This is a genomic window from Neorhizobium fuzhouense (genome assembly GCF_042611105.1).
Lineage (GTDB): Bacteria > Pseudomonadota > Alphaproteobacteria > Rhizobiales > Rhizobiaceae > Neorhizobium > Neorhizobium galegae_A.
In genome coordinates, this window is the sequence record NZ_JBHFFP010000012.1 from 1 (window position 1) to 210,647 (window position 210,647).

A 210,647-nucleotide genomic window follows, 5' to 3' on the forward strand; every position below is an offset into this window, starting at 1 on the left:
CATTGACACGCTGCACCCCAATACAACCGGCGCCGGCTACCTCGTGCAGCCGCCGATCGCCACCCTCACCGCCAACGGCTGGTAACCTCACGCCCCATCATCATGTGTACGTGCCGGCAGGCGGTTGATCCCGCCTGCCGGCATCGTTTTTAGATCTCGCAGAATGCGTCCAGCGCGAACCGATCAGCGACTATGCGACCGGCATTGGCGCGCGGATGGACATAGGTTTCCAGAAACACGGACGAGCTGCGCCAGTCTCCTGCCGCCATGGCAGTGCGGACATCCATGCCAAGCTCGATTGCTCGCGTAGCAAACGTGTGACGGCCGCAGGTGTGCGGTGGCTTGTGCGGGATGCCTGCCCGCTCGCAGACGGCCCTGATGCGTTCGTTGACGCTGTGGCGGCTGGTGTATCGAAAAACCCGTTCGTGCGCTCTGGCGGTGCCTCTGAGGTCGCGTAGCCGTCCGGCAAGTTCGTCGGTCAGATAGCGCATCGAGTTGGTTGATGTCTTGGTTTTGAGGAGGAGAGCGGTTCGCGCCGTCAGATCCACCTCTGACCAGCATAGTGCGACCGCCTCGCTGATGCGGGCGCCGGTCTGCGCCATGAATAGCACGATCGCAGACAGGTGCTGCAGCTCGTCCTTGTCGGCCTGGCGCGCGAATGTGTGCAGCCAGACGGGTGATGCAGGTTTGGGACGGTTTGGCCTGTCCTGGCGAAAGCGTTTGATGCGGATAAGGCCGCACCATCCGCGTTCATATGCATGCAGCAGAACCGCGCGCGCCGGCGTGATGGCCTGCCGGTTCTTGGTCGCATTGCCTTGGGTGGGGTAGATAGCGTCTGCCATGGCGCGAACATCAAAAGGGTAAATCGATGCGATCTCGCGCCCCTCAAAGTGCTCGATGATCGGGTTTAGATATCTGGCCTCTCCACCATGGGCGAGATAGCTTTCTGCCGCCTGACGGAATGTTTTCTTGCCGGGGATGGTTTGCGGCTCGTCGTCATTGTTGATGACAGTGAGAATGCTCTGTAATGTTCTGGCGGCCATGTGGCACCTCGTGTGTGTTGACTATGGTTAGAGCCTGCCGGCCGGTGGAACGACTGGCGGGCTCGCTTGTATTAACTGCCATTTTTGCATTTGACGGCAGTGATGACGTTGCACAATGGGCGCGCTCAACAGGAGGCCCGCCATTGTCTGAAAATAATGCAGCTATGCTGGATGCCATCCTGAAGCTCCTCGAGCGCGTGGAACGGCGGATCGACGAAAACGAACAGAACGCCAGCGTGAGCCGCGGACGCATTCATGAACGCATGGACGAGCAAGCCGCCGCGATAAGCGAGATCCGCAAGGATGTGGAGATATCCGCCATGGTGGTTGCGCAGCAGCGCGACGTGATTACCGAACTCGACGGCAAAATCACCAAGGTGCAGCCAGACATCGAGCAATGGCGGCAGGTGCGGCGGCTGGGCTACGGCTTTTCGGCCGTGCTGGTGGCTGTGGGAATGACGGGCGCCGGCTTCCTCATATATCTGGGCGAGACGGCGCGCCTTATTGTTAGAAAGTGGCTGGGCATCCTGTGACGATGATGCGCAGATGAGCGGCTGATTAGCGACATGAAATTTACGCAAGACATTGATTTCACTCGTTTCTCAAAGAACTTTTAATCAGTAGGTCAAGGGTTCGAACCCCTTCGCTCTCACCACTTTCCAGATTTTATGCAATCGCTTCAACCCCTGCCTTACTGATGCGGTGGGTGCAGCGAATTGGTTGCGTCATAATTTTGCCGCCGGGCGGGCCGAGCCCTTGCGTCATGCGTATACAATATTTTCTGATCGCGTTTCTTCTGGGCATGATCATGTGGGTGCTGCCCTTCGAAGCAGCCCGCGACGCCTATCACGTTGCCGAAGCGACGCATTTGATTCCGAACGAGCATATCCGGCACCGGTTGAGCCACATTCTCTAGTGTGGCCTGTGCGCTGGGAGCGTGCGCGCGGGCCATCAGCGATTCGGCAGATAACTGTCAGGTGATGCCGCCCCCGGAAACCCGCACTTGCCCGAACCCAAGCACACATTTGCCCGACACAGCCGAAAAGGCCATTGGCAGACGCAGCAGAGCCTGCTTTAGGAAGAGCTGGAGTGCGACGCGGAGGATGTCTTGTCGATTGCCGAAATATCGCTGTTCAGCGCCCTGATCGCCGGCGCCCTGTCGTTTCTGTCGCCGTGCGTGCTGCCTCTGGTGCCGCCCTATCTCTGTTACATGGCCGGTGTGTCGGTCGAGCAGTTTCGTGACGAAGCTACGGCCAGAAGCCCTTCGGTGAAACGGGCTGTGCTGCTGTCGTCGCTGTTCTTCACGCTTGGGTTTGCAACGGTGTTCATCGCCCTCGGTGCCGGCGCAACGACCATCGGCGTGATGCTGCGCCAGCATATCGATCTTCTCGCGAAAATCGGCGGCGTCATCATCATCATCATGGGGCTGAATTTTCTTGGCCTGTTTCGCATCGGGCTGTTGTCGCGTGAGGCGCGGTTCCAGTCGGGTGGTAAGCCGGCCACCGTCTCCGGCGCCTATGTGATGGGGCTCGCCTTTGCCTTCGGTTGGACGCCCTGTATCGGTCCGGTGCTGGGCGCGATCCTTGGCGTTGCGGCATCCCGCCAGACGGTCGGCGATGGCGCGCTGCTTCTGTCCATCTATTCGCTGGGTCTTGCCGTTCCGTTCTGGATCGCGGCCGGTTTTTCCGGCGCCTTCATGCGGTTTCTCACGCGCTTCCGCCGCCATCTGGGGCTGGTCGAAAAGCTGATGGGCGCCTTTCTGGTGCTGACCGGGCTTGCTTTCATCTTCGGCCTGGTGAGCGACATGGCGATCTGGTTTCAGCAGAGCTTTCCAATCCTCATGCAAATCGGCTAAGCGATTCCCTGCTCGCGGTGCTCTTGCCGCGGCGGAGGATTGAAATGGCTGCCATTCTTGCTTTGCTGCTTCCCTTTTTCGGGCTGATCCTCATCGGCTATGTGGCGGCAAAGGCAAGCGGGCAGGGTGCAGAAGCGCTCGGCTGGATGAACACGTTCATCGTCTACGCGGCCCTGCCGGCTTTGTTTTTCAAGCTTGTCTCGCGCACGCCGATCGAGGACCTGACGCGGATCGATTTCATCGTCACGCAGCTGGCTGCCGTTTACTGCGTCTTTGCGCTGGTTTTTGCCATCGCGTTCTTCGTCCGCAAGGCCGGGACCGCCGCCTCCACCATCCAGGCCTTTGGCGGCGCCTACGGCAATATCGGCTATATGGGGCCGGGGCTTGCGCTGCTGGTGCTCGGCGATACGGTCGCGGTGCCGGTGGCACTCATCGTCTGCTTTGAAAACGCCACGCATTTCGTCGTGGCGCCGACCATGATGGCGCTTGCCGGCGGAGACAGGCGCCCGCCGATCGCCCTCATCTCGGATGTCCTGCGCAAGGTGGCGCTGCATCCGTTCATCCTGTCGACGGCGGCCGGCTTTCTGGTGGCGGCACTTGGAATTCAGCCGCCGCTTGCCGCCATGCGGCTGGTGGATTACCTCGCGCAGGCGGCAGCGCCGTGCGCGCTCTTTGCCATGGGGGTGACGCTGGCCTTGCGCCCGCTGACGCGCATTCCGGCTGAAATCGGTGTGATTGCACTCGCAAAACTCGTCGTGCTGCCGACAGTCGTCTATCTGGCGCTGACTGCCGTCGGCGGCATTGAACCATCCTGGATCCAGGCGGCCGTGTTGCTCGCGGCCCTTCCGACCGCGACCAATGTCTTCGTCATCAGCCAGCACTACGGCGTCTGGCAGGAGAGGGCCTCGGCAACCGTGCTGATCACCACCGTCCTCTCCATCGCCACGCTGCCGGCGGTGCTTTACCTCATCTCATCCGGTTTTCTTGGCGGAGAAGGGATGCCGTAGCCCGCCTGCGAATTCGCGCAGGCTGCGACCCGGCTCGATACCTTCGCGCATCAGCACATTGCGCAGCGGCCCGATGGCCGTCAGCATGTGAAGACCGGCGGCACGCGCTACCTGCATCGGCAGGAAATCCGACAGCAGCGAGCGGTTGAGGAGATCGACCCCGAAGGTGCGCGTCATGATGTCCGGCCGGCGGTGACGGTTGAAACGGTCGCCCGTGTCGGCGGCAATGGCCGCAGTACCATCCGTCTTCAGGAGATTGGCGAGTTCCATGACGTCGCGCAGGGAGAGGTTCAGCCCTTGCGCACCGATGGGTGGAAAGGCATGCGCGGCCTCGCCGATCAGCGCAACGCGACCCTTTCCGAAACGGTCCGAGATGAGACTGGAGAGCGGCCAGGATTCGACCCCTTCCTCTACCGTCACCTTGCCGAGCATGGATTGCATGCGCTGCTCGACTTCGATCGAAAGTGTCTCGGGCGCTAGCGCCAGCAGGCGCTCGGCCTCTGCCGGCTTCACCACCCAGACCAGGCTGGAGCGGCTGCCGGGCAGCGGCACCTGCGTGAAGGGGCCGGTTTCGGTGTGAAATTCGGTCGAGACATTGCCATGCGGCTGCTCGTGGGAAAAATTGAGAACGACGGCTGTCTGCGGATAGGCCCAGCGGCGCGTGCCGATGCCGGCCTGTTGCCGCACCGTGGATCCGCGCCCGTCTGCGCCGACCACGAAACCGGCCTTCAGCGTATCTGCGCCTGCAAACGTCAGAACGGCGCCATCGCCCGCCAGATCCAGATGCTCAAGGCTTGCATCGATCCGCGTGATGTTCTTTTCGGCGGCAAGCGCTTCGCCAAGGACGGCCATCAGCGCCCGGTTCGGGATATTGTAGCCGAAAGCGGCCAGCCCGAGGTCGGCGGCGCGAAACTGCGCCGGCGGCGCCCGAAACAGCCGCTTGGTGCCATCGAGGATCTGCATGGTCGAAAGAGCGGATGCGTCCGGCGCAATGGCATCCCAAAGGCCGAGGCTGTCCATGAAGCGCACCGATTGATCCATCAGCGCAGTCGTGCGCCGGTCCTGCCGGTTGATCTGCGGCGCAACCAGCGCCACCTTGCGTCCGGCCCGGGCCAGCGCGAATGCTGCCACCGATCCCGCCAGACCCTCACCCACAACTGCAATGTCGAACTCGTTCATGACCTGATACTTCTTCATGTCCCGCGCCTGAGAGGGCGAACTGACCACGCGGTGTTTGGCCCGCTTGGCCGCCCCTTCGTCGCCCCGGGGCGGCCAAGGAGGCCTCTACCGCCCGTCTTCTATTTAGGCAAACTTGTGACACTTATCCATGGCCGTGTCCCCCGTTTGCGACGCAGATGTTGCAAAGCGCGCCGATTGGCCGCATATCAGCCGTTCGATTTTTAAGCTCCGGAGCAGGGCGTGATCAGGCGAATCTTCAATTACCGCAAAGTGCCCTATGCCGAAATCCGGGCATTTTCGGTCCATGTGCTGACCGCATCCGGATCGTTCCTCGCCTTTCTCGGCGTCGTCGCGGCGGCTGAACACCGCTTCGTCGATATGTTCTGGTGGCTGGGGCTGGCGCTTTTGATCGACGGCATCGACGGGCCGATCGCCCGCAAGGTGCGCGTCAAGGAAGTTTTGCCCAACTGGTCGGGCGATACGCTCGACAACATCATCGACTATGTGACCTACGTCCTGCTGCCGGCGTTTGCGCTCTACCAGAGTGGCATGATCGGCGAGACCTGGTCCTTTGTCGCGGCCGGCATGATCGTCGTCTCCAGTGCCATCTATTATGCCGATACGGGCATGAAGACGGAGGAGTATTTCTTCTCCGGCTTCCCGGTCGTCTGGAACATGGTGATTCTGACGCTCTTCGTCATCAAGGCCAGCGAAATTACGGCGCTGATCGTCGTCATGGTGTCTGTCTTCTTCACCTTCCTTCCCATCAATTTCCTTCATCCGGTGCGGGTGAAGCGGCTGCGCCGGCTCAATCTTAGCATCTTTCTCCTGTGGTGCGCGCTGTCGGCCTATTCGCTTCTGCTGCATTTCGAATCCCCCGCCTGGCTGGTCTGGGGCGTGGTGGTGACCGGCCTTTATCTCTACGCCATTGGCGGCGTGCTGCAGCTTTTCCCCAGTCTTGGAAAATCCAAGTAAAGCGCCGGGAAAGCTGGACTTTCCTGTTGTGCACAGCACCAAAACGAGTATCAATCGAGTTCTATGCCGCATGGAGACGGCAAACACAGGACACGCCTTGGCAGCCGTCAAAACCTCGCAGAAGGTTGGCCCAGGGTGGATGAGGGGATGTGAGTGAGCGAAGCGCAGGTTCCGGAAGCGGGTACGCTTCTGAAGGTCCGGGGACTGACCAAATATTTCGGAAGTTTTGCCGCCTGCAACGGTATCGATCTGTCGATCGCGCCGGGGGAAATCCACGCGCTGCTGGGTGAAAACGGCGCCGGCAAATCGACCCTTGTGAAGATGCTGTTTGGCGTTCTGCAGCCGAGCGAGGGGCAGATCGTCTGGCAAGGCAAGCCGGCCGTCATCGGCTCGCCCGGCGAGGCGCGCGCGCTCGGCGTCGGCATGGTCTTCCAGCATTTCTCGCTGTTCGAGGCGCTGACGGTTGCTGAAAATATCGCGCTCTCGCTCGATCCGAAAATCCCGCTGGCGAAGATTGCCGAGGAAGCGAAAAACCTTTCGCGCGCCTATGGCCTGCCGCTCGACCCGAACGCCCATGTGGCCGATCTTTCTGTCGGCGAGCGCCAGCGCATCGAGATCGTGCGGGCCCTCCTGCAGAACCCGAAGCTGATCATCCTCGACGAGCCGACCTCTGTGCTGACGCCGCAGGAGGCCGACCGGCTGTTCGAAACGCTGTTCAAGCTGAAGGCGGAGGGACGGTCGGTTCTTTACATCAGCCACCGACTGGAAGAGGTGCAGCGCATCTGCGACCGGGCAACTGTTCTGCGCCACGGCAAGGTGACCGGTGCCTGCGACCCGCGCCGCGAGACGCCGGCGTCGCTGGCGCGCATGATGGTCGGCTCTGACGTGGCCGGCGTCGAACGGGCGGCCGATACGCCGCTTGGCGAGGTGCTCGTTGCGGTGAAGAACCTCGCCGTTCCCGCCCGCACGCCGTTTGCCGTCACATTGTCCGGCATCTCGATGCAGGTGCGTGCCGGTGAGATCGTCGCCATTGCGGGCGTGGCCGGAAACGGGCAGGGGGAATTGTTCGACGCGCTGTCGGGCGAGGTGACGGTGCCGCAGGACGATGCGATCGAGATCTGTGGCCGCGCGGTCGGGCGCACCGGCATCAACGGGCGTCGGCTGCTGGGCGCCGGTTTCGTGCCGGAAGAGCGTCATGGCCATGCCGCCGTCTCCGACATGGCGCTGTCCGACAATCTTCTTCTGTCGCGCAGTACATCCGACCGCAAGGAGTTCTTGACGGGGGGCGTCTTCAACGTCATCCGCCATGATGTCATCCGCTCCATCGCAAAGCGGATCTGCGGCGAGATGGATGTGCGCAAGAGCGGCGACGACCCCGCCGCAGGGTCGCTCTCGGGCGGCAATCTGCAGAAATTCATCATCGGCCGCGAACTCGATCGCAAGCCGCAGGTCCTCATCGTCAACCAGCCGACCTGGGGGGTGGATGCCGGTGCCGCCAGTCGCATCCGCCAGGCGCTGATCGACCTTGCGCGCGCCGGCTCAGCCGTCGTGGTGATCAGCCAGGATCTCGACGAGATTTTCGAGGTGGCGACCAGTATTGCGGTGATTTCCGAGGGACGCATGTCGAGGCCCTATGCAGCGGGCGAACTGACGCTGGAGAAGATCGGCCTGTTGATGGGCGGCATTCATGATTCCACCAGCCCGCGGGAGGCCGTCCATGCGCATTGAACTGGAACGGCGCGCCAGCGCCTCCGGCCTGTTTTCCGTTGTCTCGCCGCTCTTGGCGCTGGTGCTGACGCTTCTGGCCGGTGCACTGATGTTCCTCATGCTCGGCAAGGATCCGCTCCACGCGCTCTACAGTTTCTTCATCGATCCGCTGCTTGAAGTGTGGTCGCTGCATGAACTGGCGATCAAGGCCGCGCCGCTGATCCTGATCGCGGTCGGCCTCTCCGTCTGCTATCGCTCCAACAACTGGAATATCGGCGCGGAGGGGCAGTTTACTATCGGCGCCATCTGCGGCTCGATCCTGCCGGTTCTGGTGCCGCAGTGGCATTCGGTTCTGGTGCTGCCGCTGATGCTTCTCATGGGCATGCTGGGCGGCGCGCTTTATGCCGGCATTCCGGCACTGTTGAAGACGCGCTTCAACACGAATGAGATCCTGACGAGCCTGATGCTCGTCTATATTGCCCAGCTGTTTCTCGACTGGCTGGTGCGCGGCATGTGGCGTGATCCGAAAGGCTTCAATTTCCCCCAGACGATAAGCTTTGCGCCGGAAGCGGTGCTGCCGGAGCTTCTGGCATCGGGGCGCGCCCATTGGGCGATCGTCTTTGCGCTTGTGGCAGCGCTTGCCCTCTGGTTCATGATGCGCTTCATGCTGAAGGGCTTCGAAGTCACGGTTCTCGGGCGCTCGGAGCGGGCAGGGCGTTTTGCCGGCTTTTCGGCCCGGCGCATGGTGTGGTTTTCGATGATGCTGTCGGGGGCGCTGGCCGGCCTTGCCGGGATCTCGGAAGTGTCCGGCTCCATCGGCCATCTGCAGCCGAGCATTTCGCCCGGCTACGGGTTTACCGCCATCATCGTTGCGTTTCTCGGGCGGCTCAATCCGCTCGGCATCATCGCCTCGGGCTTCGTGCTGGCGCTCACCTATCTCGGCGGCGAGGCGGCACAGCTGTCGATCGGTGTGTCAGACAAGGTGACGCGGGTGTTCCAGGGCCTGCTTCTGTTTTTCGTCCTCTCCTGCGATACGCTGATCCTCTACCGTGTTCGCCTGGTGTTGGGCACCGGCCGCAATGTTGACGTGAGGTCCTGACGATGTTTGAAGCCATTCTTCTGACGATCGTCACGGCCGCCACGCCGCTTGTCATTGCAGCCGTCGGCGAACTGGTGACGGAACGTGCCGGTGTCTTGAACCTCGGCGTCGAGGGCATGATGATCATGGGCGCAGTCTGCGCCTTTGCCGGCTCCTATCTCACCGGCGTGCCGGTTCTCGGCGTGCTGTGCGGCATTCTGGGAGGGGCAGCCTTTTCGCTGCTGTTCGGGTTCCTGACGCTGACGCTCGTGGCAAACCAGGTGGCGACGGGGCTTGCGCTGACACTGCTCGGTCTCGGCCTCTCCGGCCAGATCGGCGAAAGTTTCGTCGGCATTCCCGGCGTCAAGCTGCAGCCGATCGTGGTTCCGGTGCTGTCGGATATTCCCTTCATCGGTCGCCTGCTGTTTGCCCAGGATATCACCTTCTACCTGTCGATTGCGCTGGTGGTCGGGGTTCACTGGTTCCTGTTCAGGAGCCGTACGGGCCTTAAAATGCGCGCCATCGGCGACAATCACGGCTCGGCCCACGCGCTCGGCATCCATGTGGTGCGCACGCGCTATCTCGCCGTGATGTTCGGCGGTGCCTGTGCGGGGCTGGCCGGCGCGCAGCTGTCGCTCGTCTACACGCCGCAATGGGTGGAGAACATGGCGGCCGGCCGCGGCTGGATTGCGCTTGCCCTCGTCGTCTTTGCCTCCTGGCGTCCGTGGCGGGTTCTGGCCGGCGGCTACATTTTCGGCGCGGTCGGCATCCTGCAATTGCATGCCCAGGCCCTTGGCATTGGCATTCCCTCGCAGTTTCTCTCGATGCTGCCTTACGCCGTCACTATTGTCGTTCTCATCATCATCTCGCATAATCGCCGCACAACGCTCATCAATACGCCGGCTTGCCTGGGGAAACCCTTCGTTCCGGACCGCTGAGGCGGCACCATCCATACCGTAGCTTCGAGCCAAACAGGGGTTGAATATGAAGAAGCTGATTATCGCACTTGCCGCCACGGCTGCCACACTTGGGAGCTTCACCGTGGGCGCCGAGGCGCAGGAAAAGACCAAGGTGTGTTTCATCTATGTCGGCACCAAGACCGATGGCGGCTGGACGCAGGCGCATGATCTTGGCCGCCAGGAGCTGCAGAAGGCACTCGGCGACAAGATCGAGACGCCTTATCTGGAAAGCGTGCCGGAAGGCCCGGACGCCGAGCGCGCCATCGAGCGCATGGCCCGCTCCGGCTGCTCCCTGGTCTATGCCACGTCCTTCGGCTTCATGGATGCGACCGTGAAGGTTGCGGCAAAGTTCCCGAAGGTGAAGTTCGAGCACGCCACCGGCTTCAAGGCCGCGGAAAACCTCGCTACCTACAATTCGCGCTTCTATGAAGGCCGCTATATCCAGGGCCAGATTGCCGCCAAGATGTCGAAGAAGGGTGTAGCCGGCTACATCGCCTCCTTCCCGATCCCGGAAGTCGTCATGGGCATCAACGCCTTCGAACTGGGTGCGAAGTCGGTCAACCCGGACTTCAAGCTGAAGGTCGTCTGGGCCAACACCTGGTTCGACCCGGGCAAGGAAGCAGATGCCGCCAAGGCGCTGATCGACCAGGGCGTCGACGTGCTGACGCAGCATACCGATACGACGGCTCCGATGCAGGTTGCCGCCGAACGCGGCATCCTGGCCTTCGGTCAGGCGTCCGACATGATCGCCGCCGGCCCGAAGACGCAGCTGACCGCGATCGTCGACACCTGGGGCGCCTATTACATCAAGCGCACCAAGGCGTTGCTGGACGGCACCTGGAAGTCCGAGCAGATCTGGGACGGCCTGAAGGACGGCATCCTGACCATGGCGCCCTATACGAACATGCCTGACGACGTGAAGGCGATGGCCGAAGAAACCGAAGCCAAGATCAAGTCCGGTGAACTGCATCCCTTCACTGGCCCGATCAACAAGCAGGACGGTTCGGCCTGGCTGAAGGCCGGCGAGAAGGCCGAAGACGGCGTGCTGCTCGGCATGAATTTTTACGTGCAGGGCGTCGACGACAAGCTGCCGCAGTAAAATGCAGGCGGTTCGCCGGGCTTTGCCCGGTCGCTCCCGATGAACGACTATTGAAAAGGGCGCCCCCAGGACGCCCTTTTCGCATGCCGGGAACTGATGTGCACAAAACAGACAATGCACGCAGAAAGGTAACGAGTGGAAGGATCGCACTGCCTGTTGGCGCCTGCGCGAAACTGCTGATATGAAGCGCGCACAGACGTTCATGGAGACCGCAATGCCCCGCACCTGCCTCGCCGTAATCCTCGCCGCCGGTGACAGCACCCGGATGAAGTCCTCCATGTCGAAGGTTCTTCACCCGATTGCCGGGCTTTCGATGATCGGTCATGTCATGCGCGCCATCGGCGGTGCCGGCATGGAGAATGCCGCACTGGTGCTCGGGCGCGATGCGCAGGCGGTGGCAAAGGCTGCCGAAACCGACAGTGTGAAGATCGAAAGCTTCCTGCAGACGGAGCGCCGCGGCACCGGCCATGCGGTGCTGATGGCACGTGAGGCGATTGCGCAAGGCTTCGATGACGTTGTGGTGACCTATGGCGACGTGCCGCTGGTGCGCCCGCAAACCTTTCTGTCGGCCCGCGAGAAACTGGCCGAAGGCGCCGATGTCGTGGTCATCGGCTTTCATACGCAAAAGCCTTTCGGTTATGGCCGGCTTCTGGTCAAGGACGGCGAACTGGTGGCGATCCGCGAGGAAAAGGACGCAACCGACGAGGAGCGCCGCGTCACCTGGTGCAATAGCGGGCTGATGGCAATCAATGGTGCGCGTGCTCTGGAATGGCTGGAAAAGATCGGCAACAGCAATGCCAAGGGCGAATATTACCTGACGGATCTCGTGGAAATCGCGAGGGCTGATGGCGGCCGCGTCGTGGCCATCGATGCGCCGGAGGCCGAGCTTGCCGGTTGCAATACGCGCGCCGAGTTGGCGCTTCTGGAGGCAAGCTGGCAGCAGCGCCGCCGCCATGAGGTGATGCTGTCGGGCGTTTCGATGATTGCGCCGGAAACGGTGTTTCTCGCCCACGACACCGTGCTTCAGCAGGATGTGCTGATCGAGCCGAATGTCGTCTTCGGACCGGGCGTGACCGTCGAATCGGGGGCGGTCATCCATGCCTTTTCGCATCTGGAAGGGTCGCATGTGGCGTCCGGTGCAACGGTTGGCCCGTTCGCGCGCCTGCGCCCCGGCGCCCATCTCGGCGAGGGCGCCAAGGTCGGCAATTTCTGCGAGGTGAAGAAGGCCGAGATCGGCGCCGGCGCCAAAGTGAACCATCTCACCTATATCGGCGATGCCTTCATCGGCGCCGGCAGCAATATCGGCGCCGGCACCATCACCTGCAATTACGACGGCTTCAACAAGAGCGAGACGCGGATCGGCGAAAATGCCTTCATCGGCTCCAACTCCGCGCTGGTGGCGCCTGTCACCATCGGCAATGGCGCCTATGTCGCCTCCGGCAGCGTGATTACTGAGGACGTGCCGGACGACGCGCTGGCCTTCGGCCGCGCCCGCCAGGAGGTGAAGCCGGAGCGCGCGAAGGCCGTCCGCGAGCGGGCGCAGGCGTTGAAGGCAAGCCGCAAGGCCAGTGCCTGAACCCGGCCACATTACGGTTCGATACGGAAATTGACCGCCGCAGCAATTGCGTCTGCCACGCGCTCGGCTAGGAATTCGCGCCAGGCGCGACCAAGAAAATGAGGTTCATCTATGTGCGGTATCGTTGGCATCGTCGGCAAGGCGCCGGTGGCGGAGCGGCTGGTCGATGCGCTGCGGCGGCTCGAATATCGGGGGTATGATTCGGCCGGTGTCGCCACGATCCATGACGGCGTGATGGAGCGCCGCCGCGCCGAGGGAAAACTCTTCAACCTCGAAAAGAAGCTGTCCGTCGAACGCTTGCCCGGCGAGATCGGCATTGCCCATACGCGCTGGGCAACCCATGGCGTGCCGAACGAGACGAATGCGCATCCGCATTTCGTCGAGGGCGTGGCGGTCGTTCATAACGGCATCATCGAGAATTTTTCCGAGCTTCGCGACGAATTGTTGGCCGAAGGCGCTGTCTTCCAAAGCCAAACGGATACGGAAGTGGTGGCGCATCTGCTTGCGCGCTATACCCGCGAGGGCCTCGATCATCGGGCCGCCATGCTTGCCATGCTGAACCGCGTCAGCGGCGCCTATGCGCTGGTGGTGATGTTTGCCGATGACCCGCAAACGATCCTCTGTGCCCGCTTCGGGCCGCCCCTTGCCATCGGCCACGGCAAGGACGAGATGTTTCTGGGATCCGACGCCATTGCGCTTGCCCCCTTTACCAATCGTATCACCTATCTGGTCGATGGCGATTGCGCGGTGATGACGGCGCGCGGTGTCTCGATCACGGATTACGCCGGAAAGCCCGTCTCGCGTCCGATGCAGATCTCGCAATCGGCCGCGCTGATGGTCGACAAGGGCAATCACCGCCACTTCATGGAAAAGGAAATCTACGAGCAGCCGGAAATCATCTCGCATGCGCTGAGCCATTATGTGGATTTCGCAGGCGGCACGGTGAAGACGCAAGGCGCCGCCATCGATTTTGCCAAGGTGAGAAGCCTTGCCGTGTCCGCCTGTGGCACGGCCTATCTTGCCGGCCTCATCGGTAAATACTGGTTCGAGCGCTATGCGCGCCTGCCGGTGGAAATCGACGTGGCTTCCGAATTCCGCTACCGCGAAATGCCGCTGTCGTCCGACCAGGCGGCGCTGTTCATCTCGCAATCGGGCGAGACGGCCGATACGCTCGCCTCGCTGCGCTACTGCAAGGAGGCGGGGCTTGCGATCGGCGCCATCGTCAACGTGCGCGAATCGACCATTGCGCGGGAAGCCGATGCGGTGTTTCCGATTCTGGCCGGCCCCGAAATCGGGGTGGCCTCGACAAAAGCCTTCACCTGCCAGCTCGCGGTGCTGGCATCGCTCGCCATCCAGGCCGGCCGCGCCCGTGGCACGCTGTCGGAGGCGGACGAAAAGGCTCTGGTGCGCCACCTGATCGAGATGCCGCGCGTGATGAGCCGCGTGCTGAACCTTGTTCAGCCGCAGATGGAAAGCCTATCGCGCGACCTGTCGCGGTTCAAGGATGTGCTCTATCTCGGTCGTGGCACCAGCTACCCGCTGGCGCTCGAAGGGGCGCTAAAACTCAAGGAAATTTCCTATATCCACGCGGAAGGTTATGCGGCGGGCGAGCTGAAGCATGGTCCGATCGCACTGATCGACGAAAACATGCCGGTCATCGTCATTGCCCCGCATGACCGGTTCTTTGAAAAGACCGTTTCCAACATGCAGGAAGTGGCAGCCCGCGGCGGCAAGATCATCTTCATCACCGACGAGAAGGGGGCGGCTGCCTCGAAACTGCCGACCATGGCAACGATTGTGCTGCCCGTGGTGGACGAGGTGATTTCGCCGATGATCTTCGCCCTGCCGATCCAGCTCCTCGCCTATCATACGGCCGTCTTCATGGGCACCGATGTCGATCAGCCGCGCAATCTGGCGAAGTCCGTCACGGTGGAATAGCGCGCGGCGTCATCACGGCTGGTTGATCGTGCAGTGCGTCAGCGACAATTCGGCGGCTCTGCCCTTGCGGGGGGCGGAGCGCTCCTTCATTGTCCGGTCTCACCCGACTTTTACGGCGATGCAGCATGAATGACGGATCGAGATGACGGATAGCCCGGAACGCATAACGCTCGCCGGCCGGCTGCGGAACAATTTCCTGACCGGCCTCATCATCTGCGCCCCGCTTGCCATCACCATCTGGCTGACGTTCGCCTTCATCGACTGGGCCGACAGCTGGGTGACGCCCTATATCCCGGAGCGCTATAACCCGCAGTATTATTTCGATATCGCCATACCGGGCACCGGGCTTCTGATCGCCATGGTGTTCATCACGCTGATCGGTTTTCTCGGCAAGAACCTGATCGGCCGTTCGGTGGTCAAGTTCGGCGAATCCATCCTGCACCGCACGCCGCTGGTGCGCACGCTCTACAAAAGCCTGAAGCAGATTTTTGAAACCGTGCTGAAGGACCAGTCCACCTCGTTCAAGAAGGTCGGCCTGATCGAGTTTCCCGGCCCGGGCACCTGGGCGCTGGTGTTCATCTCGGCGCAGGCGCAAGGCGAGGTAGCCGCCCGCCTCAACGCGGACGGCGAGGAGATGATTGCCGTCTTCCTGCCGCCAACGCCGGTGCCGACGGCGGGGTTTCTGCTCTTCGTGCCGAAAAGCCGCATTATCATGCTCGACATGACGCCGGAGGATGCCGCCAAGCTTCTGATCTCGGGCGCGCTCATTACACCGCCCTGGACGCCGAAGACGCCCTTGCTGACCGAACGGCCGGGCGATGGGACACCCGAGCCCGCCTGAAGCGCTGGCGCGACAAACCTTCATCCCGTTGTCATATTGTCCCCCTAGAGACTGGATCAGGGGGCGTTCCAGGCGGATGGAGGAGGGGTGTATCTCTTTCGCCATTCAGTCCGTCATTCAAGCCGTCAGGCAGCGTGCCCCTCCCGAAATCTGTCCAAAGGGCTCGCATCATGCGCCATTCTCCCATTCGTGTTTCGCATTGCCTGAAGATGGCGCTTGCCGCCTCCATCTTCCTGTCGCCCGTTGCCGCCTTTGCCGAAGGCAGCGTCAGCGCGGCCGGCATCACCATTGCCAACAAGGGCCTTGTCGCCATCGGCCGCATGCCGGCAAACCTCAAGGACAAGTTCGGCGAGACCTTCGGTTCCGGCTCGGGCATGGCCTTCGACACTAAGAGCTGGAAGAAGGATGGCGATGCCTATACCGGCGCGCTCTGGCTGCTGCCTGACCGTGGCTATAACGTCGAAGGCACCACGGATTACAATACCCGCATCAACCGCATCGAACTGCGCCTGACGCCGGCCGCCGCCGGAACGACGCTTGCGGCCGACAAGCAGCAGACCGGCCTTCAGGCAAAGCTTGCCGATACCATTCTGCTTCTCGACAATCAGGGCAAGAACATGACCGGGCTTGATCCGGAATCGGGCGTGCGCGCCGCAGCCGGCGATCTTCCGGCGCTTCCGGAAGCCCGCACCGGCAAGGTTTCGCTCGATCCGGAAGCCGTTGTGCTGTTGAAGGATGGCTCGATGCTGATCAGCGACGAATACGGTCCCTACATCTATCGCTTCGGTGCCGACGGCAAGCTTCTTGCCGCCACGCAGCCGCCGAAGGCGCTGTTGCCGATGCGCAAGGATGCGCTGAACTTCTCCTCCAACAATGTCGATGCCGCCGGCAAGAAGCCCGACCCGAAGGATCCCGACACTGGTCGCCAGAACAACCAGGGGCTTGAAGGCCTTTCGATCACGCCGGACGGCAAGTTCGTGATTGCCCTCCTGCAATCGGCGACCCGCCAGGATGGCGGCGATTCGTCCTCGACCCGCATGAACACCCGCGCACTGGTCTACGATGCCAGCGATGTGTCGAAGCTGAAGCTGGTGCATGAATATGTCGTGCCGCTGCCGACCTTCGACAACAAGGGCAAGGTGGCCGTCGCTGCCCAGAGCGAAATTCTGGCCCTGTCCGACAAGGCTTTCCTGATGCTTGCCCGCGACAGCAACAATGGCCAGGGCCTGAAGGGCGACACCTCCGTCTATCGCAAGATCGATCTGGTTGATCTTTCGTCCGCCACCGACATCGCCAATAGCGATTTCGACGGCCTGAAGCCGGTTGCCCCCAAGGGCGTGGTGGATGCGTCGGTCAAGCCTGCGACGGTTACTCCTTTCATCGACCTCAACGATCAGGCTGATTTGGCCCGTTTCGGCCTGCACAATGGTGCACCGAACGACAAGAACAATCTGTCGGAAAAGTGGGAGGCCATGTCGATTGCAAGTGTTCTCGACCCGTCGGCTCCGGACGACTACTTCCTCTTTGTCGCCAATGACAACGACTTCCTGACGCAGGACGGCTTCCAGGTGGGCACCGCCTACAAGGCCGAAGGCGGTGCGGACGTCGACACCATGTTCCAGGTGTTCCGCGTCACGCTCCCGGGCATGGCGAAGTAAGCTGCCGATCCGCAGCGGCCCTTTCGCAAAGGCAAACACGCAATGGCCCCGGTGCGCTGCGCCGGGGCCCTTGTCGTTCAGGCGGGGTTGGACGCCGAGACCTTGACCGGCACGCCCTTATAGGCCGGCGTGCCCGAACGTTTGTCATGATCGGTCATGGCGATGACCGCGTTCATCTCCGGATAGTAGCCGGCAATCGTTCCGCGCGGCAGGTCATAGGCGACGGCGGTATAGCCTTCGACGCCGCGGGCGCGGCCATCGCCCGACACAAGAGAGCGCACATCGATCCGGTCACCCTCGGTAAGACCGCGCTCGGCAAGATCCTCGGCATTCATGAAGACGATGTCGCGGCGCCCGAAAACGCCGCGGTAACGGTCGTCCATGCCGTAGATCGTCGTGTTGTACTGGTCGTGGGCGCGCAGAGTCGTGAGCACCAGCGCGTCGTCGGCCAGGCGCTCGCCATCCTCCTGCAGGCCGCGGGCGACGAGAAACATCGCCTTGCCCGTCGATGTGTTCCACACCCGGTCCGAGGCCCCGACCGTCAGGCGAAAGCCACCCTTCACCCGCACACGGGCATTGTAGCCGGCAAAGTCGGGAAAGACGATTTCGATCTTGTCGCGGATGCGGTCGTAGTTTTCCAGCATGCCGTCCCAGTCTATGCCATAGCGGTCGCCAAGCGTAGCCTTGGCCATGCCGACGACGATGGCCGGTTCCGAGCGCAGCAGCGGGCCGGGCGGATTGAGGAAGCCGCGCGAGGCATGCACCATCGACATGGAATCCTCGACCGTCACCGATTGCGGACCGGAGGCCTGCACGTCGAGATCGGTGCGGCCGAAACAGGGAAGCAGGAGCGTCGTCTTGCCCGTCAGCAGATGCGACCGGTTGAGCTTGGTGGCGATATGGACGGAGAGATCAAGCTTGCGCATCGCCTCGAACGTGTAGTCCGTATCGGGCATGGCAACGGCAAGGTTGCCGCCAAGGCAGATCAGCGCCTTGGCGCTGCCCGCATGGATGGCATCGACCGCTTCCACCGCATTATGGCCCTTTTTCCCGGTCGGCCGAAAGCCGAAGGCCTTTTCCATACCGGCGAGAAGCGCCTCGGTCGGGATTTCAGTAATGCCGACGGTGCGATCGCCCTGGACGTTGGAATGGCCGCGCAAGGGGCAGATACCGGCCCCCTTGCGCCCGATATTGCCGCGCAGCAGCAGGAAATTGGCCAGTTGCTGGACGTTTTCCGTGCCGTGGGCGTGCTGGGTGATCCCCATGCCGTAGCAGGCAATGACGTTCTTTGCCTTGATGTAGATATCGGCGGCACTCGTCAGCGCTTCACGCGACAGACCGGATACGTCCTCGATCTCCGCCCAGGCGGTCGCATCGATATCCTGGCGCACCGTCTCGAGGCCCAGTGTGTGCTCGGCCAGGAAGGCGCGGTCGAGCACGCCATCTTCGCCTCTGGCAAGACTTTCGTCGTCGCGCTCGAACACGGCCTTCATCAGGCCCTTCAGCGCCGCCAGATCGCCGCCGGCCTTGACCTGATGATAGGCCGAGGCGATCGGCGTCGAGGAAAGCGTCGCCATCTCGACCGGGTTCTGCGGCGAGGCGAATTTTTCGAGCGCCCGTTCCTTCAGCGGGTTGAAGACGATGATCGGCACGCCGCGGCGCGCCTGGTCATGCAGCGTCGCCATCATGCGCGGATGGTTGGTGCCGGGATTATGGCCGAAGCTGAAAATGGCGTCGCAGGAATCGAAATCCTCGAGCAGCACGGTGCCCTTGCCGACGCCGATCGACTGCGGCAGGCCGACACTGGTCGCCTCGTGGCACATGTTCGAACAGTCGGGAAAATTGTTCGTGCCGTAGGCGCGCACAAAAAGCTGGAACAGGAAGGCTGCCTCGTTGGAGGCTCGACCAGATGTGTAGAACTCCGCCTGATGCGGGCTTTCCAGCGCGGTGAGGCCCTCACCGATCCGCGTAAAGGCCTCGTCCCAGCCGATCGGCTGGTAGCGATCGAGCGTCGCGTCGTAGATCATCGGCTGCGTCAGACGCCCCTGATCCTCAAGCTTATGGTCGCTCCAGGTCCATAATTCGCTCACCGAATGCTGGTGAAAGAATTCCGGGCCGACGCGCTTCGCCGTCGATTCCCAGGTGATGGCCTTGGCGCCGTTCTCGCAGAACTCGAAGGAGGAGGCGTGGCGGGGGTCCGGCCAGGCGCAGCCGGGGCAGTCGAAACCGTCCGGCTGGTTGGCCCTGCGCAGCGTGGCGCTGCCTTGGGCAACGATTTGCTGGCTGGCGAGTGTCTTGGCAACGGCGCGAAGCGCGCCCCAGCCGCCGGCAGGTGCGTCATAGGCTTTGATGCCTATGGGTCTTTTACTGGACATGGTGAACTCCGAATGTGTCAGGCGACAGCAGGCGTTGACAGCGTCGAAAACATGACGTTTATCAAGTCAGAGCGACAAACCGGTCAGCTGTCTTGGCAGTTCCTGCGGCAAATGAGCCGAGTGGTGAAAATTCGGTGAGAAACGCCCGCATCGGTGAGAAACGCCCGCAAATATCACGCGTTGCGGCTGGTGACGTCTGTGTCTGGTGCGCCTTACCCGGCACGCAGAAAACGGATCGCTTCATCGCGCCGGTGCAGATAAAGCAGAACCCGCAGCGCCTGGCCCCGCTCGCCGGTCAGGTCCGGATCTTTTTCCAGAAGATAGGCGGCATCCTTGCGGGCGATTTCCAGAAGATCCGCATGGGCTTCCAGGCTTGCGATGCGAAAGCCCGGCGTGCCGGACTGGCGGGTGCCGAGCAGTTCGCCTTCGCCGCGCAGCTTCAGGTCCTCCTCGGCAATCAGAAATCCGTCCTCGCTGTCGCGCAGGATGGAAAGGCGTGCCCGTCCTGTTTCGCTGAGCGGCCCCTTGTAGAGAAGAATGCAGGTGGAGGCGTCCGCGCCGCGCCCGACGCGGCCGCGCAGCTGATGCAGCTGGGCAAGCCCGAAGCGCTCGGCATGCTCGATCACCATGATCGTCGCATCGGGGACATCGACGCCCACTTCGACCACGGTGGTTGCGACCAGCAGGCGGACATCGCCCGCCTTGAAGGCTGCCATCACCGCATCCTTTTCCGCGCCCGTCATACGGCCGTGGACAAGACCGATCCGGGCGCCGAGCTGCGGCCCCAGTGCTTTGACCAGCGCTGCATGACGCTCTTCCGCCGACATCAGCTCCGATGCGTCGGATTCTTCGACCAGAGGGCAGATCCAGTAGGCCTTCTTGCCATCGGCCAAGGCCGACCGCAGCCGGCCGACAATCTCGTCGGTGCGTTCGGTCGGAACGGTCACCGTCTGGATCGGCTTGCGGCCGGCCGGCTTTTCGGTGAGTTTCGATACATCCATGTCGCCGAAGGCGGCCAGAACCAGCGTGCGCGGAATGGGCGTTGCCGTCATCACCAGCATGTGCGGGGAAATGCCCTTGGCGGTCAGGCGCAGGCGCTGGTGCACGCCAAACCGGTGCTGCTCGTCCACCACCGCCAGCATCAGGTCCTTGTAGACGATGGCATCCTGAAACAGCGCATGGGTGCCGACGATGATCTGCGCCTCACCGGAGGCAATGCGCTCCATCACCGCGTCGCGCTCGCGGCCCTTGACGCGGCCGGTCAGCACCTCGACCTTCAGGCCGACAGCCTGCCCGAACCGGCTGATGGTGGCAAAATGCTGGCGCGCCAGAATTTCCGTCGGTGCCATCAGCACCGCCTGGCCGCCGGCCTCCACCGCATCGGCCATGGCCATCAGCGCGACCAGCGTCTTGCCCGCGCCGACATCGCCCTGCAGCAGGCGCAGCATGCGCTCGTCCTTGGCAATATCGGCCCGGATATCGTTGATGGCTTTGCTCTGGCTGCCGGTCAGGGAAAAGGGCAGGGCGGAGCGGATGGCCGCGGCGATCGTGCCCTTCACCCGGATCGGCCGGCCGGCAACCTTGCGCAATTTCTGGCGCACCAGCGCCAGCGATACCTGACCCGCCAGCAACTCGTCATAGGCAAGCCTGCGGCGCGATGGCGTCTGCGGATCGAGATCGTGGGCGTCGCGCGGATCATGCAACTGGCGAAAGGCGTCCGAGACAGAGGGCAGGCCCTGTTTCTGCTGAAGCGCCAGATCCATCCATTCGGGAAATTCCGGCAGGCGGGCAAGCGACCCTTCCACCGCCCGGCGCAAGACCTTGGGCATCAGGCCGGCTGTCATCGGATAGACAGGCTCGACCAGCGGCATATCGCCAACATCCGACACCTTCATCATCAGGTCTGGGTGTACCATGGAGGGGCGACCGTTGAACCAGTCCACCTTGCCGCTCACCATCACCCGTTCATCGATCGGCAGCGCCTTTTCCAGCCAGTTGCCCTTGGCGCGAAAGAAGGTGAGCGCCAGTTCGCCCGTCTCGTCGTGGAGGAAGACGCGGTAGGGCATGTTGGAGCCGGATGGCGGCGGCTGATGACGGTCGACCCGGCCTTCGATGGTGACGATGGCGCCCTGCGGCGCAAGCGCAATTCCCGGCCGGTTGCGCCGGTCGATGATCGAGGACGGCGCATGGAAGAGCACGTCCACGACACGGCAGTCCTCGGCATCCTCCCGATTGGTGACGCGGGCAATCAGCTCGGCCAGTTTCGGGCCGATACCGGCAAGGCTTCCGACAGGGGCAAACAGGGGATCAAGCAGGGCAGGGCGCATGGCCGGCAAAATGCGCTGGAATTTGGCCGCTTGGCAAGGCTGACACGGAGAAGTTTTCATCCTATATCAGCGGCTCAACAAAGGTTTGAATTCCATGACTGGACTGACACGCACCAGCGCTGATCTCGATCCCCGCCGCCGCCGGATTCTCTACCGCTGCTGGCATCGTGGCATTCGCGAAATGGATCTCGTCTTCGGCGAATTTGCCGAGAACAATATTTCCCAGCTGTCGGACGCCGAACTCGATGAGTTCGAGGCGATCATGGCGGAAGAGGATCAGGACCTGAACCGCTGGATTACCGGCGCCGACCCGGTGCCTGCCCATCTTCAGACCCCGATGTTTACCCGCCTGATGGCCTATCGCCCGGATTTCGACATCGTCACCATCGAGGCGCTTGAAGAAAAGCACGGTCGCCCGGAATGATTTCAGGTTTCGACGCAAAGAAGATCGCTGCGTCTGCGGCGGGGCTCACCATTGCCAATGTGCAGGCGGGCATGGAGCCGCTCCTGCTGGCCGAGCTTGCGCGCACCGGCCAGCCGGTGGCCTATGTGATCTCCGACGGCCAGCGCATGGCCGATATCGAGCAGATGCTGTCCTTCCTGGCGCCCGATATTCCGGTGCTGACGCTGCCGGCCTGGGACTGCCTGCCCTATGACCGCGTTTCCCCGAGCGCCTATGTCTCGGCGCGACGGCTGACGGCACTGTCAGGCCTGATTGCCCATGCCAAGAAGCCACATCCGGCGATCGTGCTCGTCACCGTCAATGCGATGATGCAGAAGATCGCGCCGGCCGAGGTGATCGACAGCCTCGCCTTTTCCGCCCGTCCCGGCAATGTCGTTCGCATGGACGACATTGCCGCGCGGCTGGAGCGCAACGGTTTCGATCGCGTCTCGACGGTGCGCGAGGTCGGCGAATTTGCCGTGCGCGGCGGCATTCTCGATGTGTTCGTTCCCGGAACAGAGGAGCCGGTGCGGCTCGATTTCTTCGGCGATACGCTGGAGACGATCCGCACCTTCGATCCGGCAAGCCAGCGCACGACGGGCCAGGCCCGCTCGCTCGACCTCAACCCGATGAGCGAGGTGACGCTGACGCCCGATACGATCAGCCGTTTCCGCAAGGCATACCTGTCGACCTTCGGCGCGGCGACGCGCGACGATGCGCTCTATCAGGCGGTTTCCGAGGGCCGCCGCTATGCCGGCATGGAGCACTGGCTGCCGCTGTTCTACGAGACGCTGGAAACCGCCTTCGACTATCTGAAGGGTTTTCGCATCGTCACCGACCACACGGCACGCGAGGCGGCCCAGGAGCGCTCCAAGCTCATTCTCGACTATTTCGACGCCCGCCAGAACACCGGCGGCACCGGAAAGGGAACGACGGCGCAATCGGCCCCTTACAAGCCTGTTTCGCCCGGCCAGCTTTACCTGACGGGCAAGGACATTGCCGCGCAACTCGATGCTGCCGGCGCCCTTCGCCTGACGCCGTTCAACGAGCATGACGGTGAGGCGCGCCGCGTGGTGGCGCTTGACGCCCATGCCGGCCCGCGCTGGGCAAAGGCGCAAGCCGATGCGGAAGCCGAGCGCGTGCAGCGCGACGAGCGCGTCAACGTCTTTGATCTCGTCGTCAAGCATATCGCCGACAAGCGCGCCGAAGGCTCCAAGGTGCTGATCACCGGCTGGTCTGCCGGTTCGCTCGACCGTCTCCTGCAGGTGCTGGACGAGCGCGGCCTGAAGCGGGTGCGCCAGATCGAAAAATTTTCCGACCTGAAGACGCTGCAGAAGGGCGAGGCGGCCGCGGCCGTGCTGTCGCTCGAGGGCGGTTTCGAAACGGGCGATCTCGTCGTCATCGGCGAGCAGGATATTCTCGGCGACCGCATGGTACGCCGCTCCAAGCGTCGCAAGCGCGGCGCCGATTTCATCTCGGAAGTGGCGGGGCTCGACGAAGGCTCGCTGGTGGTCCATGCCGAACACGGCATCGGTCGCTTTGTCGGCCTCGTCACCATCGAAGCGGCGGGAGCGCCGCGGGCCTGTCTCGAACTGCATTATGCCGATCAGGCAAAGCTGTTCCTGCCGGTTGAAAACATCGACCTCCTGTCACGCTACGGCTCGGATGCCGCCGAAGCCCAGCTCGACAAGCTCGGCGGAGGCGCCTGGCAGGCCCGCAAGGCCAAGCTCAAGAAGCGCCTGCTCGATATGGCGGATGCCCTGATCAAGCTTGCCGCCACCCGCATCACCCGCCGCGCGCCGGTTCTCGCGACGCCCGAAGGGCTCTATGACGAGTTCGCCGCCCGCTTCCCCTATGACGAGACGGAAGATCAGGCGAATGCCATCGATTCGGTGCGGGAGGATCTGGCCGCCGGCCGGCCGATGGACCGCCTCGTCTGCGGCGATGTCGGTTTCGGCAAAACGGAAGTGGCGCTGCGCGCCGCCTTCTTCGCCGCCATGAACGGCGCGCAGGTGGCCGTCGTCGTGCCCACCACGCTTCTCGCCCGCCAGCATTTCAAGACCTTTCGCGAACGCTTCCGCGGCTTGCCGATCCGGGTGGAACAGGCCTCGCGGCTCGTGACCACCAAGGAGCTCAACCAGACCAAGAAGGACATTTCCGAAGGCAAGGTGGATATCGTCGTCGGCACCCATGCGCTTCTCGGCACCGGCATCAAATTTGCCAATCTCGGCCTTCTCATCATCGATGAGGAGCAGCATTTTGGCGTGAAGCACAAGGAAAAGCTGAAAGAGCTGAAGAGTGACGTGCATGTGCTGACGCTGTCGGCCACGCCGATCCCGCGAACGCTGCAGCTTGCCATGACCGGTGTTCGCGAACTGTCGCTGATCACCACGCCGCCGGTCGACCGCATGGCGGTTCGCACCTTCATTTCGCCCTTCGATCCGTTGGTCATCCGCGAGACGCTGATGCGCGAGCACTATCGCGGCGGCCAGAGTTTTTACGTCTGCCCGCGGCTTGCCGACCTTCCGGAAATCCAGGCCTTCCTGCAATCGGACGTGCCGGAGCTGAAGGTGGCGATCGCCCATGGCCAGATGGCGGCAGGTGAGCTCGAGGACATCATGAATGCCTTCTACGACGGCAAATATGATGTGCTTCTGTCGACGACCATAGTCGAATCGGGGCTCGATGTGCCGACGGCCAATACGCTGATCGTCCACCGCGCCGACATGTTCGGGCTTGCCCAGCTCTACCAGCTGCGCGGGCGCGTCGGCCGCTCCAAGGTGCGCGCCTTCGCGCTCTTCACGCTGCCCGTCAACAAGACGCTGACGACGACCGCCGAGCGGCGCCTGAAGGTGCTGCAATCGCTCGACACGCTGGGCGCCGGCTTCCAGCTCGCCAGCCACGATCTCGACATCCGCGGCGCCGGCAATCTTTTGGGCGAAGAGCAGTCCGGCCATATCAAGGAAGTCGGCTTCGAGCTTTACCAGCAGATGCTGGAGGAGGCAGTGGCCGAGGTGAAGGGCGACGACGAGGTGCACGACACCGGCTGGTCGCCGCAGATTTCCGTCGGCATCACGGTGATGATCCCGGACAACTATGTGCCGGACCTTCACCTGCGGATGGGCCTCTACCGCCGCCTTGGCGAGCTGACGGAACTGTCGGAGATCGACGGCTTCGGTGCTGAGATGATGGACCGCTTCGGCCCCATGCCGGTCGAGGTGCAGAACCTGTTGAAGGTCGTCTACATCAAGTCGCTCTGCCGCACCGCCAATGTGGAAAAGGTCGAGGCAGGCCCGAAGGGGATCGTGCTGCAACTGCGCGACAAGCAGTTCCCGAACCCGGCCGGCCTCGTCGGCTATATCGCCAAGCAAGGCTCGATGGCCAAGATCCGCCCCGACCACTCGATCATGCTCTCGCGCGATCTTCCGACGCCGGAAAAGCGGCTGGCCACGGCAGCTCAGATCATGGTGCAACTGGCGGAACTGGCGCGGAAAAGCTGAGGGCTAAGCCTCAGCCGCGCGTGTCGCCCGATTCCGGCTTAACCGCAAGCGTCGCTTCGCTCTGACCGGCAACGGGCGGGGGAAGGGCGACACCGCGGGTGCGTTCGCGCGACAGGGTGAGCAGGCCCGAGCCGACGATAAGGGCGATGCCGACGCCCATCCAGAGATCCACGCCATCGCCGAAGATGAGGTAGCCGAGCAGGATCGCCCAGAGCATCTGGCTGTACTGGATGGGGGTGACGACGGCCGCCGGCGCGTAGAAGGAGGCAACCATCAGAAGCACGGTGCCGACGGCGGCGAGAAGGCCGAAGATGACGATCAGCAGGATGTCGTAGGCGCCGGGCATCATGAGGTTCGGCAGCATGGCGACCGCGCAGACGCTGACACCGCCGAGAAGGCCCGCGCCATACATCGAGATGTTCTTTTCGCTCGGTCCCAGATAGCGATAGATGATGACGGATATGGCTGCGGTAAAGCCGGAGGCGAGCGCTGTCAGATGCGCAAACGACAGCTCGCGAAAGCCGGGGCGCAGCACCACCAGAACCCCCAGAAAGCCGAGCGCCACGGCCGCCCAGCGTTTGGCGCCGACCTTGTCCTTCAAGAATATCACCGACATGATCGTGGCAAAGGACGGCAGCAGGAAGATCAGGCAAAAGGCTTCCGCCATCGACAGATGCGTGAAGGCGACAATGCTGCCGACGGTGCCGATGGCCGAGCAGAAGAAGCGCAGCAGCCAGAGCGGGCGGTTGGTGGTGCGCACCATGTCCGTCCAGCGGTCGCCGGATTTGAGAAGGAAGGGCACGGCCAGGACGCCGACCAGGGTTCCGATGAAGCCCGCCTGGAAGGGCGGTACGCGCCCCTCCACCAGTTTGATAGAGGCATCGCTGAAGGAGTAGGCGGCAAAGCAGGCAAAGGCGATCAGGACGCCCTTCAGGGTCGAATCGGAGGCGCGCACACAAAAAATCCCGGCAAGGTTCTTATCCTGCCGGGATAGGCCCGATGGACGGGCCCGTCAATCGCGCCTGGCAAAAGACGAGACTGTTTCAGTTCATGCCGGCGCGGGCCTCGGCTTTGGCCTTGGCAATCTCGCGAAAGGCGTTGGCCAGCACATCCGGCGTCTGGGCGCCGCTCACGGCATATTGCTGGTCGATGATGAAGAAGGGCACGCCGTTGACGCCCATTTTCTGCGCCGCCTCGATTTCCGCAATCACCGTATCCTTGTCGGCGTCGGAGGCGAGAAGCGGTGCAATGACGCTGCGATCGAGGCCGGCCTCCTCGGCAATGGCCAGCAGCACCGCATGGTCGCCGACATTTTTGCCCTCTTCGAAGTTGGCCTTGAACAGACGGTCGACCACCTTGTCCTGGATCTCGCGTCCCTCGATCATCGCCCAATGGATCAGCCGATGGGCGTCCAGCGTATTGGGGCCGATGCGGATCGCATCGAAATCAAAGGCAATGCCCACTTCGTGGCCAAGCCCGGTCAGCATCTCGTGCCCGCGCTTCACGGCCTCTGCGCCGCCGAGCTTTGCCTCGAGTGCGGCCTTCTGGTCGACGCCTTCAGCCGGATAATCGGGGTTGAGGCGATACGGGCGCCAGTTGATGTCGATGCCGACCTCGTCCTGCACCTCGGCGATCGCCAGTTCCAGTCGCGCCTTGCCGAGATAGCACCAGGGGCAGACCACGTCCGAAACGAGATCGATTGTCAGTTTTTCCATTGCAAGGGTCCTTCAAGCGGGCGAGGCGAGACCGGCGCTATTGCGCACGGACATCCCACCAGGTGGGCAGCTGGTAGCCATAGAGCGGCACCATATCGGGATGGGCAATGGTGCGCCAGCGCGCCACCCACTGCTCGGGGATGTGGTAGAGCGGCACCATGTAGAAGCCGGCCAGCAGCAGCCGGTCATAGGCACGCACGGCCGTGGTGAAATCCTCTTTCGAGCGGGCGTTCAGCATGGCCTGGATGACGCGGTCGACATCCTGATCGGCAAGGCCTGCAAAATTGAAACTGCCCTGCCGGTCCTTCGAATCGGACGCCCAGCGCCCGACCTGCTCGATGCCGGGCGACAGCGACGAGGGGTAGGACTTCATGATCACGTCGTAGTCGAAACTGCCCGAGCGGGCCTGGTACTGCGAATCATCGACGGTGCGGATCGAGGCTTCGACGCCGATCATCTTCAGCGTGCGCTGGAAGGCGATGGCGACCTTTTCCTGGTCGGCACTTTGCGTCATGATTTCGAAGGCAAGCGGACGCCCGCTGCCATCGACCATGCGGCCCTTGTCGATGGCGTAGCCGGCCTTTTTCAGCCGTTCCACCACCTGGCGCAGCACCTTGCGGTCGCCGCCGGAGCCATCTGTCTGCGGCAGCATGGATGTGCCGGCGAGAATATCGGCGGGTATCCGGTCCTTCGCCTGTCCAAGCAGCGCCAGTTCCTTGTCGTCGGCGGCATGGCCAAGCGAGGAAAGCTCGGAATTCTGCCAGTAGCTTTGCGTGCGGGTATAGGCGCCATCGAAGAGGTTGCGGTTGGCCCATTCGAAATCAAACGCAAGCGTCAGGGCGGCGCGCACATCCGGATTGTCGAACATCGGGCGGCGCAGGTTGAAGACGAAGCCAAGCATGCCGGTCGGCAGTTTCGGCGAAAAGACGTCCTTCACCACATCGCCGCTGCTGACCGCCGGAAAATCATAGGCGCGCGCCCAGTGGGTGGGGTTGCCCTCCAGATAGACGTTGATCGCGCCCTTCTTGAAGGCCTCGAACAGGCTGTTTTCCTGCAGGAAATATTCGACGGAAATCTGGTCGTAATTGTCAAAGCCCACCTTGGAGGGAATGTCCTTCCCCCAGTAGTTGGGCCGTCGCTCGTAGACAATCTTCTGCCCCGGCTGCACCGAGGCGATGCGGTAGGGGCCGGACGCCACCGGTGTCTTCAGCGTCGACTGGTCGAAACTGGCTACATCCACCGCGTGTTTGGGCAGGATCGGCGTGCCGGTTGCCAGGATGAGCGGAAACTCGCGGTCGGCCTTGCCATTGAAGGTAAAGCGCACGCCATGCTCGCCGACCCTTTCCATCTTCTCGATCGGCACCATGCGGGCGCTGAACGGGGTGCGTCCCTTGTCGCGCAGCACTTCGAGCGAGAACATCACATCCTCGGGCGTCACCGGTTCTCCGTCGGACCATTTGGCTTTCGGGTTGAGGTTGAACTGGATGAAGCTGCGCGCCTCGTCCGTCTCGACGCTTTCGGCCAGGAGTCCGTAGAGCGTAAACGGCTCGTCGGAGGAGCGCACCATCAGCGTCTCGTAGATCAGATTGCCGAAGATATTGTCCCAGATGCCGCGGGCTGTGGTGCGGATGCTTTTCAGGTTGAAAGGGTTCAGGCTGTCGAAGGTGCCGACCACGCCGTAGGCGATGCTGCCGCCCTTCTTCACATCTGGATTGACGTAAGGAAAATGCTGGAAACCGGGTGGCAGCGCCGGCTCGCCATGCATGGCAAGCCCGTGCTGGGGTGCAGCGCCTGCGGCGCCCGTGGCAAACGGGCCGGCCAGCACAAGGGTTGCCAGCGACAGGGTGATCAGACGGCGCATCCTATACCTCTCGGTCTTCTCGACGATTCGGGCTCAAACTAACGCATAGGCCGGACAAAGACCAATATAGCGGCCGGAAAGTTGGAGGGGAGCCAGCGAATTTCAAAACTAGTGCTGGATATCGCAGGCGCTGCGATGTAACAGATTCGCCCGAACACGCGGGTCATTCAATTGCCTCATTTAAACGACAGGTGGTGGACCATGACCCCGGCGCGGAGCGATGACAACTGCTCCAAAAAACCGCTTTCAGGAGACGGATTCTGGTATGATGCTTAAGGCAAACAAGGTTCTGCGGACGGCGATGTCCGCTTTGGCACTTTCCATCGGCGCACTTCCGGTCGCCGCTTTCGCGCAGAATGCTGCAGCACCGGCAGGCGCTCCGCCGCTCGGCTGGTTCAAGACGTGCGAAAAGCAGGACGACAGCGATGTCTGCGCCGTGCAGAACGTGCTTCTGTCGCAGAACGGACAGCTGATCACCGCCGTTGGCCTGATCACGGTCGAAGGCAAGGTCAACCGCAAGATCCTGCAGGTCTCGGTTCCCTCCGCCCGCCTCATCCAGCCGGGCGTGATGATGCAGATCGATGGCGGCAAGGGCCAGAAGCTCGATTACGTTCTTTGCATCCCCGACCGTTGCACGGCTGAAATTCCGCTGACGGATCCGATGATCGCCAGCCTGAAGAAGGGCAATGAGGTGGTCTTCACCTCGATCAATTTCCGCCGTGCGCCGAACCCGATCAAGGTTGCGCTGAACGGCTTCACCGGCGTCTTCGATGGTCCGGCTATCTCGCAGTCGCAGCTCGCCGAAAGCCAGCGCAGCCTGCAGGAAGGCATGCAGAAGAAGGCGGAAGAAGCCCGCAAGAAGCTGGAAGACGCGCAGAACGCTGCCAAGGCCGGCAACTGATACGACGGACCTGACGGTCGTCGACTGAATTCCAAACGACGCTGCGGCCACCGCAGCGTCGTTTTTTAATGGCCCTATCGCGCGACAGGAACGTGTCGGTCAGTGGGCCAGGATGGCTTTAGGGCGCAACTGCCCGGACGGGGCGCGGTCGAAAATCTGCGACACATGCGGATTGCGCAGGGGCTCCCCGCTCTCATCGTGGATGAGGTTCTGTTCCGACACATAGGCGACATAGGCCGTTTCGTCGTTTTCCGCGAGCAGGTGGTAAAACGGCTGGTCCTTGTGGGGACGGATTTCGGCCGGGATCGAGTTCCACCATTCCTCGGTGTTGGCAAATTCGGGATCGACATCAAACACGATGCCGCGGAACGGAAACACCTTGTGGCGAACCACTTCACCAATCGTAAACTTTGCGCTTCTCTGTTTCATGATGCGAACGTCCTTTCGCATGACATGTGGTCATTCATCAAACTGACATCAAGAGGGCGCAGGCACCAGCACATTTGAGGTTTTGAGGCGGGAAATACCGTCTTTTTTGTGCGCCGCGGCAAAAAGCGCGTGTGGCATGTGCCCACGAAAAAACCGGCAGGCGATGCCTGCCGGTTCCAAGTCTTGGCGTCTGCCGCAAGCGGCGATCAGATCGAGTAATACATGTCGAATTCGACCGGATGCGGGGTCATTTCGAAACGCATGACTTCCTGCATCTTCAGTTCGATATAGGCATCGATCTGGTCGTCATCGAACACGCCGCCGGCGGTCAGGAATTTGCGATCCTTGTCGAGGCTGTCGAGCGCTTCGCGCAGGCTGGCGCACACGGTCGGGATCTTCTTCAACTCCTTCGGCGGCAGGTCGTAGAGATCCTTGTCCATGGCCTTGCCCGGATGGATCTTGTTCTTGATGCCGTCGAGGCCGGCCATCAGCATGGCAGCAAAGCCGAGATAGGGGTTCTGCGCGGGATCGGGGAAGCGCACTTCGACGCGCTTGGCCTTCGGGCCGGAGCCGAACGGAATGCGGCAGGAGGCCGAACGGTTGCGGGCCGAATAGGCGAGCAGAACCGGGGCTTCGTAGCCTGGAACCAGACGCTTGTAGGAGTTGGTCGTCGGGTTGGTGAAGGCGTTGATGGCCTTGGCATGCTTGATGATGCCGCCGATGTAGTAGAGGCAGGTTTCCGACAGGCCGGCATATTCGTCGCCGGCAAAGGTCGGCTTGCCGTCCTTCCAGATCGACTGGTGCACGTGCATGCCCGAGCCGTTGTCGCCATAGATCGGCTTCGGCATGAAGGTGGCCGTCTTGCCATAGGCGTTTGCGACCTGATGCACGACATATTTGTAGATCTGCATCTTGTCTGCATTGCGCACCAGCGTGTCGAACTTCACGCCGAGCTCGTGCTGGGCAGACGCCACTTCGTGGTGATGCTTTTCAACGACCACGCCCATTTCGGCGAGAACCGTCAGCATTTCCGAGCGCATGTCCTGCAGGCTGTCGACCGGCGGAACCGGGAAATAGCCGCCCTTGACGCGCGGCCGGTGGCCGAGGTTGCCGGTCTCGTAATCGGTGTCGTCGTTCGACGGCAGTTCCGACGAATCCAGCTTGAAGCCGGTGTTGTACGGGTCTGCCTTGTACTTGACGTCGTCGAAGACGAAGAATTCCGGCTCAGGACCGACGAAGACCGTGTCGCCGATACCGGATGCCTTGAGATAGGCTTCGGCCTTCTTGGCGGTGCCGCGCGGATCGCGGTTGTAGGCTTCGCCCGAGACCGGGTCGAGAATGTCGCACATGACGACCATGGTCGACTGGGCGAAGAACGGGTCCATGTGAACCGTTGCCGGATCCGGCATCAGCACCATGTCGGACTCGTTGATGGCCTTCCAGCCGCCGATGGACGAGCCGTCGAACATGACGCCATCGGCGAACATGTCTTCGTCAACCGCCGCAACATCCATCGTGACGTGCTGCAGCTTGCCCTTGGGGTCGGTGAAGCGCAGATCGACGAACTTGACGTCGTTCTCCTTGATCTGTTTCATGATGTCGCTTGCGGTCGTCATGGTCTCTCCCTTGGATTATGAAATAGTGGCTCTATCCGGTTCTTTGAAGCCGGATTTGTGGCGCAGGATCAGATGGCGTCCACCCCGGTTTCACCGGTCCGGATACGCACGACTTCTTCCACGTTGGATACGAATATCTTGCCGTCGCCGATGCGTCCAGTCTGGGCCGCATTGCGGATAGCGTCGATCACGGCATCGACGTTTTCGTCGGCCAGAACGACTTCGACCTTCACCTTCGGCAGGAAGTCCACGACGTATTCCGCGCCGCGGTAAAGCTCCGTATGTCCCTTCTGGCGTCCGAAGCCCTTGGCTTCCGTCACCGTGATACCCTGCAGTCCGACCTCCTGAAGCGCTTCCTTAACTTCGTCGAGTTTGAAAGGCTTGATGATCGCTTCGATCTTTTTCATGAGAAAATATCTCTCCGCTTCTCCCTTGGGAGCAGGCCATTGCCCGCTCGCCCTTGTTGATGCAGGTATCGTGCCAAACTAGGACGAGTTTGGCAGAAATCCTCTGCCGGCTGCCAAGCCATTGCAGCTTGGCTGGCATGCACATGGCAGGCTATGGTTTCGCGATGCCTGTGGCAAGACCTGTGTGGAAACTTCCCATGGCGCTTTTGACCCGTTGAGCAAACCGCGACATCGTGGTGGCGTATAAATGTTCAAATGCCTGAAAATAAGGCATTTATTGCCAGAAATTCGGGGTTGCGTTTTCGGCTGCCTGCGCTTGAATGGTGGCATGGTTCCATTTGCATCAATTCTGCTCACCCCGGACGAAATGGCACGAGCGGATGCGGCAGCCGCAGCGTCCGGCATCCCCTCCTTTGATCTGATGGAAAGGGCCGGGCAGGCGGTGGCGGCGAGCGCACTTCGCGCCTATCCGGGCGCGCGCCGCTTTGCGGTCCTCTGCGGTCCCGGCAACAATGGCGGCGATGGTTATGTCGCCGCGCGGGGCCTCAGCGAGGCTGGCGCCGAGGTCGTCGTCCACGCGCTTTCTGATCCGTCAGGGCTGAAGGAAGATGCGCGACGCGCCTTCGATTTTTGCCCCATCCCCACGGCCGCGCTTGCGACATACCGGCCGCAGGCCGGCGATGTGGTGATCGACGCCCTGTTCGGGGCCGGTCTGTCGCGCGAGGTTCCGGAAGAGGTGGCCCGATTGATCGGCACCGTAGCGGAGGCGGGATGTCCGGTCCTTGCCGTCGATCTGCCGTCTGGCCTGTGCGGGGCGCGTGGTCTGGTGCTGGGGGCGGCCTTTCAGGCTGCGCGGACGGTGACGTTCATGACCCGCAAGCCGGGCCATCTGCTGATGCCGGGGCGCGATCTCTGCGGCGAGATCGAGGTTTTCGACATCGGCATCCCACGTCGCATCATTCGGGCGGTGTCCGGCAGGCTTGCGGTGAACGGCCCGGGGATCTGGAGCGAGGACTTGCCGCGTCTCAGTGCTGTCACGCACAAATACACGCGCGGGCATCTCGCCGTCTTCAGCGGTGGCCCCTCCCATACCGGCGCTGCCCGCCTGTCGGCGGCTGCGGGCCTCAGCGCCGGCGCCGGCCTGGTGACAGTTGCCGCACCGCAGGCGGCGATGTCCGTGCAGGCCAGCGCGCTGACGGCGGTGATGCTGCGCGCCGTGGATACGGTCGAAGAACTCCGCCAGTGGTGCGACAGCGCAAAAATCTCCGCCTTCGTGCTGGGCCCGGGGTTCGGCGTCGGCGAGCGCGCCCGGGAATTTGCCCGCGCCGTGGCCCGCTATCCGCTGGTCGCGGATGCCGATGCGATTACCTCCTTCGCCAGCCATCCTCAGGAACTGTTCGACCTGTTTCGGCAGGGACAGACACGCCTTGTGCTGACACCGCATGAGGGCGAATTCGGCAGGCTCTTCCCGGATCTTGGCGCCGACGGGCGGCGCGGCAAGGTGGAGCGGGCTCTGGCGGCGGCGGAACGCGCCGGCGGTGTCATCGTCTACAAGGGGGCGGACACGGTGATTGCAGCGCCGGACGGTCGCGTGCTGATCAACGATACGGCGCCGCCCTGGCTTGCGACGGCCGGCTCCGGCGACGTTCTCGCCGGTATCATCGGAGCGCTTCTGGCGCAGGGCGTTCCCGCCTTCCAAGCGGCAGCGGCCGGCGTCTGGCTGCACGGCCGGGCCGCTGCGGAACTCGGTCCGGGCATGACGGCGGAAACCCTGCTGGAACGGGTGCGGCCGCTGGATGGCCCGCCGCCTCTTTGTCCCTGATCCGTCTCAGGAAAAATCAAGGAGCATGGCAACCCGACGCAGTGGATCAAGACCCATGCGCACCTCCCGGGCCACAATCTTTCCCAGGTGATCCGGACAGTCTTTTGCTTCGACAATGACAAAGCCGAAGCGCCGGTAGAAAGGCGCATTGAACGGCACCCAGCGATCCGTCGTCAGCGAAGCGCCGCGCAGGGGACGGACCTTTGCCGCCTCAAGCAGCGCCTCCAGCAATCGCGTGCCAAGACCCAGGCGCTGCCAGTCGGGATGGACATCCATTTCCGCCACATGCAGCCGATCGTGCAGAACCAGCCCACCGGCAAAGGCAACCGGTCTTTCGGCATCAAAGGCCGCCAGCAAAAAGCCTGAGTCGCAATAGGCTTGCAGATCGTCCTTGGCGCTCACCACCGGTTCGCCCGCTACCCCGCCCGCAGCCGCGAGCGATGCGAAGGCTGCTCTTTCAATCGCCTGCAGATCGGCAAAGTTCGATGGACCTGCTTGCGCAATCCAAATGCGGGCGGCGCGGCCGGCCAACCCGTCCACCATCACTGCGCCACAGCCTTCTGCAGCAGACGGGCGCCGTTCGGCGCATTCACCTTACCGCCGGAGATGAAGAAGGCAAAGACGTCGCGCGGTTTTGCAGGCACCTGCCGGTCCGGCGCATGGAGCGCCAGATCATCGGGCACCTTGCCCTCTGCATAGGTTTTCACCCGCTTTGCCCAGAGATCGATGTCTTTCGGCGGGTAGCAGCTTTGCATGTCGTCCGTTCCCTTCTGCAGGCGGGCATAGACGAAGTCGGCCGTTACATCGGCAAACATCGGATAGTCGGCATGATCGGCACAGACGGCAGCCACCTGATATTTCGACAGGAGCGCCACGCATTCCGGCGTGCAGAAACTCTCATGGCGCGGCTCCACCACATGGCGAAGCGGCAGGCTATCCAGCGTTTTCGGAAGCTGCTGCAGAAAGGCTTCGAAATCTTCCGGCTCGAATTTTTTCGTGCCCATGAACTGCCAGAGAATGGGGCCAAGATGGGGCCCGAGTTCGGCAATGCCCTGCTGCAGGAATTTTTCGATGGACGGACCCGCCTCCGCCAGCACCTTGCGATTGGTGCAATAGCGGCTGGCCTTCAGCGAAAACACAAAATTCTCCGGCACCTCCGCCGCCCATTTGGCGAATGTCGCCGGCTTCTGGCTGGAATAATAGGTGCCGTTCACCTCGATCGCGGTCAGCTCGCGACTGGCAAATTCCAGCTGGCGCTTCTTGGCAAGCTTTTCCGGATAGAACGTGCCCTCCCAGGGATCGAAGGTCCAGCCGCCGATGCCGGTGCGGATGATGCCGGATTGGGTCATGCCAAGCTCCCATTGAGACGCAGAGGTGAAAGGATTAGATTGAGGGCCAGACGAGCGCGAGGACTGCCCATGACCGTGATCCGCATTGCAAAGTCCGATACCGAATTGTCCAAGCTAATAGACCGAGTCGAGGCCGGCGAAGAGATCGTGCTGGCCCGTGACGACGCGCCTGTGGCAAGGTTGGTGCGGCTCGCGGAAAGCGAGGACAAGGCTGTCGGATTTCGCAGGCCCGGTGCTCTTGCGCATCTTCGCGACAAAATACCGGCGGACCTGTTTCTGGAACCGATGTCCGAGGACGAGCTGGCGGCCTGGGAGGGTGAATACTCCCACCCTGCAGATAACGGAAAATGAAGCTGCTGCTCGACACCCACGCTCTGGTGTGGTGGCTGTTTGATGATCCTCGCCTTGGACGCGATGCCAGAACCCTGATCACCGCTCGTGAGAACGAGATTATGGTGAGCACAATTTCCGCATTCGAAATTGCGACCAAGCATCGCCTTGGCAAATGGCCGGAGGTCGCTACCATTGTTTCGGATTTTGAAACGCTCGTGGCTGCGGAGCGGTTTTCGCTGCTTCCCGTCGATCATGTTCACGCCCTTCGCGCAGGACAGCTTACCTCTGGCCACAAGGACCCCTTTGACCGGCTCCTTGCGGCGCAAAGCCTGACAGAGGACGCGCCGCTCGTCACCATCGACGCAGCCTTTAGCACCTTTCCCGTTCGCACCCTCTGGTGACGGCGGATCACTCCGCCGCCTCGATTTTCTGAACGGGCCGGCGCTCCAGGAGATCCTTGAGGAACTGGCCCGTATAGGAGCGCTTTTCCTTCACGATGGCTTCCGGCGTCCCAGTTGCCACCACTTCACCGCCGCCGGTTCCGCCTTCCGGGCCGATATCGATGACCCAGTCGGCCGTCTTGATGACTTCGAGATTGTGCTCGATGACGACAACTGAATTGCCCTGGTTGACGAGCTCATGCAGCATTTCCAGGAGCTTTGCCACGTCGTGGAAGTGAAGCCCCGTCGTCGGTTCGTCGAGGATGTAGAGCGTGCGGCCGGTCGAGCGTTTCGACAGTTCCTTGGCAAGCTTCACGCGCTGCGCCTCGCCGCCCGAGAGCGTATTGGCCTGCTGGCCGACCTTGATATAGCCGAGCCCGACATCAAACAGCGCCTGCAGCTTGTCACGCACGGCCGGCACTGCCGAGAAGAAGTCGACGCCTTCCTCGACCGTCATGTCGAGCACGTCGGCGATCGACTTGCCCTTGAAGGTGACATCGAGCGTCTCGCGATTGTAGCGCTTGCCATGGCAGACGTCGCAGGTGACATAGACGTCCGGCAGGAAGTGCATCTCGATCTTGATCACGCCATCGCCCTGGCAGGCTTCGCAGCGGCCTCCCTTGACGTTGAACGAGAAACGGCCGGGCTGGTAGCCGCGAGCCTTCGCTTCCGGCAGGCCGGAAAACCAGTCGCGGATTGGCGTGAAAGCGCCGGTATAGGTGGCCGGGTTGGAGCGTGGTGTGCGCCCGATCGGCGACTGGTCGATATCGATCACCTTGTCGATGAATTCGAAGCCGTCGATGCGGTCGTGGTCGGCCGGAATTTCCCGGGCACCCATGACGCGCCGCGCCGCCGCCTTGTAGAGCGTCTCGATGAGGAAGGTCGATTTTCCGCCGCCGGACACGCCGGTGACGGCCGTGAAAAGCCCAAGCGGCACCGCCGCCGTGACATTTTTCAGGTTGTTGCCCCGGGCGCCGACCACCTTGATCTCGCGACCCTTCTTCGGCTTGCGCCGCTCAGCCGGCACGGGAACGCCGAGCTCGCCGGACAGATATTTGCCCGTCAGCGATTTCGGATGCGCCATCACCTCCTGCGGCGTGCCGGCGGCAATCACCTCGCCACCATGGATGCCGGCCGCCGGACCGATATCGACGACATAATCGGCCGTCAGGATCGCATCCTCGTCATGCTCGACCACCAGCACCGTATTGCCGATGTCGCGCAGGTGTTTCAGCGTGTCGAGAAGACGGGCATTGTCGCGCTGGTGCAGGCCGATCGAGGGCTCGTCCAGCACGTAGAGCACGCCGGTCAGACCCGAGCCGATCTGCGAGGCAAGCCGGATGCGCTGGCTTTCGCCGCCAGACAGCGTGCCGGAATTGCGCGAGAGGCTGAGATAATCGAGCCCGACGTCGTTGAGGAACCGCAGGCGTTCGCGGATCTCCTTGAGAATACGCACGGCAATCTCGTTCTGCTTGGACGTCAGACGCTCCGGCAGGTCCTCGAACCAGTCACGCGCCACCTTGATCGACATCTGCGTGACTTCGCCGATGTGCAGCTTGTCGATCTTCACCGCAAGCGCTTCCGGCTTCAGGCGAAAGCCGTTGCAGGCCGGGCAGGGGGCGGCCGACATGTAGCGCTCGATCTCCTCGCGCGCCCAGGCACTGTCGGTTTCCTTCCAGCGGCGCTCGAGATTCGGCACGATGCCTTCGAAATTCTTCGTCGTCTTGTAGGCGCGGGCGCCATCGATATAGTGAAATTCGATTTTTTCGTCGGTGCCATGCAGGATGGCGCTCTGCGCCTCCTTCGACAGCTTTGCCCAGCGGTCGGACAGCTTGAAGCCATAGACCTTGCCGAGGCCCTCGAGCGTCTGGTTGTAATAGGGCGAGGAGGATTTGGCCCAGGGCGCAATCGCGCCGTCCTTCAGCGTGCGCTCCGGCTCCGGCACGATGAGTGCCTCATCCACCTTCTGCTGCGAGCCCAGACCATCGCAGGTCGGGCAGGCGCCAAACGGGTTGTTGAAGGAAAACAGCCGCGGCTCGATTTCCGGAATGGTGAAGCCGGAAACGGGGCAGGCGAACTTTTCCGAAAACAGCACCCGCTCATGGGTTTCGTTGAGCGATTTGTTGGCCGAACCGCCCGCGGACGTTTCTTCCGGCGGCAGCGGCTTGTCGGCAAATTCGGCGATCGCCAGTCCGTCGGCCAATCGCAGGCATGTCTCCAAACTGTCGGCGAGACGCGCGCCGATATCGGAGCGCACCACGACGCGGTCGACCACCACGTCGATATCGTGCTTGTATTTCTTGTCGAGCGTCGGGGCTTCGGCGATCTCGTAAAAGGTGCCATCCACCTTTACGCGCTGAAAACCCTTCTTCATCAGGTCGGCAAGTTCCTTCTTGTACTCGCCCTTGCGGCCGCGCACGAGTGGCGCGAGAATGTAGAGACGGGTGCCTTCCTCGAAGGCGAGAACCCGGTCCACCATCTGGCTCACCGTCTGGCTTTCGATCGGAAGGCCGGTGGCGGGCGAATAGGGCACGCCGACGCGCGCAAACAGAAGGCGCATATAGTCGTAGATTTCGGTGACGGTGCCGACCGTCGACCGCGGGTTTTTCGACGTCGTCTTCTGCTCGATGGAAATGGCTGGCGACAGGCCGTCGATCTGGTCGACATCCGGTTTCTGCATCATTTCCAGGAACTGGCGCGCATAGGCCGACAGGCTCTCGACATAGCGCCGCTGGCCTTCCGCATAAATGGTGTCGAAGGCCAGGGATGATTTTCCCGATCCGGACAGGCCGGTCATCACGATCAGGCTGTTGCGGGGCAGGTCGAGATCGATGCCCTTGAGATTGTGCTCGCGGGCGCCGCGAATGGAAATCGTCTTGAGTTCGCTCATCGTGAAAAAGGCTCTGTGGGAGGACAAGTCCCTTATCTAGTGATCCATCGGCCGGTGTCGAGGCGAAAGGCGTTGCCGAGTGGCTTTTCGATTCGTGCTACGCATCCGGACGTTGACAGGATCATAGCGGAATACTAGAACAAAGAAAGAACAAATTTGCTTGTGGATTACCGATCTCCAAAACCCATTCGCCGCCGGCAATGGGGTAGAGTGGGAAAGGTTTTTAAAATTCGCGTGCCGCATGCGGCAGCAGACAAGGTGAAAAAATGGCTGGCAGCGTCAACAAGGTAATTTTGATCGGCAATCTCGGTGCCGACCCGGAAATCCGTCGGACGCAGGACGGCCGGCCGATTGCCAACCTGCGCATTGCAACGTCTGAAACCTGGCGCGACCGCAACAGCGGCGAGCGCAAGGAAAAAACCGAATGGCACAGCGTGGTGATCTTCAACGAAGGTCTCTGCAAGGTTGCCGAGCAATACCTGAAGAAGGGTGCAACGGTTTATATCGAAGGCCAGCTTCAGACCCGCAAGTGGCAGGACCAGACCGGCAATGACCGCTATTCGACCGAAATCGTGCTGCAGGGTTTTAACTCCACGCTGACCATGCTGGGCGGCCGGGGTGAAGGTGGCGGGCAGGGCGCTGGCTTTGGTGGCGGCCGTTCTGGCGGCCAGCCCGCTGGCGGTGGTGATTTCGGTGGCGGCTACGGCGACGATTACGACCGTGCTCCCGCAAGCTCCGGCCGCGGTGGCCAGTCCTCCGGCGGCGGTTTCGCGCGCGATCTGGACGACGATATCCCATTCTGATCGATCCGTTCTATCCGCGAACAAATTTACGCAACGGCCGGTGGAGGAGGGCTTCCGCCGGCCGTTTTGTCCTCCAGCATGGCCACCAGTGCATCGGATTGCGAGATGATGCCCGCAAGCCGGTTTCCGCCCCGCACGACGGGCAGATGGTGCAGGCCGCCTTCGGCAAAGGCGATAATGGCGTCGGCGATCGGCATATCGGCGCTGACCGTGCGCACGGGGGTGGTCATGATGTCCTTGACGGTATCGTTTGGCGCTGAAGCGCCCGCCAGCATCAGGCGAAGGCGCTGTCTGATGGCAATGCGCGGACGCCCCGCCACCCAGCGCGGCTTATGCAGGAAATCGCTCTGCGTGACGATACCGACAACCCTGGCCTGCTCGTCGGTGACGGGCAGAGCGTGGAACCGGTGGCGGCGCATCAGGGCATAGGCTTCCTGGAGGCTGGTATCGGGCGCCACCGCCACGACATCGCGCGACATGACGCTGCCGCAATCGGCATGCTGGGCGCGCCGGCGGTAGGAGCGCAGTTCCGTGCGCCGCAGGATGGTTTCCAGATCGCCCCGGTCGATATCCAGAAACCGGTCATAATCCTTCAGCACCTCATCAAGATCTTCCGCGAGAAAGCCGATGCGCGCCAGTGGCGCGGGATCTTCCGTTGCATGAGCCTGGGGCGAGGTCTGGGGGCGGTGTGGGTAGAGGCCGCCGGTCAGGAGATGATAGGCGAGCGCGGATAGGAGAAGCAGCAGCGAACTGCCGAGGACGGGCCATAGCACGAAGCCGAAACCGAGGTTTTGTATGGCGCCGCCGCCGATCACGGCCGTCAGCGCCATGGCCCCGCCCGGTGGATGCAGGCAGCGACAGGCCGACATCACCGCGATCGCAAGGCTGACGGCAAGTGCTGCGGCCATAACCGGGTCTGGCACGAGAAGGCAGGCGATGACCCCCATCAGCGCGGACAGTCCGTTTCCACCGATCACGGACCATGGCTGCGCCAGCGGGCTGGAGGGAGCGGCAAACAGGAGCACTGCCGAGGCCCCCATCGGCGCAATCAGCATGGGCGCCATCAAGCCCTGGCTGAGCGCAAAGGCACCGCCGAGCCCCGTGATCGCGATCCCGACAAGAGCGCCGAGTGAAGCGCGGATCCGCTCCTTGAGACTCAAGGGTGGCTGCGATGGCAGGAAGCGCTGCAGATAAGCGGTTATTCTCATCGTATATGCCTGGAAGAGTTGTAGATGGCGTCGACAGCCGACGCAGATGAGCGCCCGATCGATCGGCGCGCGGATGAAGGCCGGACCTGGTTCGTCAGAGGGCAAAGGCCGATTTGACGCCATCCACGACAAACTGTGCCGAGAGCGCGGCCAGAAGCACGCCGAGCAGACGGGTAAGAACCGCGCGGCCAGACACGCCTAGATATCGGTCCAGCCGGTCGGCAATCATCAGCGCGATGAGAACGGTCGCCATGGCCATCGCCAGCATCAGGATGAGAACGGCACGGTCGAGCGGTTGGGCAAAGGAGCCGGCAAGCAGGACGGTCGCGGAAATGGCGCCCGGTCCGGCGATCAGCGGCAGGGCGAGCGGAAAGACGGCGATGTTCTGGATATGGTCGATGGTGATGGCCGTCTTGGAGGTTTCTTCCTTGCGGTCGTTGCGCTTCTGGAAAATCATCTCGAAGGCGATCCAGAACAACAGCATGCCGCCAGAAATGCGGAAGGCACCCATCGAAATGCCGAGCAGCGACAGGATGCCGGCGCCGAAGACGGCAAACACCGCCAGAATAAAGAAGGCGATCAGCGAGCCGCGCCAGGCGACCTGACGCCGCTGCGCCCGCGTCAGGCCGGCGGTGAGGCCAAGGAAGATCGGCGCCAGCCCCGGCGGATCGAGCGTGACCAGCAGCGTCGTAAACGCGCTCATGATGGTATCTGCGCTCGCCATCCGTCTTCCCCCTCACGCCGCTTGCGGCGGCCCATTAACATTGTTAGGACAGTTGCGCGGGCGAGGAAAGTTCCAGATGCGCGGTCTTTCGTGCATCTGCCCCGCAAACGTCGCAAAAGCCTGTTCAAAACCTGCCGGTAAATTGGCGTTGAACCGGCCTTTCGGCTATACAGAACCAACTGATTCCGAACAGAGATCGTATCCGATTTGACTGAGCAGAGCACCCCCGGCGGCGGAAAGCTGCCTCCCGGCATCGAACCTATTTCCATCATGGAGGAGATGCAGCGGTCCTATCTCGATTACGCCATGAGCGTGATCGTGAGCCGCGCGCTGCCCGATGTGCGTGACGGTTTGAAGCCGGTTCATCGACGCATCCTTTACGGGATGAATGAACTCGGCCTGGACTGGAACAAGAAATACGTCAAGTCGGCGCGCGTGACCGGTGACGTGATGGGTAAATACCATCCGCACGGCGATTCCGCCATCTATGACGCCTTGGCCCGCATGGCGCAGGACTGGTCGCTGCGCATGCCGCTGATCGACGGTCAGGGCAATTTCGGCTCGATTGACGGCGATCCGCCGGCCGCCCAGCGTTATACGGAATGCCGCCTGCAGAAGGTGGCCCATGCGCTGCTCGACGATCTCGACAAGGAAACGGTCGATTTCCGCGACAACTACGACGGCACCATGTCGGAGCCCGTCGTCGTGCCGGCAAAGTTCCCCAATCTGCTCGTCAACGGGGCCGGCGGCATCGCCGTCGGCATGGCGACGAACATTCCGCCGCACAATCTGTCCGAGGTGATCGACGGCGTCATCGCCATCATCGACAATCCGGCTATCGAGCTGCCGGAGCTGATGCAGATCATTCCCGGCCCCGACTTTCCGACCGGCGCGCTGATCCTCGGTCGTTCCGGCATCAAGGCCGCCTACGAGACTGGCCGCGGCTCGGTCATCATGCGCGGGCGCGCCCGCGTCGAGCCGATGCGCGGCGACCGCGAGCAGATCATCATCGACGAGGTTCCCTACCAGGTGAACAAGGCGACGATGATCGAAAAGATCGCCGAACTGGTACGCGAAAAGCGCGTCGAAGGCATTTCGGATCTGCGCGACGAAAGCGACCGCCAGGGCTACCGCGTCGTCATCGAGCTGAAGCGCGACGCCAATGCCGATGTGATCCTCAACCAGCTTTACCGCTATACCCCGCTGCAGACCTCTTTCGGCTGCAACATGGTGGCGTTGAACGGCGGCAAGCCGGAACAGCTGACGCTGATCGACATGCTGCGGGCCTTCGCCGTCTTCCGCGAGGAAGTGGTTAGCCGGCGAACCAAGTATCTTCTGCGCAAGGCGCGCGACCGTGCGCATGTCTTGGTCGGCCTTGCAATTTCGGTTGCCAATATCGACGAGATCATCAGCCTGATCCGCCGCGCACCCGATCCGCAGACGGCGCGCGAGCAATTGATGACGCGCCGCTGGCCGGCCATGGATGTCGAGGCCCTGATCCGCCTCATCGACGATCCGCGTCACCGCATCAACGAGGACGGCACGTATAATCTGTCCGAAGAGCAGGCGCGCGCTATTCTCGAACTGCGCCTGGCACGCCTTACCGCGCTTGGCCGCGATGAAATCAGCGACGAATTGAACAAGATCGGCGCCGAAATCAGCGATTATCTCGATATCCTGTCGTCGCGCCTGCGCATCCAGACCATCGTCAAGGACGAGCTGATCGCCGTGCGCGACGAGTTCGGTACGCCGCGCCGCACCGTCATCATGGATGGCGGGCCGGACATGGACGACGAGGACCTGATCGCCCGCGAGGACATGGTCGTGACCGTGTCACATCTCGGCTATATCAAGCGCGTGCCGCTCACCACCTATCGCGCCCAGCGCCGCGGCGGCAAGGGTCGCTCGGGCATGGCAACCCGGGATACGGATTTCGTTACCCGGCTATTTGTCGCCAATACCCATACGCCGGTTCTGTTCTTTTCCTCGCGCGGCATCGTCTACAAGGAAAAGGTCTGGCGCCTGCCGGTCGGCACGCCGCAATCGCGCGGCAAGGCGCTCATCAACATGCTGCCGCTGGAAGCCGGCGAACGCATCACCACGATCATGCCGCTGCCGGAGGATGAAAAGAGCTGGGAGAACCTCGACGTGATGTTCTCCACGACGCGCGGAACCGTGCGCCGCAACAAGCTGTCGGACTTCATCCAGGTGAACCGCAACGGCAAGATCGCCATGAAGCTCGAAGAGGATGGCGATGAAATCCTCTCCGTCGAGACCTGCAATGGGGCAGGCGCTGCCGACAACGATGCCGGCGACGACGTGCTGCTGACGACCGCGCTTGGCCAGGCCATCCGCTTCCCGGTCGATGAAGTGCGCGTCTTTGCCGGCCGCAATTCCATCGGCGTGCGCGGCATTACGCTGGCGCCCGGCGACCGCATCATCTCGATGACCATCGTCGGCCATGTAGATGCCGAACCGTGGGAGCGGGCCGCCTATCTCAAGCGGTCGGCTGCCGAACGTCGTGCCAGCGGTGTCGATGAAGACGATATCGCGCTGGTCGGCGAAGAGGTCGGCGAAGTCGGCGAACTGAAGGAAGAGCGCTATCAGGAACTGAAGGCGCGCGAGCAGTTCGTGCTGACGATCTCGGAAAAGGGCATCGGCAAGCGCTCCTCCACCTACGACTTCCGCACCTCCGGCCGCGGCGGCAAGGGCATCCGCGCCACCGATACGTCGAAGACGGCGGAAATCGGCGAACTGGTCGCCGCCTTCCCGGTCGAGGGCAAGGACCAGATCATGCTCGTCTCCGACGGCGGCCAGCTGATCCGCGTGCCCGTCGACGGCATCCGCATCGCCAGCCGCGCCACCAAGGGCGTCACCATCTTCTCCACCGCCAAGGATGAGAAGGTCGTGTCTGTCGAGCGCATCAGCGAGCCGGAAGGCGACGAGGAGGCCGCAGGCCTGCCGGAAGAGGTCCTGGCCGAGACCGGTGACCTTGGGGCAACTGCACCGTCAGAAGACGGGGCATCCGGCGACGGCGATGAGGGGCAGGCCGAATAGGCTTTCTTCTCCGTACGAAATCCTGAAGGCTGGGCGACGGATCGCCCAGCCTTTTTGTTGACCTGACGGCGAGGGATGGGCGGACTGATCGGTGACTACTTCGCGGAAAAAACGCCATGAAAAAAGCCAGGGCTTTCGCCGCTGGCTTTTTTCAAGACCGGGATTACCGGTCGGTCAGTCCTGGGAGCAGGTCTTCATTGAAGGATGGGTGGCTGTCGCCGCCTTCCCATCCGGTCGGCCAGCGCCTTTGTCAGAAGGCGCTGTGGCGTCGGGCAAAATCGCGCAGGTTGGCACGTTCGCGCTTTAATTCCGTCACGGTGGAAGTCACAGTTGCCACAAACATGGTGCTGATCAGACCAGCAAGAACGATCAATGTGACGTACATATGCATTCCTTCCTTGACGGATGAAACTCAGTAGTACGGCTGCTCCATATAGCTGCCCGTCATCTGAGTATAGTGGACTTCGTTGACGTTGGATTTTCCCTGGTAGAGCGTGACCGTTGCAGTCATCATGACTGCAATGACTGCCGTCCACACCACATTGATCATCGTGATCGTATCCGGCATGGCAGTCTTTCTCTTGGCAAACATTTCCAACTTCCTTTTCGTTGACCAGAACGTACAATACGCTCATGGGTTCCACCCGATTTTGGCGGAACCTTACCGAGTGGCCTCTGAAGCCTGCCTGAAGACGCCGTTCATCTGGCGTTCAGGAATCGTTAAGGTTCAGCCCCGGCTGGCGTTGATCGAAAGGGCTTCAACCGCAGCGGGCGGAAGCATCTTGCCGGTCATCAGGCTCGCCAGCCTTGATTTCATTCATCTTCGTGACACACGAGGGTGTCGCGTCGTTTCGATGATGACAGTTAATCATGGATCGCCTGAAACGGCCTTGAACGCTGCGTTCATCTGTCGTTCATCGGGCTCACCGCTTGCGAACCGGCGGCTTCCATGACACAAGGCGTCAAATTGCCAGGCGAGGTGCAATGCGGACAGCCTTCTATCCGGGATCTTTCGACCCCATGACGAACGGTCATCTGGATGTTCTCATCCAGGCGCTCAATGTTGCCGATGCGGTGACGGTGGCGATCGGCGTGCATCCCGGCAAGGTCCCGATGTTCAGTTTCGACGAGAGAGCGGATCTGATCCGCCAGTCCTTGTCCCACGCCCTGCCGGAACGGGCAGGGCAGTTGACGGTCGTTTCCTTCGACGGACTGGTGGTGGAGGCGGCGCGCCAAGCGGGCGCAAAACTTCTGATCCGTGGCCTCAGGGACGGCAGCGATCTAGACTACGAAATGCAGATGGCGGGCATGAACGCTGCCATGGCGCCGGATATCCAGACGGTGTTTCTGCCGGCCGGCACGGCCTCGCGGCCCATTACGGCCACATTGGTTCGCCAAATCGCGGCCATGGGCGGCGACGTGAAGGCCTTCGTGCCGGCTCCCGTCCTCGATGCCCTTTCCAGGAAGCTCAAGCGCTGAGGCGCCCAGTCCAACACGGAGTTCACCCGATGAAACTTCTCACCCTTGCCTTTGCCGGCGCCATGGCGGTCGCGTCCTTCGCATCGACGGCGCTTGCGGCCGCCGACGATTTCCTGACCATCCAGCTGAAGAGCGGACCGGTTGTCGTGCAGCTGATGCCGGAGGTTGCGCCCAAGCATGTGGCGCAGATCAAGAAGCTCGCGGCCGAAGGCAAGTACAACAATGTCGCCTTCCACCGCGTCATCGACGGCTTCATGGCCCAGACCGGCGACGTGCAGTTCGGCAATATGGAAAAGGGCTTTGATGCCCGCCGCGCTGGTACCGGCCAGTCTGACCTGCCGAATATTCCGGCCGAGTTTTCCAAGGTTCCGTTCGAGCGCGGCACTGTCGGCATGGCCCGTTCGCAGGATCCCAATTCCGCCAATTCGCAGTTCTTCATCATGTTCGACCAGGGCTCGTTCCTGAACGGGCAGTATACCGTCGTCGGCAAGGTCGTGTCGGGCATGGAAAATGTCGACAAGATCAAGCGCGGCCAGGGCGGCAATGGGGAAGTTTCAAGCCCCGACCGGATGATCAAGGTCACCGTCGGAAAATAAAGGGCGCGACGCCCGTCAAGAAGGAGAGAATCATGGCCGAGATCAAGGATCCGGAAAACACCATCATCCTGGAAACCACCAAGGGCCAGGTCGTCATCGCGCTGATGCCGGACCTCGCACCCGGTCACGTGGCCCGCATCAAGGAACTGGCCCGCGAAGGCGCGTATGACGGCGTCGTCTTCCACCGCGTCATCCCCGATTTCATGGCGCAGACCGGCGATGTGAAGTTCGGCAAGAAGGGCGGCGAAAGCTTCAACCCGGCCCGCGCCGGCATGGGCGGTTCCGACAAGCCGGACCTGAAGGCCGAATTCTCTGCCGTTCCGCACGTTCGCGGCACCTGCTCCATGGCCCGTTCGCAGAGCCCGAACTCGGCCAACTCGCAGTTCTTCATCTGCTTCACCGATGCGCCGTGGCTGAACAAGCAGTATTCCGTCTGGGGCCAGGTCATCGAGGGCATGGATGTCATCGACCAGGTCAAGAAGGGCGAGCCCGTCACCGACCCGGATTCGATCATCTCGATGAAGGTTGCGGCCGACATCGCAGCCTGATCCGGCGATCGCACGCATCATCGGGCGCTCCGGCTCTGCCGGGGCGCTTTTCTTTTGCCGCATCTGGCAGTATCAGCGGCGCAAGCCCGCAAAGGCCAGAGGATATCAGCACGACAGCCAGGAGCATTCGGTTCAGACCATGCGCGTAGACCTGTTCGATTTCGACCTGCCGGAGGAAAACATTGCGCTGAGGCCGGCAAGCCCGCGCGATAGCGCCCGCCTGCTCGTCGTCCAGCCGGACGGGGCGGCGATGCTTCAGGATCACGTGGTGCGCGACTTGCCATCCTTCCTGCGCCCCGGCGATGCGCTGGTGTTCAACGATACCAAGGTCATTCCGGCGCAGCTGGAAGGTGTCCGCTCGCGCGAGGGCGCGCCGGATCTGCATGTTTCGGCAACGCTGCACATGCGCGTGGCGCCCGATGCCTGGAAGGCCTTTGCCAAGCCCGGCAAGCGGTTGAAGATTGGCGATCGCATCCGCTTCGGCCATTCCGGCGAAACCTGTGCGCTCGGCACGCTGGATGCCGTGCTGGAGGAAAAGGGCGAGGGCGGCGAGGTTCTGCTGCGCTTTGATCTTTCCGGCCCGGCGCTCGATGAGGCGATCATGGCCGTCGGGCACATTCCGCTGCCGCCTTACATTGCTGCCAAGCGTCCGGAAGACGAGCAGGACAGCCGCGATTACCAGACGATCTATGCCCGCGAGGAGGGCGCCGTTGCTGCGCCCACCGCCGGCCTGCATTTCACGCCCGACCTCTTTGCAGCGCTCGATTCTGCCGGCATCGAACGTCACTTCGTGACGCTTCATGTCGGCGCCGGCACCTTCCTGCCGGTCAAGGCGGACGACACGACCGAACACAAGATGCATTCCGAGATCGGATATGTGTCGGCTGCCACCGCCGCGGCGCTGAATGCGGTCAGAGCCCGGGGAGGGCGGATTGTCTCGGTCGGAACCACCTCGCTGCGGCTCCTCGAAAGTGCGGCAGACGCCGATGGCACGCTGAAGGCCTGGTCCGGCGCGACCGATATCTTCATCACGCCCGGCTATCGTTTTCGGGCCGTCGATGTGCTGATGACCAATTTTCACCTGCCGCGCTCGACGCTCTTCATGCTGGTGTCGGCCTTTGCCGGCTTCGACACGATGACGCGCGCCTATGCCCATGCCATTTCCACGGGCTATCGCTTCTATTCCTATGGCGATTCCAGCCTGCTTTTCCGGAAGACCGACACCCCATGACCAGCGAAAACTTCCAGTTCACCCTGAAGGCCACCGACGGCAATGCGCGTCTGGGCGAGATCTCCATGCCGCGCGGCACCATCCGGACGCCAGCCTTCATGCCGGTTGGCACCGTCGGCACGGTGAAGGCCATGTATCTCGATCAGGTGCGGGAAGGCGGGGCCGACATCATCCTTGGCAATACCTACCACCTGATGCTGCGCCCGGGTCCTGAGCGAGTCGCACGGCTTGGCGGCCTGCACGAACTGATCCGCTGGCCGGAACCGATCCTCACGGACAGCGGCGGTTTTCAGGTCATGTCGCTGTCCGGCCTTCGCAAGCTTGACGAGAAGGGCGTCACCTTCAAGAGCCATATCGATGGCAGCACGCACCACATGTCGCCGGAGCGCTCGATCGAGATCCAGGGCCTGCTCGATTCGGACATCCAGATGCAGCTTGACGAATGCGTGGCGCTGCCGGCGGAGCCCAAGGAGATCGAGCGGGCGATGGAGCTTTCGCTGCGCTGGGCCGAACGCTGCCGCGTGGCCTTTGGCGAACAGCCCGGCAAGGCGATGTTCGGCATCGTGCAGGGCGGCGACCAGCCGAACCTTCGTATCCGTTCCGCCGAGGGGCTGAAACAGCTGGATCTGAAGGGCTATGCCGTCGGCGGCCTTGCCGTCGGCGAGCCGCAGGCGGTCATGCTCGACATGCTGGGCATCACGCTGCCGGTGCTGCCCACCAGCAAGCCACGCTACCTGATGGGCGTCGGCACGCCGGACGATATCATCAAGTCCGTCGCCAAGGGAATCGACATGTTCGACTGCGTGATGCCGACCCGTTCCGGCCGTCATGGTCTGGCTTTCACCCGCAAGGGCAAGGTCAATATCCGCAATGCCAAGCATGCCGAAGACATGCGCCCGCTCGACGAACAGTCGAGCTGCCCGGCAACGCGCGATTATTCGCGCGCCTACCTGCACCATCTCGTGCGCTCCAACGAGGCGCTGGGCGGCATGCTTTTGTCGTGGAACAACCTCTCCTACTATCAGGAACTGATGCAGGGCATCCGCGCGGCAATCGCGCAGGGACGCTATGAGGATTTCATGGCCGAGACGCAGGAAGCCTGGGCTCGCGGCGACGACTGACGGTGAAGGCGTGCGCCAGGCAAGCCGTCAGATGCCTGTGCTGGTGGTGTTTTTGATCAGTCGCACGCCGTTGACCCGGTAATCTCCGTCGTCCTGCCGGCGCATCTCGTAGACGCAGGTCCAGTCGCTGCCCTCTCCGTCGATCATCACTTCCTGATAGACGATGGCGCCGTCCTCTACGCTTCTCGCCCGTCCGAAGGCATAGCGCCCCGCCTTGCGCAGGGGCGCGTAGCTGCGGCTGACCATGGCGCTGAACCGCGCCTGATCCGGAAAGAGGCTGCGGATGCCGGGTGCTGCCAGCGCATAGGCTGTCGCATCGTCGCCGTGCGTCAGCGCATCGATCTGGCGGGCGATCACGGCGCGGGCGGTGTCGAGTGTCTCTTCGGCCCTCGACGGCACGGCGCCGATGAGCGTCAGAAGCAAAAGGCCAAGCACGGTTCGAAGCTTCATGATGCACTCCCTTGCGTGATGGGAATTCGTGGCAAGACGACCCTGTGTACGGCAGCAAGCTTGCGCCGACCGGAGATTGCCGCAGCCGCCACTGTTTCCCTGTGGTCACTACGGCGCAAATAGCGTCGCCGATCACAGCGACATGGTCTGCCGCGTCTTGTTGATTGGCAAGAGCGGTGCCAGAGGTGATCACCTCACCCCCGCCGTTCCGGATAAATTCCCCGATGCCCATTCTTGCGCCGCCCGCGCTGCTGTTCTTTTGCAATGCGCTTCTCTTCGTTTCCCTCTTCACCCGTCTTCCCGCCATTCAGCAGGGGCTCGGCGTCGACAAGGCGGTGCTCGGCATGGCGCTGCTCGGCGCACCGGTTGGTACATTTTTGGCGCTGCCGATTGCCGGGCGGGTGACGGCGGCGCTGACCCCGCGGGTGGCAGCACCGCTGATGCTGACGATTGCCGGCCTGATGACGCCGCTCCTGACCATCGTGCCGGTCTGGGGCTTTTTTCTCGGCTTCCTGCTCTTTGGCTTCTTCCGCACCATTCATGATGTCTCCGCCAACATGATTTCGACCGGGATCGAACAGCGCACCGGCCGCAAGGTCCTGTCGCGCAGCCACGGCTTCTGGTCGGTCGGATTGCTGGCCGGCTCGCTGGTCTCGGGCTTCCTTGCCGCGCGCGACGTGAGCCCGTTCGTGCATCAGTCGGGAGCGGCCCTCTTTGTGCTTGTCTCCAGCCTCGTCGTCTGGAAGATCGCGCCCGTCGAGCCGCGCGCCGTTCGGCGCCCATCCGGCCGACGCCCGGTCTTCGTGCTGCCGGACCGGATCATCGTCCTCATCTGCATCATGGTGTTCGGCATCGGCATCAGCGAAGGGGCGATCTATGACTGGGGCATTTTCTACCTGCGCGAAGTGCTGCACGCGGATGCGGCAACGGCCGGTGTGCTCTATGCGGGGTTCACCGTCGGCATGGGCGCCACCCGCATGGTGGGCGACGTGCTGCGTGAAAAGTTCAGGCCCTTGACGCTGGTGCGCGGCTCCGCCGCCTGTGTTGCGATCGGTCTTGTGGCCCTTCTGTCCACCGGCGGGCTGCCGCTTGCGGCAGCAGCACTTTTCCTCATCGGCTGCGGTGTTGCTCTCGGCTTTCCGCTGGCGGTGGCAACGACGGTGGATCTTGGCCGTGGCCAGACTGCCGACAATCTTGCAGCGCTTTCGCTGACGCTTCTCCTCTCCAGCATCGGCGTGCCGCCCCTTCTCGGCTTTGTTGCAGAACATGTCGGCCTTGCGGCGAGTTTTGCCTTGCTCTTGCCCTTCCTCTGCGTCAGCGTGATCATGGCGCCCGTGGCAGAAGGCCGCGTGCCGCGTTTCCTGTCGGGCTTTGTCAAGGTTGCCAGGACTGGGGAAAATCCCGATCCGGCCGCCGTTTCGCCACAAGATGCCGCGAGGGGTTGAGGCTTGCACTGCGGGAGACTAGGAGAGGTGACCTTGGACGCCCTGAAACCAGGTGGAACCGTGACCGACCCATACAAGACACTCGGCGTGCCGCGCGATGCCGATGGCGCCGCCATCAAATCGGCCTATCGCTCAAGGGCCAAAAGCGCGCATCCGGATTCCGGCGGTGACGTGGAGGCCTTTGCGCGGCTGAAGACCGCCTATGAACTGCTGCTCGATCCGGTGCGTCGCAAGATTTATGACGATACCGGCTACGATCCGCAACTGACGGACGCCAAGGACCTCGAAGGTCTGCTGCTGCTCGACGGGCTGGTGAACGAGATCATTCTCGACGAGCGGCCGCCGGGCAGTTTCGATCCGGTCTCGGCCATGCGCCGCAAGCTCACCGACCGGATCGTCAATGCGCGGTTTCACATCCTGGAGCTGGAGCGCCACCGCGGCCGCATCCGCAACCACATGGACCGCATGGGAAAGCGCCCGGAAAGCGATGTGCTGGGCCGCATGCTGACGGCGCGTTGCGATGCCATCGCCGATGCCATGACCAAGGCCGAGACCGAGATCAAGGTGATCGAGCAGGCCTATGCTATGTTGGAAGGCTATTCCTACGAGCTGGAAGTCGAACTGCCGAAGGCGGCCGAATAATTTCTTTTGATGGGCACCTGGCGGGCGGGTTGGTGATACAGCCGACCGCTGCCGCTGCCGACGCGCGTGCCGACACCCGCACGGTTTTAAAGAAGGTGATCCCGGGCCGGATGGGTGGGAAGCTCGCCTGCCATTTCGTTGGCCAGAGGAAGAAAGCGGAAAAATACCCCTGTTCTCCATCCCCATCACGTCCGCTTGACACGGCCCGGGTTCAAAGGACGAACCGCCACCCTCGCGATCTGTTCCAGACATTTTTGCCCTGGAGGTCTCAGGCGGGTGATGCCGGAAAGCGTCGGAGGGAACCAAACGCGGTGATGATCGGTTGAAGGAGTTCACCACCGCGCATCATCGTTCCGGAAAATGCTCTCGACGGTGATGCGTCATCTTAACGCTTGAACGTCACGGCCTTTCCATCATGCCGGGACGGAACGGGAGGAGTGACCATGGCTTACAGCCCCAACGACCGCGGTCCAGACATTCCGCCGACACGCGGCAAAACCCGATCGACAGCCGTCTGGATCGGCCTTATCGCCATCGTTCTGATCGGCGGTTTACTCTGGTCGCAAAGCGGCACGCCGACCGATCCGGCAACGACCTCGTCGACCACGCAGTCCCCCGCCAGCCAGTCGCCCGCAGCGCCGATGCCCGGCGCCGGCACGCCTGCGGCAGGAACGAGCGACGCCAATTCGGCACCTGCCACACCTGCACAGCCCGCTCAGCCCTGAGCCGCGACAATCGACGCAAGAGGCCTCTTCCGCATCGCGCGGGAGGGGCTTTTTTTTGGGACGATGACTAAGATGCGGGAGGGAAACTGGCGGAAGAGGTGGGATTCGAACCCACGGTACGGTTTCCCGCACGCCGGTTTTCAAGACCGGTTCCTTAAACCACTCGGACACTCTTCCAAAGCAATGAGGGCGAACGGATGCTCACACGTTCGCGTTTATAGCCAGGCTCGGGCGCGCGTCAACAGATGATTGGATAAGCCGGGACTTCCGCTTGATAACGCAAGCGCAGCATGATCTCTTGCGCTGCAGCAATCCTGCCCTAGATCGGCCATGGTATCCCCGTTCGATAGGGCTGCATCGGCGCCAGTGTGATGGTTCCGGATGTCGTGGTGGCAGAGAAATGGAGTGGCTGATGGCTTCGCAGCGAAGGACGATCACGGGCGTTGCGTGGAGCATTTCATCTAAGATTGCCATCTTCACCCTGAAATTCGTGAGCGTGCCGATCCTCGCGCGCTACCTGGCGCCGTCCGAGCTGGGCATGGTGGCAAGCGGGATGATCGTCATCACCTTTCTCCTGATGTTTGCAGGGGCAGGGCTGACGGCGGGCCTCATTCGCGATGCGCGGGAAGATGCCGTCAGCGACAACACCGTCTTCTGGACGAATTTCGCCATGTCGGTTTTTCTCGGCTACTCGGTCTATGTCTTTGCTGATCCACTGGCCGATCTTCTCGGCGCGCCGGAAGCGAGCTGGCTCCTCCAGGTGTTTTCACCGCTTTTCGTGCTCTATCTCGTGCCGGATGTGCCAAGCTCGCTTCTGGCGCGGCGCATGGCATTCGACCGCGAGGCTTTTGTCACGGTGGTCGCCGAAGCGATCGGCGCCTTGGCCGCCATTGCCGTCGTTCTCGGTGGATATGGCATCTGGGCGCTCATCGCGCAGCTTTATGTCAGCGCCGTGCTGCGGTTCGTCGGCCTCTTCATCGCGGCGGCCTATTGGCCGCGCCTGCAATTTGCCGCCCATGAGTTGAAGCGCCATGCGAGCTACGGCATGCGACTGGTGGGGGCCGATTTCGTCAATTTTCTCTCCTTCCAGTCACCGATCATCGTCATCACGCGCATGCTCGGCCTGCCGGACGCGGGCACGTTCAACCTGACCAACCGCCTCTCCGACCTGCCCAACCAGATCGTGCTCACGGGCCTGATGAGCGTGCTGTTTCCCTCGTTCAGCCGGATGAATGACGATACGCTGCGCCAGTCGGAGATCCTGTCGCGCACCACGCGTGCCACGACGCTTCTCCTGGCGCCGCTTCTCTTCGGCATCTGGGCCGTGGCGGAACCGGCGATGGCGGTGGTGTTTGGCGAAAAATGGCTGTTTGCCGCTCCGGTCCTCGGGCTTCTGGCGGTCTCCAAGGGCATCATGTCGCCCTGCGGCAGCTTCATTCCCTATCTGAAGGCCACCGGTCACGCCTCGGTGCTCTGGTGGTTCGGCCTTGGCCGGGCAATCACCGTGGTCAGCGCCATGGTCATCGGCGCATCGGTCGATGGGCTGGTCGGGCTTTGCCTTGCCGTCTGCATTGCCAATGTCGGCGTGCTTCTCGCCTATCTGGCGGTGGTACTGAAGGTGGCGCGCCTGCCGCTGGCGCAGGGCATGCGCGATACGCTGCTGCCGCTCGGCCTTGCCGCAGTGATGGCGGTTGCCGTGAGGTTCCTGCTGGAAAGCGGCGCGTTCGGACTCGATCGGCCGCTGCTGCAATTGGCCCTCGGTGTTGCAGCCGGTGGCGCCGTTTATGGAGTGCTTCTGGCGCTCACGCAGCGTCGGCTGATCCTCGAACTCGTGCGTCGAACCTGAACGGCGACTGTGACCGGTCTGCAGCCCGCTGAATTCTCTGCACGTCAGTGATCGGCGCGATTGTCCTAGCCGGCGCTTCGCCGCGCCAGTCGGGCAGGGCTGTCGGCCCATTTTGCGCGAAGCCAGCCGATAGCCATGGCGGCAAGGCTGCCCGCCACGGCGCCGCCTGCCTTGATACAGGCATCGAACAGATGGGCGTGCCGTGTCGGCGAAATGAGCTGCAGCGCCTCGATTGCGCCGGCGCCCAGCGCCAGCACGACCAGGAGCATCCAGGCCTTTTTCGGGTAGGCGCTGACAAACAGGAAGGCCATCACGGCAAAGGCAAGCGCCCGGTCGATGTCGACAGGAAGCGGATCATGCGGGCGAAGGCCGATCGGCGACACGGTGACGAAAATGATTGCGGCAAGCGAGGACCAGGCGAAAAACTTCAGGAGGCGGGATGTCATCATTCCGTCACGATAGGCGGCGGCCGGAGACGACAGCAAACCAAGAACGCGTGATCTCGAGAGCCCCCTTTGCGTTATTTCGGGATTCGGTGAAGAACATCCGCTTTTCGGGGCGTCTGGCGCCTGGGGATTTTAGCGAATGGTTAACCATAAGTCGTTGTAATTCTAACTATCCACGGTTTTGGATCGCATTTTGGCCACGTTGCGGGCAAAACTGCAGGCCTGTGAGCCCGAAGCCGTTAACCATGCGGAGCAGAGGGCGCGGGAGAGGCCAGGACGAGGACCCGGGCGTTATCCCCAAGCGGCATGGGAACGATATTTTGACGTCTGAGAGTGGCAAACTTCATCTGGGGGCGCGTTGGCTGGGGATTACCCTCGTCTGCGTCGGCATGGCGTCCTGTGCGGCGACACCATCGACGACCGTCGCCAAGAAGAACAAACCGAAGAGCAAGGAATATTTTTCCGAGAGCGAGTACGGCGTGAAGGCAAGCCCGCGCGTCGTGGCGGAAGGCCAACCCGTGCCGAAGGGCGGCGGACGCTTTCTCGTTGGAAATCCCTACGAGGTGAAGGGCAAGGTTTACGTGCCCAAGGAAGACCCGAACTATAACAGGTCGGGTCTGGCATCCTGGTACGGATCGGCCTTCCATGGTCGTGTCACCGCCAATGGCGAAGTGTATGACACCGAAAGCATTTCCGCAGCCCACCCGACCTTTCCGCTGCCGAGCTATGCCCGTGTCACCAATACCGATACCGGCTCCTCCGTCATCGTGCGTGTCAACGATCGCGGGCCGTTCCATCCCGGCCGTCTGATCGACGTCTCCAGCAAGGCGGCCGACCTCCTCGATTTCAAGCGTACCGGCACCGCGCATGTGAACGTGCAATATGTCGGCCGCGCCCGGATGGACGGCCGCGACATGCCGTTCCTGATGGCGTCCTATATCCGCAAGGGCGATCGGATGCCGGGCATTCATCCGGATGGCCAGGTCGCTTCCGGCGTGATGGTCGCCTCCAACCAGTCGCTGGGCGACCAGTTGCAGAGCTATGGCAATGGCGGCCCGACCGCCTATGCCGGTTCGACGCCGACCAGCGGTTCCACCACCAAGCGCCAGGGTTCGGCCTTTGCCGCAGTCGCCCGCACCTATGAGGCCGCGCCTCTCACCGCATCCGGTCTGCCGCACAGCGCGCCTGCGCCGTACAGCCGTCCAGGCACGGCGCACGGTTCCGAAGGCCGCACGGCTGAGGCGAAGCCGGCGGCAAAGGCAAGCCAGTCCTATGCGGTAGCCTCGCTTCCCGCTGCCGTCGCAAAGCCGGTTGAGGCGCGCCCCGTCGTGCAGAAGCAGCCTGCCGTTTCCGCAAAGCCCGTCGCGGTCCAGCCGGTTGCGCAGGCGCGTCCCGTGATGCCGCCGGTGGAAGCGCCGGTTCGCAAACCCGCCCGCCAAGCGTCGGCGCCTTCCACGCAGACCGCCTATGCGGCGCCGGTGCATTCGGCGGCGCAGCCGCAGGTGATTTTCGGCAATGTCATCCTGCGGGATGATGGCCGCATCGAGCCCGCCGTACCGCAAAAAGCAGCACGGCCCTGATCCTGCGGTTGCGCCGACCGGACGGCCTTGCTACCCACGAACTCATGCGGTTGATGAGTTTGCCGATGCGCTTTGCCTTTTTCACGTCCTTCGTCCGGGTTGCAGCCTTTGCGGCGGCGGCGTTTGCCTGCGTCCAGACGGCGCAGGCGGCGGATGAGACACGGCTGCCGGGCCTGAAGTCCAAACAGATCTACATGGTGGAGGAGCGATCCGGCACCGTGCTTCTGGCGCAGAATGAAAACCAGGCCTTTCCACCCGCCTCGCTTGCCAAGCTGATGACGATGGACCTCGTCTTCGAGGCGCTGGCGCAGGGCGAGGTGACGCTTGATACGACCTATCGGGTCTCGGAAAACGCCTGGCGCACCGGCGGCGCACCCTCCGGCACCACCACGATGTTTGCGGCGCTTCGCTCCGAAATCCGGCTGGAAGATCTGATCAAGGGCGTCATCATCCACAATGCCAACGATGCCTGCATCGTCATTGCCGAGGGTGTCAGCGGATCGGAGCAGGGCTTTGCCGCGCGCATGACGGCCCGCGCCCGCGATCTTGGCCTGTCGCGCAGTATCTATGCCAATGCGACCGGTCTGCCGGAGGGCGAAAGCCGCACGACGGTGCGCGACCTGGTCGAGCTTGCCCGCCATATCCGCCGAACCTATCCGCAATTTTATCCCCTCTACGCCCAGCCGGATTTCGAGTGGAACAAGATCTTCCAGCGCAACAAGAACCCGTTTCTGTCGCTTGGCATGGGTATTGACGGGTTGGGGGCAGGCTATGCCGAAGGCGCAGGCTTTGCCGGCGTTGCTTCCGTCGAGCGGGATGGCACCCGGCTGTTTCTGGCGCTCGCCGGTCTTTCGAGCGACAAGGATCGTCTGGACGAAGCGCGTCGCGTGCTTGAATGGGGGCTTTCCTCCTTCACCACGCGCGTGCTTTTTGCCGAAGGTGAAACCGTCGGCCAGGCGACCGTCTATGGCGGCGACCATCACTCCGTGAACCTTTCGGCCAAGGGGCCGATCGAGGTCTACATTCCAAGCCGTGATGCGCCGCGGCTTTCCGGTCGTATCGTCTACCGCTGGCCGCTCAAGGCGCCGGTCAGCGAGGGGCAGGAGGTCGGCGTTCTCAAAGTCTTCGAGGGGGAACGACCGCTGAAGGAGGTGCCGCTCTATGCCGCCTCGGCCGTCGGCTCCGGTTCGCTTGTCTCGAAGGCCACGGATGCGCTGATGGAGCTTCTGCTGTTCTGGCTCTAAAACCGGCTGCTGTTTCGCAAGCGGGCACAATGCGCTAAGGGAAGTCACCAGACAGCGTGAGAGCGGCGGCAGAGTGACGGAAATCCGGGGATTGTTCGTAAGTTTTGAAGGCGGGGAAGGGGCAGGCAAATCCACCCAGATCCGCCGGCTGGGCGATGCTTTGCGGGCAGAGGGCCATGATGTGGTGGTGACCCGCGAGCCGGGTGGATCCCGTGGCGCCGAATCGGTCCGTCATGTCATTCTCTCCGGCGCGGCCGAACCCTTCGGCGTGCGCATGGAAGCCATGCTGTTTGCGGCTGCCCGCAATGACCACGTGACGGCGCTGATCCGGCCGGCACTGGAAAAGGGCAGGGTGGTGCTCTGCGACCGTTTCATCGATTCCTCGCGTGTCTATCAGGGGATTACCGGCAATCTGGAGGAGCGCTTCATCGACCGGCTGGAGCGCGTGGCGATCGATGGCGTGCGCCCGGATCTCACCATCATTCTCGACCTTCCGGCCGAACAGGGGCTCGCACGGGCGCGCAAGCGCAGCGCCGATCAGGGCTCCACCGACGCACCGGACCGGTTTGAAAGGGAAGAGATCGACGTGCATGAAATGCGCCGCCGCGCTTTTCTCGATATTGCAGCGCAAGAGCCTGACCGATGCCGTGTGGTCAATGCCGCACGTGACGAGGACGAGATCGCGCGCGACATTCATGCGATCGTCCGGCAATGGCTGGACTGCGAGATGAAGGCCGGGGGCGCCGCCAATCCCAATCCTGGCGCGGAGAGCCTGACATGAGCGATCTGCCCTTTGGCGTGCTTGACGGCGCCATCCCTCCGCAGACCAACAGCCATCTGTTCGGTCATGACGAGGCGCAGGATTTTCTGGCGAGCTTTTACCGCTCCGGCCGCAGCCACCATGCCATTCTTGTCGAAGGGCCGGAAGGCATCGGCAAGGCGACGCTGGCCTTCCGCTTTGCAAATCATGTTCTTTCCCATCCCGATCCCGAAACGGCCCCGCGATTTCTGGCCGATCCGGACCCGGCTTCGCCGGTCAGCCGCCAGATTACCTCTGGCGCCTCGCACAACCTTCTGCACCTGACCCGGCCGGTGGACGAAAAGACCGGCAAGGCAAAAACCGCGATCACCGTGGACGAGGTGCGCCGGGCAGGGCACTTCTTCTCGCAGACATCGGGCACCGGCAACTGGCGCATCGTCATCATCGATCCGGCTGACGATCTTAACCGCAATGCCGCCAATGCCATCCTCAAAATCCTTGAGGAGCCGCCGAAGCGGGCGCTGTTCCTGGTGCTCAGCCACGCGCCCGGCAAGCTTCTGCCCACCATCCGCTCCCGCTGCCTGCCGCTGAAGCTGCAGCCGATCGGCGAGGCGGATCTGACGCAGGCACTGTCTTCGCTCGGCATTACGCTCGATGGCGGACGCATGGCGCAGGAAGTGCTCGCGGCATCGAACGGCAGCGTGTCGCAGGCGCTCAAACTCATGAACTATGGTGGCATCGATATCATCAACGCCTTTGCCGAGGTGACTGCATCGTCGGGCCCCGCCGCCCGCAAGGCGATGCACCGGCTGGCCGATGTGCTGTCGGCCAAGGACAATGACGTGATCTTCGGCTTCTTCCTAGAGCATCTGCGTGAAAGCCTTGTCGCCCGGGCGCGCACGGCAGCTTATGCGGGGGATCTCGCCGGCGCAGACCGCGCCTCGCGCCTGTCCTCTGCGATTGCCGAGCGGATGACGATTTCGCAGGCCTATAATCTTGATCGCAAGCAGACGATCATTTCGCTTCTGGAGGACGTGGCGCAGTAGCCGCGCCGTTGCTTGCGCTGACGATTGGAAACTTGCTGTTTCGCAACGGCGAAACATGGGTTAAGACGCGGGCCAGAGAAATTCACGAATGCTGGCCGAAATGTCTTCCAAAACGCCCTATTACATCACCACTGCCATCTCCTATCCGAACGGCAAGCCGCATATCGGCCACGCCTATGAGCTGATCGCGACGGATGCCATGGCGCGCTTCCAGCGCCTGGACGGCAAGGATGTCTTCTTCCTCACCGGAACCGATGAACACGGCCAGAAGATGCAGCAGACGGCGCGTGCCGAAGGCATTTCGCCCGAGGCGCTTGCGGAGCGGAATTCCAACGAATTCCGTGAGATGGGCAAGCTTTTGAATGCATCGAACGATGATTTTATCCGCACCACCGAAAAGCGCCACCACGCGACGGTGCAGGAAGTGTGGCGCCGCATGGAGAAGAACGGCGACATCTACAAGGGTGGCTATGCTGGCTGGTATTCCGTGCGCGACGAAGCTTACTACCAGGAAGAGGAAACCGAGCTGCGGGCCGATGGCGTGCGCTACGGTCCCCAGGGCACGCCGGTCGAATGGGTGGAAGAGGAAAGCTATTTCTTCAAGCTTTCGGCCTATGAAGAGCGGCTCCTGAAGCTTTACGAGGACGAGCCGGACTTTATCGGCCCGAACGAACGCCGCAACGAAGTCATCTCCTTCGTGAAGTCGGGCCTGAAAGATCTCTCGATTTCGCGCACCACCTTCGACTGGGGCATCAAGGTGCCCGGCGACGACAAGCACGTGATGTATGTCTGGGTCGATGCACTGACCAATTACATCACCGCCACCGGCTATGTCGAAGACGAGAACGGCGCGCGGGCGAAATACTGGCCGGCGGATGCTCATATCATCGGCAAGGACATCATCCGCTTCCACGCCGTCTACTGGCCGGCTTTTCTGATGTCGGCCGGCCTGCCGCTGCCGAAGCGCGTCTATGCCCACGGCTTCCTGCTCAACAAGGGCGAGAAGATGTCGAAGTCGCTCGGCAACGTGGTCGATCCGGTCAATCTCGTCACCCATTTCGGGCTCGACCAGGTGCGGTATTTCTTCCTGCGCGAGGTTTCCTTCGGCCAGGACGGCAGTTATTCGGAAGAAGCGATTGCGACCCGCATCAACGCCGATCTCGCCAATGGCATTGGCAATCTGGCGTCGCGCTCGCTGTCGATGATTGCCAAGAACTGCGAGGGCAGGGTGCCGCAGCCGGGTGAGTTGACCGAGGCTGACAAGGCGATCCTTGCGACGGCGGATGCAGCAATTGCCATCTGCCGCGAGGAAATGGGCCGCCAGCAGGTTCACAAGGCCGTTGCCGCCACGATCAACATCGTCAACGAGGCCGACCGTTATTTCGCCGCCCAGGAGCCCTGGGTGCTGCGCAAGACGGATGTGCCGCGCATGGAAACGGTGCTGTGGGTGACCGCCGAAGTGGTGCGCCAGATCGCCGTGCTCTTCCAGCCGATCATGCCGGAATCGGCGGCTAAGATCCTCGATCTCGTGGCGGTTGCACCTGAACATCGCGGCTTCGACAGGCTGGGCGAGGCGGGTCGCCTCGTGCCCGGCACGGCGCTTCCGGCGCCTGCCCCGGTCTTCCCGCGCTATGTGGCGCCCGAGGTCTCGCCGGCATGACGGCGATGCTGATCGATAGCCATTGCCACCTGGATTTTGCCGATTTCGACGCCGAGCGCGACGAACTGGTATCGCGCGCCCATGCGGCGGGCGTTTCCCAGATGGTGACGATCTCGACGCGGGTGAAGAAGCTCGATACGCTGCTCGCGCTCACCGAGCGGTATCCATCCGTGTTCTGCTCGGTCGGCACGCATCCGAACAATGCCGGCGAAGAGCTGGACATCACCGCCGACGATCTGGTGCGGCTGGCGCAAAGTCACGAAAAGATCGTGGCGATCGGCGAGGCGGGTCTCGATTATTTCTATGATACGCAGACGCCCGCCGACCAGCAGACCGGATTCCGACGCCATATCGAGGCTGCGCGCTGCACGCAATTGCCGCTCGTCATCCACAGCCGCAGCGCCGACGAGGATATGGCGCAGATCTTGACCGAGGAAACGGGGAAGGGCGCCTTCCCCTTCATCCTGCACTGCTTTTCCGCCGGTCAGGCGCTGGCCGATTGCGGCGTCAAGCTCGGCGGCTATATCTCGTTTTCCGGCATCCTGACCTTCCCGAAATCCGAAGAGCTGCGCGCCATTGCGAAAACCGTGCCGATGGATCGGCTGCTGGTGGAGACGGATGCGCCATATCTGGCGCCAAAACGCTGGCGCGGCAAGCGCAACGAACCCTCCTACGTGGTCAACACGGCCGAGGTTCTGGCTGCGGTGAAGGGCGTGTCCTATGAGGAGATGGCGGAGATCACCACCGCCAACGCGTTCCGCTGCTTTTCCAAGATGACGAGGATCTGACATCGTGGCGGGTGACCGGCTTCGTTTCACCATTCTCGGCTGCTCGTCGTCTCCCGGCGTGCCGCGGCTCGATGGCGACTGGGGTGCCTGCGATCCCAACGACCCGCGTAACCGCCGCCGCCGCGCAGCGCTGCTGGTGCAGCGGCTGGCAGCCCATGGCGGCGTGACGACCCTCGTCATCGACACCGGCCCGGATTTTCGCGAGCAGATGATTTCAGCCGGCGTGAAGCGGCTGGACGGCGTCCTTTATACCCATGCCCATGCCGACCATCTGCACGGCATCGACGATGTCCGCGGCTATTTCCACTCGCAGCGCCAGCGCATCCCGATCTGGGCCGATCCCTTCACCATGGGGCGCATTCGGCAGGGCTTTGGCTACTGCCTGGAAACGCCGCCGGGCGGCAACTATCCGCCGATCGTTCTGCCGCACCTCATCGAAACCCTGGATGCGCCGGTGGTGGTGGACGGGCCGGGCGGGCCGATCCGCGCCTATCCGCACCTGCAACAGCATGGCGATATCCAGTCGCTCGGCTTCCGCTTCGAAAACGTCGCCTATTGCAGCGATGTCAGCGATTTTCCGGCAGAAAGCCTTGAGCGGCTGCAAAATCTCGACATGCTGATCATCGATGCCCTGCAATACACGTTTCACCCGAGCCATCTGTCCCTGGAACAGGCGCTCGGCTGGATTGGACGTCTACAGCCGAAGCGCGCGATCCTCACCCATATGCATGTGCCGATGGACTACCGCACCGTGATGGCGGAAACGCCTGAGCATGTGGAGCCGGCCTATGATGGACAGAGCTTCGAATGTGATGTGACCGACTGTGATGTAAACGACGAGGAATGACTGAGAGCCGGGGCGGCGGGGTTGTCGGTGTGAAATTTGGTTGGGCCATCGTGACCGGTGAACATGCACGTGGTCCGGTACAGGGCAAAAAAGAGAGAAGGTGTCGGGCATGGGGGCTTTGATCTGGTACGGCACGGCTCTGGGGATCGTGGCAACGCTTGCCATGGATGTTTGGGCGCTCTTCCTTTATGCGGCGCTGAAGCAGAACCGCCCGAACTGGCGCCCGGCCGGCCGGTGGTTCGTTGCGGTATCACGCGGCCGTTTCCTGCATGAAAACATTGCAGCGCTTGAACCACATCGCCAGGAAAACCTGATCGGCTGGACCGGCCATTACGCTGTCGGCATTCTCTACGGCATCGTGTTTGCAGCAATCGTCGGCATGGACTGGCGCCAGGACCCGGCATTTCTGCCGGCGTTTGTCTTCGGCATCATCACCGTCGGCGCCGGCTGGTTCATCATGCAGCCCGGCATGGGCCTCGGGATTGCTGCATCGAAAACACCAAACCCCAACAAGGTCCGCTTCCTCAACCTTGCCGCTCACACGATCTTCGCCCTTGGGCTTTATGGCGCGGGCCTCGCGCTGGCCGGTTGATCGTTCGACGACCATTGCAAACGGACTTTGTGGCGGCGTCCTATTTCGCACATGAGCAAACGGCGATAACGTGCTGCAATGGATATTATTACAACACCGCGCCTGACCTTGCGAAACTTCCAGATCGACGATGCTGCCGATCTTTTTGCCTATCTTTCCGATCCGAAGGTCAGCTGTTTCCTGTCCCTCAAGCTCGATCATATGGATGCGGCAAAGGCAGAAGCGGAAAAACGCAGTGGAAGCGATGACTACATTGCTGTCTGCCTGAAAGAGACAGACAGGGTCATCGGCGACCTGTTTGCCATACCGGAAGAAGATACATATTCGGTTGGATGGAACTTCAACCCGGACTTTGGCGGAGCGGGTCTGGCTTCGGAAGCGGCGCGTGCCTTGCTCCAGTTTCTTTTTGCCGTGAAAGATGCACGCAGATTATATGCCTATGTCGAGGACAACAATCTTCCGTCGCAGCGTCTTTGCGAACGTTTGGGGATGCGCCGGGAGGGTGTGTTCAAGGAGTTCATCTCGTTTACAAACGACGACGACGGTAACCCGATCTACGAGAATACGATGCAATACGCGATCCTTCGAAAGGAATGGGAAGCAAACCAGACCGGGTGATCGCCGGGATCCTCGTGATGGCAGCATTTGACGCATTGATGCGCCAATCGGTTTGGCATCCTCACGCGTAGGACTGGACTTATGGTCAATCAAAATATTCCATAATCTACCTTATCCCGCAAAGCACTGTAGCCGGGGCAGATTCTATTTTCAAATGCAACGTCCTCGCCTCCTGATCCGATCAAAGGCAAAGATCTTTAATGGGATGCCGCAGAAAAGCCGTGCTGTGGCAGACAGATCCGACAGGAGTGGCGCGTTGATGGATGTGATCGAATGTCGGAAATGATGACGCCTGACATAGCCGATGCGGCGCTTGCCGTTCATGCCGTGGAAAAGACATTCGGGCGCGGCTCTGGCGCCGTGGTGGCGCTTGCCGGGCTTTCGCTGCAGGTCCCGGCCGGTCAGGTCTATGGACTGCTCGGGCCGAACGGTGCGGGCAAAACGACGCTGCTTCGCATCGTCGCCGGTCTGGTGCGGCCGGATCGTGGCACGGTGGAGATCTTTGGAGCGCCCGCAAGTATAGCCAGCCGGCAAAGGCTTGGCATGCTGGTGGAGGCCGCAAGCTTCTATCCGTTTTTGACGGCCCGCGAGCATCTTGAAATGTTTGCCCGGCTGTCTGATACGCGCGACCGGGTCGAACCGGTGCTGCGGCGCGTCGGCATCCTGTCTGCGGCCGACAAGAAAGTGTCCGGCTTTTCGCTCGGCATGAAGCAGCGGCTGGGCATCGGCTGCGCCCTGATCGGCAGGCCGGACGCCATTGTGCTCGATGAACCGACGAACGGGCTTGATCCGGACGGCATTTTGGAAATGCGTTCGTTGATCCGCGACCTTGCGACGCGCGATGGGATCACCGTTCTGTTGTCGAGCCATCTGCTGGATGAAGTGGAGCGTGTCTGCCAGAGGGTTGCCATTCTTAGGCGCGGACGCCTGGCGGCCGAGGGAAATGTGGCGGATCTTTTGGACCGTGACGGGCGCTTCTGGCTTAAGGTGGAAGAGCCGGACGCGCTGCTGGTACGGCTGGGCGAGACCGCGCAGGCCGGCGATGGCGGCATCTATCTGCGCCTGCCCCGCGAGACCGTGCCCGATCTCATCGCATCGCTTGCCGCATCCGGTGTCCGCATTCATGAAGCCAAATGGGTGAAGCCGGATCTGGAACAGGTGTTCCTCTCCGAAACGCGGGATCGTCAGCCATGAGAGCCCTTCTGTCCGGCGAAATGCTGAAGCTTATCCGCCAGCCAGGCATACTGTTCTGGGGCTTTGTGGCAGTGCCGTTCTGCGTGCTGCTGTTTCGGCTTTCGCTCGAAATGCTGGTCGTCGTGCGCACCGGGCGCGGCATGCCGGGTACGGTCGATATCCTCAGTTCGGCGGCAAAGACGCTGTCTGTGTCCGGCAATTCGGTCGCTCATCTGCTCTTTGCCATCGGCATCGCCGGTGTCTTCTTCACCGAGTATCGCTATGCGACCTGGCGGCATCTGGTGCCGCGCCGTGGCCGCCCTCACCTCTTTGCGGCGAAATTTCTCCTCTGCCTGATCTGGCTTGCCGCGGGCCTTGGTCTCGTTGTCTTCGGCGACATCGCTCTGAACCTTGCCGTGTCACTGCTGTCCGGCCGAGGATCGTCGGGCATCGTGGTATCGGTCGACGGTGGTCTTATGCTGGTCGAAGCCTTTGCCGTGGCTCTTTTCGAACTTGCTGTGCTCACCGCTGTGGTGTCTGCGGTCACGATTCTGACCCGGTCGATGATTGCAGCGGTGATTTTCGCCTTCGTGTTGACGCTCACGGTCACGCTGCTGCAGCTTTATCTGGCTCTTTCCGACACAGCGGACGTGCTGCCGCTTCCGGCATCGGCGGCTGCGGCCTTGCGCGACTGGCTTTTGTTTCACGGCAGCGCAGAAGCAGGCCAGCTCGGCCTTGTCATCCTGTTCGGCTGGCTCGCCGCCATGTCGGCTCTCGGCCTCGTCGTCTTTTTGCGCCAGCAGCTGACCGTTGAGTAACGACCCGGTGCATCAGCCGCAAAAGTCTCAAGGGGCCGGTGCACCCGTTGCCGCAAACTGGAAATAGGCCCAGGCGGCGGCAAAGCCGAGGATGAGGACGGCGGCCGTCAGGACCTTGCGCAGCCAGGGCGGTGTCTGGCGCGGCGGCTTCACCGGTTTCGGCTTCTGGAACTTGATGACATTGTTCATGAAAAGGTCCTGCGCATGATGGTCGACATCATGCCTAGCCGAATTTCGTGCCTTCATCCAGTCGCCGATGGCTGTGGGTCAAAAAGGAAGTGACGAGGGGCTGCAAGACCGCCGAGTTACTGGTCTTCCGGAAGGTGGAAACGCAGGATTTCAGGCCCAATATAGACCCCTTCCCTTGCCTGGTTTTGGGTGGAATTTCCACCGGATGGGCTAAATCTGGATTTTTTTATGGACAATTGCGGGTTTCTTCGTTATCCAGAGGCACAAATTCGCCCGGAAGAAGCGTCTGCGCCCTGTGGATCCCTTTCTTTCGAACAACGGCTTGCGTCTCGCATTGGCATTGCTGCCAACGGTCGCCTTTATCAGCAAAGCGGTCTTGTCGCCGCGTGATTTAAAATCGGAATCGCGTTTCTCCGGTCGGTCAAGCACCCTCCGGCGGTGAACCATTCCCAAAAAAGGAGCGTTCCCCTGCTGCCGAGCGGGGGCTTGAATAGCCATGGTCATGCCCACTGAAAATGACGTGCCGGCTTTGCCCGCCACGCCCAAGATCAGTCTCAAATCCGTCTTCAAGGTGTTTGGAGAGCGTCCTGAAAAGGCGCTCGAACTGTTCCGATCCGGCAGGTCGAAAGCCGATGTCCACGCCGAGACGGGACATTCCATCGGGGTTTCCGATGCCAGTTTCGACATTTATCCCGGCGAGATCTTTGTCATCATGGGCCTCTCAGGCTCGGGAAAATCGACACTGCTGCGCCTTCTCAACCGCCTGATCGAGCCGACGGCCGGATCCATTGCCATCGACGGCGTGGATATCACGAAAATGTCGCGTAGCGAGTTGATTGCCCTTCGCCGGCGCGACATCAGCATGGTCTTCCAGTCGTTTGCGCTGCTTCCCAACCGCACGGTCTTGAACAATGCCGCCTTCGGCCTTGAGGTCGCAGGCGTTGGTGAAGAGGAACGCAAGGTAAAGGCGCTGGCAGCGCTTGAGGCCGTTGGCCTCTCCGGTTACGCCGACAGCCGCCCCGACCAGTTGTCCGGCGGCATGAAGCAGCGTGTCGGGCTTGCCCGGGCGCTTGCCAGCGAACCGACCGTGCTTCTGATGGACGAGGCCTTTTCCGCCCTCGACCCCCTCATCCGCACGGAAATGCAGGACGAGCTTGTGCGCCTGCAGTCCGAGCACAGCCGCACCATCGTCTTCGTCAGCCACGATCTCGACGAGGCCATGCGCATCGGCGACCGCATCTGCATCATGCAGGATGGCGCGGTCATCCAGGTCGGAACGCCCGATGAAATCGTCACGCAACCGGCCAATGATTATGTCCGCTCCTTCTTCCGCAATGTCGATGTCGCCCAGGTGTTCAAGGCCGGCGACGTCGCGCGCCAGACGCAGGTGACGATCATCGAGCGCCAGGGCGTGTCGGCGGCCGCCGCGCTTGAGCGCATGAAGAATTACGACCGCGACTACGCCATCATTCTCGGTCGCGACAAAACTTACCACGGCATGGTCAGCCGTTCGTCGCTGATCGAAAACGTCAAGGCAAAGGACCCGGATCCCTATCGCCGTGCGTTTCTGGCCGATGTGGAGCCCATTCCATCCGATGAGCCGCTGTCCAACGTGCTCGGCCGTGTGGCCGGAAGCGCCTGGCCCGTGCCGGTGGTGGACGCGCGCCAGCGCTATATCGGCTCCATCAGCAAATCCGCCCTGCTGGAAACGCTTGATCGCGCCAGCTGATCGAAGGACCGCGCGTGCCGGGCTTGCCCGACACCTTAAGCGGTCGCGATGACGAGAGGATATTCCCCCATGAATTTTGAAATCGGTGACGCCGTTGATACGGCCGTCAATTACGTACTCGACAACTATTCGCCGGCACTCGACGTGATTGCGTCTGCCATCGGCTTCGTGACGGATGGCATCCTCAACCTGTTGACCTCGGCGCCGATGCCGCTTGGCATTGCCCTTTTCGTGCTGCTGTCGCTCTGGCGCGTCGGTGTCGGCTTTGCCGTCTTCACCGGCCTGTCGCTCTGGCTTGTGCAGCACATGGGCCTGTGGCTGCCAACCATGGAGACGCTGGCGCTGGTTCTTGCATCCACCTTCCTTGCCATGTTGCTCGGCCTGCCGCTCGGCATTGCCATGGCAAGGCGCGATGCCGTGGCGGCCGCCGTTCGTCCGGTGCTCGACCTCATGCAGACCATGCCGGCCTTCGTCTATCTCATTCCGGCGGCGATGTTTTTCGGTCTCGGCGCCGTGCCCGGCACGATTGCGACGGTGATCTTTGCCATGCCGCCGGTGGTGCGGCTTACCAATCTCGGCATCCGCCAGGTGGACGCCGAATTCATCGAAGCCGGCCAGGCCTTTGGCTGCACATCGGCGCAGCTGCTGTTCAAGGTGCAATTGCCGAACGCCCTGCCCTCGATCATGGCCGGCATCAACCAGACGATCATGCTGTCCTTGTCCATGGTGGTCATCGCCTCGATGATCGGCGCAGGCGGTATCGGCAATATCGTGCTGACCGGCATCCAGCGGCTGGACGTTGGAACGGGTTTCGAAGGCGGTCTTGCCGTCGTCATCCTCGCCGTCATTCTCGACCGCATCACCCAGTCTCTCGGACGGGAAGGCGTCGGTTTCCGCCGCTTCCTGTCTGCGAAAACCGCCAGCCGGCAGGCCCCGGCGGCAGCGCCTGGCGTTGCTGCCTCCACCACCGGCTGACCCATGGCGGGGCGTTCCCCGCCGAATGCGAACCTTTGAAAAAGGAGCACCCATGTTGAAGACACTCGCCTCCCTTGGCGCAACCATCACGCTCGCCGCAGCCCTTGTTTCCGGCACGGCAATGCCAAGCTTTGCGCAGGATGCAAAGCCGGTGAAGATCGGCTGGGCCGCCTGGTCGGATGCCGAATTCGTCACCAAGCTCGCCGCCAGGCTGATCAAGGACGAGATGGGCCGCGAGGTGGACCTGGTGCAGACCGATGTCGCCCCGCTCTACCAGGGCGTTGCCCGCGGCGATCTCGACGTGATGATGATGGCCTGGCTGCCGCAGACGCATGCCGACTATTTTGCCAAGGTGAAGGACAAGGTGGATACGCTGGGCTCCGTTTACGAAGGCGCAAAGCTCGGCTGGGTCGTTCCCTCTTATATCCCGGAAAGCGAGATCGCCTCGATCGAGGACCTGAAGAAGCCGGAGGTCGCCAAAAAGCTGAAGAACACCGTGCAGGGCATCGATCCGGGTGCGGGCCTTACCCGGCTGTCGCAGGATGCGCTGAAAACCTATGGCCTTGATGACTACAAGCTGCAGATTTCCAGCGAAGCGGGAATGCTGACCACGGTCAACCGCGCCGAACGCTCGAAGAACTGGTTCGTCGCGACCTCGTGGAGCCCGCACTGGATGTTCGGCAAATATGAGTTGCGGTACATCGCCGATCCGAAGAAGGCGCTTGGTGAAGCGGAACATGTCGATGTGCTGGCCCGCAAGGGGTTTCGCGAGGACAATGCCGAGGTTGCCGGCTTTCTGTCGCGCATGAAGCTGCCGATCGCGGATCTCGAAAAAGCGATGTTTACCGCCCAGGAGACGTCCTACGATGAGGCGGTTGCGACCTATATCAAGGACCACCCGGACCAGATCAAGGCATGGATAGGCAAGGACTGATCCAGACCTTGCCGGGGCCGACACTGCGGCGGCCCCGGCACCCCTATGACGATCTGGCCACAGGAGGGCTTCGATGATGGATGCACGCTATGACGGCATGTTTGGCTACGATGGATTCTCTGCCTCGGACGATACGTTCGGTGGCCGCATTTCGCTCGCGCGCGATGCGCTGGCTTTCTCCCTGGACGATGCGGCGCGCGTGATCGGTGTCGATGCGCAAACGCTGCGCCATTGGGAAAATGACCGGGCGGCACCCCCGCCCCGTCAGTTGGCGGCCCTTGCCGGCGTGCTTGCGGTCAGCCTTTCATGGCTGATGACCGGGCGCGGTCATGGCCCCGACTGGGAGGATCTCACGGAGGTTCCGCCGCTTGCGCCCGGCCGGTTTGCGCGGCCGCTTCCGACCGCGCGGTACTGACCGACCTCTGATCAGGCATGGAAGACGGCAGCGATCCCGGATTGCTGCCGTTTTCGCGTCCGGGCTTGGGCGCGGGCCGGATTTCTCACGCAAACGGTTGACGGGAAGCGCCGCGGACGCGATGTGTGCACGCGAAGTGATTCACGTCATGACTGCTTCGGGGCCGGATGGTGCGAAGGTGCACGGCAGCCGGAACCATGGTTTCCGTGGATCATTTCGTCGTGGCACGGATAAGCCATGCGCCTTTTGCCTCGTGCCGGCCTTCGGTCGGCCCGGCAAGCCAGACGCAAGGCGCAGACGCTATATCCGGGTGGTCAGCCGGGATGAGCCACGGCGCAGAAGGAGCATGACGATGAACGAGACGGAAAGCCAGATGGACCTCCAGGACGCCGCCCTTGCGCTTTTTCTCGAAGCCAACGACCCCGACCAGATCACCGATATTCTGGTGGCGGCTCTCGATGACGCACTGCGCCTGATGTACGAGGACCTCGCCGGCGACACGGTTCACTGACGCCTCACCCGGCGCTTCCGCCCATCGGCGGCGTGACCGTCCGGTTCCGCTTACACAGCGGCTGCCGGAAAACGCAGGACCACCTTGAGGCCGCGCCCGTCCCGTCCCGTCTCGAGCGCCATCGAGCCGGAATGCAGCGAGGCGATTTCCTCGACGATGGGCAGGCCAAGGCCGCTGCCGTGTTCCTCCGGGCCGCTTGCCCGTTCAAACCGTTTCATCACCCGCGCCTGGTTGTCGGCGGAAATGCCCGGGCCATTATCCTCCACCTCCAGAACCAGCGTCTGGTCACTGCTGAACACGCGTACGGTCACTTCCGCGCCTCGGCCGGCATAGAGCAGGGCGTTCGAGATGAGGTTCTTGAGCATTTCGGCGAGTAGCAGCGGTTCGCCGCGCATCAGCGCCTGCCCCTCCCCTTCAAAGCCGAGATCGATATGGGCTTCGGCAGCCGGCGGCACGTGGTCTGCCGTGACGGAGCGGGCCAGCGCGCACAGATCAAGCCGCACGAGATCCGTCTCGGCGCCCTTGGAGGCCGCATCGATGCGCGACATCATCAACAGCTGCGCCAGGATGCGCTCGGCATTGGCAACGGCGGCGTCGGCACGCTCGATGGCGGCCTGCGCATCGGCCGGATCGGCCGAGCGGGCGGCAAGCGCGAGCTGCGTGCGCACCACGGCAAGCGGCGTGCGCAGCTGATGGCTGGCATTGCCCGTAAAATGCCGCAGCGCCTCCAGCGCCGATTTGAGCCGCACCATGAAGGAATTGACCGTTTCGACCAGGCCTTCCACTTCGCTTGGCACCTGCTCGCCGATGGGTTCGAGATCATCGGGACTGCGCCGTTCGATGGCGCCACCGAGCCGGTAGAGCGGGCGCAGCGACAGCGACACGGCAATCCACACGATGATCGAGGCGCCCGCCATCATCAGGAGCAGCCGGATCGCCGAATGCAAGAGGATCGAGCGGCTGAGCTGGCGCCGCGCGATGGTCGTTTCGGCAACCGTGACGGTGAACGGAACGGAGGAAATTCCGGTCGAGGCGGAGCGGGCAAGGGTTGCGACCCGGATCGGCTCGCCGCGAAAGAATGCGTCATCGAAGGCGGTCGACTGGCCTTCCCGCCGCGCAAGCGCCGGCAGCGCCTGATAGCCGGTGATGAAGGTGCCGGGCGGCCCGTCGACGCGGTAGAAGACCCGGTCCTGCGCGGCAGACGTCAGCATTTCGAGCGCCACATAGGGGATGTCGACTTCCAGCGAGCCGTCTTCTGCCACCACCACCCGTTCGGCAATGGCAAGCGCCGAGCCGGCCAGCACCCGGTCGGAGACGTCGTTTGCCGTCTGGCGCGCCTCCCGCCAGGTATCGACCAGCGCGAGCGAGCCGAGGACGGCCGTGGCCGCCAGAAGCGAGGCGAGCAGGCGGCCGCGCAGCGAACGGGGGATGCCCCGCATCACGGCGGCGCCACCAGATCGAGATAATAGCCGATGCCGCGCGCCGTCTTGACGGTCAGCCCGTGCACCTGCAGGCGGCGCCTCAGGCGCGATACATATTGCTCGATGGCGTTCGACGAGAGGTCGTCATCGAAACCGGTAAGCGAGCCGATGATCGATTCCTTCGACACCACCTTGCCGGCGCGCAGGAACAACAGTTCCAGCAGCGCCACCTCGCGCGCCGGCAGATCGAGCGGCCGGCCGCCGACGGAAAAGCTGCGCGAGGTCAGATCAAGGCTCAGGCCGCCGAACTCGACCCGCGACGAGCGCAGCCCCGCCTGACGGCGCAGCAGCACCCGGATGCGGGCCTCGAGCTCGGAAATATCGAACGGCTTGGTCAGATAGTCGTCGGCACCGAGATCAAGGCCCTTGACCCGCTCCTCCGGCGTGCCGCGGGCCGTCAGGATCATGACGGCCGCCTGGTTCTGGCGCGCGCGGATCGAGCGCAGCACGTCAAGCCCGTCCATTTCCGGCAGATTGAGATCGAGGATGATGAGGTCGAATTTTTCCGCCGTTGCCACTGCTTCCGCCGACAGGCCATCCGACACCACGTCCACGGCATAGCCGCTGCCACGCAAGATGGCTGACAGGCCCTCGGCAAGCGTGCCATTGTCTTCCACCAGCAGAATGCGCAACCCAACTCCCCCCTCGTTGGGACCGAGACTAGAGCCGAAAGCTTGAGCTGTCACTTGTCTTTGCTGAGGCGGGCAGGAGCAAGGGGCTCGCGACGAGAGTTATCCCCATGCATGGACGCAGAGCATCGCTTTGCCACCTCACCTTGTCTCGGTCGCAGCGGTCATGCATCATGGGCATTATGGCCATTCGTCTTTTCCCCCTTTGCATCGGCCTTGCCCTTGCGCAGGTCGCCCATGCGGAGGTTACCTCCTTTGCCGCACGGTCGGGCCGCGCGGATGCGCCGGTTCTGGTGGTCTATTCCTCGCTCGATCAGCCGATTGCGCGACCGATGATCGAGGCGTTCCAGAAGGCGAATGTCGATGTGGCGGTGCGCTACGAGGACATGCTGACTGGCGAGATCCATGACAGGATCGTGCGCGAAACCGATGGCGGTGGAAAGACGGCGGATTTCGCCTTTTCCTCCGCCATGGACCTGCAGGTGAAGCTTGCCAATGACGGCTATGCCCAGCCAAGCCGCCTGCCGATGAGTGCGCGCTGGCCCGATTGGGCAAACTGGCGCGACACCGCCTATGCTCTGACCTTCGAGCCGGCCGTCTTCGTCTATCACAAGCCGAGTTTCACCGAGAAGGCGCCGCCCGCGACCCGCGCCGAATTCGTCGCCTACCTGCATGCGCAAGGCGATGCGGTTTACGGGCGCATCGGCACCTATGATATCGAGCGCTCCGGCGTCGGCTTTCTGTTCATGTCGCGCGACCAGGAGCAGTTCGACGACATCTGGTCGGTGGTCAACGCCATGGGGGAAGCCGGCGTCAAACTCTATTCCACCAGCCAGGCGATCCTCGAGCGGGTGGCGGACGGCCGATTCGTCCTCGGCTACAATATTCTGGGATCCTATGCCGCCGACTGGGCATCGAACCATCCGGAGGTCGGGATCGTGCTGCCGAAGGATTATACCGTGGTGATGTCGCGCATCGGGCTTGTGCCGCAGGCGGCCGCCTCGCCCGACCTCGGGCGTCGGTTCCTTGACTTCTTCATGTCGAAGGAAGGCCAGACGATCCTCACGCGGCAGTTGCAGATTCCGGCCGTAAACCCTGATGTTGCTGAAGGAAACACCGCCAGCACCATGCGCGAATTGCTCGGTGGGCAGTTGAAGCCCGTGCCGGTCAGCCCCGGACTGATGGTCTATCTCGATCAGGTCAAGCGCGCCCGGCTGATTGCGCGCTGGAACGAGGTCTTGCGGCTCCAGTAGCCATTATCTCCGCAAGGTGTGCCCGCGCTGCGTTAAACGTCAGCTAAATGTCAGCATAATGTGGTCGCTTGTTCCTATCCGGGCCGTGGAGGCGTCCCGGACTGCGTGGGAGGGGGATCTGCGCGCTGGAAGCCACAAGCATCCGCGCGCCACATGTTTCGTCTTCCCTCCTGCATGGCTGATCATCAGAGCGTCGCTGCGACGCCATTGGAGGAACGACCCTTGAAACACATCATTCTCGCATCCCTGCTCGCCGGCGCTGTTGCCCTGCCCGCCGCTGCAGCCGACTATACGCTGATGGCACCGGCCGCGCCGGGCGGCGGCTGGGACCAGACGGCCCGCTCGCTGCAGACGGCCCTGCAGCAGGAAGGCATTTCCAAGAACGTCCAGGTGATCAACGTGCCCGGCGCCGGCGGCACCATCGGCCTTGCCCAGTTCGCCAGCCAGCAGAAGGGCAAGCCGAATGCGCTGATCGTCGGCGGCTACGTGATGGTGGGCGCTATCCTCACCAACAAGGCGCCGGTGACGCTCAAGGACGTGACGCCGATTGCCCGTCTTACCGGCGAAAACGAAGCCATCGTCGTTCCGGCCTCCTCGCCGCTGAAGACGGTTGCCGATCTCGTGGCCGCGCTGAAGAAGGATCCGGGTTCGGTGTCCTGGGGTGGCGGTTCGGCCGGCGGTGTCGACCATATCGCAGCGGGCCTCATCGCCAAGGCTGCCGGCGTCGATCCGACCAAGATCAACTATATCGCCTTCTCGGGTGGCGGCGAAGCGCTGGCGGCCATCCTCGGCTCGCAGGTGACAGTCGGCATTTCCGGCTATGGCGAGTTCGAATCGCAGATCAAGTCCGGCACGCTGCGCCTGCTTGCCACCTCCGGTGACACGCGCATTCCCGGCACCGATGCCCCGACGCTGAAGGAAGCGGGCCTTGATGTGGCCGTGCAGAACTGGCGCATGGTGGCCGCAGCACCCGGCCTGACCCCTGAGCAGAAGGCCGCCGTGACGGCCGATATCCAGAAGCTGGTCACCTCCAAGACCTGGCAGGAGACGCTGAAGACCAAGGGCTGGCAGGATACCTATCTGTCCGGCGCGGACTTCGATGCCCAGCTCGCCAAGGACATCTCCGCCACCGAAACCATCCTGAAGGACATCGGACTGGTCAAATGAACCAAGGACCCTTGAACAAGGCCGGAGAGCGTCGCCCCGATTGGGCGGCGCTTGCCATCGCCGCCGTGCTGGTCGCGATCTCCGCCGTCATCTTCTTCGATGCTGCCCGTCTTCGCGAGGTCAGCGGCTATTCGCCGGTCGGCCCGAGCACCGTACCGATGGCGATTGCCGTCGTCCTGCTGCTGCTGGCCGTGTGGACCGTGATTGCCGCCTTCCGGGGGGATTTCCCGGCGCGCGAAAAACAGGAAATCCAGCCGGTCGCCTGGGTGGTCGGCGGACTTGCCGCCCAGATGCTGCTGTTGAACACGGCCGGCTTCTCGATTGCCACCGGCGTTCTGTTTGCCGCAACGGCTGCCGGTTTCGGCAAGCGCAAGCTGTGGATCTCGCTGCCGGTCGGCATCGTCCTCTGTCTGGTCGTCTGGCTGATCTTTGCCGGCCTTCTCCAGCTCTCCCTGCCCGCCGGGCCGCTTGAGCGCCTCTTCCAGTGAAAGCCACGTCATGAGCACGTTTGAATTCCTGCTGCAGGGCCTGGTGATTGCCGCCCAGCCGATGAACCTCTTCTACGCCCTGATCGGCGTGACGCTCGGAACCGCTGTCGGCGTTCTACCCGGCATCGGTCCGGCGCTCACGGTGGCGCTGCTTCTGCCGGTCACCTACCGGCTCGATGCGGCCGGCTCGCTGATCATGTTTGCCGGTATCTATTACGGCGGCATGTATGGCGGCTCCACAACCTCCATTCTGTTGAATACCCCCGGCGAAAGCGCCTCGATCGTCACAGCGCTCGAGGGCAACAAGATGGCTCGGGCGGGACGTGGGGGACCGGCGCTTGCAACCGCTGCCATCGGCTCTTTCGTGGCCGGCCTCATCGCCACCATCGGCCTTGCCTTCATCGCGCCTTACATCGTCAAGCTTGCGCTGGTGTTTGGGCCGCGCGAATATTTTGCCCTGATGGTGCTCGCCTTCGTTACCGTGTCGTCGGCCTTCGGCGATTCGACCCTGCGCGGGCTCACGGCTCTCTTCGTCGGGCTGTTCCTGTCCACCATCGGCATCGACCAGTTGACCGGCCAGACGCGCCTCGCCTTCGGTGTGCCGGATCTTCTTGACGGCATCGAGGTGACGACGCTTGCTGTTGCCATGTTTGCCATCGGCGAGACGCTGTTCATCGCAGCGCAGGGCCTGCAGGGGCCGGACAAGGTGGAAGCGGTGAAGGGTTCCGTCTGGATGAACCGTACCGACTGGGCTCGCTCCTGGAAGCCCTGGCTGCGCGGCACCGTCATCGGCTTTCCGATCGGCGCCATGCCGGCCGGAGGTGCCGAAATCGGCACTTTCCTGTCCTATGCGGCTGAAAAGCGCCTCACCAAGCATCCTGAAGAGTTCGGCAATGGCGCGATCGAAGGCGTGGCCGGCCCGGAAGCGGCCAATAATGCGTCGGCTGCCGGAACGCTCGTGCCGCTCCTCACGCTTGGCCTTCCGACGACGGCGACCGCGGCCATCATGCTCGCCGGCTTCCAGCAATACGGGCTGCAGCCCGGACCGCTGCTGTTTGCCACCAATCCGCAGCTCGTCTGGGGGCTTATCGCCTCGCTGCTGATTGCAAACTTCATGCTGCTGGTGCTGAACCTGCCGATGATCGGGCTCTGGGTGCGGCTGCTCACCATCCCGAAACCCTGGCTCTATGCCGGCATTCTCCTGTTTGCGACGCTCGGCACCATCGGCGCCAACCCGTCCGTGTTCGAGCTTGGCATGCTGCTTGGCTTCGGGGTTCTGGGCTATGGCATGCGCGTCTTCGGCTATCCGATCGCGCCTGTCGTCGTCGGCCTTATCCTGGGGCCGCTTGCCGAACAGCAGCTGCGCCGGGCGCTCGCCATCAGCCAGGGGGATTTCACCGTGCTGTTCACCTCGCCGATTGCCGCCGGCCTGCTGATCGTCGCAGCGCTTGCGCTCATCGTCCCGCTCGTTCTTCGCGCCCGCGGTCGCGGCGAAGTTCTCTCGCAGATGGCGGCCAACGAGGACTGATCGGCCCCTCGATCTCTCCCCTTGCGCCTTCATATCCCGCCGGCTGAAAAGCCGGCGGGATTGCTTTTTTCAAGCCTGCGGAACCAAAGCGGCATCATCCCGTTTACCGGCGTTCTTTTCCGGTGAATGATCATGGCCCCCGTCGCAAACCTTTCTCCCGCCTGCCCGCATTTCTGCGCGCCGCGCCCCGTCCGCCGCCTGCTCGCGTCGTGGTCGGCATGAGCGGACGCAAGCGCCTCTTCACCTATGGCACGATGATCTTCGGCTTCGGCCTTGCCGGTTATCTGGTCTATATCGGGCTCAGCCAGTTCACCTGGGACCAGATCGTCGAATCGGTGCGCGCCATCCCCATGTCGAATTTCCTGCTGGCGCTGCTCTACTGCGCCGGCTCCTATCTCTGCCTGACCGGTTTCGACTGGACGGGTGTGCGTTATGTGAAGAACGACCTGGCTTATCCGAAGATCGCGCTCGCCTCCTTCGTCGCCTTGGGGCTTGGTCAGAGCATCGGGCTTGCCGGCGTCAGCAGCGGCGCCATCCGTTATCGCTATTATGCCCATTGGGGCATGTCGACGGAGGATGTCGCCAAGATCGTCCTGATGTCCGGCATGACGGTTGGCCTCGGGCTTCTCGTCCTGTCCGGCATCGTGATGGTGGCAAACCCGGCTGATGTGGCGCAGCTCCTGCGGATTTCGTCAAGTGTCTCCATGCTGCTCGGCGGCCTCTGCTTCGTGCTGGCCATTGTCTATGTCGTCCTGTCGGGGGTGCTGCGCGCGCCTCTAAAAATCCGGAAATGGACCTTCGTCATGCCGACGGTTCGGATCGCCATCCTGCAGATCGTCGTCGGCACGGTAAATTTTGCGCTCGTCTCGGCCTGCCTGATGGAACTGATGCAGGCAACGGAGAATGTCAGCTATCTGAAGGCCGCCACGGCCTTCGTGCTGGCCAATATCGCCATCCTCGTCACCCATGCGCCGGGCGGGCTTGGGGTGTTGGAGGTCACGGTCAAGCATGTGATGGGGGATCAGGCGTCGATCGGGGCGCTGGTTGCCTTCCGCGTCATCTATTTCTTCATTCCCTTCGCCATTGCCCTTCCCGTCTCTCTGGTCACGGAGGCCGTGTTTCGTGCCCGCAAGAAGCGCAAAGGCGACACGGAAAAGACGAGCCATCCGGCAGATGCCGATCCGGCCTTGACCGTCTCATCGACCTGAGCGTCGTCCACCGGCCATCGGCCGGGTGGCGCTGGTCCGGGTAAGAGATGGTTTTTCCTGCAGATGAAGCGGATGCACGCGTTTCTTTTACCACGGCGGACCTTCATTTCCTGTGGACTTTGTTCTAGAGACAGTCCTTCGAACGCTCCGGCGCGCTGCCGGTGGCTGCCCCGTTTTCAAGGTAATGTCGATCGATGCTTGATACCCTCAGAAACTATTCCCGCTCCTGGGTCGCGAAACTGCTTCTTCTGCTTCTCGTGGGCTCCTTCGCGATCTGGGGCGTGTCTGCATCCCTCGTGGGCCCGCAGAGCAATGCCGTGATGACGGTGGGGGATCAGGAAGTTTCGCCGGCGGAGTTCCGCCTGGCCTATCAGCGCCAGCTGAGCGCGCTCAGCCGCCAGTTCGGCACGCAGCTGACCACGGAACAGGCCCGCGCCTTCGGCGTCGATCGCCAGGCCTTTGCCCAGCTTTCGGCCGGTGCCGCACTTGACCAGCTGTCGAAGGACATGCGCCTTGGCCTCTCCGAGGATCGCCTGGCAAACCTGATTGCCGAAGATCCCGCTTTCCGCGGCAATGACGGCCGGTTCGACCGCACGCTGTTCAGCACCCGCCTGCGCAATGCCGGCCTTGCCGAGAACGATTACATCAAGGAGCGCAGCAAGGTTGCCGTGCGCAGCCAGATCGTCGATGCGGTTTCCGATGGGTTCCAGGCGCCGAAGGTTCTGGTCGATGCGCTGAAGCAATATCGCAACGAAGCGCGCGACGTGGATTACCTTCTTTTGTCCTTTGCCAATATCGATCCCGTCAAGGCTCCGGCCGAAGACGTGCTTGCCACCTGGTTTGGCGCGGCCAAGAGCCGCTACCGCGCACCTGAACTGCGCCGTTTCGCCTATGTGACCCTGCAGCCAAGCGATGTCGCCGACCCGACGGCGGTGACCGACGCGCAGGTTCAGGCGGAATATGATCGCCGCAAGGACAGCTACAAGTCGCCGGAAACCCGCACCATCGAGCAGCTGCCCTTCCCCAGCGTCGAAATGGCAAAGGCCGCGCTCGCGCAGATGAAGGAACGCCAGCTGGATTTCAGCGCGCTCGTCACCGATCAGGGCAAGACGCTGTCCGACGTGATGCTCGGCGATTTTACCAAGGACCAGCTGCCGGACCAGAAGATTGCCGATGCAGCCTTTGCGCTCGGCCCGCAGGGTGGCGTCACGCCGGTGGTCGAAGGGGCTTTTGGCCCGGTCGTGCTGCGCGTGACCAATGTCCGCCCCGAAACCGTAAAGTCCTTCGATGCGGTGAAGGAAGAGATCCGCAACAACCTGTCGCTTGCTGCTGCCGCCCAGAACGTGCAGGCTGCGCATGACCGGTTCGAGGATCTGCGTGGCTCGGGCTCCTCGCTTGAGGAAGCGGCAGCCCAGCTGAAGCTGAAGGCCGTGACGGTGACCGCGGATCGTAGCGGCAATGATGGCAACGGCGCACCCGTATCCCTGCCAAAGAGCGAGAGCCTGCTGACGGATGTGTTCCGCAGCGATGTCGGCGCGGAAACCCTGCCCTCCAACCTCGGCAATGACGGCTATGTCTGGTTCGACGTGCGCGAGGTTATCCCCGAGCGCGATCGCACGCTGTCGGAAGTGCATGACAAGGTCGTGGCCGACTGGACGACCGAGCAGCAGCGCAATGCGCTTGCTGCCCGCGCCGAAGAGCTGCGCGCACGGCTCGATGAAGGCGAAACCCTTGCCGCTATCGCCGGCGAGCTGGGTCTTGCCGTCGAAACCAAGACCGGTCTTCGCCGCCAGAGCACGGACCCGATCTTCGGTGGCGAAGCCGTCAAGGCTGCCTTTTCCGGCCCCGCAAACACCAATGCCACCGGCCCCGCCGCTGATGGCGAAAGCCGCCTCTTGATGCATGTCACGGCCGTCAACCAGCCGCCGGCCGATGCGCTCTCCGGCGAGGAACAGCAGCTGCAGCAGATTGCCCGTGCTGCCGGCGACGACATGCTGGACCAGATGGTCACCGATCTGCAGACGACTTACGGCGTGCAGATCAACCAGGCGATGGCCGATCAGGCGATGGTGCGCTAAGGCTCGGACAGGATTGAAGACATTGCATCGGGCCTGCCGAAACCGGTCGCCGGTCTCGGGGGCCGATGCACCGGGGGAGAGCAAGACGCATGCCCGAACTGAAACCCTTCATTGCCAAGGTGGCGAACGGCCAGGCGCTGTCGCGCGATGAAGCGCGCCTTGCCTTCGACATTCTGATGTCGGGCGAAGCGACGCCCTCGCAGATCGGCGGCTTCCTGATGGCGCTGCGGGTCCGCGGCGAAACCGTGGACGAAATTTCCGGCGCCGTGTCGACCATGCGCGCCAAAATGCTGCCGGTCAAAACCTCGAGTGCCGTGATGGACATCGTCGGAACCGGCGGCGACGGGCTCGGCACCTACAATATCTCGACGCTCGCGGCGCTGATCGTCGCAAGCTGCGGCGTGGCTGTCGGCAAGCATGGCAATCGGGCATTGAGCTCGAAATCGGGCACCGCCGATGCGCTGACCGCATTGGGCGTCAAGCTGGACATCCCGCCGGATCTGATTGCGCGCTGCATCGATGAGGCCGGCATCGGTTTCATGTTTGCGCAGGTTCACCACGCCGCCATGCGTCATGTCGGTCCAAGCCGGGTCGAGCTCGGCACCCGCACCATCTTCAACCTGCTGGGCCCCCTGTCCAATCCGGCGGGTGCCCGCAAGCAGCTGCTCGGCGTCTTTTCGCCGCGCTGGGTACAGCCGATTGCCGAGGTAATGCGGGATCTTGGGTCGGAGACGGTCTGGGTCGTGCATGGCGACGGCATGGATGAGATCACCACCACTGGAGTTACGCAGGTCAGCGCGCTGGAAAACGGTACCATCCGCAGTTTCGAACTCACGCCGGAAGATTTCGGTGTCGCCCGCGCCAGCCTTGACGATCTGAAGGGCGGCGATGGCGAGGTCAATGCCAAGGCCTTGAGAGACGTGCTGTCGGGTGCCCGAAACGCCTATCGCGACATTGCGCTCTGCAATGCCGCTGCGTCACTGGTGATTGCCGGCAAGGCGGGCGATCTGCGCGAAGGCATGGCGATTGCAGCGCAGGCGCTGGACGGTGGCCACACGGCGAAAGTGCTCGATACGCTTGTCGCCGTCTCCAACGAACCTATGTGAGGTCTCATGAGCGATATCCTGAGAAAGATCGAAGCCTACAAGCGCGAGGAAATCGCCGCTGCCAAGGCTCGTGTGCCGCTTGCCGATCTGAAGGCGATGGCTGCCGACCAGTCGGCTCCCCGCGGCTTCTACAAGGCGCTGAAGGCGCGCCAGCAGGCCGGCACCTTCGGGCTGATTGCTGAAATCAAGAAGGCCAGTCCGTCGAAGGGCCTCATCCGCCCGGATTTCGATCCGCCGGCGCTGGCCGGCGCATACGAGGCCGGCGGGGCGGCCTGCCTATCTGTCCTGACGGACGCGCCGAGCTTTCAAGGCGCGCCGGAATTTCTTACCGCCGCACGCGCAGCGTGCGCGCTGCCGGCGCTGCGCAAGGATTTCATGTTCGACACCTACCAGGTGCACGAGGCGCGTGCCTGGGGTGGCGATTGCATTCTGCTGATCATGGCCTCGCTGTCCGATGAAGAGGCGCGCCGGCTGGAGGACGAGGCCCTGGCGCTCGGCATGGACGTGCTGATCGAAGTGCATGACGCGCCGGAAATGGAGCGGGCGCTGAAGCTGTCGTCGCCGCTGGTCGGCATCAACAACCGCAATCTGCGCACCTTCGAGGTGAGCCTCACCGTCAGCGAGGCGCTCGCCGCCATGGTGCCGGCGGACCGGCTGCTGGTCGGCGAAAGCGGCATTTTCACCCATGATGACTGCAAGCGCCTGCAAAAGGTCGACATCACCACCTTCCTCGTCGGCGAAAGCCTGATGCGGCAGGACGACGTGACAGCGGCCACGCGTGCTCTCTTGTCCGGAACGACTGCCGCACAGGCAGCGGAATGACGGAGAACGAACCCCGCCTCACCCATCTCGGCGCCTCCGGCGAAGCCCATATGGTGGATGTCGGCGACAAGGTGGAGACCGTGCGCATCGCTCTTGCCGAAGGGTTCGTGCGCATGCAGCCGCAAACGCTGGCGCTCATTCGCGACGGCAATGCCAGGAAGGGCGATGTGATCGGCACAGCCCGGCTTGCCGGCATCATGGCCGCCAAGCAGACGGCAAATCTCATTCCGCTCTGCCATCCGCTGATGCTGACCAAGGTGACGGTGGAGATTACCGAAGACGAGGAGCTTCCGGGCCTTCGGGTTCAGGCATCCGCAAAGCTCACCGGCAAGACCGGTGTCGAGATGGAGGCGCTGACAGCTGTCTCCATCGCCTGCCTCACCATCTACGACATGGCAAAGGCCGCCGACAAGGGCATGCAGATCGGCGGCATCCAGCTTGTCGAAAAGCGCGGCGGCAAATCCGGGGATTGGCGCCGGCCCGACGAGGCAAGCGCATGACTTCAAGCCTGCTGCCGGTGTCCGAGGCCCTGACGCGCCTGCTTTCCCGGGCAACGCCGGTCGTCACCTGCGAGCAGCTGCCGCTGCGTGACGCTGCCGGCCGTGTTCTGTCTGCCGATGTCGCCGCCCGTCTCACCCAGCCACCCTTTCATTCCTCGGCCATGGATGGCTATGCGCTGCGGGCCGAAGATGCGCCCGCCGTCGGCGCCGAGTTTTCTGTTATCGGCGAATCTGCCGCGGGCCATGGCTTTGCCGGCTCTGTCGGTAAGGGCGAGGCGGTAAGGATTTTTACGGGCGCGCCGGTGCCGGAGGGTGCCGATACCGTGCTGATCCAGGAGGATGCGGAGCGCCTCGACGGCAACCGTATCCGCACGACGTTTGCGGTTGCCAAAGGCCGCCATATTCGCCCGCGCGGTCAGGATTTTGCCGAAGGCAACGTCGTGCTTCTCGCCGGAACACACCTAGATGCGGCCCGTCTGACAGTGGCTGCCGCAATGAACCATAAGACGCTTGCCGTCTATCGCCGCCCGCGCGTCGCCATCATCGCCACTGGCGATGAGCTGGTATCTCCGGGGGAGGTGCCGCAACCGTCGCAGATCATCGCCTCCAATACATTCGGCATTTCAGCCCTTATCGAGGCGGCTGGCGGCGAGGTTTTGGATCTCGGTATCGTGCCGGATCGCGCGCCCCTCATCGAGGCTTCCATTCGCCGCGCCGTCGATGAGGGCGCCGATGTGCTGGTGACACTCGGCGGTGCCTCCGTGGGCGATCATGATCTGGTGCAGAAGGCGCTTGTGGCGCAGGGCATGGAGCTTGATTTCTGGCGCATCGCTATGCGCCCCGGCAAACCGTTGATGGTGGGATCGCTCGGAGCCATGCAGGTGCTGGGGCTGCCGGGCAATCCGGTCGCAAGCCTTGTCTGCGGCCTGCTCTTCCTTGAGCCGCTGGTTGCAAAGCTTGCCCACCGAACCCTTGAAAACCGCAGGGGCGATGCCGTCGCAGCCGTGCCGCTTTCAGCCAATGACCACCGCCAGGATTATCTGCGGGCAACGCTCTCGCGCGATCACGAGGGGCGTCTGATGGCAACGCCTTTTGCCAAGCAGGATTCTTCGATGATGAAGATCTTTGCCGATTCCGATTGCCTGATCGTGCGCCCCCCGCATGCACCCGACCTGCCGGCCGGCGCTCCCTGCCCGATCCTGCTGCTGCGCCCGTTCTGACTTGTCGCCCGCGATGATCCGTTCGGCGTCTTCAGCCGTATCATTCGGCAAAGACACGATGATTACGGAGTTCACGGTGCCTGATGAAACCCACTCGCCCATCCTTGTCTGGTTCCGCAAGGATCTGCGTCTGGATGACAATGGCGCGCTGCTGAGCGCTGTCGCAACGGGCCTGCCGATGGTCTGTGTCTATGTGCGTGAGCCGGAGCATGAGGCCGTCGGGCCGCTGGGAGCAGCCCAGTGCTGGTGGCTGCACCATGCGATTCAGGCGCTCGACAAGGCGCTTCAGGCCCATGGCAACCGGCTTGTTTTCAAAACGGGCAAGGCACGCGATGTGCTTTTGGCTCTTGCCGATGAAACCGGGGCCAAGGCCGTCTATCTCAACCGGCTCTACGAGCGTGACGAGATCGACGCCGAGATCCTGAAGGCCCTGCATGAGGACGGGCTTGAGGTGAAGCGCTTCAAGGGCCAGCTTCTGCACGATCCGCATACCATGCGCACCGGATCCGGCGGTCCCTACCGCGTCTATACGCCCTTCTGGAAGGCGCTGGAGGCGGATGGCGAGCCGCGCGAGCCGGCTGATGCGCCAGAGACCCTACCTGCCCCTGCCCGGTTTCCGTCATCCGAGGACCTTGCCGATTGGCAACTGCTGCCGACGCGCCCGAACTGGGCAAAGGAGTTCGAAACGCTCTGGACGCCCGGAGAAACCGGCGCCCTCGAAAAGCTCGAACAGTTCATCGAGCGACCGATCCACAGCTACAAGGCGGATCGCGATTTTCCGGGTCTCACCGGGTCGACGTCGCATCTGTCAGCGCATCTCGCCTTCGGTGAAATTTCGCCGGCGCGCATCTGGCATGCGACGCGCGGGCTGCACTCTTCCGATCATGTCATCCATTTCCGCAAGGAACTGGTCTGGCGCGAATTCTGCCATCACCTGCTGGCAGCGTTTCCAAAGCTTCGCACCGACAACTGGAATGATCGCTTCGACGCCTTTCCCTGGACGGAGAACGACAAGGCGTTCGAAGCCTGGACAAAGGGGATGACCGGCTATCCGATCGTCGATGCCGGCATGCGCGAACTCTGGCGCCACGGCTACATGCACAACCGCGTGCGCATGATCACCGCATCCTTCCTGATCAAGGACCTGATGATCGACTGGCGGCGTGGCGAAGCCTGGTTCCGCGACACACTCGTCGATGCCGATGTCGCCTCCAATGCCGCCAACTGGCAATGGGTGGCAGGCTCCGGCGCCGATGCCTCGCCCTTCTTCCGCGTCTTCAACCCGATCCTTCAGGGTGAAAAATTCGATGCCGATGGTGATTACATCAAGCGGTTCGTGCCGGAACTTTCACGTCTGCCGAAGAAATACATCCACCGCCCCTTCGAGGCGCCCGTGGAGGTGCTGCAGAAGGCCGGCGTGACACTGGGGAAAACCTATCCGAAACCGGTGGTCAATCATTTCGAAGCGCGCGACCGGGCGCTGTCAGCCTATGCCGAGGTGACCGGCAAAAGCGCACAGGCCGATCCCCGCGATTGAACGGATGGTGGCCTGCCGGGGGAAACCAGAAAGCCATACGCAAAAAATCCCTCTCCGTCGCCGGAGAGGGATTTTTGTCTGTCGAGCAGGAGCGGCCGGAGACCGTCAGACGAGGCGGTTCTGTTCCAGCGCCGCTTCGATGAAGCTCGAGAACAGCGGATGCGGATCGAGCGGCCGGCTCTTCAGTTCCGGATGATACTGCACGCCGATGAACCACGGGTGATCGGGATATTCGATCGTCTCCGGCAGAAGACCGTCCGGCGACATGCCGGAGAAGACGAGGCCGCAGTTTTCCAGACGGTCCTTGTAGTCGACGTTCACCTCGTAGCGGTGGCGATGGCGTTCGGAAATATCCGTCGAGCCATAGATCTCGGCAATCTTCGTTTCGCGCTTCAGCGAGGCCTTGTAGGCGCCAAGCCGCATGGTGCCGCCAAGATCGCCGGCGGCCGAGCGCTTCTGCAACTCGTTGCCCTTCACCCATTCGGTCATCAGGCCGACGACCGGCTGTTTCGAGGGGCCGAACTCGGTGGAAGACGCTTCCTCGATGCCGGCGAGGTTTCGGGCCGCTTCCAGCACGGCCATCTGCATGCCGAAGCAGATGCCGAAATACGGCACCTTGCGCTCGCGGGCAAACTTTGCCGCATTGATCTTGCCCTGTGCTCCGCGCTCGCCAAAGCCGCCGGGCACGAGGATGCCATTGACCTTTTCGAGATAAGGCGCGGGATCTTCCTTTTCAAAAATCTCCGACTCGATCCATTCGAGCTTCACCTTCACCTGGTTGGCGATGCCGCCATGGTAAAGGGCCTCGATCAGCGATTTGTAGGCGTCTTTCAGGCCGGTATATTTCCCGACGATGGCAATCGTCACTTCGCCTTCCGGATTGCGGATGCGGTTGCTGACGGTTTCCCAGGCGTCGAGGCGCGGCTTCGGCGCCGGTTCGATGCCGAAGGCGGCCAGCACTTCCGAATCGAGACCTTCCTTGTGGTAGGCCATCGGCACGTCGTAGATATTGGCAACATCGAGCGCCTGAATGACGGCGGAGGGGCGCACGTTGCAGAACAGCGAAAGCTTGCGACGCTCGGCCTCGGGGATCTCCCGGTCGGCACGCACCAGCAGGATATCGGGTGCAATGCCGAGCGCCTGCAGTTCCTTCACCGAATGCTGGGTGGGCTTGGTCTTCAGCTCGCCGGCGGCCGGAATATACGGCATCAGGGTGAGATGGAGATAGACGGCGGCGCCGCGCGGCAGTTCGTTGCCGAGCTGGCGGATCGCCTCGACGAAAGGCATGGCCTCGATGTCGCCGACCGTGCCGCCGATTTCGCAGATGACGAAATCATACTCGTCATTGCCCTCGACAATGAAGTCCTTGATTTCGTTGGTGACGTGCGGGATCACCTGGACGGTTGCGCCGAGATAGTCGCCGCGACGTTCCTTGTCGATGATGTTCTTGTAGATCCGGCCGGTGGTGATGTTGTCGGTCTTGGTCGCCGAACGGCCCGTGAAGCGTTCGTAGTGACCGAGATCGAGGTCCGTCTCGGCACCGTCGTCGGTCACGAAGACCTCGCCGTGCTGGGTCGGGCTCATCGTGCCTGGATCGACGTTGAGATAAGGGTCGAGCTTACGCAAGCGAACCCGGTAACCGCGGGCCTGTAACAGGGCTCCGAGGGCTGCGGCCGCAATTCCTTTTCCGAGGGAAGAAACCACGCCGCCTGTGATGAATACATATCGCGCCATGGGAGTCACCGGATACCTTTTAACGATCGATTCCACCAGCCCAAAATTCGCATGGGTTGATTAAAGCTGTTGAAATCTGAACAAAAGAAAACCGGCAGGCTTTCGGCCTGCCGGCAGTTTGAAACGTCGAACGGCCTTACTGGCCGGTCGGAACCGCCTTCGGATCGGCCGGTGCCGGCTGTGCGGGTGCCTCAGCGCCGGCTGCTGCGGGGGCGGTGCCGTTGGCAGGCTGGCCGCCGAGCGAATCGAGAATGCCGTTGCCCTGGCCCTGCTGGGCGGCGGGGATCCGGTCGAGAATATCGGTCGGACGCCGCTCGTAGCGGCCCATGATGCCGAGCCCGAGCGAGGTGGCGAAGAAGAGGGCCGCCAGAATGGCGGTCGTGCGGGTCAGCGCATTGGCCGTGCCGCGGGCCGACATGAAGCCGGAGCCGCCGCCGATGCCAAGGCCTCCGCCCTCGGAGCGCTGAATCAGCACAACGCCGACGAGCGCCAGCACGATCATGAGATGGATAACGATCAATACGGTCTGCATATCAGTCCAGTCCTGCGCGCCGTCTGGGCGGCATCCATGAAGGGTTCGGCATCAATGGTTTGGCCGGCTCTTTACCCGAGCCGGTCCGGTATTCCAAGGGGCAAGTGCACGGCTTTGGCGTTTTGCGCCGATTTATGCCGTCAAGGCCTCGTAGACGCTGTAGATGGCGAGAAAGTCGGAGGCTTTCAAGCTCGCTCCACCGATCAGCGCTCCATCGACATTCTTGACCGACATCAGGTCCGCCGCATTGCCGGGCTTGACCGAGCCGCCATAGAGAATGCGCATTTTCCGGCCCTCGGCGCCAAAGCGGGCCACGAGCTCGGCACGCATGAAGGCATGTGCCTTTTCCACGTCGTCCAGCGTCGGCGTCAGGCCGGTGCCGATCGCCCAGACGGGTTCGTAGGCAATGACGGTGTTGTCGGCGGTAGCGCTGTCAGAGAGCGAACCGGCAAGCTGCCGCTTGAGGATTTCGAGCGTCTGGCCTGCCTTGCGTTCGTCGGCCGTCTCGCCGATGCAGACGATCGCCACCAGGTCTGCGGCATAGGCGGCTTGCGCCTTCGCGCGCACCAGATGATCGGTTTCGGCATGATCGCTGCGGCGTTCCGAATGGCCGACGATGACATGGGTTCCGAAGCAATCGGCAATCATCTCGGCCGACAGGTCGCCGGTATGGGCGCCGGACTGGTCCTGATGGCAATCCTGGGCGCCGATCATCAGGGGGCTGTCGGTGCAAAGGGCGGTCGCGACATAGAGCAGCGTGGCCGGCGGGCAGATCAGCGCATCGACCTTTTCCGAGAGGGGACCCTGCACGCCTTCAGCCATTGCCTTGATCTGGTCCAGAGAGGACCGCGTGCCATTCATCTTCCAGTTTCCCGCCACCAGCGGGCGAACATCCGGCGTCATCGTGCTTTCAATCCCTTCATCTCCCGGCCATCCAAACAAGAACGGCCCCCTCATCTTTGTGATCGGGGCTTTTTAGAACGTTCCGGCGGCAATTGGTATGTAAAATCTCCGCTTTGGTTCAGAAGCGTGGTTAAAAGCGGCCAGACGGCTCACCGCGGAGCGAAATTGCCGCCCGTCAACATGAAATTGAGGATTTCGCGCCAGTCGCTCATGCGCACCGGCGTGCCGTGGCCGCCCGTTTCGAACAGGCGGAAGACGACCGGATACTTTTTCGCGCGCATTTTCTCAAACAGGCCGATCTGGTCTTCTGCCTTGTAGACCTTGTCGGCGCTGCCATGAGCGAAATATACCGGGATCTTCAGCTTGGCGGCGGGCGTCGTCAGAAAACCCGGATCCGGCGGGCCACCCATGATCACCAACCCTTTCAGATAGCGTACGGCCTCCTTGTCGCGGCTGACGCTCTGGCAGATGAAGCCGCCCATCGAGGCACAGGCGAGGATCACCGGCCGCCCCGCCGACAGTTCGAAGACATGGCGGACAAGCGCTGCAACATCGGCGGCACCATTCGGATCGAAGCTCTTGATGCTCGGCGCATAGTAGCTGCCACCGTTCTGCACGGCCAAATTCTTCAGGCGGTTGAAATTGCCGCCGAAGGAATAGTCGTTGGCGCCGAGCCGGCGATCCCCTCCCCGGCCATGGATGAAGATGACCGTGAAGGCGGCATCCTGCAGCGGGCCGACGCGCATCACCTCAAGCGGGCTGCCGGAGAGGTTCAGCGTTTCGTTGACCTGATCCTTGCGCACGCCGGTATCGACATAGGCCGATTTCACCCGCCGTTCCGGTTCCTCGTCGCGGGCATTGATATCGCGCTGTTCCTGATAATCGATCACCTGGAAAGCGCCGCCATCTCGACTTTCCAGCACGCGGTTTTGCGAAAAGAGCGCGTCCTTGAACGGCTTGATCGGCTCCTCGGCACGCGCGATTGCCGGGGAAATGAGGAGAGTTGCCGTCAGCGCCAACCGCTGCAGGCCAAGCTTGACGGGGCGGTTGTAAAAATGATCTGTGGACATGCCGCTTCCAATGCCTTTACCGCCGGACGTCCGGCTTGCCAACAGGCTCGCGGCGGCGCAAACCCGGATCTGACCCATGCCTTGATGCGCGGGCATCGCGAAACGGCCGGTTATCTGGCACACTCGCGGGCGATTCGATAGCCACCCAGACGCGGGACTTGCCCATCGAGAGCCCACCGCCGCTTGCTCAAAGGCCATATAGACGGACCCCATGGACGATACCACCGATCTCTTCGCCAGCCTTCCGACCTCAAGCCGCGACAGCGCCAAGACGTCTGAAGCAGCGCCGGCGCCAGCCAGCAGCGCCGGGCCAGTGACCCCCGCGCCCCAGGTGCCGGAGCCCTCCCGGTCTCCCCGTGCCGCACCGGTTGCTACCGGATCGGACAGCTATGACGCGTCCTCCATTCGCGTGCTCGAAGGGCTTGAGCCCGTGCGCATGCGCCCCGGCATGTATATCGGCGGCACCGACGAAAAGGCGATGCATCACCTGTTCGCCGAGGTGATCGACAACTCCATGGACGAAGCCGTCGCCGGCCACGCCAACTTTATCGAAGTGCATCTCGATGCCGAAGGATTTTTGACCGTCAGCGACAACGGGCGCGGCATTCCGGTGGAAAATCATCCGCAGGTGCCCGGCAAGTCGACGCTGGAAGTGATCATGACCAAGCTGCATGCCGGCGGCAAGTTCGACGGCAAGGCCTACGAGACCTCGGGCGGCCTGCACGGCGTCGGCGTCTCCGTCGTCAACGCGCTGTCGGATCTTCTCGAAGTGGAGGTGGCGCGCAACCGCAAACTCTATCGCCAGCGCTTTTCCCGCGGCGTGCCGCAGGGCGGTCTGGAAGAACTGGGCGACGTGCACAACCGGCGCGGCACGCGTGTGCGCTTCCATCCCGATCCGCAGATCTTTGGCGAGCATGCGAAGTTCGATGCGGGGCGCATTTTCCGCATGGCGCGCTCAAAAGCCTATCTGTTCGGCGGGGTGGAAATCCGCTGGAGCTGCGATCCGGGCGTGGTGGCAGCTGGCGGCGAGATCCCGGAAAAGGCGGTTTTCCATTTCCCCGGCGGTCTCAAGGATTATCTGGCCGCAACGCTCGGCAAGGATTTCACCGTCACCCGTGAGATCTTTGCCGGCCGCACGGAAAAGACCGGCGGCCATGGCGCCATGGAATGGGCGATCACCTGGTATGGCGGCGATCCGCTGATCCATTCCTACTGCAACACCATTCCGACGCCGGAGGGCGGCACGCACGAGGCTGGCCTGCGCATCGCGCTCACCAAGGGCCTCAAGAACTACGCCGAACTGACGCAGAACAAGCGCGCCGCCCAGATCACCACCGACGACGTGATGATTTCGGCGGTCGGCATGCTCTCCGTCTTCATCCGCGAGCCGGAATTCGTCGGCCAGACGAAGGACAAGCTCGCCACCGTCGAAGCCCAGCGAATCGTCGAAAACGCGCTGCGCGATCCCTTTGACCATTATCTGGCCGGCAATCCGGCGGAAGCGGCAAAGCTGCTCGACTGGGTGATCGAGCGGGCGGAAGAGCGGCTTCGCCGGCGCAAGGAAAAGGAAGTCAACCGCAAGACGGCGGTGCGCAAGCTGCGCCTGCCGGGCAAGCTTGCCGACTGCTCGCAGAATACGGCCGAAGGCGCCGAGCTTTTCATCGTCGAAGGCGATTCGGCCGGAGGCTCTGCCAAGCAGGCGCGCAACCGCGCCAACCAGGCGATCCTGCCGTTGCGCGGAAAAATCCTCAACGTCGGCAGTGCCAGCCGCGAAAAGCTCTCCGCCAACCAGCAGATCGCCGATCTCATCCAGGCGCTCGGCTGCGGCACGCGCACCAAATATCGCGACGAGGATCTGCGCTACGAGCGCATCATCATCATGACGGACGCCGACGTCGACGGCGCCCATATCGCCTCGCTGCTGATCACGTTCTTTTATCAGGAAATGCCCGAACTCATCCGCGGCAATCACCTCTATCTCGCGGTGCCGCCGCTCTACGTCATTCGCCAGGGCGCCAAGATCGTTTACGCCCGCGACGACCGGCACCGCGCCGAACTGATGGAAACCGAGTTCAAGGGCAAGAAGGTCGAGATCGGACGCTTCAAAGGCCTTGGCGAAATGATGCCGGCGCAGCTCAAGGAAACCACCATGGATCCGGCCAAGCGCACGCTTTTGCGTGTCGCCATCGATGATGTGGATTTCGAGGGCACCCGCGAGGCGGTCGACAACCTGATGGGCACCAAGGCGGACGCCCGCTTCCGGTTCATCCAGGACCGTGCAGCCTTCGCCGACAATCTTGATATCTGACTGAGAATTCAGTCCAGTTTTGACCCTCAAGGTAGCGCCCGCAGGTCCATTGGATCTGCGGGCGTTTCCATGTCCAGGTAACGAACCCGCGGCGTTGTCAGTTCTGCGGCACCGGCTCGCGTGCTGCCAGCACGCGGATGACGGCGCCGATGAGGGCTGTCGCCTCATAGGGCTTGCGCACCACGGGCGCATCAAAGCTTGCCGGGATCACCGACTGGTCGCTGTAGCCCGTGGCAAAGATGAAGGGCACGTCGCGGCGCACCAGCTCCTCCGCAATCGGCAATGACGTGCCCGATCCGAGATTGACGTCGAGGATTGCCACATGCGGCGTAAAACTCTTTAACTGGCGAAGCGCTTCGGCGGCGGACGGGGCGGTCGTCACCTTGCTGATGCCGTGGTCGAGCAGGAGCGTCTCGACATCGGCCGCCACCAGCATCTGGTCTTCCACCAGAAGAAGTTCCAGATCGCCCAGCAGGGCTGCGATTTCGCTTGCCGACGCGGCATCGAGCTCCACCTCCTGATCCACGGTCGGCCCGTCCGATCCGTGAATATGCTTGGCCGGGATCAGGAAATGCGCATGAAGGCCGGAGGGGCGGTAATCGACCCGGCTTTCGCCGCCGAGCTCGTAAGGGATGCTGCGCTCGATGAGAACCGTGCCAAAGCCGGCGCGCTTGGGGGCATGGACCAGCGGGCCACCCTCTTCCGCCCAGTTGAGCCCATAGCTGCCGTCCTCGTTGCGGCTCCAGGTAATATCGAGCCGACCGCCATTGGCCGAGAGCGCACCGTATTTTGCCGCATTCGTCGACATTTCGTGAAGGACGAGGGCCATGACGGAAAAGCCGCGGCTGTCCAGCCAGACATGCGGACCTCGCAGCGAAACCTGCCTTTCGCCGTCGCGATAGGGTTTCAGCTCTGCCTCCAGCAGGTCTTTCAGCGCGCCGCCATCGCCGCCGCGCACCACCTGGTCATGGGCAAACGCTAGCGCCTGGATGCGGCCCTTCAATGTTGCTACGTAATCGCTGATCAGCCGACCTTCCTGGACCGGGTGGCCGACAAGAGCCTTGATGACGGCAAGGATATTCTTGACGCGGTGGTTCAGTTCTTCGTTCAGCATACGCTGGCGCACATCCGCCTTGCCACGCTCGTCGGCCAGAAGCTCGTTATGGTGCAGCACCACTTCCACCAGCACCGAGCGGATGGCTTCAGCGATTTCGCGTTCGCTTTCGGTCCAGCGCTGCGATTTCAGGTGGACGGTTTCCTTCCACAAGGCAAAGCTCTTGCGCGGCGTCAGGCGGTCGCCCATCGGGCCCGTCGTATAGGATTTTTCGGGATTTCCGGCCCAATCCAGCATCTGCACCAGTTCCCGGCGGAAAAAGAACATATAGTCACGCGGCCGTTGCGAAAGCGGAATGGCCAGCAAGCCGCTGACATCCGACGCATAGTCTATCGCCTGCGGCAGGTGCAGGGACAACTGGTCGGTTCCCCAGATCCGCCCGCCGGACACAGAGGCGACGAAATCGCCAAGTCCGGCAATGGCATCCTGCGGCGGCACCGCGCCGTGCCCGGTCCAGATACCGTCCAGCCACAGACCGATGCCGTCGCAGGGCATGATTTTTGAAAACTCGTTGAGAGACTGGCGCAGGAAGCCCGCCACCTCAACCGTATGCGATGCCGATTGCAGAAACCGGTCGAGCGACTTGCGGGCATTGTTGGCCGTGTCGAGGATCTGCTTCTGCTTCAGCGCGCTCAGATGCAGCGAAAAGAATTCGCCGAACATTTCCGCGGCAATCCGTTGCGACATGGCAAGGGATTTCGGCGCATAATGATGGCAGGCGATCAGGCCCCACAATTCCCCATCGATGATGACAGAAATCGACATGGAAGCGGCAACGCCCATGTTGCGCAGATATTCGCAGTGGATGGGCGAGACCGAGCGCAGATGCGCAAAGGAAAGGTCCAGCGGGGCCGCGGTGTCGTCGAGTTCCGGCAGTACCGGCACGCGGGTGCCGCTCGCGTCCGAAATGATACGGATGGTGTTTTTAAGATAAAGGGTACGTGCCTGCTTCGGGATATCGCTTGCCGGAAAATACTGTCCCTTGAAGCTTTCCAGATCCCGGCGTTTGTATTCGCTCACCACCTTGCCGGCGCCGTCATGCTCGAATCGGTAGATCATCACCCGGTCATAGCCGAGCATGGCAAAGACGAGCCGCGCCGATTTCTCGACCAGTTCGTCAATCCCGCTGATCGCACGGATGCGGCTGATCAACATGCGGGCGTTTTCCAGAGGCTGGTCGGAGTGAGCACTGGCCGGCTCGAATTCGATAATGGCCATATCGTTCAAACGATGCACCGAAACATCGAAGGTGCCGGCAGGAAGCGGCACCGCCATGCGCAGCGCCGGCCGTGCCGGGTCGTCTGTCGTGGCAAGTGCATTGCGCAGCGTATGGGCCACCTCGTCGCCCACTACCTCGTCCAGGCGCGCGCCGTTGATTACGCCGGTGAGGCCCAGCATCGCCGGCAGGTTGGCGGAGTGACGCAGCACGGTTCCCCCCGACATGTCGGTGACAAGAAGACAGCCATACGGCTGGATGCTGCCCGGCGTATGAATCGGCTCACGGTCGCAATTCGTCAGGTCGACCTGAGAGTTATGGGGCATAGAGAAGTTCCTTGGGCGCGATCACGGCAGGTGTCAGAATGGCGTACCAAGTCTTGATCACTCTATCCAGATGGAAAACGGCTGTTGATTTTGCAGCGACCGGCATAGCGCACCATCCTTGCGGTGCGCCGCTGTTTGGCCAGTGCGGCGGACGCGGTTTCGGGAGCGGGCGGCAGTCGGCAATCGACTGGCCAGCCAAGGCAATCGTCGCCCGGCGGCCACCCTTCTTCGTCAGGAATCTAGGACAAGCACGTCGTCTTTCCAGTGCCTCTTGCGCCAAAATGGTCGGGTTCCGGCGTGGCAGCGTCACATGCTGATCACGCAACCATGCCAGAATGTTGCGCGCCGCCCCTGCCCCGGCACGCCCGGTCGCGCGCAAGGCTGGATCCCGATGTTGCAAAACAAGGTCTTGCCCTTTCGCCTGCCGCCCGCAAAGGAAACAGAATGCTTGCCAACAGTGTGCGTAATGTTTCAATGTAACCAGACGATCGGCGGCGCCGTACACTTCATCGGATCTGCCAGATATGCGCTTGTGCAATGACAAGCGTCGGTGAGGTACGGGCATTCGGGTGGACGGAAACTTAATTGACGATGGTCATAGTACTATCCCATTCGAGATGCTCGGAAAACCACAATCTTCGCACATGCTGATAAATGCTCACTTGCACCCCTTGGCCGGCCGGACCATATGGTGCGAATGCGCGAACAAGGATGACTGACCCATCGTGACCGAAAAAGAGAAAATCGCCAAGGAACCGCGCTGGCTCGGACCGGTGACGCCGACGCGAATCGCCCTTGTCCCGCCCATTTCCGCTGCCCGCTGGCTCTTGGTGCTGATTGTCTTTGCCGGCATCTATTTCTTTCACGGTTTCGTGGTTCCGGTTCTGGCCGCACTGGTGGTGGGCTTTGCCAGCTGGCCGCTCTACCGCGATCTTTTGCGCCGCACTGGCGGCAACACGACGCTCGGCGCGACGATTGCCATCATCCTTGTCATCGCCTTCCTGGTTGTTCCGATCGGGATTGCGATTTCCTATACGATCGGCGAGACGCGCGGCTGGATCGCCTGGGCCCTGCAGGCAAACCGCCTCGGATCGCCGCCGCCAAAATGGATCATCGAACTGCCGATGGCCGGCACCTGGCTTGGCCAGCAATGGGAACGGCATATCGGCGAACCGGGTGCCATCGGCGAACTGGTGCAGATCGTCAGCGGGGCCAATATCGGCAATATCTACCGGGCGGTGATCGCGGCCGGCGACGGCGCGTTCCACCTGCTTCTGTCTCTGCTGTTCATGCTGATTGCGCTATTTTTCGTCTATCGCGATGGCGCCTCCTTCTCCCACCAGATCGACATGCTGGGCGAGCGCATCCTGCCGGCGCGCTGGGAGCGTATTTCCCGCGTCGTGCCGGCGACCATCAGCTCGACCGTGACCGGAATGACGCTGATTGCCATCGGCGAAGGCATCGTACTTGGCCTCGCCTACTGGGTAGCCGGTGTCCCCTCGCCCGTGACGCTCGGCGTGCTGACCGGCATCATGGCGCTCGTGCCGGGGGGCGCGCCGCTCTCCTTCACGCTGGTGTCGATCTATCTGGCGGCAAGCGGCTCCTATGTCGCGGGCCTGGCACTGCTCATCTGGGGATCGGTGGAGCTTTTCATCGTCGACAAGACCATCCGCCCGCGCCTTGTCGGCGGGCCGATCAAGCTGCCTTTCCTGCCGACCTTTTTCGGGCTGGTCGGCGGGGTCAAGACCATGGGTTTTCTCGGCCTCTTCATCGGCCCGGTCCTGATGGCGCTCCTGGTCGCCATCTGGCGGGAATGGATGCGAGAGATCGAACTGTCCGAGCCGGCCGAAAGCGCCGACTCGCTGACGGGGCTTGCCGCCAAGGATCGGCGTTCCGCCTGATCCGCTTTTAGTCCTTCTTGAGGATGTCCCCCGGCCGCAGTGTCTTTTCCATGAATAGGCTCAGCGGATCGGGGCGATAGCTGCCGAACGGTTCGATCTCGCTGTAACCGGCCTTGCGGTAGAGCCCGATGGCTTCCGGCTGGTAGATTCCGGTTTCCAGTCGCACAACGGAAATATCTTGGGCGACGGCTTCCTCTTCCAGTGCCGCAAGCAGCCGCTTGCCAAGCTTGAGGCCCCGTGCCGCATCATCCACATACATGCGCTTGATCTCGGCGGTGCCATCCTCATTGCGTACCAGCGAGGCGCATCCCAGCACCGTCTGCCCCTGGCGTGCGACAAAAAACGAGACCGTCGACAGTTCCAACTCTTCGAGCGGCAGCATATGATTGCTTTCGGCGGGATAGAGCGAAGCCATGTAGGTATTCGAGAGTTCCAGAAGCCGGATGACATCCGGTTGCCGGGGAGGTTCGCGCTCTATGGTGATGTCCTGCTGCATGCCTGCCTCATGATTTCTGCCTTAACGGCGTCACGATCCTCCTCATAACGGGAGGTCCCGCCCCTGCCAAGGATCTCCCATGCGCACCGCTCTTGTGATGATGACGATTCTGGGTTGCGACGACAGCGCGACGGACTGCCGCTATGTCGCAACGCTCGAACAACGCTGGCCGACGCTGGAGCTCTGCAACGCGGTTTCGGAGAAGGAACTGGCCGCCTTTGCCAATATCTCCTATCCGGTGGTGATTGCCGTTTGCCAGGATCCCAGCATCGTCAAAGCCGAAAAGGCGGTGCCCGCGCAAAAACCGGCCGCACCCCCACCGGCCGAGCCCGCCACGCCGCAGGAGCAGCGCGCACAGGAGGAAAATCTCGCAAGACAGGCTCTGGGCCGGGTGCGCGACATCCTTCCGAGCGGCGAGAGCGTGCGCAACCTCGTGCAAAGCCCGGTGCGCCTCATGGAAGACGGTTATTCCTGGGTGGCCCGCAAGCTGCGCTGAGCAGGACCCCGTCAGGCGGCAAGGGAGCGCGCAGCCGCGCGTGCACGCCGGCGATGGTCCAGATGGCCCATCTCCTCGACCAAGTCCAAAAGTTCATTGATCGGCGCGTTCGGGTCTGCCGGGCGCTCGACAGTCTCGGTCAGCATGTCGAACATGTCCGTGATCGGCTGGCCGCCGGACTTGCCGGCCTGATGGCGCCAGATCAGCGTCGCCTCAACGAAAAGCGGCGAGATGTCGCGGCCAAGGCCGGCTGATTCGTAGAGTGCCCGCAGACCATGGCTTCGGCCCGTGGCCATCACGGCGCGCACGCGGCCGTGCGACAGCCCACAGAGGTGCGTGATAGACGCGGCAAAGAGGTCGATGCGCCCGCTGACCAGCGCCTGCATCAGGAAGGTGGCGGTCAGTCGGCGATCGACGGCAAGATGGGCCGCAAGCCGCGCCACGTCCTCTTCTGTCGCGTGATCACACAGTTGCAGGGTCGCGGCATCCGCCGCCTGCCGTGTTACATGTGCCAGCCGCACCGGATCGATGAGGCGCGAGACGAAAGGATTGCTTGCCAAGGCTTCGCCGACATGCCGCACCAGCCGTTCGCGCGCTTCGGTAGGCAGATCGCTCCGCAAGAGAAGCTTGCCGCGGACCTGACCATGGCCCGCATGCCGGGCTGCGATGCGCAGCAGGCTGTAGCGCGTGAGGCAAGCCGTGTCGTTGTCGAGGAGCAGAAGGATCTCGCCGATCTCGCCGATTTCGGCAATTGCGGCGGCGGCACCGGCGCCGAGATGGGGGCGTGCGGCAATGAGGCCCCGAACCACGCGGCTGCCGCGCCCGACCAGATCCACGAGGTCGCGGTCGGTCAGAACGGGCGAAAGGGTTAGGATGTGACAGGCGATATCCGGCAGGTCTTCGGCAAGCGCCAGGATGAGGCTGCGCGGTGCGTGCGCTGCCGGCGCAAGCGTCTGCGCCAGCGTGCGGCGAACGCCTGCGGCCGGATCGTCCAGCAGATGGGTAAGCGCTGCAAGGGCGGGCCGGTAGCGGTCGTGGGCAGGCGAGAGCGTCAGGAAGGTGCTGGATAGTGCTGCGGCCGCCTTTTCCCGCTCACCGATACTGGCGTTTTCGGCCCATCGAAGGAAAGTCTGTACGATCACCGATGACGCGCCCCGAACATTAGGAGTAGTCTGCTGCAGACCTCTTCTTGAAGTTGAGGCTAGAGAGAAATGGTTTATGTTCCGTTCACCATGTCCCTTAACTTTTGACAGGGGGTTCCGCTGACCCAAGCGATCGTGCTGCCAAGCCATGCCGCCGTACCCCGCTGCTGGCAAAGACTGACGGCGGATGCCCTCCAGACGCTTTCGTCCTCCAGCCCCCGCAGACCTCTGGTGGATTGGATGGACCTGCACGGCCGCGCGTTGCCCCGAAAAGGCGAGCCGGTCGGCGAGCACAAAAGCCTCGCCGTTCTCCTGTCGCCGCTCACCGATGCAGGGATCGAGGACGCGATTCGCGCCGCCATGCGCTGGCATGCGCGCACCGTCATCCTGCCGCAGGTGACGCAAGCGGCCCTGTTGCAGCATCTGGATGTTTTGCTGACCGTGATCGAGGCGGAGGAAAACCTGCCCGGCCCGCCGCTTAGGATCGCAGCCTGTCCGGCCGACACGCCGGAAGGTGCCGCCTTCGTGCGCGATTTTCGCCGGATGAGCGCGCGGCTGGAGGCGCTGATCTGGGATGGTCCGGCCTTTTGCCGCGCCATGGGTCTTTCCTCGCCCCTGACCGCCGGCGAGGAACCGCAGACTCTGCGCACCGCGCGCAGCCTGTTCCTGATGTCCGCCAAGGCAGCCGGCGTCCTCGTCGTCGATACCGGGTCCAACATTGAGGATGCCGATGCCTTTGCCGCGGAATGTCGTTTTGCCAAGGAACAAGGCTTCGAGGCGATGATCGCCACCTCCCCCATGCAGGCAGAGGTTATCGACGAGGTGTTTGGCGTATCCGCCTAGCCTGCCGCCGGACGCTCGATCTGAAAGACGTCGGTGCCGCCATCGGCGTAGTCCATATAGCCCATGCGCGCGATGGGGCGGGCAAGGCCCATGTCGATGCGGCCGTTGCGGATGATCGATTCGCTGATGTGGATGGCGACCACCTGCCCGAAAACCATCACCTGCTCGCCTGTCGTTCCATCGAGCCCGATCGGCTGGATCACCTGCGTGACCCGGCATTCGAGCGCGGCATGCGCCTCCTCGACGAAGGGCGCATCGACCTCTTTGCCCATTTTCGCCGTCAGGCCGGCCAGTTCGAATTCATTGACGCCATAGGCGACCGGTGCCGATGAGGCATTCATCGGCCCTACGATGAAGCGGCTGACGAGGCTTGCGGTAAAGACGCCGGTTTCCTCGGCGTTCTGGGCGCTGTGCTTCCGGCCGCTCGAGGAAAACATGACGATCTTCGGCCGATCGGAAACGATGTTGAAGAAGGAATAGGGCGACAGGTTGAGCGAGCCGTCCCTGCCCTTCGTGCCGATCCAGCCGATCGGACGCGGCGCCACGATCGCCTTGAACGGATCGTGCGACAGGCCGTGGCGGTTTTCGTCGGTGGTGTAGAACATCAGTTCGTCTCCTCGCCGACCCAGGTGACGATCTCTGCAAGATCAGGCCGGGGGCGATCCGTCTGCGGAAAGGTGGTCGAGCCGATATAGAGGAAGCCCGCCACCTTCTCCTGCGGTGCAATGCCGAGCACGGACTTGGCCGCATCGTCATAGGCAACCCATTCCGACAGCCAGTTGGCGGCAAAGCCGTGCGCATTGGCGGCCATGAACAGGTTGAGGCAGACGGCACCGGCCGAAAGCTCCTGTTCCCAGACGGGGATCTTGAAGTGTTCGGCTGCCGTGCTGACGACCGCGATGACGACCGGCGCGCGGGCAAGCCGGGTCCGCTCGACCGCCTGCAGCTCCGCCGATAGATCGGGCGTCTTCGACAGCGCGATGTCGAGCAGCCGGGCGCCGAGCCGCAGCCTTTCCTCGCCGCGATAGACGATGAACCGCCAGGGCGCCAGCTTGCCATGGTCGGGAACGCGGGAGGCCAGTGTCAGGATGGAGGTGATGGCAGCGCGATCCGGCCCCGGATCGGTCATCTGCGGCGCCGGGATCGAGCGGCGGGTGGCAAGATAGTCGAACAATGTCTTTTCAGTGCTCATGGCAGACAGAAGATCCGTGTTTTGCCGGGCATGACCGATGGCCGAGCTGTCCGGCGGCTGTTGGTGGACGGGGTTTTTCCGCCCGGGACTTTTTCCGGGGCAAACTGCGCCGCTTGGCACGCCTTATGGCTGCAAAAGAAGCGCTAAGGTGTGCTAGGTCTTGAATTTGCCGTCTGGTTGGTCTTGAAGTGGCGGTTCATTCTCAAAGAGTCAACGGTCGCCACGGCATGAAATCATCTCCCTTCGCGGTCGCCTTTCTCGCAACGCTCCTTGTGATGACGGGCGCTGGCTTTGTCGTGCCCGGCCGGGCTCTGGCGGAAGACGCCTTCAAGACCTTCAAGCAGATGGACAGCACGGCGAAGATGCCGAAGCTGAATGCATTTTCGCCAAGTTCCGGCCGCGCCGCGCCGGTTGCCAAGGATGTGACGCTGCAGGCGACGCTGACGCCGAACGGCGAGACGATGAAGACCGGCCTCACCTGGCGCGTGTTCAGCCCCATTCCCGGGCCGGACGGCAAACTGCCTATGGTGGCGAGTTCCGAAGGCGGACCGGCCAATTTCATGCTGCCGCCCGGCGATTACTTCGTCAACGTCGCCTTCGGCCGCGCGGGCGTGACCAAAAAGCTGGAAGTGCCGGCCGAGGGGCCGGTTGAAAAGCAGACGCTGGTGCTCGATGCCGGCGGCTTCGTGCTGAATGCCGTTGCCGGAAGCCAGCAGCGCATTCCGGCCAACAAGCTGAAGTTTTCCGTCTATTCCGCCGATGTGCGCGAGGATGGCGAGCGCGGACTTGTGATGGCCAATGTGACGGCAGACACGATCGTCCGGCTGAATGCCGGGACCTACCACATCGTCTCCGAATACGGCGATATCAACGCGGTGGCGCGGGCCGATATCCAGGTCGAGGCCGGCAAGCTGACGGAGGCGACGCTGCAGCATCGCGCCGCCCAGATCACGCTGAAGCTCGTCTCGCAGCCCGGCGGCGAGGCGATTGCCGATACGGCCTGGTCGGTGCTCACCTCCGGCGGCGACGTGGTGAGCGAAAGCGTGCGCGCCTTCACGACGATGGTGCTGGCGGAAGGCGATTACACTGCCATTGCCCGCAACAAGGACAAGATCTACCAGCGTGACTTCACCGTCACCTCCGGACGCAATGCCGATGTGGAAGTGCTGATGCGCGAGCAGCAGGCGACCAATGTCGACGCCGACTGAGGTTTTCCCCTACCCCGTCTTGCGGAAGCGTGATCTCGGGATCTCGCGCATGACAAAGACGGCTTGATAAAGCTCAGCCAGAAGATCCTTCCGATCCGGAAAGGCCGCCATTTCCTCCCAGCTCCGCAGCGGCCCGATCTTGGCGTGGATCGACGTGCCCGACAGGCGCTTGAATTCGCGGATCAGCAGCGACAGCCGGAGCGTCAGCGAAATGCGGCTTGCCAGATGGAATAGCCGGCCGTTCTGGCCGTGGAAATAGACCGGGATGACATTGGCACGCGCCGCCTGGATGAGGCGCGCCGGAAACATCTTCCACGGCAGGTCTTCGGCGCGTCCGAAACCTTTCTTGGCTGTCGCCACACCGCCGGCCGGGAAGATGATGATGGTGACACCCTCCTTCAGGAGCCGCATCGCCTCCCGGCGCGTTTCCATGTTGATCGCCATCGCCTCGCGGGTCTCCTCGAAGCAGACCGGCAGCGCATAGGGCTGAAGCTCCGGCACTTTCAACAGTTCATTGTTGATCATCACGCGGAATGGACGGTTCAGCTGTTCGGCAAGGGACAGGATCGCGATGCCATCGCCAATGCCGAACGGATGGTTGGCAACGATGACCAGCGGCGCATCCGGCAGGTTTTGCGGCGGCCAGGTGCCCTCCACGTCGAGGCGGACATTGATGAGGTCGAGCATCCGGCCGAACACCCGGTCGGTGCCGACGGAAACATCATGGCGCCAGGCATCGTAGAGACGCACATAGCGGTTGCGGCCCGACAGGCCCTCGATGGAACGAATGACCCAGCGCTTCAGGCGTGGATCACGATCATTGGCGTATGACAATTCCTTGAAACGCAAGGGGCCTCTCCGGGCAGCGGCTTGATGCTGATGGCAGGATTATTGCATTTACATGACAGAATGCTGACAGCCCCTGCACCGGCGGGTACAGGGGCTGTCATGTCAGGCATTAGCTCTGTGCAGCAAGCCGCTTTGCAGCACGCCGCTTCAGGTCCGGCGGCGTTGCTTCTTCGCGCAGCGACGCGACGGCTTCATCGAGCGTCATCGAGGTTTGCGCCTGCGAGCCGAGGCGGCGGATGTTGACCGTGCGGTTTTCCGCTTCCTGGCGGCCGCAGACCACGATGACCGGCACCTTGGTGACGGAATGCTCGCGGACCTTGTAGTTGATCTTCTCGTTGCGGAAGTCGGTCTCGACGATGAGGCCCGCCTCGCGCAGCGTTTCGGCCACTTCGCGACCGTAGTCGTCGGCATCCGAGGTAATCGTTGCGACGACAACCTGCTGCGGCGCAAACCACAGCGGCATGTGGCCGGCAAAGTTCTCGATCAGGATGCCGAGAAAACGCTCCATCGAGCCGCAGATGGCGCGGTGGATCATCACCGGCTGCTTCTTTTCGGAATTCTGGTCGATATAGAAGGCGCCGAACCGTTCCGGCAGGTTGAAGTCCACCTGCGTCGTGCCGCACTGCCATTCACGGCCGATGGCATCTTTGAGCGTATATTCGAACTTCGGCCCGTAGAACGCGCCCTCGCCCGGCAGGATGCCGGTCTTGATCCGCCCGCCCGACTGCGCCTCGATCTCCTTCAGAACCTCCATCATCACGCTTTCGGCGCGATCCCAGAGGTCGTCGGTGCCCACGCGCTTTTCCGGCCGGGTGGACAGTTTCACCACCACTTCCTTGAAGCCGAAATCCTCGTAGACGGAGAGGATCAGGTCGTTGATGCGCAGGCATTCTGCCGCCATCTGCTCTTCGGTGCAGAACACATGCGCGTCGTCCTGCGTGAAGCCGCGCACGCGCATCAGTCCATGCAGCGCGCCGGAGGCTTCATAACGATGCACAAGGCCGAATTCAGCAAGGCGAACAGGCAATTCGCGATAGGATTTCAGCCCGTGCTTGAAGATCTGTACGTGACCGGGGCAGTTCATCGGCTTCAGGGCAAAGACGCGGTTGTCGGCTTCCTTGTCGTCCGCATGGGTGAAGGCATAGGCCGATTTCACCGCAAACATGTTTTCCTGATACCAGCCCCAGTGGCCGGACGTTTCCCAGAGCGAGGCATCGAGCACCTGCGGTGCATTGACCTCTTCATAGGTATTGGCAAGCCGGCGGCGCATATAGGCCGTCAGCGTCTGGAACATCCGCCAGCCCTTGCCGTGCCAGAAGACGACGCCGGGGCCCTCTTCCTGGAAATGGTAAAGATCCATTTCGCGGCCGAGTTTGCGGTGGTCGCGCTTTTCGGCTTCGGCGAGCACATGCAGATACTGGTCAAGCTCTTCCTGTGTGGCCCAGGCGGTGCCGTAGATGCGCGTCAGCATGGGGCGGGTGCTGTCGCCGCGCCAGTAGGCGCCGGCCACCTTCATCAGCTTGAAGGCCGTGCCGATCTGGCCGGTGGAGGCCATGTGCGGGCCGCGGCACAGGTCGAACCAGTCGCCCTGATAGTAGATCTTCAGGTCCTGGTCTTCCGGGATGGCATCGACCAGCTCGACCTTGTAGGCCTCGCCCTTGTCGGCAAACACATCGCGCGCCTTGTTGCGCGACCAGATTTCCCTGGTGAACGGCTTGTTGCGCTGGATGATTTCCTTCATCCGCTTTTCGATTTTTGGCAGATCTTCGGGCGTAAACGGCCAGTCCTCGCGGCTGTCCGGGTGGACGCGCTTGAAATCGTAATAAAAGCCGTTCTCGATCACCGGGCCGATGGTCACCTGCGTGCCGGGCCACAGTTCCTGCACGGCTTCCGCCATCACATGGGCGGCGTCGTGGCGGATGAGTTCCAGCGCGCGCGGATCGGTGCGGGTGACGATCTCGATCCGGCCATCGGTGACGGCGTCGGAGAGATCGCGCACAGTGCCGTCGATAGCGATGGCAACGGCCTTCTTGGCGAGCGATTTCGAAATGGATTCGGCGACCGCAAAGCCGGTCGTGCCGGGCTCATAGCTGCGGATCGAGCCATCGGGGAAGGTAAGGGAAACGGACACGCTTTTCTCCTGTTATCCAGTCCCGCCAACGAATGCGGGTGGTGATATCGGACCGCGCGATGCGGTCGCTTTTGACCCGCGCGTGATAGGTGAAAAACGCCTGCGCGTAAAGATCAACCGTCAGCCCGGCATTCCCCAAAAGGCGCGGGCACCTGGCGGCAAAGTGCCCAGAAACGCATCCAGCCGCGGCACATCGACATGGCGTCGGATGGCGCTGGTGACATCCTCGATAGCGCTTGGCGTCGAAAAATTGTGGTTGTGGCGCAGTGCCATCACCTCGTCCATCATCGCCGCCCGATCCAGAAAAGGCTTGAGCGGTTCGCGCGTATCCCAATCGCTGACGAAGATCGCGCGCAGCACTGCCGGCAGAAGATTGGCAAAGGCGATCGCCTGTTCCAGAGAGAGCCGGCGGCGAAACACCTGCAGCACGGCTTGCAGCATCGTGTAGCCCTGATGCCGGGTCTTCAGCAGCGAGATCGCCAAGAGGTCCTTCATGAAGGCTTCGAATTCGTCCGTGGCGTGGTGATATTCCATTGGTATCGGCATGGTCAGGCGGCTTTTCGGACAGCATTGCGATAGCGCCACGGCATCCACCAGCGTTGGTGGGAAGCCAGCGTTTCCGGCACCGGGTCGAGCCCGGACGACCCAAAGGGACCACAGCTTGAAAACCGTCTGGCCGTCATCCAGAAGCCGAACCACAGGCCGTGGCGGGCAACGGCTTCATAGCCGAATTCCGAACAGGTCGGAATATGGCGGCAGGAATTGCCGATGAAGCCGGAGAGCGTCAGTTGGTAGAGACGGATGAAGCCCATGCCGAGAAGACGGCCGGGCGTCTTTCGAAACGGCCCCTGCCAGTTGCGGCCGCGATGTCGTGTCTTGAGGTTCGGCCGCTGGTCGTCCTCGTCGTCCTCAAGCGCCTCGCAGTGCTGGCACATGGGGTTCAGCCCGCCATGGCCTGGGTTTTAGCCTCGATCTGATCGAGACAGTCGACGACGGCATCGAAGGTCAGCATGGTGGAGGCGTGGCGGGCCTTGTAGTCCTTCACCGGTTTCAGGATGCGCATCTCCTCGAACCGGCCCTCCGGTCCCTCGCCGCCCTCCTTCAGCATCGACAGCATCGCATCGCGCGCGGCCCGTACATCCCTGGCGCTCGCACCCACCACATGGCGGGCCATGACGGAAGACGAGGCCTGGCCAAGGGCACAGGCGCGCACCTGGTGGGAAAAATCGTCGATGACGCCGTCCTTCATCTTGACGAAGACGCGCACCTTCGAACCGCAGAGCTTTGAGTGCTTTTCCGATGTCGCATCGGCATCGTCCATCGCGCCGGTACGCTCGATATTGCCGGCGAGTTCGAGGATTCGGCTATTGTAGATATCGTCCATCATTCTCTCTCGCGGCTTGCCGGCTTTTGTCTCACGCTCACGCAGCGCTTGTCAGCGCCAGGTCTGCATGCGGATCGCGAACGGATTGTCTATGGTCCGGTGCTGGTCGCGCAGCCTTCCCGACTATATATGATGATCGAAGCCATACGCATCAAGGCGGAAAGTTTTGCCGAAATGCCGTGAGAAAGCGGTAGGCTTTATCTTGTAAAAACCGATCCGTCAGGCCAGAAAGCCCGTAATGCCAGATTGGTACCGGACTTTGAGACAACCGGAAACGCCAGCCGACAGGCTTTGGTCAGGTGCGGCCTTGAACCGCATCAGGAGACGAGAAGATGGACGCCATCGTGAAAAATTTCCCCGCCGGCAACAGCGAGGCTCGCCCCACCCAGCAGGAGGCCGAGGACGCCGTGCGCCTTCTGTTGCGCTGGGCCGGCGACGATCCGAGCCGCGAAGGCCTGATCGATACGCCCCGGCGCGTTGCAAAATCCTATCGCGAGCTGTTCAGCGGTTATGGCGAGGATCCGCACGAGGTGCTTGGCCGCACATTCGAAGAAGTGGCGGGCTATGACGATATCGTGTTGGTGCGCGATATTCCGTTCTATTCCCATTGCGAACATCACATGGTGCCGATCATCGGCAAGGCGCATGTCGCCTATCTGCCGAAGGGCCGTGTGCTGGGGCTTTCCAAGATCGCCCGGCTGGTCGAGGTGTTTGGCAGGCGCCTGCAGACGCAGGAGGCGATGACCGCACAGATCGCCCATGCCATCCAGTCGGTGCTGGAGCCGCGCGGTGTGGCGGTCATGATCGATGCCGAGCATCTGTGCATGTCGATGCGCGGCATCCAGAAGCAGGGTTCCTCGACGCTCACCACCACCTTTACCGGCGACTACCAGAACAATGCCGCCGAGCAGGCGCGTTTCCTCACCATGATCCGGCGCTAGCGCGCGCCGGTCAGTTTCAGAGTATCCATCATGACGATCGAATTTGAAGCGGCGCCGCGCGACAAGGCGGCGCTGGAAGACAAGGGCCCGTTTACCCCGCGTTTTGACGAGGCCGGCCTCGTCACCGCCATCGTCACCGACATCCGTGACGGCCATCTGCTGATGGTGGCGCACATGAACCGGGACGCGCTGGCGCTGACCATCGAAACCGGCATCGCCCATTATTACAGCCGCTCGCGGGCAAAGATCTGGAAGAAGGGCGAAACCTCCGGCAATCTGCAGAGCGTGGTCGAGCTTCTGACCGATTGCGATCAGGATGCCGTCTGGCTGAAGGTGTCGGTGGCAGGTCATGATGCGAGCTGCCACACGGGGCGTCGGTCCTGCTTCTACCGCGCGGTGACGCTGGTTGACGGTCAGCCGCAGCTGCACATCACCGACACAGACCGACATTTTGATCCTGAAACGGTGTATCACGACGGACATTAGTCAAAGTCGTTTACGACCGCTTCCATTTGGCCATAACATCAACGAATTCTCAACCGAAACCGGCGCTAGATGAACGTCCGGGGGATGTTCAGCTGAAGGACGGATGCAGGCATGCTGAACTGGGGTTGGAATCGCGGCGATGTGCCGGCAGCAAACGCGGAGGGAAGTGCAAAGGCGCCCGCCGCGCTCGTTTCCCCTGAACGGCCGGTGCGCAAGGCAAAGCTTGCACTGGCGCTGGGCGGCGGGGCTGCGCGCGGCTGGGCTCATATCGGTGTGCTGCGCGCGCTCGAAGAGGAAAATATCGAGATCGGCATGATCGCGGGCACCTCGATCGGTGCGCTGGTCGGCGGTTGCTATCTGGCCGGCAAGCTGGATGCACTGGAAACATTTGCCCGCTCGCTTACCGTCCGGCGCATTGCCGGTCTTCTCGATCTGACGATCGGCGGCGGCGGGCTGTTCGGTGGCCTGCGGCTCACCAAACGCATGCAGGAGGATCTCGAGGATATCGCGATCGAAAACCTCGACCGGCCCTTCGTTGCCGTCTCGACCGAACTCAATACCGGCCATGAAGTGTGGATCACCAGCGGTTCGCTGATCACCGGCATGCGCGCCTCCTATGCCCTGCCCGGCATTTTCGAGCCGGTGAAATGCAACAACCGCACGCTGGTCGATGGGGCGCTGGTGAACCCGGTGCCGACATCCGTCTGCCGCGCCTACGAGCAGCCGCTCGTGGTGGCGGTCAACCTGAACTACGATATTTTCGGCCGCTCGGCCGTGGTCAAGCACAATGCCAGCGTGATGCCTGTGGTCGAAGGTCAGCACACTAAGGTGCGGGAGGCGCGGATCGGTGTGACCAGCGTCATGGTGCAGGCCTTCAACATTATCCAGGAGAGGATTTCGCGGGCGCGGCTGGCGGGTGATCCGCCGGATCTGGCGCTGCATCCGCGCCTGAGCGATATCGGGCTGTCCGAATTCCACCGGGCCGGCGAAGCCATTGATCGCGGCTATACCGAAACCAAGGCCCGAATCGCTGAACTGAAGCGCATGCAGGACGTGTTTGCCAGCTGACGGCCGCTTCCTCGCAGCCGTCAGCCCCAGGATGCCTCAGCCGGCGATATAGGCCATCATGTGTTCGCTTTCGGCTTCCACCTCGCGAATGCGTGCTTTCACCACATCGCCGATCGAGATGATGCCGATCAGCTTGCCGCTCTCTTCCACGGGGACATGCCGGAAGCGGCCGGTGCTCATGATTTCCATCAGTTCGTTGAGACTGGTCTCTTCGCGACAGCGGATGACATTGGCCGTCATGCCGGATGAAACCGGCTTTTCCAACCCGGCAGCCCCATCTTGCGCCACGACGCGGACCAGATCGCGTTCGGTGAAGATGCCGGCAATGCGGCCTTCAAGGCTCGTGATGACGGCGGCACCAATTTTATGTTCGGCCAGAATGGCAGCCACCTCGGCCACCGTCTTCTCCCGTCCGACGGAGATGACGTCGCGACCCTTGGTATCCAGAATGTTCTTGACGGAGACAGGCATCAATTCCTCCTATTGACTGTGTCTGGATGCGCCCTCGACCAAACTCCCCACACGACACGGCACACCCACACAGGAATGGTGCGCCTGCTTCCGCCGCTTTGCAACCGCCAAGCGGGCCCTTACAGGCTTTTGTTAAGCAACTTCTTTTTCACTCACCAGCGGATCGAAGAGGCCAAACAGCAGGTAGCCGAAAAGGAAGCCGCCGATATGCGCGTCCCAGGCAATGGCGCCTGAGTCCGAGCCGACCAGCGGCATGCCGACGGCAACCAGGACGTTGCCGAGGAACCAGACCACGGTAAACACCAGCACCGTACGGTTCTTCATCGCCGTCACAATGCCCTGGCGCGGCAAGAAATGCGACGAATCGCGCCGCATGCCGCCGCCATGCCGTGGAAAGGCGAAGCGGCAGGCCGCGCCCATCAGCGCCGACACCACGCCGGAGGCACCGATGAGGAGCGTTTCCTGGCCCCAGTTGAGGGCCGCGTGGAAAAAGGCGGCTGCGGCAGCCGAACAGATCCAGAAGGCAAGATAGCGCACGGTGCCGATCCGGCGCAGCACCGGCGCGCCGAAGGCCGTCAGCCACAGGCCGTTGAAGATCAGGTGTTCCAGACTGCCGTGCAGCAGCGAATAGGTGACCGGCGTCCACAGCCATTCCAGACCCTGGTCGGTCAGCGGATAGACATAGCGCAGCGGCGTAAAGGCCAGTTCGAACAGCACGATGTCGCGCCACTGGTCACTGAGCAGATAGGCGTCCACAAGATAGAGCACGACCAGCAGGCCAAGCGTCAGGACGAGTGGTCCCGGCAGGTTGAAGATCGGCTGCGAGGCGGCCCGCGGTCTTTGTATGCCCGGCACCGACGTCTGGACGCCCGGCGACCGGACCGTTTCCTCCCGCCGTGGCTGTTCGCCTGAGCCTGGTGCGTTGGGCGAATCGTCCATCGGTGCATCCTTCGCGTTTTCGATCCCCGACATATAGGCGTGTCACCGACCGAGGGAAAGATGAACCGGGGAAAGATGACCTTGCGCCTGGAGGGACCACGCCGATCGCCGGGAACAAGGACAGGGGTGAAAATATAACTCCTGCTCCGCTTGTAAGAAAACTGTTGCACGCATGGACTAAAGGCGGAGCGCGCGATGCCGGCGCCCGAACGCTGCATCTCTTGTTCGTCCACCGTTTACAACGTCCCGGACAGGATCGACAGCACGGCGACTGCCGGTGCCGGCATGTCCTGCTCCAGAAAGGCCCTCCGCCATGCGTGCTTTTGTCCCTGCCCGCCCGACCGCCGCCCTCACCGTTCTGCTCCTCCTGTCGAGCGCCCTGACGCCGGCCTTTGCCGATACTCTGGTTCTGCCGCCGGCACCGGCGGGCCTTGGCCATGCAGACAGCGCGCCTGCGCCCGCCGGCATCCCGGCCTATGTCGATACCGGCGCCAGTAACCAGCGTGGCGATGCCTGCCTTTCGACGCTTGAAACCAATGCCGGGGTGCGGCTTCTCTCCGGCTTCCTGGAGATCTGGACACCGCGCACGCCTTTCGTCGATGCCGATCAGGATGCACCGGCAAAAGACGGCTGCGCCGCCGTCACCAAATCCGATTGGGACGGCCTGCCGCGCAGTGCAACCGATGGCACGATGAAGAACCCTGCGGTGCATGCCGCAAACCTTGCCTATGTCATCCGCACCACGGCCGCCAACACGCCTGAGGACGATCTCGAAGCCTATCTGGATGACCGCCGCGGCAAGAGCGTCAGCATCACCGACGGGCTTGGGCCGCTGGCTGACGCCTGGCGCAAGGGCGCACAGCAGACGACGACGGTGACTGACATGCCCGCCGATGCGACGAGCGTCAAATATGATGACAAGGGCAACAATCGCGGTGTCGGCAGCAAGGATGGCAATGCGGTGATGGGCAAGGCCGTGGATCTGGTCGAAGCCGGCAGCAAGGATGGCTCCACCGAGCCCGCCAAGCGCTATTACAAATATGCCCGTCCCTATCGCTGGAGCGAGGAGGTGCGGGTCGTGCCGCAGCTGGAGCCGGCCAAGAGCACCAAGCCCGCCGGCGACGGCGGCTTTCCGAGCGGTCACACCGCCGAAGCCTGGCGCGATGCGCTGGTGATGGCCTATCTGGTGCCGCAGCGTTACCAGGAAATGGTCACTCGCGCCGTGCGCATGGGCGAGAACCGCATCCGCGCCGGCATGCACCAGCCCTTCGACGTGATCGGTGGGCGCATGCAGGCTACGGCCGTTGTCGCCTATAACCTCAACCGCGCCGACTATGCCGGCCTGAAAGCGGAGGCCTATCAGCAGACCCAGAGTTTTCTGGCAACCGATACCGGTGCTGCAGGCTTTGACGGGCTGATGGCTCTTGCCCATTCGGCGCCCGCTGGCACCGATCCCTTTGCTGACCGGGCCGCAAACGCTGACTTCGTTACGCCACGCTTCAGCTATGGCCTGCCGAAGATCTCCGCTGGCGATGCCGCCGCTGTGGTACCGAAGGGTGCCGAAGTCCTGCTTGAAACGCGGCTTCCCTATCTCGATGCAGCCCAGCGCCGGCTTGTCCTGAAGAGTACGGCGCTTCCCGCCGGCTACCCGATCATGAGCGATGCGGAAGGCTGGGGCCGCTTGAACCTCTTTGCCGCTGCCGATGGCTTTGCAGCCTTTGACGGCGACGTGACGGTCACCATGGATGCGGCAAAGGGCGGCTTCAACACGGCCGACAGTTGGAAGAACGATATTGCCGGTGAAGGCCGACTGGTGAAGACGGGCAGCGGCAGCCTGACGCTTTCGGGCATTAACAGCTTTTCCGGCGGCGTGATCGTCGAAGACGGAACGCTTGTTGCCAAATCCTCGCGCGCATTCGGCACGGGCGATCTTTACATCTCCGGTGGCCGGGTCGTGGTCGCCGACGCGCATCCTGCCGTTTCGGGCAACCTCGTCCTGCGCCGCGCCGGTGGGCTTGATGTTGCCCTGTCCGGCAAGGATGGCGGCATCACCGTCGCAAAGAGTGTTGCCGTCGAAGGCGGAACGCTGCGGGTCAGCCTTGCCGCAGGCTATACGCCGTCTGTCGGCGACGAGCTTTCGCTCATCCGCTCCGACAGCTTCAACGGGACGTTCGAGGCGATCGTGCTTGAAGGACATGACACGGTTCCCGTCTATGGCAAGACCGGGCTTTCGCTGCGCATCACGAAATAAGCTTTCGGCCATCGGCCAGAAAGAGACACCGGGCGGCCCGCATTTTGCGGGCCGTTTCCATTGCGTCGGCCCTCTCTTTCCACCCTCTGGTCGCCGCTCCCCCCATGTTGGCACGATTTTCGCTCCTGATATCCATATCGCGCAAAAAGCGCCGCGGACGGGATTGAAACGAAACACATGGTGTCAATGCGAAACGAGCGCAGCAAGGAAGTCTTCAGCTATTGGGACAGCTTGCGTCTGGGAGAGCCGGCGCCGAAGCGTGCGCAGGTCAATCCCGCAGAACTGCGCCATCGTCTTTCCGATCTATTTATCCTCGACCAGGAGGGCGAAAGCCTGAACTTTCGACTGGCGGGCACGCGCATCTGCGACCTCTTCGACAGGGAGCTTCGGGGAAACCCGTTCGAGGTGTTGTGGGATGGTCCCTCACGGGCCGTCGCCAACCGTGCGGCTCAGCTTTCGCTTCGCACCGAACGGCCGGTGGTGATGACCCTCTCGGTTGCGGCTTGCCCCGATTATCCGATTTTCGAGACACTGTTGCTGCCGTTGCGATCCGGCGCCGGCCGCGCCGACCGGTTGCTGGCAAGCCTCCTGCCGCTCGGACGGTTGCCGACGCTGCGGCCGCTGGCGCTGGGCGCCTTTCGTGTCGACCATTGGCAGCTGATCGACATGCTGGCGCTGGCAGAGAAACTGGAGGCAATGGCTTCCGCGGATCGTCGTCAGTAAGCCCTCCTCGACCAGCCTTGTCCGACCCCGGCCAGCACACGTAACGGCTGCCGAACGCTGCCGGTTTTCGCAGGCCCCCGGAACCATATGTTAACCGCCCCGGCTGTATCGATGGCATGTTGCGCCAGACGAAACCTGCGAAGGACGGTGATGTTCACGTTCCGGAACGCCCCATCTCAGAGCCGCCCGATGCCGATGCACGGTTTCCAGCGTGTCTCGGTCAATATGCCGGGCCGCCTGATGCTGGACAGTCACGAGGAATATCCCTGCACCGTCACCGAAATGTCGCCGGGCGATGTGGTCATCACCTGCGTTGGCGCCCCTGTCGAAGGCGAGCGCATTATCGCCTATATCGATCATCTCGGCCGGCTTGAAGGCAAGGTGCTGGAGCTGAACAATACCGGCTTCGTCATGTCGGTCATTGCCACCGGCCGCAAGCGCGAGAAACTGGCCGCCCAGTTGATCTGGCTTGCCAACCGCCATGAACTCGGCCTGCCGGAAGACCGCCGTCACGATCGCCTGAGCCCGCGCGTCACGCGCGCAGAACTGACACTGGAAGATGGCAGTCGCCATCCGTGCCGTCTGGTCGACCTGTCGCTGTCGGGCGCGGCCATCGATATCGAGATGCGGCCGAAGATCGGCAGCCCGGTGATGCTCAATCACCTGCGTGGTCGCGTCGTGCGCCATTTCGCCGAAGGCGTGGCCATCGAATTCGCAAGCATCCAGACCCGCGAAAGCCTCCGGGCCTTTCTCTGATCCTTCCGCCGTTTCCGGATGAGGCGAAAGGTGCCTGCGCCATGCGTTGCGCCCGCACCGATGCGTTACACATCCATCGTGTCTGCGATCTCTCGCCCCGATGCCGGCCACCCGGCACCCTCCTCAGCGAAAAAAATCCTGTTCCGGCACATTTTTTTGAGGGTCGATGACGGCCTCGATGACCGCAAAAGCCGATCTCATGGACCGTGCATTCATGGGCGTTGCCGGCTCCAGACGGAGCCAAGTCCACCAAAAACCGCCGCTGGTGCCGTCGCCGCAACGCCGGGCTTGATCAAAAACTGCAAGTGCTTAGCGGGAAAAGGATCGAATTTTATTGAATTCCATCCCGGTTTTTACCAGATCCACTGTCCTGGCTGCGGTTCCCGGTCGATAAAACTTTAGCCGAATTCGAGATAAGTTTGATTAAAACAAGCATCTGATTCGACTACGTAATTTCGTCCAAGATCAAGACGGCGGTGCCATCATCCTCCTGTCCAAGGAGAGAATGTGCATGTCGTACACAAAGATCATCGGCGCGGGTTTTGTCGCCCTTTGCCTGACCTTCCTGTCCACACAGGCCGCCTTAGCCTTCGCCGGATCCATGCGCATCACCGGCAAGGCCAATCCCCCGATTGGCCATTATGAATTCTGCCAAAGCAATCCGGGCGAATGCTCGGTGCGCACGGCCGACACCGGTCCGCTGACGCTCACCGAAGAGCGCTGGCGCACGATCCTTGAGGTCAACTATACGGTCAACACTGAGATTGCCCCGATGACCGACCAGGAGATCTATGGTGTCGAGGAGCGCTGGGCCTATCCGACGACGGTCGGCGATTGCGAGGATTTCGCCCTCTTGAAGCGCAAGATGCTGATCAACCAGGGCTTCAACCCCTCCAACCTCCTGATGACCGTCGTGCTGCAGCCGAATGGCGAAGGTCATGCCGTTCTGACGGTGCGCACCGATCGCGGCGACTTCGTGCTCGACAACATGCGCAACAAGGTCATGCTCTGGTCCGAGACCGAATATACCTTCCTCAAGCGTCAGGCGACGGACAATCCCGCCAACTGGGTCAAGCTGCAGGATGGCCGCGCGACAGCCGTGAGCAGTGTCCATCGCTGAGACTCCTTCCCGGCCGAATTCATTCATCAAGGGCTTGCCGTATCGCGGCGGGCCCTTTTCATTTTGGGCGCCGCTTTTGCTCTTCGGTGGAAAGACAGGTACTGGAGGCGGTGCGCGCGCCGCCGCGAGTCCTTCTTCCCTGTGAAGACTGTGTATTTCCAACGTTTATCAGGACATCATCATATTGAGGCCGCTATTGCCGTCTCTGACGGGGCGCAGAGCGACGGCCATCGGACATGGTCGATAAAACGGACGCGAAAATCCTAATCCTCTGTTCATCATAAACCACTTGGTAACGCTAGCCACCTAAAGTGGCCGGAACGGATGCTGAGGGGGCGCCCGGAAATAACAACTGAAATGCAATGAGTGAGTGCAGCCGTGCTGAATGACGTCAACACAACATCCTTCTCGAAGGATGGTGCCTCGATTTTCAACAAGGTCGTTGGTTTTCTCCTTATGATCATTGCGGTGCTGGCATTTGGGCTTGAGCCAGCTGCCGCCAACCCGAAATATGCCGGCATCGTCGTCGATGCCAAGACGGGCAAGGTTCTGTACAGCGAGGATCCCGATTCGCTGCGCTACCCGGCGTCGCTCACCAAGATGATGACGCTCTATCTCACCTTCGAAGCGCTGGAGGCCGGCCGGCTTTCGCTTGATTCGAAGGTGCCGGTATCCGCGCATGCCGCGGCCGAGCCGCCCTCGAAGCTTGGCGTGCGCGCCGGCGGTTCCGTTACCGTCGAGCAGGCCATTCTTGCCCTCGTCACCCGGTCCGCCAACGACATGGCAACGGCGCTCGGCGAGCAGATCGGTGGCTCTGAAGCCCGGTTTGCCCAGATGATGACGAGCAAGGCCCGCGCGCTCGGCATGACCCGTACCACCTATCGCAACGCCAACGGCCTGCCGAACACCGCGCAGATGACGACGGCGCGCGATCAGGCCCGTCTCGGCATCGCGCTGCGTCAGCACTTTCCGCAGTATTACGGCTATTTCTCCACGCGCGTCTTCAAGTTCGGCAACCAGACCATCGGCAATCATAACCGCCTGGTCGGCAATGTGCCGGGCGTCGACGGCATCAAGACGGGCTATACGCGTGCGGCCGGCTTCAACCTCACGACTTCCGCCCAGCTCAACGGCCGCTCCATCGTCGGCGTCGTTCTCGGCGGATCGAGTACCGCCTGGCGCGATGCGCAGATGCGCAAGCTCGTGGCAACCTACCTGCCAAAGGCCTCGCAGGGCGGCAACAGCAACCTGATCGCCCAGACGCGCAGCGTTGCCCCGCCGGCCGAAGCCGCCGTCCCCGTTCCGGTGCGCACCTCCCGTTCGCCGGCTGTCGCTGCCGCCACCGAAACGGTCGCCTCGCTCGATCTGCCGAATGCCGGCCCGATGCCGTCCGATCGCCAGAGCGAGAAGATGCCGGGGGCTGCTGCCTATGCCGCAGAGCCGAAGGCCCGCAGCGCCGCAGACGCCGTCACGGCTGCGATGACCCGCGCGCCGGTCACCGCACCGGTTCAAGCCACCGGCTATGCGCCGCAGGTGGCCTCCCGCGACGAAAGCCCGGTCGAGACCGATTCCGTCACCACCGCCTCCACGCGCCCGTCGTCTGAAAAGACCGCGTCGGTTGCCAAGGCGGCGCCGGAAGGCTGGGTCGTGCAGATCGGCGTGTCGCCTGACCGCGACCGTGCCATGGACCTTCTCGAAACGGCCCGCGGCAAGGCAGGCCCTGCCCTTCGCTCTGCCAAGCCGTTCGCCGTTGCCGTCAATACCAATGGCAGCCAGATCTATCGCGCCCGCTTCGGCGGCTTCGATGATCAGAAATCTGCCGTCAATGCCTGCAATGCCTTGAAGAAGAAGGGCGTCCAGTGCTGGGCGTCGCAGCAGTAATACAATGTGTCGGGCCGGTTCCGCCGGCCCTGCATGGCGGCTAAACCCGCACCCCACACCCTCGATTGTTTTGCGTTACGAGGTCGTTATGGCGATGAATGAGAATAACATCGAATTCCATCTGCCCCCGGGCAGCAAGGGAAAGCTGATGCAGGGTGCACTCCACCCGCTGCATGAAGCCGCGATGCGGCTGGCGAGCATCGGCATCACCAAGCCGAAGGAGCGGACGCGTGATCTCGTCGGCCTGCTTTTGTGCCACGGCGCCCGCGCCTGGCGCCATTCGCAGCCGGAAGCGCAGATCCATCTGCACGTATCATCCCGCTCGGGCCGCGCGCCGGTTCACATCAAGCTGCGCTGACCGTGTCCTGAAACGTCAGAGCCCGCTCACGGCCATTTCGGCCTTGGGCGGGCTCTTTGCATGAGAGGAAAGCTTGCGGGTTACGTGCGGCAGGGAACGCGCAAAGCTGGTCAGAGCAGGCCGAGTTCCGTCAGTTCCCGCCGCAGATCTTCCGGCATGGCGGCAACATCTTCGCCAAGGGTGCCGAGATCGCGCGGCACATCCTCCGGCTTCAGGTAGCGCCAGCCCTGGAAGGGCCGCTTCGGCTGCGTCGCCGTCTCGATGACTTCCGGCGCCAGCACCAGGTTGCAGCGGGAAATGCCGTCGCCGCCGGTGAAGGTGGTGATGTCGAGAAGCACCTGGCGGGCCGCGACCTGCCCCTTGATCACCCAGTAGAGCGATCCGCCGTCCAGCAGTTCATCGAGCCGCTTCGGCACCATGCGGGTGGTGTGCGTGGTGTGCGGCTGAAGTCCGGCGGCCATGGCCGACAGCGCCCGTTCCGCCACCCACTCGCGCAGGTCCTGAATTGAATCTGCGCCGACGCAGAGTTTGATGAGATGGAGTGCCATGACCCGCTTGAAACCCGTAACCGCCGCCTCGTCAAGTCCCAGCAGGCGGCATCAGCACTCGACGACGTTGACGGCAAGGCCGCCCGTCGAGGTTTCCTTGTATTTCTCGCTCATGTCATGACCGGTCTGGCGCATGGTTTCAATCGCGGCATCGAGCGGCACGAAATGTGAGCCGTCCCCCTTCAGCGCCAGCGAGGCGGCGGTGACGGCCTTGACGGCGCCCAGCGCATTGCGTTCGATGCAGGGCACCTGCACGAGGCCCGCGACCGGATCGCAGGTCATGCCGAGATGATGCTCCAGCGCAATTTCGGCGGCATTCTCGATCTGTTCGGGTGATCCGTCCATGACGGCGGCAAGGCCTGCGGCCGCCATCGCCGCGGCAGAGCCCACCTCGCCCTGACAGCCCACTTCGGCGCCGGAAATCGACGCATTGTGCTTGATGATGCCGCCGATGGCGGCAGCCGTCAGCAGGAAGGTCCGGATGTCCTCGGTGGTGGCCGTTTCATGGAAGTGCAGGAAATAGCGGATGGTGGCCGGAATGACGCCGGCCGCTCCATTGGTCGGGGCGGTCACCACGCGTCCGCCGCCGGCATTTTCCTCGTTGACGGCCATGGCATAGACCGACAGCCAGTCATTGGCGAGAAGCGGGTTCATCCGGTTGCTGCGCCATTCGGCATTCAGCTTGTCATGGATGGATTTCGCCCGCCGCCTGACCTTCAGTCCGCCGGGCATGATGCCATCCACCTTGAGGCCGCGGTCGATGCAGCTTGCCATGGCAGCCCAGATCCGGTCGAGGCCGGCGTCCAGATCTTCACCACTCATCTTGGTCAGTTCGTTGGCGCGCTTCATCTGGGCGATGCTGAGACCGGAGCCGCGCGCCATGTCGAGCATCTGGCGGGCGGAGGCGAAGGGATACGGAACCTTGTCGAGCGAGGGCGTCTTTGGCCCGCGCATGGCCTCAAGTTCCGTATCGGTGACGACGAAGCCGCCGCCGATGGAATAATAGATGCGCTTGACCAGCAGGCGGTCCTGCTTGTCGAAGGCGGAAAAGCTCATGCCGTTGGCATGGCCGGACAGAGGCTGCTTGCGGTCGAAGACGAGATCCGTTTCCGGCTGGAAGGCGTAAGGCGGATGACCGGGTGGCGTGACGCGGCCTGTGCGGTCCACCTCCGCCAGGATTTCCTCCATCCGATCGGGATCGACGCGGTCGGGCGCCTCTCCCATCAATCCGAGGATCACCGCCCTTCCCGTGCCATGGCCGATCCCGGTATAGGCCAGCGAGCCATGCAGGCTGACCTTCAGGCGCGTGACGGCCGCCCCGGACGGGCGGGGCCAGTCATCCGACAGAAGAAGATCCAGAAACCGGTTGGCGGCCGACATCGGCCCCATGGTGTGGGAACTGGAGGGGCCGACGCCGATCTTGAACACATCGAATACGGAGAGGAACATGAACTCGGGACCCTTCGGGCTTGCGTGTCATCAAGAGCGCAGCCTAACCTTCGTCATGGCACGATTGCGGCGGCCTGCCGACACGCAGTGGAACGGATGCGACAGGAAGCGTCCGATGTCGGCAGCTTGCGTGTCCATCACGGGCCGGATAAGAAAGAGCGACGTTCGATCAGATGCGTCCGAAGATATAGGCCAGTGCCAGGAGGGCGGCAAATCCGGCAAGCGCCTTGAGTGTCACGCCCCAGCAGGATTTCTGAACGCTGTCTTCCATGAAGTCTCCATTGCGGGCGCACGCTCACCGTGGCCCCAAGCGTTTAACCGTATATTAACGGCGTTCACATTTCGCAACGGTGAAAAATGCATGGCTCCTGCGTTTTGAGCACGGGGCCGGGGTCATCCACCGGATACGTCGCCGGATGGTGCAGTCAGTGTGCGCGGCTTGGCAGATGACCCTGCCGCTGCGAAAAATCCCCCGCTCCTGTCCTCAAAATCCGTTTCGATTTTTGAGATCGATGCTGTAGCCATGCAGATCATTGCCGGATTCGCGAACGGACACCCGATGACAACGCTCGACTATGTCGCCCTTGCCCTCTTTGCCGTCCTCTGGATCACCTATTCCTGGCTGACCAGCGGTGAGCCGGTGCTGTCGCGCCGCAGCCTCAACCAGGTGATGGCGGACAGGCGTCGCCAGTGGATCTACAATTCCTTAAAGCGTGACCTGAAGATGATCGACACGCAGATCATGGCGGGTCTGCAGAACGGCACGGCTTTCTTCGCCTCGACCTCCATCTTTGCCATCGGCGGCTGCTTTGCGCTGCTGGGCGCCACGGACCGGGTCGACGTGGTGTTCCGCGACCTTGCCTTTGTCGATTATGCCGGTCGTGCCGCCTTCGAGGCGAAGGTCGCAGGCTTGACGGCGCTGTTTGCCTATTCCTTCTTCAAGTTCGGCTGGTCCTATCGCTTGTTCAACTACTGCACCATCCTCTTCGGGGCGCTGCCGATGACGCATGAGGTGCAGCACGATCCGGCAGCGGCCGAGCGTGCCGCCGATCAGGTGATCCGCATGAATGTAATCGCCGCGCGCCACTTCAATGCAGGGCTCAGGACGATTTTTCTCTCCATCGGCTATCTCGGTTGGTTCATCGGGCCCTATATGTTCATCGCATCGACGCTGTTCGTCATTTTCGTTCTCCTGCGCCGGCAGTTTTTCTCCGAGGCGCGCCGGGCGATCATGGATCGATAGGCCGTACCACGGCGGATCATGGCAGGCTTTCTCTGCCGTCATCGCTTCACTCATGTCGGGAAGGCCGGGACGGTTTTGCCCGCGTCAAAACGCCCAAGGATTTCGCTTGTCCTCCACCACAGCCTTTGATGACGACGCTTCGCAGGTTGCCGCTTCCGGCGGCCCCTTGCGGACGCCGCGTATCCCGCTCATCGATACATTGCGCGGCGTGGCACTGATTGCCATGGCCTCCTACCACTTCACCTGGGATCTCGAATTCTTCGGTTATCTGGAGGCGGGAACGTCGACTCAAGGGGCGTGGAAGATCTATGCCCGGCTGATTGCCACCTCGTTTCTGATGCTGGTCGGATTGAGCCTCCTGCTGGCGCATGGCCAAGGCATCCGCTGGCCGTCGTTTCGCAAGCGGCTCCTCCTGGTGGCCGGTGCTGCGGCCGTCATCAGCATTGCCACGCGCATAGCGATGCCGCAGGAGTGGATTTTCTTCGGCATCCTGCATCACATCGCGCTCGCAAGCCTTCTGGCGCTGGCATTCCTGAGGGTGCCGCCGCTGTTGACTGGACTTTTGGCCGTCGCCCTGTTTATCGCGATGGTGCTCGGTACCTGGATCATGCCCGGCATTTTGAGCTTTCAGCTGTTTGATACGCGGCTGCTTGCCTGGACCGGCTTTGCCGAAACCATTCCGCGTTCCAATGATTTTGTCCCAGTCTTTCCTTGGTTTGCCGCCGTGCTGGCGGGTGTCGCCATCGGTGGCCTGTTGCGCGACCATGGCGGGTTTGCACGGCTTGCGGCATGGCAGCAGCGCGACAACCTGCTGACGAAAGCGGGACGCCACAGCCTTGTGTTCTACCTCATTCACCAGCCGGTGCTGATCGGCCTCGTTTATCTCGCCTCGCTGATCCATCCGGCGCCTGCGGTTGATCCGATTGTCGGCTACACGCAAAGCTGCGCGCGCTCCTGCGTGGCTGAAGGCAATGATGCCGGTCTTTGCGACCGCTTCTGCGACTGCACGGCAAACAAGCTGGTCGAGCAATCTCTGTTCATGCCGATGCAGCGCGGCGATATCAATCCGGCGACGGATCCGGGCGTTCAGTCGATCGCACAGGAATGCACGATCAGCAGCCGCTGATATCGGATGTCGTTTTCGTGTGGGCTTAGACCCGAACAGCGGTTCAGCCGTTTCGGCTGAACCTTCAGCGCCGATCAGGTGCCGACGCCGATTTCTGCCAGCCGCGTCAGGCAGGCTTCCTCGACATTGTCGAGTTCGTTCAGCGTGTCGTCGATGTCCTTGCGCTTCTGGCGAAGCTCGTCGCGCTTTTCGTCGATGCGCTTCATCAGCAGTTTCAGCTGACCCAACTCGCCGGGCGGCTCGCGATAGACCTGGATGATTTCGCGGATTTCGGCAATGGTGAAACCGATGCGGCGACCGCGCAGAATTTCCTGGATCAGCCGGCGATCGGCCATGCGAAACAGCCGGGTGCGACCGCGCCGCTCCGGGTGGATCAGCCCCTCATCCTCATAGAAACGCAGCGTCCGGGTGGAGACCCCGAATTCCCGCGTCAGTTCCGTGATGGTATAATACTTGTTCACGCCGCCATCCTGTCTGGTGGAAGCACGTTAATTGACTTTTACGTAACAGTCAATTTTGAGGGGTCTTGTCCCCTGGCCGGCGTGGCTTGCTGTTACGCGACGATGCCGGGTCGCGTCCGGCTAGCTGATGGCAAACCACCAGCTGGCAAGACCGAGGAAGGAAAAGAAGCCGGTGACATCGGTGACGGTCGTCACGAAGACGGCCGACGAGACGGCCGGGTCGGCGCCGATCTTGTCGAGGAGAAGCGGGATCATGATGCCGGCAAGCGCTGCGGCCATCATGTTGATCAGCATGGCTGCGGCGATGATGCCGCCAATATTGGCGTCCTGAAACCAGAGGCCGGCGGCAAGCCCGATCAGGATGCCGAAGATGACGCCGTTCAACAGCCCGACGCCCGCTTCGCGGCGCACCACGCGCCAGGCATTGTGAATGTCGAGATTGCGCGTGGCGAGCGCCCGCACCGTCACCGTCATGGTCTGCGATCCGGCATTGCCCCCCATGCCGGCGACGATCGGCATCAGCACGGCAAGCGCCACGATCTGTTCGATGGTTGCCTCGAAGAGCGAGATAACGGAGGCGGCAAGCAGCGCGGTAAAGAGGTTGACGAGCAGCCAGGGCACGCGCGAGCGCGAGGTTTCCGGAATGGTGTCGGAGAGTTCTTCGTCGCCGACGCCGCCGAGGCGCATGATGTCTTCTTCCGCCTCTTCCTGGATCACGTCCACCACGTCATCGATGGTGAGCACGCCGACGAGCCTGCCATTGTCGTCCACGACGGCGGCCGAGATCAGGTCGTACTGCTCGAAAAGCTGGGCGGCCTCCTCCTGGTCCATGTCGGCCGGGATCGGGTAATTCGTCTCGCGCATCACCTGCTCGATCTTCACCTGCCGCTTGGTGCGCAGAATGCGGTCGAGATCAACCATGCCGAGCAGCTTGAAGGTGGGATCGATGACGAAGATCTGGGTAAAGCTTTCCGGCAGATCCTCCTCGTCGCGCATATAGTCGATGGTCTGGCCGACGGTCCAGAACGGCGGCACGGCGACGAATTCCGTCTGCATGCGTCGGCCGGCCGAGCTTTCCGGATAGTCCAGCGCGCGGCGCAAACGCACCCGCTCGGTAAACGGCAACTGGGCGAGGATCTCTTCCCGGTCTTCCTTGTCGAGGTCTTCCAGAATGTAGACGGCATCATCAGAATCGAGATCGCCGATGGCGGCGGCGATCTGCGCATTCGGCATCTGGTCGACGATCTCGAGGCGGATGGCTTCATCCACCTCGGTCAGCGCCGTCAGGTCGAAATCATTGCCGAGCAGGCGCACCAGCGCCAGGCGCTGGTCGGGCAGAATCGATTCGAGCAGGTCGCCCAGTTCGGATTCATGCAGGCTTGCCACTTTCTGGCGCAGGAACAGCAGGTCGCGGTCGGCAATGGCTGCACCGACCATGGCCAGGAAATCGGCGCGAATCGAGCCGTTCTCGGCGTAGATGTCCTCATTGCGCTCGTCGGCATGCGGGCGAACGCGGTCCTCGTCTATATTCGTCATGCCGCGCCCTCGTCTTGCATCTGCTTTCTGCCGCCTTCCCCGGGACGGATGATGGCGAACCGCAGAATGGCCTTGAAAAACCGAATGTCAACAATTGGATACCGTGTTCTACCGGCAAGTGCCGGACACCGGTGCAATCCTCCGGCAGATGGGATTTCTACACCGGTTCCGGTTTACAAACGCATACGAAACCCGTCTGACAGAAATGCGACACCGGGATGCGCGGCCCGGTGTCGAGATCCTGTCTTGACTTGCGCCTGAGGAACTGCCGTGACGGTCAGAACCATTCTTCGCTATCCCGATCCCCGGTTGTCGACGCCCTGCGCGCCGGTTACCCGCTTCGATGCCGAGCTGAAGGCGCTCGCCGAGGATCTTCTGGACACGATGCAGGCGGCGCCGGGCGTCGGCATCACGGCTGCCCATATCGGGGTCATGCAGAGGGTCTCGGTCATCCGGCTTTCGCCGGAAGCGCCGCTTCTCGTCCACGTCAATCCGGAAATCCTGTCCCGCTCCGTCGATCTGCAGCGCTTCACCGAAGGCAGCGTGTCGATGCCCGGCATGACCGACGAGGTGGAGCGCCCGTCCGCTATCCGTCTGCGCTACCGCGATCTCGACGGAGAGCTGTATGAGGACGAGGCCGACGGCTTTCTCGCCACCTGCATCCAGCACGAGATCGACCAGCTTGACGGCATCTTCTGGCTGAAGCGCCTGTCGCGGCTGAAACGCGACCGTCTGATCCGTCGCTTCGAAAAGGAAGGACGCGCATAAGGCGATCGAACCAACGGCCGCTCCGCACGTTATGGCAGCACCAAATCACCGAGGAGCCACAGATGACGTCCAAAAAGCCCGTGAACGATATCTCCCGCGAAGAAGATTACCGCGATTATGACACCCGCAATATCGATGAGGGCTGGCCCTATGCGGACCAGGCCGGCGCCGGTGCCGCCCCCGTCGGCAACGCCGCCTATGGCGATGCCAAGGCCAATTTTGACCGCGAGCGCAACCGCGGCTACGGCGTCGATACTGTCGACGAAACGGGAGAGGAAGAGCCGGTCAAGGATGGCAATACCCCGGCGACCCTTGGCGCCGAGGAAAGTGACGATCTCGAGGAACGCGTGAGCGATGCCATCGAAGCGCTTGATATCGTTGCCATGGAGACGATCGACATCCGCGCCGACGGCTCCACCGTGACTATCGAGGGCGAGGTGGACGACAACCAGACGGCGCGCAAGATCGTGGCCCATGTCAAGCGTGTGCCGGGTGTCTCGCGTGTGGTGAACGAACTCACCCTGCTTGGTATCGACAGCCTGATCCCCGACGACGAATGATCGCCGCCCGCGCAGCCGGTGTCACATCGGCTGCGCCGTCACCGTGAAGGTGGGCGTCTGCACCAGCGTGTTGCTCACCGTGCACAGTTCCTTGGCGAGCGCCACGATCTGGTGCCGCTCCTCGTCGCTCAAGTCTCCGCCGATCTGGATCTCGGCCGAAATTTCCGCCACGCGCGAAAGACCTTTGGGTGCCTTCTGTCCCGTGACATGCACGCGCACGCCGGAAAACTTCTCCAGCAGATGCAGCTTCACCACGGCTCCCTTCACGCTGAGTACCAGGCACGCAGACAGCGATGAGTAGAGCAGGTCGAGCGGATTGAAGCCGGGATCGGACACACTGGTCACGACCTCCAGCGTCCCGCCTGTTTCCGTGACAAGCGAGGCCGGCCCATGCTGGGCCATGCTTGCGGTCGAGCCTGTCGCCCGCGTTTTCACCTTGAATTCCACCATGATCCATTCCTGTCGATACTGTTTGCGGGGAGCGGACAAAGGTGCACCCTGACTGCTCCGTTTCCTTCCTATTCCTCCGCTTTTCCATGCCGCGTCAAGCAACCTCTGCGCACCGCGTCGCAATCCCGCAGCGCCCATTGTGAGGGGCAACGGGCGGCATGCCCTCGCCCGCCATTTTCAAGCTTGACGGACGCCGCCGCAGGCTATTACTTTAAACCTAAAATAATAACGGAACACCCGCGTCATCCCTGGGAAGGAAATCGGAACATGCGCATTGTCTGCATCGGCGGCGGTCCGGCCGGCCTCTACTTCGCGCTCCTGATGAAGAAGCTGCATCCCGAGCATCATATCCGCGTGGTGGAGCGCAACCGGCCCTACGATACCTTCGGCTGGGGCGTCGTATTTTCCGATGCGACCATGGTTTCCATGCAGGCCTGGGACGCGGAAAGTGCCGCCGAAATTAAGCAGGCCTTCAACCATTGGGACGATATCGAGGTGCTGTTCAAGGGCACCCGCCAGCGCACCTCGGGCCACGGCTTTGTCGGCATCGGCCGCAAGAAGCTTCTCAATATCCTGCAGCGGCGCTGCGAGGCGCTCGGCGTCGAACTGGTCTTCGAAACGGATGTCGCGGGCGACCAGGATTTTCCGGATGCGGACCTGATCATCGCCTCGGACGGGCTGAATTCGCGTATCCGCCAGAAATATGCGGACATCTTCGAGCCGGACATGGTGGTGCGTCCCAACCGCTACATCTGGCTCGGCACCAACAAGCTGTTCGACGCCTTCACTTTCGATTTCCGCAAGACCGACCACGGCTGGTTCCAGGCGCATATCTACAAGTTCGACGAAAACACCTCGACCTTCATCGTGGAAACCACGGAAGAGGCCTATCACGCCCACAAGCTCGGCGAGATGGACCAGCAGGGCTCGATCGATTTCTGCCAGAACCTGTTTTCGGAAGTTCTGGACGGCGCGCCGCTGATGACCAATGCCCGCCATCTGCGCGGCTCGGCCTGGCTTAATTTCTCCCGCCTGATCTGCGGCAAGTGGAGCCATTTCAACGGAAAAGCCCATGTCGTTCTGATGGGAGACGCTGCCCACACGGCGCATTTCGCCATCGGTTCCGGCACCAAGCTGGCCATTGACGATGCCATCGAGCTTGCCAACCAGTTCGAAAAGCACGGGCATGAGAGATCGGCCATCCCGGGCGTGCTGGAGGTCTATGAGGAGATCCGCCGCGTCGACGTCGCGCGCATCCAGAATGCCGCCCGCAATGCCATGGAATGGTTCGAGGTTGTCGGCACCCGTTATGCCGATACGCTGCCGCCGGAACAGTTCATGTATTCCATGCTGACGCGCTCGCAGCGCATTAGCCACGAAAACCTTCGCCTGCGCGACAAGACCTGGCTCGAGGGCTATGAGCGCTGGTTTGCCGAGCAATCCGGTCTCGTCGCCGCCAGCAATGGCTCCGTGCCGCCGCCGATGTTCACGCCCTATACGGTGCGCGATGTGACGCTGCCGAACCGTATCGTCATGTCGCCCATGGCGATGTATTCGGCGGAAGATGGCCTGCTTGGCGATTTTCACCTCGTCCATCTCGGTGCCCGCGCGCTGGGCGGCGCTGGTCTCGTCTTTGCAGAAATGACCTGCGTGTCGCCGGATGCCCGCATCACCCTCGGCTGCCTTGGCCTCTGGAGCGATGAACAGATCCCGGGCTGGAAGCGCTTTGTCGATTTCGTGCATCAAAACAGCGCCGCAAAGGTTGGCATTCAGCTCGGCCATGCCGGGCGCAAGGGCTCAACGAAGCTGGCCTGGGAGGGCGCCGACCAGCCGCTTTTAGAAGGTGCCTGGCCGCTCATTTCCGCCTCCGCCCTGCCCTATCTCCCGCACAGCCAGGTGCCGAAGGCGATGGACCGCGCCGACATGGACCGGGTGAAGGCAGACTTTGTCTCCGCCACCCGCCGGGCGGCGGAAACCGGCGCCGACTGGCTGGAATTCCATGCAGCCCATGGCTACCTGATGTCGGCCTTCCTGTCGCCGCTCACCAATCGGCGCACGGATGCGTATGGCGGCTCCCACGAGAACCGCGCGCGTTTTCCGCTTGAGGTCTTTGCAGCGATGCGCGCTGTCTGGCCGGCCGACAAGCCCGTCTCGGTGCGTCTCTCCTGCCATGACTGGACGGAGGGTGGCAACACGCCCGACGATGCAGCGATTTTTGCGCGCATGTTCAAGGAGGCCGGCGCCGATGTGATCGACTGCTCCTCCGGCCAGGTGTGGAAGGAAGAAAAGCCGGTTTACGGCCGGCTGTTCCAGACACCGTTTTCCGACAAGATCCGCAATGAGGTGGGCATTGCGACGATTGCCGTCGGCGCAATCTCCGAGGCCGATCATGCCAACTCGATCATTTCGGCCGGCCGCGCCGATCTCTGCGCCGTGGCCCGCCCGCATCTTGCCGATCCCGCCTGGGTTCTGCACGAGGCAGCACGGATCGGGCTCACCTCGGTTGCCTGGCCGAAGCAGTATTTTTCCGGCAAGCGCCAGTACGAAACCAATCTTGCGCGTGCGGCCCAGCCCGCGCCCGCCGGCAAATAGGAGGTGGTCGTGGCAGAGGTTTCGACCGGCCGGCTTCTCGGCCGCCACGCATGCGTGACCGGTGCCGGCTCCGGCATCGGTGCCGCCATTGCGAAATCGCTTGTCGGTGCCGGCGCCCATGTCACGCTGGCAGGGCGTCGCGCCGAGCCGCTCGAAAACCTGTCGGCACAGCTGGGCAGAGAAGGAACCCTTGCTCTGCCGGGCTTCGACGTCACCGATCCGGCAGCCATCGCCGCCTGTCTGGAAACCGCCCGCTCCCGCTTCGGCCCTGTCGATATTCTCGTCAACAATGCCGGAGAAGCGCCGACGGCCGCATTCGAAAAGACCTCGCTCGATATGTGGAACCACGTGCTTTCGGTGGATCTGACGGGTGTCTTTTCCGTCACTCAGGCGGTTCTTGCCGATCTCAAGGCAAAGGGGAATGGCGCCCGCATCATCAACATCGCCTCGACGGCGGGGCTGACCGGCTATGCCTATGTCTCCGCCTATGTGGCGGCAAAGCATGGCGTCGTCGGCCTCACGCGCGCGCTTGCGTTGGAACTTGCCCGCACCGGCGTCACCGTCAACGCAGTCTGCCCCGGCTTTACCGATACGCCGCTGGTGCGCGGCGCGCTGGACACCATCGTTCAAAAGACCGGCCGCACGCCTGAGGAGGCGCTGAAGGAGCTGACCAGGCATAATCCGCAGGGGCGGCTGGTGACGCCGGAGGAGGTCGCAGACGCCGTTCTGTGGCTGGCGTCACCGTCGGCCCAGTCCGTGACCGGACAGGCGATCGCGGTTGCCGGCGGGGAAATCATGGCGGGATGAACTCGTCATGGGCAATGGGAACGAAAGCTGGGAGCCTGCGATGACGCTGGAAAAGGGCATTACTCAAAACGGCAGTGGGTACAAAGGTGTAAGCTGGAACATATTGGGCCAGGTGTATTTTCCAAAGGCTGTGTGCGACGACACCTTTGCCTTCGAGACCAATAGCGAGCCGGGCCAATACGTCCCGGTCCATATCCACCCCAACCAGGACGAGTTCATCCTGGTGCAGGAGGGCGAACTCGATCTGAAGCTCGACGGAGAATGGACGAAGGCGCGAGCCGGCGATCTTGTGCGCATGCCGCGCGGCGTGCCGCATGGCTATTTCAATAAATCCGACAAGCCCTGCCGTGCGCTGTTCTGGGTGGCACCGGCGGGCAAGCTGGAGCAGCTGTTCATCGGCCTGGACCAGATGACGGATGTTGAGGCGATCGTAAAACTGTCTGCGGACCATGAGGTCGACTTCCTTCCGCCGGAGGCGAACGACTGACAGACGGACAATGCCCGGCTGCGAGCCATCGCGGCCGGACTTCAGAACGCTTTCGGGAGGAGACGAGATGGGCAATGCGATGCAAGAGACGAAACGCAGTTTCAGCGACTACCGGCCGGAGCATTTCCTCTGGGACATCGATCGAGAAACCCGCGTCGCCACCGTCCGTCTCAACCGGCCGGAGCGCAAGAACCCGCTGACCTTCGAGAGCTACCGCGAGATGCGCGACCTTTTCCGCGCGCTGGCGGATGCCTCTGACGTGCGCTGCGTCGTGCTGACCGGTGCCGGTGGCAATTTCTCCTCCGGTGGCGACGTGTTCGACATCATCGAGCCGCTGACGAAGATGGCAATGCCGGATCTTCTCGCCTTCACCCGCATGACCGGCGATCTGGTGAAGGCCATGCGCAAATGCCCGCAGCCGATCATCGCCGCGGTCGATGGCATCTGCGCCGGTGCCGGCGCCATTCTCGCCATGGCATCAGATCTGCGGCTCGCAACGCCGGAGGCGAGAACCGCCTTCCTCTTTACCCGTGTGGGATTGGCCGGCGCCGACATGGGCGCCTGCGGCATTCTTCCGCGTCTGATCGGGCAGGGACGCGCGGCCGAACTCCTGTTTACCGGTCGCACCATGAGCGCCGCCGAGGGCCATGCCTGGGGCTTTTACAACAGCCTTCATCCGGCAGGTGATCTGGAGGCCGAGGCGCAGAAGCTCGCGCGATCGCTGGCTGACGGCCCCTGGTTTGCCCATACCATGACCAAGACCATGCTGAACCAGGAATGGGCCATGGGCCTCGACGAGTTGATCGAATCGGAAGCGCAGGCCCAGGCGATCTGCATGGCCACGCATGATTTTCGCCGCGCCTTCGAAGCCTTTGCGGAAAAGCGCAAGCCCGTTTTCGAGGGGAATTGAGGCAATGGCAGAGTACGCTTCTGGCGGTCTCCCCACTGCCCCACCCTCGCGCGACCACCTGGACTGGCCGTTCTTTGACGAGAGCCACCGTGCCCTTGTTGCAAAGCTCGATACCTATGCCGCCACCGGCACGCTTGCCGCCATCGACCATGCCGACACCGACGGCGCCTGCAGGACGCTCGTACGCGATCTCGGCAAAGCGGGCCTGCTTGATGCCGCAACGGGCTCGGGAGGCCGGGCCGCAATCGACAGTCGCGCGGTCTGCCTCACGCGCGAGACGCTGGCGTTTCACGATGGTCTTGCCGACTTTGCCTTCGCCATGCAGGGGCTCGGCACCGGCGCCATCGGCCTATCCGGCTCGGAGGGGTTGAAGGCCGAGGTCCTGCCAAAGGCGCAGAGCGGGGAATGGATCGCCGCCTTTGCTTTGTCGGAAAAAGAGGCCGGCTCGGATGTCGCGGCCATGGCCTGCGCCGCCCGCCGTGACGGCGACCATTATGTGCTCGACGGCGAAAAGACCTGGATCTCCAATGGCGGCATCGCCGATGTCTACACCGTCTTTGCCCGCACCGGCGAAGCGCCGGGAACACGCGGCATTTCCGCCTTCGTTGTCTATGCCGATGATCCCGGCTTTTCGATTGCCGAGCGCATCGATGTGATGGCGCCGCATCCGCTCGCCACCATCCGTTTCGATGCCTGCCGCATTCCGGCAGAGCGGCTGCTCGGCGCGCCCGGCGAAGGCTTCAAGATCGCCATGCGCACGCTCGACATTTTTCGCGCGTCCGTTGCCGCAGCAGCGCTCGGATTTGCGCGCCGAGCACTCTTTGAGGCCCTCGCTCACGCCAAGGCGCGCAACATGTTCGGGGCCAAGCTTGCCGACCTGCAATTGACGCAGGCAGCGCTTGGCGACATGGCCGCTGCGATCGATGCCGGCGCCCTCCTCACCTACCGCGCCGCCTGGCGCCGCGACGTGCAAAAGCTGGTCGCGACCAAAGAAGCGGCGATGGCCAAGATGGTCGCCACCGAAAATGCCCAGACGGTCATCGATCGCGCCGTGCAGATGTTCGGCGGGCGCGGTGTCCGGGTCGGCGAGATCACCGAAAAACTCTACCGCGAAATCCGGGCGCTGCGCATCTACGAGGGCGCCACGGAAGTGCAGAAACTCATCATTGCCCGCGAACTGTTGAAGAACGCCTGACCTGGAGACCAATGCCATGCACACAATCCTGCAGCCGGAAGGCTGGGCCAAACCGATCGGCTATGCCAATGGCATGTCCGCCACCGGCCGCCAGGTCTATGTCGGTGGCCAGATCGGCTGGAACAGTCAATGCGTCTTCGAAAGCGACGATCTGGTCGACCAGGTGCGCCAGACCCTTCAAAACATCATGGCGGTTCTTTCCGAAGCCGGCGGGCATGCCGAACACATCACCACGATGACCTGGTATTTTGTCGACAAGGCCGACTATCTCGCCAACCTGAAAGGCATCGGCCAGGTCTATCGCGAGGTGATCGGGCGGCATTTCCCCGCCATGGCGGCCGTCCAGGTGGTGGCGCTCATCGAAGACCGCGCCAAGATCGAGATCCAGGCAATCGCCGTCATTCCCGAATAAAGGACGTGTTCATGCCGGACATCACCTTTTCCGCCACCGTCTCCGGCTCTGTCATGCAGGGCGTGCTTGTCGTCACCATCGACAATCCGCCGGTGAATGCGACCGGCGCTGCGGTGCGGCAAGGGCTGATGGCAGCGCTCGACTTTTCAGCCGGCCATGCCGAAATTGTCGGGCTTGTGTTGATCGGTGCGGGAAAGATCTTCGTCGGCGGCGCCGATATCCGCGAGTTCGGCAAGCCGCCGGTCGATCCTGTCCTGCCGGATGTGGTGGCGGCGCTGGAGGCGCATGACAAGCCGATGGTTGCCGCCTTGAATGGGACAGCACTCGGTGGCGGGCTGGAAGTGGCGCTCGCCTGCCACCACCGCATCGCCCTGCCCCAGGTCAGCTTAGGCCTGCCGGAAGTGAAGCTTGGTCTCGTGCCGGGCGCCGGCGGCACGCAGCGGCTTCCGCGCCTCATCGGCGCGCTCGCGGCCGTCGATCTCATCGCAAGCGGCCGCACCATCAAGGCCGATGAGGCCCTGACACTTGGCATCCTCGATCAGGTGGTGACGGACGATCTGCTGGACGCCGCCTGCACCCTTGTCCAGCAATCATCCGGAAGATCGCTGCGGCGCACCGGCTCGCTTCCCGTGCCTGCCTTCGACGTGCAGGCTTTCGAGGCCGTCGCCGAAAAACTGCTCGCCAAGGCGCGCGGCCAGAACGCCCCGGCAAAGGCCGTCGACCTGGTGCGGCAAAGCGGCGAGCTTTCGCTCGATGAAGGCCTGCAGAGCGAGCGCGCGACGTTCCTCGCGCTTCGCGACAGCGATCAGGCAAAGGCGCTCTCCCATGTCTTCTTTGCCGAGCGACAGGCAGGCAAGGTGGAGGCGCTGGAGGGCGTCATGCCCCGCACGCTCTCCACCATCGGGATTGCGGGCCTCGGTTTGATGGGAAGCGGCATTGCCGTGGCAGCGCTTGCCGCCGGCTATACGGTCATCGGCCTCGACCAGAACGACGAGGCTGCGGAAAAAGGCCGCGATCGCATTCTGGGGCTCATCGATCGCTCGGTCAAATCCGGTCGTCTGACCGCGGCCGAGGGTGAGGAACAGGCGGCGCGGCTGACGGTGACGGCGGAGGATCAGGGCCTTGTGAGCGCTGATCTCGTCGTCGAGGCGGTTTTTGACGATCTCGACGTGAAGACCGATCTCTTTCGCCGGCTGGATAAGGTGCTGCGGCCCGATGCCATTCTGGCCACCAATACCAGCTATCTGAACCCTGATGAGATTGCCGCGGCAACCGCCCACCCTGCCCGGGTGCTTGGCCTGCATTTCTTCTCGCCGGCGCATGTGATGCGGTTGGTCGAGGTGGTGCGGTGCAAGGAGACTGCGCCCGATGTGCTGGCAACGGGGCTTGCCTTTGCGCGACGCCTGAAAAAGCTCGCCGTCGTTGCCGGTGTCACCGAAGGCTTTATCGGCAACCGAATCTTTTCCGCCTATCGCCGCGAAGCCGAGTATCTGATCGAGGACGGTGCAGCGCCGCACGAGATCGACGCGGTGCTGGAAGACTACGGCTTCCCGATGGGCCTGTTCGCGGTCTATGACATGGCCGGCCTCGAGATCGCCTGGAACCGCCGCAAGCGGCAGGCAGCGAGCCGCAATCCGGCCGAGCGCTATGTCGAAATTGCCGATCGCCTCTGCGAGGCAGGCCGCCTTGGCCAGAAGGCCGGGCGCGGATGGTATCGCTATGAGGCGGGACAACGCCTCGTCGACCCGGAGGTCACCGCCCTCATCGAGACCTGCCGGGCAGCAAAGGCAATCACGCCCAAAACCTTTACGCCGCAAGAGATTCTGTCACGCCTGCTTGCGGCGATGGCGGCCGAAGGACGGGCGCTCCTTGCCGAAGGCATCGCCGCCCGCGCAAGCGATATCGATCTTGTGATGATCAACGGCTATGGTTTTCCCGCCCACAAAGGCGGCCCGATGTTTGCCGCAGGCCTGTAACCGGGGCAGTGCTCTGCTGCTCCTTCAACCGCCGCCGTCAGCTGCCGGAGCCAATCTTCCGCTTGCGGCCGGGAACCATTCGCCGCAAAACCGCATTCGTGGCGCATGCGGAGTGGAGCGATGAAAATACAGATGATTCTTGTGCTGGGGCTTCTGGCCGGGTGCAGCACGCAGCAGAGCGTTCTTGAGCCTTTTCCGAACAGCCTCACCTATGGCGGCCGCTCACCCATCGTGCCCTATCCCGTCGGCAGTTCGTTCAGCCGCGAGGTGCGCGACGAATTCCTCAACCGCTATGAGGAGCTTTATGAGGTCCAGCCGGACCACACCGTGCGTCTGGTCACCCGCTTCCGCCGCTCTCAGCCTTGAGAGAGTGAGACCGAGCCAGGCTGGATGGCACTTCTCAACCGAAGTACAGGTCCGCCCGTAAAATATTGCCAGACAACAAAAAACCCGGCTTGCGCCGGGTTCTTTTGGTGCGGTCGAGAAGACTCGAACTTCCACGGGTTGCCCCACAGCGACCTCAACGCTGCGCGTCTACCAATTCCGCCACGACCGCATCGTGGTAGGCCAGTTTGTTGCCGGCGAGGGAGCATCTAGCAAAGGGATTTGGCCGACGCAAGTGTGCCGTGACAGTTTTTTGAAAGATAAAATTCGCGGAAGAATGCCTATATAGCGAAAGCCATGATTTGCGGGCTTCCGTGCCTGTGGATAGTGTCCGCCCTTCGACAATCCTGTTTCGCATCAACGAGTCTCCCATGCCCGAGCGTACCGATCTCAACCTGTCCATGCTGCCGAAGGATGGCTCTCCCGCCGTTCGCTGGCGCATTTCCGATTCTCCCGTGCCTTACGAGGAGGCGCTTGCCGTCATGGAAGCGGAAGTAGCGGCCATTGCCGAGGGGCGTGCGGATGAACTGGTGTGGCTTCTGGAGCATCCGCCGCTCTACACGGCCGGCACAAGCGCCGATGCCGGAGATCTCATCGAGCCCGACCGCTTCCCGGTGTTTTCCACAGGGCGCGGCGGCGAATACACCTATCACGGCCCCGGCCAGCGTGTGGCCTATGTGATGCTGGATCTGAAGCGTCGCCGCCAGGATGTCCGCGCCTATGTGGCAGGCCTTGAGGAGGTCATCATCCGCTGTCTGGAAAAGATGAACGTGCGCGGCGAGCGGCGTGAGGATCGCGTGGGCGTCTGGGTGCGCCGGCCGGAAAAGCCGCTTCTGGCGGATGGCACGCAGGCGGAGGACAAGATCGCGGCGCTCGGCATCCGCCTGCGCCGCTGGGTGAGCTTTCACGGCCTGTCGATCAATGTCGATCCGGATCTTTCGCATTTTTCCGGCATAGTGCCCTGCGGGATTTCCGCCTATGGCGTAACCAGCCTGGAAGATCTCGGAATGCTGGTGATGATGACGGATGTCGATGTCCGGCTTCGCGAAGCGTTTGAGGAGGTGTTCGGGCAGACCGTGAGCGAAGCAGGCTTGGCCCTGGGCGTGGCGGTTTGAGCGCATCGGGTGGCGCGGCTGCGCCTTGCCTTGCCACCTGACCCGTGGTTGAACGGACAGCCACAGGAAATATGCCATGCCCGCTGCCGCCGTGAAGACGTCCCTCTCCTCCGACCGATCCGTGAAGGGCATGGCACTGATGGCCTGCTGCATGGTCATCCTGCCGATGATGGATGCGATTGCCAAATACATGGCAACGTTTGAAACCATGTCGCCGGGACAGGTCACCTTCTATCGATTCTTCGTGCAGCTGGTGGTGCTGGCGCCGCTGTTCTTCTGGACGGTGGGTGGGTTTTCTAAAGTGCAGCGGCCGTGGATGAACATGCTGCGCGGGGCGCTCCATGCGGCAGCAAGCCTCCTCTTCTTCACCGCCGTCAAATACATGCCGCTCGCGGATGTCTTTGCCATCTATTTCGTCGAGCCCTTCATGCTGACGATGATGTCGGCGCTCTTTCTTGGCGAAAAGGTCGGATGGCGGCGCTGGCTTGCCATCCTTGTCGGTTTCGGCGGCGCGATGATCGTGATCCAGCCGAGCTTCGAGATTTTCGGCTGGACCTCGCTTCTCCCGGTCGCCTGCGCCTTTCTCTTTACGCTCTATCTGTTCTTGAACCGGGCGCTGGGGAATGGCGATTCGCCGCTTACCATGCAGATGATGTCGGGCGTCGGCGGCACGCTGTTCATGGGCATCGTGCTTTTGGCGGGCAACCAGGCAGGCATTGCCGATTTTGCAGTGTCGCTGCCCTCCTCCGGGCTCGGCCTCATCCTTCTCATCATTCTCGGCTCGCTGTCGGGCTATGTGCACCTGCTTGTCGTGCGCGCCTTCCGCATGGCCTCGGTGTCGCTTCTGGCACCCTTCCAGTATTTCGAGATCATTTCGGCAACCGTGCTCGGCTACCTGCTGTTTGCCGATTTCCCGACGCCCTCCAAATGGCTCGGCATTGCCGTCATCGTGGCGTCGGGCCTGTTCATCATCTGGCGCGAGCGTGTCCAGAGCAGACGCAGGCTTACGCCAGCGTGACCGCGCTCCGGGTGCTTTGCGCTTGAGCCGCCCGGCCCCGCATGCCACAAACTTTTCAAGAATCACACAGTCAGGGAGATTACATCATGGACGTCCGCGCAGCCGTTGCCGTACAGGCCGGAAAGCCGCTCGAAGTCATGACCGTTCAGCTGGAAGGTCCCAGAGCCGGCGAAGTTCTGATCGAGGTGAAGGCCACAGGCATTTGCCACACCGACGATTTCACCCTGTCCGGTGCCGATCCGGAAGGCCTGTTTCCGGCCATTCTCGGCCATGAGGGTGCCGGCATCGTCGTCGATGTCGGTCCGGGCGTCACCTCGGTGAAGAAGGGCGATCACGTCATCCCCCTCTACACGCCGGAATGCCGCGAATGCTATTCGTGCCTGAGCCGCAAGACGAATCTCTGCACTGCCATCCGCTCGACCCAAGGCCAGGGTCTGATGCCCGATGGCACGTCGCGCTTTTCCATCGGCAAGGACAAGATCCATCACTACATGGGCTGCTCGACCTTCGCCAATTACACGGTGCTGCCGGAAATCGCTCTCGCCAAGGTCAACCCGGACGCACCCTTCGACAAGATCTGCTACATCGGCTGCGGCGTGACGACCGGCATCGGCGCCGTCATCAACACGGCAAAAGTCGAGATCGGTGCAACCGCCATCGTCTTCGGTCTCGGCGGCATTGGCCTCAACGTCATCCAGGGCCTGCGTCTCGCCGGCGCCGACATGATCATCGGCGTTGACCTGAACAACGACAAGAAGGCCTGGGGCGAACGCTTCGGCATGACGCATTTCGTCAACCCGAAGGAGGTCGAGGGCGATATCGTGCCTTACCTCGTCAACCTGACGAAGCGCGCCGGTGACCATATCGGTGGCGCCGATTATACCTTCGACTGCACCGGCAATACCAAGGTCATGCGCCAGGCGCTGGAAGCCTCGCATCGCGGCTGGGGCAAGTCCGTCATTATCGGCGTTGCCGGTGCGGGCCAGGAAATCTCGACGCGTCCTTTCCAGCTGGTGACCGGACGCAATTGGATGGGCACCGCCTTTGGCGGCGCGCGCGGACGCACCGACGTACCGAAGATCGTCGACTGGTACATGGAGGGCAAGATCATCATCGATCCGATGATCACCCACACCATGCCGCTCGACGACATCAATAAAGGTTTTGAGCTGATGCATTCGGGTGAAAGCATCCGCTCGGTCGTGCTATACTGAGAACGGATCGCGCCGCGACAGGCTCTCGCGAAGGACGCCCTCGGGCGTCCTTTTGCGTGGCGCTTCGGCTCTGGCGCGGCCATAGGCAGCCGCTTCGGACACCAGCAACGGTGCCGCTGGAGACAGAATGACGGATCGCATCGTTTCAGGAACGGTAAAGGCCGATGGCAGCGTCCTGCAGGGCCAGGGCTTCCAGGTCAGCCGCAAGGCGGCCGGGCGCTACCTGCTCGTCTTCCAGCCGCCGCTCAACGATGTGGCGGGCGGCATGACGCAGTTGTCCGGCGCAGACAATGCCAGAGGCTGTCGGGCAAACGTGCTCTCGGTCGATGGCCTGCATGCCTCGATCGCAATCAGGAACGACCAGGGCAGGGATTGCGACTGCGATTTCTCCTTCCTGTTTTCCGGCAGCATGCATGCGATCACCCCGCCGCGCCCGGCGCTTGGCACGCCCGCCGGCAGCGAGTCCATGCCGGATCTTGCGATCGGCAGCCCCTCGCCCACGCCGCCGGTCGTATCCTTTCCCCTGAGTGATCGCGTTCGCCGCGCCATGACGCCGGAGCCTTTGCCGGAGCCCGCGCCGCCCGAACGCCCGGTCGATCCGCTTATCAGTGCCCAGCAATCCCAGATCGATCGGCTGAAGCAGATGACGCAGCAGGTGCTGCAACGGCTGCAGGTGGAAAATCGCATGCTGAAGGCAAAGCTGCACTTGCGCGATCAGGCGCCGGAGCCGTCGGTGCCGCCGATCGGCGTCACGCCGCAGTTCGTCGCCATTCCCGGCGGGCCGGCCCTTGCGCGCCTGCTGGTTCAGGAAAATTTCGACAGCGTGCTCGATTATGGTCCCGGTTGGCAGAAACGCACACGCCTTCTCGCCGAGGCCGGCAAGACCGTGACCGTTCTGGTTCCGGCCGCAGAGCCCCTCGATCGAACCCCAGGCGTTTCCATCCGTCATGACGGCATTCAGTCGGAAAATTTTGGTGGGCCGTTCGACTGCATTCTCATGAGCCATGTGCTGCAGCGGGCGCCCGATCCGCAGCGTTTTCTGCGCCGTCTTCACGCCTTGCTGCCGGAGGGCGGCGTTCTGGCCCTTGCCGTTCCGGCCCTCAGTTTTCCGATGGTCAACGGCGATTTGAGCATCTGGAGCGCTGGCCTCCTGTTGCAGCATCTTGTTCTGGCGGGCTTTGACTGTCGCGATGCGGCCGTGCTGACCGAAGGAGACGAAATCTGTCTTGTGATGCGCAAATCCTCCATTCCGCCCGTCGCCATGGATGCCGATCTGCCGTCCCTTGATAGCCTTCGCGCCTTCCTTCCCGCCCGCCTCGATTTCATTTCAGAGCCCGAGGGGTGCTGTTTCAACGGCGACATCCGGAACCTGAACTGGTAAGCCGCAACAGACCGAAATCTGACAACCGCCGCACACGGAGACCTGCCCGTTGATCTATGTGGATGCCGATGCCTGCCCGGTAAAGCCCGAAATTCTGAAGGTGGCCGAGCGTCATGGTCTGGAAGTCACCCTGGTTGCCAATTCCGGCCTTCGCCCCTCGCGCGATCCGATGGTGAAGAACATCATCGTGTCCGGCGCTTTCGATGCGGCCGATGACTGGATTGCCGAGCGGGCGGGACGCGGCGATATCGTGGTGACGGCGGATGTGCCGCTTGCGGTGCGCTGCGTGGCCGCGGGCGCCCAGGTGACCGGTCCGACAGGCCGGGAGTTCGATGAGGGTAATATCGGTATGGCCAGCGCCATGCGGGATCTCGGCGCGCATCTGCGGGAGACCGGCGAAAGCAAGGGCTATAATGCCGCCTTCTCGCCGCGGGACCGTTCGGCCTTTCTCTCGACGCTCGATCGCCTCTGCCGGTGGGCAAAGGCAATCGCCGCGCAGGCGAAGGATGATCCGGCATGACCGATGTTTTACCGCACTGGCGGCACCGCAGGCACAGCCCGTTCTATGCCGCAGGCCTTTCAGGCCTGTTGTCACTGCCGGTGCTCTGGCTTGCCGCCCGCCATCTCGCCGTCGAAATATCGGCGATCGTGTTTTTCGTCGTCTATCTGGGGATGATGGCGGTGCGTATTCCGCGGCTTACGGTTGGCCGGCTGAAGACCAGTGCCGAACGCGACAATGCGCCGGCCTATGTCATTCTGATGGTGACGCTTCTGGCCGTCATCACGGTGATTGCCGCCCTGTTCAATGCCTTGAACCGCAACGCCAATCCGAGCATCTTCGAGGTGTCCATCGCCTTCCTGTCGGTGATTGCCGGCTGGCTGACCATCCACACCATGTTTGCCATGCACTATGCCCATCATTACTGGCGCCGCGTCTCGAAGGACGATGGCAGTCTGAGCACCCAGTGTGGTCTGGAGTTTCCGCGCACGCCGGAACCCTGCGGTTACGATTTCCTCTATTTTTCGCTGGTGATCGGCATGACGGCGCAGACCTCGGATGTCGTCATCACCACGACAGTGATGCGGCGCATCAATCTCTGCCATGCGGTGCTGTCGTTCTTTTTCAATACCGTGCTCGTCGCGGCCGCGGTCAATGCCGTCGTGTCGCTGGCCGGTTAATCCTGCAACGGAGAGTGTGTAACCATGAAGGTCCTGTCCCAGAATACGGCATTTGGCGGAATGCAGGGTGTGTTCCAGCACCGGTCGCAGGTCTGCAACAGCGACATGACATTTGCCGTCTTCGTGCCGCCTCAGGCAACAACGCAAAGGCGTCCGGTGCTCTGGTATTTGTCCGGCCTCACCTGCACGCACCAGAACGTCATGGACAAGGGCGAATATAGGCGGATGGCCGCAAGGCTTGGCCTGATCGTCGTCTGCCCCGATACGAGCCCGCGTGGCGATGACGTGGCCGACGAGGCGACCAACTGGCAGATGGGCAAAGGGGCCGGCTTCTATCTCGATGCCACCGAAAAGCCGTGGAGCGATCACTATCGCATGTACAGCTACGTAACTGAGGAACTGCCGGCGCTGATTGCGGAAAACTTTCGCGCCGACATGGACCGCCAGGGCATTTTCGGCCATTCCATGGGCGGGCACGGTGCCATGACGATTGCACTAAAGAACCCCGGGCGCTTCAAAAGCTGCTCGGCCTTTGCCCCGATTGTCGCGCCCTCGTCCGCGGACTGGTCGGCGCCGGCATTCGAAAAATATCTCGGCAGCGACCCTGCCCTCTGGCGGGCCTATGATGCCTGCGCATTGGTGGAAGATGGGGCGCGCTTTCCCGAATTCCTCATCGATCAGGGCAAGGCCGACAGCTTTCTCGACAATGGCCTGCGGCCCTGGCTGTTCGAAGAGGCGGTAAAGGACACCGGGATTGCTCTCACGCTTCGCATGCATGAGCGCTACGATCACTCCTACTATTTCATCTCCACCTTCATGGATGATCACCTGCGCTGGCATGCCGAGCGGCTTTGTTAAGCCGCATCCGGTCTGTCCAGCTTGAACAGGCGGCAAAACGCCCCAGATAGGGGCTCGTGCGGACGACCGCCGCAGCCTAACCCGGCTGCCATTGACCTTGCGGGGACGACCTCGCTCTTTTCAACACAGAAGGAGCGTAATCATGCCCTGGATCTATCTTGTTTTGGCCGGTCTTCTCGAATGTGGTTGGGCCATCGGGCTCAAATATAGCGAGGGCTTCACCCGGCTCGTCCCCTCGGTTCTCACCGTCGCCTGCATGGGTGTCAGCATCGGCCTGCTCGGCCTTGCCATCCGTGATCTGCCCATGGGCACCGCCTATGCGGTATGGACGGGGATCGGAACGGTCGGGGCAGTCGGCCTTGGCATGATTCTCCTCGGCGATCCGGCAAATTTTGCCCGGCTCGCCTGCATCGGCCTCATCGTCGCCGGCATTGCCGGGCTGAAACTGACCAGCTGACAGCAAAAAGCCCCTGCCGGGATCATCCCGCAGGGGCTTTCCGTTGGTCGCGCCTTGGGCTGATCAGGCCTTCTGGCGGTTATCCACCGACCAGGCGCCGGCGCCGGTAAAGATGAAGGCGAGGAAGATGAAGCAGAACAGCACGGCAGCATCACCGCCGTTCAAGCCCGGGAAGAAGTTTTTCGGGAAATGCGCCATGAAATAGGCGACGGCCATCATGCCGGACAGGAGGAATGCCACCGGTCGCGTCAGGAAGCCGATGGCGAACAAGGCACCGCCCACCAGTTCCAGAATGCCGGCCACCAGCATCAGCGGCGGAAGCGGCCCCTCCATCTGGGGAGCGGGAAAGTGGAAGAGCTTCATCGTGCCATGCTCCAGGTACAGAAGCCCGGTCATGATGCGCAGCACGGCAAGGGCCTGCGGCTGGTAGGTATTAAGACGTTGTGACATTGGTTGGAAAATCCCGCTCCAGTAATTTCAAATACCGGATTGCCTTAGCGCTGCAGTGCAGCAATTTTAAATCAACAGAAGTCGCGTTTTATCACATCCTATTGATCCGGAAAAACAATCCGGTCTGCGCACCTGCTTGTTGGCAAGCGTCACGGAAAGAGTGCAGTGGCCAGTGTGGAGGGCGTGCGCTCCTCAAGATTGAATTCCCGCGCAATCCGGGCCGCGATCTTCGATGCGACGAGGGCGTCTCCGTCACCGGCATCGAATGCGAAAGCGCTGACGGTAAATGTGCCGATCGCCACGCTTTCACCATTGCCGACAGCGGTTGCCTCCACCTGCACCTTCGCCCGGTAGCGGGCACCGATGAGCAGCGGAAAAGACCCGCTCTCGGTGATGCGGACGGTGAGCACCGTGCGCGGCATCGAGGTCTGGCGGAACGTGGCGCAGATGGCGTCGTTGACCAGCCTGTCGGTGTCTGCCAGCAGGCGGCGCGACACTGTGGTCTGGGCGCTCACGAAGGCACCACGCACGTCATAGAGGAGATGCGCCTGCTCCGTTGCTTCGGGCGTGGCCATGCGAAAGCCGCCGAGTATCAGCCAGCAGACAGCCAGGACAGTCACGCGGAAGAAGGAAGACGACATGGATCACCGGGAGACGCTTTTCCCGATCATCCGCCAACAGGGTTAGCAACCGGTTAAGCGACCGGCTGCAATGCCTCGAACGTGGACGCGGCCGCCTGCATTTCCCGGTAGCGCTTGGTGCGGCGCAGTTCCGCATCCGCATCGGCGCCCCAATGCTCATTGGTCCAGTCTTCTTCCAGATGCGCAAGCCGCCAGGCTTCCTCGACGCCGATGACGCGGCTGGCAAACGCAAGGGCGAGAAGCGCCGAGCCGGTGAGCGTCGTAATGGTGTGAAGGGCTGCCAGTTCAAGCGCAGAGTCGTGCTGGCGAAGTCTTGCAGCAAGTGCTGCCACCGCCTCCGGCGGCTGTTCGGCAGGCATCACGCCCTCGGCCAGAATGAAATGTGCGCCGAGATCTTTCGCCGCCCATTCCAGAACCGGATCCCAGTCGCGCGCCTGTCGCTCCATCAGTTCGGCCGGTGTCTCGGCGCGGTAGCACAGCATGTCGCTCTCGGAGAATTTCAGGATGTCGGCAAACACCGGCTGGCGATCCGGTGCAATCCCGTCGATGGCCGTGTTTGCAAGTCGCGTCACGGGCATGCTGAGGGGATCGATCACCTCGACCTGGGCCGACCATTCCGCGCAGATGATCTCGGCCAGCGCTTTCGTCGGCACGGCGAGCATGTTCTTGGCCGGCGTCTTGACCGGGCGCCCGTCCAGGAGGATTGAATAGCCTTGCGCGTCCTCGCCGATCGTCGCCTTCTCATAAAAGCGTTTCGGCAGCGGGCGATGCATCTGGATCTGCGCCCGGCGTGTCGGATCGGCGTGGCTCAGGCCCTCATGGCCCTCGGGTAAATCGAACGGATCGCGCATGGGTGTCGAAATTTCCTCAGCCGATATGGCTTAACAATTCGCTTGGATGATGGACGATGGCATCGGCGCCGGCGGCGTTCAGAAGGTCGACGGAGGCGTATCCCCAGGAGACGCCGACCGCCTTTGCGCCGGCCGCCTTCGCCATCTGCATATCGTAGATGGCGTCACCGATGACAAGGGTATCGGCGGGCTCAACGCCCATGGCATCGCAGCACTCCGTCACCATGGCCGGATGCGGCTTTGACGGGCAGTCATCGGCGGTGCGGCCGATGCGAAACCACTTGCGGAAATCATGCGTGTCGAGAATGAGGTCGAGACCGCGGCGGGATTTGCCCGTTACCGCGCCGATCAGAAGCTCCTCGCGCGGGCCGATCTCGTCGATCAGCGCGCGGATGCCGGGAAACAGCGGCTCCTCGAATCCGGCTTCTGCCCGCGTCTGCTGAAAGATCGACTTGTAATAGGCCATCATCGCCACGGCTTCCTCGTCCGCATGGGGCTTGCCCTGAATACGGGCAATGGCAATGTCGAGGGTGAGGCCGATGATGGATTTGGTTGCCGCAAGCTCGGGATGCGCATAGCCGAAATGCGCGAAGGTCCGGCACATCACCTCATGGATCAGCCGCGCGCTATCGACAAGCGTGCCGTCGCAATCGAAGAGAACCAGTTTCATGCTCAATCCTCGTCCCCGATGCCATCGGCCTGGTCCAGCCCCAAAAGGTTCCAGGTCTGCACCATGTGCGGCGAAAGCGGCGCGGTCACGCGCAGCCGGCCACCGCTTGGATGCGGAATGTCGATATGACGGGCATGCAGGTGCAGGCGCTTTTGCACGCCGCCCGGGAAATCCCAGTTGGGATCGTCGTCGAAATATTTCGGATCGCCGATGATCGGGTGACCGATATGCAGCGCATGGACGCGCAGCTGGTGGGTACGGCCCGTGTAAGGTTCCATTTCCAGCCAGGCGAGGTTCTGTGCGGCCGTATCGATGACGCGGTAATAGGAAACGGCGTGATCGGCGCCCTCCTCCCCATGGCGGGCAATGCGCATGCGGTCCCCGTCCGGCGTCTGTTCCTTGACGAGCCAGGTGGAGATCTTGTCCTCGTGCTTGCGCGGCACGCCCTTCACCAGCGACCAGTAGGTCTTCTTGGTATCGCGCTCGCGAAAGGCCGCCGTCAGCTTCTGGGCGGCGCCGCGCGTGCGGGCAATCACCAGAACGCCCGATGTATCGCGGTCGAGCCGGTGGACGAGCCGCGGCTTTTCGCCCTTCGGGCTCACGAAGGCTTCCAGCATCTGGTCGATATGACGTGCAACGCCGGAGCCGCCCTGCACGGCAAGACCGGCCGGCTTGTTCAAAACGATGACCTTGTCATCCTCATGAATGATCATGCGCGACAACAGTTCGAAATCGCTGGAATGCTTGAGGTCCCGTCCGGCGATCGGCCCGGCCTTCTTGGCGTCCACGTCCATGGGCGGTACGCGCACCACCTGCCCCGGCTGCACGCGTGCATCCGATTTCACCCGTCCGCCATCGACCCGCACCTGCCCGGAGCGCAGCAGTTTCTGCAGCGGACCGAAGCCCAGCCCGGGATAGTGCACCTTGAACCAACGGTCGAGGCGCATGCCAGCTTCATCCGCTTCGACGCGGATATGCTCGATGCCTGCCATCTCAAATCTTTCATTCTGGAATGGGCGCTGCGGCCCTTTGATCTGAGCCTTTAGATGATTTCGCCGCGCAAGGGAAAGAGAAATGGCAGGGAAGGTTTATACTGTCTGCGCAATCGGGCGTCAGAGAACGGCACGACCAAGCGCAAGCCCGCCAAATGCCGCCAGCAAGGAGACCAAAACGCTGGCGAGCACATAGGACAATGCCGCCGCTGTCGCTCCCCGCTCGATGAGAACCATCGTGTCGAGGGAGAAGGACGAAAACGTTGTGAAGCCGCCGAGAAAGCCGACGATGATCAGCAGGCGCAAATCGAGCGAGGCATCGAAACGGCGCGCCAGAAGCTCGGTCAGGAAGCCGATGGCAAAGCAGCCGGCAATGTTGATTGTCAGCGTGCCCCAGGGAAAATTAAAGCCGAGGAGCCGCGTCACGGCAAGCCCTGCCAGGTAGCGGCAGACCGAACCGACAGCGCCGCCCACTGCGACAAGCGTAAGCTGCATCAGCAAGACATCAATTCCCTAAAAAGACAATGATCGCTAAACCTTGAGCAATTTGTTTAAAGAGGAACAAAAGCAACGTCTCTATCGTTTTCGGTTTCAGGAGATGGTCGCAGCATGACTCAGGTTCCTTCAGTATCGGCGATTACGGCCGCCTACGCAATGGATGCGGCGCGCCCGGCACGCCGCGTGGCAACCGTAGACCAGGTGAAGGAGCAGCGGATGGTGGCGGAAAAGGAGCGACGCCGTGTCGAAGGCGCCGATGCCACCGATATCGCCGCACTGCTCCCCGCCGTGCCGCTTGCCTTCGACATGACCGATAGCCACCAGCAACAGCAACAGGCCAGTCTGAAACAGGCGCGCGACGCCTACGAGGAAATCTGAGGGCGTGATGTCCGGCCGCCCGACGTTTTTCGGGCGACGACAAAATACATGCCGGCTGCGACATTTGCCTCTTGCCAACAGGGGGGGCTCCCTCATAATGAGCGCATCCCGCTGGGAGAAACCGCTTTGATGCGGCGCCGAAGGAGCAACCGCCCCGGAAACTCTCAGGCAAAAGGACCAGCGGGAGGAACAGGACTCTGGAGAGAAGCCTTTTCATGCGCAAAGGCTCGCCGAAGGGATAACAATCTCAGGCGCGAAGGACAGAGGGGGCTCATGAACGGCGTAAGGACGCCACACTGAGCACCCGTGCGAATAGTTTTGCACAGACCTGGAGGTTTTCTTGACCGATACCGGCCCTCTCCTTTCCACACCGCTTCACGCGCTTCATCTGTCGCTCGGCGCCCGCATGGTGCCGTTTGCCGGTTACGACATGCCGGTGCAATATCCGGCCGGCGTGATGAAGGAACACCTGCACACCCGCGCCAAGGCGGGCCTGTTCGATGTGTCCCACATGGGCCAGGTCATCGTGAAAGCCCAGTCCGGCACCTTCGAAGACGCAGCGCTTGCGCTCGAAACACTGGTACCGGTCGATATTCTCGGCCTCAAACCCGGCCGCCAGCGCTATGGCTTCTTCACCGACGAGAAGGGCGGCATCCTGGATGACCTGATGCTGGCCAACCGTGGCGATCACCTCTTCGTCGTGGTCAACGCTGCCTGCAAGGGCGCCGATATCGCCCATATGCAAGCGAACCTTGCCGGCTGTTCCGTCACGCCGCTCGAAGACCGGGCGCTGATTGCGCTTCAGGGACCCGCCGCCGAAGCCGTGCTGGCATCGCTCAATGCCGATGTGACGGCGATGAGCTTCATGGACGTGCGCGACGTGACACTTGTAGGTGCTGACTGCATCGTCTCGCGCTCCGGCTATTCCGGCGAGGACGGGTTTGAAATCTCGGTGCCGGCCGACAAGGCCGAGGATCTCGCCCGGGCGCTTCTGGCGCATCCCGATTGCGAGCCGATCGGTCTCGGTGCGCGTGATTCGCTGCGGCTGGAAGCCGGACTTTGCCTCTACGGAAACGATATCGACACGCTCACAAGCCCCATTGAGGCGTCGCTCGAATGGGCGATCCAGAAGGCACGTCGCCTCGGCGGCGCACGCGAAGGCGGCTTTCCGGGCGCCGACCGCATCCTCCGGGAAGTGACGAACGGCACGCTGCGTCGCCGCGTCGGGCTGAAGCCGGACGGCAAGGCGCCGGTGCGCGCCCATGCGCGCCTGTTTGCCGATGCCGAAGGCGTTCACGATCTTGGCGAAGTGACATCCGGCACCTTCGGTCCCTCGGTCGAAGGGCCCGTGGCCATGGGCTATCTGCCCGTCAGCCACGCAAGTCCCGGCACCCAGATCTTTGCGGAAGTGCGCGGCAAGTATCTCCCCGTCACCGTCAGCGCCCTGCCCTTCATCACGCCGACTTATAAGCGGTAGTTTATGATGGTTCTGCCAGCCAAAGCCCCCCTCTGGCCTGCCGGCCATCTCCCCCACAAGGGGGGGAGATCAGCAGGCAGCAGCCTCTCGCCTTTCATCGGCGTCGAGGCTGGCAGACGGGCGCGCCCATCTGATCTCCCCCCCCTTGTGGGGGAGATGGCCGGCAGGCCAGAGGGGGGCGCGCTTGCTCCCCGCATCTGACCAATTTCAAATTTCCTTCAGAGAGGACTGAACATCATGCTGAAATTCACCGCTGAACACGAATGGCTGAAGCTCGAGGGCGATGTCGCAACTGTCGGCATCACGCAGCACGCCGCAGACCAGCTGGGCGATCTGGTTTTCGTCGAACTGCCCGAAGTCGGCGCCACCTTCGAGAAGAACGGCGAAGCCGCCACCGTCGAAAGCGTCAAGGCTGCATCCGACGTCTATTGTCCGCTGTCCGGCGAGATCGTCGAGATCAACGAAGCGATCACGTCCGATCCGTCGCTGGTCAACTCCGATCCGCAGGGCGCCGGCTGGTTCTTTAAGCTGAAGCTCGCCAACGTTGCCGATGCCGACGACCTCATGGACGAAGCAGCCTACAAGGAGCTGATCGGCTGATGTCAGACACACGCGATTTCCATTTCACCGACTACCAGCCCTACGATTTTGCCAATCGCCGGCATATCGGTCCCTCGCCGTCCGAAATGGCGGAGATGCTGAAGGTCGTCGGCTACCGTTCGCTCGACGCGCTGATCGACGCAACCGTCCCCTCCACCATCCGGCAGCGCGAGCCGCTGGCCTGGGGTGCTGCACTCACCGAACGCGAAGCGCTCGACCGGTTGCGCGAGACCGCCAACAAGAACCAGCCGCTCACCTCGCTGATCGGCCAGGGCTATTACGGCACCATCACGCCGCCGGTCATCCAGCGCAACATTCTGGAAAACCCCGCCTGGTACACAGCCTACACGCCCTACCAGCCGGAAATTTCTCAGGGCCGCCTCGAGGCACTGCTGAACTTCCAGACGATGATCTGTGACCTGACAGGCCTTGATGTCGCAAATGCCTCGTTGCTCGATGAGGCAACCGCTGCGGCCGAAGCCATGGCGCTCTGCCAGCGCCAGGCAAAGTCCAAGGCAACCGCCTTCTTTGTCGATTCGGCCTGCCATCCGCAGACGATCGCGCTCATCGAAACGCGTGCGGCCCCGCTCGGCTGGAGCGTCGTTATCGGCAATCCCTTTACCGATCTCGATCCGGTCGATGTCTTCGGCGCGATCTTCCAGTATCCGGGCACGCACGGTCATGCGCATGATTTTTCCGGCCTGATCGCCCGCCTGCACCAGACCGGTGCCGTGGCAGCCGTTGCCGCCGACCTTCTGGCGCTGACGCTTCTGAAGTCGCCCGGCGAAATGGGTGCCGATATCGCCATCGGCTCGTCGCAGCGCTTTGGCGTGCCGATGGGCTATGGTGGCCCGCATGCGGCCTTCATGGCGGTGAAGGATGCGCACAAGCGCTCGATGCCCGGCCGTCTCGTCGGCGTGTCGGTCGATGCGCGCGGCAACCGCGCCTATCGCCTCAGCCTGCAGACCCGCGAACAGCATATCCGCCGCGAAAAGGCGACGTCGAACATCTGCACGGCACAGGTGCTGCTTGCCGTCATGGCCTCCATGTACGGCGTCTTCCATGGGCCGGAAGGCCTCAAAGCCATTGCCCAGCAGGTGCACAAAAAGGCCGTGCTGATGGCGAAGGGCCTGGAAAAGCTCGGCTACAGCGTGGAGCAGGAAACCTTCTTCGACACGATCACCGTCGAGGTCGGCCATATGCAGGGGCTCATCCTGCGCGCCGCCGTTGCCGAAGGCGTCAACCTGCGCAAGGTGGGCTCGACCAAGATCGGCATGTCACTCGATGAGCGTACGCGGCCGGTGACGCTCGAAGCCGTCTGGCGCGCGTTTGGCGGCAATTTCGAAGTGTCCGATTTCGAGGCCGATTACCGCCTGCCGACCGATCTGCTGCGCACCTCGCCCTACATGACGCACCCGATCTTCCACATGAACCGTGCCGAAAGCGAGATGACCCGCTATATCCGCCGGCTCTCGGACCGCGATCTTGCCCTCGACCGGGCAATGATCCCGCTCGGTTCCTGCACGATGAAGCTCAATGCCACGGCCGAAATGCTGCCGATCACCTGGCCGGAATTTGCCGATATGCATCCCTTCTGCCCGGCCGACCAGGCGCTCGGCTACAAGGAGATGATCGAGGATCTCTCGGCAAAGCTCTGCCAGATCACCGGTTATGATGCGATCTCCATGCAGCCGAATTCCGGCGCGCAGGGCGAATATGCCGGCCTCCTCACCATCCGCAACTATCATATCGCGGAAGGCAATGCCCACCGAGACGTCTGCCTCATCCCGACGTCAGCCCATGGCACCAATCCGGCCTCTGCCCAGATGGTCGGCATGAAGGTGGTGCCGGTGAAGGCCAAGGAGAATGGCGACGTCGATCTTGATGATTTCCGCGCCAAGGCCGAGCAGTATTCCGCAAACCTTGCCGCCTGCATGGTGACCTACCCCTCGACGCATGGCGTGTTCGAGGAGACGGTGAGCGAAATCTGCGCCATTACCCATCAGCATGGTGGCCAGGTCTATCTCGACGGCGCCAACATGAATGCCATGGTCGGCCTGTCGCGCCCGGGCGATATCGGCTCGGACGTCTCTCACCTCAACCTGCACAAGACCTTCTGCATTCCCCATGGCGGTGGCGGTCCCGGCATGGGCCCGATTGGCGTGAAGGCGCATCTGGCAAAGCACCTGCCCGGCCATGTGGCAACGGACGGACGCGATGGTGCCGTGTCTGCGGCTCCCTTCGGTTCTCCGTCGATCCTGCCGATTTCGTGGTCCTATTGCCTGATGATGGGTGGTGAAGGCCTGACTCAGGCGACGAAGGTTGCGATCCTCAACGCCAACTATATCGCCGCCCGTCTCGCAGGCAGCTATGACGTGCTCTACAAGTCGGCCTCCGGTCGCGTTGCGCATGAATGCATCATCGACACCCGCCCGCTGGCAGCCTCTGCCGGTGTCACCGTCGATGACGTCGCCAAGCGCCTTGTCGATTGCGGTTTCCACGCCCCGACCATGAGCTGGCCGGTCGCCGGCACGCTGATGATCGAGCCGACTGAATCGGAAACCAAGGCCGAGATCGACCGCTTCTGCGATGCGATGCTCGCCATCCGCGAGGAGGCCCGCGCCATCGAAGAAGGCAGGATGGATCGCAACAACAACCCGCTGAAGAACGCCCCGCATACGGTGGAGGATCTGGTCGGCGAGTGGGATCGTCCTTACTCGCGCGAACAGGCCTGCTTCCCGCCCGGCTCGTTCCGTGTCGACAAGTACTGGTCGCCGGTCAACCGTATCGACAATGTCTATGGCGACCGCAATCTGGTCTGCACCTGCCCCCCGATGGAAGACTACGCGGAAGCGGCCGAATAGAACGGCCACCCCCCGAGTACGGCATAAGACAAAGAAATCCCCGGCTCATCACCGGGGATTTTTTCGTCTCGCATGCAGGTCGTGGGACCGCTTAGCGGCACTGCTGGCGCGGACCGCTCAGCGGCTGATAGGTATTGTCATAGGCGCGGTAGGAGCGATATTTGCTGGCGCAGTACTGCTCATGGGATCCGCTCACCGTCCGGCTGCCCTGCTGCTGCGAGGCAATGATGCCGCCGATCACCGCACCGGCTGCGAGGCCGCCGATGACGGCGCCGGCATTGCTGTGGTGGCGCCGATCGCGGTCACGATAGTAGCGGCGATCGCTGCGGTAATCCCGGCGATCCCAACGATAATCGCGGTCACGATCCCAGCGGCGGGAGCCATTGGTCCAGCGCGGGTTCTCCTGCGGGCAATTGGTCAAGTTGTTGCAGCCGACGGTCTGGAACGTCGCTTCGGGTGCGGACGTGGTCATCTGGCCCATCGGACGCGCCACAAAGGCGGGCGCAGCCATCGCTGGCAGGCTGGTCAGGGCTGTTGCCAGCGACACAACGGCGATCATCAATTTTTTCATCTCGTTCGTCCAAGCTGATATCAAAAGGTGCCGGTCAACGTGCAAGGCCCGGCAAGGTTCCAGTGACGGTTCCAGGCTTGGTCCCTGCCTTCACAGGTTTGTCCGGCGGCGAGACGGGCGGCGCTGTGTTTTCGGCTCGAAGGGTCCTTCAGGATGCTGTCAGCTTCGCGCCCTACTGGGTGGGTGACCGTCAACCCAAGGAGAACAGTCATGGCCCTTTCCGTCCGCCTTTCCGCACTTGTCGCCCTTTCCCTCACGCTTTCCACCGAGGCATTCGCCGCCAGCACCATCATGGTCAAGGAAGATGGCGAAGCCGGAGGCCCGATGACAATCAGCCTCGATCACGCCAGCGTTCCGGCCGGCGACGTGATCTTCAAGGTTCACAACGACGCCTTGAGCGAAGAACACGAGATGGTGCTGGTCAAGCTGAAGTCGGCTGACGAAACCGTGCCGGTCAATGCCGCAAAGCACCGTGTGGACGAATCCAAGCTGAAGAGCCTCGGCGAAGTGGCAGACCTGAAAGCCGGCAAGGACGGCCAGCTGAAGGTGAAGCTTGCCCCCGGAAACTACCTGCTTCTTTGCAATATCAAGGGCCACTTCGAAGCCGGCATGAAGGCAAAGCTGACGGTCACGCCGTAATCATCAGCATATCCTGCTTCGTCGCCTACAAGAAACGGCAAAACCCTTAATATTCCCCAGGGTTTTGCCAGTTCTTCTGCGAGTGTAAATCAATTACGCTTCTCCGCAAAACGGAGGGTGTGGTGATGACTTTCAAACTCGGCGCTAATTCATTGCAGGAACTGCACAATGTTCATCCGGATCTGGTCGGTGTCGTTAACCGGGCGATCCTGATCTCGATCGTGGACTTTGCGGTCCATGATGGCTTGAGAACACTGGATGAGCAGAAGGAATATGTAAAAACCGGTGCGTCGCAAACGTTGAAGAGCCTTCATCTGCCGCAGGCAGACACCGGCTACGGCCACGCTGTCGATCTTGTGCCTGTGATCAATGGCAAGCTGCGCTGGGAATGGGGGCCGATCTATCATATCGCCGCCGCCATGCATCACGCGAGCCGTGAGCTTGGGGTCAACCTGATCTGGGGCGGCGTGTGGGATCGTCCGTTCAGTGAACTCGGTGACACCGCGGCCGATCTGGAACACGAAGTCGAAGCCTACACGGCGCGGCGCAGGCAAATCGGGAAAAAAGCCTTCCTCGATGGCCCTCACTACCAGATCGCATAGCGCGTCACGGAATCTGCCTCACAAAGCCCCGACTAAGCAGAGGATCCGATCCGGCAATACCAGCCGGATCGGCGGGGCGACCCCGCGATGGCAAGGCGGCGCAGCGGTTGCTGGCGATCAGCCGACGAAAGCCCGCTCGATGACGAATTCGGCGGGCTTGTTGTTGGCGCCTTCGGTGAGGCCTGCTTTTTCCAGCAGTTCCTTCGTTTCCTTCAGCATCGCGGTCGAGCCGCAGATCATGCCGCGGTCGATTGCCGGGTCAAGCGGCGGCACGCCAAGATCTGTGTAGAGCTTGCCGCTTTCCATGAGGTCGGTGATGCGGCCCTGGAACGGATAGGCTTCGCGCGTCACGGTCGGATAGTGCTTCAGCTTGTCGCCGACGATTTCTGCCAGGAACTCGTGATTGCGGATCTCTTCCATCAGGTCGAAGCCGTATTTCAGCTCGGCGATCTCGCGGCAGGTATGGGTGAGGATGACTTCCTCGAACTTTTCATAGGTTTCCGGATCGCGGATAAGGCTTGCAAAGGGTGCAATGCCGGTGCCCGTGGAAAACATGTAGAGACGCTTGCCCGGCGTCAGTGCATCGAGCACCAGCGTGCCGGTCGGCTTCTTGCGCATCAGAACCGTATCGCCCGGCTTGATAGCCTGCAGATGCGAGGTCAGCGGCCCGTCCGGTACCTTGATCGAGAAGAATTCCAGTTCCTCGTCCCAGGAGGGGCTGGCGATCGAATAGGCACGATAGATCGGCTTGTCGCCCACCATCAGGCCGATCATGGCAAACTCGCCCGAGCGGAAACGATAGCCGGCCGGGCGCGTCATGCGGAAGCGGAACAGACGATCGGTGTAATGCTCCACCGCCAGCACCGTTTCGGCATAGACGCCGTCCGGAATCTTCGCCTCAGGCTTTGCCGCAGCATTGGCTTCAAACGCATCGGTCTTGGCAGGAGCATTCATACCGGAGGTCTCGTCTGTTATCGTTTCGTCTCGCGCATGCGAAATATACCATGCGCGGCGGTTTTTGAAGACAGGCGCGTGCATATGCCGCGCCCGGCGCGAAAAATATGTCTTTTCGGATCAGCTTTTCAGCGGATTGAGGATCGGATCAGGCGGAGCGGCGGCGCCAGCTATAGGCTTCGCCTGCCTTGGCGGGACGCGCCGTCGGCTGGTAATGCACATCGATCCCCGGCAGGCGGTTTTCCGAAAGCCGCTTCAGTGCTGTGGCATTGGTCACGGCAAAGCTGTCGAAGCCGCAGCGCAGCATCAGCGGAATATGGTCGATCAGCACGTCGCCCACGGCGCGAAGCTCGTTGCGGTAGCCCAGCCGCTCGCGCAGAAGGGAGGCATGGCTGAACCCGCGCCCGTCGCTGAAGGCGGGAAATTGCACCGCCACCAGTTCCAGCCGGTAGAGATAGGGCTCCAGCCGGCGCACATCGTCGGAAGGCTTGATGAGAACGCCAAAACCCACCTCGTTGGAAGCGTCGGCCTCCTCCAGAAGCTGGTCGACGGAGAGCAGGCGGCGCTGATCTCCCGTGGCCTTCACCTCGTCGGTTTCGATGATCCACGGATCGTTGTCAACGAAACCGGCTTCGGTCCAGATACGTGTCATGGCTTGTGTCCCCGCCCCTTCAAGCCGCAGCTGCCGCCGAACCGTAGAGCGCGTCCTTGAACGGCTGCGGCCCGACGCGACGATAGGCTTCGAGGAAAATTTCGTCTTTCGACAGGCGAAGCGAGAGGTAAGTATCGACGATCTTCTCGACCGCGTCCGTCACCTTTTCCGGCTCGAAACCGCGCCCGATGATTTCGCCGATCGAGGTGTGCTCGTCGCCGGAGCCGCCAAGCGTGATCTGATAGAGTTCCGCACCCTTCTTTTCGACGCCCAGAAGCCCGATATGGCCGACATGGTGGTGGCCGCAGGCATTGATGCAGCCGGAAATCTTGATCTTCAGCTCGCCAATTTCCGCCTGCCGTTCGGCCGAGCCGAAGCGGTTGGAGATCGCCTGCGCAACGGGGATGGACCGCGCATTGGCAAGCGCACAATAATCCAGCCCCGGACAGACGATCATGTCGGTGATGAGGCCGGCATTGGCTGTCGCAAGGCCGTGCGCGGCCAGCGCCCGGTAGACGGGCTCCAGATCGGCCAGCGCCACATGCGGCAGGATGACGTTCTGCTCATGGCTGATGCGGATTTCGTCGAAGGCATACTCCTGGGCAATGTCGGCAATGGCCTCCATCTGCACGTCGGTCGCGTCGCCTGGAATGCCGCCGATGGGCTTCAGCGAGATCGTCACCATGCCGTAATCGGGATGCTTGTGCGGCTGCACGTTCTGGTCCACCCAGCGGGCAAAGGCCGGGTCGGCCTTTTTCCAGCCTGCCAGCTGGGCCCAGCCTTCCGACCGCTCGCCAAGCGGCGGCGGCGCGAAATAGGCGCTGATGGCAGCGATATCGCCCGGCGGCAGCGTCAGCTCGGCGCCCTGAAGATGGGCGAATTCCTCATCCACCTGGCGCGCCAGTTCCTCGGCGCCCGTTTCGTGCACGAGGATCTTGATGCGGGCCTTGTATTTGTTGTCGCGCCGGCCATGCAGGTTATACACGCGCATGATGGCCGTAATGTAGGACAGGAGATCCTCTTCGGGCAGGAAATCGCGGATCTTCTTCGCCACCATCGGCGTGCGCCCCTGCCCGCCGCCGACATAGACGGCAAAGCCGATGCGGCCCTCGTCGTTTCGCTTCAGGTGCAGGCCGATGTCGTGCACCTGGATGGCGGCGCGGTCGCGCTCGGCTCCGGTCACGGCAATCTTGAACTTGCGCGGCAGATAGGAAAATTCCGGGTGCACCGACGACCACTGGCGCAGGATTTCCGCGTAAGGCCGCGGATCGGCCACTTCGTCTGCGGCCGCGCCGGCGAAATGGTCGGCCGTCACATTGCGAATGCAATTGCCCGAGGTCTGCAGCGCATGCATCTCGACGGATGCTAGTTCGGAAAGAATGTCAGGCGTATCGGAGAGCTTTGGCCAGTTGTACTGAATGTTCTGGCGCGTGGTGAAATGGCCGTAGCCACGGTCATATTTGCGGGCGATATGGGCGAGCATGCGCATCTGCCGGCTGTTCAGCGTGCCATAGGGAATGGCGACCCGCAGCATATAGGCGTGCAATTGCAGATAGACGCCGTTCATCAGGCGCAGCGGCTTGAAGGCATCCTCGGCCAGCTCACCGGAAAGGCGGCGGGCCACCTGGTCGCGAAACTGGTCCACGCGCGCGGAAACGAAAGCGTGGTCGAACTCGTCGTAACGGTACATGATATCCTCAGGCTGCGATAAAGGCCGGGTCGGCGGACGGGTAACCGGCGGCATAATCCATGCTCGGGCCGGCGGCACGGATGCGTTCGCGCAGGCGCAGCGGCCGCAGCTGGCCGTTTACCTCTTCCACCTCGACGACATTGACATCCACCACGAGATTGGCGGAAAAATCCCGCTTGCCGATCGCTTCCAACGCGGCCACTGCTTCGGCATGGCGCGCGACAAGCGCTTCCTGCAGCGTCTCGTTCCAGGTGCCGCCTGCATCCAGCCAGACGGCGATGCCGTCGGTAAGGCGATTGGCGGTCAACACCTTGTCTGTCATGTCTCCATTCCCGTCATCACGTCTGCGGCCGATACCGCACTGCAACCTAACGCCCCTATTATGACAGAGCGTCCGGATGGTTAGAAGAAACGCAAATTCACATGGGCCGAAAGCCGGGTATTTCTGTTCCGAGATCGGCCCGGCGAGGGAAAAATAAGCCTTTGGACGTTGCGCTTTCATCCGTGACCTTGCGATAGAGGAGAATGATGAAAAATCGTTCCCCTTGTCTTTTGGACGGCCTATGATGGCTATCATCATCCTCATCCAGGGACAGTTGCCGTGACCACACCCGCCCTTGCCTCGCGCCTTCTCGACGTGATCGAACAGGATATAATCCCCTTGACGGCGCGCGGGGTGGAGACCGGCAACAAGCTGTTCGGCGCCGCCATCCTGCGCAAATCGGATCTGTCGCTGGTGATTGCCGAAACCAATAACGAGCTCGAAAATCCGCTCTGGCACGGTGAAGTGCACACGCTGAAACGCTTTTACGAGATGGGAGAAAAGCCGGATACCCGCGACCTCATCTTTCTTTCGACCCATGAGCCCTGCACCATGTGCATGTCGGCGATCACCTGGGCCGGTTTCGACAATTTCTATTATTTCTTCAGCCACGAGGATTCGCGCGATGCCTTTGCCATTCCGCACGACCTGAAGATCCTGAAGGAAGTGTTTGATCTGGAACCCGGCGGCTATCGCCGCAAGAATGCCTTCTGGAACGCCTTTGCCATCACCGATCTGGTGGAAGGCGCAGAGGGCGACGAGCGCCAGCGCATGCGGCACAAGGTGGCGGCCCTCAAAGCCCGCTATGACGCGCTCTCTGCCACCTACCAGGCGAGCAAGAGCGGCAACAGCATTCCGCTTGCCTGACCCATCTCCACCGACACGTTTTGCCACGACACAAGGATGCCGCCATGCAGCCCTCGCAGGATATTCTGCGCCTCCTCGACCTCATGTCCGCCCTTCGGGATCGCCAGACCGGCTGCCCCTGGGATGTCGAACAGACGTTTGAGACGATCAAGCCCTACACGATCGAGGAGGCCTATGAGGTTGCCGATGCGATCGAGCGCAACGATATGGAAGACCTGAAGGACGAGCTGGGCGATCTCCTTTTCCAGGTGGTGTTTCACGCGCAGATGGCGTCGGAAGCGGGCGAATTCCAGTTCGGCGATGTGGTGGAGGCGGTGATGACGAAGATGATCCGCCGCCATCCGCATGTCTTTGCCCGCTCGGACGTCTCGACGCCCGACGCCGTCAAGGTGCAGTGGGACGAGATCAAGGCGGCCGAAAAGCGCGAGCGGGCGGAACGCCGCGCCCGGCGGGGCCTCACCGACGATTCAAAGTCAGGCTTTCTCGGCAGCGTCCAGCGCAGCCAGCCGGCGCTCACCGAAGCGCTGAAACTCCAGGAACGTGCCGCAAAGGTGGGCTTCGACTGGTCGGACGCTGAACCGATCCTCGACAAGATCGAGGAGGAGATCGCCGAGCTGCGCGAGGCGCTGAAGGGCGGTGAAGCCCACAAGGTGAAAGACGAGCTGGGCGACCTGATCTTCGCGCTCGTCAATATCGGCCGTCATGTCAAAGCAGATCCCGAGCAGGCATTGCGCGGCACCAATACAAAATTCCGACGCCGTTTCAGGTATATAGAAAAATCACTTCAGGAAGTGAATGTTTCACTTGAAGAGGCCTCGCTGGATCAGATGGAAGAACTTTGGCAGGCCGCGAAGGCTGAAGAGTAAAGGCAGCGCCCGCCCAGACTATTCATCGGGACACTCAATAAATCGGCATCACGGTTCTGACAGATCAATTTGTCGACCGCGATGAAACAGTCTGATGATGGTCACCGTGTCATCATGCACCTGAAAGGCAATCGTCGCGTGTCGACGATAGCCGACAGTGCGAAGCCCATTTCGCTCTTTGCGCCTGCGGCCCCGCTCCGGGAATGTCGCGAACCCAAGGCAATAGGCGTAAATGTCGGCAACATAACGCTCGGCGTCCATCGCACCGGCGCGGGGCAACAGATAATCGTAGAGGTCCTTAAAGTCTGCGACAGCTTACGGTGAAAACGTCACCTTGTGTGTCACTGGGTGTGTCACTGGGTGTGTCACTTCGTTGAGTGAGAAGAACTGCGGCGCTGATCCATATGCGCCTTTATCTGCCCCCAGGCTTCCCCGTCAGGAACTGCACTGGATGGATTAGCGGCAAGGCGATCGACCGTTGGAAGAACCTGTTCGTTGATCCAGTCCTCCAGCCCGGCACTTTCGGCTGCAAGCGATCGAAGGCTTTCGGTGATCACCTCTTCTTCAGAGGCGTACTCTCCGGACCGCACCTTCAAGTCCACCATCTCCGCCAGATCGTGCGGCAGTGTTATCGTCAAGGCGTGGTTCGATTTCATCCGGGCCGTCCTCGTCTGAAGGCATCATCACACCACAACGCCACTGGTAAGGCAAGATCTGCGATGCGCCTGCCAAATCGGTCCCCGGGACAAGGCCAGCTATCAAATGCGGGGTGGGCTCAGCTGGCCTATCGCTCCCAGTCTTCCTTTTCCGCCACCGTCAGCACGCCGAGCTTGCGCTCCAGCGCCTGCGCCTGGTCGCCCGAGAGCCGCAGGTCGAAGGAGACGGATCCGTCTTCGCGGTCTTCGCGGCCGTCGACCAGTGCGTTGTCGTAGATCCACGAGACCAGCGACAGCTTTTGTGGCGGCACGATGATGGTTGTCTCGGTCAGCACGCCGGACAGGCGCTTGGAGATTTCGTCCATCAGCGGGTCGACGCCCTCGCCGGTGACGGCCGAGACGGCCATGACATTCTGGCGGCCGGCGGCTTTTTCCGTGATGGCGGCATGGGCTTCCGGCTCCAGCCGGTCCACCTTGTTCCACACCTCGATGATGCGCGCGTCGCGCTCCTTCTCGTCGATGCCGAGATCGGCCAGAATGCGCAGCACGTCACCCGCCTGCGCGCCATTGTCCGGGTCGGACATGTCGCGAACGTGGAGAATGAGATCAGCCTCCAGCACTTCTTCCAGCGTCGCCCGGAAGGCCGCCACCAGATGCGTCGGCAGATCCGAGATGAAGCCGACGGTATCGGACAGGATGACGGTGCGGCCATGCGGCAGCTTCATGCGGCGAAGCGTCGGGTCGAGCGTGGCAAACAGCATGTCTTCGGCCAGCACGCCGGCGCCGGTGATGCGGTTGAACAGCGTCGACTTGCCGGCATTGGTATAGCCGACCAGCGCCACGATCGGGTGCGGCACCTTGCGGCGCTTGGCGCGGTGCAGCTGGCGCGTGCGCACCACCTGCTCCAGCTCCTTCTCGAGCTTGACGATCCGGTCCTGCAGCATGCGGCGGTCGGCTTCGATCTGGGTTTCACCCGGACCACCCATGAAGCCCGCACCACCGCGCTGACGTTCCAGGTGGGTCCAGCTGCGAACCAGGCGGCCCTTCTGGTAGTTCAAATGCGCCAGATCCACCTGCAGCGTGCCTTCCTTGGTAGAGGCGCGCCGGCCAAAGATTTCAAGGATGAGGCCCGTGCGGTCAATGACCTTGGCGTTCCATTCCTTTTCGAGGTTGCGCTGCTGCACCGGCGTCAGCGGGTGATCGACGATGACGAGACCGGCATCATGCTCATCGAGAAGGCTTGCGATTTCCTCGATCTTGCCGCTGCCGATCAGGGTTGCCGGACGCGGTTGCGCGACGGGAATGATCAGCCCCTGCGCGATCGTCAGGTCGATGGCGCGGGCAAGGCCGATCGCCTCTTCCAGGCGGCTTTCGTCGGTGCGGCGCGGTGCAAAGGCGATCGCTTCGGTCTGCTGCGCGCGGGCGCCCTTGTTCTGCTTGAGAACCGGCACCAGCACCAGCGCCCGCATGTCGTCGCGGTGCTTTTCCGTTTCAGGCACGAGGGATTCGTTGGATGTGTCGCGCGTCGTGGTAATGGTGATCGTCCTTCAGTCACAGGCGGCGCCGGCCGCCCTCTTCAAGATGCCAGATTGAGCGATGGAGACCCCCGAAACGCCGAAGCGGCGGGTAAGGGACACGGGCGCCGACCAGGATGCGCGCATGCAACTGGCGACAAGCCGTCGATCCGCCGATGATGTCGTGGCGCACTCTGCCAGGCCACGCATATCGGCATCGCAGCCCGCTCGTGTCACAAATGGGACGAGCGGGCCCGCAATTCAACCGGCAGGACGGGAAATTGCCGTCATTGTGCCGCTCAGGCCGCGCTCTCTTCGCTTTCGAACATCTGCATCGGCTGGCCCGGCATGATGGTCGAGATCGCATGCTTGTAGACCAGCTGCGAATGCCCGTCGCGGCGCAGCAGCACGCAGAAATTGTCAAAAGAGGTGACGACACCCGTCAACTTGACGCCGTTGATGAGAAAGATGGTGAGAGAAATTTTCTGCTTCCGGACCGTGTTGAGGAAAAGGTCCTGAAGATTTTGAGAACGTTCCGCCATAGCGCCGCTTCTTTCTTTTTTGCCGGCTTAAGCGCCGGAATATTGATCACGCGTGGAAAAAGCGATGGCAAACCCTCTCCTGCCATCCCTATCCGGATGATTGGTTATCAAATCGCCGTCTTTTCCGCAACGCCGAATACTCGACGGCGGCGAGATGGCGAAAAGCCGCCACAACTGTGGGGAAGCGCGGTCCAAAGCCCTTTGGGAGGCCTGCAGCCGCGGCTGCAGGCGCGCCATCGAAGGATCCACGCACGGCCTGGCGCTCCGGTCTGAACAGAGCCGCGGTGCGGCGTTGCGAATCGCCGGGCAATGTCCTGCACGGATTGATCCTGCAAGGAATGGCGGACGCGGCCGGCCTCTCAGAAATACTGGATGGAGACCCGAAACAGCTGCTCGACGTCCCTGACCGCCTTTGACGTCGCGAACAACACGACCCGGTCCTTGGCGCGGATGCGGGTATCGCCGCTTGGACGCAGGACCGTTCCATTGCGCATGATGGCGCCGATGCGGATCCCGGCCGGCAGATGGAGTTCGCGAAACGGCCGCCCAACCAGCGGGGACGTGTCCAGCGCCTCGGCCTCGATCACTTCGGCTGCGCCGTTCTGTACCGCATAGACCGAGCGGATGCGCCCCTTTCGCACATGCTGGAGAACGCGCGAAATGGTCACGGCGCGCGGATTGATCAGCGAATCGATGTTGAGCGAGCCGCTCACCTCGCCCAGCGACGACGAGTTGACCAGGACGAGGTTCGACTTGCAGCCGAGTGCCTTGGCCATGGCCGCACTCAGGATATTGATCTGGTCGCTGTTGGTCAGCGTCACCATCAGGTCCGCGTCCTGGATATCGGCCTGCTGGAGAATGTTCTGGTCAAGCGCCGAGCCATGCAGAACGATTGTATGGCGCAAGTGCTCGGAGACGGCCACGGCCCGGTCACGGTCGCTCTCGATGATCTTGATGCGTGTCTTCGGCTGCATTTCCTCGATGCGCCGCGCAACATAGGTGCCGATATTGCCGGCGCCGGCGATGATGATGCGACCGGCCTCCTGCTCCTCATGGCCGAAGAGGCCGAGCGTGCGGCGCGTATGGTCGCGCTGGCAGATGACATAGGCAAGATCGCCGGCCTGCAACTGGTCGGCCGAGCGCGGCACAAACAGGCGCCCCTGGCGATAGACGCCGACGACGGTGGCGATGAGATCCGGAAACAGCTGGCTCAATTGCTCGAGCGGCGTGCTGATGACCGGGCAATCCTCCATGCATTCGATCGCCACCATGGCGATATGGTCGTCGGCAAAACGGGCCACATCGGTGGCGCCGGGGAAGGAGATGCGCCGCAGAACCATCTTGCCGACCTCGATTTCCGGCGAGATGGTGACGTCGATCGACATGTTCTTGCTGCTGAACAGGTCGGCATATTCGGGCAGGAGATAGCTCTGGGAGCGGATGCGGGCAATCTTCGTCGGCACGCTGAACAGGGCATGGGCCACTTCGCAGGAAACGATGTTCACCTCGTCATACAGCGTGACGGCAATGATCATGTCGGCCTGCTCGGCGCCTGCTTTCGCCAACACATCCGGATGGGCCCCGTGGCCGACATAGCCGCGCACATCGAGCGTCTCGGTAATGGCATTGATCAGCGTGGCCGAGGTGTCGATGACCGAAACTTCGTTGTCTTCCTGCGAGAGACGTTCGGCGATCCCGTAGCCCACCTGGCCCGCGCCGCAGATGATCACCTTCATGGCGTTTCCCTAAAAGGCCGGCGCTTGGGCGACACGGCGTCCGCGATGCGCATCAGACGCCGAGCGACTTCAACTTGCGGTGCAGGGCAGAACGCTCCATTCCGACAAATTCCGCCGTGCGGGAAATATTGCCGCCGAACCGGTTGATCTGGGCGACCAGATAATCGCGCTCGAACATTTCGCGTGCCTCGCGAAGCGGCAAGGTCATGATGTGATGATCGCCCTTGCCCGACATTTTCGGCAGCATGTCGCCGAGATCGGTCGGCAGCATGTCGGCGGAAATCGGGGTGTCGGGGCCATCGGTGCGGGCCAGAATCATCAGCCGTTCGATATTGTTGCGCAGCTGGCGGATATTGCCCGGCCAGTCATGCGCCTGCAGCACGGCCATGGCGTCGTCGCCGATCTTGCGCGGGCGGATGCCGGCCTGTTCGGAGATCTGGCGCATGAAGCCATCGACGAGGAAGGGAATATCCTCGCGCCGCTCGGCCAGTGCCGGCACCTTGACGGGCACGACGGCGAGGCGGTGATAGAGATCCTCGCGAAAGATTCCCTCGCCGATCAGGCTTTCGAGGTTATAGGCGGTCGAGGAAATGATGCGCACATCCACCTTCACCCGCTTGTTGCCGCCGAGCCGCTCGAACTGCTGGTCGACCAGCACGCGCAGGATCTTGTTCTGCGTCTCGCGCGGCATTTCGCCTACCTCGTCGAGGTAGAGGATGCCGCGATGGGCCTCTTCCAGCGCACCGATCTTGCGCGGCTGGCCGGGGCCGCCTTCAGTGCCGAACAGCGCCATTTCCATGCGCTCGGGCGTGATCGTTGCGGCATTCAAGGCAACGAACGGACCTGCCGCCCGCGAGGAGCGACGGTGGATCATGCGCGCCACCAGTTCCTTGCCGGAGCCGGAAGGACCGAGAATCATGATGCGGCTGTTGGTCGGCGAGACCTTTTCGATCGTCTGGCGCAGCTGCGAGATCGCAACGGAGGTGCCGACCAGTTCGGCCGCATCGCCGGTGCGTTTCTTCAGTTCCGTCACCTCGCGGCGCAGCTTGGAATTTTCGAGCGCCCGCTCGGCAATCAGGATCAGCCGGTCGGCCTTGAACGGCTTTTCGATGAAGTCGAACGCGCCGCGCTTGATGGCCGAGACGGCCGTCTCGACATTGCCGTGGCCTGAGATCATCACAACCGGCAGGTCCGGATGGCGCGCCTTCACCTCGTCCAGCAGCGCCAGCCCGTCCAGCTTGCTCCCCTGCATCCAGATGTCGAGGAAGACGAGACGCGGCACGCGGTCGGAAATCGCCGCCAGCGCACTGTCGCTGTCATGGGCAACGCGCGTCTCATGGCCTTCGTCGGACAGAATGCCGGAGACGATGTCACGGATGTCGGCCTCGTCATCCACGACTAGAATATCAGACGCCATAGGACACTTCCTTTTCATTGTCTGTTTGGGGTGCCTCTGCCGCCCGGGGATGCGGCAGAATCACCCGGATCATGGCGCCTTTGCCATGATCGAAATCGGCAGGCGCATCGTGCAGTTCGAGCTGCCCGCCATGTTCCTCGATGATTTTCTTGACGATGGCCAGGCCAAGGCCCGTGCCCTTTTCGCGCATCGTCATATAAGGCTCCAGAATACGGTGGCGGTTTTCCACCGGCAATCCCTTGCCATTGTCGATCACCTCGACCTTGAATTCGTCGCGCGTCTCGTCGAAGGCGGCGCGCACCAGGACGCGGCGCCCGTCGCGCTCCTCATCGCTCGCCACGGCTTCGATCGATTCCACCGCATTCTTGATGAGATTGCCAAACGCCTGGCCCAGCATGCGCGAATCGAACAGGCCCTCCAGCGGCTGATCGCCGAGTTCGCGCTGAAACGTGACGTGGCTGGTGCCCATCTCCCGCAGAAAGATCGCGTCGCGCACGATGTCGCGCAGGTCGGCCCGTTCCTTGGCGGGTTTCGGCATGCGCGCAAAGGCGGAAAACTCATCCACCATGCGGCCGATATCGCCGACCTGTCGCACGATCGTATCGGTGCACTGGTCAAACACGGCGCGGTCGCTCTCGTCGATCTGCTTGCCATAGCGGCGCTTCAGGCGCTCGGCCGACAGCTGGATGGGGGTGAGCGGGTTCTTGATCTCGTGGGCAATGCGGCGCGCGACATCGGCCCAGGCGGTGGAGCGCTGGGCAATCACCAGGTCCGTGATGTCGTCCAGAGTGATCACGTAGGATTCGGTCGAGTTCCGCTGCTCTTCGCGCGTCACCTGCACCGACAGCGTGCGCTCCTTGCCGCCGCGCATGAGGTAGACCTCCTTGCGGAAGTCGGCCCGCGCGCGCCCGGTCGCTTCCTTCAGCACCTGATCGATTTCAGGCGCCACCTCGGACAAGGGCTGGCCGAGCAGTTCGGCGGCCGGAAGCGCCAGAACGTCTTCGGCGGACGGGTTGACGATGGTGATCCGGTTGTCGTCCTCGACGCCGATCACGGCTGCCGTCACGCCGGACAGCACCGCCTCGATAAAGCGGCGCCGGTCGTCGACCTCGTCCTTGGCAACGAGGATTTCGTCGCGCTGGCTGCGGATCTGCGAGATCATCTTGTTGAACGTTCGTGACAGGTTGCCGACATCGCCATCGGCCGAGCGCACCGGCACGACAACGGAAAGATTACCGGTCGCCACGCTGTCGGCAGCGCTGATCAGGAGGCGGATCGGGCGCACGATGCGGTCGGCGACGGCAATAGCAGTCCAGATGGCGGCGAGCAGCACGATCAGGGCAAAGCCCAGATAGAGCACGGCAAACGCCACCTGCAGGCTCATCCGGCCCGCTTCCATCGCCTGGTATTCGGCGCGGTTGTCCTCCATCAGCCGCATGGCGGCCATCACCTTCGGATCGACGGCGCGGATCGTGTAGAGGAAGGCACCGGATATCGCATCGAGCCGGATGATGGCGCCGACGAGGTTCGTCACGCCCGGCGGGATCAGCGTCGGCTGGCCGGCTGCGGAACTCGCCAGTGCATCCTTCGGAATGGCCGGCAGCGGCCGCTCGGTCTTGATATCGGCCTGGGCAATCGCCGTACCGTCCTCGCGCACCAGAAAGGCGCCGAGCAACCCGCGGCCGCGGGCCTGGCGGGTCATCAGGTCGATGAAGCCGGTCCGGTCGAGGTAGAACATCGGGCGGTTGCGCTCGAGGTCATTGGCCATCGAGACGGTCTGGCCCTGCAGGTAGCTGGCGTTTTCCAGCATATAGGCCTGCGCGACATCGAGCGAGGACTGCACGATCGACTGCGTGCGCAGCGAAAACCAGCGATCAAGACCGACATTGAGGGTGAGGCTTGCAAAGATCGCGACCAAGACGGCCGGCGTGATCGCCACGAAGGAAAACAGCACGACGATGCGCACATGCAGCCGGGCCGCCGCCCTGCCCCGCCGGCGCGCCTTCAACAGCCGGCCGACCTCGCGGGCAATCAGATACAGGAGGCCGAGCACGAATAGTGCGTTGAGGACGGCCGAGGCAATCACCACATTGGTGGTCGGTGCAATCGGCGTCAGTCCCAGCAGCACCAGCAGCGTGAAGATCGCACAGGACAACGCGCCGCCAGCCAGCAGCAGGCCAGGCAGGGCAAACGACGCCCTGCGGTCCTGCACCAGCATCGCCGGATCTTCTCCGGCGTCGGTTGCCAAGTCGTCTGTCATTCCGAAATCCACTCCTGATCCCGCAGGACGCGGGATCCATGCACGTCACCGGCCGCACTCGCCGACCGTAAAGCCGAGAACCGACCATGGCGATGCGTGACTATTGAGCAACGCATTGTGGCGAAAATGCAACGAAGATGGTCTTGGTGTCAAGCAGCAAAGGCTCACGTACCGCGCGAACTGCGGTACACGGAGACGCCCAACTCGCGGATTTTCTTGCGCAATGTATTGCGGTTGAGGCCGAGAAGATCCGCCGCCTTGATCTGGTTGCCACGGGTGGCGGTCAGCGCCGCGAGGATCAGCGGATACTCCATTTCGGTCAGCACCCGGTCATAGAGGCCGGGCGGCGGCAGGTTGTCGCCAAAGCTTGCGAAATAGCTGCGCATGTTCTCCTCCACCGCCTGGGCGATGGTGAGATTGCCGGAACGGGCGCCCATCTTGTCGATGGGGCTGTCGGGCACGTCGGAACGCAGCTCCGAATCCATGATCTCGCGGGTGATGACTTCCTGTGGATAGAGCGCCATCAGGCGGCGCACGAGGTTTTCCAGTTCGCGCACATTGCCCGGCCAGGCATAGGCCTTCATCACATCCAGCGCTTCATTGTCGAAACGCTTGGCATCGAGGCCTTCCTTTTCGCCGAGCTGCATGAAATGGCGCACCAGATCGGCGATGTCTTCGGCGCGGTCGCGCAGCGGCGGCAGGCGCAGCGGCACCACGTTCAGGCGATAATACAGGTCTTCGCGGAACAGACCCTGATTGATCAGCTGCTTCAAATCCTTGTTGGTGGCGGCGACGATTCGCACATCGGTGCGGATCGGCGTGCGTCCGCCAACGGTGGTATATTCGCCCTGCTGCAGCACGCGCAGAAGCCTGGTCTGCGCATCCATCGGCATGTCGCCGATTTCATCGAGGAAGAGCGTGCCGCCTTCCGCCTGCTCGAAGCGGCCGGTGGAGCGATTCTGCGCGCCGGTGAAGGCGCCCTTCTCATGGCCGAACAGTTCCGATTCGATGAGGTCGCGCGGGATCGCCGCCATGTTGATGGCAACGAACGGGCCGTTGCGGCGCTTGCCATAGTCATGCAGCGCGCGCGCCACCAGTTCCTTGCCGGTGCCCGACTCGCCGGTGATCATCAGCGTCAGGTCCGTCTGCATCAGGCGGGCGAGCACGCGGTATATTTCCTGCATGGCGGCGGAGCGGCCGACCAGCGGCATGCCGTCCTGCATGTCGTCATCGAGCTTGGCCGGCTTGCGCTTCGGCTCGGCGAGCGCCCGACCGATAATGGCGATCAGCTCGGTCAGGTCGAAGGGTTTTGGCAGATAGTCGTAGGCGCCCTTTTCCGAGGCCTTGATCGCCGTCATGAAGGTGTTCTGCGCGCTCATCACCAGAACCGGAAGCTCCGGCCGGGACTTCTTGATGCGGGGCAGAAGGTCGAAGGCGTTCTCGTCGGGCATTACCACGTCGGTCACCACCAGATCGCCCTCGCCGGCCGAAATCCAGCGCCAGAGCGTGGCGGCGTTGGAGGTGATGCGGACATCGTAGCCCGCGCGGGTCAGCGCCTGGTTCAATACGGTGCGGATGGCCGCGTCGTCATCGGCGACAAGGATCGTAGCGGTCATTTCAAGTTTCCTGTCGTGTTCAAGCTGCGGCCATCATCGGGGTAGCCGTCATCCTTGTGCATGGGCATCAAAACGCGGAAAATCGTACGGCGGGCCTGGCTGTCGCATTCCACGATGCCACCATGGGCGCCGATGATCTTTGCAACGAGGGCAAGGCCAAGGCCCGAGCCATTGGTCTTGGTGGTGATGAAGGGATCGAAGAGGTGCGGCAGGAGATCGCTCGGCACGCCCGGTCCGTTGTCGATCACGCAAAATTCGAGCGGCAGCGAGATTTTTTCGCGGGTGCCGGCAACCGAAAGCCGGATGCCCGGGCGATAGGCGGTCGTCAGCATGATCTCGCCATCCTGCTGGTCGCCGATCGCCTCCGCTGCATTCTTGATGAGGTTGAGAAACACCTGCACCAGCTGGTCGCGGTTGGCATAGACCGAGGGCAGCGAGGGGTCGTAGTTTTCCAGAATCTTGATGTCGCGCGCAAAGCCGGCCTTGGCGATCGCCTTCACATGGTCGAGCACCGAATGGATGTTGAGCGGCAAGCGATCCACCGGGCGTTCGTCGGAAAACACCTCCATGCGATCGACCAGCGAGACGATGCGGTCGGTCTCGTCGCAGATCAGCCGCGTCAGCGAGCGATCCTCGTCGGGTACGACCGTTTCCAGAAGCTGGGCGGCGCCGCGAATGCCCGACAGCGGGTTCTTGATCTCATGCGCCAGCATTGAGGCAAGGCCCGTCACGGACCGGGCAGCGGCCCGGTGCGTCAGCTGGCGGTCGATCTTGTCGGCCATGCTGCGTTCCTGGAACACCACCACCACCGAGCCCGGCTCGCTGACGACGGGGGCCACGTAGAGATCGACCAGCTTTTCCTGGCCAAGCCGCGGCGAGGACAGATCGACGCGGTATTCGTTGACCGGCGCGCGACGGTCGCGCACCTGATCGATCAGCGCCAGAAGCGGGCTGCCGAAGGGGATGAAGGTGGAAATCTTGTTGCGAGCTAGATGCGCGGCACTCGCGCCGAAAAAGGCTTCCGCCTCCCAGTTGGCAAAGGCAATGCGCCCGGTATCGTCAACGAGGATGACCGGGTTCTGCACCGAGTTCAAGACCGCCATGGCCAGCGGATTGTTGCCGCTGCCATCGTGCGAGGTCGTGCTCATGCTGCCTCCCTGCTGGCATTGCCGGCCCCTGTGGCAATCGCGTCCCAGAGGGTGCGCGCAACCACGGCGGCATTTTTCTCCGTCATCAGTGCTGCCTTTCGTTCCGCCGGAAAATCCGGCGCACAGCGGTCGAGATACCAGCCCACATGCTTGCGGGCATGGCGAAGACCGGATTCGTGTCCATAAAATTCGAGCATCGATTCGTAGTGTTCGCAGGCGATATCCGCCCTTTGGCGAGCCGCCGGCAGGGGATGGCCGGCAAGCACGCCCGGATGCCAGGGACGCCCCTCGGCACCACGGCCCAGCATCACGGCATCGGCGCCGGAGCGGCGAAGGATCTCATGCGCATCGCTCAGCGTTTCCACGTCGCCATTGGCAACCAGCGGAATGGCGATCCCTTCGCGCACGCGGGCAATCGCATCCCAGTCGGCGCGGCCCTCGTAAAACTGCATGCGAGTGCGGCCATGCACGGTGATCATCGAAACGCCGGCCTGTTCGGCGCGACGGGCAATCTCCGGTGCATTCAGCGAATTCTCGTCCCAGCCGAGCCGCATCTTGACCGTGACCGGAACCGATACGGCAGCCACCACCGCCTCGATCAGCGACAGCGCGTGGTCGGGATCGCGCATCAGGGCCGAGCCGGAATAGCCGCCGGTTACCTTCTTGGCCGGACAGCCCATGTTGATGTCGATTATATCGGCTCCGTGCGCTTCCACGATCCGGGCAGCCTCTGCCATCCAGTAGGCTTCGCGCCCGGCAAGCTGTACCATGTGCGGGCGGATGCCTGTACCCTTCAGACGCTCCCATGATTCGCCGCGATTGTGGACAAGCTCACGGCTGGCTACCATCTCGGTGACCACCAGCCCTGCCCCGTGGCGCCAGGCGAGCTGGCGGAAGGGCAGATCGGTCACGCCCGACATCGGCGCAAGCACCACGCGATTGCGAATGGCGACAGGCCCGATGGCAAAAGGACTGGCAAGATCCGGAGAATTCAAGTGATGATCTTTCGGGCACATGAGATTTCTGCACTATTTTTATTCACAGATTGCGCGTTTGCCAAGAGCAATTCCCAAACTGCGTTATTTCTGAGCGACGTGCTGGAAATGGGCGTTTTGAGTCTATAGTTCTGCCCCTGTCAACTCATCACGTCCCGCAATTCCGCCAATCCCATCAGTTAGCGACCCCGGCAGGCAGTTTCATGACAATCGGCATCGTTATCGTGGCAGCAGGGCGTGGAGAGCGCGCCGGCTCGCCAGAGGAAGGCCCCAAGCAGTATCGCCGCATCGGCGGCGAGGCGGTGATCCGCCATACGCTGAGGCAGTTTCTCACCTGGCAGCGCTCCGGCCCCATCGTAGTGGTGATCCATCCCGATGACGGCGCGCTGTTTGCCGATGCGGTGCTGGATTTGCCCGGCGCGAACGCGCTGATCACCACGTCGGGCGGGGAAACGCGCCAGCAATCGGTGTTTGCCGGCTTACGGGCGCTCTCCAAAACCTCGGCAACGCATGTGATGATCCATGATGCCGCCCGGCCCTTTGTCGATCACGCGCTGCTTGAGCGGATTGCCGAGGCCTTCGACGCAGGCGAAGACGCCCTTCTGCCGGCGATGGCTGTCACCGATACGCTGAAGCGGGCGGGTGTCGATGGTGTTGTGCATGAAACAGTGCCGCGTGCCGCGCTCTATGCGGCCCAGACGCCACAGAGCTTTTCGCTTTCGGCCATTCGCGCCGCCCATGAAAAGGCCGCCGCGCTCCGGCGTGACGATTTTACCGACGATGCCTCGATTGCCGAATGGGCCGGACTGACGGTCCGGCTGATCGAGGGCTCACCCGACAATGTGAAACTGACGATCAAGCGAGACCTTGCCATGGCCGACGAAAAACTCTCCGCAGCGCCGCAGCTGCCCGATGTGCGCACCGGCAATGGCTATGACGTGCATCAGCTGGTGCCGGGCGACGGCGTGACGCTCTGCGGCGTGTTCATTCCCCATGACCAGAAGCTCAGCGGCCATTCCGATGCGGATGTGGCGCTGCATGCGCTGACGGATGCGCTGCTTGCCACCTGCGGCGCCGGCGATATCGGCGATCATTTTCCCCCAAGCGACATGCAGTGGAAGGGGGCGGCCTCGCGCATCTTTCTGGCGCATGCGGCCGATATCGTGCGCCAGCATGGCGGCATCATTACCAATGCCGATATTTCGCTGGTGGCGGAAGTGCCGAGGATCGCGCCGCACCGCGAGGCCATGCGCCGCAATCTTTCCGAAGTTCTCGGCATTTCCCTTGATCGATGCTCGGTGAAGGCCACCACCAACGAAAAGATCGGCTTTATCGGTCGCAAGGAAGGCATTGCAGCGATTGCCACGGCAACCGTCGTTTACGGCGTGCTGAAGCCATGAGCCTGTTTCCCGCGACCATAGACGCGCTGGCTGAAGAGGTCATCCGGCTTTACGCGGCACGCGGCTGGCAGGTGGCGACGGCCGAATCCTGCACCGGAGGGCTGATTGCCGGGGCGCTGACAGGCGTTTCCGGATCGTCTGCGGTGGTCGACCGGGGTTTCGTCACCTATAGCAATTCGGCAAAGCAGGAACTGATCGGTGTCGATACGGCAACGCTTGCCACCTATGGCGCGGTGTCGCGCGAGACCTCGCTGCAGATGGTCCGGGGCGCGCTCTGGCGCTCGCGCGCGACGGCCGCGGTCGCCGTCACCGGCATTGCCGGTCCCGGTGGCGGTTCTGCGGAAAAGCCGGTCGGTCTTGTGCATATCGCCGCGATGACAAAATCGGGCGCCCTCCTCCACCGCGAGATGCGCTACGGCGATCTGGGGCGCGACGCCGTTCGTCTTGCAACGGTCGAGACGGCGCTCAGCCTGCTCGTTTCCCTTGCTCAGGCATAAATCTTGTCGGCGCGGGCTTCGAACGCCTCGGCAAACATGCGGAACGCCCGGTCGAACATCGAGCCCATCACGGCGCCGAGAATGCGGCTCTTGAACTCGTAGTCGATGAAGAAATCGACCACGCAGCCCTCCGGCGTCGGCGAGAATTGCCAGCGGTTGTCGAGATACTTGAACGGACCCTCTATATATTTGACGTCAATCGTCAACTCGGCCGGATTGAGCAGGACCTGGGTCGTAAACGTCTCGCGGATCGCCTTGTAGCCGACGGTCATGTCGGCCACCAGCAGCGTCTTGCCGTCGCGCTCCTTGCGCGAGCGCACGCTCAAACCGTCGCAGAGCGGCAGGAACTCGGGGTATTTCTCGATATCCGCCACGAGCGCGAACATGTCTTCTGCGGAATGCCGGACGGGGCGGTGATTTTCAAACTTTGGCATGGCACTGAGCTAGTGGGCGTAAGAGGGATTGGCAAGTGGCAGTTGGTCGCGCGTCGCTTGGAGTTTTTCTAGAGAGCCCTAATGCGAATTTAACTTTTATCACCAAGAATTGTGGCACACGTTTCGCGCAGAACGCCACGTCCGGTTGATGGATGATCAACCGGCATGCCTGTCCGCGTGACAGACGCGAAGCCGGCGGGCGTAAGCCTGTCGAAGAGCAATCGGCATATCCATGCGACCAAACAATGCGGCAAGAATGACGGACGATTTCACCCAGGTTATGCGACTGCTCGAATCCGCCCGGCAACTGGCTGAAATGAACAACCTGTCGATGCTGGTCTATCTGGTGGAGGTCGCCAAGGCGGAGGCGCGCAGCCACCGCTTCGAACTGCGCGAGCGCAAGCGCGGCCAGATCGTCACCGACGACTAGGCCTATTCGGCCGCTACCAGCAGCTTCTTCTCGCGTGCCGCCTTCAGACGGGCGAAATCGTCGCCGGCATGGTGCGAGGAGCGGGTCAGCGGGCTTGACGAGACCATCAGGAAGCCCTTCGTATAGGCCACCGTCTCGTAGGACTTGAACTCTTCCGGCGTGACGAACTTTTCCACCTTGTGGTGCTTGCGCGTCGGCTGCAGATACTGGCCGATCGTGAGGAAATCGACGTCTGCGGTGCGCAGGTCGTCCATCAGCTGCAGCACTTCGTTGCGCTCCTCGCCAAGGCCGACCATGATGCCGGACTTGGTGAACATGGTCGGATCGAGTTCCTTCACCCGTTGCAGCAGGCGCACCGAGTGGAAATAGCGCGCCCCGGGCCGCACCGTTAGATAATTGCCGGGCACCGTTTCCATATTGTGGTTGAAGACGTCGGGCTTGGCGGCCACGACGCGTTCCAGCGCGCCCGGCTTCTTCAAAAAGTCCGGCGTCAGGATCTCGATCGTCGTCAGCGGCGAGGCCGCACGGATCGCCCAGATTACCTTTTCGAAATGCTCGGCACCGCCATCGTCCAGATCATCACGGTCGACGGAGGTGATGACGACGTGGCTGAGGCCCATCTGCTTGACGGCCTTTGCGACATTTTCCGGCTCGTCCTGGTCCAGCGCGTTGGGCTTGCCGGTCGCCACATTGCAGAAGGCACAGGCGCGGGTGCAGATCTCGCCCATGATCATGAAGGTTGCGTGCTTCTTGTCCCAGCACTCGCCGATATTCGGGCAGCCGGCCTCCTCGCACACGGTCACAAGCTTGTGGCTGCGCACCAGTTCGCGGGTTTCCTGATAGCCCTTGGAGGTCGGCGCCTTGACGCGGATCCATTCCGGCTTGCGCATCACTTCCGTGTCGGGGCGGTGCGCCTTTTCCGGGTGGCGGGCACGCTTGGTCTCGTCGGCGGGCGAGATCCTGTCAAGAATTGTAACCATGACGAATTGCTTTCCTGACCGCTTCACGCGGCTTTAGCGTCTCACAAGTTTGGCGACAAATAGCAGAGCGCAGGCGCCAATGAAACCGGTGACCAGACCACCCCAGGCACCGGGCTCCACCCAGATGCCGGCACGCTCCAGAATGGCGGTCGCCAGGGCCGCCCCGACAACGCCGATGACGATATTCATGAAGACGCCGAAGCGCAGATCCATCAGCATGCCGGCCAGCCAGCCGGCCAGACCGCCAATGATGATCGTTCCCAAAAAGCCCAAGCCTTCCATGATCGCCCTTTCCGTATGTGCATGTTCCATATGGCCCCTGCGGAACCAAATCGCAATGCATGCCGTGATGGAGCCCGGATGAGAGACGAACGCCTCTCATCCTCAGACACCACCGTCTTCCCGCCTTGCCGGGAAGACCGGATTCTTATCCTTCCTCACGCACCGGCGCATCCTCGCGCCGGGTCTGCGGACATGTCCGCCCTCAGGCGTTCAAGACCTTGCCATAGGCGTCGAGCACACTTTCCTTCATCATTTCCGACAGGGTCGGATGCGGGAAGATGGTGTGCATCAGCTCTTCCTCGGTCGTCTCGAGGTTCATGGCGATGACAAAACCCTGGATCAGTTCGGTGACTTCCGCGCCGACCATATGCGCGCCAATCAGCTCACCGGTCTTCTTGTCGAAAATGGTCTTCACCATGCCCTGGTCCTCGCCAAGCGCGATCGCCTTGCCGTTGGCGGCAAAGGAATAGCGGCCGACGCGGATATCGCGGCCTTCCGCCTTGGCCTTGGCTTCCGTCAGGCCGACCGAGGCGACCTGCGGGTTGCAATAGGTGCAGCCGGGGATCTTTGCCTTGTCCATCGGGTGGACGCCCGGAACGCCGGCGATCTTTTCAACGCAGATGACGCCTTCGTGCTCGGCCTTGTGGGCCAGCATCGGCGGACCGGCCACGTCGCCGATCGCGTAGAGGCCCGGCACGTTCGTCTTGCCATAGCCATCGATGACGATGCAGCCGCGATCGGTCTTTACACCAAGCGCTTCAAGGCCAAGATTTTCGATATTGCCCTGCACGCCGACAGCCGAGATCAGGCGATCAGCAGTGATCGTCTGGGTCTTGCCGTCCTTGGTCTCGACATGCGCCGTGATCGAATCGGCGCCCTTTTCGACCTTGGACACCTTGGCCTCGGTGATGATCTTCAGGCCGCGCTTTTCCAGCTGCTTGCGGGCGAAGGTGGAGATTTCCACATCCTCGACCGGCATGATGTTGGCCATCAGTTCAACCACCGTCACATCGACGCCCATGGAGCGATAGAAGGAGGCAAACTCGATGCCGATGGCGCCGGAGCCCATGACGACCATGGATTTGGGCATAAAATCGGGCTTCATCGCCTCGAAATAGGTCCAGATCAGCTTGCCGTCCGGCTCGATGCCGGGCAGCGCGCGCGGGCGGGCGCCGGTTGCGATGATGATATGCTTGGCCGTGTAGGTGCCCTCGCCCAGCACGCCCTTCGGCACCGGGTTCTGCGGCTGAACGACCGGCTTCGTCATCGGGCCGACGACGATCTCGCCCGGCTTGGTGAGCTTGGCTTCGCCCCAGATCACGTCGATCTTGTTCTTCTTCATGAGGAAGCCGACGCCGCCGTTGAGGCGTGCGGAGACGCCGCGCGAGCGGGCCACGACATCCTTCACATCCGCCGTCATCGAACCGTTCAGCGTCAGGCCGAAGGATTTTGCATGATTGGCATGATCCAGGATCTCGGCGGAGCGCAGCAGCGCCTTCGTCGGGATGCAGCCCCAGTTGAGGCAGATGCCGCCCAGATGCTCGCGCTCGACGATGGCCGTCTTCAGCCCGAGCTGGGCTGCTCGAATGGCGGTGACATAGCCGCCCGGACCCGAGCCGATGATGATGATGTCGTAGGACTGAGCCATGGCGCTTCCACTCCTTGGATGATCTCGAAATACGGCCAAAGCCGTTTCCTGTTCTTTTATCCGGGAGCGGGCGCTGCCTTAGCCGCCTAGACCTCGATGGTCTCGGGCCTCGGCTCGGCCAGCGTCAACATCCCGTACAGTTCGTCCTTCAATGCCAGGCGCTGCTTGCGCAGCTCTGCCACGAAAAGATCATCGCTGGGCTCGATATCGGTTTCGGCCCGATGAATGCGATGATTGATGTCTTCATATTCCACCGCAAGCCGGTGGAAATGACCGTCCGTCTCCCTCAAGTGCCGCATCAGCACCAGATGATCCGGAAATTCTTCCGCAAGGTGATGGGGTGTGTTCGACATGACATGTCCTCCGTTCGGGATGAGATGTCATAGTGCAACCACAGGCTTTTCCTCTCCTTGACCCTGATCAAACTGACTGGGCCTCAAAGCCCCAGCATCATGCGCACGACCGGCTCCAGACCCCGTCCGAGCGCCCGGGTATTTTCTGCATCGAGGTGAATGCCATCGAGCGGTGTGGTCTGGCACACCGATCCGGCATCGAAAAAGCTGCAGCCCATCTCGTCGGCGAGATCGCGGTAGAGGCTCGCCAGCATGGCGGACTCTTCCAGAGAATCGCGAAACATCGCGGCAAACGGCACATTGGCCGTCTCGCAAATCTTCGGCGGCGAAACGAGCAGGATGTCCGGTGCGTCGAAATCGCTGCCCCAGACATGGTAGTAGACCAGATTGACCAGCCGCTTCATGCCGCGCACCGCCGCAAAGGCCGATCCGGCAGGCCCCCGCTTCAGATCATTGGTGCCCAGCATGATGATGATGAGATCCAGAGGCGCATGCGTCTCCAGAAGGCTCGGCAGAAGTTTCGCGCCGTTCCTCTCGCAATCGGCGAGATGATCGTCATAGGCGGTGGTGCGCCCATTCAGGCCCTCGGATATCACCCGGACAGACGGCCCGAGCGCGCTTTCGAGCACGCTCGGCCAACGGTCCTCATAGGCGTGGCGCGACAGTGTGTCCGGGTCATAGCCCCAGGTCAGGCTGTCGCCGAAGGCGAGAACGGTTTGCATCGGCCGCTCCCGGGTCAGACCAGCATGCCCATCGGGTTTTCGATGTAGCGCTTGAAGGCACCGAGCAGCTCGGCACCGAGCGCGCCATCGACGCAGCGATGGTCGGTCGACAGCGTCACGGACATGACATTGGCGATCTTCATCTCGCCGTTCTTGACGACGACCCGCTCCTCACCCGCGCCGACGGCCAGGATGGTGGCATGCGGCGGGTTGACGACGGCTGCGAAGTTCTTCACGCCCATCATGCCCATGTTGGACACGGCGGTGGTGCCGCCCTGATACTCTTCCGGCTTCAGCTTACGATCCTTGGCCCGCTTGCCGAGATCCTTCATCTCCGCCGAAATGGCAGACAGGGTCTTGGTTTCGGCCTTGCGGATGATCGGGGTGATCAGGCCGCCGGGGATCGACACGGCAACGCCGACATCGGCATGCTTGTGCTTGACCATGTTGGCTTCCGTCCAAGAGACGTTGGCATCCGGCACGTCGCGCAGCGCGAGCGCCATGGCCTTGATCACCATGTCGTTGACCGAGAGCTTGTAGGCCGGTGCGCCATCCTTGCGGGGGGCGGCATCGTTGAGCTGCGCACGCAGCGCCAGCAGCGCATCCAGTTCGCAATCGACCGTCACATAGAAATGCGGGATCGTCTGCTTGGATTCGACAAGGCGCTTGGCGATCGTCTTGCGCATGCCGTCATGCGGCACAAGCTCGTAGGAGCTCGGGTCGAACAGCTTGAGCACGGCATCGTCGGAAGCGGGCTTTGCAAGCGTCGGCGCAGCAGCCGATGCCGGAGCAGCAGCCGGTGCTGCAGAAGGTGCTGCCTTGGCGGAACCGCCGGCCACAGCCTTTTCCACGTCGGCCTTGATGACGCGGCCCTTCGGACCGGAGCCGGAAACCTTGGCAATATCGACGCCGGCTTCCTTGGCAACGCGGCGGGCGAGCGGCGAGGAGAAGACGCGATCACCGGATGACGCGGGTGCAGCTTCAGCCTTTGCAGCAGCCGGGGCAGCTTCCACCTTTTCGGCGGGCGCTGCGGCCTCGGCCTTCGGTGCCGGAGCAGCCTCCGCCTTCGGCGCCGGTGCTGCAGAACCGCCACCGGCGGCAGCCGTCGCCACATCCTCGCCGTCTGCGGCAAGAATGGCGATCAGCGCGTTTACCTTCACGCCTTCGGTGCCGGCGGCAACGACGATCTTGGCAACAGTGCCTTCATCGACCGCTTCGACTTCCATCGTGGCCTTGTCGGTTTCGATCTCGGCGATGACGTCGCCGGACTTCACCGTGTCGCCCTCCTTGACCAGCCACTTGGCGAGGTTGCCCTCTTCCATCGTGGGAGAGAGGGCGGGCATCGTGATGTTGATTGGCATCTTTCCGCCCTTCCCTTATTTGTAGCAGACGGCTTTGACGGCCTGAACGACTTCGCCGACATTCGGCAGAGCCAGCTTTTCGAGATTGGCCGCGTAAGGCATCGGCACGTCCTTGCCGGCAATCGTCAGCACCGGCGCATCGAGATAATCGAAGGCTTCGCGCTGCACCCGGTTGGCGATGAAATCGCCGACGGAGGCCTGCGGATAGCCTTCCTCGATGGTAACCAGACGGCCGGTCTTCTTCACCGATTCGATGATCGCCGGCAGGTCCATCGGACGGATGGTGCGCAGGTCGATCAGTTCGACGTCGATGCCGGCCTGTTCCAGTTCGGCAACAGCCTTGACCGCATAGGTCATGCCGATACCCCAGGAGACGATGGTGACGTCCTTGCCGGCGCGGTGAATGCGCGCCTTGCCGATCGGCAGAACGAAATCATCGAGCTTCGGCACTTCGAAGGACTGGCCGTAGAGGATTTCGTTTTCGAGGAAGACAACCGGGTTCGGATCGCGGATGGCGGCCTTCAGGAGGCCTTTCGCGTCGGCTGCCGTGTAGGGCATGATGACCTTGAGGCCCGGAATCGAGCTGTACCAGGCGGCGTAATCCTGGCTGTGCTGGGCGGCAACGCGGGCGGCCGCACCGTTCGGACCACGGAACACCATCGGCGCGCCCATCTGGCCGCCGGACATGTAGAGCGTCTTCGCTGCCGAGTTGATGATCTGGTCGATCGCCTGCATGGCGAAGTTGAAGGTCATGAACTCGACGATCGGCTTCAGGCCCGCCATGGCGGCGCCGACGCCGACTCCGGCAAAGCCATGCTCGGTGATCGGCGTGTCGACGACGCGGCGGGGGCCAAATTCCTGCAGGAGGCCTTGCGTGATCTTGTAGGCGCCCTGGTATTCGGCCACTTCCTCGCCCATGACGAAGACATCGCCATCGCGGCGCATTTCTTCGGCCATGGCGTCGCGCAGTGCTTCGCGCACCGTCGTCATCACCATTTCGGTGCCGGCCGGAATGTCCGGGTCGCTTGCAACATCAACCTTCGGGGCTGCCGGAACCTTGGCGGTATCCGTGGTGGCCGTCGGCTCTTCCGTCGACTGGCGGGCCTTGCCGCCGGCAGTGTCAGAGGTGGCGGCCGGCGTGTCGGCATCGGCCTTCGGTGCCGAAGACCCAATCGAATCGGCGCTTTCACCGTCCTGCAGCAGCACGGCGATCGGCGTGTTGACCTTGACGTTTTCGGTGCCGGCGGAAATCAGCAGCTTGCCGATGACGCCTTCGTCGACGGCTTCCACTTCCATGGTGGCCTTGTCGGTTTCAATTTCGGCGATCACGTCGCCGGAGACGACCTTGTCGCCCTCGTTTTTCAGCCACTTGGACAGCGTGCCTTCTTCCATGGTCGGAGAGAGGGCGGGCATCAGGATATTGATAGGCATGAGGTTCCCTCCCCGAATTACAGCAGGATGTCGGTGTAAAGCTCGGATACATCCGGCTCCGGATCGGCCTGGGCGAAATCGGCACTGTCGGCCACGACGTCACGGACGTCCTTATCGATGGCCTTCAACTCGTCTTCCGAGGCCCAGCCCTTTTCCACCAGACGCAGACGCACCTGCTCGATCGGGTCATGTTCGGAGCGCATCTTCTGCACTTCATCCTTGGAGCGATACTTCGCCGGGTCGGACATCGAGTGACCGCGATAGCGATAGGTCAGCATTTCCAGGATGATGGGGCCCTTGCCGGAGCGGCAATGCTCGACGGCCTCGTCGGCTGCCGCCTTGACGGCGCGCACGTCCATGCCATCCACCTGGATGCCGGGAATGCCGAAGGAGGCGCCACGCTGCGAGAAATCGGTCTGGGCGGAGGCGCGCGACACGGCGGTGCCCATGGCATAGCGGTTGTTCTCGATCACGTAGATGACCGGAAGCTTCCACAGCTGCGCCATGTTGAAGCTTTCATAGACCTGGCCCTGGTTTGCCGCGCCATCGCCGAAATAGGCGAGCGAGACATTGTCATTGCCGCGATACTTGTTGGCAAAGCCGAGACCGGTGCCCAGCGACACCTGCGCACCGACGATGCCGTGACCGCCGTAAAAATTCTTTTCCTTGGAGAACATGTGCATCGAGCCGCCCTTCCCCTTGGAAAGACCGCCGCGACGACCGGTAAGTTCCGCCATGACGCCGCGTGCACTCATGCCGCAGGCCAGCATATGACCGTGGTCACGATAACCGGTGATGACCTGATCGCCATCCTTCAGCGCCATCTGCATGCCGACGACGACAGCTTCCTGGCCGATGTAGAGGTGACAGAAACCGCCGATGAAGCCCATGCCGTAGAGCTGGCCGGCCTTTTCCTCGAATCGGCGAATGAGGAGCATTTCCCGATAGGCCTTCAGTTCCTCGGCCTTGTCGAACTCGGCGATTGCGCCGCCATTGCTCTTTGCAGGCTTCGCTGCCATCTTTCGACCGGCCGCGGACGCGACTTGCTTGGGCGCCATGCACTAACCTCCCTGCGTGTTTGTTTGGTTGCCATCAACATAGGCAAGAAAACACGCCCCAGCAATGCCATAAATGCATGGCTCACATGATATATAAAGCCATGAAAAATCAAGGAAAAAGGAAGATTAACCAGATTTCGGTTAATTCAGAAGTAGCTGTTGAACACAACGATTTCGTCCGCGCGCGACACGTTGAGCTGATAGCGCGCCGTTTCATCGAGCATATCTTTTTCCAGTGAGCCATCGCTCAGCAATTCGACCTGCCGCTCCAGCCCCTTGCGCTTGGTGGTGAGCTTTGCCAGCTCGCCGGCGCGCTCGGCGCGCATCTTCTCGAACTTTTCCGTGGCGATCAGGCCGAGGTCGCCATGCACCGAATGATATCCGAAATAAGAGAGGAAGGCGATCGTGATGACGGGCAGCACCAGACGACCGAATTTCCGTTCCTTGTGATGTCTCGTCCACATGCGAGCAAGATCCTGAAACGCATTACCAGGACCTCACATTCGCACAACTTGCTTAATCAATCGTTGAACCCGGGCCACTTGCGACACCCTGTCGGAAATATTGGCGGGTCTTAGATGCGGCCGCCAGCCGGTGCCAAGCGTGTAAAACGCAAACGGGCGGCAAACCCACCGGTCACCGCCCGTTCCACGATCATGTCTTCTGCGTCAAAGCCGTTGGATCAGGCCTTCAGCACCGAACGGCCGGCAAAGGTCGCCTGCGGTCCGAGCAGTTCCTCGATGCGGATCAGCTGGTTGTACTTGGCAATCCGGTCCGAACGCGACAGCGAGCCGGTCTTGATCTGCCCGCAATTGGTGGCAACGGCGAGATCGGCAATGGTCGAATCTTCCGTTTCGCCCGAGCGGTGCGACATGACGGCGGTGTAGGCAGCCTTGTGCGCGGTTTCCACGGCATCCAGCGTTTCGGTGAGCGAGCCGATCTGGTTGACCTTGACGAGGATGGAGTTGGCAACGCCCATCTTGATGCCGTCGCGCAGGCGCGCGGAGTTGGTCACGAACAGATCGTCGCCGACCAGCTGCACCTTGGAACCGATCTTGTCGGTGAGGTACTTCCAGCCGTCCCAGTCGTCTTCCGCCATGCCGTCTTCGATCGAGATGATCGGATACTTGGCGGCCAGTTCCGCGAGGTACTCGGCCATGGCTTCCGGCTCAAGCGTGCGGCCCTCGCCTTCCAGCGCATACTTTCCGTCCTTGAAGAATTCCGTCGAGGCGCAGTCGAGCGCCAACTGGATGTCGTCACCCGGCCGATAGCCAGCCTTCTCGATCGACTTCATGATGAAGTCGAGCGCTTCCGGGGCGCTCTTCAGGCCAGGCGCAAAGCCGCCTTCGTCGCCGACGTTCGTGTTGTGACCACCGGCAGCCAGTTCCTTCTTCAAAACGTGGAAAACTTCGGAGCCCATGCGCACGGCGTCACGAATGCTGTCCGCACCGACCGGCATGATCATGAATTCCTGGAAATCGATCGGGTTGTCGGCATGGGCGCCGCCATTGATGATGTTCATCATCGGCACCGGCAGCAGGCGGGCATTCGGGCCGCCGACATAACGGAACAGCGGCAGGCCAGCCGATTCGGCTGCGGCCTTGGCAACGGCGAGCGAGACGCCGAGGATGGCGTTGGCGCCGAGGCGCGACTTGTTCGGCGTGCCGTCCAGCTCGCTCATCAGCGTGTCGATGAGGATCTGGTTTTCCGCATCATGGCCGCCGATGGCATCGAAGATCTCGCTGTTGACGGCTTCGACCGCCTTTTCGACACCCTTGCCGTGATAGCGCTTGCCGCCGTCGCGCAGTTCAACCGCTTCGTGCGCGCCCGTCGACGCACCCGACGGAACGGCCGCGCGGCCGATGCTGCCGTCCTCGAGATGGACATCGACCTCGACGGTCGGGTTGCCGCGGCTATCGAGGATTTCGCGGGCGATGATGTCGGTAATGGCTGTCATTGGCTATTCCTGCTCTGGTGCGGTGGAAATCACCGACTGTCTTAATCCAAGAGACGGAAAATACAATGGCAGGCGTATGACAGTGCCTCGCCGGCGCGCGCCGCGTGAGCTGTCTGCCGGGGTGGAGGTGGCGGATCCAGTTGCATTTTTCCGCGTCAATCCAATAAGTTGGGCCAAACGGTAAATTTGGCATTTGTCATTTGGTAACGGCTCCTATGCATAGTTGCTGATAGGCTCAGCCTGGCCAGGTGTGCGCCTATGGTCGACACGCTTATTGCAACCGGATCCTTCATGACCCTCACCATCTCGCGCAGCCTCCTCCTGTTCGGCCTTCTGGTCGGTACCGGTGTTTCCGCCGCCATCGGCATCCAGAAATCCGCTTTCGACCGGCTGCGGGTAAACGGTCCCGTCTATGAGCAGATCATCCATGGCAAGGATCTCGTCGCCGATATTCTGCCGCCACCCCTGTTTCTGGTGGAGACCTATCTTCTGGCAACGGAAGGAGCCTACCATCCGGAGCTTGCGGCGGAAAATCTGAAGCGGATCGCGCTGCTGCACAAGGACTATGACGCGCGAAAGACATTCTGGGCGGCATCGACGCTTAGCACGCAGTTCAAGCAGCAGCTGGCTGAAAAAGTGCAGCCCAGCGGCGACAGATTCTGGAATATCCTCGATAACGACTACGCGCGCGCCGTTGCCGGCGGCGATCCGGCGGCGATCCGAGCCGCCGTCAACAGCCTGAAGTCGGCGTTCGAAGTCCATCGCGCCGAGGTGGATGCCCTGGTGGCCGCAGCCAATGAGCGGCTTTCATCGACTGAAAAGCAGGCCGCAGAGGAAACCGTCACCCAGAACGCGGCCTCATATGCCGCGGGTCTGGCTGCACTTGGCCTTCTGGTGGCGGGCCTGATCGGCCTCCACCGGCGCGCAATCCGGCCGTTGCGCGGCATGCGGGATTACATGAGCATCCTTGCCGGCGGCGATTATTCCAAACCTGTTCCCTATGATGGGCGTGGCGATGAGATCGGCGAAATGGCGGCAGCCGTAACGGTCTTTCGCGGCAACGCCCAGGAGCGCATTGCCGCGCGCCAGCGGCAGGAGGTGGAGCGAGAGCGCGGATTGAGTGCCGAGCGCCAGCAAAACGCCCGGCGCGCCGAGGAAGATGCCACCCGCGCCGGCGTGATCACGGCGCTCAGCAGCGGCCTCGGGCGGCTGGCCACCGGCGATCTCACCAACCGCCTCTCAACTCCCTTTGCCAGCGACTATGAAAAGCTGCGGCAGGAATTCAACGGCAGCCTGCAAACGCTTGAAGACGCGATGATTGAAATCGGCGATGCCATGCGGTCCGTTGAAACCGGCGCCCTCAGCATCGCCCATGGCACCGACGACCTGTCGAGGCGCACCGAATCGCAGGCCTCCTCGCTGGAGCAGGCGGCATCGGCGCTTGCCGAAATTACCACCACCGTTCGCACCACGACCGACCGCGCGCGCGAAGCCAGCAAACGCATGTCCGGCACCCGTGCAAGCGCCGAAAACTCCAATCTGGTTGTGCGGGAAGCCGTCGATGCCATGGCAAGAATCGAAGATTCGTCGAACCAGATCCGCCAGATCATCAGCGTGATCGACGAGATCGCGTTCCAGACCAACCTTCTGGCGCTGAATGCCGGTGTCGAGGCAGCGCGCGCCGGGGAAGCGGGCAAGGGCTTTGCCGTGGTAGCGCAGGAAGTGCGCGAACTGGCCGGCCGTTCCGCCGGCGCTTCCCGGGAAATCCGCCAGTTGATCGATACTTCGTCAAAACAGGTGGATGCCGGGGTGGCTCTGGTGCACCGCACCGGCCAGTCCCTGGGCGACATCGAGCAGCAGATCCAGTCGGTCAACGACCTCATCGGCAACATTGTTTCGGCAGCCGGCGAACAGGCGCATGCGCTCGCTGAAGTCAGTGAAGCGGTCAACCGGATGGACCAAGTGACGCAGCAGAACGCCGCGATGGCGGAAGAAACCAGTGCCGCCTGCGGGGACCTCAATCGCCACACCGCACGGCTTGGCCAGCATCTCGCCCGCTTCAACGTCGGTGGCCAGAGGCAGACAGGCCGCAGCCGGATGGCCTCTTAGGGCAGAGGTGGCCGGACAAGAGCGAATTGTTGACGGGGCGAGCATCGGGCCGCCCCGTCTCATCCGTCAGGATTTGGCAACGGCGTCGAGAGCGAGAAGCTTTTCCAGAAGCCCCTTCAGGTTCTTCAGGTGCACCATGTTGGGTCCATCCGACGGGGCATTGTCCGGATCTTCGTGGGTTTCAATGAAAACGCCGGCGACGCCGACCGCAACGGCTGCCCGCGCCAGCGTTTCGACGAATTCGCGCTGACCGCCGGTCGAGCCGCCCTGCCCGCCCGGCTGCTGCACCGAATGCGTCGCATCGAAGATGACCGGTGCGCCGAGCGATGCCATGATGGGCAGCGAGCGCATGTCGGAGACCAGCGTGTTATAGCCGAAGGAGGCACCGCGTTCGCACAACAGCACATTCGGGTTGCCGCTTTCGGTGAACTTCGCCAGTACGTTCTTCATGTCCCAGGGCGCCAGGAACTGGCCCTTCTTGACATTCACCACGCGCCCCGTCTTGGCCGCAGCCACCAGAAGATCGGTCTGGCGGCACAGAAATGCCGGGATCTGGAGAATATCCACCGTCTCGGCAACCACCGCGCACTGTTCTTCGGTGTGGATGTCCGTCAGCACCGGAAAGCCGTATTCCTTCTTGAGGTCGGCGAAAATCTCCATGGCGGCATCAAGGCCGATGCCGCGCTTGCCGGCAATCGACGTGCGATTGGCCTTGTCGAACGAGGATTTGTAGACAAGGCCGAGGCCCAGTTCGTCGCAGATCTCCTTGATGGCGCCGGCCATCATGAAGGCGTGATCGCGGCTTTCCATCTGGCAGGGACCGGCAATCAGCGACAGGTGGCCGGTGTTGGAAAATACGACGCGGGCCGAGCCCTCGCCGACGGAAACCTCTGGATTGGCTGTGACGGCCATGATCACTCCTCAAATACGAAGGCAGCACCCTGACCGGGGGCTGCGGCAACGACAATGCGCGTGCCACTCTTCTCGAAAGCCACGTCCTTATCAGCAAGCCATTGCGCTGTCACGGCAAGATCCCCCGTGGCAAAGATGAGAGCAGCGCCCTGCAGAGGCTCTGCGACCTCCGTCGTGCCCGCGACATAAGCGGCCGCGCTGCCCAGATGCACTTCGACGGCCCGAGGCTGCTCGACAGACACAAAGCCGTTCTGGGCCTCGATCCGGAAACCACGCTCGGCCGGTCGTGCCGCTGCATCCATTATGGTTTCCAGAACGGCTTGCACGGCCTTCGGCCGCTCGGCGACGAGCAGCAGGCCGCGAAGGCCAAGTACGGCGTTGGCATGCCGCTCCAGATGCGCCCGGTCTGCCGGCAGCGGGTTCAGCCGCTCGCAGGCAAACAGGAAGAAGGCTTTCGACGCCGTTTCGGCAAAGGCAAGGCGAAAACTTGCGACCACGTCCCGTCCGTCTGCCGTGCGCGCGCCGCGGGAAAACTCGAGCAGATCGCCGCCGTCGATGCCCGCCGGTGCAAACCGCGCGCGGTCGGCCACGGCATCCTGTGACGATACCACCAGGGCGGAGAACCCGTCCTCGCCCACCGCGTCGCGGAAGATGCGGTCGCGTCGGGTAAACTCGTTGCCCTGCGCAGCTGCTTCCGCTGCCTTGACCGGATCTGCGACGGACAGTGGCTCGAGATAGGTGCCGTCCGCCAGAAAGACGCAGGCGTTCTGCGTGCCGAACGGGTGGACGGCATCGGGGGCCACGGTGAAGCCCAGTCGCTCCAGCCGCGCGCGGGCGATGACAAGCGAGGAGACCGGCAGGACAAGATGATCGATAAGACGCGGCATGATTCTCTCCGGATAGATCGAGGCGAGCTTAGCGCTCGCTGCATGCTGCGACAAACCGCGCCCAGACTGCGTTTTCACCGACTTTTCAGGGCTTGCGGAACACATGTGGAACATATAGTGTTCGTTCTGGATTTGTTTCCCTTCGAGGTTGTCTTCATGCTCACACGCAAACAGCAGGAACTGCTCCTGTTCATTCACGAACGAATGAAGGAAGCGGGCGTGCCCCCCTCCTTCGACGAGATGAAGGATGCGCTCGATCTCGCCTCGAAATCGGGCATTCACCGGCTGATCACGGCGCTTGAGGAGCGTGGCTTCATTCGGCGGTTGCCGAACCGGGCGCGGGCGCTCGAGGTGATCAAGCTGCCGGAATCCTATGTACCGCCGGCCCAGCCGCGTCGCGGCTTTTCGCCGAGCGTCATCGAAGGCAGCCTTGGCAAGACGCCGGCCGCGCGCCCTGCCCCGCCCGCGCCGCCGGTGGAAGAGTATAGCGGTTCTGCCACCGTTCCCGTCATGGGGCGCATCGCAGCCGGCGTGCCGATCTCGGCCATCCAGAACAATACGCATGCCATCAGCGTGCCGATCGAAATGCTGGGCACCGGCGAACATTACGCGCTGGAGGTCAAGGGCGATTCGATGATCGAGGCAGGCATTCTCGACGGCGATACCGTCATCATCCGCAACGGCAGTACGGCAACGCCCGGCGACATCGTCGTGGCGCTGGTCGATGACGAGGAAGCCACGCTGAAGCGGTTTCGTCGCAAGGGTGCCTCGATTGCGCTTGAGGCGGCAAACCCTGCCTATGAGACCCGTATTTTTGGTCCAGACCGGGTCAAGATCCAGGGCAAGCTGGTCGGTCTTATCCGTCGCTACCATTAAGCAGGGCGGAGACTGGTTGCGGGAGCGTGTCGTCGAAACGGCGCGTCTTCCAGTCGTAGCTGCGGTGCAGGCTCCACGGGCGTGAATGGCCGACATTGGCGGCTGTTGCCGTCCAGTTGGCGCGCGTGGCGCTCTGCGCAAAGCGGATTTCCAGGGCACCCGTCTTGCGGAGCGTCTTTTCCGTCAGCATCAGCGCGCCGGAGCGGCAGGTTTCGAAACGGGCGCGGGCGGCAATGACGATGTCGGAGGTGTCGCAGGCGGTTCCGGCATAGCGGGCATCCTCGATCACCGCAATGCGGATCTTTTCCGCGGAGCGGGCAAAGCAGCCGACCCGGGCGAGGCAGGCGAATCGGCCAGCCGGCGCGGTGCGGAATGCATCGGCCATCGCCACTGCCGCCTCGCGCCGTTCCTGCGTGCTGAGCGCCCGCGCTTGATTGTCTGGATTGTCGATATTGTCTGGCGCACGGCCGTCGCGCGCCGGCGGTTCCGGCGGCGGGATGTCTTCGGCGAGCAGGTCGATGGCGCCGGCTGCGGGCGTTCGGTCTTCACGGTCCTCGGCCGATGCTTTCGGTGGGCTGCCTTTCGGGCCTGCAAGCGGCCGCATCGGTGGCTTAGGGGATAGGTCGGATGATGCCGGGAACAGTCCGGCGGTGGATTTCGCCATGATGGGATGCAGGGTCTTGTCGATCATCAAGGCATTTTGCCACTGGCGATAGATGAATTCGGGTGGCGTGCGGCGGCTGACGGCCGCCTCATTCTCCTCGACGAGGGCCACGAGGGTCGCATCGTCGGACACCAGGAGGTCGGGACGCGCTGCACCTCTGGGCCAGAAAGAGACGGTCAGTGCTACGGCCATAATCGCCGCACCGACCAGCTTCAATCGGGTGCGCAGGAGAACGAGGAGGAGAAAGCCAATCGACGCAAGAGGAAGCAGCCAGACGCTCTGGCGCCCGACAGCCGCATCGCCGCCCCAGCCCGCCACCGTTTCTGCAATGGCAATGACCAGCTGCACGCCATAGCCCATGATCTTGATGAACGGAGCCTCCAGTCCGAACGGCATCATCAGCATGCCCAGCATGCCGGCCGGCATGACGATCAGCGAGATCACCGGCATGGCCGCGAGGTTGCCGGCAAGGCCGTAGGTTGCGATGCGATGGAAATGGGAGATCGAGTAGATCGAGGTGGAGAGCGATCCGATGAGCGACGTCATCACCACCCCTGCCACCATGCCCGATACGGCAGCGGTGACGGCAAGCACCGGCGGCCGGCGGGCGGTGAGCGGATTGTGCTGGTCGCCCCGGAAACGTGACCAGGCGGCGTAGCCCGCCACCAGCGCGACTGTTGCGGAAAACGACATCTGGAAACTCGGGCCAAGCACCGCCGAAGGTGTCAGCACCAGAATCACCACGGCCGAAAGCGCCACATTGTGCAGGCTGATCGACGGACGGTCGAACAGCACGGAGGCCAGCATGATCACCATCATCACATAGGCGCGTTCGGCCGACACGCCAAAGCCGGAGATGAGGTAATAGGCCGTCACCATGGCGATTGCGCCAAGGGCGGCGATCTTCTTGATCGCCACCTCCTGGGCAAGACCGGAAAATGCGCTGAGCAGCAGTCGCGCGCCGACAAAGAAGATACCGGCGGCAAGCGCCATGTTGAGCCCGGATATGGCAATGATATGCGCGAGGCCCGCCACCCGCAGCGCCTCGACGGTCTTGTCGGAGATGGCGCGGCGCTCGTCGGTCACGATGGCTGCGGCAAACGCACCGGCGTCTCCGGGCACGAGCGCGCGAATGCGAGTGCCGATGTCGCTGCGCAGCTCAAACAGCTTGCCGATGAGGGTGGTCGTCCAGCTTTGCGTGATGTCGCTTCCAAGCCTCTGCGGCGGGCCATAGAAATAGCCCACGGCGCCGGTGCCTTGAAAATAGGCAGAGAAGGCGAAATCGGCAAGCCCCGGAAGGGCGGGGCCCGAGGGGGGCGACAGCCGCACCTTGCCGGCGATGCGGTCACCGGTCTCGAACGGTCTGTGTGCAGCGCGGGAGAGGATCACCGCGCGCTCCGGCGGGCGGGCAATCACCGGCGCGGCAGTGGAGACGAGGCGCACCGTATAGCGCCAGCGCCCGCTGGCGGCCGCCTCGCGTTTTTCGACGATGCCTTCGATCTGTGTGGTCATGGGCGCGTCAAGGAGGATGGTCGAGTTGCGCAGGCTTTCGATCTCGGCAAGGGCCGCACCCGCACAGATCAACCCTGGAACCAGCAGCCAGCAGGACATGACCCGCCGGCCCGCCCTTGCCAGCAAGACAGCAGCAAGGATCAGCGGCAGGGCGCAGAAGGCGGGAACGGTGGATGGCGTCGTGGGAGACGTCAGCCAGAGGATGGCGCCAAGCCCCAGAAACACCGGGAGAAACAGGAAGGCGCGCCCATGCGCCTCCTCTTCCGCGCACCATGCCGCCACCTTCGCAGGCCAGGGCGCGCGATCACTTTCGCGTGCGTCTAGAACCGTCGCGTCGAGATCCCGGTTGTGTTGAATGGACGGGAGAGGAAGGGATTCGAAGGCTCTCACGGGCAGCCGGAGACTGCGCGAAAACGCCATCGTCTCGCGCACCGATTCGCCTGCCGGGATGTCCGCCTGCGCCACCGCGCCTCCTCGGAAATCGGGTCATCCACCTTAACCGAAACACAACCTGCACCTGTTTAACTCGCCCGGTCAATCGCAGCTTTCGGCCGCGATTGACCGCCCGCCCTGATTGGATCGATTTAATCGAGCCTGCTGCCGGCCCGCTGCCGGAATGTGGTCTTGCCTGGCCGCGAAGCTGTCGTATGCCGTTGGTTTTCGCGCTGCACAATTACCCGCGCCAAGCGCTTGGCAGCACGCTTTAGATCATATAGCTACTTTCAGAGGCTTCACTCATCTGGCGCGTTTTGCGCCATTCCGCCCATCGGAGGATCAGTATGACGGACACAAGCGCACATCTGGGATTGGGAGATAAAACGGTCGACCTTCAGGTCAAGAAGGGAACGATCGGGCCGGACGTGATCGACATCGGCGCACTCTACAAGAACACCGGTGCCTTCACCTACGACCCGGGTTTCACCTCGACCGCATCCTGCGAATCCAAGATCACCTTCATCGACGGCGACGAAGGCATTCTCTTGCATCGTGGTTACCCGATCGAGCAACTCGCCGAACACGGCGACTTCCTGGAAACCTGCTATCTTCTGCTGTACGGCGAACTGCCGACAGCAGCCCAGAAGAAGGATTTCGATCATCGCGTCACGCACCATACCATGGTGCACGAGCAGATGAGCCGCTTCTTTACCGGCTTCCGCCGCGATGCCCATCCGATGGCCGTCATGGTCGGCACGGTCGGCGCGCTGTCGGCCTTCTATCACGACTCGACCGACATCACCGATCCGCACCAGCGCATGGTCGCCTCGCTGCGCATGATCGCCAAGATGCCGACGATCGCGGCAATGGCCTACAAGTACCACATCGGCCAGCCCTTCGTGTATCCGCAGAACAATCTCGATTACGCATCGAACTTCCTGCGCATGTGTTTTGCCGTGCCGTGTGAAGAGTACAAGGTGAACCCGGTTCTGGCGCGCGCCATGGACCGCATCTTCATCCTGCATGCTGATCACGAGCAGAACGCGTCCACCTCCACGGTGCGTCTGGCCGGTTCCTCCGGTGCCAATCCGTTCGCCTGCATCGCGGCCGGCATTGCCTGCCTCTGGGGCCCGGCTCACGGCGGCGCCAACGAAGCGGCTCTCAACATGCTGATGGAAATCGGCACGCCGGACCGTATCCCGGAATACATCGCCCGCGCCAAGGACAAGAACGATCCGTTCCGCCTGATGGGCTTTGGTCACCGCGTCTACAAGAATTACGATCCGCGCGCCAAGATCATGCAGAAGACCACGCATGAAGTGCTGAACGAGCTTGGCCACAAGGACGACCCGCTGCTGCAGGTTGCCATGGAACTGGAAAAGATCGCGCTCACCGACAGCTACTTCATCGAAAAGAAGCTCTATCCGAACATCGACTTCTATTCGGGCATCACGCTGAAGGCGATGGGCTTCCCCACCACCATGTTCACGGTTCTCTTCGCGCTTGCCCGCACCGTCGGCTGGATTGCCCAGTGGGCCGAAATGATCGAAGATCCGCAGCAGCGCATCGGCCGTCCGCGCCAGCTTTACACGGGCGCTGCCCAGCGCGATTACGTGCCGGTTTCCAAGCGCTAAGACGCCGGTTCAGACCTTTCCTGACATCAAGGCCCGCGAAATTTTCGCGGGCTTTTTCGTGGCGGAATGATTCTCTCGTGCGGGCAAGCTATCGTGAGAATGTGCGCTACAGCCGTAGCGGGAGACCGGAGGAAAAGCATGGATTTCATGAAACTGTTGAAGTCTCTTGAAGAGCTTCTTTACGAGGTCGTGTCCTGGCTGATCTTCTATCCGCTGACGATCTGGCGTTCTCTCGTCAACCCGCTTTACATGATGCGCTATGCCGATGAGGAACTGGCGGACAAGCCGCAGGACCAGTATGACGATATGCTGAGCCCGCCACTTTTCCTGCTTCTGACGCTGTTGCTGGCCCAGTCCATATCCCACGCGATCCCTTCACTCTATGACGATTCCACGCTGCCGCCGATTCTGTCGTCAACCGCCAATCTGCTGATTGCACGCGGCGTGATCTTTAGCGTGCTGCCTCTGGTGATGGCCGTGACGCTGGTCAGACGCAAGAATATAAGGTTGACGCGGGAAACACTGCGGCCGCCGTTTTATGGTCAGTGCTATGTCGCAGCGCTCTTTGTCCTGGTGGCCGGCATTGGCCTCGATCTCATGCTTATCCCGCATCAGGTGGGGCTCACGACAGGCGCCATCCTGTTTGCGGCAGCCGTTACATGGTATGGTCAGGCTGAGGTGCGATGGTTCAAACGCGATCTGCATATCACCACGGCCGCGAGCATCGGTTTGTTCGTGACACGGTTCCTGGTTGCACTCATCGTCATCCTGGTGGTAGCCCTTGCCCTCGGATTGACCCTCAAAAGCTGGAAGTGAGGGCCCATGCGGCTTTGTCCCAGGCCGTCGGATGTCTTGATCAGGAAGCGCCGCTGCCAGTGGGATACCGACTTGCCAGAAGCTCCAGCACCAGCCGCGCGCCTGCTTCGCCGGGCGCCACGGCCGTCGACAACCTGTCCCAGACCACAGCAAAACCTTCGAGCATGGCCCGCCGCTGCGGCGTGTCGGAGGACAGGCATTCGGCCCAGCGGCAGAGATAACCTGGGCGCACCATGTCGTTGATATGCTCGGGAATGACCGGCTGGTCGGCAATCAGGTTCGGCAGCGCCGCCGACCATATCTTTATGCGGCTCGCCATCATGCGGATCAGGAAATCCGTCTTGTAGATGGACACGGTCGGCACGCCGCAGAGCGCCAGTTCCAGCGTCACGGTGCCGGATGCGGCAATGGCGGCATCGGCTTGGGCAAAGGCCTGCCATTTATGGGAAGCGCCGACGGTGATCTCCGGCTTCACCGCCCAGTCGGCCACGAGCCTGCGCACCAGCGCCTCCTGGCGCGGCACGGTCGGCAGCAGGAGGCGCAGCCCGTCATGGCGCGCGGCAAGCAGCGCTGCGGTTTCTTGAAGGGCTGGCATCAGCGCACGGATTTCAGTCCCGCGCGAGCCGGGCAACAGGAGAATTGTTTTCTGCGTGTCTCCTGCCGGCATGGAAGAGCGCAGGCATCGCGTCTCGCGCACCGACACCACATTGGCATCAGCCGTCAGCCTGTGGCCGATGAAGTCGGTCTTCGGCCCTCCAAGGCGCTGCATCGCCTCCGGTTCGAAGGGAAGAACCGCCAGCACCTGGTCGACATAGTCCAGCATCTGCGTGGCGCGATATTCCTTCCAGGCCCACACGCTTGGGCAGACATAATCCACCACCGGCAGATCCGGCAGGACCTTTCGCACGCGCTTTGCCACCCGGTGGGTAAAATCGGGACTATCGATGATCAGCAGCACATCGGGTCGTGCGGCGATGATGGCATCGGATGCCTGCTTCAGCCTTTTGATCATCAGCGGCAGGCGTTTCAGAACCTGCGTGAGCCCCATGATCGACAGGTCGGAAAAATCGAAGATCGAGGCAAGTCCTTCGGCCTCCAGCGCCTCGCCACCGACGCCGACCAGTTCGACCGGCCCCGGATAGGCGCGTTTCAGTTGTGCAATCAGGTCAGCGCCCAGCAGATCGCCCGAGACTTCGCCGGCCACCACCGCCACTTTCAGCGTGCGCTTGCTCATCTTATTCCCTGTCCAGGAAGGCCCGCATCAATGCCGCATACGAAGACGCCGGCGTTATCGGCAAGCGCCAGCATCTCCGCTTTGTCGAGCACCAGTGCCCGCCCCGATTCCACGGCAATGCCGGCAAGGCCGGCCGCAATGACCGAACGAATCGTCGAGGGCCCGATGGTGGGAAGATCGGCGCGTACATCCTGCTGCGGCTTGCAGAGTTTTACCAGCACGCCGCGACGCCTGGCGGAAATCCGGCCCTCGCCGCGCAACTCCGCCACCCGCAGCAACATGCGGTCGGTGCCTTCGACGCCTTCGAGCGCAACAATCCGCCCGCCGACGCTCACGGCGCCCTGCCCGACATCAAGCGTGCCAAGCAGCCGTGCGGCCGTCGCAGCGGTCTGGATATCCCGCTCGTCGTCTCCCGTCGGATGGTGGCGGGTCATGACGCCGGTGTCGGCCAGAAGTGCGGGCACGATATCATGCACGCCCACCACCTGGCAGCCCATGCCCTCGAACAGGCCGATCACCATCTGTAGAACGGTGTCGTCCCCCCCCGACAGCAGCGTCTTGACCACATGCGGCACCTGGATCAGCGTGCGCCAGGTCGGGTGGATATCGCGCCACTCCGGGCGCCGGCGCACGGCACCGGACATCACGACTCGGCGAACACCCTTTTCCCGCACCAGCTTTTCGATGCGCGCCAGATCCCCCACGCCGGCGATGGCATGGTCGAAGGAAGAGAAATCGCGGTCGGTTTCGTTCTTCAGGCAGATGACGAACGGCTCGTCGCCGGCGGCACGCGCGGCTTCTGCGACATAGAGAGGCAGAAAGCCGCCGCCGGCGATGATGGCAAGCCGTCCCGCCCGGTCTCGAACCGAAACCGGCACCACCGTCTCAAGCCTTGCCGCGATGGGGCGAAGAGATGGCCCGGTCGCTGTCAACACCGATGAAATCGATGATTTCCAGTGCTTCCTTGCAATCGAGATAATCGTCGCGAAGGGCGGCCGCCTTTGCGCGGATCGAGCCCTCGCCTTCAAAAATGTCCTTGAAGACGCGGCGCACGCGGTGAATGACGGCGCGGTCGATGCCAGCGCGCGTCATGCCGACCACGTTCAGGCCGCCGAGAAGTCCCGGATTGCCGTTCAGCATGCCGTAGGGGATAACGTCGTAATTAACCGCCGAAAGGCCACCAACGAAGGCTTGGCGTCCGATGCGGGTGAACTGGTGAACGGCCGCCCCGCCACCCAGGATGACGCGATCTTCCACCTTCACGTGGCCCGCCAGCATCACGTTGTTGGACATGATGATATGATTGCCGAGCTGGCAATCATGCGCCACATGGGAATTGGCCAGAAACAGGCAGTTGTTGCCGACGACCGTCGTGCCGCCGCCATCCACCGTTCCGGTGTTCATGGTCACACCTTCGCGCATGGTGCAGTTGTCGCCCACGAAGAGCGTGGTTTCCTCGCCAGCGTGATGGACGCTCTGCGGATCGCCCCCGATGACGGCCATCGGAAAAATGCGGGAACCGCGACCGATCACCGTGCGACCGGTCACCACCGCATGCGAGACAAGCTCGACGCCCTCACCCAGCACCACTTTCGGGCCGACCTGGCAAAACGGCCCGACGACAACGTTTTCGCCGATGACCGCGCCATCTTCGACAACGGCCATCTTGTGAATGCGGGCGCTGGCGGCAATCGTGCTCATGCCGCGTCCTTCGGGCGGATCATTGCCCCGATATCGGCCTCGGCAACCAGAACGCCATCGACCTTGGCATCACAATGGAATTTCCAGATATTGCCGCGCTGCTTCTGCTTGACGACATGGAATTCAACGCGGTCGCCTGGCACGACGGGCTTGCGGAAACGGGCATTGTCGATCGTCATGAAGTAGACGAGATTGCCGGTTTCGCCCTGCTTGCGCGCGCAGATCGCGCCGGCCGTCTGCGCCATCGCCTCGATCAGAAGCACGCCCGGCATGATCGGCCGTTCGGGAAAATGGCCGGCGAAATGCGGCTCATTGGCGGTCACATTCTTGATGCCGATTGCGCTCAGGTCACCATCGATGTCGATGATGCGGTCAACCAGCAGGAACGGATACCGGTGAGGCAGCAGCTTCATGATTTCCAGGATATCCACGGAATCAAGCACGACCTGTTCCTGATCAGCCATTCCTCTCTCCTCTTTTCTTTGCGCGCTCATCCGAACGCGTCATGATCTCGGCGAGGTCGCGCAGGAAATCGGGCATCGGGCGAGCTGGAATGCCGCCATATCGAGCCCCTGCAGGGATGGAAGCGACAACGCCGCTCATCGCCGCAATCTGCACGCCGTCGCCGATCGTGATATGTCCATTGACGCCCGACGCGCCGCCGATCTGCACGCCGTCGCCGATTTTCGTCGAGCCCGCTATACCAGTCCCGCTGGCGATGGCGCAATGGCGGCCGATCTTTACATTGTGGGCAATCTGCACCTGATTATCGATCTTGGTGCCCTCGCCGATCACCGTATCGTCCATGGCGCCGCGATCGACTGTGGTATTGGCACCGAGCTCGACATTGTCCTGGATGATGACGCGGCCAATCTGCACGATCTTCAGCATGCCGGCGGGACCGGGCGCAAAGCCGAATCCGTCCTGCCCGACGCGCGCGCCGTTATGAATGATCACGCCATTGCCGACGAGCGCGCAGATCACCGAGGCGCCGGCGGCAATCGAGCAGTTGCGCCCGATGCGCACATCCGCGCCGATCACGGCACCGGCGCAAATGCGGGTGCCCGCGCCGATTTCGGCATTTGCCCCGACCACGGCCATAGGCTCAACGGTCACGCCCTCTTCCAGGCGCGCCGTCGGATCGATGTACGCTGCAGGCGAAATGCCGCTTCCGGAGACGGTTGCCGGCGATTGCATCGCCTTGGGATGCAACAGCGCCCCTGCCCGCGCAAACGCGGCGTGCGGCTTTGCCGTCAGGAGAACCGGAATATGTGCAGGGATAGCCGAGCGCAGAGCTTCATCGCACAGGATGGCGGATGCCCGGCAGGTTTCGAGTTCGGCGCGGTGCTTGCGCGACAGAATATAGCAGACGTCGCCCTCGCCCGCCCGCCAGACCGGAGAGACGGAGCGGACGAGCCGCTCCGACTGTGTCGGGTCGAGAAGTTCCGCCCCAAGATGCGCTGCCAGGTCACCCAGGCTTACGCCATCATGCGGCGGAAAGAAGTCGTTCTTGTCCATCAGCCATTGCTCCAGAACAGTTTAAAGTCCGCGGTTCTGGATGCAGAAGATCAGAACTGGTTTGCCATGCTGAAGCGGAAGCGCTGCTCTTCGTCGTAGTCTTCCTTGGCAACAGGCACGGCGTAATCGAAGCGGAGTGCACCAAACGGCGAAGCCCAGGTGATGCCGGCGCCGACCGATGCACGGATGGAGCTGTCGGTGCCATTGACCGTACCGCTCGTGACCGGAACATCGTTGCCGTACAGCGAACCGGCGTCGGCGAACAAGGCTGCGCGCAGGCCGAAATCTTCCGGCACGGCCGGCATCGGCATGGTCACTTCCGCCGAAGCGTTGAAGTAGGTGGTGCCGCCGATGGCATCTTCACCAACACGCGGACCGATACCGTCGTTCTTGAAGCCGCGTACCTGGCGTCCGCCGAAGGTGAACTGGTCGAAGACGTGCAGGTTGTCGCCCGTCGACATCACATGACCCGCACCGACCGACAGCTGACCGATAATGTCCAGCTCATCCGACAGAAGGTGGAAGTAGCGGGCACGACCGTAGATCTTGTAGAACTCCGAATCGCCGCCGAGGCCGGCATATTCATGCGTGACGGTTGCATAGATGCCTTCGCGCGGCAGCGTCTTGTCGTCCAGCGTGTTGTAGGTCAGCGTCTGCGAGACCGACGACTGGTCGTAGGTTCCGCCGCGAACCAGATCCTGGAACGGCTGCGACAGGTTGGTCTGCCAGTCATCCGTGCCCTCGTATTTGATTTCCTTGTAGGTGTAGCGGAAGGTCGTCGCCAGATTTTCCGTGATCGGCGCCGTAACGCGCAGGGTGATGCCCTGTTCGTTATAGTCGTAATAGTCGTTCGACGACGTCTGGCTCTTGAACAGGTCGAAACCGGCCGCCAGGCGATAACCGAGGAAATAGGGCTCGGTGAAGTTCAAGGAATAGGTGCGGGCGTTATCGAGGCCGCCACCGGCTGCCACGCGGATGTACTGGCCGCGTCCGAGGAAGTTCTTTTCCTCGATGGAGGCTTCAAGCACGACACCGTCATTGCCCGCATAGCCAGCACCGATACCGAACGAACCGGTCGGCTGATCTTCGACATCCACCACGATCACGACGCGATCGCCAGACGAACCCGGCTGCGTGGTGATGTTGACCTTGGTGAAATAGCCCAGCGCTTCCAGGCGGCGCTTGGCGCGCGTGATCATCGTCTGGTTGAAGGCATCGCCTTCGCTGATGTCGAATTCGCGACGGATGACGTAGTCGCGGGTGCGGGTGTTGCCGCGAATGTCGATCCGCTCGACATAGGCGCGCTCGCCCTGGTCGACCAGGTAGGACAGGCCGATCGTGCTGGTCTGGAAGTTGCGGTCGCCGCGCGGCGTTACGCGAGCAAACGGATAGCCGGCTTCAGCAACCTTCTTGGAGATGGCTTCCATCGACTTCTGGACGTCGCTCGCCTTGTAGACATCTCCGGACTTCGTCTGGACGAGACCCTGCAGGTCCGCACCATTGATGCCGTCGACCGTCGATTCGACCGAGACATTGCCGAACGTGTAGCGCGGGCCTTCCTCGACCGTGAAGGTCAACGTGTATTCGTTCTTCGCTTCGTTGAGAACGGCATCGGACGACACGATCCGGAAATCCGGATAACCGTGGTTGTAGTAGAACTGGCGCAGCGCTTCTTCATCAGCGCGCAGCTTGTCGTCGGTGAACACGTCCTTGCGGGTGAGGAAGGACAGCGGACCGGATTCCTTCGTCACCAGCACATCGTGCAGGCGGCGGCTGCCATAGGCCTGGTTGCCGATGAACTTGATGTCGGCGATCTTGGTGCGATCACCTTCGTTGATGACGAAGGCGATGTTGACGCGGCCCTGGCCGACCGGAACCACCTGCGTGGTGATCTGAACGTCGCCGCGCCCGATGACCTTGTAGGCTTCCTTCAGGCGCGCGATGTCTGCCGTCACCAGCGCTTCGCTGTAGGGGCCGAGCGGCTGCGTGTTGACGATGCCCTGGAGCTTGTCGTCCTTGATCTTGCGGTTGCCGTTGAACACCACCTGGTTGACCAGCTGGCTTTCATTGACCGTCACCACGAGGGTGGACCCGGAGACTGCGATCTTGACGTCGGAAAAATAACCGGTGGCGTAAAGACGCTTCACCGATTCATCGATATCGGAATTGGAGAAATTGACGCCTGGGCGGATCGTCAGGTTGGAGCGAACAGCTTCCTGCCCGGACCGCTGCGCGCCACGCACCTCGACACGCTGAATGGTCGCAGCCTGCGCAGACAAAGGCGAGCTCAGAACGACTACACCTGCACCCGACGCAGCAACACCAGCAGACAGCGCAAACGCCGAGACTGCGTTCAAAAACTTTGAACCAGCTTTCATTTTCAATTCTTACCTTTTTCCGTTGTCCTCGGCGGGGGGAACCCCGACTCCGGCCACGTGTGTCGTTTTACCTGCTTTTGCCCTACAAGCAAGGTATCCCGTTAATTTCTATTTACTTCCTTTAAAGGCGTGACCCAATCGCCACGGCCTTTTTCGATTAGGGTAAACAGTTGGTTTACAACCGACTTTGTCAACCAATCAAATTACTGATGTCATTCCAGGTTGCAAATACCATCAGGCTCAGCACCATGGCCAAACCGATGCGAAATGCAACCTCCTGCGCGCCGGCGCCCAGTGGTTTTCCCCGGATGGCCTCGATGGCGTAGAAGACCAGGTGCCCGCCGTCGAGCACGGGCACCGGCATGAGGTTCAAAAGACCGATCGACACCGACAGGACCGCCGCCAGCTGAATGACCGCCGAAATGCCGAGCGAGGCCATCTGGCCGGACGCCTGCGCCACCCTGACCGGCCCACCCAGCTGGTCCGCCTTCATGCGGCCGGTCACCAGATTGCCGATGTAATGGAAGGTGCCGGTGATGATGTTGCCGGTTTCCGCAATGCCCTCACCCACGGCCTCGAGCGGCGAATAGGTGATGTGGCGGAAGTTGCCGCTCTGCTCGTTAGTGACGATGCCGATCAGGCCCATTTCCACCTTGTTGCCGAACTGGTCGGTAATATCGGTGCGCTTCGGCACCATCGGCAGATCAATGCTTCTTCCCTGGCGTTCGACCGTTACCACAATCGGCGTTTCCGGGCGGATGCTGACATAGCGGCGCACATCGTCGAAGGTGCGGATGGCGGTTCCGTCCAGCGCCACCAGACGGTCGCCCGGCAGGACGCCGGCTTCCGAAGCCGCACTGTCGGGCCGTACCTCGGCAACGACCGGGTCGGAGATCATGCGGCCATAGACGCCGAACAGCACGGCGAAGATGGCAATGGCGAGGATGAAATTGGCAATCGGGCCGGCGGCAACCGTTGCGGCGCGCTTCCAGAGAGCGGCTCCCGCCAGCGTCTGTGCGCGCTCGGCAGGGCTCAGCTGTGCGAGATTTTCCGAATCGGGGCGGCTTGAGGCGTCTTCGTCACCGAAGAATTTCACATAGCCGCCCAGCGGCACCATCGACAGCTTCCAGCGCGTGCCGTGGCTGTCGGTGAAGCCTACGAGTTCCGGGCCGAAGCCGATCGAAAAGGCGGTGACGCGAATGCCGCTCCAGCGACCGACGAGATAGTGGCCCATCTCGTGCACGAAGACGAGCAGCGACAGCACCAGCACGAAGGGGATGATGTAGCCGGTAAGAAAACCGAGGATTGCCATCTGTTGATCCACTTCCCTCTATGCGGCCTTCAAAGACCGAACAGGAACGCTGCCACGGAGGTACCACCTTCTTCGGACCATGCCGCATGCATGATTGCAAGAAGAAATGCCGCAAAGCCGGCAAAAACGAGACCGTCAACCCGGTCCATCACGCCGCCATGGCCGGGGATAAGGTGGCTTGAGTCCTTTACGCCGAAGCGGCGCTTGATGAAGCTTTCGAAAAGATCGCCGACCTGGCTTGCCACAGACAGGCTGAAAGCAAGGATGGCGGTGCGCAGCGAAAGGCTCGGGAAGAAGGCCAGCGACACAAGGCAGCCGGCGGCAATGCCCGACACCGTTCCTCCGATGGCGCCCGACCAGGTTTTTCCGGGCGAGATGCGCGGCGCAAGCTTAGGCCCGCGCAGGGCGCGCCCGACGAAATAGGCCAGGATATCGGTTGCCCAGACGACGGCAAAGACGAACAGCATGGCCACGAAGCCCGGTTCGTCGGCGCCGCGGATGGCAGCCAGCGATATGCCGCTGAAGGCCGAATAGGCAATGCCGGCGGGAAGCCAGCCGGATCCGCCCCGCACCGCAATCAAGAGGATAGCGGTGAGGGTGAAGCCGCCGGCGAGCGGTACCCCCATCCCCTCGTCGCCCACGATCAGGTTGACGGCGACCGACACGACGGCGAGCCAGCCCAGCGCATTGCCGCGAAAATCCACTTCCGAAAGCCGCGTCATACGCGACCACTCGTAGTAGACGAGGACGGCGATGAGCGCCGAGAAGCCGCGGAAGGAGACCCCGCCTGCCCATGTGGCGATCAGCGTGACCGCCATCATGACAATGCCGGAGAGAATGCGCCGTCTGAGTTCGAGCGACATCAGCCAGCCACCGCAGCGGGTGTGGCGGCCGCGAGGCCACCAAAGCGCCGGTTGCGGGCCGAAAAGGTCCGAAGAGCCGCATAAAACAGGTCGCGGTCGAAGTCTGGCCAGTATTGTGGCACGAAGACGAATTCGGAATAGGCCGCCTGCCAGAGCAGGAAGTTCGACAGGCGCTCCTCACCGCTGGTGCGGATGATGAGATCGGGATCGGGAATGCCGGCGGTATCGAGATTCGCGGCAATAAGATCCTGCGTCACGTCCGACGCTTTCAAACGTCCGGCCTCCACCTCGGCCGACAGACGCTTCACCGCACGCGTCATCTCGTCACGCGCGCCGTAGTTGAAGGCGATGATCAGCGTCAGGCCCGTATTGTTGCAGGTGGTCTCTTCCGCCTCAAGCAGCAGCGGCAGGATATCGCCCTGCAGGCCGTCGCGCTCGCCGATGATGCGGATGCGCACGTTGGAGCGATGGAGTTCGGCAAGATCGCGCCGGATGAAGCGGCGCAACAGCCCCATCAGCACCGACACCTCGTCCTGCGGCCGGCTCCAGTTTTCCGAGGAAAAGGCAAACAGGGTGAGGAATTCGATGCCCACGTCACCCGCCGCCTCCACTGTGCGCCGCACCGCTTCCACGCCCTTGCTGTGGCCGATGGTGCGCGGCAGGCCGCGTTCATTCGCCCAGCGTCCGTTGCCGTCCATGATAATGGCAACATGTCTGGGTATAGAGGGCAGCTCACCTTGCACCATGGAACATTCACTCGCTTCAACGTTGAAAACAGTAAATCAGCAGATCTTTATACCTGCATGATCTCCTTTTCCTTGTCGCCAAGCAAACGATCGACATCGGAAATCGTATCGTCAGTCATTTTTTGCACACGCTCCGACTGCGCGCGGCTGTCGTCCTGACCGATCGTGCCGTCTTTTTCCGCCTTTTTCAGCGAATCCATGCCGTCGCGGCGCACGTGACGGATGGCGACCTTGGCCTTTTCTGCATAGTCATGCGCCACTTTGACGAGCGATTTGCGGCGTTCCTCGTTGAGTTCCGGCAGCGGAATGCGCAGGTTCTGGCCGTCCATGATCGGGTTGAGGCCGAGATTGGCCTCGCGGATGGCGCGGTCGACGGCGTTCACCATCGACTTGTCCCAGACGGAGATGCCGAGCATGCGTGGTTCCGGCACGGTCACGTTCGCCACCTGGTTGAGCGGCACGCGCGAGCCATAGGCCTCGACCACCACCGGATCGAGAATGTTGGCAGACGCACGGCCGGTGCGCAGCGATGCGATATCGTTCTTGAAGGCCGAAATGGCGCCGTCCATGCGCCGCTTGATATCGTTGAGGTCGATGGCTCCGCTCATCTTCTACTCCGTTCTCTCAGGACCCTTGGGCAACAGCGTGCGCCAAATGGCCTTTAGTTGTCTGTCACGATGGTCTTGAGACCACCGCCGGTCAAGATCTCTCCGAAGCCGCCCTTCTCGTGGATCGAGAAGACGATGATCGGAATGGAATTTTCGCGCGCAAGGGCAACGGCTGCGACGTCCATGACAGCGAGGCCCTTTTCGAGCACTTCGCTGTGGGTCAGCTTGTCGAAGCGGGTGGCGGTCGGGTCCTTCTTGGGATCGGCCGAATAGATGCCGTCGACCTGGGTGCCCTTGAAAATGGCTTCGGCGCCGATTTCAGCGGCGCGCAGCGCACCGGCCGAGTCGGTCGTGAAGAAGGGATTGCCGGTTCCGCCGGCAAAGATCACCACGCGGCCCTGGGACATGTGGTGCAGCGCCTGGCGCTGCGAGAAGCTTTCGCAGATTTCCGGCATGGCAATGGCCGACAGCACGACCGTATCGATGTCGAGCTTGCGCAGCGAGGTACCGAGTGCGAGCGCATTGATCACGGTTGCCAGCATGCCCATGTGGTCGCCGGTCACCCGGTCGCCGCCCTTGGAGGCAACGGCGACGCCACGGAAAATATTGCCGCCGCCAACGACGATGCCGACCTCGACGCCCATCCGGCGCGCCTCGGCGATATCGGAGGCAATGCGGTCGGCAACGGTAACGTCGATGCCAAAGCCCTGGCTCCCCATCAGGGCCTCGCCGGAGACCTTCAGGAGCACACGTTTGTAGACGGGATTGGAGGATGACATGGAAACTCCTTCGAGGATCGCACCGAGTGCCGGATACACGAAGGGCGCCGCGTTGTCACGCGACGCCCTGACGCTATCCCAATATTTCAGGAAGCGGATATCAACGCTTGACGGTTGCAGCCACTTCGGCCGCAAAATCCGTTTCTTCCTTTTCGACACCTTCGCCGAGAAGCAGGCGCACCATGCCGGTGATCTCGATCGGCGCACCGACGTCCTTTTCGGCTTCCTTCAGGGCAGCCGCAACGGTGAGGTCAGGGTTGATGACGAAGGACTGCGACAGAAGCGCGACTTCCTCGAAGAACTTGCGCATGCGGCCTTCCACCATCTTTTCGATGATGTTTTCCGGCTTGCCCGATTCGCGCGACTGCTCGATGAAGACGTTGCGCTCGCGCTCGGCAACCGCTGCGTCCACTTCCTCGGCGCGGACGGCAAGCGGGCTGGTGGCGGCCACGTGCATGGCGACCTGACGGCCGATTGCCGTCAGCGCTTCCTTGTTGCCGGTCGACTTCAGCGCGACGAGAACGCCGAGCTTGCCGAGGCCGTCAGCGGCAGCATTGTGCACGTAGGTGGCAACGACGCCATCTTCGACGGACAGCTTGGCGGAGCGACGCAGGGACATGTTTTCGCCGATGGTGGCGATGGCGTCCTTGATCGTCTCGGAAACGGACTTGCCGGTTGCCGGGTAGCTGGCGTCCGAAATGGCAGCGACGGAACCGTCGGTCGACAGGGCAACCGAAGCAATGCCGCGCACCAGATCCTGGAAGGCGTCGTTGCGGGCAACGAAGTCGGTTTCCGAGTTCAGCTCGACGACCACGGCGCTGGTGCCGGACGACGCAATGCCGACGAGGCCTTCAGCGGCGGTGCGGCCCGACTTCTTGTCGGCCTTGGCAATGCCCTTGGCGCGCAGCCAGTCGATCGCGGCTTCCATGTCGCCAGCGGTCTCGGCGAGCGCCTTCTTGCAGTCCATCATGCCTGCGCCGGTCTTTTCGCGCAGTTCCTTCACCATTGCGGCTGTGATTTCGCTCATGTTTGCCTCTTGTCCAATCTGGGGATGCGCCTGCCGGAGTTTCACGGCCGGCGCCCGTTGGGGCACGAATGTACCCGGAAATATGACAGCGTGATGAATGGTCGTCCGCGCAGTTTCACGGCAACAGTGGCAGAACAGGTTCCGCCGGCGCAGGACGCCTGGAATGGAGACCGCCCTTCGGCGATCTCCCGGATGTCACGATCCGGCACCAAGGGCCGGAGCGTTTGACGCCTTCAATCAGGCTTCGGCAGCTTCGTCCGAGAGAGCCGGCTCGATCGGAGCTTCGGCAGCAGCGCCGATGTCGCGACCGGAAGCGCCCTGCTGGCGAGCGATACCGTCGATGGCAGCGCGGGCAACCAGGTCGCAGTAGAGAGCGATGGCGCGCGATGCGTCGTCGTTACCCGGGATCGGGTAGTCGATGAGGTCCGGATCGCAGTTCGAGTCGATGATGGCAACGACCGGGATGCCGAGGCGCTTGGCTTCGTCGATCGCGATCTTTTCCTTGTTGGTGTCGATGATGAACATCAGGTCCGGAGTGCCGCCCATGTCGCGGATACCGCCGAGAGCCTTTTCAAGCTTCTCGCGTTCGCGCTCGAGGTTCAGGCGTTCCTTCTTGGTGAAGCCCGAAGCTTCCGAAGCCAGGATCTCGTCGAGCTTGCGCAGGCGCTGGATCGAGTTCGAGATGGTCTTCCAGTTGGTCATCATGCCGCCGAGCCAGCGGGAGTTGACGTAGTACTGGGCCGAACGCTTTGCCGAATCGGCGATCAGTTCGGAAGCCTGACGCTTGGTGCCGACGAACAGAACGCGGCCGCCACGGGCAACGGTGTCAGAAATGACCTGCAGGGCGCGCGACAGCATCGGAACGGACTGAGCCAGATCGATGATGTGGATGTTGTTACGATCGCCGAAGATGTACGGCTTCATCTTCGGGTTCCAGCGGTGCGTCTGGTGACCGAAGTGAACGCCAGCTTCCAGAAGCTGACGCATGCTGAAATCAGGCAATGCCATGCCTTTTTCTCCTTGTTTCCGGTTTAACCCCCGCGAAACGAACAGCCGCCCGGAAGGGCAGGCCACCGGCGGAACGGACCGGATTTCTCCCGGCCAATCCCAAGTTTCGCGTGTGGAATGGTGGTGCGCATAACGGTGTTTCGGCCCAAATGCAAGCGCTTGCCGTGAAAAAGCGCCGCAAGGGCTGTGTCATGCCGCAGACGAGGGCGGGTGAGGCTCAAGGATCAGCGGCAGGTCTCGGGCGCCTTGTCCAGAAGTTCAAGCTTCGAGAGCGTGCCCGACAGGACGAAGTCGCCGTAATCCATCGTGAGATCGCGGGTGATGCCGTTCGCATAGAGCTTGAAGGACATGCGGTAGATCGGCAGCGAATCGGCCTTCTGGTCTTCGTTGAAATAGGCGATCGTCACCGGCCAGTAGGGCTCCTTGCCGAATTCGCCAGCGCTCGCGGCATCCGCATCATCCGGTTTCGGCATCTGCTGCGTGCCCACCACCGTGGTCGTCAGCAGGCTCTGGTCGCCGTTTTCGGAGCCGTCGAAAAGGCGGGCCTCGAAAAAGCGCTTGCCCTCGCGGGCATGATCGATGACCTCCAGCATGTGCTCGGTCGGAAATTGCGCCGGCGTCAGATCCACTTCCCGCCGGTCAGGCTTGGCGAGCGCCACCTTGATGCCGCCGTCGCGGTCGCTGGCCTCGCCGGTCACCTGCTTGTCCAGCTGCTCGTCGGTGAAGGATTTCGTGTCGAAACGGAACTCGCCTGACGATGCGTTTTCAAACGTCGTGGTCTGCTGGTCGGTGACCCGCATCTCCTCGCCGGTATCGACGCGGGTGACGAAGCGGAAATTGGTGGTGAAGCCGGAACAGACATTGCCGGTGAATTCGTAGACCATGCGCCCGTACATGCCCTCGATGCCCGAGCGGTCGGAGACATCCTTCAGCTTCAGGTCATAGATGGCGCGGTGGGGTATCAACGCGCGTGCGCCCTCCATGCCCGCCTGGGCTGGGCTCACGGCGGCAAGCGTGCTGCCTGCCAGAAGGATCGCTGCAAAGCTCTGCTGCAACATCCACAATCTCCTATGGGACTCGACGCGCGATGTTATAAGAACGCCATCGAGTGATGCTTAGCGTCATGTGTGACGGAATCGAGTCAATTTTACAATCAAACCGGAGAATGAAATGTCGGATGCGATCGAAGCCCGCCTGAAGGAGATGGGGATCAGCTTGCCGGTGGCGGCCGCGCCTGCCGCCAATTATGTTCCCTATACGCAAAGTGGAACCACGCTCTACATTTCCGGCCAGCTGCCGATGGAGGCCGGCAAAGTGGCTGTAACCGGCCTTGTGGGCGCAGATGTCGATGTTTCGACCGCCCAGCGCGCCGCCGAACTCTGCGCGATCAACATTCTGGCGCAGGTCAAGGCGGCCCTTGGCGGCGATCTCGGCCGCGTGCGCCGCGTCCTGAAGCTCAACGGCTTCATCGCATCGGCACCGGGATTTGTCGAACAACATGTCGTGATGAACGGCGCCTCCAACCTCATCGCCAATGTGCTGGGCGAGGCCGGCAAGCATGCGCGCGCTGCCGTCGGCATGGCTGCCCTGCCCTTCAACGCCGCCGTCGAGGTGGATGCCATCCTGGAAGTCGAAGCCAGCACGGATGCGACAGCATGAGCGCCGATCTCGCCTGGCTGAAGGAAACCCCGGTCGCGCATCGCGGCTATCACGACATGAACAAGGCGGTGTGGGAAAACACGCTTTCGGCCTTTTCCCGTGCCATCGAGGCGGGCTTTGCCATCGAATGCGACATCCAGCTGTCGGCCGACAGCGTGCCGATGGTGTTTCACGATCATGACCTGCAGCGGCTCTGCGGCATTGCCGGTGAAGTGCGCGAGCGCATGGCCAACGAGCTGCAGGCACTCTCCGTCGGCGGCACCAAGGACCGCATTCCGACGCTGAAGCAGATGCTCGCCCTCGTCAAAGGTCAGGTCCCGATCGTCATCGAACTGAAGGGCATTGATGCCGAGCAGGACGACGGGTTCATCGAAAGCGTTCTGGAGGTTCTCGAAGCCTATGAGGGGCCGCTGGCGCTGATGAGCTTCGACTATCATCTCCTGCGCGCGCTCAAGGCGGCAAACTGCCCCTACCCGGTCGGCCTCACCGCCATGGGCACGAAACCCGAAGAATTCTTTGCCCATGACGAGGCCATGCAGCTGGGGCTCGATTTCATCTCCTACCACTATGCCGACCTGCCCAACAGTTTCGTCAGCGGCCAGCGCGCCCGTGGCGTGACGGTGATTACCTGGACGGTGAGGGATGAAAATGCCCGCGCCCATACCTATACTCATGCGGACCAGATGACCTTCGAGGGTTTCGACCCGCGAGAAAGCAAAGCCTCTGCCGCATGAGCCAGACCGTCACTCTCCGCGTCGAAAAGTCCTTCACCGCGATCAGCCCCGATAGCTGGTCACAGCTGTCGGGAACACGGCGCGGGGGTGATACGCCCTACAACCCCTTCCTCTCGCATGCCTATCTGTCATCGCTGGAGGACTCCGGCTCGGCGACTGCGAAGACCGGCTGGCTCGGCCACCATCTCCTCATGGAAGATGCAGACGGGCGGCTGATCGGCGCGGTGCCCGGGTATCTCAAGAACCACAGCCAGGGCGAATATGTCTTCGACCACGGCTGGGCGGATGCGTTCGAGCGCGCCGGCGGGGCGTATTATCCCAAGCTGCAATGCGCGATCCCGTTTACGCCCGCCACCGGCCCGCGATTGCTGGTGAGAGAGGACGACGATGCGGAAAGCGTGCGCCAGACGCTTGCCGCCGGCCTTGCCGAAGTCACCCGCCAGCTTGGTATTTCGTCAGCCCATGTCACCTTCCTGCGCGAAAGCGAACTGCCGGCCTTCGAAGAGGCGGGCTTCCTCCACCGCATGGACCAGCAGTTCCATTTCATCAATGACGGCTATGAGAACCACGAGGCGTTTCTCGCCAGGCTCTCCTCCTCCAAGCGCAAGAACCTGCGCAAGGAACGCCGCGCAGCGCTCGAAAACGGCATCGAGATCGACTGGCTGACCGGCAAGGACCTGACGGAAGCGATCTGGGACCAGTTCTTTGCCTTCTACATGGATACCGGCAGCCGCAAATGGGGAAAGCCGTACCTCACGCGGGCGTTCTATTCGCTGATCGGCGAGCGCATGGCCGACGACATCCTCCTCGTGATGGCGCGCCGCGACGGGCGCTATGTGGCGGGCGCCATCAATTTCATCGGCGAGGAGGCGCTGTTCGGCCGCCACTGGGGCTGTATCGAAGACCACCCCTTCCTGCATTTCGAGGTCTGCTACCACCAGGCCATCGATTTTGCGCTGGCCCACGGCCTGAAGCGTGTCGAGGCCGGCGCGCAGGGGGAACACAAGCTGGCGCGCGGCTACCTGCCCGTCACCACCCATTCCGCCCATTATATCGCCCATCCCGGCCTTCGTCGCGCCATCGGCGATTATCTGAAGCGGGAGCGTCGCGAGGTGGAATATGCCGGCGAATACTTGACCGAGCACAGTCCTTTCCGCAAGGGAGAGCGGCAAGAGGACGATTGACAAAAGACCACCAGGGAGCACCCGCCATGACCGGCCAGATCTACGACGAAAACAACATCTTTGCGAAAATCCTGAAGGGCGAGATCCCCTGCCACAAGGTCTATGAGGACGAGCATACGCTGGCCTTCATGGATGTGATGCCGCAGGCGCCGGGTCATCTTCTGGTCATCCCGAAACAGGGCTCGCGCAATCTGCTGGATGCCGATCCGGCCGTTCTTGCCGCGGTGATGCCCGTGGTGCAGAAGCTCGCTGTTGCGGCAAAGGAAGCCTTTGAAGCCGATGGCGTCTTCATCGCCCAGTTCAACGAGCCGGCTGCCGGCCAGACCGTGTTCCACCTGCATTTCCATGTGATCCCGCGCCATGAAGGACAGCCGTTGAAGCCGCATACCGGCCAGATGGAAGACGGCGCGGTTCTGGCGCAAAACGCCCAGAAGATTCGCGAGGCGCTTTAGGGGTTGTGGGGATTCACAAATCAGCGCGAATGTGATTCACACTTTGGATGGATCGTTTTGTACTGACAGACGCC

At 62.3% G+C, this 210,647-nt stretch carries 202 protein-coding genes, 2 tRNA genes, 1 pseudogene and 1 riboswitch; of the genes and pseudogenes, 110 read left to right on the plus strand and 95 right to left on the minus strand.

The window, feature by feature from the left end; all coding sequences use genetic code 11:
* Positions 1-149 precede the first annotated feature (149 nt).
* A complete protein-coding gene (locus ACEXP3_RS19235; protein ID WP_377298679.1) occupies positions 150-1,043 on the minus strand; it encodes a tyrosine-type recombinase/integrase in 894 nt (297 codons plus the stop codon).
* Positions 1,044-1,087: 44 nt separating this feature from the next.
* Here ACEXP3_RS19235 and ACEXP3_RS19240 point away from each other — a divergent pair, with 44 nt between their 5' ends.
* From ACEXP3_RS19240 to ACEXP3_RS19255, 4 genes are all read left to right on the plus strand, one after another.
* Entirely contained in the window at positions 1,088-1,576 is a 489-nt protein-coding gene (locus tag ACEXP3_RS19240; RefSeq protein ID WP_377298680.1) for a hypothetical protein, read from the plus strand.
* Positions 1,577-1,806: 230 nt separating this feature from the next.
* Complete coding sequence (locus tag ACEXP3_RS19245; RefSeq protein WP_377298681.1) at positions 1,807-1,959, plus strand: hypothetical protein; 153 nt, start codon at positions 1,807-1,809, stop codon at positions 1,957-1,959.
* 192 nt (positions 1,960-2,151) lie between these two features.
* Positions 2,152-2,898, plus strand: a complete 747-nt coding sequence (locus tag ACEXP3_RS19250) for a cytochrome c biogenesis CcdA family protein (RefSeq protein WP_377298682.1) — start codon at positions 2,152-2,154, stop codon at positions 2,896-2,898.
* A 44-nt stretch (positions 2,899-2,942) separates the two neighbouring features.
* Positions 2,943-3,905: an AEC family transporter gene (locus ACEXP3_RS19255; protein ID WP_377298683.1), complete on the plus strand. Its 963-nt coding sequence runs from the start codon at positions 2,943-2,945 to the stop codon at positions 3,903-3,905.
* On the opposite strand, the gene ACEXP3_RS19260 is transcribed toward ACEXP3_RS19255, so the two are convergent.
* Positions 3,870-5,084 (minus strand): UbiH/UbiF family hydroxylase, encoded by a 1,215-nt coding sequence (locus ACEXP3_RS19260; RefSeq protein ID WP_377298879.1) that lies wholly within the window; start codon positions 5,082-5,084, stop codon positions 3,870-3,872. The two genes, ACEXP3_RS19255 and ACEXP3_RS19260, sit on opposite strands and share 36 nt — an antisense overlap.
* A 240-nt stretch (positions 5,085-5,324) precedes the next feature.
* Between ACEXP3_RS19260 and pcsA the strand changes: the two genes are divergently transcribed.
* The 9 genes from pcsA (at position 5,325) to ACEXP3_RS19305 (ending at position 16,915) form a co-directional block, all read left to right on the plus strand.
* Complete coding sequence (pcsA, locus tag ACEXP3_RS19265) at positions 5,325-6,059, plus strand: phosphatidylcholine synthase (RefSeq protein ID WP_377298684.1); 735 nt, start codon at positions 5,325-5,327, stop codon at positions 6,057-6,059.
* A gap of 153 nt (positions 6,060-6,212) precedes the next feature.
* Positions 6,213-7,787, plus strand: a complete 1,575-nt coding sequence (locus ACEXP3_RS19270; protein ID WP_377298685.1) for an ABC transporter ATP-binding protein — start codon at positions 6,213-6,215, stop codon at positions 7,785-7,787.
* Positions 7,777-8,865: an ABC transporter permease gene (locus tag ACEXP3_RS19275; RefSeq protein ID WP_377298686.1), complete on the plus strand. Its 1,089-nt coding sequence runs from the start codon at positions 7,777-7,779 to the stop codon at positions 8,863-8,865. The genes ACEXP3_RS19270 and ACEXP3_RS19275 overlap by 11 nt, the downstream gene beginning before the upstream one ends.
* A complete protein-coding gene (locus tag ACEXP3_RS19280; protein WP_210105249.1) occupies positions 8,862-9,782 on the plus strand; it encodes an ABC transporter permease in 921 nt (306 codons plus the stop codon). The genes ACEXP3_RS19275 and ACEXP3_RS19280 overlap by 4 nt, the downstream gene beginning before the upstream one ends.
* A gap of 46 nt (positions 9,783-9,828) precedes the next feature.
* Positions 9,829-10,902 carry a BMP family ABC transporter substrate-binding protein gene (locus ACEXP3_RS19285; protein WP_210105132.1) on the plus strand — a complete coding sequence of 358 codons (1,074 nt, stop codon included), beginning with the start codon at positions 9,829-9,831 and terminating at the stop codon, positions 10,900-10,902.
* A gap of 214 nt (positions 10,903-11,116) precedes the next feature.
* The gene (gene glmU, locus ACEXP3_RS19290; RefSeq protein WP_377298687.1) at positions 11,117-12,478 is read left to right on the plus strand and encodes a bifunctional UDP-N-acetylglucosamine diphosphorylase/glucosamine-1-phosphate N-acetyltransferase GlmU; all 1,362 of its coding nucleotides are present in this window, start codon (positions 11,117-11,119) and stop codon (positions 12,476-12,478) included.
* 111 nt (positions 12,479-12,589) lie between these two features.
* On the plus strand, positions 12,590-14,416 hold the full coding sequence (gene glmS / locus ACEXP3_RS19295; RefSeq protein WP_377298688.1) for a glutamine--fructose-6-phosphate transaminase (isomerizing): 1,827 nt from the start codon (positions 12,590-12,592) through the stop codon (positions 14,414-14,416).
* A gap of 142 nt (positions 14,417-14,558) precedes the next feature.
* Positions 14,559-15,257, plus strand: a complete 699-nt coding sequence (locus ACEXP3_RS19300) for a DUF502 domain-containing protein (protein ID WP_377298689.1) — start codon at positions 14,559-14,561, stop codon at positions 15,255-15,257.
* Between the two features lie 170 nt (positions 15,258-15,427).
* Complete coding sequence (locus tag ACEXP3_RS19305) at positions 15,428-16,915, plus strand: esterase-like activity of phytase family protein (RefSeq protein ID WP_377298690.1); 1,488 nt, start codon at positions 15,428-15,430, stop codon at positions 16,913-16,915.
* A 77-nt stretch (positions 16,916-16,992) separates the two neighbouring features.
* Here the strand turns inward: ACEXP3_RS19305 and ACEXP3_RS19310 are convergent, their stop codons facing one another.
* Positions 16,993-19,290, minus strand: a complete 2,298-nt coding sequence (locus tag ACEXP3_RS19310) for an FdhF/YdeP family oxidoreductase (RefSeq protein WP_377298691.1) — start codon at positions 19,288-19,290, stop codon at positions 16,993-16,995.
* A gap of 212 nt (positions 19,291-19,502) precedes the next feature.
* Complete coding sequence (recG, locus tag ACEXP3_RS19315) at positions 19,503-21,617, minus strand: ATP-dependent DNA helicase RecG (protein WP_377298692.1); 2,115 nt, start codon at positions 21,615-21,617, stop codon at positions 19,503-19,505.
* Positions 21,618-21,711: 94 nt separating this feature from the next.
* Between recG and ACEXP3_RS19320 the strand changes: the two genes are divergently transcribed.
* Together ACEXP3_RS19320 and mfd are read left to right on the plus strand one after the other, a co-directional pair.
* Complete coding sequence (locus tag ACEXP3_RS19320; protein ID WP_377298693.1) at positions 21,712-22,041, plus strand: succinate dehydrogenase assembly factor 2; 330 nt, start codon at positions 21,712-21,714, stop codon at positions 22,039-22,041.
* On the plus strand, positions 22,038-25,559 hold the full coding sequence (gene mfd / locus ACEXP3_RS19325) for a transcription-repair coupling factor (protein WP_377298694.1): 3,522 nt from the start codon (positions 22,038-22,040) through the stop codon (positions 25,557-25,559). Before ACEXP3_RS19320 ends, mfd begins: the two co-directional genes overlap by 4 nt.
* Before the next feature lie 10 nt (positions 25,560-25,569).
* On the opposite strand, the gene ACEXP3_RS19330 is transcribed toward mfd, so the two are convergent.
* The 3 genes from ACEXP3_RS19330 to ACEXP3_RS19340 form a co-directional block, all read right to left on the minus strand.
* A complete protein-coding gene (locus tag ACEXP3_RS19330; protein WP_377298695.1) occupies positions 25,570-26,514 on the minus strand; it encodes a DMT family transporter in 945 nt (314 codons plus the stop codon).
* Positions 26,515-26,602: 88 nt separating this feature from the next.
* Positions 26,603-27,274 (minus strand): DsbA family oxidoreductase, encoded by a 672-nt coding sequence (locus tag ACEXP3_RS19335; RefSeq protein ID WP_377298696.1) that lies wholly within the window; start codon positions 27,272-27,274, stop codon positions 26,603-26,605.
* A gap of 37 nt (positions 27,275-27,311) precedes the next feature.
* Positions 27,312-29,135 (minus strand): extracellular solute-binding protein, encoded by a 1,824-nt coding sequence (locus ACEXP3_RS19340; protein WP_377298697.1) that lies wholly within the window; start codon positions 29,133-29,135, stop codon positions 27,312-27,314.
* Between the two features lie 265 nt (positions 29,136-29,400).
* On the opposite strand from ACEXP3_RS19340, the gene ACEXP3_RS19345 reads away from it, so the two are divergent.
* Positions 29,401-30,036 carry an invasion associated locus B family protein gene (locus ACEXP3_RS19345; protein WP_210105120.1) on the plus strand — a complete coding sequence of 212 codons (636 nt, stop codon included), beginning with the start codon at positions 29,401-29,403 and terminating at the stop codon, positions 30,034-30,036.
* Positions 30,037-30,135: 99 nt separating this feature from the next.
* Here ACEXP3_RS19345 and hspQ read toward each other — a convergent pair whose 3' ends face one another.
* From hspQ to ACEXP3_RS19360, 3 genes are all read right to left on the minus strand, one after another.
* Positions 30,136-30,465, minus strand: coding sequence for a heat shock protein HspQ (gene hspQ / locus ACEXP3_RS19350; RefSeq protein WP_210105119.1), 330 nt, complete (start codon positions 30,463-30,465; stop codon positions 30,136-30,138).
* Positions 30,466-30,671: 206 nt separating this feature from the next.
* Entirely contained in the window at positions 30,672-32,081 is a 1,410-nt protein-coding gene (gene glnA, locus ACEXP3_RS19355) for a type I glutamate--ammonia ligase (RefSeq protein WP_210105118.1), read from the minus strand.
* A 68-nt stretch (positions 32,082-32,149) separates the two neighbouring features.
* The gene (locus ACEXP3_RS19360; protein ID WP_062554525.1) at positions 32,150-32,488 is read right to left on the minus strand and encodes a P-II family nitrogen regulator; all 339 of its coding nucleotides are present in this window, start codon (positions 32,486-32,488) and stop codon (positions 32,150-32,152) included.
* 328 nt (positions 32,489-32,816) lie between these two features.
* Here ACEXP3_RS19360 and ACEXP3_RS19365 point away from each other — a divergent pair, with 328 nt between their 5' ends.
* Positions 32,817-34,310, plus strand: a complete 1,494-nt coding sequence (locus ACEXP3_RS19365) for an NAD(P)H-hydrate dehydratase (RefSeq protein WP_377298698.1) — start codon at positions 32,817-32,819, stop codon at positions 34,308-34,310.
* A 6-nt stretch (positions 34,311-34,316) separates the two neighbouring features.
* Here the strand turns inward: ACEXP3_RS19365 and ACEXP3_RS19370 are convergent, their stop codons facing one another.
* Positions 34,317-34,853: a GNAT family N-acetyltransferase gene (locus tag ACEXP3_RS19370; RefSeq protein ID WP_377298699.1), complete on the minus strand. Its 537-nt coding sequence runs from the start codon at positions 34,851-34,853 to the stop codon at positions 34,317-34,319.
* A complete protein-coding gene (locus ACEXP3_RS19375) occupies positions 34,853-35,659 on the minus strand; it encodes a DUF72 domain-containing protein (protein ID WP_377298700.1) in 807 nt (268 codons plus the stop codon). The genes ACEXP3_RS19370 and ACEXP3_RS19375 overlap by 1 nt, the downstream gene beginning before the upstream one ends.
* A gap of 69 nt (positions 35,660-35,728) precedes the next feature.
* Between ACEXP3_RS19375 and ACEXP3_RS19380 the strand changes: the two genes are divergently transcribed.
* On the plus strand, positions 35,729-36,010 hold the full coding sequence (locus ACEXP3_RS19380) for a type II toxin-antitoxin system Phd/YefM family antitoxin (RefSeq protein ID WP_377298701.1): 282 nt from the start codon (positions 35,729-35,731) through the stop codon (positions 36,008-36,010).
* Positions 36,007-36,393 carry a type II toxin-antitoxin system VapC family toxin gene (locus tag ACEXP3_RS19385; RefSeq protein ID WP_377298702.1) on the plus strand — a complete coding sequence of 129 codons (387 nt, stop codon included), beginning with the start codon at positions 36,007-36,009 and terminating at the stop codon, positions 36,391-36,393. The genes ACEXP3_RS19380 and ACEXP3_RS19385 overlap by 4 nt, the downstream gene beginning before the upstream one ends.
* 7 nt (positions 36,394-36,400) lie before the next feature.
* Here ACEXP3_RS19385 and uvrA read toward each other — a convergent pair whose 3' ends face one another.
* The gene (uvrA, locus tag ACEXP3_RS19390; protein ID WP_377298703.1) at positions 36,401-39,322 is read right to left on the minus strand and encodes an excinuclease ABC subunit UvrA; all 2,922 of its coding nucleotides are present in this window, start codon (positions 39,320-39,322) and stop codon (positions 36,401-36,403) included.
* Positions 39,323-39,588: 266 nt separating this feature from the next.
* Here uvrA and ACEXP3_RS19395 point away from each other — a divergent pair, with 266 nt between their 5' ends.
* A complete protein-coding gene (locus ACEXP3_RS19395) occupies positions 39,589-40,125 on the plus strand; it encodes a single-stranded DNA-binding protein (RefSeq protein WP_210105112.1) in 537 nt (178 codons plus the stop codon).
* Positions 40,126-40,151: 26 nt separating this feature from the next.
* Here ACEXP3_RS19395 and ACEXP3_RS19400 read toward each other — a convergent pair whose 3' ends face one another.
* Positions 40,152-41,327 carry an HPP family protein gene (locus tag ACEXP3_RS19400; RefSeq protein WP_377298880.1) on the minus strand — a complete coding sequence of 392 codons (1,176 nt, stop codon included), beginning with the start codon at positions 41,325-41,327 and terminating at the stop codon, positions 40,152-40,154.
* 100 nt (positions 41,328-41,427) lie between these two features.
* Complete coding sequence (locus ACEXP3_RS19405) at positions 41,428-42,057, minus strand: MarC family protein (protein WP_377298704.1); 630 nt, start codon at positions 42,055-42,057, stop codon at positions 41,428-41,430.
* Between the two features lie 207 nt (positions 42,058-42,264).
* Between ACEXP3_RS19405 and gyrA the strand changes: the two genes are divergently transcribed.
* Positions 42,265-45,114 (plus strand): DNA gyrase subunit A, encoded by a 2,850-nt coding sequence (gyrA, locus tag ACEXP3_RS19410; protein ID WP_377298705.1) that lies wholly within the window; start codon positions 42,265-42,267, stop codon positions 45,112-45,114.
* Between the two features lie 250 nt (positions 45,115-45,364).
* Here gyrA and ACEXP3_RS19415 read toward each other — a convergent pair whose 3' ends face one another.
* Both ACEXP3_RS19415 and ACEXP3_RS19420 read right to left on the minus strand, forming a co-directional pair.
* Positions 45,365-45,499, minus strand: coding sequence for a hypothetical protein (locus ACEXP3_RS19415; protein ID WP_281067731.1), 135 nt, complete (start codon positions 45,497-45,499; stop codon positions 45,365-45,367).
* Between the two features lie 27 nt (positions 45,500-45,526).
* Positions 45,527-45,706: a hypothetical protein gene (locus ACEXP3_RS19420; protein ID WP_210105254.1), complete on the minus strand. Its 180-nt coding sequence runs from the start codon at positions 45,704-45,706 to the stop codon at positions 45,527-45,529.
* Between the two features lie 392 nt (positions 45,707-46,098).
* Between ACEXP3_RS19420 and coaD the strand changes: the two genes are divergently transcribed.
* From coaD to tgt, 5 genes are all read left to right on the plus strand, one after another.
* On the plus strand, positions 46,099-46,593 hold the full coding sequence (coaD, locus tag ACEXP3_RS19425) for a pantetheine-phosphate adenylyltransferase (protein ID WP_210105108.1): 495 nt from the start codon (positions 46,099-46,101) through the stop codon (positions 46,591-46,593).
* Between the two features lie 29 nt (positions 46,594-46,622).
* Complete coding sequence (locus tag ACEXP3_RS19430) at positions 46,623-47,189, plus strand: peptidylprolyl isomerase (protein ID WP_210105107.1); 567 nt, start codon at positions 46,623-46,625, stop codon at positions 47,187-47,189.
* A 32-nt stretch (positions 47,190-47,221) separates the two neighbouring features.
* Positions 47,222-47,737, plus strand: a complete 516-nt coding sequence (locus tag ACEXP3_RS19435; protein ID WP_210105106.1) for a peptidylprolyl isomerase — start codon at positions 47,222-47,224, stop codon at positions 47,735-47,737.
* Between the two features lie 139 nt (positions 47,738-47,876).
* A complete protein-coding gene (gene queA / locus ACEXP3_RS19440) occupies positions 47,877-48,968 on the plus strand; it encodes a tRNA preQ1(34) S-adenosylmethionine ribosyltransferase-isomerase QueA (RefSeq protein ID WP_377298706.1) in 1,092 nt (363 codons plus the stop codon).
* Positions 48,965-50,089, plus strand: coding sequence for a tRNA guanosine(34) transglycosylase Tgt (gene tgt, locus ACEXP3_RS19445; RefSeq protein ID WP_377298707.1), 1,125 nt, complete (start codon positions 48,965-48,967; stop codon positions 50,087-50,089). Before queA ends, tgt begins: the two co-directional genes overlap by 4 nt.
* Before the next feature lie 27 nt (positions 50,090-50,116).
* Here tgt and ACEXP3_RS19450 read toward each other — a convergent pair whose 3' ends face one another.
* The gene (locus tag ACEXP3_RS19450; protein ID WP_377298708.1) at positions 50,117-50,539 is read right to left on the minus strand and encodes a DUF4864 domain-containing protein; all 423 of its coding nucleotides are present in this window, start codon (positions 50,537-50,539) and stop codon (positions 50,117-50,119) included.
* 224 nt (positions 50,540-50,763) lie between these two features.
* On the opposite strand from ACEXP3_RS19450, the gene ACEXP3_RS19455 reads away from it, so the two are divergent.
* The 3 genes from ACEXP3_RS19455 to ACEXP3_RS19465 all read left to right on the plus strand — a co-directional run bounded on the left by ACEXP3_RS19455 (position 50,764) and on the right by ACEXP3_RS19465 (position 53,351).
* On the plus strand, positions 50,764-51,984 hold the full coding sequence (locus ACEXP3_RS19455) for an MFS transporter (RefSeq protein ID WP_377298709.1): 1,221 nt from the start codon (positions 50,764-50,766) through the stop codon (positions 51,982-51,984).
* Positions 51,985-52,044: 60 nt separating this feature from the next.
* The gene (locus ACEXP3_RS19460; RefSeq protein WP_210105101.1) at positions 52,045-52,626 is read left to right on the plus strand and encodes a J domain-containing protein; all 582 of its coding nucleotides are present in this window, start codon (positions 52,045-52,047) and stop codon (positions 52,624-52,626) included.
* A 443-nt stretch (positions 52,627-53,069) separates the two neighbouring features.
* Positions 53,070-53,351, plus strand: coding sequence for a hypothetical protein (locus ACEXP3_RS19465; protein ID WP_377298710.1), 282 nt, complete (start codon positions 53,070-53,072; stop codon positions 53,349-53,351).
* Positions 53,352-53,438: 87 nt separating this feature from the next.
* On the opposite strand, the gene ACEXP3_RS19470 is transcribed toward ACEXP3_RS19465, so the two are convergent.
* A tRNA-Ser gene (locus tag ACEXP3_RS19470) sits at positions 53,439-53,528 on the minus strand.
* Between the two features lie 235 nt (positions 53,529-53,763).
* Here ACEXP3_RS19470 and ACEXP3_RS19475 point away from each other — a divergent pair.
* Positions 53,764-55,197 (plus strand): lipopolysaccharide biosynthesis protein, encoded by a 1,434-nt coding sequence (locus tag ACEXP3_RS19475; protein WP_377298711.1) that lies wholly within the window; start codon positions 53,764-53,766, stop codon positions 55,195-55,197.
* Between the two features lie 65 nt (positions 55,198-55,262).
* On the opposite strand, the gene ACEXP3_RS19480 is transcribed toward ACEXP3_RS19475, so the two are convergent.
* Positions 55,263-55,643, minus strand: a complete 381-nt coding sequence (locus tag ACEXP3_RS19480; RefSeq protein WP_377298712.1) for a VanZ family protein — start codon at positions 55,641-55,643, stop codon at positions 55,263-55,265.
* 320 nt (positions 55,644-55,963) lie between these two features.
* Between ACEXP3_RS19480 and ACEXP3_RS19485 the strand changes: the two genes are divergently transcribed.
* From ACEXP3_RS19485 to ACEXP3_RS19535, 11 genes are all read left to right on the plus strand, one after another.
* Positions 55,964-57,223 carry a septal ring lytic transglycosylase RlpA family protein gene (locus ACEXP3_RS19485; protein WP_377298713.1) on the plus strand — a complete coding sequence of 420 codons (1,260 nt, stop codon included), beginning with the start codon at positions 55,964-55,966 and terminating at the stop codon, positions 57,221-57,223.
* A gap of 65 nt (positions 57,224-57,288) precedes the next feature.
* Positions 57,289-58,467: a D-alanyl-D-alanine carboxypeptidase family protein gene (locus tag ACEXP3_RS19490; RefSeq protein WP_377298714.1), complete on the plus strand. Its 1,179-nt coding sequence runs from the start codon at positions 57,289-57,291 to the stop codon at positions 58,465-58,467.
* Between the two features lie 73 nt (positions 58,468-58,540).
* On the plus strand, positions 58,541-59,248 hold the full coding sequence (tmk, locus tag ACEXP3_RS19495; RefSeq protein WP_377298715.1) for a dTMP kinase: 708 nt from the start codon (positions 58,541-58,543) through the stop codon (positions 59,246-59,248).
* Positions 59,245-60,273, plus strand: a complete 1,029-nt coding sequence (locus ACEXP3_RS19500; RefSeq protein WP_377298716.1) for a DNA polymerase III subunit delta' — start codon at positions 59,245-59,247, stop codon at positions 60,271-60,273. Before tmk ends, ACEXP3_RS19500 begins: the two co-directional genes overlap by 4 nt.
* A 100-nt stretch (positions 60,274-60,373) precedes the next feature.
* Positions 60,374-61,933: a methionine--tRNA ligase gene (gene metG, locus ACEXP3_RS19505; protein WP_377298717.1), complete on the plus strand. Its 1,560-nt coding sequence runs from the start codon at positions 60,374-60,376 to the stop codon at positions 61,931-61,933.
* Between the two features lie 5 nt (positions 61,934-61,938).
* Positions 61,939-62,721, plus strand: a complete 783-nt coding sequence (locus ACEXP3_RS19510; protein WP_377298882.1) for a TatD family hydrolase — start codon at positions 61,939-61,941, stop codon at positions 62,719-62,721.
* 4 nt (positions 62,722-62,725) lie between these two features.
* Positions 62,726-63,568, plus strand: a complete 843-nt coding sequence (locus tag ACEXP3_RS19515) for an MBL fold metallo-hydrolase (RefSeq protein WP_210105093.1) — start codon at positions 62,726-62,728, stop codon at positions 63,566-63,568.
* Between the two features lie 109 nt (positions 63,569-63,677).
* On the plus strand, positions 63,678-64,160 hold the full coding sequence (locus ACEXP3_RS19520) for a DUF2938 domain-containing protein (protein ID WP_377298718.1): 483 nt from the start codon (positions 63,678-63,680) through the stop codon (positions 64,158-64,160).
* A 78-nt stretch (positions 64,161-64,238) separates the two neighbouring features.
* Positions 64,239-64,778, plus strand: a complete 540-nt coding sequence (locus ACEXP3_RS19525) for a GNAT family N-acetyltransferase (protein WP_377298719.1) — start codon at positions 64,239-64,241, stop codon at positions 64,776-64,778.
* A gap of 273 nt (positions 64,779-65,051) precedes the next feature.
* A complete protein-coding gene (locus tag ACEXP3_RS19530; RefSeq protein WP_377298720.1) occupies positions 65,052-65,972 on the plus strand; it encodes an ABC transporter ATP-binding protein in 921 nt (306 codons plus the stop codon).
* The gene (locus ACEXP3_RS19535) at positions 65,969-66,769 is read left to right on the plus strand and encodes an ABC transporter permease (RefSeq protein WP_377298721.1); all 801 of its coding nucleotides are present in this window, start codon (positions 65,969-65,971) and stop codon (positions 66,767-66,769) included. Before ACEXP3_RS19530 ends, ACEXP3_RS19535 begins: the two co-directional genes overlap by 4 nt.
* Positions 66,770-66,796: 27 nt before the next feature.
* Here the strand turns inward: ACEXP3_RS19535 and ACEXP3_RS19540 are convergent, their stop codons facing one another.
* Positions 66,797-66,958 carry a hypothetical protein gene (locus ACEXP3_RS19540; protein WP_377298722.1) on the minus strand — a complete coding sequence of 54 codons (162 nt, stop codon included), beginning with the start codon at positions 66,956-66,958 and terminating at the stop codon, positions 66,797-66,799.
* A gap of 496 nt (positions 66,959-67,454) precedes the next feature.
* Between ACEXP3_RS19540 and proV the strand changes: the two genes are divergently transcribed.
* The 5 genes from proV to ACEXP3_RS19565 all read left to right on the plus strand — a co-directional run bounded on the left by proV (position 67,455) and on the right by ACEXP3_RS19565 (position 71,522).
* Positions 67,455-68,687, plus strand: a complete 1,233-nt coding sequence (gene proV, locus ACEXP3_RS19545) for a glycine betaine/L-proline ABC transporter ATP-binding protein ProV (protein ID WP_377298723.1) — start codon at positions 67,455-67,457, stop codon at positions 68,685-68,687.
* Positions 68,688-68,756: 69 nt separating this feature from the next.
* Positions 68,757-69,662 (plus strand): ABC transporter permease, encoded by a 906-nt coding sequence (locus ACEXP3_RS19550; RefSeq protein WP_377298724.1) that lies wholly within the window; start codon positions 68,757-68,759, stop codon positions 69,660-69,662.
* A gap of 121 nt (positions 69,663-69,783) precedes the next feature.
* The gene (locus ACEXP3_RS19555; RefSeq protein ID WP_377298884.1) at positions 69,784-70,596 is read left to right on the plus strand and encodes a glycine betaine ABC transporter substrate-binding protein; all 813 of its coding nucleotides are present in this window, start codon (positions 69,784-69,786) and stop codon (positions 70,594-70,596) included.
* A gap of 73 nt (positions 70,597-70,669) precedes the next feature.
* Positions 70,670-71,011: a helix-turn-helix domain-containing protein gene (locus tag ACEXP3_RS19560; protein ID WP_377298725.1), complete on the plus strand. Its 342-nt coding sequence runs from the start codon at positions 70,670-70,672 to the stop codon at positions 71,009-71,011.
* Between the two features lie 352 nt (positions 71,012-71,363).
* Positions 71,364-71,522 (plus strand): hypothetical protein, encoded by a 159-nt coding sequence (locus ACEXP3_RS19565; protein ID WP_210105086.1) that lies wholly within the window; start codon positions 71,364-71,366, stop codon positions 71,520-71,522.
* A 50-nt stretch (positions 71,523-71,572) separates the two neighbouring features.
* Here ACEXP3_RS19565 and ACEXP3_RS19570 read toward each other — a convergent pair whose 3' ends face one another.
* Together ACEXP3_RS19570 and ACEXP3_RS19575 are read right to left on the minus strand one after the other, a co-directional pair.
* A complete protein-coding gene (locus ACEXP3_RS19570) occupies positions 71,573-72,961 on the minus strand; it encodes a sensor histidine kinase (RefSeq protein ID WP_377298726.1) in 1,389 nt (462 codons plus the stop codon).
* Positions 72,961-73,635, minus strand: coding sequence for a response regulator transcription factor (locus tag ACEXP3_RS19575; protein WP_210105084.1), 675 nt, complete (start codon positions 73,633-73,635; stop codon positions 72,961-72,963). The genes ACEXP3_RS19570 and ACEXP3_RS19575 overlap by 1 nt, the downstream gene beginning before the upstream one ends.
* A 179-nt stretch (positions 73,636-73,814) precedes the next feature.
* Here ACEXP3_RS19575 and ACEXP3_RS19580 point away from each other — a divergent pair, with 179 nt between their 5' ends.
* The 11 genes from ACEXP3_RS19580 to ACEXP3_RS19630 all read left to right on the plus strand — a co-directional run bounded on the left by ACEXP3_RS19580 (position 73,815) and on the right by ACEXP3_RS19630 (position 86,539).
* Positions 73,815-74,885, plus strand: coding sequence for an ABC transporter substrate-binding protein (locus ACEXP3_RS19580; protein WP_377298727.1), 1,071 nt, complete (start codon positions 73,815-73,817; stop codon positions 74,883-74,885).
* Positions 74,886-75,107: 222 nt separating this feature from the next.
* Positions 75,108-76,052, plus strand: coding sequence for a Bug family tripartite tricarboxylate transporter substrate binding protein (locus tag ACEXP3_RS19585; protein WP_210105082.1), 945 nt, complete (start codon positions 75,108-75,110; stop codon positions 76,050-76,052).
* A complete protein-coding gene (locus tag ACEXP3_RS19590) occupies positions 76,049-76,540 on the plus strand; it encodes a tripartite tricarboxylate transporter TctB family protein (protein WP_210105081.1) in 492 nt (163 codons plus the stop codon). The genes ACEXP3_RS19585 and ACEXP3_RS19590 overlap by 4 nt, the downstream gene beginning before the upstream one ends.
* A gap of 10 nt (positions 76,541-76,550) precedes the next feature.
* On the plus strand, positions 76,551-78,068 hold the full coding sequence (locus ACEXP3_RS19595) for a tripartite tricarboxylate transporter permease (RefSeq protein WP_377298728.1): 1,518 nt from the start codon (positions 76,551-76,553) through the stop codon (positions 78,066-78,068).
* A gap of 218 nt (positions 78,069-78,286) precedes the next feature.
* Positions 78,287-79,276, plus strand: coding sequence for a lysylphosphatidylglycerol synthase transmembrane domain-containing protein (locus ACEXP3_RS19600; RefSeq protein WP_377298729.1), 990 nt, complete (start codon positions 78,287-78,289; stop codon positions 79,274-79,276).
* A gap of 194 nt (positions 79,277-79,470) precedes the next feature.
* On the plus strand, positions 79,471-81,354 hold the full coding sequence (locus ACEXP3_RS19605) for a peptidylprolyl isomerase (protein WP_377298730.1): 1,884 nt from the start codon (positions 79,471-79,473) through the stop codon (positions 81,352-81,354).
* Positions 81,355-81,443: 89 nt separating this feature from the next.
* Entirely contained in the window at positions 81,444-82,460 is a 1,017-nt protein-coding gene (trpD, locus tag ACEXP3_RS19610) for an anthranilate phosphoribosyltransferase (RefSeq protein WP_377298731.1), read from the plus strand.
* 6 nt (positions 82,461-82,466) lie between these two features.
* Complete coding sequence (gene trpC / locus ACEXP3_RS19615; RefSeq protein WP_377298732.1) at positions 82,467-83,282, plus strand: indole-3-glycerol phosphate synthase TrpC; 816 nt, start codon at positions 82,467-82,469, stop codon at positions 83,280-83,282.
* Positions 83,279-83,782: a cyclic pyranopterin monophosphate synthase MoaC gene (gene moaC / locus ACEXP3_RS19620; RefSeq protein ID WP_210105075.1), complete on the plus strand. Its 504-nt coding sequence runs from the start codon at positions 83,279-83,281 to the stop codon at positions 83,780-83,782. The genes trpC and moaC overlap by 4 nt, the downstream gene beginning before the upstream one ends.
* Positions 83,779-85,002 carry a molybdopterin molybdotransferase MoeA gene (locus ACEXP3_RS19625; protein WP_377298733.1) on the plus strand — a complete coding sequence of 408 codons (1,224 nt, stop codon included), beginning with the start codon at positions 83,779-83,781 and terminating at the stop codon, positions 85,000-85,002. Before moaC ends, ACEXP3_RS19625 begins: the two co-directional genes overlap by 4 nt.
* 58 nt (positions 85,003-85,060) lie before the next feature.
* Positions 85,061-86,539: a cryptochrome/photolyase family protein gene (locus ACEXP3_RS19630; protein WP_377298734.1), complete on the plus strand. Its 1,479-nt coding sequence runs from the start codon at positions 85,061-85,063 to the stop codon at positions 86,537-86,539.
* Between the two features lie 105 nt (positions 86,540-86,644).
* Here the strand turns inward: ACEXP3_RS19630 and pyrG are convergent, their stop codons facing one another.
* The 4 genes from pyrG to ACEXP3_RS19650 all read right to left on the minus strand — a co-directional run bounded on the left by pyrG (position 86,645) and on the right by ACEXP3_RS19650 (position 90,778).
* The gene (pyrG, locus tag ACEXP3_RS19635) at positions 86,645-88,282 is read right to left on the minus strand and encodes a CTP synthase (protein ID WP_348635481.1); all 1,638 of its coding nucleotides are present in this window, start codon (positions 88,280-88,282) and stop codon (positions 86,645-86,647) included.
* Positions 88,283-88,409: 127 nt separating this feature from the next.
* A complete protein-coding gene (gene secG / locus ACEXP3_RS19640; protein ID WP_377298735.1) occupies positions 88,410-88,805 on the minus strand; it encodes a preprotein translocase subunit SecG in 396 nt (131 codons plus the stop codon).
* Between the two features lie 132 nt (positions 88,806-88,937).
* Positions 88,938-89,708, minus strand: coding sequence for a triose-phosphate isomerase (gene tpiA, locus ACEXP3_RS19645; RefSeq protein ID WP_377298736.1), 771 nt, complete (start codon positions 89,706-89,708; stop codon positions 88,938-88,940).
* A 149-nt stretch (positions 89,709-89,857) separates the two neighbouring features.
* Entirely contained in the window at positions 89,858-90,778 is a 921-nt protein-coding gene (locus ACEXP3_RS19650) for an alpha/beta hydrolase (RefSeq protein WP_377298737.1), read from the minus strand.
* Positions 90,779-90,989: 211 nt separating this feature from the next.
* On the opposite strand from ACEXP3_RS19650, the gene parE reads away from it, so the two are divergent.
* Positions 90,990-93,086: a DNA topoisomerase IV subunit B gene (gene parE, locus ACEXP3_RS19655; RefSeq protein WP_377298738.1), complete on the plus strand. Its 2,097-nt coding sequence runs from the start codon at positions 90,990-90,992 to the stop codon at positions 93,084-93,086.
* Positions 93,087-93,183: 97 nt separating this feature from the next.
* Here parE and ACEXP3_RS19660 read toward each other — a convergent pair whose 3' ends face one another.
* Together ACEXP3_RS19660 and ACEXP3_RS19665 are read right to left on the minus strand one after the other, a co-directional pair.
* Positions 93,184-95,742 (minus strand): HWE histidine kinase domain-containing protein, encoded by a 2,559-nt coding sequence (locus tag ACEXP3_RS19660; RefSeq protein WP_377298739.1) that lies wholly within the window; start codon positions 95,740-95,742, stop codon positions 93,184-93,186.
* Complete coding sequence (locus tag ACEXP3_RS19665) at positions 95,732-96,121, minus strand: hypothetical protein (protein ID WP_377298740.1); 390 nt, start codon at positions 96,119-96,121, stop codon at positions 95,732-95,734. Before ACEXP3_RS19665 ends, ACEXP3_RS19660 begins: the two co-directional genes overlap by 11 nt.
* 346 nt (positions 96,122-96,467) lie before the next feature.
* On the opposite strand from ACEXP3_RS19665, the gene ACEXP3_RS19670 reads away from it, so the two are divergent.
* Positions 96,468-97,643, plus strand: a complete 1,176-nt coding sequence (locus tag ACEXP3_RS19670; RefSeq protein WP_210105066.1) for an AI-2E family transporter — start codon at positions 96,468-96,470, stop codon at positions 97,641-97,643.
* A 7-nt stretch (positions 97,644-97,650) separates the two neighbouring features.
* Here ACEXP3_RS19670 and ACEXP3_RS19675 read toward each other — a convergent pair whose 3' ends face one another.
* Positions 97,651-98,139, minus strand: coding sequence for a GNAT family N-acetyltransferase (locus ACEXP3_RS19675; protein WP_377298741.1), 489 nt, complete (start codon positions 98,137-98,139; stop codon positions 97,651-97,653).
* Between the two features lie 79 nt (positions 98,140-98,218).
* Here ACEXP3_RS19675 and ACEXP3_RS19680 point away from each other — a divergent pair, with 79 nt between their 5' ends.
* Complete coding sequence (locus ACEXP3_RS19680) at positions 98,219-98,635, plus strand: hypothetical protein (protein ID WP_377298742.1); 417 nt, start codon at positions 98,219-98,221, stop codon at positions 98,633-98,635.
* Positions 98,636-98,646: 11 nt separating this feature from the next.
* Here ACEXP3_RS19680 and ACEXP3_RS19685 read toward each other — a convergent pair whose 3' ends face one another.
* The gene (locus tag ACEXP3_RS19685; protein ID WP_377298743.1) at positions 98,647-99,777 is read right to left on the minus strand and encodes a DUF2336 domain-containing protein; all 1,131 of its coding nucleotides are present in this window, start codon (positions 99,775-99,777) and stop codon (positions 98,647-98,649) included.
* A 240-nt stretch (positions 99,778-100,017) separates the two neighbouring features.
* Here ACEXP3_RS19685 and ACEXP3_RS19690 point away from each other — a divergent pair, with 240 nt between their 5' ends.
* Positions 100,018-100,620, plus strand: a complete 603-nt coding sequence (locus tag ACEXP3_RS19690; RefSeq protein ID WP_377298744.1) for an aldolase/citrate lyase/malate synthase family protein — start codon at positions 100,018-100,020, stop codon at positions 100,618-100,620.
* On the opposite strand, the gene ACEXP3_RS19695 is transcribed toward ACEXP3_RS19690, so the two are convergent.
* Together ACEXP3_RS19695 and ACEXP3_RS19700 are read right to left on the minus strand one after the other, a co-directional pair.
* Complete coding sequence (locus ACEXP3_RS19695) at positions 100,617-101,225, minus strand: flavin reductase family protein (protein WP_377298745.1); 609 nt, start codon at positions 101,223-101,225, stop codon at positions 100,617-100,619. The two genes, ACEXP3_RS19690 and ACEXP3_RS19695, sit on opposite strands and share 4 nt — an antisense overlap.
* A complete protein-coding gene (locus ACEXP3_RS19700) occupies positions 101,225-101,812 on the minus strand; it encodes a nitroreductase family protein (RefSeq protein WP_377298746.1) in 588 nt (195 codons plus the stop codon). The genes ACEXP3_RS19695 and ACEXP3_RS19700 overlap by 1 nt, the downstream gene beginning before the upstream one ends.
* Positions 101,813-102,087: 275 nt before the next feature.
* Between ACEXP3_RS19700 and ACEXP3_RS19705 the strand changes: the two genes are divergently transcribed.
* A complete protein-coding gene (locus ACEXP3_RS19705; protein WP_377298886.1) occupies positions 102,088-103,020 on the plus strand; it encodes an RgsD C-terminal domain-containing protein in 933 nt (310 codons plus the stop codon).
* Between the two features lie 9 nt (positions 103,021-103,029).
* Here ACEXP3_RS19705 and ACEXP3_RS19710 read toward each other — a convergent pair whose 3' ends face one another.
* The 5 genes from ACEXP3_RS19710 to ACEXP3_RS19730 all read right to left on the minus strand — a co-directional run bounded on the left by ACEXP3_RS19710 (position 103,030) and on the right by ACEXP3_RS19730 (position 107,387).
* Positions 103,030-103,869 carry a lysophospholipid acyltransferase family protein gene (locus tag ACEXP3_RS19710; protein ID WP_377298747.1) on the minus strand — a complete coding sequence of 280 codons (840 nt, stop codon included), beginning with the start codon at positions 103,867-103,869 and terminating at the stop codon, positions 103,030-103,032.
* 109 nt (positions 103,870-103,978) lie between these two features.
* Complete coding sequence (gene thrS / locus ACEXP3_RS19715; protein WP_377298748.1) at positions 103,979-106,000, minus strand: threonine--tRNA ligase; 2,022 nt, start codon at positions 105,998-106,000, stop codon at positions 103,979-103,981.
* Positions 106,001-106,120: 120 nt separating this feature from the next.
* Positions 106,121-106,546, minus strand: a complete 426-nt coding sequence (locus tag ACEXP3_RS19720) for a DUF2267 domain-containing protein (protein WP_377298749.1) — start codon at positions 106,544-106,546, stop codon at positions 106,121-106,123.
* 2 nt (positions 106,547-106,548) lie between these two features.
* Entirely contained in the window at positions 106,549-106,935 is a 387-nt protein-coding gene (gene yidD / locus ACEXP3_RS19725) for a membrane protein insertion efficiency factor YidD (protein ID WP_377298751.1), read from the minus strand.
* A gap of 5 nt (positions 106,936-106,940) precedes the next feature.
* Positions 106,941-107,387, minus strand: a complete 447-nt coding sequence (locus ACEXP3_RS19730) for an iron-sulfur cluster assembly scaffold protein (protein WP_377298753.1) — start codon at positions 107,385-107,387, stop codon at positions 106,941-106,943.
* A 329-nt stretch (positions 107,388-107,716) separates the two neighbouring features.
* Between ACEXP3_RS19730 and folE the strand changes: the two genes are divergently transcribed.
* The 3 genes from folE to ACEXP3_RS19745 all read left to right on the plus strand — a co-directional run bounded on the left by folE (position 107,717) and on the right by ACEXP3_RS19745 (position 109,879).
* Positions 107,717-108,325, plus strand: a complete 609-nt coding sequence (gene folE, locus ACEXP3_RS19735) for a GTP cyclohydrolase I FolE (RefSeq protein WP_210105054.1) — start codon at positions 107,717-107,719, stop codon at positions 108,323-108,325.
* 30 nt (positions 108,326-108,355) lie between these two features.
* A complete protein-coding gene (hisI, locus tag ACEXP3_RS19740) occupies positions 108,356-108,811 on the plus strand; it encodes a phosphoribosyl-AMP cyclohydrolase (protein WP_210105053.1) in 456 nt (151 codons plus the stop codon).
* A 111-nt stretch (positions 108,812-108,922) separates the two neighbouring features.
* Positions 108,923-109,879 (plus strand): patatin-like phospholipase family protein, encoded by a 957-nt coding sequence (locus ACEXP3_RS19745; protein WP_377298756.1) that lies wholly within the window; start codon positions 108,923-108,925, stop codon positions 109,877-109,879.
* 36 nt (positions 109,880-109,915) lie between these two features.
* Here the strand turns inward: ACEXP3_RS19745 and ACEXP3_RS19750 are convergent, their stop codons facing one another.
* Both ACEXP3_RS19750 and ACEXP3_RS19755 read right to left on the minus strand, forming a co-directional pair.
* Complete coding sequence (locus tag ACEXP3_RS19750) at positions 109,916-110,350, minus strand: CBS domain-containing protein (protein ID WP_210105051.1); 435 nt, start codon at positions 110,348-110,350, stop codon at positions 109,916-109,918.
* A gap of 132 nt (positions 110,351-110,482) precedes the next feature.
* The gene (locus ACEXP3_RS19755; protein WP_377298758.1) at positions 110,483-111,289 is read right to left on the minus strand and encodes a rhomboid family intramembrane serine protease; all 807 of its coding nucleotides are present in this window, start codon (positions 111,287-111,289) and stop codon (positions 110,483-110,485) included.
* A 313-nt stretch (positions 111,290-111,602) separates the two neighbouring features.
* Between ACEXP3_RS19755 and ACEXP3_RS19760 the strand changes: the two genes are divergently transcribed.
* From ACEXP3_RS19760 to ACEXP3_RS19785, 6 genes are all read left to right on the plus strand, one after another.
* On the plus strand, positions 111,603-113,540 hold the full coding sequence (locus ACEXP3_RS19760; RefSeq protein ID WP_377298760.1) for an acid phosphatase: 1,938 nt from the start codon (positions 111,603-111,605) through the stop codon (positions 113,538-113,540).
* 177 nt (positions 113,541-113,717) lie between these two features.
* Complete coding sequence (locus ACEXP3_RS19765) at positions 113,718-114,263, plus strand: PAS domain-containing protein (protein ID WP_377298762.1); 546 nt, start codon at positions 113,718-113,720, stop codon at positions 114,261-114,263.
* Positions 114,264-114,413: 150 nt separating this feature from the next.
* Positions 114,414-115,019 carry a PilZ domain-containing protein gene (locus ACEXP3_RS19770; RefSeq protein WP_377298764.1) on the plus strand — a complete coding sequence of 202 codons (606 nt, stop codon included), beginning with the start codon at positions 114,414-114,416 and terminating at the stop codon, positions 115,017-115,019.
* 511 nt (positions 115,020-115,530) lie between these two features.
* Positions 115,531-116,139, plus strand: coding sequence for a transglutaminase-like cysteine peptidase (locus tag ACEXP3_RS19775; RefSeq protein ID WP_377298766.1), 609 nt, complete (start codon positions 115,531-115,533; stop codon positions 116,137-116,139).
* Positions 116,140-116,595: 456 nt separating this feature from the next.
* Positions 116,596-118,020 carry a serine hydrolase gene (locus ACEXP3_RS19780; protein WP_377298887.1) on the plus strand — a complete coding sequence of 475 codons (1,425 nt, stop codon included), beginning with the start codon at positions 116,596-116,598 and terminating at the stop codon, positions 118,018-118,020.
* Positions 118,021-118,108: 88 nt separating this feature from the next.
* Positions 118,109-118,378 carry a hypothetical protein gene (locus tag ACEXP3_RS19785; protein ID WP_210105044.1) on the plus strand — a complete coding sequence of 90 codons (270 nt, stop codon included), beginning with the start codon at positions 118,109-118,111 and terminating at the stop codon, positions 118,376-118,378.
* Between the two features lie 110 nt (positions 118,379-118,488).
* Here the strand turns inward: ACEXP3_RS19785 and ACEXP3_RS19790 are convergent, their stop codons facing one another.
* Together ACEXP3_RS19790 and ACEXP3_RS19795 are read right to left on the minus strand one after the other, a co-directional pair.
* Positions 118,489-118,926: a DUF1489 family protein gene (locus ACEXP3_RS19790; RefSeq protein WP_210105043.1), complete on the minus strand. Its 438-nt coding sequence runs from the start codon at positions 118,924-118,926 to the stop codon at positions 118,489-118,491.
* A 51-nt stretch (positions 118,927-118,977) separates the two neighbouring features.
* Positions 118,978-120,375, minus strand: a complete 1,398-nt coding sequence (locus ACEXP3_RS19795) for an L-serine ammonia-lyase (RefSeq protein WP_377298769.1) — start codon at positions 120,373-120,375, stop codon at positions 118,978-118,980.
* Between the two features lie 559 nt (positions 120,376-120,934).
* Here ACEXP3_RS19795 and ACEXP3_RS19800 point away from each other — a divergent pair.
* The gene (locus ACEXP3_RS19800; RefSeq protein ID WP_210105041.1) at positions 120,935-121,618 is read left to right on the plus strand and encodes a DUF599 domain-containing protein; all 684 of its coding nucleotides are present in this window, start codon (positions 120,935-120,937) and stop codon (positions 121,616-121,618) included.
* Between the two features lie 166 nt (positions 121,619-121,784).
* Positions 121,785-122,744, plus strand: a complete 960-nt coding sequence (locus tag ACEXP3_RS19805; RefSeq protein WP_377298889.1) for a heparan-alpha-glucosaminide N-acetyltransferase — start codon at positions 121,785-121,787, stop codon at positions 122,742-122,744.
* Between the two features lie 74 nt (positions 122,745-122,818).
* Here ACEXP3_RS19805 and ACEXP3_RS19810 read toward each other — a convergent pair whose 3' ends face one another.
* The gene (locus ACEXP3_RS19810; RefSeq protein ID WP_210105039.1) at positions 122,819-123,205 is read right to left on the minus strand and encodes a MerR family transcriptional regulator; all 387 of its coding nucleotides are present in this window, start codon (positions 123,203-123,205) and stop codon (positions 122,819-122,821) included.
* A gap of 120 nt (positions 123,206-123,325) precedes the next feature.
* On the minus strand, positions 123,326-124,741 hold the full coding sequence (gene mgtE / locus ACEXP3_RS19815; protein ID WP_210105038.1) for a magnesium transporter: 1,416 nt from the start codon (positions 124,739-124,741) through the stop codon (positions 123,326-123,328).
* 270 nt (positions 124,742-125,011) lie between these two features.
* On the opposite strand from mgtE, the gene ACEXP3_RS19820 reads away from it, so the two are divergent.
* Together ACEXP3_RS19820 and ACEXP3_RS19825 are read left to right on the plus strand one after the other, a co-directional pair.
* Positions 125,012-125,509: a peptide deformylase gene (locus tag ACEXP3_RS19820; protein WP_377298772.1), complete on the plus strand. Its 498-nt coding sequence runs from the start codon at positions 125,012-125,014 to the stop codon at positions 125,507-125,509.
* 62 nt (positions 125,510-125,571) lie between these two features.
* Positions 125,572-126,069 (plus strand): BON domain-containing protein, encoded by a 498-nt coding sequence (locus tag ACEXP3_RS19825; protein ID WP_377298774.1) that lies wholly within the window; start codon positions 125,572-125,574, stop codon positions 126,067-126,069.
* 21 nt (positions 126,070-126,090) lie between these two features.
* On the opposite strand, the gene ACEXP3_RS19830 is transcribed toward ACEXP3_RS19825, so the two are convergent.
* Entirely contained in the window at positions 126,091-126,519 is a 429-nt protein-coding gene (locus ACEXP3_RS19830; protein ID WP_377298776.1) for an OsmC family protein, read from the minus strand.
* A gap of 267 nt (positions 126,520-126,786) precedes the next feature.
* On the opposite strand from ACEXP3_RS19830, the gene ACEXP3_RS19835 reads away from it, so the two are divergent.
* From ACEXP3_RS19835 to ACEXP3_RS19870, 8 genes are all read left to right on the plus strand, one after another.
* Entirely contained in the window at positions 126,787-129,111 is a 2,325-nt protein-coding gene (locus ACEXP3_RS19835) for a bifunctional salicylyl-CoA 5-hydroxylase/oxidoreductase (protein WP_377298778.1), read from the plus strand.
* 9 nt (positions 129,112-129,120) lie between these two features.
* Entirely contained in the window at positions 129,121-129,918 is a 798-nt protein-coding gene (locus ACEXP3_RS19840) for an SDR family NAD(P)-dependent oxidoreductase (protein WP_377298780.1), read from the plus strand.
* Positions 129,919-129,958: 40 nt separating this feature from the next.
* Positions 129,959-130,405, plus strand: a complete 447-nt coding sequence (locus tag ACEXP3_RS19845) for a cupin domain-containing protein (protein ID WP_377298782.1) — start codon at positions 129,959-129,961, stop codon at positions 130,403-130,405.
* Positions 130,406-130,472: 67 nt separating this feature from the next.
* Entirely contained in the window at positions 130,473-131,315 is an 843-nt protein-coding gene (locus ACEXP3_RS19850; protein WP_377298784.1) for an enoyl-CoA hydratase family protein, read from the plus strand.
* A gap of 4 nt (positions 131,316-131,319) precedes the next feature.
* A complete protein-coding gene (locus ACEXP3_RS19855) occupies positions 131,320-132,510 on the plus strand; it encodes an acyl-CoA dehydrogenase family protein (protein ID WP_377298786.1) in 1,191 nt (396 codons plus the stop codon).
* A gap of 16 nt (positions 132,511-132,526) precedes the next feature.
* Complete coding sequence (locus ACEXP3_RS19860; RefSeq protein WP_377298788.1) at positions 132,527-132,922, plus strand: RidA family protein; 396 nt, start codon at positions 132,527-132,529, stop codon at positions 132,920-132,922.
* An 11-nt stretch (positions 132,923-132,933) separates the two neighbouring features.
* Positions 132,934-134,898 (plus strand): 3-hydroxyacyl-CoA dehydrogenase NAD-binding domain-containing protein, encoded by a 1,965-nt coding sequence (locus ACEXP3_RS19865; protein ID WP_377298789.1) that lies wholly within the window; start codon positions 132,934-132,936, stop codon positions 134,896-134,898.
* A gap of 120 nt (positions 134,899-135,018) precedes the next feature.
* Entirely contained in the window at positions 135,019-135,264 is a 246-nt protein-coding gene (locus ACEXP3_RS19870) for a hypothetical protein (protein WP_377298791.1), read from the plus strand.
* A 105-nt stretch (positions 135,265-135,369) separates the two neighbouring features.
* Here the strand turns inward: ACEXP3_RS19870 and ACEXP3_RS19875 are convergent.
* A tRNA-Leu gene (locus tag ACEXP3_RS19875) sits at positions 135,370-135,454 on the minus strand.
* 229 nt (positions 135,455-135,683) lie between these two features.
* Between ACEXP3_RS19875 and lipB the strand changes: the two genes are divergently transcribed.
* The 8 genes from lipB (at position 135,684) to sugE (ending at position 142,504) form a co-directional block, all read left to right on the plus strand.
* Positions 135,684-136,397: a lipoyl(octanoyl) transferase LipB gene (gene lipB, locus ACEXP3_RS19880; protein ID WP_377298891.1), complete on the plus strand. Its 714-nt coding sequence runs from the start codon at positions 135,684-135,686 to the stop codon at positions 136,395-136,397.
* Between the two features lie 76 nt (positions 136,398-136,473).
* Complete coding sequence (locus ACEXP3_RS19885; protein ID WP_377298793.1) at positions 136,474-137,415, plus strand: DMT family transporter; 942 nt, start codon at positions 136,474-136,476, stop codon at positions 137,413-137,415.
* 86 nt (positions 137,416-137,501) lie between these two features.
* Entirely contained in the window at positions 137,502-138,629 is a 1,128-nt protein-coding gene (locus ACEXP3_RS19890) for an S-(hydroxymethyl)glutathione dehydrogenase/class III alcohol dehydrogenase (protein ID WP_210105026.1), read from the plus strand.
* Between the two features lie 127 nt (positions 138,630-138,756).
* Entirely contained in the window at positions 138,757-140,010 is a 1,254-nt protein-coding gene (locus tag ACEXP3_RS19895; RefSeq protein ID WP_377298795.1) for a class I SAM-dependent methyltransferase, read from the plus strand.
* Between the two features lie 49 nt (positions 140,011-140,059).
* On the plus strand, positions 140,060-140,530 hold the full coding sequence (locus ACEXP3_RS19900) for a YaiI/YqxD family protein (protein ID WP_377298796.1): 471 nt from the start codon (positions 140,060-140,062) through the stop codon (positions 140,528-140,530).
* Positions 140,527-141,189 (plus strand): DUF1345 domain-containing protein, encoded by a 663-nt coding sequence (locus ACEXP3_RS19905; RefSeq protein ID WP_377298798.1) that lies wholly within the window; start codon positions 140,527-140,529, stop codon positions 141,187-141,189. The genes ACEXP3_RS19900 and ACEXP3_RS19905 overlap by 4 nt, the downstream gene beginning before the upstream one ends.
* Before the next feature lie 24 nt (positions 141,190-141,213).
* Positions 141,214-142,047 carry an S-formylglutathione hydrolase gene (fghA, locus tag ACEXP3_RS19910; RefSeq protein WP_377298800.1) on the plus strand — a complete coding sequence of 278 codons (834 nt, stop codon included), beginning with the start codon at positions 141,214-141,216 and terminating at the stop codon, positions 142,045-142,047.
* Between the two features lie 142 nt (positions 142,048-142,189).
* Positions 142,190-142,504 (plus strand): quaternary ammonium compound efflux SMR transporter SugE, encoded by a 315-nt coding sequence (gene sugE, locus ACEXP3_RS19915; RefSeq protein WP_377298802.1) that lies wholly within the window; start codon positions 142,190-142,192, stop codon positions 142,502-142,504.
* Between the two features lie 63 nt (positions 142,505-142,567).
* Here sugE and ACEXP3_RS19920 read toward each other — a convergent pair whose 3' ends face one another.
* From ACEXP3_RS19920 to crcB, 6 genes are all read right to left on the minus strand, one after another.
* Positions 142,568-142,954, minus strand: a complete 387-nt coding sequence (locus ACEXP3_RS19920; protein WP_377298803.1) for a DoxX family protein — start codon at positions 142,952-142,954, stop codon at positions 142,568-142,570.
* Between the two features lie 149 nt (positions 142,955-143,103).
* Positions 143,104-143,529, minus strand: coding sequence for a hypothetical protein (locus ACEXP3_RS19925; RefSeq protein ID WP_377298805.1), 426 nt, complete (start codon positions 143,527-143,529; stop codon positions 143,104-143,106).
* 119 nt (positions 143,530-143,648) lie between these two features.
* The gene (locus tag ACEXP3_RS19930) at positions 143,649-144,446 is read right to left on the minus strand and encodes an ATP12 family chaperone protein (RefSeq protein ID WP_377298807.1); all 798 of its coding nucleotides are present in this window, start codon (positions 144,444-144,446) and stop codon (positions 143,649-143,651) included.
* A 16-nt stretch (positions 144,447-144,462) separates the two neighbouring features.
* A complete protein-coding gene (locus tag ACEXP3_RS19935) occupies positions 144,463-145,116 on the minus strand; it encodes an HAD-IA family hydrolase (protein WP_210105017.1) in 654 nt (217 codons plus the stop codon).
* A gap of 2 nt (positions 145,117-145,118) precedes the next feature.
* Complete coding sequence (locus ACEXP3_RS19940; RefSeq protein ID WP_377298808.1) at positions 145,119-146,108, minus strand: RluA family pseudouridine synthase; 990 nt, start codon at positions 146,106-146,108, stop codon at positions 145,119-145,121.
* 120 nt (positions 146,109-146,228) lie between these two features.
* Positions 146,229-146,606: a fluoride efflux transporter CrcB gene (crcB, locus tag ACEXP3_RS19945; protein WP_377298892.1), complete on the minus strand. Its 378-nt coding sequence runs from the start codon at positions 146,604-146,606 to the stop codon at positions 146,229-146,231.
* A gap of 111 nt (positions 146,607-146,717) precedes the next feature.
* Between crcB and ACEXP3_RS19950 the strand changes: the two genes are divergently transcribed.
* The 4 genes from ACEXP3_RS19950 (at position 146,718) to gcvP (ending at position 151,925) form a co-directional block, all read left to right on the plus strand.
* Entirely contained in the window at positions 146,718-146,984 is a 267-nt protein-coding gene (locus ACEXP3_RS19950; RefSeq protein WP_210105015.1) for a hypothetical protein, read from the plus strand.
* 102 nt (positions 146,985-147,086) lie between these two features.
* Positions 147,087-147,174, plus strand: a riboswitch (glycine riboswitch).
* A gap of 150 nt (positions 147,175-147,324) precedes the next feature.
* Positions 147,325-148,461 carry a glycine cleavage system aminomethyltransferase GcvT gene (gene gcvT / locus ACEXP3_RS19955; RefSeq protein ID WP_377298810.1) on the plus strand — a complete coding sequence of 379 codons (1,137 nt, stop codon included), beginning with the start codon at positions 147,325-147,327 and terminating at the stop codon, positions 148,459-148,461.
* A 237-nt stretch (positions 148,462-148,698) separates the two neighbouring features.
* On the plus strand, positions 148,699-149,061 hold the full coding sequence (gcvH, locus tag ACEXP3_RS19960) for a glycine cleavage system protein GcvH (RefSeq protein ID WP_377298812.1): 363 nt from the start codon (positions 148,699-148,701) through the stop codon (positions 149,059-149,061).
* Positions 149,061-151,925, plus strand: coding sequence for an aminomethyl-transferring glycine dehydrogenase (gcvP, locus tag ACEXP3_RS19965; protein ID WP_377298814.1), 2,865 nt, complete (start codon positions 149,061-149,063; stop codon positions 151,923-151,925). The genes gcvH and gcvP overlap by 1 nt, the downstream gene beginning before the upstream one ends.
* Before the next feature lie 91 nt (positions 151,926-152,016).
* Here the strand turns inward: gcvP and ACEXP3_RS19970 are convergent, their stop codons facing one another.
* Positions 152,017-152,496, minus strand: coding sequence for a BA14K family protein (locus ACEXP3_RS19970; protein ID WP_377298816.1), 480 nt, complete (start codon positions 152,494-152,496; stop codon positions 152,017-152,019).
* 210 nt (positions 152,497-152,706) lie between these two features.
* On the opposite strand from ACEXP3_RS19970, the gene ACEXP3_RS19975 reads away from it, so the two are divergent.
* Both ACEXP3_RS19975 and ACEXP3_RS19980 read left to right on the plus strand, forming a co-directional pair.
* Entirely contained in the window at positions 152,707-153,135 is a 429-nt protein-coding gene (locus ACEXP3_RS19975) for a plastocyanin/azurin family copper-binding protein (protein WP_210105010.1), read from the plus strand.
* Between the two features lie 125 nt (positions 153,136-153,260).
* Entirely contained in the window at positions 153,261-153,737 is a 477-nt protein-coding gene (locus ACEXP3_RS19980) for a M15 family metallopeptidase (protein ID WP_245365930.1), read from the plus strand.
* Positions 153,738-153,854: 117 nt separating this feature from the next.
* Here ACEXP3_RS19980 and ACEXP3_RS19985 read toward each other — a convergent pair whose 3' ends face one another.
* The 4 genes from ACEXP3_RS19985 to ACEXP3_RS20000 form a co-directional block, all read right to left on the minus strand.
* On the minus strand, positions 153,855-154,691 hold the full coding sequence (locus tag ACEXP3_RS19985; protein WP_377298818.1) for a ferredoxin--NADP reductase: 837 nt from the start codon (positions 154,689-154,691) through the stop codon (positions 153,855-153,857).
* Positions 154,692-154,839: 148 nt separating this feature from the next.
* Positions 154,840-155,343, minus strand: a complete 504-nt coding sequence (locus ACEXP3_RS19990; protein WP_377298820.1) for a DUF934 domain-containing protein — start codon at positions 155,341-155,343, stop codon at positions 154,840-154,842.
* A gap of 19 nt (positions 155,344-155,362) precedes the next feature.
* Positions 155,363-157,033, minus strand: a complete 1,671-nt coding sequence (locus ACEXP3_RS19995) for a nitrite/sulfite reductase (RefSeq protein ID WP_377298822.1) — start codon at positions 157,031-157,033, stop codon at positions 155,363-155,365.
* Between the two features lie 7 nt (positions 157,034-157,040).
* Positions 157,041-157,355, minus strand: coding sequence for a DUF2849 domain-containing protein (locus ACEXP3_RS20000; RefSeq protein WP_377298824.1), 315 nt, complete (start codon positions 157,353-157,355; stop codon positions 157,041-157,043).
* Between the two features lie 279 nt (positions 157,356-157,634).
* Between ACEXP3_RS20000 and ACEXP3_RS20005 the strand changes: the two genes are divergently transcribed.
* Both ACEXP3_RS20005 and mazG read left to right on the plus strand, forming a co-directional pair.
* On the plus strand, positions 157,635-158,222 hold the full coding sequence (locus tag ACEXP3_RS20005) for a nucleoside deaminase (protein ID WP_377298826.1): 588 nt from the start codon (positions 157,635-157,637) through the stop codon (positions 158,220-158,222).
* A gap of 44 nt (positions 158,223-158,266) precedes the next feature.
* Positions 158,267-159,088 (plus strand): nucleoside triphosphate pyrophosphohydrolase, encoded by an 822-nt coding sequence (mazG, locus tag ACEXP3_RS20010; protein WP_377298828.1) that lies wholly within the window; start codon positions 158,267-158,269, stop codon positions 159,086-159,088.
* 48 nt (positions 159,089-159,136) lie between these two features.
* Here the strand turns inward: mazG and ACEXP3_RS20015 are convergent.
* From ACEXP3_RS20015 to dusB, 10 genes and pseudogenes are all read right to left on the minus strand, one after another.
* Positions 159,137-159,391, minus strand: a pseudogene (locus ACEXP3_RS20015) (type II toxin-antitoxin system RelE/ParE family toxin); the annotation flags it as partial.
* Between the two features lie 62 nt (positions 159,392-159,453).
* Positions 159,454-159,744 (minus strand): ribbon-helix-helix domain-containing protein, encoded by a 291-nt coding sequence (locus ACEXP3_RS20020; RefSeq protein WP_377298829.1) that lies wholly within the window; start codon positions 159,742-159,744, stop codon positions 159,454-159,456.
* Between the two features lie 128 nt (positions 159,745-159,872).
* Complete coding sequence (hflX, locus tag ACEXP3_RS20025) at positions 159,873-161,213, minus strand: GTPase HflX (RefSeq protein WP_377298894.1); 1,341 nt, start codon at positions 161,211-161,213, stop codon at positions 159,873-159,875.
* 344 nt (positions 161,214-161,557) lie between these two features.
* Positions 161,558-161,800, minus strand: coding sequence for an RNA chaperone Hfq (gene hfq / locus ACEXP3_RS20030; protein WP_056335505.1), 243 nt, complete (start codon positions 161,798-161,800; stop codon positions 161,558-161,560).
* Between the two features lie 359 nt (positions 161,801-162,159).
* Positions 162,160-163,536, minus strand: coding sequence for a Trk system potassium transporter TrkA (gene trkA / locus ACEXP3_RS20035; protein ID WP_377298831.1), 1,377 nt, complete (start codon positions 163,534-163,536; stop codon positions 162,160-162,162).
* A gap of 52 nt (positions 163,537-163,588) precedes the next feature.
* Positions 163,589-164,953, minus strand: a complete 1,365-nt coding sequence (ntrX, locus tag ACEXP3_RS20040) for a nitrogen assimilation response regulator NtrX (protein ID WP_210104999.1) — start codon at positions 164,951-164,953, stop codon at positions 163,589-163,591.
* On the minus strand, positions 164,943-167,213 hold the full coding sequence (locus ACEXP3_RS20045) for a sensor histidine kinase NtrY-like (protein WP_210104998.1): 2,271 nt from the start codon (positions 167,211-167,213) through the stop codon (positions 164,943-164,945). Before ACEXP3_RS20045 ends, ntrX begins: the two co-directional genes overlap by 11 nt.
* A 164-nt stretch (positions 167,214-167,377) precedes the next feature.
* Positions 167,378-168,829, minus strand: a complete 1,452-nt coding sequence (gene ntrC / locus ACEXP3_RS20050) for a nitrogen regulation protein NR(I) (RefSeq protein ID WP_210104997.1) — start codon at positions 168,827-168,829, stop codon at positions 167,378-167,380.
* The gene (locus ACEXP3_RS20055) at positions 168,826-169,977 is read right to left on the minus strand and encodes a two-component system sensor histidine kinase NtrB (protein ID WP_210104996.1); all 1,152 of its coding nucleotides are present in this window, start codon (positions 169,975-169,977) and stop codon (positions 168,826-168,828) included. Before ACEXP3_RS20055 ends, ntrC begins: the two co-directional genes overlap by 4 nt.
* Positions 169,974-170,993 (minus strand): tRNA dihydrouridine synthase DusB, encoded by a 1,020-nt coding sequence (gene dusB / locus ACEXP3_RS20060; protein ID WP_377298834.1) that lies wholly within the window; start codon positions 170,991-170,993, stop codon positions 169,974-169,976. Before dusB ends, ACEXP3_RS20055 begins: the two co-directional genes overlap by 4 nt.
* Before the next feature lie 182 nt (positions 170,994-171,175).
* On the opposite strand from dusB, the gene ACEXP3_RS20065 reads away from it, so the two are divergent.
* Positions 171,176-172,372 carry a bifunctional 2-C-methyl-D-erythritol 4-phosphate cytidylyltransferase/2-C-methyl-D-erythritol 2,4-cyclodiphosphate synthase gene (locus tag ACEXP3_RS20065; protein WP_377298835.1) on the plus strand — a complete coding sequence of 399 codons (1,197 nt, stop codon included), beginning with the start codon at positions 171,176-171,178 and terminating at the stop codon, positions 172,370-172,372.
* Positions 172,369-172,869 carry a CinA family protein gene (locus ACEXP3_RS20070; RefSeq protein WP_377298837.1) on the plus strand — a complete coding sequence of 167 codons (501 nt, stop codon included), beginning with the start codon at positions 172,369-172,371 and terminating at the stop codon, positions 172,867-172,869. The genes ACEXP3_RS20065 and ACEXP3_RS20070 overlap by 4 nt, the downstream gene beginning before the upstream one ends.
* On the opposite strand, the gene ACEXP3_RS20075 is transcribed toward ACEXP3_RS20070, so the two are convergent.
* Complete coding sequence (locus tag ACEXP3_RS20075) at positions 172,860-173,303, minus strand: type II toxin-antitoxin system RatA family toxin (protein WP_377298839.1); 444 nt, start codon at positions 173,301-173,303, stop codon at positions 172,860-172,862. The genes ACEXP3_RS20070 and ACEXP3_RS20075 overlap by 10 nt on opposite strands.
* A gap of 256 nt (positions 173,304-173,559) precedes the next feature.
* On the opposite strand from ACEXP3_RS20075, the gene ACEXP3_RS20080 reads away from it, so the two are divergent.
* Positions 173,560-173,733 carry a hypothetical protein gene (locus ACEXP3_RS20080; RefSeq protein WP_210104991.1) on the plus strand — a complete coding sequence of 58 codons (174 nt, stop codon included), beginning with the start codon at positions 173,560-173,562 and terminating at the stop codon, positions 173,731-173,733.
* Between the two features lie 2 nt (positions 173,734-173,735).
* Here ACEXP3_RS20080 and lipA read toward each other — a convergent pair whose 3' ends face one another.
* The 10 genes from lipA to eno all read right to left on the minus strand — a co-directional run bounded on the left by lipA (position 173,736) and on the right by eno (position 183,525).
* Entirely contained in the window at positions 173,736-174,713 is a 978-nt protein-coding gene (gene lipA, locus ACEXP3_RS20085; RefSeq protein WP_210104990.1) for a lipoyl synthase, read from the minus strand.
* 33 nt (positions 174,714-174,746) lie between these two features.
* On the minus strand, positions 174,747-174,995 hold the full coding sequence (locus ACEXP3_RS20090) for a GlsB/YeaQ/YmgE family stress response membrane protein (protein WP_210105238.1): 249 nt from the start codon (positions 174,993-174,995) through the stop codon (positions 174,747-174,749).
* A gap of 202 nt (positions 174,996-175,197) precedes the next feature.
* On the minus strand, positions 175,198-176,643 hold the full coding sequence (gene lpdA, locus ACEXP3_RS20095; protein ID WP_377298841.1) for a dihydrolipoyl dehydrogenase: 1,446 nt from the start codon (positions 176,641-176,643) through the stop codon (positions 175,198-175,200).
* Between the two features lie 86 nt (positions 176,644-176,729).
* The gene (locus ACEXP3_RS20100; RefSeq protein WP_377298843.1) at positions 176,730-176,996 is read right to left on the minus strand and encodes an HP1242/YdcH family protein; all 267 of its coding nucleotides are present in this window, start codon (positions 176,994-176,996) and stop codon (positions 176,730-176,732) included.
* A gap of 83 nt (positions 176,997-177,079) precedes the next feature.
* Positions 177,080-177,718 (minus strand): SGNH/GDSL hydrolase family protein, encoded by a 639-nt coding sequence (locus ACEXP3_RS20105; RefSeq protein WP_377298844.1) that lies wholly within the window; start codon positions 177,716-177,718, stop codon positions 177,080-177,082.
* A gap of 14 nt (positions 177,719-177,732) precedes the next feature.
* Positions 177,733-179,079 carry a pyruvate dehydrogenase complex dihydrolipoamide acetyltransferase gene (locus ACEXP3_RS20110; protein ID WP_377298846.1) on the minus strand — a complete coding sequence of 449 codons (1,347 nt, stop codon included), beginning with the start codon at positions 179,077-179,079 and terminating at the stop codon, positions 177,733-177,735.
* A 15-nt stretch (positions 179,080-179,094) separates the two neighbouring features.
* Positions 179,095-180,510, minus strand: a complete 1,416-nt coding sequence (locus tag ACEXP3_RS20115) for a pyruvate dehydrogenase complex E1 component subunit beta (protein WP_377298847.1) — start codon at positions 180,508-180,510, stop codon at positions 179,095-179,097.
* 17 nt (positions 180,511-180,527) lie between these two features.
* Positions 180,528-181,529 carry a pyruvate dehydrogenase (acetyl-transferring) E1 component subunit alpha gene (pdhA, locus tag ACEXP3_RS20120; RefSeq protein WP_377298895.1) on the minus strand — a complete coding sequence of 334 codons (1,002 nt, stop codon included), beginning with the start codon at positions 181,527-181,529 and terminating at the stop codon, positions 180,528-180,530.
* 185 nt (positions 181,530-181,714) lie between these two features.
* Complete coding sequence (locus tag ACEXP3_RS20125) at positions 181,715-182,032, minus strand: FtsB family cell division protein (RefSeq protein ID WP_377298849.1); 318 nt, start codon at positions 182,030-182,032, stop codon at positions 181,715-181,717.
* A gap of 218 nt (positions 182,033-182,250) precedes the next feature.
* Complete coding sequence (gene eno / locus ACEXP3_RS20130; RefSeq protein WP_210104982.1) at positions 182,251-183,525, minus strand: phosphopyruvate hydratase; 1,275 nt, start codon at positions 183,523-183,525, stop codon at positions 182,251-182,253.
* Positions 183,526-183,783: 258 nt separating this feature from the next.
* Here eno and ACEXP3_RS20135 point away from each other — a divergent pair, with 258 nt between their 5' ends.
* On the plus strand, positions 183,784-185,634 hold the full coding sequence (locus ACEXP3_RS20135) for a methyl-accepting chemotaxis protein (RefSeq protein WP_377298851.1): 1,851 nt from the start codon (positions 183,784-183,786) through the stop codon (positions 185,632-185,634).
* Positions 185,635-185,700: 66 nt separating this feature from the next.
* Here ACEXP3_RS20135 and kdsA read toward each other — a convergent pair whose 3' ends face one another.
* Positions 185,701-186,546: a 3-deoxy-8-phosphooctulonate synthase gene (kdsA, locus tag ACEXP3_RS20140; RefSeq protein ID WP_377298853.1), complete on the minus strand. Its 846-nt coding sequence runs from the start codon at positions 186,544-186,546 to the stop codon at positions 185,701-185,703.
* Between the two features lie 2 nt (positions 186,547-186,548).
* A complete protein-coding gene (locus ACEXP3_RS20145; RefSeq protein WP_377298855.1) occupies positions 186,549-187,433 on the minus strand; it encodes a VOC family protein in 885 nt (294 codons plus the stop codon).
* A 156-nt stretch (positions 187,434-187,589) separates the two neighbouring features.
* Between ACEXP3_RS20145 and lexA the strand changes: the two genes are divergently transcribed.
* Positions 187,590-188,309, plus strand: coding sequence for a transcriptional repressor LexA (gene lexA / locus ACEXP3_RS20150; RefSeq protein WP_210104979.1), 720 nt, complete (start codon positions 187,590-187,592; stop codon positions 188,307-188,309).
* Here lexA and ACEXP3_RS20155 read toward each other — a convergent pair.
* Positions 188,290-190,950 carry a ComEC/Rec2 family competence protein gene (locus ACEXP3_RS20155; protein ID WP_377298857.1) on the minus strand — a complete coding sequence of 887 codons (2,661 nt, stop codon included), beginning with the start codon at positions 190,948-190,950 and terminating at the stop codon, positions 188,290-188,292. The two genes, lexA and ACEXP3_RS20155, sit on opposite strands and share 20 nt — an antisense overlap.
* Before the next feature lie 314 nt (positions 190,951-191,264).
* Here ACEXP3_RS20155 and gltA point away from each other — a divergent pair, with 314 nt between their 5' ends.
* Together gltA and ACEXP3_RS20165 are read left to right on the plus strand one after the other, a co-directional pair.
* A complete protein-coding gene (gltA, locus tag ACEXP3_RS20160) occupies positions 191,265-192,554 on the plus strand; it encodes a citrate synthase (protein WP_210104977.1) in 1,290 nt (429 codons plus the stop codon).
* 138 nt (positions 192,555-192,692) lie between these two features.
* A complete protein-coding gene (locus ACEXP3_RS20165) occupies positions 192,693-193,370 on the plus strand; it encodes a permease (RefSeq protein WP_377298859.1) in 678 nt (225 codons plus the stop codon).
* A 40-nt stretch (positions 193,371-193,410) separates the two neighbouring features.
* Here ACEXP3_RS20165 and lpxB read toward each other — a convergent pair whose 3' ends face one another.
* The 14 genes from lpxB to ACEXP3_RS20235 form a co-directional block, all read right to left on the minus strand.
* Positions 193,411-194,604 carry a lipid-A-disaccharide synthase gene (gene lpxB, locus ACEXP3_RS20170; protein WP_377298861.1) on the minus strand — a complete coding sequence of 398 codons (1,194 nt, stop codon included), beginning with the start codon at positions 194,602-194,604 and terminating at the stop codon, positions 193,411-193,413.
* A complete protein-coding gene (locus ACEXP3_RS20175) occupies positions 194,601-195,482 on the minus strand; it encodes an LpxI family protein (RefSeq protein WP_377298897.1) in 882 nt (293 codons plus the stop codon). The genes lpxB and ACEXP3_RS20175 overlap by 4 nt, the downstream gene beginning before the upstream one ends.
* A gap of 7 nt (positions 195,483-195,489) precedes the next feature.
* Positions 195,490-196,305 carry an acyl-ACP--UDP-N-acetylglucosamine O-acyltransferase gene (gene lpxA / locus ACEXP3_RS20180; protein ID WP_377298863.1) on the minus strand — a complete coding sequence of 272 codons (816 nt, stop codon included), beginning with the start codon at positions 196,303-196,305 and terminating at the stop codon, positions 195,490-195,492.
* On the minus strand, positions 196,302-196,769 hold the full coding sequence (fabZ, locus tag ACEXP3_RS20185; RefSeq protein ID WP_210104974.1) for a 3-hydroxyacyl-ACP dehydratase FabZ: 468 nt from the start codon (positions 196,767-196,769) through the stop codon (positions 196,302-196,304). Before fabZ ends, lpxA begins: the two co-directional genes overlap by 4 nt.
* Positions 196,762-197,823: a UDP-3-O-(3-hydroxymyristoyl)glucosamine N-acyltransferase gene (gene lpxD / locus ACEXP3_RS20190; RefSeq protein WP_377298865.1), complete on the minus strand. Its 1,062-nt coding sequence runs from the start codon at positions 197,821-197,823 to the stop codon at positions 196,762-196,764. Before lpxD ends, fabZ begins: the two co-directional genes overlap by 8 nt.
* Positions 197,824-197,873: 50 nt before the next feature.
* On the minus strand, positions 197,874-200,201 hold the full coding sequence (gene bamA, locus ACEXP3_RS20195) for an outer membrane protein assembly factor BamA (protein WP_210104972.1): 2,328 nt from the start codon (positions 200,199-200,201) through the stop codon (positions 197,874-197,876).
* Between the two features lie 190 nt (positions 200,202-200,391).
* On the minus strand, positions 200,392-201,513 hold the full coding sequence (gene rseP / locus ACEXP3_RS20200; RefSeq protein ID WP_377298867.1) for an RIP metalloprotease RseP: 1,122 nt from the start codon (positions 201,511-201,513) through the stop codon (positions 200,392-200,394).
* Positions 201,514-201,542: 29 nt separating this feature from the next.
* Positions 201,543-202,376 (minus strand): phosphatidate cytidylyltransferase, encoded by an 834-nt coding sequence (locus tag ACEXP3_RS20205; protein ID WP_377298869.1) that lies wholly within the window; start codon positions 202,374-202,376, stop codon positions 201,543-201,545.
* Positions 202,376-203,122: an isoprenyl transferase gene (locus ACEXP3_RS20210; protein WP_210104969.1), complete on the minus strand. Its 747-nt coding sequence runs from the start codon at positions 203,120-203,122 to the stop codon at positions 202,376-202,378. The genes ACEXP3_RS20205 and ACEXP3_RS20210 overlap by 1 nt, the downstream gene beginning before the upstream one ends.
* Before the next feature lie 47 nt (positions 203,123-203,169).
* The gene (gene frr, locus ACEXP3_RS20215) at positions 203,170-203,730 is read right to left on the minus strand and encodes a ribosome recycling factor (RefSeq protein WP_210104968.1); all 561 of its coding nucleotides are present in this window, start codon (positions 203,728-203,730) and stop codon (positions 203,170-203,172) included.
* A gap of 53 nt (positions 203,731-203,783) precedes the next feature.
* Positions 203,784-204,509 carry a UMP kinase gene (gene pyrH, locus ACEXP3_RS20220; protein WP_210104967.1) on the minus strand — a complete coding sequence of 242 codons (726 nt, stop codon included), beginning with the start codon at positions 204,507-204,509 and terminating at the stop codon, positions 203,784-203,786.
* A gap of 100 nt (positions 204,510-204,609) precedes the next feature.
* The gene (gene tsf, locus ACEXP3_RS20225) at positions 204,610-205,536 is read right to left on the minus strand and encodes a translation elongation factor Ts (RefSeq protein WP_210104966.1); all 927 of its coding nucleotides are present in this window, start codon (positions 205,534-205,536) and stop codon (positions 204,610-204,612) included.
* Positions 205,537-205,773: 237 nt separating this feature from the next.
* On the minus strand, positions 205,774-206,544 hold the full coding sequence (rpsB, locus tag ACEXP3_RS20230) for a 30S ribosomal protein S2 (RefSeq protein WP_210104965.1): 771 nt from the start codon (positions 206,542-206,544) through the stop codon (positions 205,774-205,776).
* A gap of 224 nt (positions 206,545-206,768) precedes the next feature.
* On the minus strand, positions 206,769-207,602 hold the full coding sequence (locus ACEXP3_RS20235) for a cell envelope integrity EipB family protein (RefSeq protein WP_210104964.1): 834 nt from the start codon (positions 207,600-207,602) through the stop codon (positions 206,769-206,771).
* A 112-nt stretch (positions 207,603-207,714) separates the two neighbouring features.
* Between ACEXP3_RS20235 and ACEXP3_RS20240 the strand changes: the two genes are divergently transcribed.
* Genes ACEXP3_RS20240 through ACEXP3_RS20255 form a run of 4 tightly spaced genes read left to right on the plus strand, consistent with a single transcriptional unit; the run spans position 207,715 to position 210,573 of the window.
* The gene (locus ACEXP3_RS20240) at positions 207,715-208,203 is read left to right on the plus strand and encodes a RidA family protein (protein ID WP_377298872.1); all 489 of its coding nucleotides are present in this window, start codon (positions 207,715-207,717) and stop codon (positions 208,201-208,203) included.
* Positions 208,200-208,937: a glycerophosphodiester phosphodiesterase gene (locus ACEXP3_RS20245; RefSeq protein ID WP_377298874.1), complete on the plus strand. Its 738-nt coding sequence runs from the start codon at positions 208,200-208,202 to the stop codon at positions 208,935-208,937. Before ACEXP3_RS20240 ends, ACEXP3_RS20245 begins: the two co-directional genes overlap by 4 nt.
* Positions 208,934-210,121 (plus strand): GNAT family N-acetyltransferase, encoded by a 1,188-nt coding sequence (locus tag ACEXP3_RS20250; protein WP_377298875.1) that lies wholly within the window; start codon positions 208,934-208,936, stop codon positions 210,119-210,121. The genes ACEXP3_RS20245 and ACEXP3_RS20250 overlap by 4 nt, the downstream gene beginning before the upstream one ends.
* 26 nt (positions 210,122-210,147) lie before the next feature.
* Positions 210,148-210,573 (plus strand): HIT family protein, encoded by a 426-nt coding sequence (locus ACEXP3_RS20255; protein WP_377298877.1) that lies wholly within the window; start codon positions 210,148-210,150, stop codon positions 210,571-210,573.
* Positions 210,574-210,647 lie beyond the last annotated feature (74 nt).

Excerpts from the sequence above, each read along its gene's own strand:
- ACEXP3_RS20115 (WP_377298847.1), bottom strand. The coding sequence starts at position 180,510 with ATGCCTATCAATATCCTGATGCCCGCCCTCTCTCCGACCATGGAAGAA.
- ACEXP3_RS19855 (WP_377298786.1), top strand. The coding sequence starts at position 131,320 with ATGGCAGAGTACGCTTCTGGCGGTCTCCCCACTGCCCCACCCTCGCGC.
- trkA (WP_377298831.1), bottom strand. The coding sequence starts at position 163,536 with ATGAAGGTGATCATCTGCGGCGCGGGCCAGGTGGGCTACGGGATCGCC.
- pdhA (WP_377298895.1), bottom strand. The coding sequence starts at position 181,529 with ATGGCAGCGAAGCCTGCAAAGAGCAATGGCGGCGCAATCGCCGAGTTC.
- ACEXP3_RS19925 (WP_377298805.1), bottom strand. The coding sequence starts at position 143,529 with ATGGCCACGCCCGAAGCAACGGAGCAGGCGCATCTCCTCTATGACGTG.
- ACEXP3_RS19980 (WP_245365930.1), top strand. The coding sequence starts at position 153,261 with ATGACTTTCAAACTCGGCGCTAATTCATTGCAGGAACTGCACAATGTT.
- ACEXP3_RS19890 (WP_210105026.1), top strand. The coding sequence starts at position 137,502 with ATGGACGTCCGCGCAGCCGTTGCCGTACAGGCCGGAAAGCCGCTCGAA.
- mazG (WP_377298828.1), top strand. The coding sequence starts at position 158,267 with ATGCAGCCCTCGCAGGATATTCTGCGCCTCCTCGACCTCATGTCCGCC.
- ACEXP3_RS19630 (WP_377298734.1), top strand. The coding sequence starts at position 85,061 with ATGATTACGGAGTTCACGGTGCCTGATGAAACCCACTCGCCCATCCTT.
- ACEXP3_RS19255 (WP_377298683.1), top strand. The coding sequence starts at position 2,943 with ATGGCTGCCATTCTTGCTTTGCTGCTTCCCTTTTTCGGGCTGATCCTC.
- ACEXP3_RS20165 (WP_377298859.1), top strand. The coding sequence starts at position 192,693 with ATGGATTTCATGAAACTGTTGAAGTCTCTTGAAGAGCTTCTTTACGAG.
- ACEXP3_RS20145 (WP_377298855.1), bottom strand. The coding sequence starts at position 187,433 with ATGCCGCGTCTTATCGATCATCTTGTCCTGCCGGTCTCCTCGCTTGTC.
- ACEXP3_RS20110 (WP_377298846.1), bottom strand. The coding sequence starts at position 179,079 with ATGCCAATCAACATCACGATGCCCGCCCTCTCTCCCACGATGGAAGAG.
- lpxB (WP_377298861.1), bottom strand. The coding sequence starts at position 194,604 with ATGAGCAAGCGCACGCTGAAAGTGGCGGTGGTGGCCGGCGAAGTCTCG.
- ACEXP3_RS19345 (WP_210105120.1), top strand. The coding sequence starts at position 29,401 with ATGATGCTTAAGGCAAACAAGGTTCTGCGGACGGCGATGTCCGCTTTG.
- ACEXP3_RS20135 (WP_377298851.1), top strand. The coding sequence starts at position 183,784 with ATGGTCGACACGCTTATTGCAACCGGATCCTTCATGACCCTCACCATC.
- ACEXP3_RS19950 (WP_210105015.1), top strand. The coding sequence starts at position 146,718 with ATGACTCAGGTTCCTTCAGTATCGGCGATTACGGCCGCCTACGCAATG.
- ACEXP3_RS19550 (WP_377298724.1), top strand. The coding sequence starts at position 68,757 with ATGAATTTTGAAATCGGTGACGCCGTTGATACGGCCGTCAATTACGTA.
- ACEXP3_RS19765 (WP_377298762.1), top strand. The coding sequence starts at position 113,718 with ATGGTGTCAATGCGAAACGAGCGCAGCAAGGAAGTCTTCAGCTATTGG.
- ACEXP3_RS19760 (WP_377298760.1), top strand. The coding sequence starts at position 111,603 with ATGCGTGCTTTTGTCCCTGCCCGCCCGACCGCCGCCCTCACCGTTCTG.
- ntrX (WP_210104999.1), bottom strand. The coding sequence starts at position 164,953 with ATGGCGTCTGATATTCTAGTCGTGGATGACGAGGCCGACATCCGTGAC.
- ACEXP3_RS20000 (WP_377298824.1), bottom strand. The coding sequence starts at position 157,355 with ATGACAGACAAGGTGTTGACCGCCAATCGCCTTACCGACGGCATCGCC.
- ACEXP3_RS19415 (WP_281067731.1), bottom strand. The coding sequence starts at position 45,499 with ATGTACGTCACATTGATCGTTCTTGCTGGTCTGATCAGCACCATGTTT.
- ACEXP3_RS20125 (WP_377298849.1), bottom strand. The coding sequence starts at position 182,032 with ATGTGGACGAGACATCACAAGGAACGGAAATTCGGTCGTCTGGTGCTG.
- ACEXP3_RS19520 (WP_377298718.1), top strand. The coding sequence starts at position 63,678 with ATGGGGGCTTTGATCTGGTACGGCACGGCTCTGGGGATCGTGGCAACG.
- uvrA (WP_377298703.1), bottom strand. The coding sequence starts at position 39,322 with ATGAGCGAACTCAAGACGATTTCCATTCGCGGCGCCCGCGAGCACAAT.
- glmU (WP_377298687.1), top strand. The coding sequence starts at position 11,117 with ATGCCCCGCACCTGCCTCGCCGTAATCCTCGCCGCCGGTGACAGCACC.
- lexA (WP_210104979.1), top strand. The coding sequence starts at position 187,590 with ATGCTCACACGCAAACAGCAGGAACTGCTCCTGTTCATTCACGAACGA.
- ACEXP3_RS19510 (WP_377298882.1), top strand. The coding sequence starts at position 61,939 with ATGCTGATCGATAGCCATTGCCACCTGGATTTTGCCGATTTCGACGCC.
- ACEXP3_RS19560 (WP_377298725.1), top strand. The coding sequence starts at position 70,670 with ATGATGGATGCACGCTATGACGGCATGTTTGGCTACGATGGATTCTCT.
- ACEXP3_RS19465 (WP_377298710.1), top strand. The coding sequence starts at position 53,070 with ATGGCTTACAGCCCCAACGACCGCGGTCCAGACATTCCGCCGACACGC.
- ACEXP3_RS19975 (WP_210105010.1), top strand. The coding sequence starts at position 152,707 with ATGGCCCTTTCCGTCCGCCTTTCCGCACTTGTCGCCCTTTCCCTCACG.
- gltA (WP_210104977.1), top strand. The coding sequence starts at position 191,265 with ATGACGGACACAAGCGCACATCTGGGATTGGGAGATAAAACGGTCGAC.
- ACEXP3_RS19555 (WP_377298884.1), top strand. The coding sequence starts at position 69,784 with ATGCCAAGCTTTGCGCAGGATGCAAAGCCGGTGAAGATCGGCTGGGCC.
- lpxD (WP_377298865.1), bottom strand. The coding sequence starts at position 197,823 with ATGGACAAGAACGACTTCTTTCCGCCGCATGATGGCGTAAGCCTGGGT.
- gcvH (WP_377298812.1), top strand. The coding sequence starts at position 148,699 with ATGCTGAAATTCACCGCTGAACACGAATGGCTGAAGCTCGAGGGCGAT.
- ACEXP3_RS20055 (WP_210104996.1), bottom strand. The coding sequence starts at position 169,977 with ATGAGCACGACCTCGCACGATGGCAGCGGCAACAATCCGCTGGCCATG.
- ACEXP3_RS19580 (WP_377298727.1), top strand. The coding sequence starts at position 73,815 with ATGGCCATTCGTCTTTTCCCCCTTTGCATCGGCCTTGCCCTTGCGCAG.
- hflX (WP_377298894.1), bottom strand. The coding sequence starts at position 161,213 with ATGCGGGCGCTGGTGCTGGTGCCGGTTCTCAAGCAGAACAAGGGCGCC.
- ACEXP3_RS19865 (WP_377298789.1), top strand. The coding sequence starts at position 132,934 with ATGCCGGACATCACCTTTTCCGCCACCGTCTCCGGCTCTGTCATGCAG.
- ACEXP3_RS19600 (WP_377298729.1), top strand. The coding sequence starts at position 78,287 with ATGAGCGGACGCAAGCGCCTCTTCACCTATGGCACGATGATCTTCGGC.
- ACEXP3_RS19690 (WP_377298744.1), top strand. The coding sequence starts at position 100,018 with ATGGACCTGCACGGCCGCGCGTTGCCCCGAAAAGGCGAGCCGGTCGGC.
- ACEXP3_RS19660 (WP_377298739.1), bottom strand. The coding sequence starts at position 95,742 with ATGCCCCATAACTCTCAGGTCGACCTGACGAATTGCGACCGTGAGCCG.
- moaC (WP_210105075.1), top strand. The coding sequence starts at position 83,279 with ATGACGGAGAACGAACCCCGCCTCACCCATCTCGGCGCCTCCGGCGAA.
- ACEXP3_RS20075 (WP_377298839.1), bottom strand. The coding sequence starts at position 173,303 with ATGCCAAAGTTTGAAAATCACCGCCCCGTCCGGCATTCCGCAGAAGAC.
- ACEXP3_RS19360 (WP_062554525.1), bottom strand. The coding sequence starts at position 32,488 with ATGAAAAAGATCGAAGCGATCATCAAGCCTTTCAAACTCGACGAAGTT.
- proV (WP_377298723.1), top strand. The coding sequence starts at position 67,455 with ATGGTCATGCCCACTGAAAATGACGTGCCGGCTTTGCCCGCCACGCCC.
- ACEXP3_RS19525 (WP_377298719.1), top strand. The coding sequence starts at position 64,239 with ATGGATATTATTACAACACCGCGCCTGACCTTGCGAAACTTCCAGATC.
- hspQ (WP_210105119.1), bottom strand. The coding sequence starts at position 30,465 with ATGAAACAGAGAAGCGCAAAGTTTACGATTGGTGAAGTGGTTCGCCAC.
- fghA (WP_377298800.1), top strand. The coding sequence starts at position 141,214 with ATGAAGGTCCTGTCCCAGAATACGGCATTTGGCGGAATGCAGGGTGTG.
- ACEXP3_RS19860 (WP_377298788.1), top strand. The coding sequence starts at position 132,527 with ATGCACACAATCCTGCAGCCGGAAGGCTGGGCCAAACCGATCGGCTAT.
- ACEXP3_RS19650 (WP_377298737.1), bottom strand. The coding sequence starts at position 90,778 with ATGTCCACAGATCATTTTTACAACCGCCCCGTCAAGCTTGGCCTGCAG.
- ACEXP3_RS19695 (WP_377298745.1), bottom strand. The coding sequence starts at position 101,225 with ATGTTCTACACCACCGACGAAAACCGCCACGGCCTGTCGCACGATCCG.
- dusB (WP_377298834.1), bottom strand. The coding sequence starts at position 170,993 with ATGTGCCCGAAAGATCATCACTTGAATTCTCCGGATCTTGCCAGTCCT.
- tgt (WP_377298707.1), top strand. The coding sequence starts at position 48,965 with ATGACCAGCGAAAACTTCCAGTTCACCCTGAAGGCCACCGACGGCAAT.
- ACEXP3_RS20080 (WP_210104991.1), top strand. The coding sequence starts at position 173,560 with ATGACGGACGATTTCACCCAGGTTATGCGACTGCTCGAATCCGCCCGG.
- ACEXP3_RS20235 (WP_210104964.1), bottom strand. The coding sequence starts at position 207,602 with ATGTTGCAGCAGAGCTTTGCAGCGATCCTTCTGGCAGGCAGCACGCTT.
- ACEXP3_RS19300 (WP_377298689.1), top strand. The coding sequence starts at position 14,559 with ATGACGGATAGCCCGGAACGCATAACGCTCGCCGGCCGGCTGCGGAAC.
- ACEXP3_RS19335 (WP_377298696.1), bottom strand. The coding sequence starts at position 27,274 with ATGGAAAAACTGACAATCGATCTCGTTTCGGACGTGGTCTGCCCCTGG.
- ACEXP3_RS19405 (WP_377298704.1), bottom strand. The coding sequence starts at position 42,057 with ATGGCGAGCGCAGATACCATCATGAGCGCGTTTACGACGCTGCTGGTC.
- yidD (WP_377298751.1), bottom strand. The coding sequence starts at position 106,935 with ATGTGCCAGCACTGCGAGGCGCTTGAGGACGACGAGGACGACCAGCGG.
- pyrH (WP_210104967.1), bottom strand. The coding sequence starts at position 204,509 with ATGTCATCCTCCAATCCCGTCTACAAACGTGTGCTCCTGAAGGTCTCC.
- ACEXP3_RS19235 (WP_377298679.1), bottom strand. The coding sequence starts at position 1,043 with ATGGCCGCCAGAACATTACAGAGCATTCTCACTGTCATCAACAATGAC.
- ACEXP3_RS19785 (WP_210105044.1), top strand. The coding sequence starts at position 118,109 with ATGGCGATGAATGAGAATAACATCGAATTCCATCTGCCCCCGGGCAGC.
- ACEXP3_RS19430 (WP_210105107.1), top strand. The coding sequence starts at position 46,623 with ATGAAACTTCTCACCCTTGCCTTTGCCGGCGCCATGGCGGTCGCGTCC.
- ACEXP3_RS19320 (WP_377298693.1), top strand. The coding sequence starts at position 21,712 with ATGACTGGACTGACACGCACCAGCGCTGATCTCGATCCCCGCCGCCGC.
- ACEXP3_RS19605 (WP_377298730.1), top strand. The coding sequence starts at position 79,471 with ATGCTTGATACCCTCAGAAACTATTCCCGCTCCTGGGTCGCGAAACTG.
- ACEXP3_RS19385 (WP_377298702.1), top strand. The coding sequence starts at position 36,007 with ATGAAGCTGCTGCTCGACACCCACGCTCTGGTGTGGTGGCTGTTTGAT.
- mgtE (WP_210105038.1), bottom strand. The coding sequence starts at position 124,741 with ATGACGAATATAGACGAGGACCGCGTTCGCCCGCATGCCGACGAGCGC.
- ACEXP3_RS19395 (WP_210105112.1), top strand. The coding sequence starts at position 39,589 with ATGGCTGGCAGCGTCAACAAGGTAATTTTGATCGGCAATCTCGGTGCC.
- ACEXP3_RS19450 (WP_377298708.1), bottom strand. The coding sequence starts at position 50,539 with ATGAAGCTTCGAACCGTGCTTGGCCTTTTGCTTCTGACGCTCATCGGC.
- ACEXP3_RS19310 (WP_377298691.1), bottom strand. The coding sequence starts at position 19,290 with ATGTCCAGTAAAAGACCCATAGGCATCAAAGCCTATGACGCACCTGCC.
- ACEXP3_RS20105 (WP_377298844.1), bottom strand. The coding sequence starts at position 177,718 with ATGCAAACCGTTCTCGCCTTCGGCGACAGCCTGACCTGGGGCTATGAC.
- lipA (WP_210104990.1), bottom strand. The coding sequence starts at position 174,713 with ATGGTTACAATTCTTGACAGGATCTCGCCCGCCGACGAGACCAAGCGT.
- ACEXP3_RS19490 (WP_377298714.1), top strand. The coding sequence starts at position 57,289 with ATGCGCTTTGCCTTTTTCACGTCCTTCGTCCGGGTTGCAGCCTTTGCG.
- ACEXP3_RS19590 (WP_210105081.1), top strand. The coding sequence starts at position 76,049 with ATGAACCAAGGACCCTTGAACAAGGCCGGAGAGCGTCGCCCCGATTGG.
- ACEXP3_RS19365 (WP_377298698.1), top strand. The coding sequence starts at position 32,817 with ATGGTTCCATTTGCATCAATTCTGCTCACCCCGGACGAAATGGCACGA.
- ACEXP3_RS20065 (WP_377298835.1), top strand. The coding sequence starts at position 171,176 with ATGACAATCGGCATCGTTATCGTGGCAGCAGGGCGTGGAGAGCGCGCC.
- ACEXP3_RS19905 (WP_377298798.1), top strand. The coding sequence starts at position 140,527 with ATGACCGATGTTTTACCGCACTGGCGGCACCGCAGGCACAGCCCGTTC.
- ACEXP3_RS19730 (WP_377298753.1), bottom strand. The coding sequence starts at position 107,387 with ATGATGGACGATATCTACAATAGCCGAATCCTCGAACTCGCCGGCAAT.
- recG (WP_377298692.1), bottom strand. The coding sequence starts at position 21,617 with ATGCGCCCTGCCCTGCTTGATCCCCTGTTTGCCCCTGTCGGAAGCCTT.
- lipB (WP_377298891.1), top strand. The coding sequence starts at position 135,684 with ATGCTGCCGAAGGATGGCTCTCCCGCCGTTCGCTGGCGCATTTCCGAT.
- kdsA (WP_377298853.1), bottom strand. The coding sequence starts at position 186,546 with ATGGCCGTCACAGCCAATCCAGAGGTTTCCGTCGGCGAGGGCTCGGCC.
- ACEXP3_RS19705 (WP_377298886.1), top strand. The coding sequence starts at position 102,088 with ATGACGGGCGCTGGCTTTGTCGTGCCCGGCCGGGCTCTGGCGGAAGAC.
- ACEXP3_RS19530 (WP_377298720.1), top strand. The coding sequence starts at position 65,052 with ATGTCGGAAATGATGACGCCTGACATAGCCGATGCGGCGCTTGCCGTT.
- ACEXP3_RS20100 (WP_377298843.1), bottom strand. The coding sequence starts at position 176,996 with ATGTCGAACACACCCCATCACCTTGCGGAAGAATTTCCGGATCATCTG.
- ntrC (WP_210104997.1), bottom strand. The coding sequence starts at position 168,829 with ATGACCGCTACGATCCTTGTCGCCGATGACGACGCGGCCATCCGCACC.
- ACEXP3_RS19305 (WP_377298690.1), top strand. The coding sequence starts at position 15,428 with ATGCGCCATTCTCCCATTCGTGTTTCGCATTGCCTGAAGATGGCGCTT.
- gcvP (WP_377298814.1), top strand. The coding sequence starts at position 149,061 with ATGTCAGACACACGCGATTTCCATTTCACCGACTACCAGCCCTACGAT.
- ACEXP3_RS19850 (WP_377298784.1), top strand. The coding sequence starts at position 130,473 with ATGGGCAATGCGATGCAAGAGACGAAACGCAGTTTCAGCGACTACCGG.
- ACEXP3_RS19920 (WP_377298803.1), bottom strand. The coding sequence starts at position 142,954 with ATGTCACAACGTCTTAATACCTACCAGCCGCAGGCCCTTGCCGTGCTG.
- lpdA (WP_377298841.1), bottom strand. The coding sequence starts at position 176,643 with ATGGCTCAGTCCTACGACATCATCATCATCGGCTCGGGTCCGGGCGGC.
- trpC (WP_377298732.1), top strand. The coding sequence starts at position 82,467 with ATGAGCGATATCCTGAGAAAGATCGAAGCCTACAAGCGCGAGGAAATC.
- queA (WP_377298706.1), top strand. The coding sequence starts at position 47,877 with ATGCGCGTAGACCTGTTCGATTTCGACCTGCCGGAGGAAAACATTGCG.
- ACEXP3_RS19930 (WP_377298807.1), bottom strand. The coding sequence starts at position 144,446 with ATGCGCGATCCGTTCGATTTACCCGAGGGCCATGAGGGCCTGAGCCAC.
- ACEXP3_RS19885 (WP_377298793.1), top strand. The coding sequence starts at position 136,474 with ATGCCCGCTGCCGCCGTGAAGACGTCCCTCTCCTCCGACCGATCCGTG.
- ACEXP3_RS19835 (WP_377298778.1), top strand. The coding sequence starts at position 126,787 with ATGCGCATTGTCTGCATCGGCGGCGGTCCGGCCGGCCTCTACTTCGCG.
- ACEXP3_RS20255 (WP_377298877.1), top strand. The coding sequence starts at position 210,148 with ATGACCGGCCAGATCTACGACGAAAACAACATCTTTGCGAAAATCCTG.
- ACEXP3_RS20240 (WP_377298872.1), top strand. The coding sequence starts at position 207,715 with ATGTCGGATGCGATCGAAGCCCGCCTGAAGGAGATGGGGATCAGCTTG.
- ACEXP3_RS19480 (WP_377298712.1), bottom strand. The coding sequence starts at position 55,643 with ATGACATCCCGCCTCCTGAAGTTTTTCGCCTGGTCCTCGCTTGCCGCA.
- ACEXP3_RS19475 (WP_377298711.1), top strand. The coding sequence starts at position 53,764 with ATGGCTTCGCAGCGAAGGACGATCACGGGCGTTGCGTGGAGCATTTCA.
- glmS (WP_377298688.1), top strand. The coding sequence starts at position 12,590 with ATGTGCGGTATCGTTGGCATCGTCGGCAAGGCGCCGGTGGCGGAGCGG.
- folE (WP_210105054.1), top strand. The coding sequence starts at position 107,717 with ATGGACGCCATCGTGAAAAATTTCCCCGCCGGCAACAGCGAGGCTCGC.
- ACEXP3_RS20090 (WP_210105238.1), bottom strand. The coding sequence starts at position 174,995 with ATGGAAGGCTTGGGCTTTTTGGGAACGATCATCATTGGCGGTCTGGCC.
- ACEXP3_RS19700 (WP_377298746.1), bottom strand. The coding sequence starts at position 101,812 with ATGAGCACTGAAAAGACATTGTTCGACTATCTTGCCACCCGCCGCTCG.
- ACEXP3_RS20245 (WP_377298874.1), top strand. The coding sequence starts at position 208,200 with ATGAGCGCCGATCTCGCCTGGCTGAAGGAAACCCCGGTCGCGCATCGC.
- ACEXP3_RS19435 (WP_210105106.1), top strand. The coding sequence starts at position 47,222 with ATGGCCGAGATCAAGGATCCGGAAAACACCATCATCCTGGAAACCACC.
- fabZ (WP_210104974.1), bottom strand. The coding sequence starts at position 196,769 with ATGGCTGATCAGGAACAGGTCGTGCTTGATTCCGTGGATATCCTGGAA.
- ACEXP3_RS19790 (WP_210105043.1), bottom strand. The coding sequence starts at position 118,926 with ATGGCACTCCATCTCATCAAACTCTGCGTCGGCGCAGATTCAATTCAG.
- tsf (WP_210104966.1), bottom strand. The coding sequence starts at position 205,536 with ATGAGCGAAATCACAGCCGCAATGGTGAAGGAACTGCGCGAAAAGACC.
- secG (WP_377298735.1), bottom strand. The coding sequence starts at position 88,805 with ATGCAGACCGTATTGATCGTTATCCATCTCATGATCGTGCTGGCGCTC.
- ACEXP3_RS19990 (WP_377298820.1), bottom strand. The coding sequence starts at position 155,343 with ATGACACGTATCTGGACCGAAGCCGGTTTCGTTGACAACGATCCGTGG.
- trpD (WP_377298731.1), top strand. The coding sequence starts at position 81,444 with ATGCCCGAACTGAAACCCTTCATTGCCAAGGTGGCGAACGGCCAGGCG.
- bamA (WP_210104972.1), bottom strand. The coding sequence starts at position 200,201 with ATGAAAGCTGGTTCAAAGTTTTTGAACGCAGTCTCGGCGTTTGCGCTG.
- ACEXP3_RS19770 (WP_377298764.1), top strand. The coding sequence starts at position 114,414 with ATGTTCACGTTCCGGAACGCCCCATCTCAGAGCCGCCCGATGCCGATG.
- ACEXP3_RS19595 (WP_377298728.1), top strand. The coding sequence starts at position 76,551 with ATGAGCACGTTTGAATTCCTGCTGCAGGGCCTGGTGATTGCCGCCCAG.
- glnA (WP_210105118.1), bottom strand. The coding sequence starts at position 32,081 with ATGACGACCGCAAGCGACATCATGAAACAGATCAAGGAGAACGACGTC.
- mfd (WP_377298694.1), top strand. The coding sequence starts at position 22,038 with ATGATTTCAGGTTTCGACGCAAAGAAGATCGCTGCGTCTGCGGCGGGG.
- ACEXP3_RS19780 (WP_377298887.1), top strand. The coding sequence starts at position 116,596 with ATGATCATTGCGGTGCTGGCATTTGGGCTTGAGCCAGCTGCCGCCAAC.
- ACEXP3_RS19940 (WP_377298808.1), bottom strand. The coding sequence starts at position 146,108 with ATGGCAGGCATCGAGCATATCCGCGTCGAAGCGGATGAAGCTGGCATG.
- ACEXP3_RS19830 (WP_377298776.1), bottom strand. The coding sequence starts at position 126,519 with ATGGTGGAATTCAAGGTGAAAACGCGGGCGACAGGCTCGACCGCAAGC.
- ACEXP3_RS19535 (WP_377298721.1), top strand. The coding sequence starts at position 65,969 with ATGAGAGCCCTTCTGTCCGGCGAAATGCTGAAGCTTATCCGCCAGCCA.
- ACEXP3_RS19995 (WP_377298822.1), bottom strand. The coding sequence starts at position 157,033 with ATGTACCGTTACGACGAGTTCGACCACGCTTTCGTTTCCGCGCGCGTG.
- ACEXP3_RS19775 (WP_377298766.1), top strand. The coding sequence starts at position 115,531 with ATGTCGTACACAAAGATCATCGGCGCGGGTTTTGTCGCCCTTTGCCTG.
- ACEXP3_RS20020 (WP_377298829.1), bottom strand. The coding sequence starts at position 159,744 with ATGAAATCGAACCACGCCTTGACGATAACACTGCCGCACGATCTGGCG.
- ACEXP3_RS19895 (WP_377298795.1), top strand. The coding sequence starts at position 138,757 with ATGACGGATCGCATCGTTTCAGGAACGGTAAAGGCCGATGGCAGCGTC.
- hfq (WP_056335505.1), bottom strand. The coding sequence starts at position 161,800 with ATGGCGGAACGTTCTCAAAATCTTCAGGACCTTTTCCTCAACACGGTC.
- ACEXP3_RS20210 (WP_210104969.1), bottom strand. The coding sequence starts at position 203,122 with ATGGTGCAAGGTGAGCTGCCCTCTATACCCAGACATGTTGCCATTATC.
- ACEXP3_RS19795 (WP_377298769.1), bottom strand. The coding sequence starts at position 120,375 with ATGTTCCTCTCCGTATTCGATGTGTTCAAGATCGGCGTCGGCCCCTCC.
- ACEXP3_RS19420 (WP_210105254.1), bottom strand. The coding sequence starts at position 45,706 with ATGTTTGCCAAGAGAAAGACTGCCATGCCGGATACGATCACGATGATC.
- ACEXP3_RS19380 (WP_377298701.1), top strand. The coding sequence starts at position 35,729 with ATGACCGTGATCCGCATTGCAAAGTCCGATACCGAATTGTCCAAGCTA.
- frr (WP_210104968.1), bottom strand. The coding sequence starts at position 203,730 with ATGAGCGGAGCCATCGACCTCAACGATATCAAGCGGCGCATGGACGGC.
- metG (WP_377298717.1), top strand. The coding sequence starts at position 60,374 with ATGTCTTCCAAAACGCCCTATTACATCACCACTGCCATCTCCTATCCG.
- ACEXP3_RS19845 (WP_377298782.1), top strand. The coding sequence starts at position 129,959 with ATGACGCTGGAAAAGGGCATTACTCAAAACGGCAGTGGGTACAAAGGT.
- ACEXP3_RS19245 (WP_377298681.1), top strand. The coding sequence starts at position 1,807 with ATGCGTATACAATATTTTCTGATCGCGTTTCTTCTGGGCATGATCATG.
- ACEXP3_RS19720 (WP_377298749.1), bottom strand. The coding sequence starts at position 106,546 with ATGCCGATACCAATGGAATATCACCACGCCACGGACGAATTCGAAGCC.
- ACEXP3_RS19540 (WP_377298722.1), bottom strand. The coding sequence starts at position 66,958 with ATGAACAATGTCATCAAGTTCCAGAAGCCGAAACCGGTGAAGCCGCCG.
- ACEXP3_RS19800 (WP_210105041.1), top strand. The coding sequence starts at position 120,935 with ATGACAACGCTCGACTATGTCGCCCTTGCCCTCTTTGCCGTCCTCTGG.
- coaD (WP_210105108.1), top strand. The coding sequence starts at position 46,099 with ATGCGGACAGCCTTCTATCCGGGATCTTTCGACCCCATGACGAACGGT.
- ACEXP3_RS19570 (WP_377298726.1), bottom strand. The coding sequence starts at position 72,961 with ATGCGGGGCATCCCCCGTTCGCTGCGCGGCCGCCTGCTCGCCTCGCTT.
- ACEXP3_RS19825 (WP_377298774.1), top strand. The coding sequence starts at position 125,572 with ATGACGTCCAAAAAGCCCGTGAACGATATCTCCCGCGAAGAAGATTAC.
- ACEXP3_RS20205 (WP_377298869.1), bottom strand. The coding sequence starts at position 202,376 with ATGTCGCTCGAACTCAGACGGCGCATTCTCTCCGGCATTGTCATGATG.
- ACEXP3_RS19755 (WP_377298758.1), bottom strand. The coding sequence starts at position 111,289 with ATGGACGATTCGCCCAACGCACCAGGCTCAGGCGAACAGCCACGGCGG.
- parE (WP_377298738.1), top strand. The coding sequence starts at position 90,990 with ATGGACGATACCACCGATCTCTTCGCCAGCCTTCCGACCTCAAGCCGC.
- ACEXP3_RS19500 (WP_377298716.1), top strand. The coding sequence starts at position 59,245 with ATGAGCGATCTGCCCTTTGGCGTGCTTGACGGCGCCATCCCTCCGCAG.
- sugE (WP_377298802.1), top strand. The coding sequence starts at position 142,190 with ATGCCCTGGATCTATCTTGTTTTGGCCGGTCTTCTCGAATGTGGTTGG.
- rpsB (WP_210104965.1), bottom strand. The coding sequence starts at position 206,544 with ATGGCATTGCCTGATTTCAGCATGCGTCAGCTTCTGGAAGCTGGCGTT.
- ACEXP3_RS19340 (WP_377298697.1), bottom strand. The coding sequence starts at position 29,135 with ATGCGCCGTCTGATCACCCTGTCGCTGGCAACCCTTGTGCTGGCCGGC.
- ACEXP3_RS19275 (WP_377298686.1), top strand. The coding sequence starts at position 7,777 with ATGCGCATTGAACTGGAACGGCGCGCCAGCGCCTCCGGCCTGTTTTCC.
- eno (WP_210104982.1), bottom strand. The coding sequence starts at position 183,525 with ATGACAGCCATTACCGACATCATCGCCCGCGAAATCCTCGATAGCCGC.
- ACEXP3_RS19260 (WP_377298879.1), bottom strand. The coding sequence starts at position 5,084 with ATGAACGAGTTCGACATTGCAGTTGTGGGTGAGGGTCTGGCGGGATCG.
- ACEXP3_RS19285 (WP_210105132.1), top strand. The coding sequence starts at position 9,829 with ATGAAGAAGCTGATTATCGCACTTGCCGCCACGGCTGCCACACTTGGG.
- ACEXP3_RS19745 (WP_377298756.1), top strand. The coding sequence starts at position 108,923 with ATGCTGAACTGGGGTTGGAATCGCGGCGATGTGCCGGCAGCAAACGCG.
- ACEXP3_RS19375 (WP_377298700.1), bottom strand. The coding sequence starts at position 35,659 with ATGACCCAATCCGGCATCATCCGCACCGGCATCGGCGGCTGGACCTTC.
- rseP (WP_377298867.1), bottom strand. The coding sequence starts at position 201,513 with ATGGCAATCCTCGGTTTTCTTACCGGCTACATCATCCCCTTCGTGCTG.
- ACEXP3_RS19625 (WP_377298733.1), top strand. The coding sequence starts at position 83,779 with ATGACTTCAAGCCTGCTGCCGGTGTCCGAGGCCCTGACGCGCCTGCTT.
- lpxA (WP_377298863.1), bottom strand. The coding sequence starts at position 196,305 with ATGAGCACGATTGCCGCCAGCGCCCGCATTCACAAGATGGCCGTTGTC.
- ACEXP3_RS19680 (WP_377298742.1), top strand. The coding sequence starts at position 98,219 with ATGCGCACCGCTCTTGTGATGATGACGATTCTGGGTTGCGACGACAGC.
- ACEXP3_RS19675 (WP_377298741.1), bottom strand. The coding sequence starts at position 98,139 with ATGCAGCAGGACATCACCATAGAGCGCGAACCTCCCCGGCAACCGGAT.
- ACEXP3_RS19935 (WP_210105017.1), bottom strand. The coding sequence starts at position 145,116 with ATGAAACTGGTTCTCTTCGATTGCGACGGCACGCTTGTCGATAGCGCG.
- ACEXP3_RS20070 (WP_377298837.1), top strand. The coding sequence starts at position 172,369 with ATGAGCCTGTTTCCCGCGACCATAGACGCGCTGGCTGAAGAGGTCATC.
- ACEXP3_RS20045 (WP_210104998.1), bottom strand. The coding sequence starts at position 167,213 with ATGACAGACGACTTGGCAACCGACGCCGGAGAAGATCCGGCGATGCTG.
- ACEXP3_RS19970 (WP_377298816.1), bottom strand. The coding sequence starts at position 152,496 with ATGAAAAAATTGATGATCGCCGTTGTGTCGCTGGCAACAGCCCTGACC.
- ACEXP3_RS19750 (WP_210105051.1), bottom strand. The coding sequence starts at position 110,350 with ATGCCTGTCTCCGTCAAGAACATTCTGGATACCAAGGGTCGCGACGTC.
- ACEXP3_RS19370 (WP_377298699.1), bottom strand. The coding sequence starts at position 34,853 with ATGGTGGACGGGTTGGCCGGCCGCGCCGCCCGCATTTGGATTGCGCAA.
- ACEXP3_RS19870 (WP_377298791.1), top strand. The coding sequence starts at position 135,019 with ATGAAAATACAGATGATTCTTGTGCTGGGGCTTCTGGCCGGGTGCAGC.
- hisI (WP_210105053.1), top strand. The coding sequence starts at position 108,356 with ATGACGATCGAATTTGAAGCGGCGCCGCGCGACAAGGCGGCGCTGGAA.
- tpiA (WP_377298736.1), bottom strand. The coding sequence starts at position 89,708 with ATGACGCCGGATGTTCGCCCGCTGGTGGCGGGAAACTGGAAGATGAAT.
- ACEXP3_RS20250 (WP_377298875.1), top strand. The coding sequence starts at position 208,934 with ATGAGCCAGACCGTCACTCTCCGCGTCGAAAAGTCCTTCACCGCGATC.
- ACEXP3_RS19455 (WP_377298709.1), top strand. The coding sequence starts at position 50,764 with ATGCCCATTCTTGCGCCGCCCGCGCTGCTGTTCTTTTGCAATGCGCTT.
- ACEXP3_RS19565 (WP_210105086.1), top strand. The coding sequence starts at position 71,364 with ATGAACGAGACGGAAAGCCAGATGGACCTCCAGGACGCCGCCCTTGCG.
- ACEXP3_RS19985 (WP_377298818.1), bottom strand. The coding sequence starts at position 154,691 with ATGAATGCTCCTGCCAAGACCGATGCGTTTGAAGCCAATGCTGCGGCA.